The organism is Rhizobium sp. B230/85 (genome assembly GCF_019355735.1).
In the GTDB taxonomy this organism is placed as follows: domain Bacteria; phylum Pseudomonadota; class Alphaproteobacteria; order Rhizobiales; family Rhizobiaceae; genus Rhizobium; species Rhizobium rhododendri.
In genome coordinates, this window is the sequence record NZ_CP072156.1 from 57,672 (window position 1) to 288,357 (window position 230,686).

General features: G+C 61.3%; 213 protein-coding genes, 1 tRNA gene, 1 pseudogene and 2 riboswitches (2 of these 217 only partly in view). Of the genes and pseudogenes, 97 read left to right on the forward strand and 118 right to left on the reverse strand.

Going from position 1 to position 230,686, the window contains the following annotated elements:
* From J5289_RS00320 to J5289_RS00335, 4 genes are all read left to right on the forward strand, one after another.
* Positions 1-158 carry the 3' portion of an amino acid ABC transporter permease gene (locus J5289_RS00320; protein WP_209185204.1) on the forward strand. 484 nt of this gene lie to the left of the window's left edge, so the window shows 158 of its 642 coding nt (coding positions 485-642); its start codon lies off the left edge, out of view; the stop codon is at positions 156-158.
* Positions 155-823, forward strand: coding sequence for an amino acid ABC transporter permease (locus J5289_RS00325; protein WP_209185206.1), 669 nt, complete (start codon positions 155-157; stop codon positions 821-823). Before J5289_RS00320 ends, J5289_RS00325 begins: the two co-directional genes overlap by 4 nt.
* On the forward strand, positions 820-1,611 hold the full coding sequence (locus tag J5289_RS00330; RefSeq protein ID WP_142824745.1) for an amino acid ABC transporter ATP-binding protein: 792 nt from the start codon (positions 820-822) through the stop codon (positions 1,609-1,611). The genes J5289_RS00325 and J5289_RS00330 overlap by 4 nt, the downstream gene beginning before the upstream one ends.
* Positions 1,612-1,704: 93 nt before the next feature.
* Positions 1,705-2,592, forward strand: a complete 888-nt coding sequence (locus J5289_RS00335) for an AraC family transcriptional regulator (RefSeq protein WP_209185208.1) — start codon at positions 1,705-1,707, stop codon at positions 2,590-2,592.
* A 15-nt stretch (positions 2,593-2,607) separates the two neighbouring features.
* Here J5289_RS00335 and J5289_RS00340 read toward each other — a convergent pair whose 3' ends face one another.
* Positions 2,608-2,874, reverse strand: coding sequence for a BON domain-containing protein (locus tag J5289_RS00340; RefSeq protein ID WP_209185210.1), 267 nt, complete (start codon positions 2,872-2,874; stop codon positions 2,608-2,610).
* 78 nt (positions 2,875-2,952) lie between these two features.
* Positions 2,953-3,612, reverse strand: coding sequence for a hypothetical protein (locus J5289_RS00345; RefSeq protein WP_209185212.1), 660 nt, complete (start codon positions 3,610-3,612; stop codon positions 2,953-2,955).
* A gap of 328 nt (positions 3,613-3,940) precedes the next feature.
* Here J5289_RS00345 and dxr point away from each other — a divergent pair, with 328 nt between their 5' ends.
* Positions 3,941-5,116 (forward strand): 1-deoxy-D-xylulose-5-phosphate reductoisomerase, encoded by a 1,176-nt coding sequence (dxr, locus tag J5289_RS00350; protein ID WP_142824741.1) that lies wholly within the window; start codon positions 3,941-3,943, stop codon positions 5,114-5,116.
* Positions 5,117-5,137: 21 nt separating this feature from the next.
* Here dxr and hemA read toward each other — a convergent pair whose 3' ends face one another.
* On the reverse strand, positions 5,138-6,352 hold the full coding sequence (gene hemA, locus J5289_RS00355; protein WP_142824740.1) for a 5-aminolevulinate synthase: 1,215 nt from the start codon (positions 6,350-6,352) through the stop codon (positions 5,138-5,140).
* 372 nt (positions 6,353-6,724) lie between these two features.
* On the opposite strand from hemA, the gene J5289_RS00360 reads away from it, so the two are divergent.
* The 3 genes from J5289_RS00360 to J5289_RS00370 all read left to right on the forward strand — a co-directional run bounded on the left by J5289_RS00360 (position 6,725) and on the right by J5289_RS00370 (position 13,352).
* A complete protein-coding gene (locus J5289_RS00360; RefSeq protein ID WP_111219818.1) occupies positions 6,725-7,006 on the forward strand; it encodes a YMGG-like glycine zipper-containing protein in 282 nt (93 codons plus the stop codon).
* A gap of 177 nt (positions 7,007-7,183) precedes the next feature.
* Entirely contained in the window at positions 7,184-9,115 is a 1,932-nt protein-coding gene (locus J5289_RS00365) for an autotransporter assembly complex family protein (protein WP_209207514.1), read from the forward strand.
* 55 nt (positions 9,116-9,170) lie between these two features.
* Positions 9,171-13,352 (forward strand): translocation/assembly module TamB domain-containing protein, encoded by a 4,182-nt coding sequence (locus J5289_RS00370; protein ID WP_209185217.1) that lies wholly within the window; start codon positions 9,171-9,173, stop codon positions 13,350-13,352.
* On the opposite strand, the gene J5289_RS00375 is transcribed toward J5289_RS00370, so the two are convergent.
* Entirely contained in the window at positions 13,349-13,777 is a 429-nt protein-coding gene (locus tag J5289_RS00375) for an Lrp/AsnC family transcriptional regulator (RefSeq protein ID WP_111219812.1), read from the reverse strand. The genes J5289_RS00370 and J5289_RS00375 overlap by 4 nt on opposite strands.
* Positions 13,778-13,903: 126 nt before the next feature.
* On the opposite strand from J5289_RS00375, the gene rocF reads away from it, so the two are divergent.
* The 5 genes from rocF (at position 13,904) to J5289_RS00400 (ending at position 20,812) form a co-directional block, all read left to right on the forward strand.
* Complete coding sequence (gene rocF / locus J5289_RS00380; RefSeq protein WP_209185219.1) at positions 13,904-14,839, forward strand: arginase; 936 nt, start codon at positions 13,904-13,906, stop codon at positions 14,837-14,839.
* A 20-nt stretch (positions 14,840-14,859) separates the two neighbouring features.
* Complete coding sequence (gene rocD / locus J5289_RS00385; RefSeq protein ID WP_209185221.1) at positions 14,860-16,059, forward strand: ornithine--oxo-acid transaminase; 1,200 nt, start codon at positions 14,860-14,862, stop codon at positions 16,057-16,059.
* A gap of 322 nt (positions 16,060-16,381) precedes the next feature.
* Positions 16,382-18,172, forward strand: coding sequence for a PAS domain-containing methyl-accepting chemotaxis protein (locus J5289_RS00390; RefSeq protein WP_209185223.1), 1,791 nt, complete (start codon positions 16,382-16,384; stop codon positions 18,170-18,172).
* Positions 18,172-18,648: a chemotaxis protein CheW gene (locus tag J5289_RS00395; RefSeq protein WP_111219804.1), complete on the forward strand. Its 477-nt coding sequence runs from the start codon at positions 18,172-18,174 to the stop codon at positions 18,646-18,648. Before J5289_RS00390 ends, J5289_RS00395 begins: the two co-directional genes overlap by 1 nt.
* Before the next feature lie 391 nt (positions 18,649-19,039).
* On the forward strand, positions 19,040-20,812 hold the full coding sequence (locus J5289_RS00400) for a methyl-accepting chemotaxis protein (RefSeq protein WP_209185225.1): 1,773 nt from the start codon (positions 19,040-19,042) through the stop codon (positions 20,810-20,812).
* Positions 20,813-20,851: 39 nt separating this feature from the next.
* Here the strand turns inward: J5289_RS00400 and fdhD are convergent, their stop codons facing one another.
* The 11 genes from fdhD to J5289_RS00455 all read right to left on the reverse strand — a co-directional run bounded on the left by fdhD (position 20,852) and on the right by J5289_RS00455 (position 32,505).
* On the reverse strand, positions 20,852-21,613 hold the full coding sequence (gene fdhD / locus J5289_RS00405; RefSeq protein WP_219258334.1) for a formate dehydrogenase accessory sulfurtransferase FdhD: 762 nt from the start codon (positions 21,611-21,613) through the stop codon (positions 20,852-20,854).
* 67 nt (positions 21,614-21,680) lie between these two features.
* Positions 21,681-22,451: an SDR family NAD(P)-dependent oxidoreductase gene (locus J5289_RS00410; RefSeq protein WP_257623385.1), complete on the reverse strand. Its 771-nt coding sequence runs from the start codon at positions 22,449-22,451 to the stop codon at positions 21,681-21,683.
* A 172-nt stretch (positions 22,452-22,623) separates the two neighbouring features.
* Complete coding sequence (locus J5289_RS00415) at positions 22,624-23,028, reverse strand: F0F1 ATP synthase subunit epsilon (protein ID WP_111219796.1); 405 nt, start codon at positions 23,026-23,028, stop codon at positions 22,624-22,626.
* Between the two features lie 69 nt (positions 23,029-23,097).
* A complete protein-coding gene (gene atpD / locus J5289_RS00420; protein WP_142824730.1) occupies positions 23,098-24,552 on the reverse strand; it encodes a F0F1 ATP synthase subunit beta in 1,455 nt (484 codons plus the stop codon).
* A gap of 21 nt (positions 24,553-24,573) precedes the next feature.
* Complete coding sequence (locus J5289_RS00425) at positions 24,574-25,461, reverse strand: F0F1 ATP synthase subunit gamma (RefSeq protein WP_209185231.1); 888 nt, start codon at positions 25,459-25,461, stop codon at positions 24,574-24,576.
* A gap of 29 nt (positions 25,462-25,490) precedes the next feature.
* The gene (gene atpA, locus J5289_RS00430; RefSeq protein WP_142824728.1) at positions 25,491-27,020 is read right to left on the reverse strand and encodes a F0F1 ATP synthase subunit alpha; all 1,530 of its coding nucleotides are present in this window, start codon (positions 27,018-27,020) and stop codon (positions 25,491-25,493) included.
* Positions 27,020-27,586, reverse strand: a complete 567-nt coding sequence (locus J5289_RS00435) for a F0F1 ATP synthase subunit delta (protein WP_209185235.1) — start codon at positions 27,584-27,586, stop codon at positions 27,020-27,022. Before J5289_RS00435 ends, atpA begins: the two co-directional genes overlap by 1 nt.
* Positions 27,587-27,832: 246 nt before the next feature.
* Positions 27,833-28,216, reverse strand: a complete 384-nt coding sequence (locus J5289_RS00440) for a DUF4345 domain-containing protein (RefSeq protein WP_142824726.1) — start codon at positions 28,214-28,216, stop codon at positions 27,833-27,835.
* 117 nt (positions 28,217-28,333) lie between these two features.
* A complete protein-coding gene (locus J5289_RS00445) occupies positions 28,334-30,553 on the reverse strand; it encodes a primosomal protein N' (RefSeq protein WP_209185237.1) in 2,220 nt (739 codons plus the stop codon).
* 525 nt (positions 30,554-31,078) lie between these two features.
* Positions 31,079-31,525 carry a GNAT family N-acetyltransferase gene (locus J5289_RS00450; RefSeq protein ID WP_209185239.1) on the reverse strand — a complete coding sequence of 149 codons (447 nt, stop codon included), beginning with the start codon at positions 31,523-31,525 and terminating at the stop codon, positions 31,079-31,081.
* Between the two features lie 26 nt (positions 31,526-31,551).
* Positions 31,552-32,505, reverse strand: coding sequence for a GNAT family N-acetyltransferase (locus J5289_RS00455; RefSeq protein ID WP_209185241.1), 954 nt, complete (start codon positions 32,503-32,505; stop codon positions 31,552-31,554).
* A gap of 140 nt (positions 32,506-32,645) precedes the next feature.
* Here J5289_RS00455 and J5289_RS00460 point away from each other — a divergent pair, with 140 nt between their 5' ends.
* Together J5289_RS00460 and J5289_RS00465 are read left to right on the forward strand one after the other, a co-directional pair.
* Positions 32,646-33,581 carry a tyrosine recombinase XerC gene (locus J5289_RS00460; protein ID WP_209185243.1) on the forward strand — a complete coding sequence of 312 codons (936 nt, stop codon included), beginning with the start codon at positions 32,646-32,648 and terminating at the stop codon, positions 33,579-33,581.
* Positions 33,582-33,665: 84 nt separating this feature from the next.
* Positions 33,666-34,757 carry a TraB/GumN family protein gene (locus J5289_RS00465; protein ID WP_209185245.1) on the forward strand — a complete coding sequence of 364 codons (1,092 nt, stop codon included), beginning with the start codon at positions 33,666-33,668 and terminating at the stop codon, positions 34,755-34,757.
* A gap of 510 nt (positions 34,758-35,267) precedes the next feature.
* Here the strand turns inward: J5289_RS00465 and lpdA are convergent.
* The 16 genes from lpdA to sdhC form a co-directional block, all read right to left on the reverse strand.
* Positions 35,268-36,674, reverse strand: a complete 1,407-nt coding sequence (lpdA, locus tag J5289_RS00470) for a dihydrolipoyl dehydrogenase (RefSeq protein ID WP_209185246.1) — start codon at positions 36,672-36,674, stop codon at positions 35,268-35,270.
* A gap of 26 nt (positions 36,675-36,700) precedes the next feature.
* Complete coding sequence (locus J5289_RS00475) at positions 36,701-37,339, reverse strand: LysE family translocator (protein ID WP_209185247.1); 639 nt, start codon at positions 37,337-37,339, stop codon at positions 36,701-36,703.
* A 13-nt stretch (positions 37,340-37,352) separates the two neighbouring features.
* Positions 37,353-38,108 carry an SDR family oxidoreductase gene (locus J5289_RS00480; RefSeq protein WP_209185248.1) on the reverse strand — a complete coding sequence of 252 codons (756 nt, stop codon included), beginning with the start codon at positions 38,106-38,108 and terminating at the stop codon, positions 37,353-37,355.
* 6 nt (positions 38,109-38,114) lie between these two features.
* Positions 38,115-38,504: an MAPEG family protein gene (locus J5289_RS00485; RefSeq protein WP_142824718.1), complete on the reverse strand. Its 390-nt coding sequence runs from the start codon at positions 38,502-38,504 to the stop codon at positions 38,115-38,117.
* 53 nt (positions 38,505-38,557) lie between these two features.
* Positions 38,558-39,814: a 2-oxoglutarate dehydrogenase complex dihydrolipoyllysine-residue succinyltransferase gene (gene odhB / locus J5289_RS00490; RefSeq protein WP_209185249.1), complete on the reverse strand. Its 1,257-nt coding sequence runs from the start codon at positions 39,812-39,814 to the stop codon at positions 38,558-38,560.
* Between the two features lie 144 nt (positions 39,815-39,958).
* Positions 39,959-42,943: a 2-oxoglutarate dehydrogenase E1 component gene (locus J5289_RS00495; RefSeq protein WP_209185250.1), complete on the reverse strand. Its 2,985-nt coding sequence runs from the start codon at positions 42,941-42,943 to the stop codon at positions 39,959-39,961.
* A gap of 161 nt (positions 42,944-43,104) precedes the next feature.
* Complete coding sequence (sucD, locus tag J5289_RS00500; protein ID WP_142824715.1) at positions 43,105-44,007, reverse strand: succinate--CoA ligase subunit alpha; 903 nt, start codon at positions 44,005-44,007, stop codon at positions 43,105-43,107.
* Positions 44,007-44,387, reverse strand: coding sequence for a hypothetical protein (locus tag J5289_RS00505; RefSeq protein WP_209185251.1), 381 nt, complete (start codon positions 44,385-44,387; stop codon positions 44,007-44,009). Before J5289_RS00505 ends, sucD begins: the two co-directional genes overlap by 1 nt.
* A 4-nt stretch (positions 44,388-44,391) precedes the next feature.
* Positions 44,392-45,588 carry an ADP-forming succinate--CoA ligase subunit beta gene (gene sucC, locus J5289_RS00510; protein ID WP_142824713.1) on the reverse strand — a complete coding sequence of 399 codons (1,197 nt, stop codon included), beginning with the start codon at positions 45,586-45,588 and terminating at the stop codon, positions 44,392-44,394.
* 44 nt (positions 45,589-45,632) lie between these two features.
* Complete coding sequence (gene mdh / locus J5289_RS00515) at positions 45,633-46,595, reverse strand: malate dehydrogenase (RefSeq protein WP_209207513.1); 963 nt, start codon at positions 46,593-46,595, stop codon at positions 45,633-45,635.
* A gap of 178 nt (positions 46,596-46,773) precedes the next feature.
* Positions 46,774-47,934, reverse strand: coding sequence for a cell division protein ZapE (gene zapE / locus J5289_RS00520; RefSeq protein WP_209207512.1), 1,161 nt, complete (start codon positions 47,932-47,934; stop codon positions 46,774-46,776).
* A gap of 47 nt (positions 47,935-47,981) precedes the next feature.
* Positions 47,982-48,521, reverse strand: a complete 540-nt coding sequence (locus tag J5289_RS00525; RefSeq protein WP_142824710.1) for a protease inhibitor Inh/omp19 family protein — start codon at positions 48,519-48,521, stop codon at positions 47,982-47,984.
* 229 nt (positions 48,522-48,750) lie between these two features.
* On the reverse strand, positions 48,751-49,530 hold the full coding sequence (locus J5289_RS00530; protein ID WP_209185252.1) for a succinate dehydrogenase iron-sulfur subunit: 780 nt from the start codon (positions 49,528-49,530) through the stop codon (positions 48,751-48,753).
* Positions 49,531-49,547: 17 nt separating this feature from the next.
* Positions 49,548-51,404 carry a succinate dehydrogenase flavoprotein subunit gene (gene sdhA, locus J5289_RS00535; RefSeq protein ID WP_209185253.1) on the reverse strand — a complete coding sequence of 619 codons (1,857 nt, stop codon included), beginning with the start codon at positions 51,402-51,404 and terminating at the stop codon, positions 49,548-49,550.
* A gap of 7 nt (positions 51,405-51,411) precedes the next feature.
* The gene (gene sdhD / locus J5289_RS00540) at positions 51,412-51,792 is read right to left on the reverse strand and encodes a succinate dehydrogenase, hydrophobic membrane anchor protein (protein ID WP_209185254.1); all 381 of its coding nucleotides are present in this window, start codon (positions 51,790-51,792) and stop codon (positions 51,412-51,414) included.
* 11 nt (positions 51,793-51,803) lie between these two features.
* Positions 51,804-52,199, reverse strand: coding sequence for a succinate dehydrogenase, cytochrome b556 subunit (gene sdhC, locus J5289_RS00545; protein ID WP_209185256.1), 396 nt, complete (start codon positions 52,197-52,199; stop codon positions 51,804-51,806).
* A gap of 303 nt (positions 52,200-52,502) precedes the next feature.
* Between sdhC and J5289_RS00550 the strand changes: the two genes are divergently transcribed.
* On the forward strand, positions 52,503-53,066 hold the full coding sequence (locus J5289_RS00550) for a hypothetical protein (protein WP_209185257.1): 564 nt from the start codon (positions 52,503-52,505) through the stop codon (positions 53,064-53,066).
* A gap of 3 nt (positions 53,067-53,069) precedes the next feature.
* Here the strand turns inward: J5289_RS00550 and J5289_RS00555 are convergent, their stop codons facing one another.
* From J5289_RS00555 to tsaD, 5 genes are read right to left on the reverse strand one after another with little or no spacing between them, the layout of a single operon-like run.
* Positions 53,070-53,720 (reverse strand): methyltransferase, encoded by a 651-nt coding sequence (locus tag J5289_RS00555; protein WP_209185258.1) that lies wholly within the window; start codon positions 53,718-53,720, stop codon positions 53,070-53,072.
* A 7-nt stretch (positions 53,721-53,727) separates the two neighbouring features.
* Positions 53,728-54,159 (reverse strand): EVE domain-containing protein, encoded by a 432-nt coding sequence (locus J5289_RS00560; RefSeq protein ID WP_209207511.1) that lies wholly within the window; start codon positions 54,157-54,159, stop codon positions 53,728-53,730.
* 2 nt (positions 54,160-54,161) lie between these two features.
* Complete coding sequence (locus tag J5289_RS00565; RefSeq protein ID WP_209185259.1) at positions 54,162-54,455, reverse strand: YciI-like protein; 294 nt, start codon at positions 54,453-54,455, stop codon at positions 54,162-54,164.
* 27 nt (positions 54,456-54,482) lie between these two features.
* Positions 54,483-55,472 carry an NAD(P)H-dependent glycerol-3-phosphate dehydrogenase gene (locus tag J5289_RS00570; protein ID WP_209185260.1) on the reverse strand — a complete coding sequence of 330 codons (990 nt, stop codon included), beginning with the start codon at positions 55,470-55,472 and terminating at the stop codon, positions 54,483-54,485.
* Entirely contained in the window at positions 55,469-56,566 is a 1,098-nt protein-coding gene (tsaD, locus tag J5289_RS00575; RefSeq protein WP_209185261.1) for a tRNA (adenosine(37)-N6)-threonylcarbamoyltransferase complex transferase subunit TsaD, read from the reverse strand. Before tsaD ends, J5289_RS00570 begins: the two co-directional genes overlap by 4 nt.
* Before the next feature lie 74 nt (positions 56,567-56,640).
* Here tsaD and hemC point away from each other — a divergent pair, with 74 nt between their 5' ends.
* Genes hemC through J5289_RS00605 form a run of 6 tightly spaced genes read left to right on the forward strand, consistent with a single transcriptional unit; the run spans position 56,641 to position 62,449 of the window.
* Entirely contained in the window at positions 56,641-57,570 is a 930-nt protein-coding gene (gene hemC / locus J5289_RS00580) for a hydroxymethylbilane synthase (protein ID WP_209185262.1), read from the forward strand.
* A 3-nt stretch (positions 57,571-57,573) separates the two neighbouring features.
* Positions 57,574-58,320: a uroporphyrinogen-III synthase gene (locus J5289_RS00585; RefSeq protein WP_209207510.1), complete on the forward strand. Its 747-nt coding sequence runs from the start codon at positions 57,574-57,576 to the stop codon at positions 58,318-58,320.
* 60 nt (positions 58,321-58,380) lie between these two features.
* Entirely contained in the window at positions 58,381-59,580 is a 1,200-nt protein-coding gene (locus J5289_RS00590; RefSeq protein WP_209187642.1) for a COG4223 family protein, read from the forward strand.
* Between the two features lie 9 nt (positions 59,581-59,589).
* Complete coding sequence (locus J5289_RS00595) at positions 59,590-61,230, forward strand: heme biosynthesis protein HemY (RefSeq protein WP_209185265.1); 1,641 nt, start codon at positions 59,590-59,592, stop codon at positions 61,228-61,230.
* Between the two features lie 12 nt (positions 61,231-61,242).
* Positions 61,243-61,728: a TerB family tellurite resistance protein gene (locus J5289_RS00600; RefSeq protein WP_142824695.1), complete on the forward strand. Its 486-nt coding sequence runs from the start codon at positions 61,243-61,245 to the stop codon at positions 61,726-61,728.
* Positions 61,718-62,449, forward strand: coding sequence for a glutamine amidotransferase (locus J5289_RS00605; protein WP_209185266.1), 732 nt, complete (start codon positions 61,718-61,720; stop codon positions 62,447-62,449). Before J5289_RS00600 ends, J5289_RS00605 begins: the two co-directional genes overlap by 11 nt.
* Positions 62,450-62,454: 5 nt before the next feature.
* Here the strand turns inward: J5289_RS00605 and J5289_RS00610 are convergent, their stop codons facing one another.
* Positions 62,455-63,708, reverse strand: a complete 1,254-nt coding sequence (locus tag J5289_RS00610) for an MFS transporter (protein WP_209185267.1) — start codon at positions 63,706-63,708, stop codon at positions 62,455-62,457.
* 104 nt (positions 63,709-63,812) lie between these two features.
* Between J5289_RS00610 and J5289_RS00615 the strand changes: the two genes are divergently transcribed.
* Together J5289_RS00615 and J5289_RS00620 are read left to right on the forward strand one after the other, a co-directional pair.
* A complete protein-coding gene (locus J5289_RS00615; protein ID WP_142824692.1) occupies positions 63,813-64,157 on the forward strand; it encodes a YggT family protein in 345 nt (114 codons plus the stop codon).
* On the forward strand, positions 64,154-64,468 hold the full coding sequence (locus tag J5289_RS00620; protein ID WP_209185268.1) for a DUF167 domain-containing protein: 315 nt from the start codon (positions 64,154-64,156) through the stop codon (positions 64,466-64,468). Before J5289_RS00615 ends, J5289_RS00620 begins: the two co-directional genes overlap by 4 nt.
* Here J5289_RS00620 and ppa read toward each other — a convergent pair whose 3' ends face one another.
* From ppa to J5289_RS00645, 5 genes are all read right to left on the reverse strand, one after another.
* Entirely contained in the window at positions 64,469-65,011 is a 543-nt protein-coding gene (ppa, locus tag J5289_RS00625) for an inorganic diphosphatase (RefSeq protein ID WP_142824690.1), read from the reverse strand. It lies immediately after the preceding gene.
* A 184-nt stretch (positions 65,012-65,195) separates the two neighbouring features.
* Positions 65,196-65,702, reverse strand: coding sequence for a GNAT family N-acetyltransferase (locus J5289_RS00630; protein WP_209185269.1), 507 nt, complete (start codon positions 65,700-65,702; stop codon positions 65,196-65,198).
* 203 nt (positions 65,703-65,905) lie between these two features.
* Positions 65,906-67,720, reverse strand: a complete 1,815-nt coding sequence (gene typA / locus J5289_RS00635; protein ID WP_142824688.1) for a translational GTPase TypA — start codon at positions 67,718-67,720, stop codon at positions 65,906-65,908.
* Between the two features lie 187 nt (positions 67,721-67,907).
* On the reverse strand, positions 67,908-69,971 hold the full coding sequence (locus J5289_RS00640; protein WP_209185270.1) for a M3 family metallopeptidase: 2,064 nt from the start codon (positions 69,969-69,971) through the stop codon (positions 67,908-67,910).
* Between the two features lie 116 nt (positions 69,972-70,087).
* The gene (locus tag J5289_RS00645; RefSeq protein ID WP_209185271.1) at positions 70,088-70,729 is read right to left on the reverse strand and encodes a LysE family translocator; all 642 of its coding nucleotides are present in this window, start codon (positions 70,727-70,729) and stop codon (positions 70,088-70,090) included.
* Between the two features lie 150 nt (positions 70,730-70,879).
* On the opposite strand from J5289_RS00645, the gene J5289_RS00650 reads away from it, so the two are divergent.
* Positions 70,880-71,359, forward strand: coding sequence for a MarR family winged helix-turn-helix transcriptional regulator (locus J5289_RS00650; RefSeq protein WP_209185272.1), 480 nt, complete (start codon positions 70,880-70,882; stop codon positions 71,357-71,359).
* Between the two features lie 67 nt (positions 71,360-71,426).
* Here J5289_RS00650 and J5289_RS00655 read toward each other — a convergent pair whose 3' ends face one another.
* The 3 genes from J5289_RS00655 to J5289_RS00665 all read right to left on the reverse strand — a co-directional run bounded on the left by J5289_RS00655 (position 71,427) and on the right by J5289_RS00665 (position 73,295).
* Complete coding sequence (locus J5289_RS00655) at positions 71,427-72,650, reverse strand: argininosuccinate synthase (protein WP_209185273.1); 1,224 nt, start codon at positions 72,648-72,650, stop codon at positions 71,427-71,429.
* A 108-nt stretch (positions 72,651-72,758) separates the two neighbouring features.
* The gene (locus J5289_RS29805) at positions 72,759-72,944 is read right to left on the reverse strand and encodes a type II toxin-antitoxin system RelE/ParE family toxin (protein WP_209185465.1); all 186 of its coding nucleotides are present in this window, start codon (positions 72,942-72,944) and stop codon (positions 72,759-72,761) included.
* 108 nt (positions 72,945-73,052) lie between these two features.
* Positions 73,053-73,295 carry a type II toxin-antitoxin system ParD family antitoxin gene (locus J5289_RS00665; protein WP_209185274.1) on the reverse strand — a complete coding sequence of 81 codons (243 nt, stop codon included), beginning with the start codon at positions 73,293-73,295 and terminating at the stop codon, positions 73,053-73,055.
* Positions 73,296-73,378: 83 nt separating this feature from the next.
* Here J5289_RS00665 and J5289_RS00670 point away from each other — a divergent pair, with 83 nt between their 5' ends.
* Positions 73,379-74,239 carry an SDR family oxidoreductase gene (locus J5289_RS00670; RefSeq protein WP_209185275.1) on the forward strand — a complete coding sequence of 287 codons (861 nt, stop codon included), beginning with the start codon at positions 73,379-73,381 and terminating at the stop codon, positions 74,237-74,239.
* Between the two features lie 60 nt (positions 74,240-74,299).
* Positions 74,300-74,941 carry a LysE family translocator gene (locus J5289_RS00675; protein ID WP_209185276.1) on the forward strand — a complete coding sequence of 214 codons (642 nt, stop codon included), beginning with the start codon at positions 74,300-74,302 and terminating at the stop codon, positions 74,939-74,941.
* A 146-nt stretch (positions 74,942-75,087) separates the two neighbouring features.
* Here J5289_RS00675 and rlmN read toward each other — a convergent pair whose 3' ends face one another.
* Both rlmN and J5289_RS00685 read right to left on the reverse strand, forming a co-directional pair.
* Positions 75,088-76,323, reverse strand: coding sequence for a 23S rRNA (adenine(2503)-C(2))-methyltransferase RlmN (gene rlmN, locus J5289_RS00680; protein WP_209207509.1), 1,236 nt, complete (start codon positions 76,321-76,323; stop codon positions 75,088-75,090).
* Positions 76,324-76,569: 246 nt separating this feature from the next.
* Positions 76,570-77,127: an invasion associated locus B family protein gene (locus J5289_RS00685; protein ID WP_142824680.1), complete on the reverse strand. Its 558-nt coding sequence runs from the start codon at positions 77,125-77,127 to the stop codon at positions 76,570-76,572.
* A gap of 338 nt (positions 77,128-77,465) precedes the next feature.
* Here J5289_RS00685 and J5289_RS00690 point away from each other — a divergent pair, with 338 nt between their 5' ends.
* Positions 77,466-78,020, forward strand: a complete 555-nt coding sequence (locus tag J5289_RS00690) for a sigma-70 family RNA polymerase sigma factor (RefSeq protein WP_142824679.1) — start codon at positions 77,466-77,468, stop codon at positions 78,018-78,020.
* Between the two features lie 25 nt (positions 78,021-78,045).
* Here J5289_RS00690 and J5289_RS00695 read toward each other — a convergent pair whose 3' ends face one another.
* Both J5289_RS00695 and J5289_RS00700 read right to left on the reverse strand, forming a co-directional pair.
* Positions 78,046-78,435 carry a YkvA family protein gene (locus J5289_RS00695; RefSeq protein WP_142824678.1) on the reverse strand — a complete coding sequence of 130 codons (390 nt, stop codon included), beginning with the start codon at positions 78,433-78,435 and terminating at the stop codon, positions 78,046-78,048.
* 58 nt (positions 78,436-78,493) lie between these two features.
* The gene (locus tag J5289_RS00700; protein WP_209185278.1) at positions 78,494-78,799 is read right to left on the reverse strand and encodes a 4a-hydroxytetrahydrobiopterin dehydratase; all 306 of its coding nucleotides are present in this window, start codon (positions 78,797-78,799) and stop codon (positions 78,494-78,496) included.
* Between the two features lie 35 nt (positions 78,800-78,834).
* Here J5289_RS00700 and J5289_RS00705 point away from each other — a divergent pair, with 35 nt between their 5' ends.
* A complete protein-coding gene (locus J5289_RS00705) occupies positions 78,835-79,314 on the forward strand; it encodes a low molecular weight protein-tyrosine-phosphatase (protein WP_209185279.1) in 480 nt (159 codons plus the stop codon).
* Here J5289_RS00705 and thpR read toward each other — a convergent pair.
* Together thpR and J5289_RS00715 are read right to left on the reverse strand one after the other, a co-directional pair.
* Entirely contained in the window at positions 79,248-79,841 is a 594-nt protein-coding gene (gene thpR, locus J5289_RS00710; protein WP_209185280.1) for an RNA 2',3'-cyclic phosphodiesterase, read from the reverse strand. The genes J5289_RS00705 and thpR overlap by 67 nt on opposite strands.
* A 66-nt stretch (positions 79,842-79,907) precedes the next feature.
* Complete coding sequence (locus tag J5289_RS00715; RefSeq protein WP_209185281.1) at positions 79,908-80,558, reverse strand: arylesterase; 651 nt, start codon at positions 80,556-80,558, stop codon at positions 79,908-79,910.
* Between the two features lie 72 nt (positions 80,559-80,630).
* On the opposite strand from J5289_RS00715, the gene J5289_RS00720 reads away from it, so the two are divergent.
* From J5289_RS00720 to J5289_RS00730, 3 genes are all read left to right on the forward strand, one after another.
* On the forward strand, positions 80,631-81,341 hold the full coding sequence (locus tag J5289_RS00720; RefSeq protein ID WP_209185282.1) for an ABC transporter ATP-binding protein: 711 nt from the start codon (positions 80,631-80,633) through the stop codon (positions 81,339-81,341).
* The gene (locus tag J5289_RS00725) at positions 81,338-83,884 is read left to right on the forward strand and encodes an ABC transporter permease (RefSeq protein WP_209207508.1); all 2,547 of its coding nucleotides are present in this window, start codon (positions 81,338-81,340) and stop codon (positions 83,882-83,884) included. The genes J5289_RS00720 and J5289_RS00725 overlap by 4 nt, the downstream gene beginning before the upstream one ends.
* Positions 83,885-84,073: 189 nt before the next feature.
* Positions 84,074-84,844 carry a Bax inhibitor-1/YccA family protein gene (locus tag J5289_RS00730; RefSeq protein ID WP_111219676.1) on the forward strand — a complete coding sequence of 257 codons (771 nt, stop codon included), beginning with the start codon at positions 84,074-84,076 and terminating at the stop codon, positions 84,842-84,844.
* Between the two features lie 112 nt (positions 84,845-84,956).
* Here the strand turns inward: J5289_RS00730 and J5289_RS00735 are convergent, their stop codons facing one another.
* From J5289_RS00735 to acnA, 8 genes are all read right to left on the reverse strand, one after another.
* Complete coding sequence (locus tag J5289_RS00735) at positions 84,957-85,604, reverse strand: hypothetical protein (protein WP_209185284.1); 648 nt, start codon at positions 85,602-85,604, stop codon at positions 84,957-84,959.
* An 87-nt stretch (positions 85,605-85,691) separates the two neighbouring features.
* Positions 85,692-86,246, reverse strand: a complete 555-nt coding sequence (locus J5289_RS00740) for a hypothetical protein (protein WP_209185285.1) — start codon at positions 86,244-86,246, stop codon at positions 85,692-85,694.
* Positions 86,247-86,472: 226 nt separating this feature from the next.
* The gene (locus J5289_RS00745) at positions 86,473-87,081 is read right to left on the reverse strand and encodes a hypothetical protein (RefSeq protein WP_111219670.1); all 609 of its coding nucleotides are present in this window, start codon (positions 87,079-87,081) and stop codon (positions 86,473-86,475) included.
* Positions 87,082-87,243: 162 nt separating this feature from the next.
* Positions 87,244-87,891 carry a hypothetical protein gene (locus J5289_RS00750; RefSeq protein WP_209185286.1) on the reverse strand — a complete coding sequence of 216 codons (648 nt, stop codon included), beginning with the start codon at positions 87,889-87,891 and terminating at the stop codon, positions 87,244-87,246.
* Positions 87,892-88,039: 148 nt separating this feature from the next.
* Positions 88,040-89,101 carry a helix-turn-helix domain-containing protein gene (locus J5289_RS00755; RefSeq protein ID WP_209187644.1) on the reverse strand — a complete coding sequence of 354 codons (1,062 nt, stop codon included), beginning with the start codon at positions 89,099-89,101 and terminating at the stop codon, positions 88,040-88,042.
* A gap of 578 nt (positions 89,102-89,679) precedes the next feature.
* Positions 89,680-90,081 carry a DUF2794 domain-containing protein gene (locus tag J5289_RS00760; RefSeq protein WP_209185288.1) on the reverse strand — a complete coding sequence of 134 codons (402 nt, stop codon included), beginning with the start codon at positions 90,079-90,081 and terminating at the stop codon, positions 89,680-89,682.
* Positions 90,082-90,235: 154 nt separating this feature from the next.
* Positions 90,236-90,979 carry a thioredoxin family protein gene (locus J5289_RS00765; protein ID WP_209185289.1) on the reverse strand — a complete coding sequence of 248 codons (744 nt, stop codon included), beginning with the start codon at positions 90,977-90,979 and terminating at the stop codon, positions 90,236-90,238.
* Positions 90,980-91,196: 217 nt separating this feature from the next.
* Positions 91,197-93,887 carry an aconitate hydratase AcnA gene (acnA, locus tag J5289_RS00770; RefSeq protein ID WP_209185290.1) on the reverse strand — a complete coding sequence of 897 codons (2,691 nt, stop codon included), beginning with the start codon at positions 93,885-93,887 and terminating at the stop codon, positions 91,197-91,199.
* A gap of 268 nt (positions 93,888-94,155) precedes the next feature.
* Here acnA and ccmA point away from each other — a divergent pair, with 268 nt between their 5' ends.
* The 5 genes from ccmA to J5289_RS00795 all read left to right on the forward strand — a co-directional run bounded on the left by ccmA (position 94,156) and on the right by J5289_RS00795 (position 98,078).
* Complete coding sequence (gene ccmA / locus J5289_RS00775; protein ID WP_209185291.1) at positions 94,156-94,794, forward strand: heme ABC exporter ATP-binding protein CcmA; 639 nt, start codon at positions 94,156-94,158, stop codon at positions 94,792-94,794.
* Between the two features lie 1,021 nt (positions 94,795-95,815).
* Positions 95,816-96,475, forward strand: a complete 660-nt coding sequence (ccmB, locus tag J5289_RS00780; protein ID WP_111219658.1) for a heme exporter protein CcmB — start codon at positions 95,816-95,818, stop codon at positions 96,473-96,475.
* Between the two features lie 58 nt (positions 96,476-96,533).
* On the forward strand, positions 96,534-97,295 hold the full coding sequence (locus J5289_RS00785) for a heme ABC transporter permease (protein ID WP_209185292.1): 762 nt from the start codon (positions 96,534-96,536) through the stop codon (positions 97,293-97,295).
* Between the two features lie 4 nt (positions 97,296-97,299).
* A complete protein-coding gene (ccmD, locus tag J5289_RS00790) occupies positions 97,300-97,470 on the forward strand; it encodes a heme exporter protein CcmD (protein ID WP_209185293.1) in 171 nt (56 codons plus the stop codon).
* Positions 97,470-98,078, forward strand: a complete 609-nt coding sequence (locus J5289_RS00795; RefSeq protein ID WP_209185294.1) for a DsbE family thiol:disulfide interchange protein — start codon at positions 97,470-97,472, stop codon at positions 98,076-98,078. Before ccmD ends, J5289_RS00795 begins: the two co-directional genes overlap by 1 nt.
* Positions 98,079-98,248: 170 nt before the next feature.
* On the opposite strand, the gene J5289_RS00800 is transcribed toward J5289_RS00795, so the two are convergent.
* The 5 genes from J5289_RS00800 to dapF all read right to left on the reverse strand — a co-directional run bounded on the left by J5289_RS00800 (position 98,249) and on the right by dapF (position 103,275).
* Positions 98,249-98,839, reverse strand: a complete 591-nt coding sequence (locus J5289_RS00800; RefSeq protein WP_209185295.1) for a DUF2585 domain-containing protein — start codon at positions 98,837-98,839, stop codon at positions 98,249-98,251.
* Entirely contained in the window at positions 98,836-99,489 is a 654-nt protein-coding gene (locus J5289_RS00805) for a septation protein A (RefSeq protein ID WP_209185296.1), read from the reverse strand. Before J5289_RS00805 ends, J5289_RS00800 begins: the two co-directional genes overlap by 4 nt.
* A 74-nt stretch (positions 99,490-99,563) precedes the next feature.
* A complete protein-coding gene (gene ftsY / locus J5289_RS00810) occupies positions 99,564-101,084 on the reverse strand; it encodes a signal recognition particle-docking protein FtsY (RefSeq protein WP_209185297.1) in 1,521 nt (506 codons plus the stop codon).
* 14 nt (positions 101,085-101,098) lie between these two features.
* On the reverse strand, positions 101,099-102,373 hold the full coding sequence (mtaB, locus tag J5289_RS00815) for a tRNA (N(6)-L-threonylcarbamoyladenosine(37)-C(2))-methylthiotransferase MtaB (protein WP_209185298.1): 1,275 nt from the start codon (positions 102,371-102,373) through the stop codon (positions 101,099-101,101).
* Complete coding sequence (gene dapF, locus J5289_RS00820; protein WP_209185299.1) at positions 102,370-103,275, reverse strand: diaminopimelate epimerase; 906 nt, start codon at positions 103,273-103,275, stop codon at positions 102,370-102,372. Before dapF ends, mtaB begins: the two co-directional genes overlap by 4 nt.
* A 125-nt stretch (positions 103,276-103,400) precedes the next feature.
* Between dapF and J5289_RS00825 the strand changes: the two genes are divergently transcribed.
* The 12 genes from J5289_RS00825 (at position 103,401) to J5289_RS00880 (ending at position 116,093) form a co-directional block, all read left to right on the forward strand.
* Complete coding sequence (locus J5289_RS00825; protein ID WP_209185300.1) at positions 103,401-103,685, forward strand: GIY-YIG nuclease family protein; 285 nt, start codon at positions 103,401-103,403, stop codon at positions 103,683-103,685.
* A gap of 600 nt (positions 103,686-104,285) precedes the next feature.
* Positions 104,286-105,872, forward strand: a complete 1,587-nt coding sequence (gene ffh, locus J5289_RS00830; protein ID WP_142824653.1) for a signal recognition particle protein — start codon at positions 104,286-104,288, stop codon at positions 105,870-105,872.
* A 12-nt stretch (positions 105,873-105,884) separates the two neighbouring features.
* Positions 105,885-106,187 (forward strand): chorismate mutase, encoded by a 303-nt coding sequence (locus tag J5289_RS00835; RefSeq protein ID WP_142824652.1) that lies wholly within the window; start codon positions 105,885-105,887, stop codon positions 106,185-106,187.
* A 71-nt stretch (positions 106,188-106,258) separates the two neighbouring features.
* On the forward strand, positions 106,259-106,633 hold the full coding sequence (gene rpsP, locus J5289_RS00840; protein WP_111219634.1) for a 30S ribosomal protein S16: 375 nt from the start codon (positions 106,259-106,261) through the stop codon (positions 106,631-106,633).
* Positions 106,634-106,757: 124 nt separating this feature from the next.
* Positions 106,758-107,324 (forward strand): ribosome maturation factor RimM, encoded by a 567-nt coding sequence (gene rimM / locus J5289_RS00845; RefSeq protein WP_111219632.1) that lies wholly within the window; start codon positions 106,758-106,760, stop codon positions 107,322-107,324.
* 5 nt (positions 107,325-107,329) lie between these two features.
* A complete protein-coding gene (trmD, locus tag J5289_RS00850; RefSeq protein ID WP_209185301.1) occupies positions 107,330-108,028 on the forward strand; it encodes a tRNA (guanosine(37)-N1)-methyltransferase TrmD in 699 nt (232 codons plus the stop codon).
* 229 nt (positions 108,029-108,257) lie between these two features.
* A complete protein-coding gene (gene rplS, locus J5289_RS00855) occupies positions 108,258-108,821 on the forward strand; it encodes a 50S ribosomal protein L19 (RefSeq protein ID WP_142824650.1) in 564 nt (187 codons plus the stop codon).
* A 149-nt stretch (positions 108,822-108,970) separates the two neighbouring features.
* A complete protein-coding gene (locus tag J5289_RS00860; protein ID WP_142824649.1) occupies positions 108,971-109,768 on the forward strand; it encodes a transporter substrate-binding domain-containing protein in 798 nt (265 codons plus the stop codon).
* 28 nt (positions 109,769-109,796) lie between these two features.
* A complete protein-coding gene (locus tag J5289_RS00865) occupies positions 109,797-110,615 on the forward strand; it encodes an amino acid ABC transporter permease (RefSeq protein WP_142824860.1) in 819 nt (272 codons plus the stop codon).
* A gap of 246 nt (positions 110,616-110,861) precedes the next feature.
* Positions 110,862-112,271 (forward strand): 3-isopropylmalate dehydratase large subunit, encoded by a 1,410-nt coding sequence (gene leuC, locus J5289_RS00870; RefSeq protein WP_209185302.1) that lies wholly within the window; start codon positions 110,862-110,864, stop codon positions 112,269-112,271.
* Between the two features lie 960 nt (positions 112,272-113,231).
* Entirely contained in the window at positions 113,232-114,515 is a 1,284-nt protein-coding gene (locus tag J5289_RS00875; protein WP_209185466.1) for an FAD-binding oxidoreductase, read from the forward strand.
* A gap of 45 nt (positions 114,516-114,560) precedes the next feature.
* Positions 114,561-116,093, forward strand: a complete 1,533-nt coding sequence (locus J5289_RS00880; protein ID WP_209185303.1) for an aldehyde dehydrogenase family protein — start codon at positions 114,561-114,563, stop codon at positions 116,091-116,093.
* Between the two features lie 54 nt (positions 116,094-116,147).
* Here J5289_RS00880 and J5289_RS00885 read toward each other — a convergent pair whose 3' ends face one another.
* The gene (locus J5289_RS00885) at positions 116,148-117,467 is read right to left on the reverse strand and encodes a glucoamylase family protein (RefSeq protein ID WP_209185467.1); all 1,320 of its coding nucleotides are present in this window, start codon (positions 117,465-117,467) and stop codon (positions 116,148-116,150) included.
* A 360-nt stretch (positions 117,468-117,827) separates the two neighbouring features.
* On the opposite strand from J5289_RS00885, the gene J5289_RS00890 reads away from it, so the two are divergent.
* Entirely contained in the window at positions 117,828-118,328 is a 501-nt protein-coding gene (locus tag J5289_RS00890) for a ferritin-like domain-containing protein (RefSeq protein WP_142824646.1), read from the forward strand.
* A gap of 200 nt (positions 118,329-118,528) precedes the next feature.
* On the forward strand, positions 118,529-120,571 hold the full coding sequence (locus J5289_RS00895) for an NAD(+) synthase (protein ID WP_209185304.1): 2,043 nt from the start codon (positions 118,529-118,531) through the stop codon (positions 120,569-120,571).
* A gap of 49 nt (positions 120,572-120,620) precedes the next feature.
* Here J5289_RS00895 and J5289_RS00900 read toward each other — a convergent pair whose 3' ends face one another.
* Both J5289_RS00900 and J5289_RS00905 read right to left on the reverse strand, forming a co-directional pair.
* Positions 120,621-121,382: an IclR family transcriptional regulator C-terminal domain-containing protein gene (locus J5289_RS00900; protein ID WP_209185305.1), complete on the reverse strand. Its 762-nt coding sequence runs from the start codon at positions 121,380-121,382 to the stop codon at positions 120,621-120,623.
* Between the two features lie 201 nt (positions 121,383-121,583).
* A tRNA-Gly gene (locus tag J5289_RS00905) sits at positions 121,584-121,658 on the reverse strand.
* A gap of 249 nt (positions 121,659-121,907) precedes the next feature.
* Between J5289_RS00905 and J5289_RS00910 the strand changes: the two genes are divergently transcribed.
* The 4 genes from J5289_RS00910 (at position 121,908) to J5289_RS00925 (ending at position 124,475) form a co-directional block, all read left to right on the forward strand.
* On the forward strand, positions 121,908-122,417 hold the full coding sequence (locus J5289_RS00910; RefSeq protein ID WP_209185306.1) for a prolyl-tRNA synthetase associated domain-containing protein: 510 nt from the start codon (positions 121,908-121,910) through the stop codon (positions 122,415-122,417).
* 57 nt (positions 122,418-122,474) lie between these two features.
* Positions 122,475-123,443, forward strand: coding sequence for a thioredoxin (gene trxA, locus J5289_RS00915; protein ID WP_209185307.1), 969 nt, complete (start codon positions 122,475-122,477; stop codon positions 123,441-123,443).
* A 172-nt stretch (positions 123,444-123,615) separates the two neighbouring features.
* Positions 123,616-124,278: an LON peptidase substrate-binding domain-containing protein gene (locus tag J5289_RS00920; protein WP_209185308.1), complete on the forward strand. Its 663-nt coding sequence runs from the start codon at positions 123,616-123,618 to the stop codon at positions 124,276-124,278.
* Between the two features lie 8 nt (positions 124,279-124,286).
* On the forward strand, positions 124,287-124,475 hold the full coding sequence (locus J5289_RS00925) for a Trm112 family protein (protein WP_111219606.1): 189 nt from the start codon (positions 124,287-124,289) through the stop codon (positions 124,473-124,475).
* A gap of 7 nt (positions 124,476-124,482) precedes the next feature.
* Here the strand turns inward: J5289_RS00925 and J5289_RS00930 are convergent, their stop codons facing one another.
* Positions 124,483-125,697, reverse strand: a complete 1,215-nt coding sequence (locus tag J5289_RS00930; protein WP_209207507.1) for a ubiquinone biosynthesis hydroxylase — start codon at positions 125,695-125,697, stop codon at positions 124,483-124,485.
* 83 nt (positions 125,698-125,780) lie between these two features.
* Here J5289_RS00930 and tesB point away from each other — a divergent pair, with 83 nt between their 5' ends.
* The 6 genes from tesB to J5289_RS00960 all read left to right on the forward strand — a co-directional run bounded on the left by tesB (position 125,781) and on the right by J5289_RS00960 (position 133,256).
* On the forward strand, positions 125,781-126,662 hold the full coding sequence (tesB, locus tag J5289_RS00935; RefSeq protein WP_209185310.1) for an acyl-CoA thioesterase II: 882 nt from the start codon (positions 125,781-125,783) through the stop codon (positions 126,660-126,662).
* 222 nt (positions 126,663-126,884) lie between these two features.
* On the forward strand, positions 126,885-127,223 hold the full coding sequence (locus J5289_RS00940) for a P-II family nitrogen regulator (RefSeq protein WP_111220017.1): 339 nt from the start codon (positions 126,885-126,887) through the stop codon (positions 127,221-127,223).
* Between the two features lie 28 nt (positions 127,224-127,251).
* Positions 127,252-128,619, forward strand: coding sequence for an ammonium transporter (locus J5289_RS00945; RefSeq protein ID WP_209185311.1), 1,368 nt, complete (start codon positions 127,252-127,254; stop codon positions 128,617-128,619).
* 243 nt (positions 128,620-128,862) lie between these two features.
* Positions 128,863-131,526 (forward strand): DNA translocase FtsK, encoded by a 2,664-nt coding sequence (locus J5289_RS00950; RefSeq protein WP_209185312.1) that lies wholly within the window; start codon positions 128,863-128,865, stop codon positions 131,524-131,526.
* Positions 131,527-131,659: 133 nt separating this feature from the next.
* On the forward strand, positions 131,660-132,328 hold the full coding sequence (locus tag J5289_RS00955; RefSeq protein ID WP_142824636.1) for an outer membrane lipoprotein carrier protein LolA: 669 nt from the start codon (positions 131,660-131,662) through the stop codon (positions 132,326-132,328).
* A gap of 124 nt (positions 132,329-132,452) precedes the next feature.
* Complete coding sequence (locus J5289_RS00960; RefSeq protein ID WP_142824635.1) at positions 132,453-133,256, forward strand: exodeoxyribonuclease III; 804 nt, start codon at positions 132,453-132,455, stop codon at positions 133,254-133,256.
* A 7-nt stretch (positions 133,257-133,263) separates the two neighbouring features.
* Here the strand turns inward: J5289_RS00960 and J5289_RS00965 are convergent, their stop codons facing one another.
* Together J5289_RS00965 and J5289_RS00970 are read right to left on the reverse strand one after the other, a co-directional pair.
* Positions 133,264-133,719, reverse strand: coding sequence for a cyclic nucleotide-binding domain-containing protein (locus tag J5289_RS00965; RefSeq protein ID WP_111219592.1), 456 nt, complete (start codon positions 133,717-133,719; stop codon positions 133,264-133,266).
* Between the two features lie 10 nt (positions 133,720-133,729).
* Positions 133,730-134,413: a response regulator transcription factor gene (locus tag J5289_RS00970; RefSeq protein WP_209185313.1), complete on the reverse strand. Its 684-nt coding sequence runs from the start codon at positions 134,411-134,413 to the stop codon at positions 133,730-133,732.
* Positions 134,414-134,567: 154 nt separating this feature from the next.
* On the opposite strand from J5289_RS00970, the gene J5289_RS00975 reads away from it, so the two are divergent.
* The 5 genes from J5289_RS00975 (at position 134,568) to J5289_RS00995 (ending at position 138,528) form a co-directional block, all read left to right on the forward strand.
* Positions 134,568-135,116 carry a L,D-transpeptidase gene (locus J5289_RS00975; protein WP_209185468.1) on the forward strand — a complete coding sequence of 183 codons (549 nt, stop codon included), beginning with the start codon at positions 134,568-134,570 and terminating at the stop codon, positions 135,114-135,116.
* A gap of 145 nt (positions 135,117-135,261) precedes the next feature.
* Entirely contained in the window at positions 135,262-136,092 is an 831-nt protein-coding gene (locus J5289_RS00980) for an aldo/keto reductase (protein WP_209185314.1), read from the forward strand.
* A 96-nt stretch (positions 136,093-136,188) separates the two neighbouring features.
* Positions 136,189-136,728, forward strand: a complete 540-nt coding sequence (locus J5289_RS00985) for a DedA family protein (protein WP_209185315.1) — start codon at positions 136,189-136,191, stop codon at positions 136,726-136,728.
* A gap of 174 nt (positions 136,729-136,902) precedes the next feature.
* Entirely contained in the window at positions 136,903-137,139 is a 237-nt protein-coding gene (locus J5289_RS00990) for an Lrp/AsnC ligand binding domain-containing protein (RefSeq protein ID WP_111219583.1), read from the forward strand.
* Between the two features lie 189 nt (positions 137,140-137,328).
* Positions 137,329-138,528, forward strand: a complete 1,200-nt coding sequence (locus J5289_RS00995; protein ID WP_209185469.1) for a glycosyltransferase family 4 protein — start codon at positions 137,329-137,331, stop codon at positions 138,526-138,528.
* Between the two features lie 33 nt (positions 138,529-138,561).
* Here J5289_RS00995 and J5289_RS01000 read toward each other — a convergent pair whose 3' ends face one another.
* From J5289_RS01000 to epmA, 7 genes are all read right to left on the reverse strand, one after another.
* Positions 138,562-141,051: a glycoside hydrolase family 2 protein gene (locus J5289_RS01000; RefSeq protein WP_209185470.1), complete on the reverse strand. Its 2,490-nt coding sequence runs from the start codon at positions 141,049-141,051 to the stop codon at positions 138,562-138,564.
* Positions 141,052-141,065: 14 nt separating this feature from the next.
* Complete coding sequence (locus J5289_RS01005) at positions 141,066-142,025, reverse strand: DUF1839 family protein (RefSeq protein ID WP_247749229.1); 960 nt, start codon at positions 142,023-142,025, stop codon at positions 141,066-141,068.
* An 8-nt stretch (positions 142,026-142,033) separates the two neighbouring features.
* Positions 142,034-142,942 carry an amino acid--[acyl-carrier-protein] ligase gene (locus J5289_RS01010; protein WP_209185317.1) on the reverse strand — a complete coding sequence of 303 codons (909 nt, stop codon included), beginning with the start codon at positions 142,940-142,942 and terminating at the stop codon, positions 142,034-142,036.
* A gap of 5 nt (positions 142,943-142,947) precedes the next feature.
* On the reverse strand, positions 142,948-144,129 hold the full coding sequence (locus tag J5289_RS01015; RefSeq protein WP_209185318.1) for an acyl-CoA dehydrogenase family protein: 1,182 nt from the start codon (positions 144,127-144,129) through the stop codon (positions 142,948-142,950).
* The gene (locus J5289_RS01020) at positions 144,129-144,380 is read right to left on the reverse strand and encodes an acyl carrier protein (RefSeq protein ID WP_111219575.1); all 252 of its coding nucleotides are present in this window, start codon (positions 144,378-144,380) and stop codon (positions 144,129-144,131) included. Before J5289_RS01020 ends, J5289_RS01015 begins: the two co-directional genes overlap by 1 nt.
* 278 nt (positions 144,381-144,658) lie before the next feature.
* On the reverse strand, positions 144,659-145,729 hold the full coding sequence (locus tag J5289_RS01025; protein WP_142824627.1) for a lysine-2,3-aminomutase-like protein: 1,071 nt from the start codon (positions 145,727-145,729) through the stop codon (positions 144,659-144,661).
* The gene (gene epmA, locus J5289_RS01030; RefSeq protein WP_142824626.1) at positions 145,726-146,790 is read right to left on the reverse strand and encodes an EF-P lysine aminoacylase EpmA; all 1,065 of its coding nucleotides are present in this window, start codon (positions 146,788-146,790) and stop codon (positions 145,726-145,728) included. The genes J5289_RS01025 and epmA overlap by 4 nt, the downstream gene beginning before the upstream one ends.
* Positions 146,791-146,940: 150 nt before the next feature.
* Here epmA and efp point away from each other — a divergent pair, with 150 nt between their 5' ends.
* Positions 146,941-147,510, forward strand: a complete 570-nt coding sequence (efp, locus tag J5289_RS01035; RefSeq protein ID WP_142824625.1) for an elongation factor P — start codon at positions 146,941-146,943, stop codon at positions 147,508-147,510.
* Between the two features lie 86 nt (positions 147,511-147,596).
* Here the strand turns inward: efp and J5289_RS01040 are convergent, their stop codons facing one another.
* The gene (locus J5289_RS01040; protein ID WP_209185319.1) at positions 147,597-149,468 is read right to left on the reverse strand and encodes an ABC transporter ATP-binding protein/permease; all 1,872 of its coding nucleotides are present in this window, start codon (positions 149,466-149,468) and stop codon (positions 147,597-147,599) included.
* A gap of 238 nt (positions 149,469-149,706) precedes the next feature.
* Positions 149,707-149,787, forward strand: a riboswitch (SAM riboswitch).
* A gap of 46 nt (positions 149,788-149,833) precedes the next feature.
* On the opposite strand from J5289_RS01040, the gene metA reads away from it, so the two are divergent.
* The 6 genes from metA (at position 149,834) to J5289_RS01070 (ending at position 155,683) form a co-directional block, all read left to right on the forward strand.
* Positions 149,834-150,757, forward strand: a complete 924-nt coding sequence (metA, locus tag J5289_RS01045) for a homoserine O-succinyltransferase (RefSeq protein ID WP_142824623.1) — start codon at positions 149,834-149,836, stop codon at positions 150,755-150,757.
* A gap of 106 nt (positions 150,758-150,863) precedes the next feature.
* Positions 150,864-151,889: an aldose epimerase family protein gene (locus J5289_RS01050; RefSeq protein ID WP_209185320.1), complete on the forward strand. Its 1,026-nt coding sequence runs from the start codon at positions 150,864-150,866 to the stop codon at positions 151,887-151,889.
* Positions 151,890-151,978: 89 nt separating this feature from the next.
* On the forward strand, positions 151,979-152,752 hold the full coding sequence (locus J5289_RS01055; RefSeq protein WP_209185321.1) for a GntR family transcriptional regulator: 774 nt from the start codon (positions 151,979-151,981) through the stop codon (positions 152,750-152,752).
* Positions 152,749-153,774 carry an SIS domain-containing protein gene (locus J5289_RS01060; protein ID WP_209207506.1) on the forward strand — a complete coding sequence of 342 codons (1,026 nt, stop codon included), beginning with the start codon at positions 152,749-152,751 and terminating at the stop codon, positions 153,772-153,774. The genes J5289_RS01055 and J5289_RS01060 overlap by 4 nt, the downstream gene beginning before the upstream one ends.
* Positions 153,774-154,958, forward strand: coding sequence for an N-acetylglucosamine-6-phosphate deacetylase (gene nagA, locus J5289_RS01065; RefSeq protein WP_209185323.1), 1,185 nt, complete (start codon positions 153,774-153,776; stop codon positions 154,956-154,958). Before J5289_RS01060 ends, nagA begins: the two co-directional genes overlap by 1 nt.
* On the forward strand, positions 154,955-155,683 hold the full coding sequence (locus J5289_RS01070) for an SIS domain-containing protein (RefSeq protein ID WP_209185324.1): 729 nt from the start codon (positions 154,955-154,957) through the stop codon (positions 155,681-155,683). The genes nagA and J5289_RS01070 overlap by 4 nt, the downstream gene beginning before the upstream one ends.
* A 28-nt stretch (positions 155,684-155,711) precedes the next feature.
* On the opposite strand, the gene J5289_RS01075 is transcribed toward J5289_RS01070, so the two are convergent.
* From J5289_RS01075 to J5289_RS01090, 4 genes are all read right to left on the reverse strand, one after another.
* Positions 155,712-156,113 (reverse strand): response regulator, encoded by a 402-nt coding sequence (locus tag J5289_RS01075; RefSeq protein ID WP_209185325.1) that lies wholly within the window; start codon positions 156,111-156,113, stop codon positions 155,712-155,714.
* Between the two features lie 177 nt (positions 156,114-156,290).
* Complete coding sequence (locus J5289_RS01080) at positions 156,291-158,117, reverse strand: ABC-F family ATP-binding cassette domain-containing protein (protein WP_209187646.1); 1,827 nt, start codon at positions 158,115-158,117, stop codon at positions 156,291-156,293.
* Positions 158,118-158,120: 3 nt separating this feature from the next.
* A complete protein-coding gene (locus J5289_RS01085) occupies positions 158,121-158,771 on the reverse strand; it encodes a thiamine diphosphokinase (protein WP_209185327.1) in 651 nt (216 codons plus the stop codon).
* A gap of 72 nt (positions 158,772-158,843) precedes the next feature.
* A complete protein-coding gene (locus J5289_RS01090; protein ID WP_374108251.1) occupies positions 158,844-159,368 on the reverse strand; it encodes a MarR family winged helix-turn-helix transcriptional regulator in 525 nt (174 codons plus the stop codon).
* Positions 159,369-159,481: 113 nt separating this feature from the next.
* On the opposite strand from J5289_RS01090, the gene J5289_RS01095 reads away from it, so the two are divergent.
* The 6 genes from J5289_RS01095 (at position 159,482) to J5289_RS01120 (ending at position 166,703) form a co-directional block, all read left to right on the forward strand.
* Positions 159,482-161,023 carry an MDR family MFS transporter gene (locus J5289_RS01095; RefSeq protein ID WP_209185328.1) on the forward strand — a complete coding sequence of 514 codons (1,542 nt, stop codon included), beginning with the start codon at positions 159,482-159,484 and terminating at the stop codon, positions 161,021-161,023.
* Positions 161,024-161,087: 64 nt separating this feature from the next.
* A riboswitch (TPP riboswitch) is annotated at positions 161,088-161,204 on the forward strand.
* Between the two features lie 48 nt (positions 161,205-161,252).
* On the forward strand, positions 161,253-162,281 hold the full coding sequence (gene thiB / locus J5289_RS01100) for a thiamine ABC transporter substrate binding subunit (RefSeq protein WP_209207505.1): 1,029 nt from the start codon (positions 161,253-161,255) through the stop codon (positions 162,279-162,281).
* Positions 162,282-162,290: 9 nt separating this feature from the next.
* Positions 162,291-163,925, forward strand: coding sequence for a thiamine/thiamine pyrophosphate ABC transporter permease ThiP (gene thiP / locus J5289_RS01105; protein ID WP_209185330.1), 1,635 nt, complete (start codon positions 162,291-162,293; stop codon positions 163,923-163,925).
* Positions 163,922-164,635: an ATP-binding cassette domain-containing protein gene (locus J5289_RS01110; protein ID WP_209185331.1), complete on the forward strand. Its 714-nt coding sequence runs from the start codon at positions 163,922-163,924 to the stop codon at positions 164,633-164,635. The genes thiP and J5289_RS01110 overlap by 4 nt, the downstream gene beginning before the upstream one ends.
* A gap of 292 nt (positions 164,636-164,927) precedes the next feature.
* Positions 164,928-166,442, forward strand: coding sequence for a M48 family metalloprotease (locus J5289_RS01115; protein WP_142824610.1), 1,515 nt, complete (start codon positions 164,928-164,930; stop codon positions 166,440-166,442).
* A 150-nt stretch (positions 166,443-166,592) separates the two neighbouring features.
* Positions 166,593-166,703, forward strand: coding sequence for an EAL domain-containing protein (locus J5289_RS01120; RefSeq protein WP_209185332.1), 111 nt, complete (start codon positions 166,593-166,595; stop codon positions 166,701-166,703).
* A gap of 324 nt (positions 166,704-167,027) precedes the next feature.
* On the opposite strand, the gene J5289_RS01125 is transcribed toward J5289_RS01120, so the two are convergent.
* From J5289_RS01125 to J5289_RS01155, 7 genes are all read right to left on the reverse strand, one after another.
* The gene (locus tag J5289_RS01125) at positions 167,028-167,939 is read right to left on the reverse strand and encodes a PhnA-like protein (RefSeq protein WP_209185333.1); all 912 of its coding nucleotides are present in this window, start codon (positions 167,937-167,939) and stop codon (positions 167,028-167,030) included.
* A gap of 280 nt (positions 167,940-168,219) precedes the next feature.
* Entirely contained in the window at positions 168,220-168,435 is a 216-nt protein-coding gene (locus J5289_RS01130; protein WP_142828771.1) for a CsbD family protein, read from the reverse strand.
* 510 nt (positions 168,436-168,945) lie between these two features.
* Entirely contained in the window at positions 168,946-169,809 is an 864-nt protein-coding gene (locus tag J5289_RS01135; protein ID WP_111219530.1) for an RNA polymerase factor sigma-32, read from the reverse strand.
* Between the two features lie 339 nt (positions 169,810-170,148).
* Positions 170,149-170,718 (reverse strand): CarD family transcriptional regulator, encoded by a 570-nt coding sequence (locus J5289_RS01140; protein WP_111219528.1) that lies wholly within the window; start codon positions 170,716-170,718, stop codon positions 170,149-170,151.
* A 360-nt stretch (positions 170,719-171,078) separates the two neighbouring features.
* Entirely contained in the window at positions 171,079-171,417 is a 339-nt protein-coding gene (gene fdxA, locus J5289_RS01145; protein WP_111219526.1) for a ferredoxin FdxA, read from the reverse strand.
* A 199-nt stretch (positions 171,418-171,616) separates the two neighbouring features.
* Positions 171,617-172,021: an RNA-binding S4 domain-containing protein gene (locus J5289_RS01150; RefSeq protein ID WP_142824605.1), complete on the reverse strand. Its 405-nt coding sequence runs from the start codon at positions 172,019-172,021 to the stop codon at positions 171,617-171,619.
* Positions 172,022-172,024: 3 nt separating this feature from the next.
* Positions 172,025-175,237 (reverse strand): helicase-related protein, encoded by a 3,213-nt coding sequence (locus J5289_RS01155; protein ID WP_142828769.1) that lies wholly within the window; start codon positions 175,235-175,237, stop codon positions 172,025-172,027.
* A 497-nt stretch (positions 175,238-175,734) separates the two neighbouring features.
* On the opposite strand from J5289_RS01155, the gene J5289_RS01160 reads away from it, so the two are divergent.
* The 3 genes from J5289_RS01160 (at position 175,735) to J5289_RS01170 (ending at position 176,523) form a co-directional block, all read left to right on the forward strand.
* A complete protein-coding gene (locus J5289_RS01160) occupies positions 175,735-175,890 on the forward strand; it encodes a DUF3309 family protein (RefSeq protein WP_142824603.1) in 156 nt (51 codons plus the stop codon).
* Positions 175,891-175,939: 49 nt separating this feature from the next.
* Positions 175,940-176,191, forward strand: a complete 252-nt coding sequence (locus tag J5289_RS01165) for a YMGG-like glycine zipper-containing protein (RefSeq protein WP_111219518.1) — start codon at positions 175,940-175,942, stop codon at positions 176,189-176,191.
* A gap of 182 nt (positions 176,192-176,373) precedes the next feature.
* Positions 176,374-176,523 carry a hypothetical protein gene (locus J5289_RS01170; protein ID WP_153816473.1) on the forward strand — a complete coding sequence of 50 codons (150 nt, stop codon included), beginning with the start codon at positions 176,374-176,376 and terminating at the stop codon, positions 176,521-176,523.
* Positions 176,524-176,553: 30 nt separating this feature from the next.
* Here the strand turns inward: J5289_RS01170 and phbB are convergent, their stop codons facing one another.
* Both phbB and J5289_RS01180 read right to left on the reverse strand, forming a co-directional pair.
* Complete coding sequence (gene phbB / locus J5289_RS01175; protein WP_142824602.1) at positions 176,554-177,279, reverse strand: acetoacetyl-CoA reductase; 726 nt, start codon at positions 177,277-177,279, stop codon at positions 176,554-176,556.
* A gap of 58 nt (positions 177,280-177,337) precedes the next feature.
* Complete coding sequence (locus tag J5289_RS01180) at positions 177,338-178,519, reverse strand: acetyl-CoA C-acetyltransferase (protein ID WP_209207504.1); 1,182 nt, start codon at positions 178,517-178,519, stop codon at positions 177,338-177,340.
* Between the two features lie 235 nt (positions 178,520-178,754).
* Between J5289_RS01180 and phaR the strand changes: the two genes are divergently transcribed.
* The gene (gene phaR / locus J5289_RS01185) at positions 178,755-179,327 is read left to right on the forward strand and encodes a polyhydroxyalkanoate synthesis repressor PhaR (protein ID WP_111219510.1); all 573 of its coding nucleotides are present in this window, start codon (positions 178,755-178,757) and stop codon (positions 179,325-179,327) included.
* 35 nt (positions 179,328-179,362) lie between these two features.
* Here the strand turns inward: phaR and J5289_RS01190 are convergent, their stop codons facing one another.
* The 5 genes from J5289_RS01190 to mtgA form a co-directional block, all read right to left on the reverse strand.
* Positions 179,363-179,767 carry a hypothetical protein gene (locus tag J5289_RS01190; RefSeq protein ID WP_209185335.1) on the reverse strand — a complete coding sequence of 135 codons (405 nt, stop codon included), beginning with the start codon at positions 179,765-179,767 and terminating at the stop codon, positions 179,363-179,365.
* 133 nt (positions 179,768-179,900) lie between these two features.
* Positions 179,901-180,086: a 50S ribosomal protein L32 gene (rpmF, locus tag J5289_RS01195; RefSeq protein ID WP_111219506.1), complete on the reverse strand. Its 186-nt coding sequence runs from the start codon at positions 180,084-180,086 to the stop codon at positions 179,901-179,903.
* A gap of 158 nt (positions 180,087-180,244) precedes the next feature.
* Positions 180,245-180,895, reverse strand: coding sequence for a glutathione S-transferase family protein (locus tag J5289_RS01200; RefSeq protein ID WP_209185336.1), 651 nt, complete (start codon positions 180,893-180,895; stop codon positions 180,245-180,247).
* Positions 180,896-180,909: 14 nt separating this feature from the next.
* On the reverse strand, positions 180,910-181,632 hold the full coding sequence (locus J5289_RS01205) for a DUF1868 domain-containing protein (protein WP_209185337.1): 723 nt from the start codon (positions 181,630-181,632) through the stop codon (positions 180,910-180,912).
* Between the two features lie 94 nt (positions 181,633-181,726).
* Entirely contained in the window at positions 181,727-182,473 is a 747-nt protein-coding gene (gene mtgA / locus J5289_RS01210) for a monofunctional biosynthetic peptidoglycan transglycosylase (RefSeq protein WP_209185338.1), read from the reverse strand.
* Between the two features lie 137 nt (positions 182,474-182,610).
* On the opposite strand from mtgA, the gene J5289_RS01215 reads away from it, so the two are divergent.
* The 4 genes and pseudogenes from J5289_RS01215 to J5289_RS01230 all read left to right on the forward strand — a co-directional run bounded on the left by J5289_RS01215 (position 182,611) and on the right by J5289_RS01230 (position 185,126).
* Entirely contained in the window at positions 182,611-183,525 is a 915-nt protein-coding gene (locus J5289_RS01215) for a polyprenyl synthetase family protein (RefSeq protein ID WP_209185339.1), read from the forward strand.
* A gap of 41 nt (positions 183,526-183,566) precedes the next feature.
* Positions 183,567-183,848, forward strand: a pseudogene (locus J5289_RS01220) (LysE family transporter); the annotation flags it as partial.
* A 90-nt stretch (positions 183,849-183,938) separates the two neighbouring features.
* Entirely contained in the window at positions 183,939-184,757 is an 819-nt protein-coding gene (locus J5289_RS01225) for an IS5 family transposase (RefSeq protein ID WP_219276561.1), read from the forward strand.
* 24 nt (positions 184,758-184,781) lie between these two features.
* A complete protein-coding gene (locus tag J5289_RS01230; RefSeq protein WP_209207500.1) occupies positions 184,782-185,126 on the forward strand; it encodes a LysE family translocator in 345 nt (114 codons plus the stop codon).
* A 17-nt stretch (positions 185,127-185,143) separates the two neighbouring features.
* Here the strand turns inward: J5289_RS01230 and ispG are convergent, their stop codons facing one another.
* From ispG to J5289_RS01250, 4 genes are all read right to left on the reverse strand, one after another.
* Entirely contained in the window at positions 185,144-186,397 is a 1,254-nt protein-coding gene (gene ispG, locus J5289_RS01235) for a flavodoxin-dependent (E)-4-hydroxy-3-methylbut-2-enyl-diphosphate synthase (protein WP_209185341.1), read from the reverse strand.
* A 98-nt stretch (positions 186,398-186,495) separates the two neighbouring features.
* Complete coding sequence (locus J5289_RS01240; protein WP_209185342.1) at positions 186,496-187,686, reverse strand: MFS transporter; 1,191 nt, start codon at positions 187,684-187,686, stop codon at positions 186,496-186,498.
* Between the two features lie 201 nt (positions 187,687-187,887).
* Positions 187,888-191,349 (reverse strand): pyruvate carboxylase, encoded by a 3,462-nt coding sequence (gene pyc / locus J5289_RS01245; protein ID WP_209185343.1) that lies wholly within the window; start codon positions 191,347-191,349, stop codon positions 187,888-187,890.
* 110 nt (positions 191,350-191,459) lie between these two features.
* Positions 191,460-192,200 carry a LuxR family transcriptional regulator gene (locus tag J5289_RS01250; protein ID WP_142824591.1) on the reverse strand — a complete coding sequence of 247 codons (741 nt, stop codon included), beginning with the start codon at positions 192,198-192,200 and terminating at the stop codon, positions 191,460-191,462.
* Positions 192,201-192,553: 353 nt separating this feature from the next.
* Here J5289_RS01250 and J5289_RS01255 point away from each other — a divergent pair, with 353 nt between their 5' ends.
* On the forward strand, positions 192,554-194,323 hold the full coding sequence (locus tag J5289_RS01255) for a glucan ABC transporter ATP-binding protein/ permease (RefSeq protein WP_142824590.1): 1,770 nt from the start codon (positions 192,554-192,556) through the stop codon (positions 194,321-194,323).
* A 77-nt stretch (positions 194,324-194,400) separates the two neighbouring features.
* Here J5289_RS01255 and J5289_RS01260 read toward each other — a convergent pair whose 3' ends face one another.
* Positions 194,401-195,765, reverse strand: a complete 1,365-nt coding sequence (locus J5289_RS01260) for an LLM class flavin-dependent oxidoreductase (protein ID WP_209187649.1) — start codon at positions 195,763-195,765, stop codon at positions 194,401-194,403.
* A gap of 316 nt (positions 195,766-196,081) precedes the next feature.
* Here J5289_RS01260 and J5289_RS01265 point away from each other — a divergent pair, with 316 nt between their 5' ends.
* The 3 genes from J5289_RS01265 to J5289_RS01275 all read left to right on the forward strand — a co-directional run bounded on the left by J5289_RS01265 (position 196,082) and on the right by J5289_RS01275 (position 198,438).
* Positions 196,082-196,801, forward strand: coding sequence for a GntR family transcriptional regulator (locus J5289_RS01265; RefSeq protein ID WP_209185345.1), 720 nt, complete (start codon positions 196,082-196,084; stop codon positions 196,799-196,801).
* Between the two features lie 307 nt (positions 196,802-197,108).
* A complete protein-coding gene (hutC, locus tag J5289_RS01270) occupies positions 197,109-197,822 on the forward strand; it encodes a histidine utilization repressor (protein ID WP_209185346.1) in 714 nt (237 codons plus the stop codon).
* A 52-nt stretch (positions 197,823-197,874) separates the two neighbouring features.
* Positions 197,875-198,438 (forward strand): HutD family protein, encoded by a 564-nt coding sequence (locus J5289_RS01275; RefSeq protein WP_209185347.1) that lies wholly within the window; start codon positions 197,875-197,877, stop codon positions 198,436-198,438.
* 15 nt (positions 198,439-198,453) lie between these two features.
* Here J5289_RS01275 and J5289_RS01280 read toward each other — a convergent pair whose 3' ends face one another.
* A complete protein-coding gene (locus tag J5289_RS01280; RefSeq protein ID WP_247749230.1) occupies positions 198,454-198,924 on the reverse strand; it encodes an Lrp/AsnC family transcriptional regulator in 471 nt (156 codons plus the stop codon).
* A gap of 131 nt (positions 198,925-199,055) precedes the next feature.
* On the opposite strand from J5289_RS01280, the gene putA reads away from it, so the two are divergent.
* Complete coding sequence (gene putA / locus J5289_RS01285; protein ID WP_247749823.1) at positions 199,056-202,748, forward strand: trifunctional transcriptional regulator/proline dehydrogenase/L-glutamate gamma-semialdehyde dehydrogenase; 3,693 nt, start codon at positions 199,056-199,058, stop codon at positions 202,746-202,748.
* 73 nt (positions 202,749-202,821) lie between these two features.
* Here the strand turns inward: putA and J5289_RS01290 are convergent, their stop codons facing one another.
* The 3 genes from J5289_RS01290 to uxuA all read right to left on the reverse strand — a co-directional run bounded on the left by J5289_RS01290 (position 202,822) and on the right by uxuA (position 206,620).
* The gene (locus tag J5289_RS01290) at positions 202,822-203,280 is read right to left on the reverse strand and encodes a hypothetical protein (RefSeq protein ID WP_209185349.1); all 459 of its coding nucleotides are present in this window, start codon (positions 203,278-203,280) and stop codon (positions 202,822-202,824) included.
* Between the two features lie 110 nt (positions 203,281-203,390).
* Complete coding sequence (locus tag J5289_RS01295; RefSeq protein WP_209185350.1) at positions 203,391-205,217, reverse strand: IlvD/Edd family dehydratase; 1,827 nt, start codon at positions 205,215-205,217, stop codon at positions 203,391-203,393.
* Between the two features lie 206 nt (positions 205,218-205,423).
* Positions 205,424-206,620 (reverse strand): mannonate dehydratase, encoded by a 1,197-nt coding sequence (gene uxuA / locus J5289_RS01300; RefSeq protein ID WP_209207499.1) that lies wholly within the window; start codon positions 206,618-206,620, stop codon positions 205,424-205,426.
* A gap of 124 nt (positions 206,621-206,744) precedes the next feature.
* Here uxuA and J5289_RS01305 point away from each other — a divergent pair, with 124 nt between their 5' ends.
* From J5289_RS01305 to J5289_RS01320, 4 genes are all read left to right on the forward strand, one after another.
* Positions 206,745-207,476, forward strand: a complete 732-nt coding sequence (locus J5289_RS01305) for a FadR/GntR family transcriptional regulator (RefSeq protein WP_209185352.1) — start codon at positions 206,745-206,747, stop codon at positions 207,474-207,476.
* The gene (locus J5289_RS01310) at positions 207,476-208,261 is read left to right on the forward strand and encodes an SDR family NAD(P)-dependent oxidoreductase (protein WP_209185353.1); all 786 of its coding nucleotides are present in this window, start codon (positions 207,476-207,478) and stop codon (positions 208,259-208,261) included. Before J5289_RS01305 ends, J5289_RS01310 begins: the two co-directional genes overlap by 1 nt.
* A 36-nt stretch (positions 208,262-208,297) precedes the next feature.
* Positions 208,298-208,984, forward strand: a complete 687-nt coding sequence (locus J5289_RS01315) for a D-lyxose/D-mannose family sugar isomerase (protein WP_209207503.1) — start codon at positions 208,298-208,300, stop codon at positions 208,982-208,984.
* 72 nt (positions 208,985-209,056) lie between these two features.
* Positions 209,057-209,734 carry a GNAT family N-acetyltransferase gene (locus J5289_RS01320; protein WP_209185354.1) on the forward strand — a complete coding sequence of 226 codons (678 nt, stop codon included), beginning with the start codon at positions 209,057-209,059 and terminating at the stop codon, positions 209,732-209,734.
* 3 nt (positions 209,735-209,737) lie between these two features.
* On the opposite strand, the gene J5289_RS01325 is transcribed toward J5289_RS01320, so the two are convergent.
* From J5289_RS01325 to J5289_RS01375, 11 genes are all read right to left on the reverse strand, one after another.
* Complete coding sequence (locus J5289_RS01325; RefSeq protein WP_209185355.1) at positions 209,738-210,949, reverse strand: OpgC family protein; 1,212 nt, start codon at positions 210,947-210,949, stop codon at positions 209,738-209,740.
* Between the two features lie 97 nt (positions 210,950-211,046).
* Complete coding sequence (locus J5289_RS01330) at positions 211,047-219,548, reverse strand: GH36-type glycosyl hydrolase domain-containing protein (protein WP_209207498.1); 8,502 nt, start codon at positions 219,546-219,548, stop codon at positions 211,047-211,049.
* Between the two features lie 406 nt (positions 219,549-219,954).
* Positions 219,955-220,653 (reverse strand): XRE family transcriptional regulator, encoded by a 699-nt coding sequence (locus J5289_RS01335; RefSeq protein WP_247749232.1) that lies wholly within the window; start codon positions 220,651-220,653, stop codon positions 219,955-219,957.
* Between the two features lie 200 nt (positions 220,654-220,853).
* A complete protein-coding gene (locus tag J5289_RS01340) occupies positions 220,854-221,036 on the reverse strand; it encodes a hypothetical protein (RefSeq protein WP_142824575.1) in 183 nt (60 codons plus the stop codon).
* Positions 221,037-221,173: 137 nt separating this feature from the next.
* The gene (locus tag J5289_RS01345) at positions 221,174-221,359 is read right to left on the reverse strand and encodes a hypothetical protein (RefSeq protein ID WP_142824574.1); all 186 of its coding nucleotides are present in this window, start codon (positions 221,357-221,359) and stop codon (positions 221,174-221,176) included.
* Between the two features lie 151 nt (positions 221,360-221,510).
* Positions 221,511-222,260: an ABC transporter ATP-binding protein gene (locus J5289_RS01350; RefSeq protein WP_209207497.1), complete on the reverse strand. Its 750-nt coding sequence runs from the start codon at positions 222,258-222,260 to the stop codon at positions 221,511-221,513.
* Positions 222,257-223,087, reverse strand: a complete 831-nt coding sequence (locus J5289_RS01355) for an ABC transporter ATP-binding protein (RefSeq protein ID WP_209187650.1) — start codon at positions 223,085-223,087, stop codon at positions 222,257-222,259. Before J5289_RS01355 ends, J5289_RS01350 begins: the two co-directional genes overlap by 4 nt.
* Complete coding sequence (locus tag J5289_RS01360) at positions 223,084-224,019, reverse strand: ABC transporter permease (protein ID WP_209185359.1); 936 nt, start codon at positions 224,017-224,019, stop codon at positions 223,084-223,086. Before J5289_RS01360 ends, J5289_RS01355 begins: the two co-directional genes overlap by 4 nt.
* Positions 224,016-225,083 (reverse strand): ABC transporter permease, encoded by a 1,068-nt coding sequence (locus tag J5289_RS01365; RefSeq protein ID WP_209185360.1) that lies wholly within the window; start codon positions 225,081-225,083, stop codon positions 224,016-224,018. The genes J5289_RS01360 and J5289_RS01365 overlap by 4 nt, the downstream gene beginning before the upstream one ends.
* An 18-nt stretch (positions 225,084-225,101) precedes the next feature.
* On the reverse strand, positions 225,102-226,748 hold the full coding sequence (locus tag J5289_RS01370) for an ABC transporter substrate-binding protein (protein ID WP_209185361.1): 1,647 nt from the start codon (positions 226,746-226,748) through the stop codon (positions 225,102-225,104).
* 42 nt (positions 226,749-226,790) lie between these two features.
* Positions 226,791-227,852 (reverse strand): dipeptidase, encoded by a 1,062-nt coding sequence (locus J5289_RS01375; RefSeq protein WP_209185362.1) that lies wholly within the window; start codon positions 227,850-227,852, stop codon positions 226,791-226,793.
* Between the two features lie 174 nt (positions 227,853-228,026).
* Between J5289_RS01375 and J5289_RS01380 the strand changes: the two genes are divergently transcribed.
* A complete protein-coding gene (locus J5289_RS01380) occupies positions 228,027-228,536 on the forward strand; it encodes a DUF1993 family protein (protein WP_111222057.1) in 510 nt (169 codons plus the stop codon).
* Between the two features lie 23 nt (positions 228,537-228,559).
* Here the strand turns inward: J5289_RS01380 and J5289_RS01385 are convergent, their stop codons facing one another.
* Together J5289_RS01385 and galE are read right to left on the reverse strand one after the other, a co-directional pair.
* Positions 228,560-230,110 carry an alkaline phosphatase family protein gene (locus J5289_RS01385; protein WP_209185363.1) on the reverse strand — a complete coding sequence of 517 codons (1,551 nt, stop codon included), beginning with the start codon at positions 230,108-230,110 and terminating at the stop codon, positions 228,560-228,562.
* Positions 230,088-230,686: the 3' portion of a UDP-glucose 4-epimerase GalE gene (gene galE, locus J5289_RS01390; protein ID WP_209185364.1), read on the reverse strand. The gene runs 385 nt beyond the window's last position; only the last 599 of its 984 coding nucleotides appear in the window; its start codon lies beyond the right edge, outside the window; its stop codon occupies positions 230,088-230,090. Before galE ends, J5289_RS01385 begins: the two co-directional genes overlap by 23 nt.

Consider the following 230,686-nt stretch of genomic DNA (forward strand, 5'->3'; position numbering starts at 1 on the left):
TCATCGAATTGACCCGCATGGCCCAGGACCTGTCTGCCAGCACTTTCCTGCCGCTGCAGATCTTCGCCTCTGCCGGCCTCATCTATCTCATAATCAACTGGATCGTGGCGCTTGCAGGCGGCATGATCGAGCGCGCGTTGCCGGGAGCGCCGCGATGACCTTCGACATCCATGTCATCATCGACCAGTGGCCGGCGATCGTCAGCGGCGGCCTCGTCACCATCCTCATCTGGATACTCGGCACCATCGCGGCCGCCTTCCTCGGCTTCCTCGTCGCGGTCGCCCGCCGCTACGGCGGCCCTGTGGTCGATGCGATCTTTGGCCTGCTGGTTGCTATCCTGCGCGGCACGCCTTTCCTCATCCAGATCTTCCTGGTCTACTATGGCGGTCCCTTCATCGGCCTGTCGCTCGATCCGATCCCGGCCGGCCTCATGGGCCTGTCGATCTACGGGGCGGCCTATTATAGCGAAATCTTCCGCTCCGGCTTTGCGGCCGTGCCTCCCGGCCATATCGAAGCCGGCGAATGCGTCGGCATGAGCCAGGGCCAGATCATCCGACGTATCCTGTTGCCGGAGATGATCATGCTGGTGCTGCCGCCTTCGCTGAACATGACCATCATCCTTATGAAGGAAACGGCGGTGCTGTCGATCATCACGGTGCCCGAACTGACGGCCACGCTGAGCGCCATCGGCTCGCAGCAATATGCCTTCGTCGAAGCGCTCTTCGTGCTCGCCGTCTTCTATTGGGTCCTGGTCGAAGCCACCGGCTGGCTCGGCCATCTCGCCGAAACGAAACTCACCAGATTCAGGTTTTTCAACGCATGAGTATCCCGGCAATCGCAGTCAAGAACCTGGTCAAGAAGTTCGGCGACACGACCGTGCTGCACGGCATCGATCTCGAAATCCCTCAAGGGCAGGTCTCTTGCCTGATCGGCCCCTCCGGCTCCGGCAAGAGCACGCTGCTGCGCTGCATGGCCTTTCTCGAGGAAGCGACAAAGGGCACCATCACCATCGATGGCGAAGTGCTCGGCTTTACGGAGAATGCCCAAGGGGTGCGGGAACGCCTGTCGGCCGCGACCAACCGGGCTATCCGCGGCCGTATCGGCATGGTCTTCCAGCAATTCAATCTCTGGCCGCACATGACGGCACTCGGCAATGTCAGCGAAGCGCTGAAGACGGTGCACAAGATGAGCCGCAAGGATGCCGAAGACAGCGCTATGGCGCAGTTGGTGAAGGTCGGGCTGGAAAACCGGGCCGGACATTATCCGTCGCAGCTGTCAGGCGGCCAGCAGCAGCGCGTGGCAATCGCCCGGGCGCTGGCCCTGAAACCGAAGATCATGCTGTTCGACGAGCCGACCTCGTCGCTCGACCCCGAACTGACAGGCGAAGTGCTGAACGTCATGCGCGACCTCGCGTCTGAGGGAATGACGATGGTCGTCGTCTCGCACGAGATCGGCTTTGCCGCCACCGTCGGCCAGCAGATGACATTCCTCGACCATGGCAAGATATTGTTCAGCGGCACGCCGCAAGAGGTCTTTGCCAAGCCCCGCCACCCCCGCCTGGAGCAATTCCTCGACACCTACCTCGACCGCGGCGCCTCGACGCTGCTTTAGGCGGCATCCGGGCATTCTGACTGTCCTACGCCCCGGACTATGCCTATAAGTTTTCGACCGGACGGAGATCGAAACGCTTTCAGGGGTAATTTCATGCTGCAGAAACTGCTCGATGGTGGACCGATGACGCGAACGGTCTCGCTGCCTCGCGGAAGACACCGGCTGCATGCCATGCCGACCAGCGCCGGCTACGAGATCCGCCAGAACGAGACTTATGACTGGGATGGCCGCAAGCGCGGGCAGACACCTTTTACAGTGCTGCAGCACACCGTCAGCGGCGAAGGACGTTTGCGCTACGAGAACCGCAACTATCGTCTCGGCCCGGGCGATACGCTGCTGGTCATGGTGCCGCACAACCATCGCTACTGGCTGGAGAAGAACAGCCGCTGGGAGTATTTCTGGATCTCGATGAACGGCGAGGAAGCGCTGCGCATCCACCAGCTGATTCTCGCGGCGGCCGGCCCGCTGCTGAAGCTGCCGCAGGGCACTATCGACCAGCTGGCGGATTGCAGCCTGCAGCTGATCCACGGCGCCAAGAGCCCGGCCCAGGCCTCGGCCGTCGCCTACAGCGCCGCCATGGCACTCTACGACGGGGTGTTCGGATCACACGCCTTCATGCAGACCCAGAGCGCCATGCAGGCGGTTGTCGATCACATCAACGCCAATCTTGACAAGCCGCTGCCCGTCGAGGAACTGGCGGAGGTCAGCGGCCTTAGCCGGGCGCATTTTTCCCGTGTGTTTGCCGAAAGCGAGGGACTGCCGCCTGCGGAGTTCGTCCTGCAGCAACGAATGCAAAGGGCTGCCGTTCTGTTGACCAAGGCAGCGTTCCTGCCGGTCAAGGAAGTGGCGATCATGTCGGGTTTCGACGACGCCAACTATTTTTCAAAGGCGTTCAGGCGGGTCTATGGCCTCAACCCGACAGAGTTTCGCACCACCGGCATGTACGCATCGCTGCGCAATGTGCCGGCGAGCAACCGCTGAAACTGGGCTCGGACGTCACGTAATGGCAATGTGATTGGTAACGGCGGCAACGCCGGGCACAGCCCGCGCGACTTCGGCAGCACGCTCGACTTCGTCGGCAGTTGCGACAGCGCCCCGAAGAACGATGGCATCGCCCTCGGCAGTCACAATCACATCGGAGGCGCTGATGCCGCCGGAGACCGCGAGTGCCTCGGCCACGCGCACCTCAAGTGTCGCATGGTTTGGGTTTTCGACTTCGATTTCCGGCTCTTCACCGTTAAATGTCGCGGGTTTCAGCACCATGGCAGTATCTCCTTGCGTTTCAGCAGATGAAACGCCGAGATCGGCCATTGGTTCAGGCACGCCTATGCGCCGGTGCCATTACCACTTGATCCGGTAGTTCATACGCAGATCGCCCGCCCGTGTCGCGGAAAGCGGATCGGCAACGGACGCGGTGAAGCGAAGATGCGGTGCGAGCGGCTGGTTGAGAGCCAGCGTGCCCGTGATGTCTCCGGTAGCCGAAGTCACCGTACCGCTCGCCGAAACCGCAGTGCCGGCCCAGGGATACGTCATTGTCAGCGCTTGCGTCGCGTCGATCGATGGCGACACGCCTGCGGCGGCTGCGTAGTTGAGATTGAGCGAGTTCGATGCCTTCAGGTCGAGATTGCTGGAATAGATCCAGCTCCTGGATCGGCTCAGCGAAACACCACCGCTGCCACCGAGGGTGTCGATCCGGACGACGACGGCGCGATCTTCCGTCGTCCCCAGTCTTTGCCGGCTGTCAGCAACCTTGCCCCAGACGGTCGCCAGTTCGGAGCCGCTTAACAGCTGGCCGCCAGTCCCGGTGCTCAGCCCGAGGTCGGCGCCGGCGCTTGCATCGACAGCCAATGGCAGCTTCACCCCGACTGTGGTCTGATACACCCTCGGGGCCACCTTCACGGGAGCCCAGATCAACGCGCCGTCGGCCTTTGCCGGCAGAGCAATCGTCATTGTGCCGAGCACGACGCAAACGGGCGCCATGCGGAACAGCATTTTTGCCATGGATCATCTCCAGGGTTGGTATCGAGACAGACGGACATTGTCCGCAACGGGGGCAACCGAACACCGCACGATAGAAACGGTTCGGGTACCTCTTGCTAACAGGGCCAGGGCCCGGACGATGGGATCGTCACCAGCGCAGCGCATCTTATCGATGAAAAGAGTAAATGCCGCGTTGTTATGGTTCAATGATCCCATCCGTACCTATGCTTGTAAACCCCCGTCCTTCAGAATTATGCTGCAACGCACACTTGCCGCCCCGAACCTTCCGCGCTAGAGCCTGCGAGAGCAGGGATGACACCGAGTTGCCAAAGATGCAGATACGCGAACCATGACATTGGATAAGCAGGCGCCGCGTCGGCTGACGATCATGGGCTCGACCGGCTCCATCGGCCGGAACACGCTGGACGTGATCGGCCATCTCGGCGGACGCGATGCGTTCGAGGTCAAGGCCCTGACGGGAAACGGCAATATCGCACTGCTGGCAGAGCAGGCGAAGGCCGTTGGCGCCACTCTTGCGGTCACGGCCGACGACAGGAACTACAGCCTCCTGAAAGACGCCCTTGTCGGATCGGGGATATCGGTGGCCGCCGGTCGCAGCGGCCTCGAGGAGGCTGCCGACATGGAATCCGATTGGGTCATGGCGGCCATCGTCGGCACAGCTGGTCTGGCACCCACCCTTGCGGCTGCCCGCCGCGGTGCCGATATCGCCCTTGCCAACAAGGAATGCCTGGTCTCCGCCGGCGATCTTTTCGTCACCGCAGTCAGGCAGGGCGGCGGACGGCTGCTGCCGGTCGACAGCGAACACAATGCCATCTTCCAGGTGCTGGAGGAAAGCCAGCGCCACGCCGTCGAACGCGTCATCATCACCGCTTCGGGCGGCCCCTTCCGGACCTTTACGCTCGAGCAGATGGCCGATGTTACCGTCGAGACGGCGCGCGCCCATCCGAACTGGTCGATGGGTCTGAAAATCTCGATCGACAGCGCCTCGATGTTCAACAAGGCGTTGGAAATGATCGAAGCGCGGCATCTGTTCGGCCTCACCCCGGATCAGATCGAGGTCGTCGTCCACCCGCAGTCGGTGGTCCATTCCATGGTTGGCTATTCCGACGGTTCGGTGCTGGCCCAGCTTGGCGCGCCCGATATGCGGACCGCTATCGGCTACGCCCTGTCCTATCCGCGCCGGGCACATCTGCCGGTGGAGCGGCTGGATTTCACAAAGCTGGCACGCCTCGACTTCGAGACGCCGGATGACGTCCGGTTTCCGGCCATCCGCCTTGCCCGACTGGCGATGACCCGCGGTGGCGTCCAGGGAGCGGTCCTGAACGGCGCGAAGGAAATTGCGCTTGACGCCTTCATCGCCGGCCGCACCGGCTTTCTGACAATGGCAAAGGTCGCGGAAGACGTGATGGACCGCCTCGCCCATCTGCCGGCCGCGTCGAGCATGGACGACGTATTCGCCGCAGACGAAGAAGCCCGGCGACTGGCGACCGGGCTTCTGAACTAAATCGGCGAATGGAGCGAACCGTCAGGCGACGGCGCGTGCGAGCGCGCAGCGTGCCCAGAGCGATTGCACAGCCTCGACCAGATGGGCGATATCCGCATCGCTGTGCAGCGGCGTCGGTGTGATGCGCAGGCGCTCGGTCTTCTTCGGCACCGTCGGATAGTTGATCGGCTGGACATAGACGTCGAAGCTGTCGAGCAGGATATCCGAGATCCATTTGCACTTGGCAGCATCGCCGACCATGATCGGGACGATGTGGCTGGGGTTCGGCAAATGCGGAATACCGGCGGCATCCAGCATGCCACGCAGCTTGCGGACCCGGTCCTGGTGGCGGGCGCGTTCGAAGCTGCTGGACTTCAGGTGCTGGATCGACGCAACAGCGCCAGCAGCAAGCGCCGGCGGGATCGACGTCGTGAAGATGAAGCCTGAGGCAAACGAGCGGATGAAGTCGCAGAGCGCTGTCGATGCGGCGATATACCCGCCCATCACGCCGAATGCCTTGCCGAGCGTTCCCTCGATGACCGTGATGCGATCCATCAGCCCTTCGCGCTCGGCGATGCCGCCGCCACGCGTACCGTACATGCCAACCGCGTGCACCTCGTCGAGATAGGTCATGGCGCCGTACTTGTCGGCGAGATCGCAGATTTCCTTGATCGGCGCGATATCGCCGTCCATCGAATAGACGGACTCGAAGGCGATCATCTTCGGCGCCTTGGGATCGGCAGCGGCGAGCTTGGCTTCCAGATCTTTCAGGTCGTTATGACGCCAGATCACCCTGTCGCACTTGGCATAGCGGATTCCCTCGATCATCGAGGCGTGGTTCAGCGAATCCGAAAAGATGATCATCCCCGGAATGCGCGAGCCGAGCGTGCCAAGCGCTGCCCAGTTCGAGACATAGCCCGAAGTAAAAACCAGAGCCGCTTCCTTGCCGTGCAGGTCAGCCAGTTCGCGCTCGAGAAGAACGTGGTAATGGGTCGTTCCAGAGATATTCCGGGTGCCTCCCGCACCCGCGCCACAGTGATCGATCGCCTCTTTCATCGCCGCGATTACCTTGGGATGCTGCCCCATTCCAAGATAGTCGTTGGAACACCAGACAGTCACATCCTTCGGTCCGTCGGCTGTGTGGCGCGTCGCGCGCGGAAAATCACCGCGATGGCGCTCCAGGTCGGCAAAAACGCGATAGCGCCCTTCCTGATGCAGCCCGTCCAACTCGCCCTTAAAAAACGCTTCGAAATCCATCATTTTCTCCAGTACCGTGACCGTGTTGTATGACTGCTGCACGGCACGTCAACCCTATCCCGTCCGACTGCGGCAAATGGCCGTAGTTTGGAATAGCTCAAAAGAGAAAATAGCCCATCGGCGCGCTTTTGCAATTGATCCATGCCAATGCGCGATGGACTTTCACGATGAAACAATTGCCTGACCTTGCGTTTAGAGCAGAGATCCATGTCGGCAAGCAACATTCAGCAAAAAACCGCATAGGTCGGTAGACAATCATATTTAGCGCTATATTTTGGTGTTTACACCAGCATTAAGACGGTGCTGACACCGCGCGGACACAATGGGGACGGCCAGCCGCTTTGACGGCAAAGCCAACGTGGAGAGAGATTTATGAAGAAAGTCCTAGCTTTCGTGCTGATCGGATTGTCGATCGCAAGCTGCACACCGACCGAGCAGGGTGCGGGTATCGGCGCAGCGTCCGGCGCCCTGATCGGCGGTGCGGTCACCGGCAATTTTCGAGGCGCAGCCGTCGGCGGCGCTATCGGCGGGTTAACGGGTGCAGCGATCGGCAGCGTCGCCGAACAGCCCGGCCAGTGCTACTACCGAGACCGCTACGGCCGTCGCTATATCGACGACTGCCCACGCGGCGGATACCGCAACGACGGCTACTAAGCCACATCGCCTCCAGCGCGCCCCGGACGAGGGTCCGGGACGTCTGCATCCCAGGGGCGCAGTCTCACGTATATTATTAAAATGCTACACATGGCGACTTTGAACCGCTATGGTGAGACGGCGTTAACGGTTTGGGACGCAAAGCTGGCTAAATTACAAGTAATCGTAAAGCGCCGTATGTACATCAGACGAACCGGCCCGGGGATTGGTTTTGCGTATCGACGAGCAGGCACCGTTATTGCGGTCGCGGCGTGCGTATTTGTGAGTCCCGCTCTCATCACTGATGCCTTCGCTTTCAAGCTCTTCGGCATCAATTTTTTCGGCAAGGATGAGGACAAAACCGATGCGGTCGCCGATCCCGTCCGCTATTCGGTAACGTTGAATACCGGCAACGCCGACAAGGACCTCAAATCTACGCTCGAGTTGAGTTCCATGCTTGAGGCCGACAAGGACAAGGCTGTGTCAGGCGATCTGGGCGTCGTCATCAAGGCCCGCGACGACCGCGACCGACTGCTGGCATCCCTCTACGAAAACGCGCGCTACGGCGCGGTAGTAACGATCACCATCAACGGCACCGATATAGACCAACTCCCGCCGCAGCCGACATTCGGCCGGGCGAAACCCGTGCCTGTGGTCATCACGGTCGATCCAGGCCCGCTGTTCAAGCTCGGCAAGATCCGACTGGAAGGCGACGCCGCCGGTCGCGACCCGACGAATTATGGCCTGGTATCGGGTGGTGACGCCGGTTCGCTGATCATCATCAAGTCGGCCGACAAGGTCGTTGCCGAGATGAAAAGCGAAGGCCGGCCGCTCGCCCGGGTGATCAGGCGCGATGTCGTCGCCGACCACGCGACAAATACGGTCGACGTCACGCTCGACGTCAAGAGCGGCCCGATTGCCAATATCGGCGACGTCACGGTGACCGGCGAGAAACGTCTCGATCCGACTTTCGTCCAGCGTTATTCGCGCCTTAACAAGGGGGATCGCTATTCCCCAGAGCAATTGAAGAAAGCCTCCGAACGGCTACGCAAGCTCGGTGCGATCGGCAGCGCAACGATCCATCAGCCCGACAAGCTCGCACCTGATGGCACGTTGCCGCTGAACCTGGAGATTTCGGAAGCCAAGCGCCACTACTTCGGCGCAGGCGCGCAATACTCAACCACCGATGGCTTCGGGCTGCAGGGTTACTGGGGCGATCGAAACGTTTTCGGCAAGGCGGAATCTCTACGCATCGAAGGTACGGTGTCCCGCCTTGGCGAAACCACCAACTACCAGGATCTCGATTACGAGGCCGGGATCATCTACACGAAGCCGGCCGCCGTGCTGGCTGCCGGCACCTTCATTGCCAGCATCAAGGCAGTGAGCACGAATCCGGACAACTACAGCGCCAGGACGATTACCGGCGATGTCGGCTACTCCTATGAGCTCAGTGACTACGACACTGCTCTGGCAGGCGGTCGCGTGAGCTACGAGGACAGCACCACCGATGCTTTCGGCGACCAGCAGTTCCTGACCTTCTCCGTACCGCTCGAGTATATCCGCGACACACGCGACAACAAACTCGACGCCACCGAGGGTTACCGGGCGACGCTCGACGCGCAGCCGGGCTACGAGGCGCTGGGCGGGACGATCTTTACGTCGCTCGAAGGCTCCATCTCCGGCTACAACGGCATCGGGTCCGACGACAACGTCGTCTTTGCCGGCAAGCTTGCAGCCGGCTCGCTGCTCGGCGCGGACAATATCTCCGACATCCCGACGACACGGCGCTTCTTCGCCGGCGGCGGCGGCTCTGTGCGCGGCTATGCCTACCAGGAAATTACCGCCTACAATGCCTTGAACCAGGCACTCGGTGGCACGTCCTATGCGACGGTGTCGCTGGAGGCGCGCGTCAAGGTGACCAAGACCATCGGCCTCGTGCCATTCATCGACGCCGGCAGTGTTACGGACAAGAACATCCCGGATTTCTCCGACGTTCGCGTCGGCGCCGGCGTGGGCTTGCGCTATGCCACGCCGTTCGGTCCGATCCGGGTGGACTTTGCCGTGCCTCTCAACAAGTACCAGGGCGGCACGTCCTATGGCATCTATGCCGGCATCGGACAGTCCTTCTGATAGTGCAGCAATGTCGACCTAAGATTCCGGCACGAAATGGGGTAACATCGCTCTGATGGGCACTTTGATAAGAGTTTTGAGCGGACTGACCAGGCTCGTCGGCATCGTCCTCGCAGCCGTCGTGGTGATTGCGATCGGCTTGGTCCTGGCGATCGGCTTTGCCCCGGGCGTGACCCGTTTTGCCGTCGATGAAGTCGCCAAACTCGCCTCGACGCCTGACCGCCGTATCACCGTCACGGACCCCTCCGGTCTTTTGACGGGCAAGCTGCGCGCCGGCAACGTTACGCTCTCCGACACAAAGGGAATTTTTGGCCAGATCTCCGGCCTGTCCGTCGACTGGTCGCCGCTTGCCCTCATCAAGGGCACCTTCCATGCCGAGACGATCGCCGCTGACAAGGTAGATTTCGTGCGCTTGCCGATCAGCACTGCGGAAGTCGTGCCGGAGCCGACGCAGGCAACGCGCACAGCGTTCACCTTGCCCGTCGCCGTCACAGTCGATGCGTTCAACCTGCCCGAGATCCAGCTCGGCAAGCAGATTGCCGGCAACGACTTCGCGCTGGCAGCCTCGGGCAGCCTCGATGCTGAAGGCAACAGCATGGCGATGAAGCTCAACGCCAACCGCCTGGATGTGCCGGACGCAAGGCTGGTGGCCGATGTCGTCTTTGCACCCGATGACAACCAGCTGAAACTCCAGGCCAATCTCGCAGAGCCGAAAGGCGGCATGCTGGCCGGTCTGCTGCGCTTGCCCGGAAGCCCGGCAATGAACATCGATCTTTCCGGCCAGGGTCCGCTCTCAGACTGGACCGGCAAGCTGCAGGCGGCCCTCGATGGCCAGCAGATGGCGACGATAGACGGGCGCCACGTGTTGTCGGCAGACGGCGTGCGCCACATCACTGTCAAGGGCGGCGGCAAGGTGGACTCTCTGCTGCCACCGAATTTCCGGCCTCTCTTTGCCGGCCAGACGACCATCGACGTCGCAGCCGCCTTTGACGGCAAAGGCAAGATCGATATCCAGACCGGCAATCTCGCGACAGGCAGCGTCGTGCTTGCGGCATCCGGGACACTCGATCCTGCCGGTAATAACAGTCTCAATGCCAATCTTATCGGCACCTCTGGACCGGTAGACTTCCGCTGGCCGCTGGCCGAAGGCGAGGCTCGCGCCCTTATTTCACGCGTCGATCTCGCCCTGACCGGCGCAGCAGGGTCGGCAAAAATCGATGCCAGGGCGCAGATCGACAGCGCCAGCGTTCCGCAGGGGCGGCTTTCAAAGGTAGACCTCACCGCAAAGAGCGATGATTTCAATGTCTCGGCAAGCTCCGGTCCGCTGCTGCTCAACCTGTCGGTCGGCGATGCTTCCTTCGTCAATCCGGACCTGCAGCGGGCAGTTCACGGCCCGCTCTCGCTATCCGCCCCCTTGCAACTCTCTTCCAACAATATCGGCTTCAATGGCACGACGCTGCAAAGCGGCGGTATCAACGGCACGCTCAACGGTCGCTACACGCTGACCTCGCAATCTCTGAACGGCAATTTCAAGCTGGCAGTAGCCCCCGCAGCACTGCCCGAAGCGATTGCCCAGAAATTCGATACGCCGATTTCGCTGGAGGCGCAGGTCGCCGGCACTATCCCGTCCAGGATCAATCTTTCCAATCTCCATCTGAAATCCGGTACCGCCGAGATCAACGGCAATATCGCCCTTGCGGACGAGGCACTGACAGCGGATCTTTCCGGCCGATTGCTCAAACTTTCAAAGCTGCTGGAAACTGCCGACGGACAGGCCGACTTCACCGTCAAGGCAGCGGGGCCGCTGGCAAAACTCGGCGTCGATGCCAGCCTGAAGGCGATCAACGTTAAACTGGCCGGTCGCCTGCTGGATACGCTCGACGTCGCTGTCAAAGGCGTCGCCGATCCGAAGGCGCCCGAGGGCAGCGTCACGGCGTCGGGTGCAATCGACGGCAAGCCGATCAACATCAGCGCCAATGCTACTTCCAAGGATGGCGCAACCGACATACCCGGCCTCAGCGTGGAGATCGGCGATAACAGCCTGAATGGGTGGCTGACCCTATCGCCAGGCTTCGAGCCGGCCGGCTCCTTGACCTTCGACTTTCCTGATATAGGGCTGTTGGCGGCACTGGCCGGTCAGCGGGCAGACGGCAACCTCCGGGGCGAGGTCAAGATCGACAACGACAACGGCAAGACCTCTGCCGTGATCAATGCATCCGGTTCCGGAGTGCGGCGAGACGATCTTTCCATCGTCAAGCCGGAGATCGCGCTGACCATCAGCGACCTCAAGGCATTCGCTGCCAATGGCAGCATTCGTGCGGGCGAAATCGCTTCCGGCACGAACAGGCTGGTTGCCCCGGCCCTGACATTCACGCAGCAAGGCAGCCGTACGGACTTCGATCTGAAGGCCAATTACGACGACAAGCCGGTGACGGCGTCAGGAAATGTCGTGACAGGCAACGGCCAGACGGTTGTCAGCCTCGATAACTTCGCGGCAACTCCGATGGCTATTCCTGTAAAGCTCGGCGCGCCGACGAAAGCAACGATTGCCAACGGCATCGTGACCCTTTCCGGACTGACCATCCAGACCGGCAGCGGATCGATCAACGTGACCGGCAGCGCCGGTGAGGCGCTCGATATCGAGGTAAAGATCACAAGCCTGCCCGCAAGTCTGGCGAACACCTTCATGCCAAGCCTCGCCGCCGAGGGTACAATCTCCGGAACGGCCAAGGTAACCGGCAAGCCGGCGGCCCCCAGCGTCGTGTTCCAGGCAGATTGGGCGAATGCCGCCACGAGCCAGACGAAATCGGCCGGCATTTCCGCGCTGGGCATCAAGACAAACGGCAAGTTTGCAGACAACAAGGTCACGATCGATCTCAATCTCAGCGGCCCCTCCGGTCTGTCGCTGAACGGTGGCGGCAGCGTCGAGGTTGCAGGCAGCAAGGCCCTGGCCCTGAAATTCGACGGCATCGTACCGTTCGACGTGCTTGCGGGGCAGTTGTCGGCACAGGGTTACGTCGCCAGCGGCGCGGCAAAGGTCAATGTCCAGATCGGTGGCACGACCGCAGCGCCGGCGATCACCGGTAGCGTCAACATCAGCGGCGCCAAGCTCCTCGATATCCGTCGCAACCTTGCGGTCAACGCAATCTCCGCCAACCTGACGCTGGAGGGCCAGCAGGCGCGCCTCGTCAGCCTGAATGCGACGCTGGGCAGCGGCGGCACAGTTTCCGCCAGCGGCACCGTCGGTATCTCCGGTGACTTCCCGGCAGACATCGCCATCAAGCTTAACAGGGCCACCTATGTCGACGGCACTCTCGTTACCGCCACCGTGGACGGCACGCTCGGCATCAAGGGACCGATCCTGACCGCGCCCGTCCTCAGCGGCAAGCTGAGGCTGGAGAAAGCGTCGATCACGGTGCCGGAAAAACTGCCCGCCTCGCTGTCGGAGATCAACATCCGCCACAAGAACGCCCCCGCCGCCGTAACCGCCCAGTTCAAGAAGGATCGGGCGCAAGGCGCCACGCAGAAATCGATGAGCCTCGGGCTCGACCTGCAACTCGATGCGCCGTCCCAGATCTTCGTGCGCGGTCGTGGCATCGATGCGGAACTCGGCGGCAGCGTCATCATCAAGGGCACGGCAGCAGCGCCGGTCGTCACCGGCGGCTTCACCATGCGCCGTGGCCGATTGACCATTCTCAGCCGCCGGCTGGATTTCACCGACAAGAGCCGCATCAGCTTTGCCGGCGACCTGACCCCCACCCTCGACATGGAAGCGACCTCGACGGCGAGTTCGACGACCGTGACCGTCAATGTGTCAGGCGTCGCCACGGACCCGACGATCGGCTTCTCCTCCTCCCCCGCTCTGCCGCAGGACGAGGTCATGGCACAGCTCATCTTCGGCCAGTCCATGGCCAAGCTTTCGCCGGTGCAGATTGCCCAGCTTGCCGACGCCGCCAGCCAACTGGCCGGTGGCCGCTCGACCTCGCTGTTCGAGGGTTTGCGCAACCAGCTCGGCGTCGACGACCTGGATGTCACTACCGATTCCAAGGGCCAGACCCAGGTCGGCGTGGGCCGCTACATCAACAAGCGCACCTATCTGGAACTGCAGCAGGGCACCGGCAATTCGACCAAGGCCGTGATCAACCTCGATGTCGGGCGCGGCATCAAGCTGCAGGGCTCGGCTGGCTCCAATGGTGCCGGTGGCGCCGGCGTCGTCTATGAACACGAATACGACTAGAAACCTGTCTTGCTGGTTTTCAGGAGAATGTTCGATTCCGTCGTGTTGATGCCGTCGATGAGCCGGATGCGCCTGAGTGTCTCGTCGAAGCCGGCAAGGTCATGGCTCTCCAGCTCGGCGATGAAATCCCATTTGCCATTGGTACTGTGCAGGGCGCGCACCTGCGGCAACCCGCGCAGCTGATCGGCGACCCGGTCCGCCAGCCTGCCCAGCACCTCGATCATCACGATCGCCCGCACACCGGCAGACCTTGTCTCGTGGCCGGTGCGTATCGTGAAGCCGGTGATGGTGCCGTTTTCCACCAGCCTGTCGATGCGCGCCGAGACTGTAGCGCGCGATGCGCCGGTTGCCGCAGCCAGCGATGAAACCGGTATCCGCGAATTATGCCTGAGTGCGCTCAGAAGCTCCCGGTCCAGATCATCCATAGACATCTCACTTTGTAAAATCGGCCTTAGCAATCTGCATAATCATACGCAAAAACCGACACTTTTCCATCTTTTTGCTGTCATCGCCGTAGGTCATATTGCCCTGACAATTCAGGGAACCGCCTCATGAACACCCACTCGACCTCTGTCACGCTGATCGGCGTTCCTCTCGAAGAAGGCTCTGGCCGACGAGGCGCGGCCATGGGGCCGACGGCGCTCCGCATCGCCGGCATCGACACGATGTTGATCGAGCTCGGCCATAGCGTTATCGATGCCGGTGACCTTCACCCTGAACCGGCCGGCGACTTGCCGGATCATCCAAAGGCTCATCACCTGAAGGTGGTCGGTGCCTTTACCCGGGCGCTGGAATCAAGCGTCTACGACGTGGCAAAGGCCGGCGGGTTTCCCATCATTCTTGGCGGCGACCATGCCTTGTCGATGGGCAGCGTCTCGGGGATGGCCCGCTATGCGGCCGGCATCGGCCGTCCGCTTTTCGTATTGTGGCTCGACGCCCATGCCGACTTCAATTCGCCGGTGACGTCTCCGTCCGGCAATATCCACGGAATGCCCGTGGCGTTTTTCTGCGGCGAGGCGGAATTCGCCGACATCCTGCCGAAGGAACGACCCTTCGTCGACCCGCGCAAGGTCTATCAGGTCGGCATCCGCTCCGTCGACCCGCATGAGCGCGATGCCATCCGCGAGCACGGTGTCAACGTCTTCGACATGCGCGCCATCGACGAGCAGGGCGTCGCTTCCATCATCAGCAACATCCTGACGACAGTGAGCAATGCCAATGGTCTGCTGCATGTCAGCTTCGACGTCGATTTCCTCGATCCGGACGTTGCACCCGGCGTCGGCACGACCGTTCCCGGCGGCGCCACCTTCCGAGAAGCCCATCTGGTCATGGAAATGCTTTCGGACAGCGGCCTCGTGTCGTCACTGGATCTCGTCGAACTCAATCCGTTTCTCGACGATCGCGGCAAGAGCGCCCGCGTTCTTGTCGAACTGACGGCCAGCCTGTTCGGCCGCCGCATCTTCGACCGCCCGACCCGCGCCGCCTGATCCTGGAGAGGAGACCGATCGTGACCTTGTCCGCCAATCTCATAGCCACCGAACAGCGCCTCGGCGCCCACAACTACAAGCCGCTCGACGTCGTCCTGTCACGTGGCGAAGGCGTGTATGTCTGGGACACCGACGGCAATCGCTATCTCGATTGCCTGTCCGCATATTCGGCGGTCAACCAGGGTCACTGCCATCCGAAAATCCTTGCGGCCATGACCGAGCAGGCCGGCAAGCTGACGCTTACCTCGCGGGCTTTCCGCAACGACCAGCTTGCCTACCTCTACGAAGAGCTCGCCGCCCTCACCGGCTCGCACAAGATCCTGCCGATGAACTCCGGGGCCGAGGCAGTCGAGACTGTCGTCAAGGCGGTCCGCAAATGGGGATATGAGGTCAAGGGCGTCGCCGGGAACCAGGCGGAGATCATCGTCTGCTCGGAGAACTTCCACGGCCGGACGCTCGGCATCATCAGTTTTTCGACGGACCCCGATGCCCGCAACGGCTTCGGCCCCTACGCCCCCGGCTTCGTCACCGTGCCCTTCGGCGATGCCGATGCACTGGCGGCAGCGATCACTGAAAATACCGTTGCGGTTCTGGTGGAGCCCATCCAGGGCGAGGCCGGCGTCATCATCCCGCCGGCAGGCTATTTCACGCGTGTCCGCGAGCTCTGCACCGACAACAACGTCACGCTTATCCTTGACGAGATCCAGACAGGGCTCGGCCGTACGGGCAAGCTGCTGGCTGAGGAGCATGAAGGCATCGAGGCGGACGTGACGCTGATCGGCAAGGCGCTGTCAGGCGGCTTCTATCCGGTGTCGGCGGTGCTTTCGAACTCGGAGGTGCTGGGGGTCCTGAAGCCCGGTCAGCATGGCTCGACCTTCGGCGGCAACCCGCTAGCCTGCGCCGTCGCCCGGGCCTCACTGAAGGTGCTGACGGAAGAAGGCATGATCGAGAACGCCGCCGTTATGGGCAACCGCTTCCTCGATGGCCTCAGGGCAATCCGGTCCAACATCGTCAAGGACGTTCGCGGTCGCGGCTTGATGATGGCGATAGAACTGGACCCGGAAGCCGGCGGCGCAAGGCCTTACTGCGATGCCTTGAAAACACTCGGCATTCTGGCCAAGGACACCCACGGCCATACCATCCGCCTTGCACCCCCGCTTGTCATCACGGCAGATCAGGTCGACTGGGCCGTCGAGCGACTTGCCAAGGTGCTCGCATAGCACGACCCTTTCGTTGTTTCTATAGTTAGATGCATGCGTGCTTACCCCTAGGATTTCAGGGGTAAACAATAGAATCTAAGTAAATTTTTAATGACTTCATTCTAATACAGATAGCAACGCGCATCAGACTTCCGAATAAAAATGACATTTGACAAATTTAAAATTTTCGTCTGAACTACAAATAACTCAACGCACAGCAAATAATCAGCCATACTTACAAATTAGATAGAATATAAAATGAAAATGGGCGGCGCTCACATTTTACATTCTGCTGATTGGCGAAGTGTGCCTTGACGACATTGCTTCCTTGGAGGAAAATTCTATGTCGATCATACCGTTCAGTTCCGGGGCCAAAGCCAAGGCGATCAACGCAGCCCTCATGAAATCCCAGGCAGTCATAGAGTTCGACCTGACAGGGAAAATCATCACCGCCAATGAAAATTTCTGCAACACGCTTGGCTACAAGCTGCAGGATATCGTCGGCAGGCACCACAGCATTTTCTGCGACCCCGCCTATGTCGCATCCAGCGAGTACCGCGCCTTCTGGGCCAATCTCGGCGACGGCAAGTTCGATTCCGGCGAATATAAAAGACTTGCTAAGGACGGACGCGAAGTCTGGCTTCAGGCGACCTACAATCCGGTTCTGTCGCACGGCAAACCCTGCAAGGTGGTCAAATTCGCCAGCGTCATCACCGACGCAAAATTGCGCGCGGCCGATGCCGAGGGCAAGCTCAATGCGATTTCCCGCGTCCAGGCCGTGATCGAATTTACGCCTGGTGGAGAGATCCTTACGGCAAACGAAAACTTCCTGTCGCTCCTTGGATATAGGCTCGAGGAAATCAGCGGCCGTCACCACCAGATATTCTGCGACCCGGCCTATGTTTCAACGCCGGCATACAGGAAGTTCTGGGAAACGCTCGCCTCCGGTCAGTTTATCGCGGAAGAGTTCATGCGGATCGGCAAGGGCGGCAAGGTCGTCTGGATTCAGGCTTCCTACAACCCTATTCTGGACATGAACGGTCGCATCTTCAAGGTCGTCAAATTCGCAACCGACGTCACCGAACGCGTCCGTGCAGTCGCAGAACTGGCCGCTGGCCTGACGGCGCTTGCCAACGGCGATCTGGTATCGCGCATTGAAAAGCCGTTCATTCCGACGCTTGAAAAAGTCCGCGTAGACTTCAACCACTCCGTCGAGAAGCTGGAATCCGCCATGCGCGTGGTGGCCGAAAATGCCAACGCGATCGCCGCCGGCGCAAGCCAGACCCGCACAGCCTCCGACGAGCTCGCGCGGCGTACCGAGCAACAGGCCGCCGCCGTGGAGCAGACAGCCGCTGCCCTGGAGGAGATTACCCAAACGGTTGCCGATAGCGCCCGTCGGGCCGAGGAATCCGCCAATCTGGTGGCCCAGACTAGAAGCGGAGCCGAACTCTCCGGAGCGGTCGTGCGCAACGCCGTCAATGCGATGGGGGAAATCGACAAGTCTTCGCGCGAAATCAGCAACATCATCAGCGTCATCGACGACATTGCCTTCCAGACAAACCTGCTGGCCTTGAACGCCGGCGTCGAGGCAGCGCGGGCCGGAGAAGCCGGCAAGGGCTTCGCAGTCGTCGCCCAGGAAGTCCGCGAACTCGCACAGCGCTCGGCCAAGGCGGCCAAGGAGATCAAGACACTGATCACCACCTCCTCGATGCAGGTCAAGAACGGCGTGTCGCTCGTGGATGAAACAGGCCGCGCGCTGGACACCATCGTCCGCCAGGTCGGCGAGATCGACACGAACGTTGCCGCTATCGTCGTTGCCGCGCGGGAACAGGCGACCGGGCTGAAAGAAATCAACAACGCCGTCAACTCCATGGACCAGAACACCCAGCAGAACGCGGCCATGGTCGAGGAGACGACAGCGGCAAGCAGCAGTCTCGCCAACGAGGCCGAGAGCCTGCGCGAGTTGTTGGCGCAGTTTAGATTTGGGCAACACTCTTCCACTATGATTCGCTCAGGGCGTCCCGATGCCAGAGCGACGACGGGTTCGGCGCCCGTATCGAGGGTGAAGGCCGTTCGCGCCAGCGGTCGCGGGGCCACAGCCGCGCTTGCTCAGGAAAATTGGGAAGAATTCTAATGGCAACCATCACGACAACGAGTTTCAGCGGCGAGACCCTCGAGATCATCGCTTTCCGGCTTCACGAGCAGGAATTCTGCGTGAAGACGACCACCATCCGCGAGATCCGCGGCTGGGCTCCTTCAACCCCGATCCCGCATGCACCGTCTGACGTCATCGGCGTCATGAACCTGCGCGGTTCGGTGATCCCGATCATCGATCTTGCCTACAAGCTCGGCATGAAGAGCACGGTCGCCAACGAACGCAGCGCCATCGTTGTCGCCGAGGTCCACAACATGGTGATCGGCATGCTCGTCGACCGCGTCTCCGACATCCTGACGATCGGCTCGGACCAGGTGCAGCCGGTCCCGGAAGTCACCGCTTCCTTCGATCGCTCCTATTGCGAAGGCATCATCGCCACCGAAAACGGCATGATCTGCTTTCTCAACCTGGCGAAGATGTTCAAGGAAACCGACGCAGAGGACATGGCTGCTTAAAGACGTGGCCGCATAAAACTGCCGTCGCCTTCCACAAATGAAACCGCTCCGTTCCGGGGCGGTTTTTTATTGCCGTCATGCCTGAACCCGTGCGCCCGCAGACATTATACTGACCGCACAATCTTTGGTTTTATTGTCTATTTAGAATATACCGTAATTTAACTATTTTTATCCATCTTTGTATTGCGACATCATGTTGCGGACAGCTTAACGCAGACAGCCAGTGCAACTCTGGCGCACCTAGCAAATCGATTATTCAAATACGGCCGTTCCGGATGGATCGGCCAACGTCTCTTCGTGCGATGTGCCTGAGGGCTGTTGTCGCGCCTGGAGGTTTCAATGGAGCATTGGCGCTGGCGTGGGGCTGCGCCAGGAAATGAGGCACCTCGCTATGAGCTTCGGACTGACTTCAGACGCCCAGCATATTCTCAATGCCATCTCGCGATCACAGGCAGTGATCGAATTCGACCTGACAGGCAAGATCCTGAAAGCAAACGAAAACTTCTGCAACGCGCTCGGCTACCAGCAGAGCGAGATCGTCGGCAAGCACCACAGCATGTTTTGCGACCCGGATTACAGCGCCTCGCAGGAATATCGCAATTTCTGGGCCAGCCTTGGCCGCGGCGACTATGCTTCAGCCGTTTTCAGACGCATCGGCAAGAACGGTCGGAATGTCTGGATTCGGGCAAGCTACAATCCCGTTCAAAAGAGCGGTAAGCCCTACAAGGTCGTCAAATTCGCCTCCGACATCACGGCCGCATACACCAAATCTGTCGAGGACGCAGGCAAGCTGGATGCGCTTTCCCAATCTCAGGCCATCATCGAATTCACACCGACGGGCGAAATCCTCGTTGCCAATGAAAATTTCTGCAATGCGCTCGGCTATTCGCTCAGCGAGATCGTTGGCAAACACCACAGCATGTTCTGCGATCCGGCCTACAGCCGCTCCGAGGAGTATGCAAACTTCTGGCGCCGTTTGGCGGGTGGCGAGTTTGTTGCCAACGAGTTCGTCCGCCTCGGCAAGGGTGGTCGCGAAATCTGGATTCAGGCCGCCTACAATCCGATCCTCGATGCCAACGGGAAGGTCTTCAAGGTCGTCAAATTTGCGACGGATGTCACCAGCCGCATGAGTGCCATTGCGAAACTCGGCGAAAGCATGAAGGCACTGGCGCAAGGCGATCTCACGCAGACCATCGACACGCCGTTCGTACCCTCGATGGAGCAGTTGCGTCGCGATTTCAACGACGCGCTGGGCAAGCTTTCGGCGGCGATGGAGACTATCGGCGGCAACGCCAGCGCTATCGCAGCCGGCTCGCGCGAGATTGGCACGGCGGCAGACGACCTGTCCAAGCGGACGGAGCAACAGGCCGCCTCCATCGAAGAGACGGCGGCAGCGCTCGAAGAGATCACGACCGCTGTCAACGACAGCAGCAAGCGTGCGGACGAGGCCGGACGGCTTGTCGCCCAGACACGGCAGGGGGCCGAGCAATCTGGCAATGTGGTGCGCAACGCAGTTGCCGCAATGGGCCAGATCGAACAATCGTCCCGCGAGATTAGCAGCATCATCGGCGTCATCGACGACATCGCCTTCCAGACCAACCTGCTGGCGCTGAATGCCGGCGTCGAGGCTGCCCGTGCCGGCGAGGCCGGAAAGGGCTTTGCAGTCGTTGCCCAGGAGGTCCGTGAACTCGCACAGCGCTCCGCCGGGGCTGCAAAGGAGATCAAGGGGCTGATCAACAAGTCCGGCCAGTTGGTGAAAAACGGTGTTGCACTGGTCGACGAGACCGGCAAGGCACTAGAAGAGATCGTTCAGCAGGTCGGCGATATCGACAAGAATGTCATCGCTATCGTCGTGGCCTCGAAGGAACAGTCTCTCGGCCTCAAGGAAATCAACCAGGCGGTCAATGCCATGGATCATGCGACCCAGAAGAACGCCGCCATGGTCGAGGAAAACACTGCGGCGAGCCACAAACTTACGCACGAGACCGAGGAGTTGCGCGCACTACTCGCCCAGTTCGGCGTCGCCGGCGACAGGCCCTCACGCACGGCAGCCGCCTCACCACGTTCCCGGACCGCGCCATCGCCGGCTCGCCAACCGGTGATGCGGGCTGCCAGAAGTAGCGGTTCGTCAGCAGCCGTCGCCGAGAGCTGGGAGGAGTTCTAGCCGCGAGCCCAGAGGGTTTGGGACCGCATGCGGACTCGCTCAATCGAGTGCCGCGTCGATGATCCGGCCGGGGTGGGTGAATATCTCGAAATCCTCCCCCCGGACCAACGCGATGAGCGTCATTCCCGCCTCCTCAGCCGTCCGGATGGCGAGAGCTGTCGGGGCTGATATCGCAATCAACACGGCGCTGCCGAGAATGGCGGCCTTCTGCACCATCTCGACCGACAATCGGCTGGTGACGACGACCGCGCCTAAGCCGGCGTCCTGCCCGGCACGAACGACCGCACCACACAGCTTGTCCAGCGCATTGTGACGGCCGACATCCTCGCGCACGGCCGAAAGCCCCTTCCCCGGCAGGTAAAAGCCCGCACCATGCACAGCCCGGGTCTCGCGATGCAGCGGCTGCGCGGCATTAAGCAAAGCGACGGCCCCGGTGACTTCGGCCATGGTCAGTGTCGGGCCGACACCCGAAACATCCGGTATCGGGCGCACAGCCTGCTCGATCGACTCGATGCCGCACAGGCCGCAGCCGACCGGCCCGGCCATGTGACGCTTGCGGGTGCGCAACGCGTCCGCCACCGCATCGACAAGAGTGATCTGCACGTCGATGCCCTCGTCATCCTCTACAGCCTCGATGGCGGCGATCTCTCCGACGGAGGTGACGATACCTTCCGTCAGGCTGAAGCCGACAGCGAAATCCTCGAGATCGGCGGGTGTCGCCATCATCACCGCATGCGAGGAGCCGCCATAGGAAAAGGCAATTGGCACTTCCTCGGGCACGCTCCGAAGGCTTCGAGCCATCTTGCCATCGCGGCGCGCAATTCTCTCGACATGCGCAGTCGTCTCGAACTTGCTCAACGCTTTCCCATCAGCAAATCAGCTGCCCACCGTTGATCTCGATCACCTGGCCAGTGATGTAGCCGGATAAGGATGGTGCCGACAGGAACAGGTATGCCGGCGCGCAGTCCTCTGCCGTCCCTAGACGCTGCAAAGGGATTGTGCGTCGGGTCGCCTCGAGTTTTTCTTCGGACGAATAGCGCTCGTGGAATTCTGTCGTGATCGTCCCCGGCGATACGCAGTTGACGCGGATACCGTCCGGCGCCAGTTCCCGCGCCAACGCCTTGGAATAGGTGGCAACGAAAGCCTTCGAAGCAGAATAGATTGCCGAACCCGGACTGCCTCCCGTCAGCGCGGAAATCGATACCGTGTTGACGATGGCCGCCTGCCCCGAGGCTCTCAGCAACGGCAGCAGTCCACGTGTGACCTCGACGACAGCCGTCTGGTTGAGCTGCACCACGGCCTGATATTGCGCATCGGTGAGATCGGCGGCCGGATAGCGTCCCAGCATCGTCCCGGCGTTGTTGACCAGCACATCCACCGTCCCAGCATGTTCGCCAACGGCCTTGACGAAGGCAGACGTCCCATCGGCAGCACCGAAGTCGGCGGCAAAGATCACGGCACGCCCTGTATTTTTAGCGTCGCTGAGAAAAGCCGGCAATGGGCGACTTTCATCCCGGCCGATATGCACCAGCACGCGCGCGCCGCAGTCGAGAAACTGCCGCGCCACCTCAAGCCCGATCCCACGGCCCGCACCCGTCACGACGACGGTGCGGTTGGCAAACAAATTGGATTGAAACACTAGAACTCTCCCAGGCCCGATGGCTCCCATCCCGCTATCATAGGGTTTAGATCCACGAAGGAAAGCCGATTGGCGGGAGGTTTAGCGGAGAAATCGGTATCGGACGAACAAGCCGGTTCAAAAAATAAAAGCGGCCGAAGCCGCTTTGAAGATCTTGTCCTGACGCTCTGTATCAGTCGCGGATGACGCTACCCTGCAGATGCGAAAGTTCCATGATGAACTGCTCGAGCTTCGACTTGTGCTCGTGATGAACGGCATCGTTGAGTTCGGCCTGCGCCGCGTCGATACGACGGGTCAATTCATCGCGCTGCAGTTCGTCGACCGGAACGGCGGATTCGGCGAGCAACGTGCAGCCCGTCGGCAGGACGTCTGCAAAACCGCCGAAAACCACATAGTCCTTCTTGGCACCGGTGCTGGAGCGGACGCTGACCACACCTGGCTTGATAGTGGTCATGGTCGGTGCATGGTTTGCCATGACCGTCATCTCGCCTTCGCTCGCCGGAATGACGACAGCCGTCACCATTTCGGACAGCAGCAGCCGCTCGGGAGACACCAGTTCGAATTTGAAATCAGCCATGGACCGTCACTTCTCGATTGTCTTTGGTAAGGCAGTGGCGCTGGCAAAGCCTGGCGCCACCGACAAGCATCAAACGGCAGCAGCCAGCTTCTTTGCCTTTTCGACCGCTTCCTCGATGGTGCCGACCATGTAGAAGGCAGCTTCCGGGAGGTGGTCGTAATCGCCGTTCACGAGGCCCTTGAAGCCCTTGATCGTATCTTCGAGCGCAACGAGTTTGCCCGGAGCGCCGGTGAAGACTTCGGCAACGAAGAACGGCTGCGAAAGGAAGCGCTCGATCTTGCGGGCGCGGGCAACCGACAGCTTGTCGTCTTCCGACAGTTCGTCCATGCCGAGGATGGCGATGATGTCCTGCAGGGCCTTGTAGCGCTGCAGCGTCGACTGAACCTTACGAGCAACTTCATAGTGCTCTTCGCCGACGACCAGCGGGTCGAGCATGCGCGAGGTGGAGTCCAGCGGATCGACGGCAGGATAGATGCCCTTTTCGGCGATCGAGCGCGACAGGTTCGTCGTTGCGTCCAGATGGGCGAACGAGGTTGCCGGAGCCGGGTCGGTCAAGTCGTCGGCGGGGACGTAAATCGCCTGAACCGATGTGATCGAGCCCTTGGTCGTCGTGGTGATGCGCTCCTGCATCTGGCCCATGTCGGTGGCCAGCGTCGGCTGATAACCCACGGCCGAAGGAATACGGCCGAGCAGAGCCGACAGCTCCGAACCCGCCTGCGTAAAGCGGAAAATGTTGTCGACGAAGAACAGAACGTCCTGTCCCTTGTCGCGGAAGTCTTCGGCGATCGTCAGGCCGGTGAGCGCAACGCGGGCGCGCGCACCTGGTGGCTCGTTCATCTGACCGTAGACGAGAGCTGCTTTCGAGCCTTCGCCGCCGCCCAGCTTGTTCACGCCGGATTCGATCATTTCGTGGTAAAGGTCGTTGCCTTCGCGGGTGCGTTCGCCGACGCCGGCAAACACCGAGTAACCGCCGTGCGCCTTGGCGACGTTGTTGATCAATTCCATGATCAGAACGGTCTTGCCAACGCCGGCGCCGCCGAACAGGCCGATCTTGCCGCCCTTGGCATAAGGTGCGAGCAGGTCGACGACCTTGATGCCGGTAACAAGGATCTGCGCGTCAGTGGACTGCTCGATATAGGCAGGCGCTTCCTGGTGGATCGAGCGCTTTGTCGCGGTGACCAGCGGACCTGCTTCGTCGACCGGCTCGCCGATGACGTTCATGATGCGGCCGAGCGTCTCGGGGCCGACCGGAACGGTGATCGGGGTGCCTGTATCGGTGACGGTCTGTCCGCGAACCAGGCCTTCGGTGGCGTCCATTGCGATCGTGCGGACGGCGTTTTCGCCGAGGTGCTGCGCGACTTCCAGAACAAGGCGGTTGCCGTTGTTCATGGTTTCCAGCGCATTCAGGATCTTCGGCAGTTCGCCGTCGAACACAACGTCAACGACGGGTCCGATGATCTGCGTGATCTTGCCGGTCGAACCGACTGCAGGCGTTGCTGCTGCGGGGGTAGCTGCCATAGCCATATTCTTACCCTCTTCCTAACCTCAGAGCGCTTCCGCGCCCGAAATGATTTCAATGAGTTCCTTGGTGATCTGCGCCTGACGCTGGCGGTTGTAGCTGAGCGTCAGTTTGTTGATCATCTCACCAGCGTTCCGGGTCGCGTTATCCATTGCACTCATCTTCGCGCCCATCTCACCAGCAACGTTCTCGAGGAGCGCGCGGAAAACCTGGACCGAGATGTTGCGCGGGATCAGATCCGTCAGGATCGACGCGGCATCGGGTTCGTATTCGTAGATCGCATTCGCCTGGGTCGCTTCCGTCGCGACCGGTGCAGTCGGCACGATCGCCGGGATAAGCTGCAGCGCCGTCGGCACCTGCGATATCACAGACTTGAATTCGGAATAGAACAGAGTGCAGACATCGAATTCGCCGGCATTGAACATCTCCACGATGCGCTTGCCGATTTCATCGGCATTGCCGAAGCCGATCTTCTTGACGTCGCGAAGTTCCTTGCGCTCGACGATCAGCGAAGCAAACTCGCGACGCAGGATGTCATAGCCCTTCTTGCCGACGGTGAAGATCTTGACCGTCTTGCCTTCGGCCAGCAGCCTGCGGGTATGATCGCGGGCAAATCGGGCGATCTGCGAATTGAAACCGCCGCAGAGACCACGTTCCGCCGAGCAGACGACCAGCAGATGAACCCTGTCCTGACCGGTTCCACGCATCAGCGCGGGCGCCTCGTCACTGGTGCCGACGGCCTGCGTGATGTTTGCAAGCACGGCGCCCATGCGCTGCGAGTAAGGGCGGGCAGCCTCGGCCGCCTCCTGAGCACGCCGAAGCTTCGCCGCTGCGACCATCTTCATCGCTTTGGTGATCTTCTGCGTCGCCTTGACGGAGGCGATCCGGTTTTTCAGATCCTTAAGTGAAGGCATCCGTTATCCGTCCTAAAGTGATGCCTTGATCAGGCGAAAGACTTGCCGAAGGTATCGATGGCAGCCTGGAGCTTGCCCTTGATATCGTCGCTGATGGCCTTCTGGTCGCGAATGGCGTCAAGGATGTCCTTGCCGTCAGACCGCAGATAAGACAGCAGGCCCTGCTCGAACTTGCCGATATCGCTGACAGCGACCTTGTCGAGATAGCCGTTCACGCCGGCGAAGATAACCGCAACCTGCTCTTCCGTCTTCAGCGGCGAGAACTGCGGCTGCTTCAGGAGTTCGGTCAGGCGTGCGCCGCGGTTCAGCAGGCGCTGCGTCGAGGCGTCGAGATCCGAGCCGAACTGCGCGAAGGCAGCCATTTCGCGATACTGCGCAAGTTCGCCCTTGATCGAGCCGGCAACCTGCTTCATCGCCTTGACCTGAGCGGCCGAACCAACGCGGGAAACCGACAGGCCGACGTTCACAGCCGGGCGGATACCCTGGTAGAACAGGTCGGTTTCAAGGAAGATCTGGCCGTCGGTGATCGAGATCACGTTGGTCGGAATGAAGGCCGAAACGTCGTTGCCCTGTGTTTCGATGACCGGCAAAGCCGTCAGCGAACCGGAGCCCTTTTCGTCGGAAAGCTTGGCAGCACGCTCGAGAAGACGCGAGTGCAGGTAGAAAACGTCGCCTGGGTAGGCTTCGCGGCCTGGCGGGCGGCGCAGCAGCAGAGACATCTGGCGGTAGGCGACGGCCTGCTTGGAAAGATCGTCATAGCCAATCAGAGCGTGCTGGCCGTTGTCGCGGAAGTATTCGCCCATGGCGCAACCGGCAAACGGTGCGAGGTACTGCATAGGCGCCGGGTCGGACGCGGTGGCAGCAACGATGATCGAGTACTTCAGCGCGCCGCGCTCTTCGAGCACCTTCACGAACTGGGCAACCGTCGAGCGCTTCTGGCCGATGGCGACGTAGACGCAATAGAGCTTTTCAGCATCAGGGCCATTGTCGTGGATGGCCTTCTGATTGAGGATCGTGTCGAGAATGATGGCAGTCTTGCCGGTCTGGCGGTCGCCGATGACGAGCTCGCGCTGGCCACGGCCGACCGGGATCAGAGCATCGATGGCCTTGAGGCCGGTGGACATCGGCTCATGCACCGACTTGCGCGGGATGATGCCGGGAGCCTTGACGTCGACGCGCGAACGGCGGGTCGCGTTGATCGGGCCCTTGCCATCGATCGGATTGCCGAGTGCGTCAACGACGCGGCCGAGCAGTTCGGGACCGACTGGCACATCGACGATGGCGCCGGTGCGCTTGACGATGTCGCCTTCCTTGATGTCGCGGTCGGACCCGAAGATCACGACGCCGACATTGTCGGATTCGAGGTTGAGGGCCATGCCGCGAATTCCGCCGGGGAACTCGACCATTTCGCCGGCCTGGACGTTATCCAGACCGTAGACGCGGGCAATGCCGTCACCGACGGAGAGAACCTGGCCGACCTCGGAAACCTCAGCCTCCTGGCCAAAATTCTTGATCTGGTCTTTCAGAATTGCGGAAATTTCCGCGGCGCGGATATCCATCAGCCAACCTCTTTCAATGCAAGCTTAAGGGTAGAAAGTTTGGTGCGTAGCGACGTATCAATCTGTCGCGACCCCACTTTCACAATCAAACCACCAAGAATAGACGGGTCCACCGTTACGGCGACCGTGACTTCTTTACCGGTAACGCTCTTCAGCGCCACCTTCAATTCGTTTTCCTGCTCCGGCGTCAGCGCATGCGCGGAACTGACCTCGGCAGTGACTTCGCCACGCTGCTCGGCAGCGATCAGGCGGAAAGAGCGGATCATGCCCGGCAGCGCAAAAAGACGACGGTGACGCGCAACGACCTTCAGGAAGTTTGCGAAGAAACCGGTGATCCCAGCCTTGGCCGACAAAGCCTCGATGGCCTTGACCTGGTCTCCGGACGAGAAGACCGGACTGGCAACGAAACGCCGCAAGTCTTCGCTTTCGTCGAGCATGGCCTGGAAACGGTCGAGATCGGCAGTCACCTGGGCGACGGCGCCCTCGGCGAGCGCAAGCTCGAACAAAGACGATGCATATCGCTCTGCCACACCGGATATAGGATGGGATGTGTCTGCCACGGGCACAATTTTCCCTGATTTCAACCCTAAAGTTAGGATCCGGGCGTGCGGATGCCTAGGACTTTGAATTGGTTTTGATTTCCCCCAAGAAATCCGCGGGAGATGCCCCCGCTTCTTCCCATTTCCGAGCCCGTCTAACATAGGAAGTTGAGACTCGCAACACACCTCGGTCCCTATTGCGCCTTTCGCGGGGATTTCTGCCGCAAAAAGCCGAATTCTCCCCGCGACGAGTTGGCGCAGGTCAAATTCTGCTCAAATCCAGCCAAGAAAATAGATAATCGGCAAAGCTGCAAGAGCAACCTGGATGACAAGCATCACGAGGTTGACGACGACGTTTCCACGGTCCGACATCAGCGACAGCACCCTCCCGAATGCTGCAAGCGCGAAAGACGTGCCGAGGGCGAGATAAACCATGGGCTGTGCCAGAAGGATCGCCATCAGGCCGAAGCCGATATACGATCCGCCCATCGACCGGGCCTCCGCATAGGCGCCGAGGCGACCCTCGCGCGGCTGCAGACCGAGAATGCGATAGGCATATCCAGGCGCAAACATCATGAAGAGCCCGAGCAAGGCCGTAAAGGCAGCCGCGCAATAGGCGAGCTGTTCGCCCCGTTCAGTCGGAAAATAAAATTCCATCACCGTTCCCAAATCATCTGAAGCATTGCCGGCCTTATGGCACGAAGTCCGTGTCGAGGAAATATGGATGCCCCGCCCCATGGTTTTGGTAACCAATGCTGTCGGCAGCGGCTCGGTTTACAAAAAGCTCTGCGGGTCGATATCGAGTTGCACATGGACGGAGCCGCGCTCCTTCGGCCCTTGCGCCAGCAGGGTTCGCAAAAACCCCTGCATGTCCGAGTTGCGCCGGCCGTGCACCAGCAGCCGGAAGCGATGCCGGCCGCGCACCAGCGCCAGCGGCGCCTCGGCCGGTCCGAGGACGGCAATGCCCGGCACGTTAGGCGCGGCGTTGCGCATACCGCGCGCATGGGTCTCGGCATCCTGGCGCGTTTCGGCCGAGACGATGATCGAGGCAAGCCGTCCGAACGGCGGCAGCAGGGCTCTTTCCCGCTCCGAAATCTCGCGCTCGTAAAAAGCAGCTGCATCGCCCGAGACGATCGCCTGCATGACGGGATGCTGCGGCTGGTAGGTCTGCAGCAGGCCATGGCTTTTCAGCCCGGTCCGACCGGCGCGGCCGGTGACCTGGCTCAGCAACTGGAATGTCCGCTCGGCGGCCCGTGGGTCGCCATTGGCAAGCCCGATATCGGCATCGACGATACCGACCAGCGTCATCAGCGGGAAATTGTGACCCTTGGCCACCAGCTGCGTGCCGATGACGATGTCCGCCTCGCCATTGGCGATGGCCTCCAGTTCCAGCCGTAAGCGCTTGACGCCGCCGAGAATATCGGAGGACAGGACGATGGTCCTTGCATCCGGAAAATGCTTCTCCACCTCCTCGGCGATACGTTCCACGCCGGGCCCGCAGGCGACGAGATGATCGAAGGTGCCGCATTCCGGGCAGGCTTCCGGCGTCCGCTCCGCATGACCGCATTGGTGGCACTGCAACTGCTGGCGAAACCGGTGCTCCACCAGCCAGCTGGAGCATTGCGGGCACTGGAAGCGGTGGCCGCAGACCCGGCAGAGGGTCAGCGGTGCATAACCGCGCCTGTTGAGGAACAGCAGCGCCTGGTGCCCGTCCGCGACCGTCTTTCCAACCGCGCGCAAAAGCACCGGCGACAGGAAACCGCCGCGATCGGGAGCATGCCGCCGCATATCGACGAGGTGAAGATCTGGCAACGCCGCATCGCCGAAGCGCGTCGGCAGGTGGATGGTGCTGTAGCGGCCGCTCTGGCCGTTGACCTGGCTTTCGACCGATGGCGTCGCCGACACCAGCACGACCGGGAAATCGCCGATCCGGGCACGCACCACAGCCATGTCGCGGGCATTGTAGAAGACCCGATCCTCCTGCTTGTAGGCAGGGTCGTGCTCTTCGTCGACAATGATTAGCCCGAGATCCTCGAACGGCAGGAACAGCGCCGAGCGCGCACCGGCGACAACGCGCACATCCCCCGTGACCGCCTGCCGCCAGACTTTTTCCCGTGTACGAGGGGCAAGGTCGGAATGCCATTCGGCCGGCTTCGACCCGAAGCGCTGCTGGAAACGCTCGAGAAAGCTTGCTGTCAGGGCAATTTCCGGCAGCAGGATCAGCACCTGCCGTCCCTGCCGCAGGGTCTCGGCTATCGCCTCGAAATAGACCTCGGTCTTGCCGGATCCGGTAATCCCGTCGATCAGAGATACCGAGAACGTCGCCTTCCTGACCTCGTCGATCACCTCGACTGCCGCCTGCTTTTGCGGCCCCTCCAGCCGGGCCGCCACGAAATCCGGATCGGGCTTGGCAACGACAGGCGGCGGAGTGAGAAAGATGGTCTCGAAAACCCCCTGCTTTACCAGACCGTCGATCACGCTTGTCGACACGCCGGCAGCGTGGGCCAGGCCGCTGCGCGTCCACGAAGGCGCGCCGACGGCCATTTCCAGCACGCGGCTTCTGGCCGGCGTCAGCCGGTCGGGCGCGCCGCCGACGAACTTGAGCCCCTCGACCATCGGCTCCGGATCGAAGGCAGCCGGCACGCGCAAGGCCATCCGCGCCACATGGCCGGGCGGCGACAGCGTGTAGGTGGCGACCCAGTCTATAAAGTCGCGCATTTCCTTTGCGAGCGGCGGGCAGTCGAAAACACGGGTGATCGGCCGCAGCTTCTTGGGGTCGACGCCGTTGTCATCGCCCCCGTCCCAGACGACGCCGATCACCTGGCGCGGACCCAGCGGCACCTGCACGACCGAACCGGGCTCGACCGCCATACCCTCGGGCACGGCATAGGAATAGGGCCGCGGCGCAGGCATGGGCACCAGAATGGGCACAGTACGCGTCACCGGCGGCACCTTCGCAAGCGCGCCGAACAGATCAGAGGAATCGTTGTTCATTGCGGCAGACCATGCCCGGAGTTGGAAAGAAATGAAACCGGCGAATGGTGCCGGTCCCCATCAACTAGGGACGAGGGGCGAGATGCGCAACTGCGGTTTCAGGCAAAGAGCAGCCGTCACGGATTAGATGTCGACAACGGCCTCCGCATGCAGGATTGCGATCGTGTGCCGACAATTGGCACGTCAGACGAACGACACAGCTGACTATCGAAACGCGCGCCGTTGAAGAGTGTTTTGAAGACATGTCACTGCAATGCGAAGACATCTCCATAATGTCCCGCACCAGAGATCACGTTGACAATCTCAAGTTGAATCTATAGCTTTAGCGACAGCAATGGACAGTGGGGCTTCCGCAAGGACGCCATTGCAAGCCCGCCCTAGAGGCCAGAATACCACGGTAAGGGGCACTCACTCGGCTATAGCCATAATAGAGACCCGCGAGGGTCTTTTTTATTCGACCAAGTTTCGATGCTCGTTATGGCCGCAATGGCTGCAAATTAGTCGCGGTTCACGTCAGGCATCGTGTTAGTCACGTGATGGGGCAAAGAGCCGCGCGTGCGTATACCCGTCGGCGACTTCAGGGGTAAATCCCATGCGCAACCAGAATGCAGCAGCATCGGCCGTGCCGGCGTTGACGGTCACCCCTGCAGTCCCTCCTGGAACGGCGTCGAGCAAGGTCTCCGCGAGCAGGCGGCCCACTCCACGCCCGCGCATCGCGGCGTCGACGTAGAACCTGCGCATCCGCATCATCGAGGCATCGGCGGGCTCTATCGTCATCCCGCCTATCCCGACCAGCCGCCGATCCGAACGGATGGCAAGCAGGCACTCCCCCGTTCGGGCGAAGCGATTGCTGCCTTCCTGCCATTCAGAGATCAGACGATCGATCGAGCCGTAGCCGTGGCGGCGTGCATCGCGCTGGAGCCCTTCGATATTAGTCGGTAATGTTCGACAGCGGAATGCAACCAGTGCCATGCTACCTTACCCCGCCCAGCAGCCCCTCAGCGTGCCGCCGCCACCAATGGCCTCGTAACAGCCTCTGCCGCCGGCATCGACAGCGGCACGAAGACCGCATCCGGATCGGTCTCCATGTCATGCACCGTCAGCTTTTCCAGCGCCCTGGTCACTTCGTTGACATCGCCTTCCAGTTGGTCCGGGGATATCAGCTTGCCGACCCGGAAGTCGAAGCGGTCGCCGCGCTTGTTGAGCAGTTCGTAAAACACCGTCATGTCGCGGAGTTCGGTGGACCATTTGGCAAACCAGTAGAACAGCCCGGAATTGCGCGCCGACAGGTGCACCGGCAGGATCGGCAGATTGTATTTTCGTGCCAGCGCGACTGCCGACGTCTTCCACGGGCGCTCGTTCAGCTTGCCATTCGCCCAGTAGGCAATGCGACCGGAGGGAAACAGCACCATCGCCTTGCCGTCCTCGACCGTCTTATTGGTCAGCAGCAGCGTCTCGCGCGTCTTGAGCTTGCTCTTGTATTCATCGCGCCATTCGACGGGAATAATCATCTCGGCAAAGCGCGGATTGACACGCACCGCGTCCCGGTTGGCAAACACCATCATGTCCGGCCGCCGTTCCTTCATCAGGTCGAAGATCGCCACCCCGTCGGCAATGCCGGTCGGATGGTTGCTCACCAGGATAAACCCGCCGCTGGCCGGAATACGCTCGGCATTCTGGGAGCGGATGTCGAGCCGCAGCAGGTCGCTCATATATTCGAACGACTGGAATCCGGGCAGCTTGGCGACATCGTCGGCAAAACGGATTGCCTTGTGATAGCGCAGCAGCACATGCAGGAAGGGACGGATGAGCGGCCAGAACGGGCTCTTGACGATCTTCTCCCCGCGCTCGGCGATCAGCGTGTCGACGATATGGCCGGGCCTTCCCTGCGACACCAGGGCGATGGCGCCGGCAAGCTGTCCGAGGGTCGAGGTAGAATCGCGGCGCGTCATGGAAGGTCCTGCAATGCTTATGTCGTGGTTATCGCGGCGTAAGATGATCGAAGCATGACACGCCAGCCGGAACGTTAGCGATTCCATAACTCTCCTTGAAGCAAAGTGGCAGCCTTAAATTGGAATTCAAGAGGTTTACCGTGGGCGAGATCCTGATCATGGCCCATCCCCAGCTTCTGGACGAGCGCCAGAAATGGCTGGAAGCGCTCCGCAGCGAGCGCAGGCTATCCGCCCACACGCTGGACGCATATGAGCGCGATACACGCCAGTTCCTGTTTTTCCTCACTGGCCACCTTGCCGGCCCGACCACATTGAAGGACATCCAGGCCCTGCGCCCGGCCGATTTCCGCGCCTTTCTGGCGAACCGCCGACGCGATGGCGCCGGTGCACGCTCGCTGGGCCGCAATCTCGCCGGATTGCGCTCTCTCCTGCGTTACCTGGAGAAAAAAGGGCTGGTGAACGCTGCCGGCGCCGCTGCCGTCCGCTCGCCGAAGCAACCGAAATCTCTGCCGAAGCCACTGTCCGACAGCCAGGCCATCAATGTCGTCAGCGACGAAGCCCAGATGCACGAGGAACCCTGGATCGCCGCGCGGGACGCCGCCGTGCTGACGCTGCTTTACGGCTGCGGGCTGCGCATCTCGGAAGCGCTCGATCTCATGCCGGACGATCTGCGCCCCGGCGCGACATCGCTGCGCATCACCGGCAAGGGCAACAAAATGCGCATCGTGCCGCTGCTGGCCGTCGTCGTCGATGCCGTGGAGCGGTACAAGCAGCTCTGCCCCTACCATCTCGACCCGGCCCTGCCGCTGTTTCGCGGCGCTCGCGGCGGAAAGTTGCATCCCGGCCTTATCCAGCGCGGCATGCAGAAATTACGCAGCGCTTTCAACTTGCCGGAAACGGCAACACCACATGCGCTGCGACACTCGTTTGCAACCCATCTGCTGGCCGGCGGTGGCGATCTTCGCACCATCCAGGAGCTGCTCGGCCACGCCAGCCTGTCGACGACGCAGGTCTACACCGGCGTCGATTCCGCCCGCCTGCTCGAAGTCTATGATCGCGCCCATCCCCGGGCTTAAACTTCGGTTAACCGAATGCGTTAAGAGAATATCCGCTCCGCGCGGGGTAGAGCAGATGCAGATCCCGTCCGCTGAAAGATCGTCATGACATCAGTCTACCGCCAGAAGACCCGGCCCGCCATCCTTTCGACGCTCGGCAACGCCGGCTTCTGGGCGGCGGCGTCCCTGCCTCTTGCATTCGCCGTCACGCTGGTTGTCACGCTGGCTTCTTTTGCGCCCGCCCATGCCGACGACGATGCGGCCTGCGGCGGCAGGAACCTGCTTGCCGAACTGCAGAAAAACGATCCGGCGAAATACGCGTCTTTCCTCGCTGACGGTGACAAGGTCGCGAACGGGCACAGCATTTTCTGGAAGATCGAAAAGCCCGGAGTGAAGACCTCCTGGCTGCTCGGCACCATGCACGTCACCGATCCGCGCGTGCTGGTCATGCCGAAAGGCGCGGCAGAAGCGGACGCCAAGGCCGACACGATCATCGTCGAATCCGACGAAATACTCGATGAAAAGAAGGCGACGATGGCGATCCTTGCCCGCCCGGACCTCACCATGCTCGCCAACGGAGCAACGATCAACTCGCTGCTGCCGCCAGCCGACGCCGCCAAACTCGAGGCCGGCCTAGCAAAGCGCGGCATCACGCTGGGCGCGGTGTCGCATATGCAGCCATGGATGATCTCCAGCGTCGTCGCATTGCCGTCCTGCGAACTCTCACGCAAAGCCAAGGGTGCGCAATTCCTCGACCAGAAGATCGCCAACGACGCGGCCGCAGCCGGCAAGCAGGTTAAGGGGCTGGAAACGCTCGTCGAGCAGTTGCAGGCCATGGCCGACCTGCCAGCCGCCTTCCATCTGAAATCGCTGATCGAAACCCTGCAGCTCGGCGACAAAATGAACGACGTCGTCGAGACGATGACCGATCTCTACCTGTCCGGCAATGCCGGAGCGACGATGGCGATGCTGAAGGTCGTCACGCCCGATGGCGAGGATACCGATAGCGACGGCGATTACGCCACCTTTGAGCAGCGCATCATCCTCGACCGCAACAAGGTCATGGCCGAGCGCGCCGCACCGATCCTTGCGAACGGCAACGTCTTCATGGCCGTCGGCGCCCTGCACCTGTCGGGCGAGCAGGGACTGGTCGAACTCTTCCGCAAGCAGGGCTTTACGCTGACGGTGGTTGATTGATCTGGCGGCTCGAGGAGCGTCTCACCTGAACAAATTTACGGCCCCATAACACAGTTTTCGGCATGGGGGATAAATCCAGCGTGATTTATTTTTTCACGCAGTCAAATCAAGTTCTTACAGATTTTCGAGGCTTGTTTCATCCCCATGACCGCCGGTGGGCCTATACTGCAACGGTCAAAGGATGGGGAAGCCGGGTCGCGAACCGGTCGCTCCAACGGAACGATATCCGGTGTCCGATGATGGTTGGAAGCGATGATCACAATGCGTTGGGCTGAGTGATCGGGATATCGGGTAACGGAAGTCGGCACCTCCGTATCGATATCGTCAAATCGCAACGATCGGCAGGCAGCCAAACCCCGACACAAACAACACCAGCCACCCGGCTGCTTGCCATTTCCCCATCACGTTCGGCCACATCAGGCGCGACGCGCTTTCCCATGCCTGCAGTTGGCTGGCGTCGAAACACGAGCAGGAGCGCCAGGGCGAGAGGCCTTGGCGCTCCCTTCGATTTTACATATGGATCGGCTTGAAGGCGGCAGCCATGGCCGCTTCCTTGACGGCTTCCGACATTGTCGGATGGGCGTGGCAAACCCGGCCGAGGTCTTCTGCCGAGCCGCTGAAGTCCATCAGCACGGCGATTTCATGGATCATGTCGCCGGCGCCGAAACCGATGATGTGGCCGCCGAGGACCTTGTCGGTTTCCTTGTCGGCCAAAATCTTGACGAAGCCATCCGTTGCCAGCATCGCGCGGGCGCGGCCGTTGGCGCTGAACGGGAACTTGCCGACCTTGTAGGCGATGCCAGCAGCCTTGAGTTCTTCCTCGGTCTTGCCGACGGAAGCGACTTCCGGCTGGGTGTAGACGACGCTCGGGATGACGTCGTAGTTGACGTGGCCGGCCTGGCCAGCGAGAATTTCTGCCAGCGCGACGCCTTCGTCTTCCGCCTTGTGGGCGAGCATCGGACCCTTGACGACGTCACCGATGGCATAGATGCCGGCAACATTGGTCGCGAAGTGGTGGTCGATCTCGACACGGCCCCGGTTGTCGAGCGCGACGCCGGCTTCTTCGAGGCCGAGGTTGGCCGTATACGGCTTGCGGCCGGTCGCAATCAGCACGACGTCTGCATCGAGCGAGGTCGCTTCGCCGCCCTTGGCCGGCTCGAAGGTGACCTTGGCGCCCGTCGCCGACTTCTCGACGCCGGTAACCTTAGCGCCCAGGTGGAAGTCCATCCCTTGCTTGGCGAGCAGGCGGTGGAACTGCTTCGACACCTCGCCATCCATGCCGCCGAGGATGGTGTCGAGATATTCGATGACAGTGACCTTGGCGCCGAGACGCGACCAGACGGAGCCGAGCTCGAGCCCAATGACGCCGCCGCCGACGACAATCATCGTCGCCGGGACCTTCTCCAGTGCGATGCCGCCGGTAGATGAAATGATGATCTTCTCATCGAGATCGACGTGGACGCCCGGAATGCCCGCAACGTCCGAGCCGGTGGCGATAACGATGTTCTTGCCTTCGATTTCCTGGACCTGGCCATCATCGCCGGTGACCGAAACCTTGCCGGCCGAAACGATCTTGCCTGAGCCGATGAAGCTGTCGATCTTGTTCTTCTTGAACAGGAACGCGACACCCTCGACGTTCGACTTCACGGTGGCATCCTTGTGAGCCATCATGTTGGGCAGGTTCAGGGTTGGGGCAGCGACCTCGATGCCGAGCGCTTCCATGCCGTGACCGGCCTGGTGGAACATCTCGGAGGCATGCAGCAGCGCCTTGGAGGGAATGCAGCCGATGTTGAGGCAGGTGCCACCAAACGTGGCGCGCTTCTCGATGACAGCGACCTTCATGCCCAGCTGTGCTGCCTTGATGGCGCAGACATAGCCGCCAGGGCCGGTTCCGATAACGATCACATCATAAGACATCGAGAATTCCTCTTGGATTTTTCCGGTTAGTCGGCGGCGCGCGCCAGGGCGAGACGAAGGCCGAAGCCGACCAAGGCCGCTCCGGTGATACGGTTGAACCATTTTCCGCCCGCAATGAAGCGATCGCGGATCGGCTTGACGGTAAAGAATACCGAGACTGCGGCGAACCAGGCAACGAGCGCCGTCGCCATGCCGATGCCATAGCTGAACTGGATGAGCGCAGGCGTGTCGTGGTGCACCAGGGTCGAAAACAGCGACAGAAAGAACAGCACGGGCTTCGGGTTCAGCGCATTGGTGATGAAGCCTGTTGCCAGGCATCGCCAGGCAGACACCGGCTTGCGGTCGCCTTCCGTCACCTCGATATCGGCAACCTTGAAACCCGGTTCCCGGAACGACTTGATGCCGAGATAGACGAGGTAGGCAACACCGGCCCATTTGATCACGCTGAACAGCAACAGCGATTTGGAGACGATCAGGCCGAGGCCGAGGATGGTGTAGCTGATGTGAAACAGCAGCGAAAAGCCCATGCCGACGCCGGTCATCATGGCAGCCCGACGGCCATGGACGACACTCTGGCGCAGGACGACGGCGAAATCGGCGCCGGGCACGACGATGAAGATGGAGAACACCGCCATCAGGCCCAGGAATTCGAACAGATATTGCATATTTGCCCCCCTCTCAGCGCCCGCCGCTGACGTCTAGGATGGCACCCGTAATATAGGAAGCCGACGGTGACAACAGGAACAACACCGCATCGGCAATCTCCTGCGCCTCGCCCGGCCGCTGCATAGGCACCAGATGGGCCAGATCCCGCGCCCGATCCGGAAGTCCGCCGGAAGCATGGATCTCTGTGTCGATGATACCCGGCCGCACAGCGTTCACGCGGATATTCTCTGCCGCCACTTCCTTGGCGAGACCCGTCGTGAATGTGTCGATTGCGCCCTTGGAGGCGGCATAGTCGACATACTGGCCCGGCGAGCCGAGCGTCGCTGCCACAGAGGAAATATTGACGATTGCACCGCCCTTGCCGCCATGCCTTGTCGACATCCGCCTGACGGCTTCGCCCGCACAAAAGATGGAGCCGGTGATATTAATGCGAAACATCCGCTCGAGCCGGTCCCAGGACATCTCATCCACCCGCGCGGTCATATCGACGACACCGGCATTGTTGACCAGGCCGTCGATGCGGCCGAAATGAGTATCGACGACTGCATACATCGAGGCTATCCCGGCAGCACTTCCGACGTCGCCCTTGGCAATGACAGCCTGCCCGCCGTTGCTTGCAATCTCATCGACCACGGCTTCGGCCGCGCTTCGGTTCGTCGCGTAGTTGACGACCACGGCGAAACCCTGCTTCGCTGCGGAGAGCGCGATAGCTGCGCCTATTCCGCGGCTGCCGCCGGTGACGAGAAGCACGGGACGGTCGCTGCCCATATCACGTCACCAGAAAAGGCCGACGAACATCAGCACGAGACCGATGAACGACACCGTCCAGATCCACGAACGGTAAGGGCTGAGGCCCAGCATGTAGGCCGGCAGATATGCAAAACGTGCCCAGAACCACAGAGCGGTGCCCCAGGACACCAGCGCATCGTCGTGATTGCCAAAGATCGCCACCACGCTGAGCGCGATGAAGATGGGATAGGTTTCCTGGAAATTGCGCAGCGCGCGCGTCGCCCGGCCCGTCAGGAGGTTGGGTTCCGGCTCGTCGTCGCGGGTCGAATTGGCCGCCTTGACGCCGATCTGCAGGCGAAACGCGGTTGCTTGCGCCGTCAGATAGGCGAAAGCCAGCGCCGCGCTCCAGAGCAGATAGGTGATTTGAAAGGACATTTAGACTTTCCGGAGGGCAAGCGGGCCGCCAGATGCGGCCCTGCTGTTCAGTTTTAGAGATCGAGAACGAGGCGTTCCGGATCTTCGAGGCTTTCCTTGACGCGGACCAGGAAGGTAACAGCTTCCTTGCCGTCGACCATGCGGTGATCGTAGGACAGGGCGAGATACATCATCGGGCGGATGACGATCTGGCCGCCGACAACGACCGGGCGCTCCTGGATCTTGTGCATGCCGAGAATACCGGACTGCGGTGCGTTGAGGATCGGCGAGGACATCAGCGAGCCGTAGACACCGCCGTTGGTGATGGTGAACGTGCCGCCCTGCATGTCGGCCATCGACAGCGTGCCATCGCGCGCAGCTTTGGCAAGACGTCCGAGGTCCTTCTCGATTTCCGCAACGGTCATCTGGTCGGCATCACGGATGACCGGAACAACGAGGCCCTTGTCGGTGCCGACAGCCATGCCGACGTGACAATAGTTCTTGTAGATGATGTCGGTGCCGTCGATCTCGGCGTTGACGGCGGGCAGTTCCTTCAGGGCGTGCGTGACGGCCTTGGTGAAGAAGCCCATGAAGCCGAGCTTGACGCCGTGCTTCTTCTCGAAAATGTCCTTGTACTTCGTACGGAGCGCCATGACGGCCGTCATGTCCACCTCGTTGTAGGTGGTCAGCATGGCAGCGGTGTTCTGCGCATCCTTGAGGCGACGGGCGATCGTCTGGCGCAGACGGGTCATCTTGACGCGCTCTTCGCGCGGCGCATCCTCGACGGCAGTCGGTGCGCGCGGCGCGGCCTTGGCAGGCTCGGCAGCAGCAGGCGTCGAAAGGCCCTTGGCGACAGCAGCGATCACATCACCCTTCAGGACCTGGCCACGCTTGCCGGAACCGTCAACCTGATCGGCAGCAACGTTGTTTTCGGCCATCAGCTTTGCAGCAGCCGGAGCCGGTGGCATCGATGTCGGTGCGGCGGGAGCAGCCGGGGCAGAGACGGAAGCGGCAGGCGCAGTGGCCGCAACAGGCTCGGCCTTGGCAGGGGCAGCAGCAGCCGGAGCAGCAGGGGCCGCCGCAGCGCCAGCGCCGCCGGCAGAGATCTGACCGAGCAACGCGTTGAGACCAACCGTCTCGCCGGCCTGGGCAACGATTTCCGAAAGTGTGCCTGAAATCGGCGATGGTACTTCGATCGTCACCTTGTCGGTCTCGAGTTCGACAAGCGGCTCGTCGACCTTGATGACGTCGCCAACCTTCTTGAACCAGGTACCGACGGTCGCCTCGCTGACGGACTCGCCGAGGGTGGGTACGCGAATTTCAGTGGCCATGTTCAAATCCTGAATTTTGATCGTTATCGGTGGGACGGCGCTCCGGCAGCGGCCGAAGGGTGGTCTGACGGAGCCCGGCAGGCGACGTCTTCAATCGTATGCTGTGCGGAGGGGATATATCGAGACATCCCCTCCGCTTCGTTCTTAACCGCCGAGCGCATCCTCGAGGAAGGCTGCCAGTTGCGCCAGATGCTTCGACATCAGGCCCGTTGCCGGCGATGCGGCGGCCGGACGGCCGGTGTAGCGGACGCGCTGGTACTTGGCGTCGATATGGGCAAGCACCCATTCCAGATAAGGATCGATGAACGACCAGGCGCCCATGTTCTTTGGCTCTTCCTGGCACCAGACCATTTCCGCGTTGCGGAAGCGGCTGAGTTCGTTGATCAGCGCCTTTGCCGGGAACGGATAAAGCTGTTCGATGCGCAGCAGGTAGACATCGTCAACGCCGCGCTTTTCGCGCTCTTCGAGAAGGTCATAGTAGACCTTGCCGGAGCAGATGACGACGCGACGGATCTTGGCGTCCTTCTGCAGCTTGATCGGTCCGTCCTTGATGACTTCGGCATCGTCCCACAGCAGCCGGTGGAAAGAGGATTCTCCGGCCATTTCGGCGAGCCCCGACACAGCCTTCTTGTGACGCAGCAACGACTTCGGCGTCATCATGATCAGCGGCTTGCGGAAGTCGCGCTTCATCTGGCGACGCAGGATGTGGAAATAGTTAGCCGGCGTCGTAACGTTGGCGACCTGCATGTTGTCTTCTGCGCAAAGCTGTAGGAAGCGCTCCAGACGTGCCGACGAATGCTCGGGGCCCTGACCTTCGTAGCCGTGCGGCAGCAGGCAGACCAGGCCCGACATGCGCAACCACTTGCGCTCGCCCGACGATACGAACTGGTCGAAGACCACCTGCGCACCGTTGGCGAAATCGCCGAACTGGGCTTCCCAAAGCGTCAGAGCATTCGGACGGGCCAGCGAGTAACCGTATTCGAAGCCGAGAACGGCCTCTTCCGAGAGCATCGAATTGATGACTTCGTAGCGTCCCTGGGTCGACGACAGGTTGGCAAGCGGCACGTAACGCTGCTCGGTTTCCTGATCGTAGAGCACGGAATGGCGCTGCGAGAACGTGCCGCGCTCGCAGTCCTGGCCAGAGAGGCGGATCTTGGTGCCCTCGACGCAAAGAGCGCCGAAAGCCAGCGCTTCTGCCATTGCCCAGTCGATGCCTTCGCCCGACGAGATCATGTTGGCGCGGTTTTCCATGAAGCGCTGGATCGTCCGGTGCGCGTTGAAGCCTTCCGGAATTTCGGACAGCTTGCGGCCGATGTCCTTCAGCGTCTTCATCGGCACGGCTGTCTTGCCGCGGCGCTGTTCGTCTGCATTGTCTGCGGTCCGAAGGCCCGACCACTGGCCGTCCAGCCAGTCGGCCTTGTTCGGCTTGTAGTGCTGGCCGGCCTCGAACTCTTCCTCGAGATGCGCGCGCCAGTCGGCCTTCATCTTGTCGACGTCTTCCTGCGAGACGACGCCTTCTTCGATCAAGCGGGCCGAATAGAGCTGCAGGACAGACTGGTGACCACGGATGACCTTATACATCTTCGGCTGCGTGAAGGACGGTTCGTCGCCTTCATTATGGCCGTAGCGACGGTAGCAGAACATGTCGAGGACGACAGGCTTGTGGAACTTCATGCGGAATTCGGTCGCGACCTTGGCCGCGTAAACGACGGCTTCCGGATCGTCACCGTTGGCGTGGAAGATCGGTGCCTCGATCATCTTGGCGACGTCGGACGGATAGGGCGACGAGCGCGAGTAGGCCGGATTGGTGGTGAAGCCGATCTGGTTGTTGATGATGACGTGCATGGTGCCGGCGACGCGGTGGCCGCGAAGGCCGGAGAGGCCAAGGATTTCAGCAATCACACCCTGGCCGGCAAAGGCCGCATCGCCATGGATGAGCAACGGCATGACCTTAGCGCGCTCGGAAAGCGGGATCGTGTCGCCTTCCCAGACGGTGGCGCCCATGTCCTGCTTGGCGCGGACCTTGCCCATGACGACAGGGTCGACGATTTCGAGATGCGAAGGGTTGGCCGTCAGCGAGACGTGGATCTTGTTGCCGTCGAAATCGCGGTCGGAGGAGGCACCGAGATGGTACTTCACGTCGCCGGAGCCTTCGACTTCGTCGGGCGCATAGGAGCCGCCCTTGAACTCGTGGAAGATGGCGCGGTGCGGCTTGCCCATGACCTGGGACAGCACGTTCAGACGGCCGCGGTGGGCCATGCCGAACACGGCTTCGCGCACACCGAGCGCGCCGCCGCTTTTCAGCATTTGCTCCAGCGCCGGGATCAGCGATTCGCCGCCGTCGAGGCCGAAGCGCTTTGTGCCCTTGAACTTGACATCGAGGAACTGCTCGTAGCCTTCGGCTTCGATGACCTTCTGCAGGATCGCCTTCTTGGCTTCAGGCGAAAACGCGACGCCCTTTTCCTTGCCTTCGATGCGTTCCTGGACCCAGGCCTTCTCTTCCGGGTTCGACATGTGCATGAATTCGACGCCGATCGTCGAGCAATAGGTGCGCTCGAGGATCTCGATCATTTCGCGGACCGAGGCGTATTCAAGGCCAAGCACGTTATCGATGAAGATCTTGCGGTCGTAGTCGGCCTCGGTGAAGCCATAAGCCTCGGGCGACAGCTCGTGATAATCCTCGACCGGAGCGGCAATGCCGAGCGGATCGAGCTTGGCGTGCAGATGGCCGCGCATGCGGTAGGCGCGGATCATCATGATGGCGCGCACCGAGTCGCGGGTCGCCTGGATGATGTCGGCACCGTCGGTCGGCTTGCCGGCTGCTTCGGCCTTGGCCTTGACCTTGGTCTCGACGACCTTCTCGATCACGCCCCAGTTGCCGTCAAGCGCCGAGACCAGATCGCCGCCGGCCGCGATCGGCCAGTTCTTCTTCTGCCAGGAGGCGCCCTTGGCTGCCCGCTTCACGTCGCTCGGATTGTCGTCCAGCGCCTTGAAGAAAGACTGCCACTCGTCGGAGACAGACTTGGGGTCCGCCTCGTAGCGGGCATAGAGCTGCTCGATATAGGCCGCGTTGGCGCCGTCCAGAAACGACGTGATCTGAAATTGCTCGTTGGCTTCTTGTCTTGCCATGGTGATCTGCGGACGCTGGTCCGCCTCCCGACTTGAATGGATTGCCGGTCATTTCCGGCGGCCGCATTTCAATTTTCATCCGCCAGTGGCGGCAGTCATTCGGGCAGATGCCCTGAAATCGAAATGGGCAGGGGCTGATGTCCCTGCCCTTCTATATCGGATCAGCCCTTGAGGACTTCAACCAGCGTCTTGCCGAGGCGGGCCGGAGACGGCGAGACACGGATGCCTGCGGCTTCCATGGCTGCGATCTTGTCTTCAGCGCCACCCTTGCCGCCAGAGATCACGGCGCCGGCATGGCCCATGGTGCGTCCGGGAGGGGCCGTGCGGCCAGCGATGAAGCCGACCATTGGCTTGGAGCGGCCACGCTTGGCTTCGTCCTTGATGAACTGCGCCGCGTCTTCTTCTGCAGAACCGCCGATTTCGCCGATCATGATGATCGACTTGGTTTCTTCGTCAGCCAGGAACATTTCTAGGATGTCGATGAACTCGGTGCCCTTGACCGGGTCGCCGCCGATGCCGACAGCCGTCGTCTGGCCGAGGCCTTCGTTGGTCGTCTGGAAAACGGCTTCGTAGGTCAGCGTGCCCGAACGCGACAGGACGCCGACGGAGCCCTTCTTGAAGATCGAGCCCGGCATGATGCCGATCTTGCATTCGTCAGGCGTCATCACGCCTGGGCAGTTCGGGCCGATGAGGCGCGACTTGGAGGCGTCCAGGCGAGCCTTGACCTTGATCATGTCGGCAACCGGGATGCCTTCCGTGATGCAGACGATCAGCGGGATCTCGGCTTCGATGGCTTCGAGAATGGCGGCAGCAGCGCCGGCTGGCGGCACGTAGATGACCGATGCGTCGGCGCCGGTTGCTTCCTTGCCTTCGGCAACGGTTGCAAAGATTGGCAGGGATTCGCCGGCCGAACCGCTCCAGGTCTCGCCACCCTTCTTCGGGTTGATACCGCCAACCATCTTGGTGCCGTGGTAGGCCAGCGCCTGCTCGGTGTGGAACGTGCCGGTCTTGCCGGTCAGACCCTGAACCAGGATCTTCGTGTCTTTGTTAATCAGAATGGACATTAGTTGTCTTCCTCTTCCTCGAACTCGAGGGGATCGAATGCCTCAAAGGCGTCATTGGAAAAGCGGTAGCCTTTGCCGGCGGTCGACTTTTGCGTCAGGTGCGCCTCGAGGTTCTTGGACCACTGTGTACGGAACCAGTCGTAATGCTGGTCGACCTGGGAGATGCCCAGCTCGCCCTTCCAGACGAAAAGATCGGCATCCTTGATCTTCTCGGCAAAGTAGGCCTGCGCGTCATCATTGTGCGTGAAATGCGCCCAACGCTCGGCAGTACCGTCTTCGCTGTCGTACTCGCTGTCCCAGCAGACGAAGTAGCACAGATTGGCATCTGTCTCGTTCGGGCCGAAAGGCTGGCGATTGGGGTTCTTCGGGGATTTGGCCATGGTTTTAAGCTGCTTTCACGGCTGCGACGATCTTCTGGGCGGCATCGTCCAGGTCGTCGGCGGAAATGACATTGAGACCGCTCTCGTTGATGATCTTCTTGCCAAGCGCAACGTTCGTGCCTTCGAGGCGGACAACGAGCGGGACCTGCAAGCCGACTTCCTTGACGGCAGCCAGAACGCCTTCGGCAATGACATCGCACTTCATGATGCCGCCGAAGATGTTGACCAGGATGCCCTTCACGGCAGGATCGGCCGTGATGATCTTGAAGGCTGCCGTAACCTTTTCCTTCGTCGCGCCACCGCCGACGTCGAGGAAGTTGGCAGGCTCTGCGCCATACAATTTGATGATGTCCATGGTGGCCATGGCAAGACCGGCGCCATTGACCATGCAGCCGATGTTACCATCGAGGGCAACGTAGGCCAGATCGTACTTGGAAGCGGCGATTTCCTTCTCGTCTTCCTCGCTGGTGTCGCGAAGCGCAACGATGTCTTCATGACGGAACAGCGCGTTGCCGTCGAACGATACCTTGGCGTCGAGAACGCGCAGGCGGCCGTTGGTCATGACGATCAGCGGGTTGACTTCGAGCAGAGCCATGTCGGTTTCGACGAAGGCCTTGTAGAGGATCGGGAACAGCTTTTCAGCGTCCTGGCGAGCTTCGCCTTCGAGCTTCAGCGCATCGCTGAGCTTGGCGACGTCTGCCGCGGTGACGCCCGTCGTCGGGTTGATTGCGACGTTGATGATCTTTTCCGGGGTGTCATGGGCAACGGTCTCGATGTCCATGCCGCCTTCGGTCGAAACGACGAAGGAGACCTGGCCAACGGCACGGTCGACCAGGATGGAGAGGTAAAGCTCGCGGTCGATGTCGGCGCCGTCTTCGATGTAGAGGCGGTTGACCTGCTTGCCGGCTTCGCCGGTCTGGGCCGTTACCAGCGTGTTGCCGAGCATGTCCTTGACGAAAGCCTGGACTTCCTCGAGCGACTTTGCGAGACGAACGCCGCCCTTGGCTTCCGGCGGCAGTTCCTTGAACTTGCCCTTGCCGCGACCGCCGGCATGGATCTGGCTTTTGACGACGTAAAGCGGGCCCGGAAGCTGCTTGACGGCTGCCTCGGCTTCCGATGCGTTGAAGATGGCAACACCTTCTGCCACCGGTGCACCAAAGCTCTTCAGCAGAGCCTTGGCCTGATATTCATGAATATTCATGGATCTATCCCTATTGGAACGCGACGCTTATTTCAGCGCCAAACTTATTTTAGCGAAGGCGCGATGTTGATGCATGCTTCGCAGAGACCGGCGACGGCAGCGACAGACTTGTCGAAGGCTTCTTTTTCAGCCTTGTTCATGTCGATCTCGATGATCCGCTCGATGCCGCCGGCACCGATGACAGTCGGCACGCCGACATACATGTCGTTGACGCCGTACTGGCCGGAAAGATACGCGGCGCAAGGCAGCACGCGCTTCTTGTCCTTGAGGTAGGACTCAGCCATTTCGATGGCAGAGGCAGCAGGAGCGTAATAAGCCGAACCGGTCTTCAGCAGGCCGACGATTTCGGCGCCGCCATCACGGGTGCGCTGGATGATTTCCTCGAGGCGCTCCTTGGTGACCCAGCCCATGGTGACGAGGTCCGTCAGCGGAATGCCGCCGACCGTCGAATAGCGCGCTAGCGGCACCATCGTGTCACCGTGGCCACCAAGCACGAAGGCGGTAACGTCCTGGACGGACACGTTGAATTCCTTGGCAAGGAACAGGCGGAAGCGCGAGCTATCCAGCACGCCGGCCATGCCGACGACCTTGTTGGCCGGCAGGCCGGAAAACTTCTGGAGGGCCCAGACCATCGCGTCGAGCGGGTTGGTGATGCAGATGACGAAAGCGTTCGGGGCGTACTTCTTGATGCCGGCGCCGACCTGCTCCATCACCTTGAGGTTGATGCCGAGCAGATCGTCGCGGCTCATGCCGGGCTTGCGAGCGACACCGGCGGTGACGATGCAGACATCAGCACCCTCGATCGCCGAGTAGTCGCTGGCGCCGGTGAGGTTGACGTCAAAGCCTTCGACCGGCGAAGACTGGGAAATATCAAGGCCTTTGCCCTGTGGAATGCCGTCCGCGATGTCGAAGAGGACGATGTCGCCCAGCTCCTTCAAGCCGGCAAGATGCGCCAGCGTGCCACCAATCATGCCAGAACCAACGAGTGCGATTTTGTTACGCGCCATTTCGGGATATCCTTTGCGATCGAAAACGATGGCGCGACACTTTGAAGCATCGACCACGGCCGCCAATCGCATAGACCCAACGGCCAAAAATGGCAATTGATTATTTTGTGACGTTAAAATTCAATCGGTTAGATAGAAAAACTCTTACGTAAACGTAAGAATTATTGTCACCATATCGTTATTCGGCCGCTGACTTGGATCGAATCTGGGCGAGATACTCGGCGCTTCGCATCTCGAAAAGGCGTGAGGCCGTGCGGTCGAATTCAAAACCCTCGGTTCCACGCCGCTGCACGAGAAGTGCCTCCGGCATCGCTGCTGCGGAGATCGTCACATGGATGGCGTGATCGTAAAGCGTATCGATCAGAATGATGAAACGCTTGGTCTGATTGCGCTTTTCCGGTCCAAGCTCCGGAATGCGATCGATAAAGATCGTGTCGAAACGGGCCGCGATGGCGAGAAAATCTCCGGCTCCTAGCGGAGCCTCGCAGAGATCGGCGAATGAAAACCGCGCCAGCCTGTCGACGGCAGCCGGCACATGGACGGTCCGGCCCTTTCTCTGGATCTCGACTGGCTGTGCCGTGCGGCCGTGAATCGCCCGCGCCCAGGCCGCATCCATCGCCTTGTCGGTTTCGGCGTTCAGTGGCGTCAGGTAGACAGGCTGGCTGTCGTCCTTTTCCATGCGGTAATCGGTCGGCGAATCCAGCGTCACCACGTCGACATAAGTCTTCAAAAGCGTGATGAACGGCGTGAACAACGAACGATTGAGCCCCTCGCGGTAAAGGTTATCCGGCTCGACGTTGGACGTGGTGACAAGAACGCAGCCGAGCGAGAACAGTTCTGAAAACAGCCGCGACAGGATCATCGCATCGGCGATGTCGGTGACGCTGAATTCGTCGAAGCACAACAGTTCCGCCTCGGCAAACAGATCGGCGGCGACAGGCGGTACCGGATCGGAAAGCTTCGTGTCGCCATTCTTGATCTTCAGCCGATGAGCAGCGATGCGGTTATGGACATCAGCCATGAACTCGTGGAAATGCGCCCGCCGCTTCTTCTTGGACGGCGCCATTGCGAAGAACATGTCCATCAGCATCGTCTTGCCGCGCCCGACGCTGCCGTGAATGTAGAGGCCGCGGATAGGCTCGGGCTTCTTGCGCGCCGCAAACAGCCATCCGAGCGCGCTGGACTTCGCAGCCGGCCGCCGCTGCTTGAGAGCGGCCAGCACCCGGTCAAGATGTTTTGCAACATCCATCTGCGCTGCATCCACCTGCAGCGAACCGGAAGCCGTCAGCGATTTCAACTTTTCGCTGACGCTGATCGAGTAGTCAGGCATAGGCTGCATGGAAAAATCCGCCTCGCGCGTCGAAAGATGGCCGGTGGGCCGCAGACTTAGCGGCTAAGCGTGATCGGCTGGCCAGAGGCCGTGGTGCCGGTGAAGCGCGAGTCGGCCGTCTTGTAAACCGAACCCAGCTGGTTGCCGCTGCGGTCCTTTAGAACGACCTGCTTGCCGGCCACTTCCCAGGATCCCATCGTCGTCAGTTCACCGACGCAGCCACGAGTACCGCCGCGCGATCCGCTGCCGAGATTGGTGAGTGTCAGGAACATGTCGCAGCTGGTGCCGCCATTGCCGACCTTCCAGCTGCCGACCATCGATTCCTTGGTGACATCGAGGCCGGAGGCGGCAAGCGCTGCATTCTGCTGCGGCGCGCCTGCACCCGGATTTGCCGACGGAGGGGCTGGAAACTGCGAGCCGGTACCGGTCGGGGATGGAAGCTGGCTGGACTGGACCTGCCCAACGGGCGCGGCCTGGATCGGCGGCGGGGAATAGGCTGGCGAAGCGGAGCCATAATCGTTGTTGTAACCCGTCCGCTGGCAACCCGCCAGCGCCACACCGATAACTGCAGCCGTCGCAGCATATTTGAATCGCATTAGGAAACTCCTGAAATAGCCCAGCCTGCCCCGACGTTGGCGCGCAATCACGGCGGAATTATCGTGAAAGGCATTGATGAATCAAGTGAGCACAAGGAGAAATTGTCGCGGGCTGCTGCCCTTGCCGCAGTCATGGGACAAATTTGGCGCATTTTTCCAGACGTCTGAACGAAAGACGCCCTCATATCAACATGAGGGCGGCTTGTAGCGCGATCGTGAGAGTAAGCGACTAGACGCGCCGCTCGACCATCATCTTCTTGATCTCGGCAATCGCCTTGGCCGGGTTCAGGCCCTTCGGGCAGGTCTGGGCGCAATTCATGATCGTGTGGCAACGATAAAGCCGGAACGGATCTTCCAGATTGTCGAGGCGTTCACCGGTGGCCTCATCGCGTGAATCGATCAGCCAGCGATAAGCCTGCAGCAGGACGGCCGGACCGAGATACCGGTCGCCGTTCCACCAGTAGCTCGGACAGGAGGCCGAGCAGCAGGCACACAGGATGCACTCGTAAAGACCGTCCAGCTTCTGGCGGTCGTCATGGCTCTGCTTCCATTCCTTCGCGGGCTCCGGCGATACGGTCTTCAGCCAGGGCTCGATCGAGCGGTGCTGGGCATAGAAGTTCGTCAGGTCAGGAACCAGGTCTTTCACCACAGGAAGGTGCGGCAGCGGGTAGACCTTGACGGTACCCTTCACTTCGTCCAGCCCCTTGGTGCACGCGAGTGTATTGGTGCCGTCGATGTTCATGGCGCAGGAGCCACAGATCCCCTCGCGACAGGAGCGGCGCAGCGTCAGCGTCGGGTCGATGTTGTTCTTGATGTAAAGCAGGGCATCCAGCACCATCGGCCCGCAGTTATCGACATCGATGTAGAAGGTATCGATGCTCGGGTTCTGACCGTCGTCCGGGCTCCAGCGATAGATCCGCAGTTCGCGCGTGTTCGTTGCACCCTGCGGCTTCGGCCAGACCTTGCCTTCGCGCATCTGAGAGTTCTTGGGGAGAGCGAGTTCAACCATGTCCAGTTCCTCTCAAATCAATACACACGCGCCTTCGGCTTGATCTTCTGCGGATCCATGCCCTCGGCGATCAGTTCGGTGTGAACCGGGCGATAGTCGAGTTTTACCTCGCCAGCATCGTTGACCCACGAGAGCGTGTGCTTGCGCCAGTTGACGTCGTCGCGACCGCCGAATGGGCCGTCGGTGAAGTCTTCCCGCGCATGCGAGCCGCGGCTTTCTTTGCGGGCTTCCGCGCCGTAGATCGTGGTGATCGCGTTGGCCATCAGGTTGTGCAGTTCAAGCGTTTCGACCAGATCGGAGTTCCAGATCAGCGAACGGTCGGTGACCTTTACGTCAGAAAGCTCCTTCCAGATCGCCGACATCCGCTCGCAGCCCGAGGCCAGCGATTCCTGCGTACGGAATACGGCAGCGTCGTCCTGCATGGCATGCTGCATCTTTTCGCGCAGCACCGATGTCGGTGTATGACCATTGGAGAACCGCAGCTTGTCGAAGCGATCCATGATCTTTTCGCAGGCAGCCAGGTTGAGCTGAGGGATCGGCGCAGCGCGATCGATGACTTCGGCAGCCCGGATGGCAGCAGCACGTCCGAAGACGACGAGGTCGATCAGCGAATTGGATCCAAGGCGATTGGCGCCATGCACCGATGCGCAGCCGGCTTCTCCGACAGCCATGAGGCCCGGAAGGATGCGTTCCGGATTTTCACTGTCCGCATTCAGCACTTCGCCCCAGTAGTTCGTCGGGATACCGCCCATGTTGTAGTGCACCGTCGGCAGGACCGGGATCGGCTCGCGCGTCACGTCGACGCCGGCAAAGATCTTTGCCGATTCCGAAATGCCCGGCAGACGCTCGTTAAGAACAGCCGGATCGAGGTGGTCGAGGTGCAGGTAGATGTGGTCCTTGTTCTTGCCGACGCCACGCCCCTCGCGGATTTCCAGCGTCATGCAGCGCGATACGACGTCGCGCGAGGCAAGGTCCTTGGCTGATGGAGCATAGCGCTCCATGAAGCGCTCGCCTTCCGAATTGACGAGATAGCCGCCTTCGCCGCGCGCCCCTTCAGTGATCAGACAGCCGGCGCCGTAGATGCCGGTCGGATGAAACTGCACGAATTCCATGTCCTGCAGGGGCAGGCCGGCACGCGCCACCATGCCGCCGCCGTCGCCGGTGCAGGTATGGGCGGACGTTGCCGAGAAATAGGCACGACCGTACCCGCCGGTCGCAAGCACCACCATCTTGGCGGAGAAGCGATGGATGGTTCCATCGTCGAGGCACCAGGCCATGACGCCGATGCACTTCGAGCCGTCTTCCGACATGATCAGGTCGAGGGCGAAGTATTCGATGAAGAATTCGGCGTTGTGCTTCAGCGACTGTCCGTAAAGCGTGTGCAGGATGGCGTGGCCGGTACGGTCGGCAGCAGCGCAGGTACGCTGCACGGGCGGGCCCTCGCCGTAATTCTGCATATGGCCGCCAAACGGCCGCTGGTAGATCTTGCCCTCTTCATTGCGCGAGAAGGGCACGCCGTAGTGCTCGAGTTCGTAGACGGCCTTAGGCGCTTCCATCGTCAGATACTGCATGGCATCAACGTCGCCGAGCCAGTCGGAGCCCTTGACGGTGTCGTAGAGATGCCACTGCCAGCTATCCGGCGTCATGTTGCGGAGCGATGCAGCGATACCGCCTTGAGCGGCCACGGTGTGCGAGCGGGTCGGGAATACCTTGGTGATGCAGGCGGTCTTGAAGCCCTGTTCGGCCATGCCGAGCGTGGCGCGGAGACCCGCGCCGCCAGCACCGACGACGATCACGTCATAGGAGTGGTCGACGTACTTGTAGTCCTTGCCGGTCCGTTCGGGCCCATTCTGATTGGGTGAGGTTGGTGCCATGATGCAATTATCCTACGAACGCGATTTTCAGAATGGCGAAGAGACAGAGCCCAGCGACGACGATCGAAAAGAACGTGTTGAGCATCAGGAAGACGAGTTTGCCGACTTCGCCATGGACGTAGTCCTCGATGATCACCTGCATGCCGAGCCGCATGTGGATCACGCCCGAAATCACCATCAGCGCGAAGATCACGGCGACGAACGGGTTCGACAGCGCGTGCACGACAACAGCATAAGGTGCGCCGGCGTAAATCATCAGGAAGACGACGAAGAAGATAAACAACGGCACGTTGGCGACGGCCGTCAGCCGCTGGCGCCAGAAATGCTCCGTGCCGTCCTTGGCCGAACCGAGACCGCGAACGCGGCTGAGAGGGGTGCGCATATCCATGATCAGAACCCTCAGAAACGCATCGCCAGGCCGACGGCCCAGACGATGGCGGTAAGACAGAGCGAACCGACCAGGTTTGCAATAGCGAGCTTCGTGGAGAAATGTTTCTCGAAGCCGTAGCCGAGATCCCACATGAAATGGCGGAAGCCGCCGAGCATGTGGTGCAGCAGCGCCCAGGTATAGCCAAGCAGGATCAGCCGGCCGATGATCGTGCCGAGAAACCAGTTGGCCCAGTCGAAATAAAACTGGCCCGACGCGGCGGCGACAAGCCACCAGACGACCAAAAGCGTGCCGACGTAGAGCGCGCCACCGGTAATGCGATGGATGATCGACATGGCCATGGTCGGGATGAGTTTGTAGATTTGAAGATGCGGCGATATAGGCCGATTATGTGTGACGTTCGCCATCAAGACCTCGCGGCGTTACGATGCGCTTCCAATGCGGGCAATCCCGGGCAACACACGAATGACAAAGTCCTATGTGCGTTGCATCAATCGCGTGGTTTAATCACCGAAATGCCTGCCGACAAGCACTATTGCAGTCCATAGAAAATTTAATCGATTGACGTCATCCACACGCCGATTTCGCCGTATTACTCTGTTGCGAGTTAACCATCCGGGTGGATTTGTCGCCCGCTGCGTGGACTTGGTCTTCCACTTCCGGCACTCTTCCTTAACTTTTTGTTAACGGTTATTTGTCCGGAGGCCGGCATGCCTGGTGTTTTCTCGCGAATCGGTACGATCCTTGGCGCAGCAGCACTGAGCGGAACCCTGGCGTTGCCTGTTCTGGCGAACGACTACCACGGCCACGGCCGGACCGTTTTCCATCAGGGAGCGCACGCCTCCGGCTTTCGGAACCGCGAGGCCGGTGGACATCGCTTCTACGCCTACGATCGCAGCCCGCGCCAGGGCCATGAACACAGCCGTTTCGATCCCAGCGGTTATCGCAGCCATGCGCCGGAGCGGCAATTTACCGACGGGCACATGCGTAGAAACCATTTCCGGATGCTGGCGTCCCGGGACTTTTCGGCGCGGCGTGGCGGTGGCATCGCCGTCATCGAGCGCCGTCAGCCGGACTATGGTTTCATCAGCAATTACGCAGGCTCGGTGGATGTCTACCAAGCCAATGGCGGCACCTACATCACTGGCTATGGCGACGGCGGCTACACCGGGTCGAGCGCCCCTGTCATGGCGCCGCGCGCAAAAATCATCGATGTCGCCCGCACGCGCAACGGCTGCGCCTACGAAAACGGCGTCTGCGTCATCAGGCCCTGATCGTCAGTCTGCGGAGAACTGCCACACGGTCGTCTTCTTGATGTCGCTGTCCTCGAGGGCGCGCGTGACCGGCACTTCATAGGTCGCCTGGAATGTGAGACCCGCTTTCGGCAGGTAGGCTCGCCCGGGATCGCCGACGAGAACGACGATGCCCCGGGAGGTGAGTGCCGATAGCCAGGGGACGAGCCGGTCTGCAAATTCGCGATCGTAGAACACGTCGCCAGCGAGCAGCACGTCCGCGTCGACGGGAAGGCCGACGATATCATCGCCGGAAAACCCGATATCGGCCCGATTTTCCGCAGCATTCAGCCGCACTGCCGTTTCCGCCCACGGATCGATATCCACCGCCAGCACCTTTGCAGCACCCGCATGTGCGGCGGCAATGGCCACCAGCCCCGATCCACTGGCAAAATCCACCACACGCTTGCCGGCGACGACATCGGGGTTATCGAGCACGAAACGCGCCAGGCCCTGGCCTCCCGCCCAGGCAAAGGCCCAGAACGGTGGTGGCAGGCCGATCTCCTGCAGCTCCTCCTCGGTCTTCAGCCAGAGGTCATGGGCTTCGCTCGCCAGATGGAGCCGGATCTCAGGCACATGCGGCGGCGCCATCACATCGGTGTTGGCGCGGATAAAGGCTTCCGGCTCGGTCTTCACTCGCGGCTCAGCGGGGCGGATTGTCGAGGCCGCCCATCCGGCAGACCTCCAGATATTCCTCGTCGGTGACCGGCTGCACGGACAGCCGCATCGAGGTCACCAGCGACATTTTCGCCAGCTTCTCGCTCGCCTTGACATCCTTCAGCGTCACCGGCTTCGGCATATCGCAGACGGCGCGGATGTCGACGCAATCCCACTTCGGATCGCCATTGGCGCTGGAATCCGGATGCGACAAGGCACAGACCTCGACGATACCGACGATCTCGAGCCCTTCGTTCGAGTGGTAGAAAAAGCCCTTGTCGCCGATCTTCATCGCCCGCATGTGGTTGCGCGCTAGATAGTTGCGCACGCCGGTCCATTCGGTGCCGGCCTCGCCCGCATCCTTCTGCGCCTGCCAGCCCCAGGTCTTCGGTTCGGATTTGAATAGCCAGTGAGCCACGATCACGCCTCCGGCTTGTTAAATACCCAGTTGAAGGGCTTGACCTCGACGCTTTCGAACAGGCCGGCCTTGGCATAGGGATCGGCATCGGCCAGGGCCTGCGCATCGGCGAGCGATGCCGCTTCGACGATCACCAGGCTGCCGCAGGGCTTTTCATCCGGTCCGAGGAACGGGCCAGCCATCTTCAGCGTGCCCTCGTCATTCAGCTTGTTCAGATGCTCAACATGGGCAGGGCGGGTGTCCATGCGGACATGCAGATGGTCGGGTTTGTCCTTGCAGAGAAAAGCGAAAAGCATGGGTTTGCTCCTGTTTTGTGGTCAGATCTATTCGGTGGTGATCGGCCGCGTCATCAACTGCTCGATGGCGTCGGAAATATCGAGCGTGCCGTCGATAATGGCCGCAACCGCTTCGGTGATCGGCATGGCGATGCCGAGTTCGGCGGCAAGCCGAACGGCGACGGAAGCGGCAAGCGCGCCTTCGACCAGCCCCCCCCGCGCCGGATCCTGAAGCTCGCCGCGACCAAGCGCGATGCCGAACCGCAGATTGCGCGACTGGTGGCTGGTCGCAGTCAAGACGAGATCGCCGAGGCCGGAGAGGCCACGCACCGTCTCCGCCTGACCGCCCTGCGCGCCGACGAAGCGCGACATCTCGGCCAGCCCCCGGCTGATCAGAGCCGCTCGGGCCGAATCGCCGATGCCACGGCCTTCGACGATGCCGCAGGCAATCGCCAGCACATTCTTCAGCGCGCCGCCAAGCTGCACGCCGATCCGGTCATCGGAAGCATAGAGCCGAAATGTCCGCCCCGATATCGCCTGCGCCAACCGTTCGGCATCGGCCATGTCCCCGGCGGCGACAGCCATTGCCGTCGGCAGGCCCTTGGCAATATCGGCGGCAAAACCGGGGCCTGAAAGTACAGCGATGGCATGATGTGGCAATTCGCGTTCCAGCATTTCCGTCAACAGCGAGCCGGAAACACGATCGATACCCTTGGCACACGTAACGACGACGGCATCCTTCGAGAGGTATCTTCCATACTGTCGCGCTGCATCTGCCTGTGCCTGGGAGGGCATCGCAAACAACACGATATCGGCATGGGAAACCGCATCCGGTTCGGCGGAAAAGGTGAGACCTTCCGGAAGCGCAATGCCGGGCAAAGCCGCTTCGTGCCGGCGCTCGGCGGCAAGTTTGGCCATCAGCGCCGCATCCCGGCCGACGAGCACCACCTCGTGGCGCCCGGCCTGGGCGATGACGGAGGCCAGCGCCGTTCCGAAGGCGCCAGCACCAATAACCGCGATGCGCTCCATCCCACTCATGATTTCGCGCCCCGCCGGCCATGGCCGATCAGCGCTGCAGCATTGGCATCCAGCGGCCAGCGCGAGCGCGGCGCGACCGAGAGATCGTCGGCAGGTTCACCCGTTGCCATCCGCTCGAGGCCGGCCCAGGCGATCATCACGGCATTGTCGGTGCAAAGATGCAGCGGCGGAGCGATGAAACGGAAGCCCTGCTGGTTGCATAGCTCCTGCAGGGTCCGGCGCAATTCGAGATTGGCAGCAACACCGCCGGCAACGACCAGCGCCGGAAGATCAACGGACTGCGGAAACTCGGCCTTGAAGCGTTGCAGCCCGCGCCCGATGCGATCCTTCAGTGTCCGCGAAATGGCCTTCTGGAAGGAGGCGCAGATATCGGCGATATCCTGATCCGAAAGCGGCGCGATCTCCATTGCGGCCTGCCGCACGGCAGTCTTCAGGCCGGAAAAGGAAAAATCGAGCCGCGCTTCACCGACCAGCGGCCGGGGAAAGACGAACCGGTCGGCATTACCGGTTTTTGCCGCCTTTTCCACCGCCGGACCGCCGGGATAGGGCAGGCCCAGCAGCTTGGCCGTCTTGTCGAAGGCTTCGCCGAGCGCGTCGTCGATCGTCGTGCCCCAGCGCTCATAGACGCCCACGCCGCGCACCAGGATCAGTTGCGTATGGCCGCCGGAGACCAGCAGCATGAGATAGGGAAAGGCCAGCCCATCGGTCAGGCGCGCCGTCAGCGCATGTCCTTCGAGATGATTGATGGCATAGAGCGGCTTGCCCGAGGCACGCGCCATCGCCTTCGCCGTCATCAGCCCGACCAGCAGACCGCCGATGAGGCCGGGGCCGGACGTGGCGGCAATAGCATCGACGTCGGCAAGCGACACATTGGCGCGTTTCAATGCTTCTTCGATGAGCGTATCAAGCGCCTCGACATGGGCGCGGGCCGCGATTTCGGGGACCACGCCGCCATAGGCGCTGTGCTCCTCCATCTGGCTGAGAACGACGTCGGACAATACAGAGCACTGCCCGTCCGAACGGCGTTCGACAAGGGCAGCGGCGGTTTCGTCGCAGCTTGTTTCGATGCCGAGAATGCGGAGAAAGGGCGTCATGGAACCTGAACGTCGGATTGCGGTGCAGTCTAAACCTGTTTACGAGAACTGTCGGTAACAACGGATCAATACGGATGCAAACGAAACCTTTCCGGATCGGCACACGCGGTAGTCCGCTTGCGCTGGCCCAGGCCCACGAGGCGCGAGACCGGCTGATTGCCGCCCATGGCCTGCCCCCGGAAATGTTCGAGATCGTCGTCATGACGACGATGGGCGACCGCATTACCGACCGTTCGCTGGCTGAAATCGGCGGCAAGGGGCTGTTCACCCAGGAACTCGAACTGCGGCTTTTGACCGAGGACCTGGACTTTGCCGTGCATTCGGCCAAGGACATAGCCACCAATCTGCCCGAAGGCCTCTATCTCTCCGCCTTCCTGCCACGCGAAGATATCAGGGATGCCGTGATCGGCCGAACGGCGCCGAGCCTGATGGAATTGCCGCAGGGCGCAACGGTCGGCTCTGCCTCGCTACGTCGGCAGGCGCTGATCCGCCGCATCCGGCCGGATATCAATGTCATCGTCTTTCGCGGCGCAGTCGACACGCGGCTGCGCAAGTTGCACGAAGGCCAGGCCGATGCCACGCTTCTGGCCGTGGCCGGGCTGAAGCGACTGGGCAAGTTCGACGTGCTTACCGAGATACTCGACCCCGACGCCTTTCCGCCGGCGCCGGCGCAGGGCGCAATCGCCATCGAAAGCCGGGTCGGAGACATCAGGACCGACGCGTTGCTTGCGCCGATCAACGACATCCCCACCTTCGACACCGTCTCCTGCGAGCGCGGCTTCCTCGCGACGCTCGACGGCTCCTGCCGAACGCCGATTGCCGGCTACGCCACCTGCGACGGCGACAACCTGCGCTTTTTCGGCATGATTCTCACCCCGGACGGTCGCATCGAGCACAACATCACCGTCGAAGGCCGGCGCTCGGATGCCGAAGCCCTTGGCGCTGCCGCCGGCGAGGCGGTGCGCGACAAGGCCGGTCCGACCTTTTTCAACAGCTGGAGCTGACAGATGCGCGTGCTCGTCACCCGTCCCGCAGCATCGGGCGAGCGCACCGCGAAAAAGCTCGAAGCACGCGGCCATGAGGCGCTCCTTCTTCCGCTGACGGCAGCAGTCCACGATCCCAAGGCCGCATCGGCGGCACTGGACAACGCAAATGGCGCCATTGCCGTCACCAGCGCAGAGGCGCTCCGTGCATTGCAAGCCATCGGCCCGGCACTCTCCGCACATTTCGGACGACCGCTCTTTGCCGTCGGCAAGGCAACCGCCGAAAAGGCAGTCGCAGCCGGTTTCACCACTGTCCACCATTCCCGTGGCGATGGCGCCGAACTTGCCGATCTCGTGGCCAGCAAGAAATCCTTACTGGGTGATCGTCCGCTGACCTATCTCGCAGGCTCCCCCCGCGCGTCAGGCTTCGAAAAGCAGCTCTCCCTGCACGGCGTCCCGTTCGACTGCATCGAATGCTACCGCATGGAGCCGGTTGAGCCGCCTGAAACACTGCTGCAGCGCCTTTTCAGCGACGTTCCCGTCGATGCAGTGCTCTTCTACTCCAGCCACACCGCCAGACGTTTTTTCGGCCTCGATGCATTATCCAGGCATCTGCAGCAGCTGAAAAAGACGCGGCTTCTTTGCCTGAGCGCGACGATTGCCACAATCGTCCCCTACCCGTTGCGATCAGCGGTCGAAATAGCGGAGATCCCGGAGGAAGACAGCATGCTCGGCCTTCTCGATCCCGATCCGAGCGCTAATTTGATCTAAGCTCTTTCCATAAACCGCTTCACTGTCTACCTTCTTCGCAGTGCATCACATGAGGACGCCATGATCCCCGGTAATCCGCCGCATCATACGAAGCCCGACGAAGAGCCCGTAACGATCGATCTGGAAGCCAACGAGGCTGACCGCCGCGAAGCCGAGATCGAAAGTCACAAGGACGAAATCGGCACCTCCGCCACGGACACAGTGGATATCAAGCCGCAGCCCGAGCCGGAACCGGAACAGGCATACGAGCCCGCCGGACCAACGCCGACAGAGCCACCGGCCCCGACAGCCACGGCACCCGCCAACAGCACCACGGGCCTGATTGCAGCCGGTATCGTCGGCGGTCTGATCGCGCTGATCGGTGCCGGAGCGCTGCAATATGCAGGCGTCCTGCCCGCCGCTTCCGGAAACGATAAGCAGCAATTCACGTCGCTGGACGCTGAGATCGACGGGCTGAAGCAGAGCGTCGCCAATCTGGCCACCTCTCCCGCAGCAACGCCGGATGCCGCGCTGGAAGCACGCATTGGCGCGCTCGAGACAGCCATGAAGAACAACCCGCAGGCGGCGACCGCCAACGGCGCCGTCGACACCGCCTCCGCCCAGAAAATTTCCGATCTGACGGCCGAAGTCGACCAGCTGAAAGCCAGCATGACGCAGACCACGCAGACTCAGGCAACGACCGGCGCCGACATCAGCAAGCGGCTGGACGATGCTGAGAAAAAGCTGAACGACCCGGGCAAGGATGTCGCCGTTGCCCAGGCGATCGCTGCTGCCGGCCTCAAGGCGGCGATCGATCGCGGCGGGCCTTTCCGCGCCGAACTCGACACCTTTGCCGGCGTCTCTCCTAACGACCCGACAGTGGAAACCCTGGGCAAGTTTGCCGAAACCGGCGTGCCATCGCGCGCGGAACTGATCCGCCAGGTCCCGGATGTTGCCACCACCATCATCGGTGCGACAGAAAAGCCGGCTGAAACCCAGGGCTGGAGCGACCGCCTGATGGAAAGCGCCAAGTCGCTGGTGACCGTTCGCCCCGTCGGCAATATCAAGGGTGACGGAGTCGACGCCATTGCCGCCCGCTTCGAGGACAAGATCCGCAACGGCGACCTGCCGGGCGCTGTCAGTGAGTGGAATAGTCTCCCGGAAACCGGCAAGATGGCATCGGCGGCGTTCAAACAGTCGATCGAAGCCAGGATCAAGGTCGAGGATCTCGTCGGTGAAACCCTGTCGAAGGCGATTGCCGGCGCCGGCAAGCAGAGCTGAGGTAAGAACATGATCGTCAGACTGCTTGTCTTTATCGTCCTGATCCTTGCACTCGGCTACGGCTTCTCCTGGCTGGCCGACCGTCCGGGCGACCTGTCGCTGATGTGGGGTGGCGAGCTATATCAGACCAAGCTGATAGTCGCGGCCAGCCTTCTGATCGCTATCGTCGCCGCTGTCATGATCGTCTGGTCGCTGCTGCGGATGATCTGGACCTCGCCCCATGCCGTCAGCCGCTATTTTCGTGCCCGCAAACGTGACCGCGGCTATCAGGCATTGTCGACCGGGCTGATTGCCGCTGGCGCCGGCAATGCGCTGCTGGCCCGCAAGATGGCTGCTCGTTCGCGTGGCCTGATCCGCGCCGACCAGGAACCGCTGATCAGTCTTCTGGAGGCGCAGGCAGCGCTGATCGAAGGCAACCACGACGAGGCGCGCGCCAAGTTCGAGCTGATGGCCAAAGATCCGGAGACCCGGGAACTCGGCCTCCGTGGCCTCTATCTCGAAGCCAAGCGCCTCGGTGCCGATGAGGCTGCCCGGCAATATGCCGAACAGGCTGCAGACAAGGCACCCTATCTGCCTTGGGCGGCGCAGGCGACGCTCGAATATCGCAGCCGCGCCGGCCGCTGGGACGACGCTATCCGTCTTCTCGACCAGCAGAAGGTCGCAAGGGTCATTGGCAAGGATGAGGCGAACCGCCTGCGCGCCGTGCTTCTGACGGCACGCGCCACCGACCGGCTCGACGCGAACCCGACCGGTGCGCGCGACGACGCGCTGGCCGCCCTGAAGCTGTCCGACAATCTCGTGCCTGCCGCCCTGATTGCCGCCAAGGCGCTGTTTCGCGAAGACAAGATCCGCAAGGCAGCAGCGGTGCTGGAGGATGCCTGGAAGGTTTCTCCCCATCCCGAAATCGGCCGTGCCTACGTTCGCGCCCGCAGCGGAGACAGCGTGCTGGACCGCCTGAAACGCGCCGAGAAGCTGGAAGCGCTGCGACCCAACAATGTGGAAGCATTGCTGATCACGGCGCAGGCAGCGCTCGATGCAGGCAATTTTGCCGTCGCCCGCAGCAAGGCGGAAGCAGCCGCCCGCATGCAGCCCCGCGAGGGCGCCTTCATGCTGCTCGCCGACATAGAGGACGCCGAGACACGCGACCAGGGACGCACCCGCCACTGGCTCGCCCAGGCCTTGCGCGCACCGCGCGACCCGGCCTGGATGGCCGATGGTTTCGTGTCCGACAAGTGGCTCCCGGTTTCTCCGATCTCGGGCAAGCTCGATGCCTTCGAATGGCGGTCGCCTTTCAGCCAGCTTGAAGGCCCGGTCGAGGAAGGCACCGTCGCGTCTTTCGAGACAGCGCTCCGCAACCTGCCGCCACTGGCAGATCTACGTCAGACGCCTGCTCCAGTTTCCGCGCAATCTGCTCAGGACGCACCTGCAGCAGCCAAGCCCATGCCACCAGGACCATTGCCAGCCAGTTCACCGCCAGCCAAGCCCATGCCGGCCAGAACGCAGCCGTCGACGGCGCTGGTCACCGTGACAAAACCCGAAAGCCCGAAAAAGCCCGAGCCCCGCCCCTTCTTTGGCGGCGCCCCGGACGATCCGGGTGTCCGCACCACAAAGGCAGATCCGGAGCCCAAGACCCGGCTGAAGCTTTTTTAAGAATGAAACCGCATGTTTGAACGCTTCCAGGAATTCTTTCAAAGTCTGACGACAGATCATTCGAAACCCGGCCTTGCGCCCGACGATCCCCGGATCTCGGTGGCAGCGCTCTGCATCCAGGTGATGGAGGCCGACGGCAAGGTCGAGGCCAGCGAGAAGAAGGCGCTGCGCCGGTTGCTCAAGGACCAGTACGGCCTCGACGGCCGCGAGCTGGATGCGCTGATCGCGGCAGGCACCGAGGCCGAGAACGAGGCCGTCGACTATTTCCGCTTCACCTCGGATCTCAAGCGCCATCTTGACAGCGACCAGCGTATCGAACTGATCGGCATCCTCTGGGATATCGTCTATGCCGATGGCGAGCGCAGCGAGATGGAAGACGATGCCATCTGGCGCATCGCCGAGTTGCTGGGCGTGTCCGGCCGCGAGCGCATCATGAAGCGGCAGGAGGCAGCGGCACGGGTGCCGGGCCTCGCCGTGGAGGCTGACGATGCGGATTGAGGCGGCCAACAGCCGTCACCGGCGGCCGATCCTGATCGTGCTGCACCAGGAGCGCTCCAGCGCCGGCCGCGTCGGGCAGATGCTGCTGCAGAAGGGCTACGACCTCGATATTCGACGTCCCGTCCTCGGCGACCCCCTGCCGGAAACCCTTGAGGCGCACGGCGGCGCGGTCGTCTTCGGCGGGCCGATGAGTGCCAACGACCCCGATCCCTTCGTACGCTCCGAGATCAACTGGCTGGATGTTCCGCTGCGGGAGAACCGCCCGTTCCTCGGCATCTGTCTCGGTGCCCAGATGCTGGTGCGCCAGCTCGGCGGCAAGGTACAGGCCCGGCCGGATGAAAAAGCCGAAATCGGCTGGTATCCGCTGCATCCGACCGAGCGCGGACGTCAGCTGATGCGCTGGCCGCCTATGGTCTACCACTTTCACCGCGAAGGCTTCGATCTGCCCGCTGGAGCGGAGCTCCTGGCCAAGGGCGATACCTACCCCAACCAGGCATTCCGCTATGGCGACAACGCCTGGGGCCTGCAATTTCACGCCGAACTGACCCGTGCCATGATGCAGCGATGGGTCGTCCATGGTGCCCATCGCTTCGCACTGCCCAACGCCCAGCAGGGTCGAGATCATCTGGAGGGCCGTATGCTTTTCGACGGTGCGCTCAGGCAGTGGCTGTCGGAATTTCTCGATATCGTCTTCGAGACGCAGGTCGCGGTCGCGGCCTGAACCGATCAGGCTGACCCTGCGGCGTTTTCATCCGGGGCATCCAGCGCGTCGATCTTGCGCAGCTGCGGAAAGCCTATCGCCCAGATGATAGCCACTGCCAAGGTGCCGACACCGCCGATCACGACCGCCGGCACCGCCCCGAATACGGAGGCCATCGTCCCCGCACGGAATTCGCCGAGCTCGTTCGAGGCACCGACAAAGACCATGTTGACGGCATTGACCCGGCCTCGAACATGATCCGGCGTCCACAGGGCAATCAGGGTTTCCCGCACATAGACCGAGATCATGTCTGAAGCGCCCATGATCATCAGGGCGACGATCGACAGCCAGGGCGTGCTGGACAGGCCGAAAATCAGCGTACCCACACCGAACATCGCCACGCCGGCAAACATGTAGACGCCTGCCCGATGGCGTAGCGGATAGGTAGCCAGCAGCACCGCCGTGGCGATAGCGCCGACACCCGGTGCTGCCCGCAACAGCCCAAGGCCCCAAGGTCCGAGTGTCAAGATATCGCGGGCAAAGATCGGCATCAGCGCCACGGCGCCGCCGAGCAGCACTGCGAACAAGTCGAGCGAAATTGCACCGAGGACGACCTTCTCAGACCATATGAAGCGATATCCGGCGAGGATGGTGCTCCAGTTGGTTGCCATTCCCGTGCTCCGCTGGACGGGCTTGGCAATCATCTGGATCAGGATGGCCCCGAGAATGGAGAATACCGCGGCCACCGCATAGGCAAAGCTTGGCCCAAGACCGTAGAGCAGACCACCGGCAACAGGACCAACGATTGCAGCAGTCTGCCACGAGGACGAATTCCAGGCGACGGCATTCGACAGGTCTTCTGGCGGGACGAGATTGGGCGCCAGCGACTGTGTGGCCGGGCCAAGGAAGGCGCGTTCGATGCCCATGATGGTGAGAATGCCGAAGACCGGCAACGGCGCGAATGATCCCGTCGACGTCATCACCCACAGCGCCACGGCACAGAGCGCACCGACCAGCGTGCAGATTGCCACGATGTGGCGGCGGCTGTAGCGATCCGCGACCGAACCGGTGACCAGCGTCAGAAGCAGCGACGGCAGGAACTGCACGAGGCCGATAAGGCCCAGGTAGATGGCGCTGCCCGTCTGGTCGTACATCTGCCAGCCGACGGAGACACTGATGATCTGCGCGGCGAAGGAAACGAGAAAACGGGCAAAGAAGAAACGTGTGTAGGAAACATGGCGGAATGCGGCGAAGCGATCCGCAGACGAGATAAGCGACATGAACGGCTTTCCGTTAGCGACCGCCGTAGATCCCCCACGGCCGTTAAACATGATTCATCGTGCCGGCGGGCATACCACTTGCTCGCGCCTTCGCCAATGTCTACATGTCTGTCAATCGCGAAATGGAGACGTACATGTCCGGAATACTTCTGGCGCTCTTTCAAGTCATTGATATCGTCTTGCAGCTTTACGTCTACATCCTGATAGCCAGCGCCATCTTCTCATGGCTCTACGCCTTCAACGTGATCAATTCGAGCAACCAGTTCGTGAACTCGGTTGGCCGTTTCCTCTACAATGTCACCGAGCCGGTTCTCAATCCCCTCCGGCGCATCTTGCCGAACCTCGGCGGCATCGACATTTCGCCGATTGTCGTGTTGCTGATCATCTTCTTCATTCAGGCGGTCCTGCATAACACCGTCTACCCGGCCCTCCTTCAACTGACGATGTGAGCAGCGCCTGGCGCAAGCTTGCAGACCATGTCCGATTGTCCGTCCGGCTGACGCCGAATGGCGGCCGCGATGAGATAGACGGTATCGAGACCGGCGCCGATGGCGATGTCCATATCAAGGTGCGCGTCAGCGATGTGCCCGAAAAGGGCAAGGCCAACAAGGCGCTGATCGCCTTGCTGGCGAAAAGGCTCGGCCTGCCGAAATCCTCGATCAGCGTCACTTCCGGCGACACAGCGCGCAAAAAAATCCTCCGGATCGATGGCGACCCGGAGGAAATATGCAAGGCTCTCGATACTGTCGTAGAAGCCTGATCAGGCCTTCTTCTCGGCCGCATTGTGGCGAGCGATGGCTTCGAGGATCAATTCGCCAGCTTCCTTGGCACCCTTCCAGCCATAGATCTTCACCCACTTGCCTGGCTCCAGATCCTTGTAATGCTGGAAGAAATGCTCGATCTGCTTGATGGTGATATCAGGCAGGTCGGTGTATTCCTTGACCTTCTCGTAGCGCAGCGTCAGCTTCGGCGACGGGACGGCAATGATCTTCTCGTCCTTGCCGGAGTTGTCTTCCATCATCAGCACGCCGATAGGGCGAACGTTGATGACGCAGCCGGGAACGAGCGGCCGGGTGCTGGCGATCAGCACGTCGATCGGGTCGCCGTCTTCCGACAGCGTGTGCGGCACGAAGCCGTAATTGCCTGGATAAGTCATCGGCGTGTAGAGGAAACGGTCGACGACGAGCGTGCCGGCTTCCTTGTCCATTTCGTACTTGATCGGGTCGCCGCCGACCGGCACTTCGACGATGACGTTGACGTCTTCAGGTGGATTTTTACCAATGGAAATTGCGTCGATGCGCATGGGAGTCCCCTAAACTATGATAGCTGCCAGCCACTTAATCGGAAATAACCGGTAAGGCAACAGCGCTTCGAAAGCATGGCCTGCTTTGCGCCAAGGCCAAAAACCGCGACACCTACAAATGAATTGGCGGCGAAATTACGACGGCCGCCGCATTATGCCCGACCGCCGTGATCGCCAGCCGGTCTTACGGCCAGACAAAGCCGATCTTCTTCACCTGCTCGCCGCCAAAGGTCTCCAGCCCCTCGCAGAAATCGAGCCCGCCGTGGCTGCGATAGAAACGCTCGGCATTCTCGTTGTCTTCCAGGCACCAGACAACCATGCCCTTGCAGCCGAGCGACTTCAGCAGCCGCCGTGCCTCGCCGAACAGCAGACGGCCGAGGCCGATCCCTTGATATTCCGGACGGAGATAAAGCTCGTAGATCTCGCCTTCCTGCGGCAGCGCGCGCGCCCGGTTGAGGCCAAGTGTCGCATAGCCTGCAACGGTGCCGGCAACGTCGAGAACGAGCAGGGTCGCCGGTCCGCGCGTCGCCCGGCGCCACCAGGCTTCGCCGCGCCGCTCGATCATCTGCGACAGTGCACGGTGTGGAATGATGCCGGTGTAGGCATACTGCCAGGACAGCCGATGCGTCTCCGAAATGGCTCGGGCATCGTGCGGTTCAGCCCGCCGGACATCAATCGATAACGTTTTCATAACGCCTACTTTGGCCCGGCAACCGCAAATTAACCATCCAGCAATATTGCCGGAAACCATTTGCCCACAGGCTTTATGTGTGGACTAGCGCGAAACGTTAACTCTTTTTTAACGGATGTCACAAGAGGCCAAAAATCGAACATGTAAATAAAAAACCCCGATGCAAGCACCGGGGTTTGAGGTCTTCTGGGTGTCGAAAAGCCTTACGCGCTCTTCTTGCCGAAACGCTTGCGATCGTTCGGGTCCAGATAGGTCTTGCGCAGACGAATGGACTTCGGCGTGACTTCCATGAGTTCGTCGTCCTGGATCCAGGAGAGCGCCCGGTCGAGCGTCATACGGATCGGCGGCGTCAGGCGGACAGCTTCGTCCTTGCCGGCAGACCGGATGTTGGTCAGCTGCTTGCCCTTCAGCACGTTGACTTCGAGGTCGTTGTCACGCGTGTGGATGCCGATGATCATGCCGGCATAGACCTTTTCACCTGGCTCGATGATCATCGGGCCGCGATCTTCAAGGTTGAACATGGCGTAGGCCACGGCTTCCCCGGACTGGTTGGACAACAGGACGCCGTTGCTGCGGCCGCCGATTTCGCCCTTGAAAGGCTGGTAGCTATGAAACAGGCGGTTCATGATCGCCGTGCCGCGCGTGTCGGTCAAAAGCTCCGACTGGTAGCCGATCAGGCCGCGTGTTGGCGCGTAGAATACCAGACGCAGACGATTGCCGCCCGACGGACGAAGCTCGACCATCTCGGCCTTGCGCTCGGACATCTTCTGGACAACGATACCGGAATGCTCTTCGTCGACGTCGATGACGACTTCTTCGATCGGCTCCAGCTTGTTGCCGTTCTCGTCGTCATGCATGACGACGCGAGGACGCGACACAGCCAGTTCGAAGCCTTCGCGGCGCATGGTTTCGATCAGAACGGCAAGCTGCAATTCGCCGCGGCCGGATACGTAGAACGAATCCTTGGCTTCCGACTCTTCGACCTTCAGCGCAACGTTGCCTTCGGCTTCCTTCATCAGGCGGTCGCGAATGACGCGCGAGGTAACCTTGTCGCCTTCGGTGCCAGCCAGCGGGCTGTCGTTGACGATGAAGGACATGGTGACGGTCGGCGGATCGATCGGCTGGGCGTGCAGCGGCTCGGTAACAGCAGGATCGCAAAAGGTATCGGCAACCGTGCCCTTGGAAAGGCCGGCAATGGCGATGATGTCACCTGCGAAGGCTTCCTCGATCGGCTGGCGCTCGATGCCGCGGAACGCGAGGATCTTCGAGATACGGCCGGTTTCGATGGTCTTGCCATCAACGCCCATGACCTTGACAGGCTGGTTCGACTTGATCGAACCGGAATGAATGCGACCGGTGATGATACGGCCGAGGAACGGGTTGGCTTCGAGCAGCGTGCCGATCATGCGGAACGGGCCTTCGCCGACAGTCGGCTCTGGAACATGCTTGAGCACGAGGTCGAGCAACGGGCCAAGGCCCTGGTCCATCGGGCCTTCAGGAGCCGTGTTCATCCAGCCAGCACGGCCGGAACCGTAGAGGATCGGGAAGTCGAGCTGTTCGTCGGTGGCGTCGAGGGCAGCAAAGAGGTCGAAGACTTCGTTGACGACTTCTTCGTGACGCGCGTCCGGACGGTCGATCTTGTTGATCGCGACGATCGGGCGAAGGCCGACCTTCAGCGCCTTGCCGACCACGAACTTGGTCTGCGGCATCGGGCCTTCGGCAGCATCGACCAGCACGATAGCGCCATCCACCATCGAAAGGATACGCTCGACTTCGCCGCCGAAGTCGGCGTGGCCGGGGGTGTCGACGATGTTGATGCGAACATCTCTCCAGACGACCGACGTCGCCTTGGCCAGGATCGTGATGCCACGTTCCTTTTCGAGTTCGTTCGAATCCATCATGCGCTCAACGGTGCGCTGGTTGTCGCGGAACGAACCGGACTGCTTCAGGAGTTCGTCGACAAGCGTCGTCTTGCCGTGGTCAACGTGCGCGATGATCGCGATATTTCGCATAGACATATGGGCTACTCGGAGGGTTTGCGGGCAGCCAATAGCGCGGCCCTTATCTTCGGTTGAGGCGCTCATAGCCTGTTTTTCGCATTTGCGAAAGGGGGGGCGCGACAAAGCAGCGTCTTCCCTGCCCCGGCGCAATCGCATGGCTGGGACAGGGTATGCTGTTCAATTGATCAGCCGCCGGCACAAAGCCTTATGCGGCCAAGCCTTTTTGCGCCAGCATGGCATCCGGGCTCGGCAATTTGCCGCGGAACGCCCGGTAAGCATCTTCCGGGTCGATGGAGCCGCCGACCGAATAGATGTGAGCCTTCAGCTTCTCGGCCATCTCGGGATTGAAGGCGTCGCCCGTTTCCGTGAAGGCTGCGAAGGCGTCGGCATCGAGCACCTCGGACCACATGTAGGAATAGTAGCCGGCCGAATATCCGTCCCCGGCAAAGACATGCTGGAAATGCGGGCTGGCGTGCCGCATCACCATCGATTTCGGCATGCCGAGCGTGGCCAGAATCTCCGCCTGTTCCGCCATCGGATCCTCGACCGGCCCACGCGTATGGAATGCCATGTCGACGAGCGCCGACGATGTGAACTCGACGGTATTGAATCCGGAGTTGAAAGTCCGGGCGGCCAGAACCTTGTCGAGCAGCGCCTGCGGCATCGGCTCGCCGGTCTGGTAGTGCACGGCATAGGTCTTCAGGATATCGGGCACCGTCAGCCAGTGCTCGTAGAGTTGTGACGGCAATTCGACGAAATCGCGCGATACGCCTGTGCCGGCAACCGACGGGTAGGTGACATCGGAGAGCATTCCGTGCAGCGCATGGCCGAACTCGTGGAACAGCGTGTAGGCATCCCCCATCGACAACAGCGCCGGCTTGCCCTCGGCCGGCTTGGCGAAATTGCAGACATTGTAGATGATCGGCCGCTCGCCCAAAGCGCCGTTCTTCAACGGCAGCTTGTGCTGAGACTGGAAGGCACTCATCCAGGCGCCGGAACGCTTCGACGGCCGGGCAAAATAGTCGCCGAGGAACATCGCGATGAGCTTGTTGGAACGGTCGCGGATTTCAAAGACGCGGACATCCGGATGATAGGCGGGCGCATCGTGGATCTCGACGGCATGAAGGCCGAAGAGGCGGCCGGCAACGTCGAAGCAGGCTGCGATGATCTTGTCGAGCTGCAGGTAGGGCTTCAGTTCGGCCTCGGAAAAATCAAACCGCTCCGTGCGGATCTTTTCCGAATAGAAGCGCCAGTCCCAGGGCATGACATCGTGGTTGCCGCCGCCTGCCTTGATCAAGGCGGCAATATCCGTCTCTTCTTCCCGCGCCCTGGCGACAGCCTTGGCCCAGACCGTGGTCAGCAGATGGTTCACCGCCTCGGGCGTCTTGGCCATGGTGTTGTCGAGCTTCAGTTCGGCATAATTGCCATAGCCGAGCAACTTTGCCTTTTCGAAACGCAGCGCCAGCGTCTGGCGGATGATGTCGCGATTGTCCGTCTCCCCGCCGTTGCGGCCGCGCGCCACCCAGGCCTCAAACGCCTGCTCGCGCAGGTCGCGACGCTCGGAAAAAGTCAGGAACGGCTCTATGATCGAACGCGACAGCGTCACCGCATACTTGCCTGTATCGCCACGCTCAGTTGCAGCTGCCGCCATGGCCTCGGTGACAAACCCCGGCAGGCCGGCAAGATCGGCCGCGTCGGACAGCACCAGCGCCCAGCCCTTCTCGTCGGCCAGCACGTTCTGGCCGAAACTTGCGCCCAGGCCTGCCAGCGTCTCGTTGATTGCAGCAAGCCGCTCCTGCTCCGGTTTTGCAAGCTTTGCGCCAGAGCGCACGAAACCTTTCCAATGGCGCTCAAGCACGCGGCTTTCCTCGAGCGTCAGGCCGAGCGTATCTCGCATTTCCCAGAGCGCGTCGATCCGGGCAAACAGCGCGGCGTTCATGCCGATCTTCGAATAGTGGCGCGACATCTTGGGCGCGATCTCGCGCTCCAGGCCCTGGATCACGTCGTTGGTATGGGCACCGGCCTTGCTCCAGAACAGCGACGAGACGCGCGACAACTCGTCGCCGACGATCTCCAGGGCGACGATCGTGTTGGCGAAAGTCGGTGGCTCCGGATTGTTGGCAATCTGGTCGATCTCGCCGTCGTGCAGTTCCATGGCAGCATCAAAGGCTGGCCCAAAGTCGGCGTCATGGACGCGGTCGAAGTGCGGCAGTCCCTCATGCCCTGTCCATTCGACGAGGGCGGGATTGACGGAGAGTTGCGATGACATGGGACATCCTTTCGGCATCAGATTGGTCACGGGCATATAAGAACGCCGGACCGGCAATGGTATGGTGATCGCAGCCTGTCAGCAAAACGGTGCGGTGGCGACATGTTGGAGAGGTATCAGGCCCTGCGCCACCCGAGCAGCCCCGGCGCGGAATGCCAGAGCGCCTGCGCAGCAAAACCCATGAACAAAACCCCGGAGAAGCGCACGATGACGCGTTCGTGGGACCGATAGAGCCGCCGCACGGCGCCGGCACCGATGATACCGATCAGAATGATATCGGCGGCCACGAACCCGGCAAAGGCAACGCCTAGCAGCAACGGAAGCTCGCTGAACTGCAAGGCACTGGCCGAACCGGCGACAAGCGCCGTGAAGGTCGCGAGCGCCACCGGATATCCCTTTGGATTGGTGGCGCCGAAGATAAGGCCGCGTCGAAAAGGGCGCTCGACTGCGATCATCGCCGCACCGTCGACCCGGGGCTTGGCAGTTACCGCGTGCCAGCCGATCCAGGCGAGATAGAGGCCACAGAACAAGCCAAGCAGATCGAATACGAGGCTGCCGATGGTCCGCGCACCGATGATTGCGGTCAGGGCCAGGGCAGACCACATGAGATCGCCGAACAGATGGCCGCACATGAAAAGCGCCCCCGCCCTTCGCCCCTGGCCAGCACCTATTCCCAGCAGCGCCAGAAAAGCCGGACCGGGAATGAGCACGTAAAACAGTGCGGCGAGGAAAGTGCCGGCAATCAGGGAGGAGGTCATGGCACGGTTTCCGCTTGATTTGCAGCCAGCTTAACGCCGGCACTGCGGGCGTCAAGGCGCCCTTGTCGCCGGCAAAGATTCAATTGTGTTCGCGCAATAGAGTGATTAAGGAAAACCAGAGAGAACCGCGATAAAGAGCCGAGAAACGCAATGAGCATCACAATAGATACGGATACGCTCGCATTTCTCGTCGCCGATTGCGCCCGGCTGATGCGAATGGCTTTCGAGAAACGCATCTCGTCGGCCGGGCTCGGCATCACCGCCGGCGAGGCAAGAACCCTTGTTCAGATTGCTGCGGTCAACGGCAGCCGGCAGCTCGACATCGCCATACGCATGGGGCTGGAGCCGATGACGGTGAGCGCTTTCCTCGACCGTCTGCAGGCCCGCGGGCTGATCGAACGCCAGCCCGACCCCCTGGACCGCCGTGCAAAGCGGATACTCCTGTCGGACGCTGCGGAAGACATGATCCGCGCCATCAGCATCGAAATCGCTGCCGTCCAGCAGGAAGCAACGATGGGGCTGGACGAGCAGGCTTTGTGCGACGTGAGCAAGGCTCTCAAAAGCTTCCGGCTCAACCTCCAGAAAGTCGAACAACCCGCAATCGAAAACGCCCCGATCACAGACGGCTGACTTTTCCCGAAAAAGAGACCCGCCACCATCTGCGGTGACAGGCCCTGCTCAGGCTGGGCTCAATGGCTCAGTTCGACAGGTTGCGCTTGCCGAGCGTGCGCAGGCGAAGGGCATTGAGCTTGATGAAGCCTGCTGCATCCTTCTGGTCGTAGGCGCCCTGGTCGTCCTCGAAGGTGACCAGCTTGTCGGAATACAGCGACTTCGGGCTCTCGCGGCCGATAACCATGACATTGCCCTTGTAGAGCTTCAGCGTCACTTCGCCCTCGACATGCTCCTGGCTCTTGTCGATCGCCGCCTGCAGCATCTCGCGCTCCGGCGAATACCAGAACCCGAAATAGATGAGCTCCGCATAGCGCGGCATCAGTTCGTCCTTCAGATGCGCAGCACCGCGATCGAGCGTGATCGATTCCATCGTCCGGTGGGCAGTGAGAAGGATCGTGCCACCGGGTGTCTCATAGACGCCGCGCGACTTCATGCCGACGAAACGGTTCTCGACGAGGTCGAGACGGCCGATGCCGTTGTCCCGGCCGTAGTCGTTGAGGGTCGCCAGCAGCGTCGCCGGGCTCATCCGGACGCCGTTGACCGACACCGCATCGCCACGCTCGAAGCCGACCTTGATGATGGTCGCCTTGTCAGGAGCGGATTCCGGAGAAATGGTGCGCATATGCACATATTCCGGCGCTTCCTGCGACGGGTCTTCCAGAACCTTGCCCTCGGAGGACGAGTGCAGCAGGTTGGCATCGACAGAGAACGGCGCTTCGCCCTTCTTGTCCTTGGCAACCGGGATCTGGTGCGCTTCGGCAAAGGCCAGGAGATCGGTGCGGGACTTGAAGTTCCAGTCGCGCCAGGGAGCGATGATCTTGATATCGGGGTTCAGCGCATAGGCCGCGAGTTCGAAACGAACCTGGTCGTTGCCCTTGCCGGTCGCGCCATGGGCAATGGCATCGGCGCCGGTCTTGCGGGCGATCTCGATCAGGTGCTTGGAGATCAGCGGCCGGGCAATCGACGTGCCGAGCAGGTAGACGCCTTCATAGACGGCATTGGCGCGGAACATCGGGAAAACGAAATCGCGGACGAACTCTTCGCGGACATCCTCGATGTAGATTTCCTTGATGCCCATCATCTCGGCCTTCTTGCGGGCCGGCTCGAGCTCTTCGCCCTGGCCGAGATCGGCAGTGAAGGTGACGACTTCGGCGCCGAGTTCCGTCTGCAGCCATTTCAGGATGATCGAGGTGTCGAGACCGCCGGAATAAGCGAGAACGACTTTTTTCACGTCTTTGTGCGATACCATGATGATGAGGTCCGTTTTTATGCGCGCGGCGCCGGACGCCGCAAATCTTGATGTCGCGGCACTTTTATCGAGATTCGCGCCATGCGCAAGAAAAACTGAAGCCTGCATTCAGCGCAGATGCGCAGTAATATTCATACGTTGATGCAGGATACGAATGATTGTGACCGCGCGCGCATCGGCTTTGTAAACGATGAAATGCGATTCGAACGGAAGAATGAAATAGCCGGTGATTATGTGGTCGATATTGCGGCCCTGCCTGGCGCCACGCGCCAGTTCCGGAAAGCATGACGTCAGCCGCCTTTAGTAGTCATTGGCTTGCTGAAGCGACCATTTTCGAGCGTGTATCTGAAAATTCCGTCCAGATCCCGGCGTGCCTTCGGCAGAAGCCGAAATTGGCGTCGCCTATCGGACATGTTTACGATGCATTTCGCTCAGAAATTCCCCGGTGTCGAATGGCTCGGCCTGGCCCGATTGCTCCCCTTCGATGATGGCAGCACGGATGGCATTGATTTCTGCTTGCTTGCGTAGAAGTCTCAACCCGGCGTCGATGACAGCGCTTGGGGAAGCAAAGTGGCCATGGTTCACCTGTTCGTCGACGAAATCCTCCATCTGTTCATCCAGCGTGACAGACTTGAGTTTAGACATGGCGTCCTCCGTCGTTTGACTTGGCTGGGCAAATTACCATATCTCGCAACATCATAACAAGGGCTGGAGAGGGTAGGCAGACCATGGCAAATATCGAGGACGTCTTCAAAAGTTCCAACGTCGCCGTCATCACCGGCGGCGCTTCCGGCATCGGCTTTTCCGCTGCCAAAAACTTTGCTGCGCGCGGCATGAGCGTCGTCTTGGCAGACCTCGGTGGCGACCGGTTGGCAAAGGCAAAGGAAGAGATCATCGCCCTTTCCAATGGTAGCGACGAACATGTCATGGCCATCGAGACCGATGTCAGTGACAAGGAATCGCTGGACGCCCTGGAGCGCACCGTCATCCAGCGCTTCGGCCGCGTCCATGTACTGATGAACAATGCCGGCATCGGCCCGGAGACATCGATCTTCAGCCCGCAGGCCGGCTGGGACAACATCCTCGGCGTCAACCTGATGGGCGTCATCAACGGCACGCGCACGTTCGGACAGCACATGATCGGCCATGGCGAACCTGGCATGATCATCAACACCGGCTCCAAGCAGGGCATCACCACGCCGCCGGGAAACCCTGCCTACAATGTCTCCAAAGCCGGTGTGAAGGCTTTCACCGAGGCGCTGCAGCATGAACTCCGCAACACGGAAGGTTGCCGGATCACCGCCCACCTGCTGATACCGGGCTTTGTCTACACACCTCTCACAAAGGGCGACCGCACGGAGAAGCCCGCCGCCGCCTGGACGCCGGAGCAGACCGTCGATTTCATGATGAAAAGTCTTGAGCGCGACGATTTCTACATCCTCTGCCCCGACAACGATGTGCCCCGTTCACTGGATGAAAAGCGAATTCTCTGGGCCGCTGGCGATATCGTCGAAAACAGGCCTCCGCTGTCGCGCTGGCACGGGGGGTACGATGACGCATTCAAGGCCTTTGTCGCCGGCAAGGGCTGATTGGCAATCGCCGCTAAACAAGGTAGGCATCCTGGAAACCTATGATCCGAGGAGCCTGCCATGGACTTCCTGCCAAGCTTTGCGACGGCGCTCGCCTTTGTCGCCGCAAGCCTTCTTCTGGCCGCGACGCCAGGCCCGGACATGACGCTTTCGATCAGCCGCGCCCTGTCGCAGGGCAAGACGCCTGCGCTGTTTGTCGTGCTTGGGACCAGCCTCGGAATCGTCGTCCACACGATGCTGGTGGCATTTGGGATATCGGCCCTGATCACGGCCTCTCCGGTTGCCTTCACCATCCTGAAGACCGGCGGCGCGGCCTATCTCCTGTGGCTCGCTGTTCAGGCCATCCGCTTCGGCTCGAAACTCAGCGTCAATGCTGTAGAAGAGCCGAAAGTGTCGCCGCTGTCGAACATGGCGAGCGGGTTTTGGGTCAACCTCCTGAACCCGAAGGTCATCATCTTCTTCATGACCTTCCTGCCGCAGTTCGTCACTGCCGGCGATCCGGCCGTCACCCAGAAGCTGCTGTTCTTCGGTTTTCTGTTCATTTCCGTCGGCATGCCGGTCAACGCCCTGGTCGTGCTCGCCTCCGACAGGCTGGCATCATGGCTGCAGAACAACAGGAAGGTCTTGCGCGGCATGGACTATACCTTCGCCGGCGTCTTCTCGATCTTCGCGGCGAAGATCCTGTTTACCCACGCGCGCTAGGTACGTCGCGTGGTCGGCCATCCCTGCGGGTGATATAGATCAACGCATCCGAGCGCACCGACCACGAAGATCGCAATTGCAATCCCGTCGAAATTGGTGGCCGTCAGTTTCGTCTGCTCGTTGCAAACGACTTCGCCCGTCGACCGTCAGTCTTCGCCGTGGTTGGCGATCATCATGGCTTCGAAGGCGAGGCGGTCGGTCTTGCGCATGCGCTCCGAATCCGATTTCAGCTGGCCGCAGGCGGCGAGAATGTCGCGTCCGCGCGGCGTACGGATTGGCGAGGCATAGCCGGCCGCATTGATGAAATCGGCAAATTTCTCGATCTGCTCCCAGTCCGAGCACTGATAGTTGCTGCCGGGCCAGGGATTGAACGGGATCAGGTTGATCTTTGCCGGCACGCCCTTCAACAGCTGGATAAGCCCCTTGGCATCTTCGAGACTGTCGTTGACGTCCTTCAGCATCACATATTCGAATGTGATGCGGCGGGCATTCGACAGGCCGGGATATTTGCGGCAGGCGTCGATCAGGTCCTTCAGCGGATACTTCTTGTTGATCGGCACCAGGATGTCGCGCAGATCGTCGCGCACAGCGTGCAGCGATATCGCCAGCATGACGCCGATTTCGTCGCCGGTACGGAAGATTTCCGGCACCACGCCCGAGGTCGAAAGTGTGATGCGACGACGCGACAGCGACAGGCCGTCACCGTCGGAGGCGATCAGCAGAGCGGTCTTCACGGCCTCGAAATTATAGAGCGGCTCGCCCATGCCCATCATCACCATGTTCGAGACCTTGCGGCCCTCGGCAGGCATGGCGGTACCCACAGGCGTATCGCGATCCGGGAAGTCGCCGAGCCGGTCACGCGCCAGCAGCAACTGCGAGAGGATTTCCTCGGCCGTCAGGTTGCGCACCAGCCGCTGGGTGCCGGTGTGGCAGAAGGAACAGGTCAGGGTACAGCCGACCTGGCTGGAGACGCACAGCGTCCCCCGGCCCTCCTCAGGGATATAGACGGTTTCGATCTCGACAGGTCGTCCTGCACCGCGTGCCGGAAAACGCATCAGCCATTTGCGTGTACCGTCGTTGGACACCTGCTCCTCGACGATCTCCGGGCGGGCGATGGTAAAATGCTGCTTCAGCATTTCACGCATGTCCTTGGCGACGTTGACCATGGCATCGAAATCAGACACGCCGCGCACATACAGCCAGTTCCACAACTGGCTGACGCGCATCTTGATCTGCTTTTCGGGAACGCCCTTTTCGCGCAGTGCCTGCCCCATCTCCTCGCGCGTCAGGCCGATCAAAGACGGCTTCGGTAGAGCTTCGCCACCGCGCACGACGGGCGCCGAAGCGGGCTTGGCAATGGTCATGGCATCTATCACGGACATGGGATCATCCAAAAGGTTGATGCCTGCCGTGCTTCGAGGAAGCTGCAGGCGCGATCTAGGGTATTGAAATTGAATTCGGTGACGGAAGGGGCGACAGTATCGCAGGCACATCCGCAGTTCGCGGCGGCAATAGCACTAATTTCGTCGCCCGTCATCCCCCTCAAAACGCCAGAGGCCGGCCAAAGGCCAGCCTCCATGATCTTGCGCCCGCGCTTTTCACACACGAAAAGCGGAAACCGGCCCAGCCTACTTGCAGCTCTCGATCTGCTTCAGCGAGGCGGAAATGCCAGCCAGCGAGTAGGTGTAGGACGTGCCCGTACCCTTCTTCGACGTTGCAGTGACGGTCAGGGAGTGGCCGGTCTTCATGGCCGAGACCAAAGCCGGCTCCTGTGCGGCGTTCTCGACCCATGCAGCCTTGTCCTTGGTGAACATGACGAAGGTCTTGTTGTCGATGGTCACGTTGACCTTGGAGTTTTCCTTCAGCACATAGCCCATCATCGCCTGGGGCTCGTAGGAGATGTTCTGGCCGGGGCGCTGGGTGACGATGAAGAAGTTGTCGCCGTGGTCGATGCCCGTTGCCGGCAGCTTTGCCGTCGGCACCGACAGGACGTAGCACACCTTGCCGGTTCCCGACTGGTAGGAATAGGCACCCCAGGCATCGAACTGCTTGATGCGGGTCGGCGCTGCAGATTGCGTCTGGGCGGCAGCCGCAGGCGCGGCCTTTGGCTTGGTTTTCTGAGCGGATGCGATGCCGGCGGTGGCCAGAACGAGCGTGAGGGCGATTGCGGAGCTTTTTACAAACATGATTTCCTGCCGGTTTCTTGCGATCCAGAGCCCGACGTGAATTTCGTCGGGAGATGCGTATTCACGAGGCGCCTTATTTTGGCGTAATTTCGGTTACCAAACCGTCAATGGGATGGGCGATTGCCTCTTAACTGTGCCAATTCAGTCAAGCTATGATCGAAAGATTGTCGAAACTTCTGAAGATAGATGGACCTGATTGGCGAGATCGCCAGCCTTTATAGCGATTTAAGACAGAAAGATTCAGGCAAGAGTTTGACGTTTATAAAATCCGCTGTACCTCATAAACCATTCGGACGACGGTTGCGAGTTGCAAGAGCTGGGGGGCAGGTGGAGGGGAAATGGATGCGAAGGAAAAACAGCGCTTTGCTGTCCTCGCCAGGGCCGTTGCCGAGCGCCGTGACCAGACGGCGTTTTCCCATCTGTACGACTACTTCGCGCCAAGGCTGAAGTCCTGGCTTTTGCGGCAGCGCATGGCCGATGGAGAGGCAGAGGAGCTTGTCCAGGAGGTGATGATCGTCCTCTGGCACAAGGCTGGGCTATACGACCCGGCACGCTCTTCGCTGTCGACCTGGATTTTCCGTATCGCCCGCAATCGCCGCATCGATATGCAGCGTCGATCAAAAATTCGTGTGCTCGACGATAATGATCCGGGATTGCAGCCAATCGGCGAATTGGCGGCCGACGTCGTCATGGAATACGAAGACCGCGATGCACAGGTGCGCGCTGCAATGGCCGAGTTGCCGCACGAACAGCAGGAGCTTCTGCGCGCCGCATTCTTCCTCGGACAATCGCACTCGGAGATCGCTGCCATCACCGGCCTGCCGCTCGGGACTGTCAAGTCGCGCATCAGGCTGGCTTTCGGCAAGCTTAAGAAACGGCTTGAGGCAGTCTAGGTCGCCGTCTGCCTGCGCTCACCTGCTAGGCCGGCTTGCCGGCATCCAGTTCATCCGCCAGCGCCCGGTCGGCGGCATCGTAGTGACTTTCGTTGATATGCCCGCTGACCATGCGAAACGCTGCCGTCAGCACCGCTATGTCATCCGTGTAGCCCACGACCGCCATGAAATCCGGAATGATATCGAAGGGCATCACGAAATAGGCAAGCGCTGCCAGCAAGATGCCTCGCACGCGCGCAGGCGTTTGCGGATCGAGAGCGCAGTAAAAGGCAGCAACCATGTCGCGCGCAAACGGGACGTAGCGGATTGCCTTGCGAAGTGCCGGCCAGAACTTGCGGCGCACGGTCTTCTCCCGGCTTTGACGGGTATCGTCATCGCCTGGAAGAAGAATCTCGCCGAACTTGATATCTTGCATTGCTGGAAAATCCTGTGGGACCCTTGAGGCACACATATGGAAGCGGCGGCTCGAGCAATCAACCGATACGGCCGGCCGCAGCCTTGTCCATCGCTTTCGCCATGCGAAAATCCTGCTCCGTCAATCCGCCGGCATCATGGGTGGTCAGCGTCACCTCGACCTTCGAGTAGACGTTGAACCATTCGGGATGATGATCGAACTTTTCCGCCGCAAGCGCGCTTTCCGTCATGAAACCGAAGGCTTCGCGAAAGTTGGCGAATTTGAAGCTTCTGGTGATCGATTTCGCGTCCCCCGCAAGCGTCCAGCCGTCAAGGCCGGTCATCTTTTCTTCTATGGCCGTCGCTTCAAGTTTGTCGTATTTCATGTCGGTGGCCCTCGTTTGAACAGTCGAAAGTTCGTATGCATCGTTTCAAGATCCTCTTCGTCTGCATGGGCAACATCTGTCGCTCGCCGCTCGCCGAAGGAATTTTCAGACATATGGCAATAAACGCCGGACGCGCCGCAGAGTTCGATATCGACTCGGCCGGCACCGGCGGATGGCATCAGGGCAACCCGCCAGACCCGCGCTCGATCGCTGTTGCGGCTGTCCACGGCATCGATATTGCTGCCCAGCGCGCACGCCGCATCGTAGCTGCCGACTTCGATCGTTTCGACCTGATCCTGGCGCTTGATCGTGACAATTTAAGGGTTCTCGAAAAGATGGCGAGTGGCGCAAACGCGGCCAAGCTGCATCTCTTCAATCGCTATGCTCTGGAAACCGGGGAAGATATCCCCGATCCCTACTACGGCGGCCGGGATGATTTTGACCGCGTCTACAGCATGCTCTTGACCGGCTGCAAGGCCTTGCTGGAAACCGCCGGGAAAGTTCGCACCTCGTGAAGCGGAAAAATCTCTTCCGTCAGATACGGACCGCCGCCAACCGATTCCCGAGACGATAGCAGCACAAAGCGTGACGCCGTGAACAGCGATGTCTGGAAATCGCCGCGGCCAGAGAGATAGTGCGCGACATCGTCCAGACGTGACGATTTCAACCGGGCCAGCGTAACGTGCGGCATGAATTTCCGGGGATCCGCCGACAGGCCGACCCGCTGGCAGATCCGCTCGATCTCGCCCTGCAGCGCATACATTTCGGGATTTGGCGTAACGCCGGCCCAGACCGAGTGCGGCTTCTTGGAGCCGAAGGCACCGATGCCATCCAGCTTGATCTGAAATTCGGGCCTTTCGATCCGGTCCAGGCGCTCGACGATTTCATCGGCGGTCCGGCCATCGACGTCCCCGATGAAGCGCAAGGTGATGTGGTAGTTCTCTACGTCAATCCACCGGGCGCCCGGTAGACCACCGCGCAACAACGACAGGCTCATCGCCGCGTTACGGGGAATTTCGAGGGCGGTAAACAGTCTCGGCATGGCGAGATCCCCGAATCTTTTGCAGATACATGCAGCGAATCACGCAATCAAATGCGGCGCAAGTGTCTATTTCTGCACCGCAGCGATCGTCCCAATGAAACTTGTCACCTGTGGCATAATCCGCTGCACCATGACATCGACCCCTTCCGGATTGGGATGCATGCCATCCTGCAGTTGCAACTTTGCCTGGCCAGCAACGCCGTCAAGGAAGAATGGGTACAACGGCAACTGGTACTTGTCGGCCAGCCGCTTGTAGATCGGGTTGAAACGGGCGGCATAATCCCCGCCCATATTCGGCGGCGCCAGCATGCCGGCCAGAAGAACGGGAATTTTGCGTTCCTTTAGCTTGGCGATGATCGCATCGAGGTTCTTCTCGCTCTCCTCCGGTGCAATGCCACGCAGCGCATCGTTGGCGCCGAGTTCGAGAATGACGCCATCGGTACCGTCTGGCACTGACCAGTCTGTCCGCGCCAACCCGCCGGAGGTCGTGTCGCCGGACACACCGGCATCGGAAACCGCGACATCGAGCCCCTTGGCTTTCAACGCGGCCTGGAGCTTTGCCGGAAAACCGTCCCCCGGTGGCAGCATGTAACCGGCCATCAGGCTGTCGCCGAGACCGACCAGCTGGATGGTTCTGGCGGCAGCCGGACCGCAGAGGCCGAACACAAGGGCAGCGGCAATGACGACGAATTGAAACCCGGCAACTTTAAAACGCATGATCGATTCCCTAGATTGCCTGCATTGGGCGCGCAGCAGCGACCCGTCTTCGCTTATATAGGGCAGTTCTCATTGGCTAAAACAATCATCGAGCTGAAGAAGGCGGATTTGACGCTGGGCAACGCCGCCGCGTCGGTGCATGTGCTGAAAGGCATCGACCTGACCATTTTCGAAGGCGAATCCGTCGGCATCGTCGGTCCTTCCGGATCAGGCAAATCGACGCTGCTGATGGTTCTGGCCGGGCTGGAGAGCCTCGACAGCGGCGAAATCATCATTCGCGACACTCCGCTGCATGCCCTCAGCGAAGACAAGGTCGCCGATTTCCGCGGCCGCAACATCGGCATCGTCTTCCAGTCCTTCCACCTGATCGCCAACATGACGGCGCTGGAAAATGTCGCGGTGCCGCTGGAACTGGCGAATGTGCGGGACGCCTTCGACATCGCCCGCCGCGAACTGGAGTCCGTTGGGCTTGGCGAACGTCTAACCCACTATCCCGGCCAGCTCTCGGGCGGCGAACAGCAGCGCGTGGCGATTGCACGCGCTCTCGCCCCCTCGCCGGCCCTGATCATCGCCGACGAACCGACCGGCAACCTTGACACAGACACCGGCCGGCAGATCGCCGACCTGCTTTTCGCAAAGCAGGCCGAGCGCGGCACCACGCTGTTGCTGGTCACCCACGACAACGCGCTGGCGGCCCGCTGCTCGCGCCAGATCCGGGTGCGCTCCGGCGCAATCGACAGCGACAACACGAAGGCGTCCGACCAGCAGGCAGTTTTCGCATGACGCTCGGCGGCGCCCGCCTATCCCTCGCCTTCCGTCTGGCACTGCGCGAACTGCGCGGCGGCCTGCGCGGATTTTATATCTTCCTCGCCTGTATCGCGCTCGGCACCGGCGCCATCGCCGCCGTCAATTCCGTTTCGCGCTCGATTACCGACGCCATCGCAACGCAGGGGCAGACGCTGCTGGCCGGCGACGTACGCTTTGAAATCAACAATCGCGAGGCGACGCCTGAAGAGATGTCCTATCTCAAAGGCCTCGGCACGCTTTCTGCGTCGACAGGTGTGCGATCGATGGCGCGCCTGCCGGATGGTACCGACCAGTCGCTGGTCGAGGTCAAGGCCGTCGATCAGGCCTATCCGCTCTACGGGAAATTCGAAGCCGAACCGGATCAGCCGCTTTCGACGCTTCTGGCGGAAAAGGACGGCACCTATGGCGCCCTGGTAGCGCCCCTGCTGCTCGATCGCCTTAACCTGAAAATCGGCAGCGAACTGCTGCTGGGCAGCGCCAAGCTGCGGATTTCAGGCACGATCAAGAACGAACCGGATGCGATTTCCGAGGGCTTTGCCTTTGCGCCGAGATTACTCACCAGCGCCGATGCCCTGACAGCCTCCGGCCTGGTGCAGAACGGCAGCCTCGTCGAGCATGGCTACAAGATCCGCATGGCAGACCCTGCCAATGGACTGAAAGGCATTGCAGACCGCGCCAACAAGGCATTTCCGCAAGCCGGATGGTCGATCCGCACCAGCGACAAGGCGGCACCGTCGCTGGCCGATAACATCACCCGCTTCTCACAATTCCTCACCCTCGTCGGCCTGACGGCACTGATCGTCGGCGGCGTCGGTGTGGCCAATGCCGTGCGCGCCTTTCTCGACAGCAAACGCACGACCATCGCTACCTTCAAATGCCTCGGCGCGCCCGCCTCCGTGGTAGTGATGATCTATCTGATCCAGATCGCCCTGATCGCGCTGGCCGGCATTCTTGTCGGCCTTGTGATCGGCGCGATAGCCCCGATTTTCGCGTCTCAGTTCATGGCGCAGTTCCTGCCGGTCTCGACAGCGCCGACCCTCTACCCGGGAGCGCTGACGCTGGCCGCGCTGTTCGGCCTCCTGACCACGCTCGCCTTCGCCATCCTGCCGCTCGGCCACGCCCGCGAAGTGCCGGCGACCGCGCTGTTCCGCGAGCAGGGCTTCGAGACCCGCAAGCTGCCGTCCTGGCCCTATCTCCTCGGCGCAGCGTTGCTGCTCGCAGCCCTCTCCACGCTGGCCATCTTCACCGCCTATGACCGCTTTATCGCCATCGTCTTCATCGTTGCCATCGCCGTGGCCTTTGCAGTCCTGCGGCTGGTTGCCTGGGGCCTCGCATGGCTCGCAAGGCGCAGTCCGCGCGTCAACTCGCCGGCATTGCGGCTTGCTATCGGCAACATCCATCGGCCCGGCGCGCTGACCGCATCGGTCGTGCTGTCTCTCGGCCTCGGCCTGGCACTGCTGGTGACGCTGACGCTGATCGACAGCAACATGCGGCGCGAACTGACCGGCCACATGGCAGACCAGGCGCCGAACTTCTTCTTCGTCGATATCCAGGGCAGCGAACTCGAGGGCTTCAAGACGCTGGTCACAGCGCAGGCGCCGAAGGGCAAGCTGACCGAGGTGCCGATGCTGCGCGGCCGCATCACCGCCTTCAACGGCGAGGATGTCACCAAGCGCCAGGTCCCGCCGGCCGGCCAATGGGTGCTGCGCGGCGACCGAGGCATCACCTATGCCGAAACGCCGCCGGAAAATGCCGCCATCACCGAAGGCAAGTGGTGGGACAAGGGATATACCGGCGAACCGCTGGTGTCGTTCTCGCAGGAGGAAGGCAAGGCGCTGGGCCTGAAGCTCGGAGACACCTTCACCGTCAATGTGCTCGGGCGCAACATGACGGCCAAGATCGCCAACTTCCGCAAGGTGGAATGGCAATCGCTGTCGATCAATTTCGTCATGATCTTCACCCCGAACACCTTCAAGGGCGCGCCACACGCCTGGCTGGCGACGCTGACAGACCCGTCCGCGACGGCCGAGCAGGAGGCGACGATCCTGCGAACCGTGACCAATGCCTATCCGACTATCACCAGCGTCCGCGTCAAGGATGCGCTCGATATGATCAACTCCCTCGTGGCCCAGCTTGCGACGGCCATCCGTGCCGCCGCCTCGATCGCGCTGATCGCCTCGGTGCTGGTGCTCGCCGGTGCCCTTGCCGCCGGCAACAGGGCCCGCACCCACGATGCCGTGGTGCTGAAGACGCTGGGGGCGACCCGCGCCATGCTGATCCGCGCCTTCACCTACGAATACCTCATTCTCGGCGTGGCAACGGCGATCTTTGCGCTCACTGCCGGCTCAGTCGCGGCATGGTACATCGTCAGCCGGATCATGCATTTGCCGTCAAGCTTCCTGCCGGACGTCGCCTTTTCGACCATCGTCATCGCCCTGGTGCTGACGGTCGGTATCGGCCTCATCGGCACGTGGCGCATTCTAGGCCAGAAAGCAGCACCCGTGCTGCGCGAACTCTAGGGTCCGCCATTAACCCAAGCGGCCAAAAGCCCCGAGGTTACATCGATTTAACCCGATTGCAGATCGTTGGCTCTTGTACGCGCGCCTCGAAAGCCTCATATTCTCGTCAGGCATGCTGGAGCTCCGCAGCGGCGCCCGGGACTGAAGTGCCCGACACCGTCATCCACTCGGAGCTTGAAAGAGGAAAACATGGCTGACTTTCGTAATTTCCCCAACCGGGCAACCGGCGCGCAATCGGGCGCAATGATCGACGAGGGCCTTCGCAGCTACATGCTGAAGGTCTACAACCTGATGGCACTGGGTCTGGTGCTGACGGGCGTCGCCGCCTACGCCCTGATCGCGCTCACCACGACCACTGACCCGACACAGGCAGCGGCCAATTTCCACGGCGTCATGCTGACCAGCGCCGGCGTTGCCGTCTACGGCTCGCCGCTGAAGTGGGTCATCATGCTGGCGCCCCTGGCTGCCGTGTTCTTCCTGAGCTTCCGCATCAACAACATGAGCGTGTCCGCTGCTCGGACGACATTCATGGTCTATGCGGGCCTGGTCGGATTGTCGCTGTCGTCGATCTTCCTGGTCTACACAACCGGTAGTGTCGTCCAGACGTTCTTCATCACGGCTGCCGCCTTCGGTGCGCTTTCGCTCTACGGCTACACGACTAAGCGCAGCCTGTCGGCGATGGGTTCGTTCCTGATGATGGGCCTGTTCGGCATCATCATCGCCTCGGTCGTCAACATCTTCATGCAGTCCTCGGCCCTGCAGTTTGCCATCTCGGCAATCGGCGTGCTCGTGTTTGCCGGCCTCACCGCCTACGACACGCAGCGGATCAAGGAACTGTATTTCGAAGCAGACGATGACGTCGTTGCCGGCCGCAAGGCCATCATGGGCGCCCTGACCCTGTACCTCGACTTCATCAACCTGTTCATGTTCTTGCTGCAGTTCATGGGCAACCGGAAGTGACAGAGACGCAATCGGCTCTTGCCGATAGGTCGGATTAGTTTGACGAAACGGGGGCACGCTTGCCCCCGTTTTTTGTATTTTTTCAGCTCTATTACCGATGAGATCGCGGTCGTCACGCTGTGATGGTCATCACCAGCCAGTCTTGATCGGTGATCTCTGCCAGCATTGCCTGTGCGTCGGCAAGGGCATGGCTCTCTTTTAAAAGTGACCACGCAGCCAGGGCCTGGTCGTCGGCGTGTGGCGAGATGCCGACAGCCAATTGATCGAGACGTTTCTTCAACGCCTGCACGGTGCGTCCCGGCGTCCAGCCACCGGTGTCGCGATAGCCGCCTTGATCGAGAGTCTCAGCCGACGCCGCGTAGCTTTCCAGCATCACCTCAACCTGATTTCCCCTGAGAAGGAAGTTGATGTCCTCCGACGACCAACCCAGCAGGGGCAGCTGCGTCTCCAGCAGGTGATGGTTGGCATCGTTGCTGGCGCTAAGGCCAGGAATCCGAAGGAAGGCGCCGGCCAGTGTAGTCAGGGCAGCGAGCCCCGGGCTTATGAACTGTGGCTGCATCCGCGACGAAACAACTCCCTCTTGATGAAGCCGGAACGCCGATCGCAGATCTTCGCGCTCTGCCAGCGAGCCGTACCCGGCCAGCGCCAAGGTTGAAAGCTCTCGGTAGTCGCGCCGGCTCCATGCGGCCAGAAGTGTCGAAACCGTCTGGTCGAATTCGGCCGTAGCTGGACAACGAAAGGCGTGATGAAGAATTGCCATGCGGGACTCCCATTGGGAAGCCGCCAGGCAAGGTTGCCCAGCGGCGAAACACTTTTACCAGAAGAACTCAGATCTACCGGGAAACCTTCAGCGCATGCAATTTTGCTGCGAGCCATTGATGACCGTTACGCCGAAATTATTGGCATTGAAGGCGAGATTATGAAAGCCCAATGCCGCGACCCTGGAGGCTGTATTGTTGGAGGGAGGAGGCTGGGGCACGATGTTTACCATTTCGCCCTTGCCGATGTTCCAGTGGCCTGGCGGCACATTGTCGAAAACGATTCTCCATGGAAAAGGCAGAGGATTGTTCGGACCGCCGATGGCAACGCTCACATCGCCGGCGATATCCTGGGCATTTTGCAGCGGATGAGCAACGGTATTGGCAAGATGGACTTTAACAAAGCATTCATATCGGGGCAAAAGTTGCTGCGCCTCGACGTCGCTAGCGGCGTAAAAAAACGACAGGTTCGGGTTGACGCCGCTGACACCGAAGCTCGCCAGGCTCCAGTCCACGGCGCCATTCGCGGCGGCATGTACCGTATGATAGACGTCATAGGCCTGGGCATGGTTCGCGAGACCGATGGTGGTGAAAGAGGCAAGCATCGCTGCCAACAGGCTGTGACGCAGTTTGTCGATTTTCATTGGACTTTCCTTTTCACAATAAGGGAGTGGTCGCTCGTCGCACCATGCGCAGAGCGTTGCCGGAAATGCAGAAGCGGTGACGGGTCACCGCAATGTTTGGGGGGCTAGGCAGAGCGTGCTTGGGACGCTCCGAAGTCTGTCAAAGATGGGCGTTGCCATCTCAGGATCTGCGGCAGGTTGCCCGCAGAGGTCCGGGACGGCGGCAACAGGGCCGCCGTCCCGAAGATCAGGCTGTGGTGATCAGATTGTTCAGGCCGAGCGTGGCCGTCCGCGATGTCAGCGCGCCGCCGTACGTCACCTCGACCGCCGAGCTGATGTCCTCGATGTCCATGACGTCGCCCGTCGTGTAGTTGCCGAAGATCACCCAGTAGTTTGGATGCGGCGTGAAGACGGCCGTCATGTTCGGAGCCGCCTGGACGGCGTGGGTCCCGGATCCCGCCATGCCGATGCCAACAGACGTGTAGTTGGGCTGGACGTTGGACAGCTGCTGGATCGTCAGGGAGCCGATTGCACCCGTACCGGCGGGATTGGCGAAGGTGGTGGCACCGAAACTGTCTTGCGTCAGCTGCACGACGTTCTGCCCGTTCGGATCGGCTGCGACATTCTGTGTTGCGGCAAAGTTGATGCCGGGCTGCAGCAGGCCAGTCTCCGACCAGACGAAGCTGTAGTCGAGACCCCAGGTAAAGGTGACTTTGCTGGACACGGCCGTCGGCCGGGCGAACCAGGCCAGCGAAAAGATGTTGCCGGGAATGGTCATCGGTGGTGGCTTCTGGAAGATCGCGAAGCTGCCGGACATCTGCGAGTTATTGATACATGTCAGAGAGTAAGTCGTCATTGTCGTCGCCTTTCGTTGCAGAAAATCCCCTGTGATCAAGAGGCCGGCGCCGCCCAAGGGAGGATGCGGTGCCGGCCCGCCTCGCCGCTCCAGTCGTGCGGAGCATGGAGACGGCGAGGATGCCCGGCTCGGTGGCGGAAGCCGGGCAATCGGAAATTGCAGCTAGCCGAGCTGGACGATCTCGTCGGTCACTCCGACCGAGATCTCTGCGGTTGCGAGCGGGCCGCTGCTCGAGGTCCCCGGCTGGAACGTCACCAGCATCGGTTGGCTGACATCGGAGACAGGCGGTGGCGGCAGCTGAAAGGCAGTACCGAACGACACCGTTGCAACCAGAGACATGTCGGGCGTCAGGGTGAGTACTGCTTGGCCCATCGCTGGCCGAACCAGGATCGATCCTGGACCCACCACCAGGCCGAGCTTTGTGCCAGGAGGGACTTCGGCGCTGAACGACACCTGGATGCTGCCGGTTAATCCGCCGGCTGCGGGGGTGATCGTGAAAGCGCCGGCCGCCCAGTCGACGACCACGGTGTCGCCCAGCGCAACTGCGGTGCTAGGCGAGGTGACGGGGCTAGCTCCGGCCGTGACGGCAAACAACGACAGCGCACCGTTACCGCCTTGCCATGTCATCGTTGTGGATTGCCCTTTGCTCGTCGCATCGGAGACCAGAGCGACAAGGGTCTGGGCTTTGGCGTCCAGATTTGTCAGTATCGGTGGATAGACGTTGAAATAATTCTGCCCCGGAAGGCTGGAGTCGTTGGTGGCCTTCAGCTCGAAGGTGGTGCCGGCGCCCGCTTGTGCATCGATCGACATTGTATCGTTTCCTGTCGCTATTCGTTTGAGAACAATTGAATTGCTTCGGCTTTCTCGGTTGTTGCTGTGGATATTAGCGATCCCCTCCTGGTTGTCCTTGGATGCCCGTCCCGCAAACTTGGACAGGCGTCCCAAATCACGAACCTCGTCAGCCGGTGCCGAGCATGAGAAGCCAATCGGAAAAGGAGGGGACGGGACCCGGCGGCAACTTCAGGCCCTTCAAACTGCTGTCGCCGGCGCGCGCCGCCGCTCTGATGTCGCGCGGCGATTGCCCGAAGGTCTGCCGAAACAGCCGGCTGAAATGCGCCTCGTCGGAAAAACCCATTTCGTAGGAGATGTCGGCGATCCTGGCATCTGCGCGTCGTGGGTCGGCAAGCGCCTGCAATGAGCGCCGTAATCGCCGGCCACGGATGTAGGTGTCGACACCGCCGCTCGCCTCGAACTGCCGATAGAGCTGACTGCGGGATACGCCGATCTCGCGCGCCAGCCGCGAGGCAGTCAGGTCTGCCCGGTCGATATTCTCCTCGATATGACGGCGCAGCCGCCGGCCGAGATCGCCCCTCGTCGTTGCCGCCGAAACCGCGGGAACGGTCCCCAGGCACCAGCCGAGCAGGTCGGGAAAGCAGGCACCTAGGGCATTGACCTCGAGCGCGCTGAAATAGCGGGAAGCGTTGGAGAGGCTTTCGAGGATACCCCGCAGGAAAATACCCATTGCGGTGTCGCCATGGAAAACACGGCATGGCATTGGCGAAAGGGACGCCACGGCACTGGGCAAACCGGCGCGCGGAACGATCAGATGCAGCGCGTCGGCCGCCACCATGGCAAAACGCATCGGCGAGGAAAGATCGACGACCGTAACGTCTCCCGGCCGCAACCGCCTCGCCTTGCCGCCGACAGCGATCCCTCCGCTCAACACCGAGGAGACAACGACATGGTCCAGATCGTCTGAACAGACCCGCCGATGGTCACGAAGAAAGCGCCCGCTGCCCGCAAAGCTGCGGCAAAGCAGGAACGTCCCGAAATGCTGGACAACAAGATCGGCCTTGAACCCGCTAGGGGGAATTTTCTGGGTCTGCGTGGCTTCGAACAGCGTGGCGAGGACTGCACGCCAGGCGGCAAAGGGTGCATCGTTATCAGCCGTGGAAAAGCGAAAGCCGGCGACCTCGCCTCGCCCTTGGGCATCGGACAGCGGTTCTGATGTTGGCGCCACGGCCTGATTCCATGGGATCATAGATCGTAGGATTACAATCCTACTTCATGGATATCAAGGGTAGCATTTTAAATAAATACAATTCAAGGTAATTGGCATCATACCGTCAGCTGCTGGGGTGCCAGTCCGGGCTTTATCCCGGGGGAGCGCAACTTCTTCTAAAAAAATAGAGATTCAGCATTGGTTTCAGCGGATTGCGCCGAGCTCCAGACAACACTTCGACAAAAAATAGTTCAATCAGCGCGAACGAGCTCAAAAATAGGATTTAGGTCCTGCCCTACGAATGACAGGCCCTTCACGGGGAAGCATGAAAAAAGACTGTCGCCGCCGAAACTCTTTGTCCCGCCCCGACGTACCCACACCTGCGGTAGAAACATCCACGGAGATACGTATTGAAAATAGGCATTTTCCTTTTGAGCATTTCCACGGTGATGTGTTGGGGACTGGCGTTTTACATGGTCTATCGCACGCATTAGCTACGAAAAATTGGAGGGTATCCGGCAGAGTGCAGCAGCACCGCCGCACTGGCCCTCCGCTCCAGACCGCTACTACAGATAGCAGAACCCCCCTCGGAGCGATTACTTCTCGACCAGTTTCAACGTCTTGTCGAAAATCTTCAGCACCTGGCGCAGATCGTGCCCGCGCTTCAATATCATACCGTTTGTGTTGATGACGGCGTAGGCACCCTGCTTGGCGGCAAGCTTCGGATCCTTCTCGATGCGAAACAACGGCAACTCGCCGGAGCGTTTGAAAACCGAGAAAATCGCCTTTTCCTTGGTATGGTCGATGGCATAGTCGCGCCACTCGTTCTCGCCCACCATACGACCGTAGATCCACAGTATCGCATCCAGCTCCCGCCTGTGAAACGTCACTGGCAGGATATCCTTGCTCTGTTTATATTGAGTAATATCGACGACAACGGAAGAGTTGCTATCGACGCCGTTGCTTTGGCCGCGTCGCAAATCCGGCTGATCAGTCATCAATTCCTCGAAGCCTCCGCCCATGACAGCAGGGTGACAGTGTCGCCCCGCCGCAATAAAATTGCAAGATGCCGCGCATCCGGATTTGCGCCGGTGCAGATTTCACCGGGCATCCAGCGTGGAAGACACTTGCGATAGCGAAGATCTGGCGCCGCTAGTCGTCTGCACCCATAGTCATGACGGTGGCCCCGATGATGGCTGCCGGATCTCCCGTGGCCGTCGAAGACTGCAGCATGATGGCAAGCCCCTTGCGGCCGGCCTTGTCCATTACGTTCGCAGGCAATGTCAGGTGCATCGGCTTGCCCTCCCACATGCCGACAGTCTCGACGTCCGAAACGCTGTGCATGTAGGCGATCTGCTGGCCGGTATTTTCGCCCTTGGTGACGTCGACGCGCTGTTCCCGGTCAAAATAGGCAACTACCACGTTGGCCTTGCCCATGCCTGCCGCGATGTCGATTTCCAGTTCGTCGCCCTTCATCGCGGCGCTGACCGGAACGGTCAGTCCCTGTCCGGCACGCGAAAGATCATCCAGCTTGACGTTGATAGCCCCGAGATCGGCGCCGTTCAGATGATCCCGGCCATTCAGCACGGCCTGCGGCGTGTAGACGCTGCTGCGGCCGAGTGTCCGCGCATAGGCATATTGCCGGGCGGTATTGTCCTTCGACGACATGGTGTCGTTCCAGCCGAGATAGTTCCAGTAGTCGACGTGATAGGCCAGCGCCACGACATTGCCCTGCTCGATCAGTTGCTTGAGCGCGGCGTCCGCCGGCGGACAGGAGGCGCAGCCCTGCGAGGTGAAGAGCTCGACGACGCCCTTCAGCTTGCCCAAGTCCTGGGCATGCGCCGCGCCCGTCAACGCGACACCGGCCAGCAGGGATATCAGGAACCGAAGGGACATGGGGCAACACCTCTTTCAGACCTTGTTAGCCAAAATCCTCGGCCTGCATCAAGCCTGACAAATCTGAAGCAAGAGATAATGGCTCGCAGCAGCCGCGCAAAGTCACGAACGGGTGAGGCAACGCGGCAACAGCGGACAACGATACACTTCACCGTGAAAGAACAACGCCGCCGGAGATTTCTCTCCGGCGGCGCCTGTCTGTGGCCTGCATTGTCTATCAGGCAGCGAGATCGCGCAGAACCGTCTGCAGGATGCCGCCGTTGTTGAGGTAGACAACCTCATCGAGCGTATCGACGCGGCAGATGAGCGGCACGTTCTTCACAGTGCCGTCGCCGTAAGTGATGACGGCAGTCTTCTTCTCGCGCGGCTTGATGTTCTCGAGGCCTTCGATGGTGACGGTCTCGTCGCCCTTCAGTGCCAGCGAGGCCCAGGTCGTGCCTTCTTCGAAGACGAACGGGATGACGCCCATGCCGACCAGGTTGGAGCGGTGGATACGCTCGAACGACTGGGCGATGACGGCCTTGACGCCGAGCAGGTTGGTGCCCTTGGCAGCCCAGTCACGCGACGAGCCGTTGCCATATTCGACACCGGCGAAGATCACCAGCGGCACGCCTTCGGCCTTGTACTGCATGGCCGCATCGTAGATCGATTCCTCTTCCTTGGACGGGTAGTGGATGGTGTAGCCACCTTCCTTGCCGTTCGGGCCGAGCATGTGGTTGCGGATGCGGATGTTGGCGAAGGTGCCGCGCATCATCACTTCGTGGTTGCCGCGACGCGTGCCGTACTGGTTGAAGTCGGCAACGCCGACATGGTGCTCAAGCAGGTAGGCGCCGGCTGGCGACGCTGCCTTGATTGAGCCGGCAGGCGAGATGTGGTCGGTGGTGATCTTGTCGCCGAACAGGCCCAGGACGCGGGCACCCTTGATATCGGAGATGCCGGAGCCGCTCTTGCCCATGCCGACGAAGTAGGGCGGGTTCTGGACATAGGTCGAATTGTCGTCCCAGGCGTAGGTCTGGCCCGGAGGAACCTGCACGGCCTGCCAGTTGACGTCGCCCTTGAAGACGTCAGCATACTTGCTCTCGTACAGTTCGCGGGTGACGTATTTCAGGATGAATTCCTGGATTTCGTGCGAGGTCGGCCAGATGTCCTTGAGGAACACCGGATTGCCATCCTTGTCTTCGCCGAGCGGTTCACTGGTCAGGTCGATCTGCACCGAGCCCGCCAGCGCGTAGGCGACGACCAGCGGCGGCGATGCGAGGTAGTTCGCCTGCACATCAGGCGACACGCGACCTTCGAAATTGCGGTTGCCGGAAAGAACGCCGGCTGCAATCAGGCCCTTGTCGTTGATTGTCTTGGAGACCGGCGCCGGCAGCGGGCCGGAATTGCCAATGCAGGTGGTGCAGCCGAAGCCGACGAGATTGAAGCCGAGCGTGTCGAGATCGGTCTGCAGGCCGGACTTCGACAGGTATTCGGCAACGACCTGGCTACCGGGTGCCAGCGATGTCTTTACCCAGGGCTTTGACTTCAGGCCCTTGGCAACGGCGTTGCGGGCGAGCAGGCCGGCGGCGATCAGCACCGACGGATTGGACGTGTTGGTGCAGGAGGTGATCGCGGCAATTGCCACGTCGCCGTGGCCGAGGTCGTAGTCCGTACCCTCGACAGCATAGCGCATGTCGATCTGGCCCGGCTTCTTGTAGTCGGCTTCGAGAGCAGCAGCGAAACCGGCGGCGATGCTTTCCAGCGGCACGCGGCCTTCGGGACGCTTCGGCCCGGCCATGGCAGGCACGACGTCGCCGAGATCGAGTTCCAGCGTGTCGGTGAAGACAATCTCGGACCCGTCATTGTCGCGCCACATGCCTTGCGCCTTCGAATAGGCTTCGACGAGCGCGATCCGGTCGGTGGTGCGGCCGGACATGGTGAGATAGTTGATGGTTTCGCTGTCGACCGGGAAGAAGCCGCAGGTCGCACCGTATTCCGGGCCCATGTTGCCGATTGTGGCACGGTCGGCAAGCGACATGTTGTCGAGACCGGCACCGAAGAATTCGACGAACTTCGAAACAACGCCCTTCTTGCGCAGCATCTGCACGACCATCAGCACGAGGTCGGTCGCGGTGCAGCCTTCCTTGAGCTTGCCGGTCAGCTTGAAGCCGATGACTTCGGGCAGGAGCATGGAAACAGGTTGGCCGAGCATGGCAGCTTCGGCTTCGATGCCACCGACGCCCCAGCCGAGAACGCCAAGACCGTTGATCATCGTCGTGTGGCTATCGGTACCGACGCAGGTGTCGGGGTAAGCCACCGTTTCCCCATCCTCTTCCTTCGTCCAGACAGTCTGGCCGAGATATTCGAGGTTCACCTGATGACAGATACCCGTGCCCGGAGGAACGACGCGGAAATTCTTGAAGGCCTGCTGGCCCCATTTGAGGAAGCGATAGCGTTCGCCGTTGCGCTCGTATTCGAGTTCGACGTTGCGCGCGAGTGCCGTCGGCGTGCCGAATTCGTCGACGATGACGGAGTGGTCGATGACCAGGTCGACGGGAACCAGCGGGTTGATCTTTTCCGGATCGCCACCCAGCGCCACCATGGCATCGCGCATGGCGGCGAGATCGACCACGGCGGGAACGCCGGTGAAGTCTTGCATCAGCACGCGGGCCGGACGGTATGCGATTTCGCTTTCAGCGGTGCCCTTGTCGATGAGCCAGGCGGCAACGCTTTCGATGTCCTTTTTGACAACCGAGCGGCCGTCTTCGTTGCGCAGCAGGTTTTCCAGGACGACCTTCATGGAATAAGGCAGCTTGGAAATACCGGAAAGGCCGTTTGCCTCAGCCTTGGGCAGGCTGTAGTAAACATAATCCTTTCCGTTCACGCTGAGCGTGGAGCGGCAATTGAAACTGTCGAGAGATTTAGACACGAGAGACCCCGTTTCTGATAGCCAACACAGTCGTGTGGACGCCTATGCACGTAATGCACATCAGGATGCGGGTACGGCCATTTCCGCTGTCCGCACGTGAGGTTGCCTTGAGACAACCGCAAGTTCGGCGCTAGGATGAAGTTCACGCCGACCGCTGGCGTGGTTGCAGGTCTTATAGATAATTTCCAAAAAACTTGCCATAGCAGGCAAGCCCAAAATCGGACAATTTTTTGCACATGCGTCATGCCAACCGGGAAAGCCTCCGCCAATGCATCTGAGTGCCGAAAACCTGGCTGCCAGGCGGGGCGAAGATCTGATTTTCGTTAACATTTCCTTTCACTTGCGAGCCGGCGAGGCCCTGATATTAACCGGCCCGAACGGCTCCGGAAAATCGACCCTCCTGCGTGTTGTCGCCGGTCTTCTGGCGGCCGAAAAGGGCAGGATCGTCTGCGTCGACGGGGCAGGAGAATCGGAGCGTCCGGTGGGCGAGGTCAGCCACTATTTCGGCCACCGCAACGCGATGAAAAACGAGCTTACCGTCGCCGAGAACCTGTCCTTCTGGCGCACGTTCCTCGGGTCTGACGGCGGGGTGTCCGTGGAGGAAGCAGCCCAGGCCGTCGGCCTTGCCGCCATCCTGCACCTGCCCTTCGGCTACCTCTCCGCCGGCCAGCAGCGCCGGATGGCCTTCGCCAAGCTGCTCGTCGCCCACCGCCCGGTCTGGATCCTCGACGAACCCACGGCAGCCCTCGACGCCAACGCCGACCTCCTGTTTGCCGACCTGATCACCAAGCACCAGCAGCGCGGCGGCATTGTCCTCGCAGCCACCCACCAGCCCCTCGGACTGGATAACACCCGCGAACTGGCGATGACCGGATTTGTCGGTGTGGATGAGGGAGTATGGGGTTGATGGTTCCAAGTTTGCCGCTGCCAAGCCATCCCGATGTTCACGCGCCACCTCCACAACAAGAGCGGGGTCACCGGACACGTACAAGTACCCCTGCCTTACCCTCTCCCCTCTTCCCTCATTCCTGTGCCCGTCACAGGAATCCAGCCACGGCGCGTCTGCGCCGTGAGACGACTCACTGTTGCTCGGCAAAGAGGCTTTCGCCCAAGGACTTGGGCGACTGGATTCCTGTGACAAGCACAGGAATGAGGGAGGTGGATGCAGCGCCCTCCCGAAACACTGGTCGCAATACACAAGCCAATCGGACTGGGCATCGCATGCGGGCCGGCGATGACAGGTTTTGCTGCTTCCGGAGAGGAGTCATGCGATTGATCGCTTGGCCCCTACCACTCCCAACCCCACACTCTGACCGTGCGGCCTCTCTCCCACACGTGCAGGCCCACTATATGTCCCTCATTCCCAACCCCCTCTTCCCTCATTCCTGTGCTTGTCACAGGAATCCAGCCACGGCGCGTCTGCGCCGTGAGACGACTCACTGTTGCTCGGCAAAGAGGCTTTCGCCCAAGGACTTGGGCGACTGGATTCCTGTGACAAGCACAGGAATGAGGGAGGTGGATGTAGCGCCCTCCCGAAACACTGGTCGCAATGCACAAGCCAATCGGGCTGGGCATCGCATGCGGTCCGGTGATGACAGGTTTTGCTGCTTCCGGAGAGGAGTCATGCGATTGATCGCTTGGCCCCTACCACTCCCAACCCCACACTCTGACCGTGCGGCCTCTCTCCCACACGTGCAGGCCCACTATATGTCCCTCATTCCCAACCCCCTCTTCCCTCATTCCTGTGCTTGTCACAGGAATCCAGCCACGGCGCGTCTGCGCCGTGAGACGACTCACTGTTGCTCGGCAAAGAGGCTTTCGCCCAAGGACTTGGGCGACTGGATTCCTGTGACTAGCACAGGAATGAGGGAGGTGGATGCCTTGCCCTCCGAAGCTTGCAACTGCCCTCGCCATGTCGGAGGCGGACAATGATCGCTCTCTTTCTTCGCGACCTCAAGCTTTCCGTTCGCTCTGGCGGCGGTGCGCTGATCGGGGTGCTGTTCTTTCTGACCGTCGTTGCCGTGATCCCCTTCGGTGTCGGGCCGGACCTGAAACTGCTTGCCCGCATCGGGCCGGCTATCGTCTGGATCGGTGCGCTGCTGTCGGCGTTGCTCGGCCTCGACCGGCTGTTCCAGGCGGAGCGCGATGACGGCTCGCTCGATCTGCTGTTGATGCAGGAAACGCCGCTGGTGCTGACCGTGCTCGTCAAATGCGCGGCCCACTGGACAGCCACGGGGCTGCCGCTGGTGATCGCCTCGCCGCTTCTCGGGCTGTTCATGAACATGAGCGAGACGGCGATCGGCGCCACCATGCTGACGTTGCTGGTCGGCTCGCCGGCCATCACGCTGATCGGCGCGGTCGGTGCTGCCGTTGCCGTTGCCCTGCCGCGCGGCGGCTTGCTGGTGTCGATCCTGATCCTGCCGCTGGCTATCCCGGTGCTGATCTTCGGTGTTTCCGCCACCTATGCCGCCGTCGAAGGCCCGGCCCCGTTCCTGCCGCCCTTCCTGATCCTCATCGCCCTGACGCTGTTCTTCGCGGTCCTCGGACCGGCCGCCGCTGCGCTGGCTCTCAGGAGCACGCCGGATTGATCGCCTTGCCAGCAGCCTTTGAATTGCAGGCTTCACAATATCGCGCTAAGGAAAATCGATGAGCGAAGTCAGCCCGACACTGAGCCGGTTTTCCGATCTGGCCAACCCGACCCGGTTTCTGGCGCTGGCAAGCCGCGTCATTCCCTGGCTGGCTGCGCTGACGGCGATGCTCTCGGTCATCGGAATATACCTCTGTTTCTCGACGGATGCGGACTACCAGCAGGGCGACACCGTGCGGATCATGTACATCCACGTGCCGGCCGCCTGGCTGTCGATGATGTGCTATACGGTGATGAGCGTGGCTGCCATCGGCACGCTGGTCTGGCGCCATCCGCTGGCCGATGTTGCCGCCAAGGCCGCGGCCCCGCTCGGCGCCGCCTTCACCCTGCTGGCGCTGGTAACCGGCTCGCTCTGGGGCAAGCCGATGTGGGGCACCTACTGGGTCTGGGATGCCCGCCTGACCTCCGTCTTCATCCTGTTCCTGATGTATCTCGGCCTGATCGCGCTCAATCGCGCCATCGACGATCCCTCGCGCGGTGCGCGGGTGAGCGCGGTGCTGATCCTCGTCGGCTTCGTCAACATCCCGATCATCAAGTTTTCGGTCGAGTGGTGGAACACGCTGCACCAGTCGGAAAGCATCATGCGACTAGACGGCCCGACCATCGCGCCGGAATTTCTCTGGCCGCTGTTCGTCATGGCGCTGGCCTTTACGCTGCTATTCTTCACGCTGCACCTGATGGCGATCCGCAATGAGATCTGGCGCCGCCGCATAGCCGCCCAGCGCCGCCTTGCCGCCCGCATGGCAAGCCGGGAGGGCTAAGACGATGGACCACGCCTTCTACGTCTATGGCTCCTACGGCTTTGCCGCACTGACCGTGATCGCACTCATCAGCTGGACCTGGATCGACGGTCGCCTGCGTCGCCGCGAACTGGCGGCGCTGGAAGCCTCCGGTATCCGCCGGCGCTCGCAGCGCAAGAAGGAAGCCACGTCCTGATGGCCGAAAGCACCGATCAGCACCCGGCGCCAAAGCCGCGCGGTCTAGGCCGCTATGCCGCAGCCCTGCTGCCATTGTTGGTGTTCGGGGTGATTGCCGGCACGGCTGGCAAGATGCTCTACGACCAGGATTTTCACGGCAAGGACATCGCCACCATTCCCTCGGCCCTGATTGGCCGGAAAGCGCCGTCGCTGGCGCTGCCGCCACTCGATGGCGCCAATCTGCCGGCGCTGACGGATGCGGCGATCAAGGGCAAGCTGACGCTGGTCAACGTCTTTGCGTCCTGGTGCATTCCCTGCCGCGAGGAACATCCGCTGCTGAAGGAACTGGCGAAAGACGGGCGGCTGAATGTGGTTGCCATCAACTACAAGGACCAGCCGGAGAATGCCTTGCGCTTCCTTGGCGAACTCGGCAATCCGTTCAAGGCGATCGGCATCGATCCGAGGGGCGCAGCCGCAATCGACTGGGGCGTCTACGGAATCCCCGAATCCTACCTCGTCGCACCTGACGGCACCATCGTCTACAAACGCGTCGGCCCGTTCGATGCTCTCAGCCTGAAGGAAGGCCTGTACCCGGCAATCGACAAGGCCCTGGGACACGGTTCGTAGCATCATACGCTTGCTATTGCCCGCACCGCGCAGCGGGCGACCGCTCGCACCTGGCTACCCCAAACGCGTCAGTCGCCGCCCTTTCCTCCCTCACCCCTGTGCTTGTCACAGGAATGAGGGGCGTGGGGTAACCCTTTGAAAACGAGATTTTACAGCGCAGCCTGCCAGACCTAAAGCGCCGCCTGCCAGGTCTTGACTGCGTCGACCGGCCAGACCAGCATCAGCACGTTCAGGGTGAGGTTGTCGCGGATCAGCCAGCCGGTGAGGAGTTCGAAGAAGATGGCGATGGCTATCGTCAGCCAGACGGGCGCCCGCCAGGCAAAGAAGAAGCCGACGGCCATGAACACGGTATCCATCGCCGAATTCAGGATGCTGTCGCCGACATAGGCGAGCGAGATCGTCGTCGCCCGGTAGCGGTCGATGATGATGGGCGAGTTTTCGAGGATCTCCCAACCCGATTCGATCAGCATGGCAACGAACAGCCGCATGGACAGGGGTTTTGCCCGCAGGATCAGATGCGTCAGGCCAAAAAACAGGAAGCCGTGGATGATGTGCGACGGCGTGTACCAGTCGGCAAGATGCTGCGAGTTGCCGCTGGAATTGACCGCAGGCTCGAACAATTTGACGTATCCGCAGGTGCAGATGGCAACCCGCCCCATCAGGTGCTCGGCAACGATCTGTACCAGCAGCACCGCCAGGCAAGCGACGAACCAAGCCGTATGACGGCTCGCCTGGCGCTGCGTGTCGCCGACGACCGTCATTTCTCCGCGTCCGTGGCAGCAGGCGGCTGCACCGTGTGCTTCATGATCAGCGGCATCTGCGAAAGCGTGAACAGGATGGTGATCGGCATCGTCCCCCAGACCTTGAAGGCGACCCAGAAATCATCGGAGAAATTCCGCCAGATGACTTCGTTGAGCACGGCCAGGAACAGGAAGAACACGCCCCAGCGCACGCTCAGCTTGCGCCAGCCCTCGGCATCGAGCTGGAAGGCGGCGTTGAAGACATAGCCGAGCAGCGACTTGCCGAACAGCAGGCCGCCGAGCAACGCGCAGCCGAACAGCGCATTGATGATCGTCGGCTTCATCTTGATGAAGGTCTCGTCCTGCAGGTAGATCGACAGCGAGCCGAATACCAGCACGACGATGCCGGAGACGAACGGCATGATCGGCAGGTGGCCGAGCACGAATTTCGAGACGATCAGCGACAGGATTGTTGCGGCCATGAACAACCCGGTGGCGACAAACAGCGGACCGCCCAGCGCTGAAAGCGCCGGGAACTGCGCCACCAGCCAGGGGCCGCGCAGGTTGGCAAAGAAGAACACCATCAGCGGCCCGATCTCGAGCGCCATCTTCAACATCGGATTCTGACGATCCGCCGTGCTGGGTGTTACGTCGCTTTCGCTGCTCGTCATTATCCGTCCTGACCCTGGTCCAAAATCCCGTTGCGCCATGATCGGCGTCGATGGCTTATCTATGGCGCCGGTTGCTATCCGTCGATCCCCGCAATCGCCTGGGCGAACTCCTCGGCCTCGAACGGCTCGAGATCGTCCACCCCCTCGCCGACGCCGATGAAATAGACCGGCAGCTTATGCTTGGCCGAGATGGCGACAAGAATGCCGCCGCGGGCGGTGCCGTCAAGCTTGGTCATGATAAGACCGTTAACGCCGGCGACATTACGGAAGATCTCGACCTGGTTGAGCGCATTCTGGCCGGTCGTCGCATCCAGCGTCTGCAGCACGGTGTGCGGCGCCTCGGGATCGAGCTTGCCGAGCACGCGGACGATCTTTTCGAGCTCGTCCATCAGCTCCTTCTTGTTCTGCAGCCGGCCGGCAGTGTCGATGATCAACACGTCGGTGCCATCGGCTTTCGCCTGCTGGAAGGCGTCGAAGGCGAGACCGGAGGCATCGGCACCGATCTTGGTGCCGACAAAGGTCGACTTCGTGCGGTCGGCCCAGATCTTCAGTTGCTCGATGGCCGCAGCGCGGAACGTATCGCCGGCAGCAACCATCACCTTCAGGCCGGAGCCCGACAGTTTGGACGCCAGCTTGCCGATTGTCGTGGTCTTGCCGGTTCCGTTGACGCCGACCACGAGGATAACGTGCGGCTTGTGGCTGAGGTCGAGCTGCAGGGGCTTGGCCACCGGCTTCAGCACCTTGACGATTTCGGCCGCCATGATGCGGCTGACATCCTCGCCGGACACATCCTTGCCGTAGCGCTCCGAGGCCAGCGCATCGGTGATGCGCAGCGCCGTCTCGACGCCGAGGTCGGCCTGGATCAGAAGGTCCTCGAGGTCCTGCAGCGTCTGGTCGTCGAGCTTGCGCTTGGTAAACAGCGCCGTGATCTGGCCGGTCAGCTGCGACGAGGTCCGCGACAGGCCTGCACGCAGGCGCTGGAACCAGGTGGTCTTCGGGGCTTCGGGGACGGGCGCGACAATGGCGGGACCGGTGGAAAAGCCCTTGGGGAGAATGGGAGGGGACGGGATGGTTGGCTGCGGCGCCAGAGCGCCCCCCTCTGTCAGCTTCGCCGACATCTCCCCCACGAGGGGGGAGATTGGCGCCGGAACGGCCTCGGATGTGAAATCAGCCAGGCTGTCGAGGATTGTCGTCGGAGCCGCGCCACTCTCCTTCTGATCTCCCCCCTTGTGGGGGAGATGTCCCACAGGGACAGAGGGGGGTGTCGCCCCACCCTCGGGAATCTCAGCCTCGGCTTCGAGCAACGCCAGTGGCGTCACGCCGAGATCGTCCAGCGCAGTGACGACCGGCAGGATCGGCGGCGTATCGTCCTCGGCATCGCCAACGATCCCATCGGCCGCAGGCCCACCGGCTGTCTCCATTTCCGCCGGCAAGACCGGATCGGCAGCCTCGGGCAGATGCTCCTCGCGGCTCTTCGGCTCCAGCTCTGCGGCAAGACCCTTGTCTTCGTCCGGCAGCAACTCGGCCGGAACCTCGTTGAAGCCCGGCTGGTCGTGGCGGAAGGTGAAGACTTTTTTGATGAAACCGATCGCCATGAAAATTCCGTCAGTCAGGCCGCGTTTGCGGCGTCAAGTTGTATATCGAGGCGCTTGCCGTCGTGGCCGGTGATGACGGCCGGGACTAGCGCACGAGGCGCAAGGCCAGGAGCCGCGACAAGCGTGAAGTTTTCCGTATGCGCCATACCGTTGTTTTCGACAAGCAGCCATTGCATCGTGCCGACCATGCCATCCAGATGGGATTGCTGCAGCCGAAGACCAGTGGCACGCAGCCGGGCTGCCCGCTCCTTGACGACGGCCCGGTCGAGCTGTGGCATGCGCGCTGCCGGCGTCTCCGGCCGCGGACTATAAGGAAACACATGCAGATGGGCGATCCCGGCTTCTTCCGCCATACTCACCGCATTCTCGAACATCGCTTCTGTCTCGGTCGGGAAGCCGGCGATCATGTCGGCGCCGAGGCTGATACCCGGCCGCAGCCGCCGGACCTCGGCGCAGAAGGCGAGCGCCTCGGCACGCGAATGGCGGCGCTTCATCCGCTTCAGGATCATGTCGTCGCCATGCTGCAGAGACAGGTGCAGATGCGGCATGAAGCGCGGCTCGTCGGCGATCAGGTCGATCAGGTGCCGGTCGGCCTCGATGCTGTCGATCGACGACAGCCGCAGCCGGCGGATTTCGGGCACTTGGCGCAAAAGGGTCTTGGCCAGCATCCCCAGCGTCGGCCGGCCCGGCAGGTCGCCGCCATAGCTGGTGGCATCGACGCCCGTCAGCACGATCTCGACATAGCCTGACGCCACAAGCTGGCGTGCCTGCTCGACAACTGATCCCATCGGCACCGAGCGGGAATTGCCCCGTCCGTAGGGGATGATGCAGAAAGTGCAGCGGTGGTCGCAGCCGTTCTGCACCTGGATGAAGGCGCGGACATGCCCGTCGATGTGTTTGACCATCTGCGGCGCCGTGTGGCGGACGCTCATGATGTCGTTGACGCGCAGCTTTTCTTCCGCCGAAACGCCGAAATCAGGCAATGCCCGGTAAGAGGTTTGGGCCAGCTTTTCTTCGTTGCCGAGCACCATGTCGACCTCGGGCATCTCGGCAAAGGTCTGCTTCTCGGTCTGGGCAGCACAACCTGAAACGATGATGCGGGCATGCGGATTGTCGCGTCGCGCCCGCCGGATCGCCTGGCGCGCCTGGCGAACTGCCTCGCCCGTCACCGCGCAGGTGTTGACGAGGATGGCATTGTTCAGCCCGGCCTTCTCAGCCTCGCCTCGCATCACTTCGGATTCGTAGGTATTGAGCCTGCAGCCGAAGGTAATGACCTGCACGCCGCTCACCGCACCGACGCCACTTCGGAGTGTTCGTCGCGCGAAAACACGCCCGTCGCCGGATCAACCCTGCCCGACCACTCCCATTCGGCCGGACCCGTCATGACGACGTGATCGTCGTCGCGCCATTCGATCTGAAGCTTGCCGCGCGGCACGCTGCTGGCAACGTCGATCTCGACGGTGCGACCGGTGCGGCCGGTGCGCGCAGCACTGACGCCGGCGGCACAGGCGGCAGATCCGCAGGCAAGCGTCAGCCCGGCGCCGCGCTCCCAGGTGCGGGTGATCATAGACGACGGCGAGGTCACCTGCGCCAGTGTGATATTGGCCTTTTCGGGAAACATCGGATGGTTTTCGAGCATCGGTCCGAAACGGGCGAGATCGTAAGACATCACGTCGCGCTCGACCCAGAAGATCGCGTGCGGATTACCCATCGACATCACGGCAGGCGAATGCAGGATCGGCGCGTCGATCGGGCCTATCTGCAGTTCGATACGGCTGGTGTCGAAGAACTCTTCCGACAGCGGGATCCTGCCCCATTCGAACACCGGCTTGCCCATGTCGACCGAAATCGTCCCGTCGTCGTGCTCGACTGCATTGAGGACGCCGGCGACGGTCTGGAAGGTGAAAACCTTGCGGCCGGTCTCCGACGACAGCGCCTGCACGACGCAGCGCGTACCGTTGCCGCAGGCCTGCGCCTTGGTGCCATCGCAGTTGAGGATATCGATCCAGGCGTCGGTGCCCTGGGCCTTCGGGTCGTGGATGGCCATGATCTGGTCGAACTGCGTGGCCGGATCGGCATTCAGCGCAATCGCTGCCGCCGGCGTCACCTTGTCCTTGCGACCGCGCATGTCGACGACCAGGATCTTGTTGCCAAGCCCGTTCATCCGCGCAAATTCGACCGTGTCACCCATCAGACGTTCCATTGTTGGAGCCTGTATATGGCGGAAATGGCCGCGAATTACCAGTCTCGGCTCAAGACAGGCCGCCTACCTCGCCAAGCTTGACCAATAGCAACCTAAGCGAGCACATTGAGCCTATGACCGGCTACACCTACATCGTCACGAACCACAAGCACGGCACCCTCTACATCGGAGTGACCTCGGACCTCGCACGCCGCATCCACGAACACCGCGAAGCCCTCACCCCCGGCTTCACCGCCACATACGGCTGCCGGCAACTGGCCTGGTACGAAGAGCACTTCAACATCCAGGACGCCATCCAGCGCGAAAAGTCCCTCAAGCGCTGGTATCGCCAATGGAAGATCGATCTGATCGAAAAAACCAACCCGGATTGGAGGGACCTGTATTACGAGCTGTGGTGAACATGGTGGTCCTCGGGTCGAGCCCGAGGATGACGAATTGTGGGGGCTTGGCTTTGTCGATGCAAGGGCTGCGTTTGAGGCGCCAACTTCAGAATGACGGTCATCCGCTAAAGCCTGTCGACAAGCCCGCACCAACCACCCAGCACCACCGCCCCATACCGTCCACACGCACCACCTTCAAACGGCAACCCCACCCACGGGGTTCCTCATCCTCGGGCTTGACCCGAGGATCCAAACGCAAGCCACCGCCGGAGGACGACGAACCCCAAGGGCTGGGCTTTCCCAAAACAAGCACAGCCCCCCGGAATTACCCATCCCGCACTCGCGACGGGGCAATTTCCTCGCCGATCTTGACTTTCCCGCCCAATTGCTGTTTACCGCGCCCATCTGCGACGAGCTCAAGCCTCCTAGCCGCCGACCGGGACCCCGCAAGGGAATTGGATCCCGGAGGTCAACACCCGACAGCGCGATGCGCCCTCGGGTGCTTTTTGGCTTTGCGTCTTGTTTTCGTCAAGGAAAAGAACAAAGTTTCCGGCCGACGCCGCGCGATGCCCTGAGGCGATATGCGGTCAAAAAACCGGAAGCGAGAAGGAAGAGCTGATGTTTGAAAACCTCCAGGACCGACTTGGCTCCATTCTGAATGGACTGACCGGCCGTGGCGCTTTGTCGGAAGCCGATGTTTCCGCAGCGCTGCGCGAGGTTCGCCGTGCTCTTCTCGAAGCCGACGTGGCGCTCGACGTCGTGCGTGGCTTTACCGATCGCGTCCGTGAAAAGGCCATCGGCGCCGAAGTCCTGAAGTCGATCAAGCCCGGCCAGATGGTCGTCAAGATCGTTCATGACGAGCTGATCGAGATGCTCGGTGCCGACAGCGTCGGCGTCGATTTGAATGCGCCGGCCCCCGTCGTCATCATGATGGTCGGCCTGCAGGGCTCGGGCAAGACCACGACATCGGCCAAGATTGCCCACCGTCTGACGACACGGGACCGCAAGAAGGTGCTGATGGCATCGCTCGATACGCGGCGCCCGGCCGCCCAGGAGCAGTTGCGCCAGCTCGGCGTGCAGGCCTCCATCGACGTGCTGCCGATCATTGCCGGCCAGTCACCGACAGACATTGCCGCCCGCGCGGTGCAGGCTGCCCGCCTTGGCGGCCACGATGTCGTCATCCTCGACACCGCCGGTCGCACCCATATCGACGAGCCGCTGATGGTCGAGATGGCCGAGATCAAGCGCAAGTCCAACCCGCACGAAATCCTGCTGGTCGCCGATAGCCTGACCGGCCAGGACGCGGTCAATCTTGCCCGGAATTTCGACGAGCGCGTCGGCATCACCGGTCTTGTGCTGACCCGCATGGACGGCGACGGCCGTGGCGGTGCGGCCCTTTCGATGCGCGCCGTCACCGGCAAGCCGATCAAGCTGATCGGTACCGGCGAAAAAATGGGCGAGCTGGAAGAGTTCCATCCGCGCCGCATCGCCGACCGCATTCTCGGCATGGGCGACATCGTCTCGCTCGTCGAGCGTGCCGCCGAGAATATCGACGCCGAGAAGGCGTCTGCCATGGCCGCCAAGATGGCCAAGGGCAAGTTTGACCTCAACGACCTCGCCGACCAGCTGCGCCAGATGCAGAAGATGGGCGGCATGGGCGGCATCATGGGAATGATGCCCGGCATGTCGGGCATGAAGGACAAGATGGCCGCCGCCGGCCTCGACGACAAGCTGTTTGGCCGCCAGATCGCCATCATCCAGTCGATGACCAAGGCCGAGCGCGCCAATCCGGATATCCTCAAGCATTCCCGCAAGAAGCGCATCGCCGCCGGCTCCGGTACCGATTCCGCCGCTATCAACAAGCTCCTGAAGATGCACCGCCAGATGGCCGACATGATGAAAGCCATGGGGGCTAAGGGCAAGGGCGGCATGATGAAGCAGATGATGGGTGGCCTTGCCGGCAAGATGGGCCTCGGCGGCATGGGCGGAATGGGCGGCATGCCCGATCTTTCCAGCCTCGATCCGAAGCAGCTGGAAGCCCTGCAGAAGCAGGCGGAGGCGGCTGGCCTCGGCCGTCCCGGCAGCATGCCCGGGCTTGGTGGCATGGGCGGTGGAATGGGTGGCCTGCCGGGTCTCGGCGGCCCCAAGCTTCCCGGCCTTGGCGGTGGTTTTCCTGGCCTGCCCGGCCTGCCGAAGAAGAAGTAAGGGAGCGCCCTAATGACCGATAACGACGTCAAGACCCAGCTTTCCGGCTACCGTCAGTCGATCGACAACATCGACGCCGCGCTGGTCCACATGTTGGCCGAACGCTTCAGCTGCACCAAGGCAGTCGGCGTTCTCAAGGCCAAGTACAATTTGCCGCCGGCTGATCCGGCGCGCGAGGAATACCAGATCGAACGTCTGCGGCGGCTTGCCAAAGATGCCGATCTGGACCCGGATTTCGCCGAGAAGTTTCTGAACTTCGTCATTACCGAAGTCATCCGGCACCACGAACAGATCGCCGCCGAATTCAAGGCATGATCGACAAGAACTGAAAGACAAAAGGCCGCCCGCCAAGGCGTCCTGACAACACTCTGAAGGAGTATGATACAATGGCACTGAAAATTCGTCTCGCCCGCGGTGGCTCCAAGAAGCGTCCTTACTACCACGTCGTCGTTGCCGACGCCCGTTCGCCACGCGACGGTCGCTTCCTCGAAAAGGTCGGCTCGTGGAACCCGATGCTCGCCAAGGAAGATGCCAAGCGCGTCGAACTCGACACCGCCCGCATCCAGCATTGGATCGACCAGGGCGCCCAGCCGACCGACCGCGTCCTGCGCTTCCTGTCTGAAGCTGGCGTTGCCAAGCGCGATCCGCGCAGCAACCCGGAAAAGGCAAAGCCAGGCAAGAAGGCCGAAGAGCGTATCGCTGAACGCGCCCAGAAGGCTGCCGACATCGCCGCCGCTGCCGAGACTGCTGCTGCCGAATAAGCCGTCACAGGCAATCACCGGGGCGGGTGGCATGGAGACATGCCGCCCGCTTTTTATTTGCCATCGTTCTCCGTTCCTCTATGAGAAGAACGATGTTCACCCTCATTCGATCTGCGGCATAGTCATGGCGAAACTCCAAAACCCCATTCTGATGGCCACACTTGGCGGCGCGCAGGGCCTGCGCGGCGAAGTCAGGGCGCGCTCCTATACGTCCGATCCGATGGCGCTTGCCGAATACGGCAATCTGCACGCCGCCGATGGCCGCACGTTCGAGGTGCTGGACATCCGCGCCAGCAAGACTGTCGTCATCATCCGGTTTCGCGGCATCAACGACCGTGAGGCTGCCGAGGCGCTGAACGGCCTCGAGCTGTTCGTCGAACGCGAGGACCTGCCGGACGACGAACTCGACGACGACGAATTCTTCTACGCCGACCTCGAGGGTCTGGAAGTCGTCGATGCCAAGGGCGTCGGCTACGGCGTCGTCAGCGGCGTCTACGATTTTGGCGCCGGCGACCTGCTGGAACTGAAGGGGCCGGGCAAGCGCCCCGTGCTGATCCCCTTTTCCGAAGCAGCCGTGCTGGAGATCGACCTCGAGAACCGCAAGGTGCTGATCGACCCGATGGCTGCCGGTCTGATTGACGATCCGACCGACATCGGCCAGCCGCCGAAAACCGACCGCCCGAAGAAGTAGGTCAGATGAGTTTCCGGGCGACCATCCTGACGCTCTATCCCGAGATGTTTCCCGGCCACCTCGCGACATCTCTTGCAGGCAAGGCGTCGGCGCGCGGCCAGTGGTCGCTCGACACGCTGCAGATCCGCGATTTTGCCACCGATCGCCACCGCACCGTCGACGACACGCCGGCCGGCGGAGGCGCCGGCATGGTGTTGAAGCCAGACGTGCTCGCCCGCGCCATCGACCACGCCGGATCGGGAGATGGTCGCCCCCGCCTGCTGATGAGCCCGCGCGGAAAGCCCTTGACGCAGCAACGCGTCCGCCAGCTGGCGGCGGGGCCGGGCGTCGTCATCGTCTGCGGCCGCTTCGAGGGCGTCGACCAGCGTGTGATCGATGCCCGCGACCTCGAGGAAATCTCGATTGGCGACTACATCCTCTCCGGCGGCGAACCGGCAGCGCTGGTGCTGCTGGATGCCATCATCCGCATCCTGCCCGGCGTCATGGGCAACGACCTCTCCGGGACGCACGAGAGCTTCGAAAACGGCATGCTGGAGCACCCGCATTATACGCGCCCGCAGCAATGGGAAGGCCGCGAAATCCCGGCTGTCCTGACATCGGGCAACCACGGCGCCATCGCCAGGTGGCAGGCCGAGGAGGCCTTGAAGCTGACACGAGCGCGCCGGCCCGACCTGCTCGACGATGCCGACGTGTCCGGCCGCTGATATCGGCCCCATTGCCGACAGCCCGGATCGAGAAAAATACGGCGCGAGGGATGACAAACCTTGCATTTTGGTGTAACTGCCCACGCGGACATGGGGTCAACCCCGTCGACCAGCAAAGAAATAATAGTGAATTCGCCCCCGTCCGAAAGGACAAGATCCCGCGGCATCGACCTACGGATACTGGCAGGGCGCTCTGGCTGTTTCAGAAGAACTCGAAAAGGTTAGACCAATGAACATCATTCAGGAACTGGAAGCCGAACAGGCTGCCAAGATCTTAGCCGTACGCAAGCTGCCGGAATTCTCCCCGGGCGATACGCTCCGCGTCAACGTCAAGGTAACCGAAGGTACGCGCACCCGCGTGCAGGCCTATGAGGGCGTCTGCATCGGCCGTTCGGGCGGTGGCATCCACGAGAACTTCACGGTTCGCAAGATTTCCTACGGCGAAGGCGTCGAGCGCGTATTCCCGATGTATTCGCCGATGATCGAAAGCGTCGACGTTGTCCGTCGCGGTAAGGTCCGTCGCGCCAAGCTGTACTACCTGCGCGATCGTCGCGGCAAGTCGGCTCGTATCGTTGAAGACACCGGTATCCGCGCCCGCAAGCTGAACGACGCCGAGCGCGCTGCAATGGCCGAAGAGAAGGCCCGCATCGAAGCTGAGAAGGTCGCAGCAGCACAGGCACTGGCCGCCGAGAAGGCAGCAGCCGAAGCCGCTGAAGCAAAAGCCGCCGACGAAGCAGCAAAGGCGAAGGCCGCTGAAGAAGCCGCCGCTGCCGCCGAACCTGCTGCAGAATAAGCCTTCAGGCTTTGACGCAAAAATAGTATCTGGAAAGGGCGGTCTTTGGGCCGCCTTTTCTGTTTTTATCGTCCCGGCCATGCCATTGCCCTTGCCAGCGACTTTGCACCTGTGACAATTTCGCGATTGGCCATTTGGGGAGATTTTCCATGACGTTCCGCCGCTCGTTCCTGCTGGGTCTGACCGCCCTCGTCCTGTCACCGCTCGCAGCCCTTGCCGCCGATCTTCCGGATCTGAAAGGCAAGACGGTCGTCGTCGTCACCGAGAATGCCTATCCTCCGCTGCAGTTCGTCGAGCCGAAGACCGGCAAGGCAATCGGCTGGGAATACGATGCGATGAACGAGATCGCCAAGCGGCTGAATTTCAAGGTCGAATACCAGAACACCAGCTGGGACGCGATGATCCAGGCGGTGTCAGACGGCCAGTACGCCATCGGAATGACCGGCATCACCATCAAGGAAGACCGTAAGCAGAAGGTCGATTTCTCCAACCCGTACATGCGCTCACAGCAATTCATGCTGGTGCGCGGCGACGAGAAGCGCTTTACCGACGCCAAGACGTTCGCCGCCTTCAAGGACGGCCTGGTCGGTGCCCAGCCGGGCACCACGCCCTTCTACACATCCGTATACGAAGTGCTCGACGGCAACGAGCAGAACCCACGCATCAAGCTGTTCGAAACCTTCGGCGCCACCGTCCAGGCCTTGAAGACCGGCGACGTCGATACCGTGCTGACGGACGGTACGGCTGGCAAGGGCTATGTCGAGAGTTCCGGCGGCGCCCTGAAGCTGATCGGCGGCCCGCTTGGCGTCGAGGACTTCGGTTTCATCTTCCCGAAGGGATCCGACCTCGTGGCTCCCGTCAACGCCGCCATTGCTGCACTCAAGGCAGACGGCACCTTCGCGGCGCTCGATAAGAAATGGTTCGTAGACTACAAGATGGGCGGCTGATGCTCGATACAGTGAAGTGCCGCCGGTGATTGCAGCCCAGCCCTCGCCGAGCGGCAAGGACAAGGGCGACTACCCCTGGTGGCTGGTCGCCCTGATCGTCATCTGCGTGGCGGTCGCCATCGTCATCGCCACCAGCGGCCTCTATACCCAGGTCTTCCTCACCGTCGTTACCGGCGCAACGATCACCGTCTTCGTGACTCTGGTCTCCTTCGTGCTGGCGACGCTGCTCGGGCTCGGCGTCATGCTTCTCGGGCGCGCCGACAACGTCGTCCTCAGGCAGGTCTCGCGCTTCTATATCGAGGTGATCCGCGGCATCCCGATGCTGGTGCTGCTGTTCTACGTCGCCTTCGTCGGCGCACCCGCCATCGTCGCTGCCTATAACATGCTGACCGCGCCGCTGGTGGCTGCCGGATGGACCGAGCCGCTGATGGTGCGCGAGCTGTCGCTGATGTGGCGGGCGATCATTGCCCTGACGATCGGATATGCCTCGTTCATCGCCGAGATCTTTCGCGCCGGCATCGAAGCGGTCGACCACGGCCAGATCGAGGCATCGAAGGCGCTCGGCCTCTCCCGCGTCCAGCGCTTCCGGCTCGTGGTCTTCCCGCAGGCGATCCGCGTCATCCTGCCACCGTTGTCGAACGACTTCGTCTCGATGGTCAAGGACTCGTCGCTGGTCTCGGTGCTCGGCGTTGCCGACATCACCCAGATGGGCAAGGTCTACGCCTCGGGCTCCTTCAGGTTCTTTGAAACCTATTCGATTGTCACCTATATCTACCTGATACTGACGGTTGGCCTGTCGCTGTTGCTAAGGCAGTTCGAGAAGCGGATGCGCCAGGTCAGGCGCTAGAACCCCAATGATTCGAATTGCCGTGCGCCAGAAAAATTGGTAAAGCCAGCCCCATGGAATCGAAGTTTAGATGCATCGGCGGAGAGACTTTCGTGCTGCAGGACCACAAGCGTCTGCCGGCCCGTTTCTTCGCGATAATTTCTGGCGCGCTCAACAGCCGGGTTTGCTGATCGAGCCCTGCGGCCGGCGAGCCCCTCGCCGCCCCATCATTTTCCGCGATACCCACTCCAATATGGATCCGCCGCCATGACAGCACCCCGCACGCTCTATGACAAAATCTGGGACGACCACGTCGTCGATACGCAAGACGATGGCACCTGTCTTCTCTACATCGACCGTCACCTCGTTCATGAAGTGACGTCGCCGCAGGCCTTCGAAGGCCTGCGCATGACGGGCCGGACCGTTCGCGCGCCGCAGAAGACGCTCGCTGTCGTCGACCACAACGTGCCGACCTCGCCGGATCGCCACCTCGGCATCAAGAACGAGGAAAGCCGCATCCAGGTCGAGGCGCTGGCCACCAATGCCGCCGAATTCGGCGTCGAGTACTATTCCGCCAGCGATATCCGCCAGGGCATCGTCCACATCGTCGGCCCCGAGCAAGGCTTCACCCTGCCGGGCATGACCATCGTCTGCGGCGACAGCCACACCTCGACGCACGGTGCCTTCGGCGCTCTGGCGCATGGCATCGGCACATCCGAGGTCGAGCACGTGCTGGCCACGCAGACGCTGATCCAGCAGAAGGCGAAGAACATGCTGGTGCGCGTCGACGGGAAGTTGCCCGACCACGTCACCGCCAAGGATATCATCCTTGCCATCATCGGCGAGATCGGCACCGCCGGCGGCACCGGCCACGTCATCGAATTTGCCGGCGAAGCCATCCGCGCCCTGTCGATGGAAGGCCGCATGACGGTCTGCAACATGACCATCGAGGGCGGCGCCCGCGCCGGCCTGATCGCCCCCGACGAGAAGACTTTCGAATACATCAAGGGCAAGCCACGCGCACCATCCGGCGAGAACCTGGAAAAGGCCATCGCCTACTGGAAGACCCTGCAGACTGACGAAGGCGCGCACTACGACAAGGTCGTCGTGCTCGATGCCGCCAACCTGCCGCCGATCGTCTCCTGGGGCTCTTCGCCGGAAGACGTCGTCTCCGTGCAGGGTGTCGTGCCAGATCCGGCCGAGATCGAGGACGAGAACAAGCGCACCTCCAAGCAGCGCGCCCTCGACTACATGGGCCTGACCGCCGGCACGAAGATGACCGACATCAGCATCGACCGCGTCTTCATCGGCTCTTGCACCAACGGCCGCATCGAGGATTTGCGCGCCGTTGCCAAAGTTGTCGAAGGCCGCACGGTTGCGCCGACGGTCGACGCGATGATCGTGCCCGGCTCCGGCCTCGTCAAGGAACAGGCGGAAGCCGAAGGCCTCGACAAGATCTTCAAGGCTGCCGGCTTCGACTGGCGCGAGCCCGGCTGTTCGATGTGCCTGGCGATGAACGACGACCGGTTGAAGCCGGGCGAGCGCTGCGCCTCGACCTCGAACCGCAATTTCGAAGGCCGCCAGGGCCACAAGGGCCGCACCCATCTGGTCTCCCCCGCCATGGCCGCCGCCGCCGCCATCGCCGGCCACTTCGTCGACATCCGTGAGTGGAAATAGGCATAAGCGGATAAACGAGTTAACCGGAGGCCAAAAAACCCGGCCTCCGGTTCCAAGTCCAAGAGCTAGCTTCGTAAGTTCGTCGTCGACGGGATTGGCCATTCCCCTGAAAACGAAACGCGGTCGCAGAAGCCAAACTTTTCGCCACGACATTACCCACGATTTCCCCAATTTCCCTCACTCCTGTGCTCGTCACCGGAATGAGGGAAGGAAGTGGGGGCCTCTCTGAGCAAGGCCTTGTAAACTCAAGTCTATCGAGGCGCCCAACTCCGTGAAAAGGGATCAATTTCTACCACGTATTCTAAGATCCAACTTCGCCTGGGATGCGCGCCCCCACTTCCCTCATTCCTGTGCTCGTCACAGGAATCCAGTAACGGCGCGTCTGCGCCGTGGGAGGACTCTCTGTTGGCGAGGAAAGTGTTTATCGCCCAAAGACTTGGGCGGCTGGATTCCTGTGACAGGCACAGGAATGAGGGAGGTCGCGGGTGGCTTTTTTGCTTTTGTGATCTTTCTGACCTCACACACACTCTCTATCTCTAGCACACTCTCCTCTCTCGCTTCCCTCCATCGCCCTGGTTGCTGTCTACGCAGGCACGTCTTCAAGGGTCCGCAGAAAGTGGATCCCTTCGAGCCCCTTAGGCTCGGCATGCCTGTGTGGCGTAACTCCGGCAGCTTTTCCCGTTACGGGACGTGGGTCGGAAACAGAGGATCCGGAGTTGCGGATAAAAACTGTCGAACGGGGCACATCTGGTGTCACTTAACTAAAAAATCATCAGGCACTCGGTGTGCCCGGCACACGATGTGCCCCGGCCATCGGAATTGTCATGACACGGACCGAACAGGCCGCGTGAATGAGTTGGTGGGGGCCGGCCGCTCGGGCCGGTGCAAAGCCCTCGGAATCGTCTTTCACAACCGTAAGTCGGGCGCTAAGGTGGGCCCACGCAACGAATGGACCGAATGATGCTCAACGACCCGCGCTCCCATGGCCTATGGGAAAAGACTGCCCCGCCGCCGCCTGTGACGCAGCCGCTTGCCGGCGCGGTATCGGCCGATGTGGTGATCGTCGGCGGCGGCTATACGGGCCTGTCGTCGGCCCTGCATCTTGCCGAGGCCGGCACGCGCGTAGTGCTGCTTGAGGGTAACGAGATCGGCTTCGGTGGCGCCGGGCGCAATGTCGGGCTGATCAATGCCGGCATGTGGGTGATGCCCGACGACGTGCCGGGCGTGCTTGGCCCGCTCTACGGCGAGCGCCTGCTCGATACGCTCGGCAACGGCCCCGAACTGGTGAAAGCGCTGATCGACAAGCATGGCATTGCCTGCGAATTGGAGCGCAACGGGACGCTGCACTGCGCCGTCGGCGCCGACGGGCTGAAGGAGATCGAGGCCCGCGCCCGCCAGTGGGCAAGCCGCGGCGCCCCCGTGACTGTGCTCGATGCCGACGAGACGCGCCGCCGTATCGGCAGCGACGGCTATGCCGGTGCGCTGCTCGATATGAGGGCTGGGACGCTGCAGCCGCTTGCCTATGCGCGCGGGCTTGCCGAGGCAGCCATCCGTGCCGGCGCAACACTCCACACCGGCAGCCGCGTTACGGAGACCAGCCGCGAGGGCAGTCGCTGGGTGGTAAGGACAGCCGCCGGCAGCGTCACCGCCGACTGGATCGTCGTCTCCACCGATGCCTACAGCACCGGGCCGTTCGAACAGGTGCGCGGCGAGCAGGTGCTGCTGCCCTATTTCAATTTTGCCACCGTGCCGCTGGGAGACAATCTGCGCAAATCCATCCTGCCCGGCCGCGAAGGTGCCTGGGACACCAAGGAAGTGCTGTCGTCCTTCCGCATGGACCAGGCGGGGCGCCTGGTGTTCGGCAGCGTAGGGGCACTGCGCAACACCGGTGCCGCAATCCACAAGGGCTGGGCCCGGCGGTCCCTGAAGCGGCTGTTCCCGCAGCTTGGCGATATCGAATTCGAGTGCGAGTGGTACGGCAAGATCGGCATGACAGACAATGCCCTGCCGAGGTTTCACAGGTTCGCCGAAAACGTCGTCGGCTTCAGCGGCTATAACGGGCGCGGCATCGCGCCAGGCACGACATTCGGAAAGACCCTTGCAGCCCATATCCTCGGACAGATCGGCGAAAACGAGTTGCCGCTGCCACCGACCGAGGTTGGCGCCCCCCGCTTCCGTGCCGTCAAGGAAATGTGGTACGAGGCCGGCGCCCAGATTGCCCATCTTGCCGAGTCCCGCTTCTAGCCAGCGGCCAGGCCACCATCAGACCAACTCAAGGGACAGCCTCACATGACCGCTCTCGATCTTGCCCAGGAAACCAAAAAGATCCTCACCGACCTCGGCGTCGCCACGGATCGCTTTACCGGCGGCACCCTGTCGGTAACATCGCCGATCACAGGCGGCGAAATCGGCCGCCTGCCGGAGCACTCCGTTGCCGAGGCCCGGGCGGCAATCGACGGGGCGCACGAAGCCTTCCTCACTTGGCGCAAGGTTCCGGCGCCGAAGCGCGGCGAACTGATCCGCCTGCTCGGCGAAGAACTGCGCGCCGGCAAGGCAGCGCTCGGCAGGCTTGTGTCCATCGAGGTCGGCAAGATCACCTCGGAAGGTCTCGGCGAAGTGCAGGAAATGATCGACATCTGCGATTTCGCGGTCGGCCTGTCCCGCCAGCTCTACGGCCTGACGATCGCCACCGAGCGCTCCGAGCACCGGATGATGGAAAGCTGGCACCCGCTCGGCGTCACCGGCATCATCTCGGCCTTCAATTTCCCCGTTGCCGTCTGGTCGTGGAATGCGGCGCTGGCGATGGTCTGCGGCAATTCGACGGTGTGGAAGCCATCGGAAAAGACGCCGCTGACGGCGCTCGCCACCCAGGCACTGTTCGAAAAGGCGCTGAAGCGCTACGTCGCCGAGGGCGGTTCTGCGCCGGCTAATCTTTCGACGCTGCTGATCGGCGGCCGCGATATCGGCGAAGCGCTGGTCGATCACGTCAAGGTGCCGCTGGTCTCTGCCACCGGCTCGACCGCCATGGGTCGCACTGTCGGCCCGAAGCTTGCCGCCCGCTTTGCCCGCGGCATTCTCGAACTCGGCGGCAACAACGCCGCCATCGTCTGCCCGACGGCCGATCTCGACCTGACGCTGCGCGGCGTCGCCTTTTCGGCGATGGGCACGGCAGGCCAGCGCTGCACCTCGCTGCGTCGCCTGTTCGTCCACGAGAGCGTCTACGACCAGCTGGTACCGCGACTGCAGAAAGCCTACGGATCGGTCAGTGTCGGTAATCCGATGGAAGACGGCGTGCTGGTCGGACCGCTGATCGACAGGCAGGCGTTCGACAAGATGCAGTCGGCGCTGACAGCAGCCAAGGCAGAGGGCGCAACCGTCACCGGCGGCGAGCGCGTTGAGGTCAATGGCGCAGATGCCTTCTATGTGCGGCCGGCGCTGGTGGAGATCCCGACGCAGACCGGTCCGGTCGTCGAGGAAACCTTCGCGCCGATCCTCTATGTCATCAGGTACAGCGATTTCGATGCGGTTCTCGACCTGCACAATGCCGTGCCGCAGGGCCTGTCGTCGTCGATCTTCACCAACGACATCAGGGAAGCAGAAACCTTCCTCTCGTCGCGCGGTTCGGATTGCGGCATTGCCAACGTCAATATCGGCCCTTCCGGCGCCGAGATCGGCGGGGCTTTCGGCGGCGAGAAGGAAACTGGCGGCGGCCGCGAATCCGGCTCGGATGCCTGGCGCGCCTATATGCGTCGCGCCACCAACACCATCAATTACGGCCGCACGCTGCCGCTCGCCCAGGGCGTCAAGTTCGACGTCGAATAAGGGATGCTACATAGAATCCGCGGCGGCCGGGGCCGCCGCGCATTCCTTTAAAAATCAGGAGATGGCGTCCGGCGCGCCATCGAGCCAGCCGCCCTTGAAACCGGCCTTCTCGAGGCCCTTGCGCATGATCGGCGAGCCGCGCAGGAGCTTCCAGATCAATCCGGTGCGGTCGTTCTCGATCATGATCACCAGGAGACCCTGGTCGATGGCGACCGAGCGGTCATCGACCCAGCCGTCTGGTCCCTTGCCTTCGACGGTCGGGTTAAAGCCGCCGACGAAGCATCCGTCGAGCATGATGTTGGGATAGGCCGACATCAGCGCCCGGGTACCGCTGAGGGCTGCCTTGCGGTCGAAGGGCAGGCAGGAGAGCGGCGCCCAGGGGGCGATGGTGCCGTCATCCGGGCCGAACGGTGCGCCACGGGCGGCATAGCCCAGCACTTTCGGTCTCCCGCGCCGGCTATGGCGGCCGCCTGTCGGGTTGGGTCCGTCGCAGGCGGTCAGGCCCCAGACCTCGCGGCTATAGCCGGCAAAATGGCCGGGGTTGCGGTCGGCATAGTCGCGCTGCGTATCGATGGCGATCTGGGTGTTGAGAAAATAGTCGCTGTCCTTCTCCGCCATGTACTTGTCGCGGATACCGCGAAAGTCGATCCAGGCGTGGGAGAACAGGTGGATGAAAAGCGGGCCGGCATAGAGGAACGGCTTGTTCTTGACCATCATCCAGTTGTAGGTCGAGGCAAAGGCATCGTAGCATTTTGCCGGAATGGGATGGGTCGGCGACGCCATCGCCATGGCATAGAGCAGGATCGCCTCGTCGTAGCCCTGCCAGCGCCAGCGCAGGAAACCGCCGCCCGGCTTCCAGCCCATCGTCAGCGTGTCGCCCTTGTTCAGCGCCCAGCGCCAGTCGGCCCGCTCGTAGAGCATGGTCGCAAGCTCGCGGATCTCGGCATCGTCGGGCTCGTCGCGGTCGAAATAGGCGGCGACGGTGAGGACGCCCATGAACAGCAGGGCGGTGTCGATAAGCGACAGCTCGCTGTTCCAGGCGCGGTTGCCGGTCTTCATGTCGATGAAATGGTAATAGAAGCCGCGATGGCCGGTGGCCGCGCGTTCCTCGCCCTGGTCGCTGTCGGCAAAGAAATTCAGCGTCGTCAGGATGATTTCGGCTGCTTCCGTCCGGTCGATCCAGCCGCGCTCGATGGCGACGGGATAGCTCGAAAGCGCAAAGCCGACAGCCGCGATGCTGCAGTGGCTGCCCTTGATCGAGGTGTCCGCCACAAGCCCGTTTTCGCGGTTGGTGTGGCGCAGGAAATAGGTGAAGGCAGATTTCTGAAGGCGATCGACGAGGGCATCGTCGGTTTCCTCGCTGCGTTGAAGCATTGCAAATCCATCCATTGTCCGCCCCCTCCATGTGCTTTGCGGCATGCCAAACGTCAACTGCAAATCAATGTGATCGATGCTGCCACGCGTTCATCAACGATTGCTTAAGAAAGTGGCGTCTGCCCTATCCGCAGCCAAAAATAGTTGCGAAAGACCGCCAGAATTCAACTCACGGGGGCGTCAAGAATTAAAGGTCGGTGTGAAAAGCGACAATCGAGGCGGCCGACAGCCCGGGAAATTATCAGTGCTCCAGCGTCTCCTCGGTATGGGGGAAGTCGATTTCAATGGTCCGGAACCGAGCGGAACAATTGCTCGGAATGCAGGTTGAGTCACCTGAAAGCCAACCCACAGGAGAACCTCATGGCCGACAAAACACTCAACGACCTCTTCATCGACACGCTGAAAGATATCTATTTCGCCGAGCGCCAGATCGTGAAAGCGCTGCCGAAAATGGCTCGTGCTGCGCAGTCGCCGGAACTGAAAGCTGCCTTCAAGAAGCACCAGGAAGAAACCCAGGGCCAGATCGAACGCCTGCAGCAGGTTTTCGAACTGGTCGGCAAGCCCGCCCGCGGCAAGACCTGCGAAGCCATCCAGGGGATCATCGCCGAAGGTGAAGAGATCATCGAGGAATTCGCCGGCTCGCCAGCCCTTGATGCAGGTCTGATCTCGTCCGCTCAGGCGGTCGAACACTACGAGATCGCCCGCTACGGCACGCTGAAGAACTGGGCGACACAGCTCGGCATGAAGGAAGCCGCCGACCTGCTCGATGCAACGCTGCAGGAAGAAGGCGCAACTGACGAAGCGCTGACTCAGCTGGCCAACGCTTCGGTCAACGACAAGGGCAAGAAGAAGGTCGCCTGAGGCACCTCTTCTCCATATAGAAAGGCGGTCGTCCCCGGGGCGGCCGCTTTTTTTGGCTTTCCACCCGCCTGAAGCTTGATATCGGCGACATCAAACTCTGGCGCATCGCCCTTGTCGGACCGCTGCCTGAGGGCGTAATAGAAGGACATAGTTGACGTGATTTTCGCCCTGCCCCCCGGCGGCGGCGAAGGGAGACTGCGATGACCTTCTTCTCCGCCTACGACCAGGGTTTCGTGCGTGTTGCCGCCTGCACTCCCGTCTGCGAGATAGCCGATCCCGCCGCCAATGCTGCCGAGATCATGCGGCAGGCGACAATCGGCCATGCCGAGCATGTCGCCCTCATGCTGTTTCCCGAGCTGTCCGTCTCCGCCTACGCTATCGACGATCTGCTTGGCCAGAGCGTGCTGCTCGAGGGCGTCGAGAAGGCCCTGCTCGATATCGCGGCCTTCACCCGCACGATCGCGCCGGTGCTGATCGTCGGTGCGCCGCTGCACAAGGATGGCCGGCTTTATAATTGCGGCGTTGCCATCCATGACGGCAAAATCCTCGGCGTGGTGCCGAAATCCTATCCGCCGAACTACCGGGAATTCTACGAGCGCCGCTGGTTCGCCGCCGGCCGCACGATTCGCGGTTCGTCCATCACTGTCGGCGGCCAGACTGTGCCGTTCGGCGTCGACCTGCTGTTTGAAGCTGAGAACCGTCCCGATTTCGTCTTCCACATCGAAATCTGCGAGGATTTCTGGGTGCCGACGCCGCCGAGCGATTTCGGCGCACTGGCAGGGGCGACCATTCTTACGAACCTGTCGGCCAGCAATATAACGGTCGGAAAGTCCGATACGCGCAAGCGCCTTTGCGCCACGCAGTCTTCGCGGGCTCTGGCGGCCTACGTCTATTCGGCAGCCGGTCCCGGCGAATCGACCACCGATCTCGCCTGGGACGGACAGGCCTGCGTCTACGAGCTCGGCGAGCTTCTGGCGGAGACGGAGCGCTTTCCGGGCGGCTCGCAGATGTGCATCGCCGATATCGACGTCGAGCGTCTGAAGCAGGAACGCCTGCGTCAGGGAACGTTCGGGGAAGCTGCCCTCAATGTCGACCCGAACCGCGCGTTTCGCCGCGTCGGCTTCAGCACTGCGCGGCCGGAGGGTGACAGCGACCTGCGCCGCACCGTTGCCCGTTTTCCCTTCGTGCCCGCAGATCCGAGCCAGCTGGCGCAGGATTGCTACGAGACATTCAATATACAGGTGCAGGGCCTGCAGAAGCGCCTCAAGGCGACCGGCATCAAGCGGCTGTGCATCGGCATTTCCGGCGGCCTCGATTCGACCCATGCGCTGCTGGTGGCTGCCCGCGCCTTCGACCAGCTGGGCTGGCCGCGTTCGGATATACTGGGCTTTACCATGCCGGGTTTTGCGACCGGCGACGAGACGCTGGCAAATGCCTGGGCGCTGATGCGCAGCCTCCATATCACCGCCGACGAGATCGATATCAAGCCGCTGGCGCTGCAATTGCTGAAGGATCTCGGGCACCCCTTCGCAGGCGGCGAGCCGGTCTATGACGTGACGTTCGAGAATGTGCAGGCAGGCTTGCGCACCGACTTCCTGTTTCGCGCCGCCAACCAGCGCAACGCCTTCGTGCTCGGCACCGGTGACCTGTCGGAAATCGCGCTGGGATGGTCGACCTACGGCGTAGGCGACCATATGAGCCACTACAACGTCAACGCCTCGGTTTCGAAGACGCTGATCCAGCATCTGGTGCGCTGGGTCATCCACTCGAACGACTTTGACGCCGACACAAACGCCACGCTCGACCGGGTGCTGAACACCATCATCTCGCCGGAGCTTGTCCCGGCTGGTGCCGATGGCGCGATCCAGAGCACGGAGGACCGGATCGGCCCTTACGCGCTGCACGATTTCGCGCTCTATTACATCAGCCGCTACGGGCTGAAACCGTCGAAGGTTGCGTTCCTTGCCTATCACGCCTGGAAGGATGCCGAAGCCGGCGCCTGGCCGCCGAATTTTCCGGCAGAGAAAAGGCAGGCCTATACGCTGCCGGAGATCAAGCACTGGCTGGAAAATTTCCTGTTCCGCTTTTTCACCATCAGCCAGTTCAAGCGCTCGGCCTCTCCGAACGGCCCGAAGGTTACCTCCGGCGGCTCGCTGTCGCCGCGCGGCGACTGGAGGGCACCGTCCGATGGCAATGCCCGGCTCTGGCTGAAGGAACTGGCGGACAACGTGCCGGATGTGTGAGACGTTGGCGTCCCGCCGCGATGGCTCCTGATGCCCCGATGCGTCGGGATCAGCTGAGGATCCCGGCTAGTTCCCGGCTCGTCTGCTGGAGAGCGTCGAGATACTGTGCCACGACCGAGGGCATGGGCTCGTCCGACATGGGAAGGCCGGTGTTGAGCGCTGCGACGACCTGGCCACGGGCATTCTTCAGCGGCACGGCGATCGAGCGCAGCCCGATCTCGACCTCCTGGTCGACGGCGGCGTAACCCTGCGCCCTGACGCGTCCGAGCTCATCAAGGATGACGTCCGGATCTGTCATCGTAAAAGGGGTCCTCGCGGTCAGCGGCGCGCTGGATAGCAGCGCGCGCGCCTGATCTTGCGGCAGCGTGGCGAGGAGAATGCGGCCCATCGAGGTGCAGTAGGCCGGCAGGCGCGATCCCGGCATCAGCGTGATCGACATCACCTTGCGCTCGGCGGCGCGCGCCACGTAAACGATTTCGTGTTCGTCGAGGATCGCCACGGACGTACTTTGCCGGATCGTCTCGGACAGCCTGTCGAGGAAGGGCTGGACGATACGCGGCAGCGGCATCGATGCCAGACAGCCAGTGCCGAGACGCAGCACCCTCGGGGTGACGGTGAAGTATTTTCCATCATAGGCACAATAGCCGATATCGGCCAGCGTCAGCAGGCACCGCCGTGTGGTGGCGCGATCGAGGCCAGCGATTGCGGCCGCCTCCGAAATGCTGAGGCGCGGTGTCTCGGCCGTAAACGCTTCGATGACGCGCAGGCCCTTGGCAAGGCCGCCCATCATGTCACTCGGCTTCATGTCCATCAGAGCCCTCTCCGTGCGATATGGCAACAATTTGCTTATATCGCTCAGGTCGGTGATGGTCGAGGTGCGGGATTTACGCTTGAACCTAACGCGTCAAAACGCACATACAGACGCGAAGTCATGTGTCTGAATTTTATTTTTAGTGTTGGAGGGTTTTTACTCAGTTGAGTTCCCGTCATCGACAGATGTCGAGAGGGAAATTGGAGCGGGTGAAGCGATTCGAACGCTCGACCCCAACCTTGGCAAGGTTGTGCTCTACCCCTGAGCTACACCCGCTCATCCCACTGGTCCGGGGGTAGTCTGTGGACCGTGGCGCCACCTTGCGGCGACGGGCGCTATATGGCCCAACCGTTTTTCAAATGCAACAGGAAATTTTTCGGCTTCGAGAAAAATTTGTCACACAGTTCGGAGCGTATGCGAAAAACCGTTCAGCAGCAGGACTTTCGCCTCGAAAGATTGCCAAAAGGCGGGCAGGGACGTATCACCGCAGCGACCCATTCTGCAGACGTTGCCAAGTGAGATCCGATGACCGAGCCGACCCCGAAAACCCGCGCCGATCTGTTCGCCTTTCTGGACGCGATGGGCATCGCCCACAAGACGCTCGAGCATCCCGCCGTGTTTACCGTCGCCGAATCCGTATCGCTGCGCGACCAAATTCCCGGCGGCCATACCAAGAACCTTTTCGTAAAGGACAAGAAGGACAACTTCTTCCTTCTGACTGTCGAGGAAAACGCTGCTGTGGACCTGAAAACGGTCCACACCCTCATCGGTGCGGCCAGCAAGGTGTCGTTCGGCAAGCCGGAGAAGCTGATGGAATATCTCGGCGTCATCCCTGGTGCCGTGACAGCATTCGGCGCGATCAACGATATCGGCCACCACGTCACCTTCGTGATCGACGAGGCGCTGATGGCGGACGACATCATCAATTGCCACCCGCTGTCGAACGAGGCAACGACCTCGATCGCCACGCAGGATCTCGTGCGCTTCATGGAGGCGACCGGCCACACGCCGCTCGTCTTGAAAGTTGCGTCCTGAGATACGATTATAAACGCTGTAATTTCGGTCCGGACACACGGACAGACGGGAGACATCATGAGCGGCACAGACAATCCCTATAACACGGCCTCGCTGGGCGGCCAGATGTCAGGCTCCGTCGCCATGGGCGCCCCTGCTGCAGGCGGCTCCCACATCAAGGATACGACGACAGCGACGTTCACGCGTGACGTGATCGAGGAATCCCGCAAGCAGCCGGTGCTGGTCGACTTCTGGGCGCCCTGGTGCGGTCCGTGCAAGCAGCTGACGCCGGTGATCGAAAAGGTCGTCAACGAGGCTGGCGGACGCGTCAAGCTGGTGAAGATGAACATCGACGATCATCCGTCGGTCGCAGGCCAGCTCGGCATCCAGTCGATCCCGGCCGTCATCGCTTTCGTCGACGGCAGGCCTGCCGATGGCTTCATGGGCGCCGTGCCAGAAAGCCAGGTGCGCGAATTCATCGACAAGATTGCCGGGCCTGTCGGTCCCGATGCCGAGGCTGCCGAAATCGCCGCTATTCTCGAGGAGGCAGCAGCCTTGCTCGCCTCGTCGGACATCCATGGTGCTGCTGAGCTCTTCGGCGCCGTCCTGCAGGCCGACCCGGAGAACCCCAAGGCGCTCGCCGGCATGGCTGAATGCATGATCGCCGCTGGCCAGAGCGAGCGGGCCCGCCAGGCGCTCACCGATCTGCCGGAGACGTTGTCGAAGGATGCGGGCATCCAGGCGGTGGTGAAAAGGCTCGACCAGATCGAGGAGGCTGCCAAACTCGGTGACCCCGCAGCGCTCGAACAGCAGCTGGCACTGCAGCCGGACGATCACGCGGCGCGCCTCAAGCTTGCCAAGATCCGCAATGTCGAGGGCGACCGGAATGCGGCTGCCGAACACCTGCTGACCATCATGCGTCGCGACCGGACCTTCGAGGATGACGGCGCTCGCCGCGAGCTGCTGGCATTCTTCGATGTCTGGGGTCCGAAAGATCCTGCCACCATCGCAGCAAGGCGCCGGCTGTCGTCAATCCTGTTCTCCTAGGGTTTGGTTTGGCCTGTTCTCGTAGGGCTCGCCCTGTTGTCGTAGGGTTGGCAGACCCTCATAAAATCTGGTCCGTCACTTGCGTTTTCAGTGGCGGTTCCCACATCTTGACGAGACATCTGCTGCGCATAGGATGCACAGTGGACGCTGTAACCAGAACGGGAAACCTTTGATGCAGGTGGGCAACGCCAGATATCTGAAGCCGAGCGATCTGCCCGAATCGGTCGCGATCTTTCCGCTGACCGGGGCGCTGCTTCTTCCGGGCGGCCAGCTGCCGCTGAATGTCTTCGAACCGCGCTATCTCGCGATGTTCGACGCTGCCATATCGGGCAACAGGCTGATCGGCATGATCCAGCCGGCGCTGGGCGATGCTGCGGATAGCGGCCAGCTTGCGCATGTCGGCTGTCTCGGACGCATCACGTCCTTTGCCGAGACCGGCGATGGGCGCTACATGGTATCGCTGACGGGGATTTGCCGTTTCCGGGTCATGGACGAGATTTCCGGTCATCACCCCTATCGGATATTCCGGATCGCTCCATTCTTCGCGGATCTGAAGGCGGAAGACGAGGAAAGCAGCGTCGATCGTGCCGGTCTTCTGTCCGCCTTCAAGGCCTTTCTGGAAGCCAACAAGCTCGAGGCGGACTGGGATAGCGTGGAGCGGGCCGGCAACATGACGCTGGTCAATTCGCTGTCGATGATGGCGCCGTTCGAACCTGCCGAAAAACAGGCGTTGCTCGAAGCCCCCGACCTGAAGACAAGGGCCGAGACGTTCGTCGCCATTACCGAGATCGTGCTGGCGCGCGGTTTCGGCGATTCCGACACCATCCTGCAATAGGCGCTGACATGGTCGATACCGTCAGCAAGGTCGATACCAAGCTTCTGGACCTACTCGTCTGCCCGCTGACGAAATCGCGGCTGAGCTATGATCGCGAGCGTAATGAACTCGTCTCCGAAAAGGCGAGGCTCGCCTATCCCATCCGCGACGGCATCCCGATCATGCTGACCTCGGAAGCCCGCCGCATCGAGGACTGATCGGTCCTCATATCGTCTCACCTGCAAGCAGCCGGGGATTGTTAGCCGCGCTCGTGCCGGCAGCCTGGCCGATGAAATAGGATTTCAGCGCCGGCAACCTGTCGACCAGGCCGAGGCCAAAATCGCGAGCGATACGCAGCGGCGCAACGTCGTTTGAAAACAGCCTGTTCAGCACATCGGTGGTGACGCCCATCCGGAAGGTGTCGAAGCGACGCCAGGTCTGGTAGCGCTCCAGCGTGTGGATCGAGCCGATATCGATACCGAGGCGGTCTGCCTCGACGATGGTTTCCGCCAGCGCCGCCACATCCTTGAAGCCCAGATTGAGACCCTGGCCCGAGATCGGGTGGATACCGTGCGCGGCATCGCCGGCGAGAGCGAGACGTGGTGCCACGAAAGCGCGGGCGAGCGTCAGGCCAAGCGGAAAGGCGCGTTTGCCGCCGACCACCTTCAGCGCGCCGAGCTTGCGGCCGAAACGACGTTCCAGTTCCTCCTCGAAGATCAGGTCGTCGGCAGCGACCAGCCGGTCGGCATCGGCAGTGCGCTCCGTCCAGACCAGCGAAGAGCGATTGTTTTTGAGTGGCAGGATGGCAAACGGGCCGGAGGGCAGGAAGTGCTCCTCGGCGCAGCCATTGTGCGGACGCTCATGCTCGATGGTAGTGACGATGCCGGACTGGCCGTAATTCCAGCTGACGGTCTTGATGCCGGCCATCTCGCGCAGCTTCGATTTTACCCCATCGCAGGCAACCAGCAGCTTGGCCTCCAACATGCTGCCGTCGGAGAGTGTCAGCGACACGCTGCTGTCGGCGGTCTTGAAGTCGGTCGGGGAGAGGCCTTCGCGGATGGTGATGCCGAGCCTTTCGCAGGCTCCCCTGAGCGCGCCGACCATGGCGACGTTCGGCACCATGTGGGCAAAGGGTTCGCCTTCGACAACTGCACCCTCGAAGGTCAGGAAGACGGGGCGAACGGGATCGGCGGTGCGCGAATCGGTGACGATCATCTTGGTGATCGGTTCGGCCTCGGGAAGGATGTCGTCCCAGACGCCGAAGACGGAGAGCATGCGCGAGGCTGCGGTGATGATCGCCGAGGCGCGCTGGTCCTTCTTCCAGCTGTCCTCGGGCGCAGCCTCAATCACCATCACATCGAGATGCGGGGCCGCCTGCTTGACAGCCACCGCTGCGGAAAGGCCCACGTAGCCGCCACCTACCACCAGCATGTCCAACATTGCGCTCTCCTGCTTCCCGTGATCCACTGCCCGTCTATATAGATCAGCCTGACGTCCGTTCCTACTGCCGGAGAGCATCCATTATGTCGCGCCACCCCCATTCCGCCGCCATGGAACAATTGCTCTCGACGCTGGATCTGGAAGCCATCGAGGTCAATCTTTTCCGTGGCGTCTCTCCTGATGTGGGCTGGCAGCGGGTGTTCGGCGGCCAGGTGGTCGGCCAGGCCGTCATGGCGGCGCAGCGCACGGTGGATGCCCACCGTCACATCCACTCCCTGCACGGCTACTTCATGCGACCCGGCGACCCCTCCGTGCCGATCCTTTACCAGGTCGAACGGCTGCGTGACGGCGGCAGCTTTGCCACCCGGCGCGTGCTTGCCATCCAGCACGGCCAAGCGATCTTCTCGATGTCGGCCTCGTTCCAGATCGATGAGCCCGGCTACGACCACCAGATTGCCATGCCCGCGCGACCGGCGCCCGAAGAACTCCTCGGGGAACAGGAGATCAAGGAGAAATATCTCGCCCAGGCGCCGGCCTCGATCCGCAGGTACTGGGAACAACCGAGGCCGATCGAGATCCGGCCGGTGTCGCTGACGCATTATTTTTCCAGCACCAAGCTCGATCCGCAGCAGGACGTCTGGGTGCGCGCGACCGGCCCGGTGCCGGACGATCGCCATTACCAGGCGGCCGTGCTGGCCTACCTGTCGGACATGACGCTTCTCGACGGCGCGCTGTTTGCACACGGCACATCGATCTTCGATCCCAGCCTCCAGGTAGCGAGCCTCGATCACGCCATGTGGTTCCACCGTCCGTGCGCGCTGGACGATTGGCTTCTTTATACGCAGGACAGTCCGAGCGCCTCCGGAGCCCGGGGATTGGCCCGGGGAAGCCTTTTTAACCGGTCAGGCGTGCTGATTGCCTCCGTCGCCCAGGAAGGCTTGATTCGGAAAAAGGCAAATGCCTAATTAACGTGCAAAATCGTAAATTTGCCTTATATTTGCTCGCTTTCAGGCGTCGAAATTGCCTCATTTTTGGGGATGTGTTTTTATCCCATTGATTTTCAACGGCTTAATGGCTGATTTGAATCTGGCACGGCCTTTGAATGTAGAAGACCAGTCGCTGCCCATTCGATGGTCGGCGTCGAGAAGGGTCGGCCTGTGCCGAGGGTAACAAAGGATGGGAACCAGATGAAAATTGTGATGGCCATTATCAAGCCGTTCAAGCTCGATGAGGTCCGTGAGGCTCTCACGGCGGTCGGCATTCAGGGCCTGACCGTGACGGAAGTGAAGGGCTACGGGCGTCAGAAGGGGCACACCGAAATCTATCGCGGCACGGAATATGCGGTCAGCTTCCTTCCGAAACTGAAGATCGAAGTCGCGGTCTCCACCGAGATCGTCGACAAGGCAGTCGAAGCCATTGCCGCATCTGCCAAGACCGGCCAGATCGGCGACGGCAAGATCTTTGTTTATTCGATTGACCATGCCGTGCGTATCCGTACCGGCGAAACCGATTCAGAAGCGCTGTAAGTCACGGCCGATCAGGGAGTTTTCCGCAATGTCTCTTTCCAAGTTGTCTTCCACGCTGACAGGGCTGGGCGTCGCTTCTGCCGCTCTGCTCACGCCGGTGATTGCGTTCGCGCAGACGGCGACCGATGCTGCTGCAACCGCCGTTGCCGCTGCCCCGGTGCCTGACAAGGGCGATACCGCCTTCATGTTCATCTCGACGATCCTCGTCCTGTTCATGCTCGTTCCCGGCCTCGCACTTTTCTACGGCGGGCTTGTCCGCTCGAAGAACATGCTTTCCGTGCTGATGCAGTGCACCGTCATCGGCGCCACTGTAATGCTGATCTGGGTTATCTACGGTTACTCCTTCGCCTTCGGCGGCGGCACCAGCCCTTACTGGGGCGGCACGGCCAAGATGTTCCTGTCGGGCGTCAACACCACGACCACGGCGGCAACCTTCTCCAAGGGCGTCGTCATTCCTGAATTCATCTTCATGCTCTTCCAGATGACCTTCGCCGCCATCACGCCAGCGCTGATCATCGGTGCCTATGCCGAGCGCATCAAGTTCTCGGCCTCGGTGCTGTTCTGCGCATTGTGGGTTACCTTCGTCTACTTCCCGATCGCCCACATGGTCTGGGATTCGAACGGCTTCCTGTTCAAGATGGGCGCCCTCGATTTCGCCGGCGGTACCGTCGTGCACATCAATGCCGGTGTTGCCGGTATCTGCGGCGCCCTCCTCATCGGCAAGCGCACAGGCTACGGCAAAGACATGATGGCTCCACACTCCATGACATTGACCATGGTCGGCGCTTCCATGCTCTGGGTCGGCTGGTTCGGTTTCAACGCCGGCTCCAACCTTGAAGCTTCCGGCGGCGCAATGCTTGCCACCGTCAACACCTTCATCGCCACTGCCGCCGCCATCGTTTCCTGGTCGCTGGTCGAAACACTGACACGCGGCAAGGCTTCGATGCTCGGCGGCGCGTCCGGCATGGTTGCCGGTCTGGTTGCCGTTACACCGGCTGCCGGCATCGTCGGCCCGATGGGAGCCATCGTACTCGGCCTCATCGTCTCGCCACTGTGCTACTTCTTCGTCTCCGTGGTGAAGAACAAGTTCGGTTACGATGACACGGCTGACGTGTTCGGCGTCCACTGCATCGGTGGTATCTTCGGCGCGCTGGCAACAGGCATCTTCGCCAGTGCATCGCTCGGCGGCGTCGGCTATGCCGAAGGCGTCACCATGAGCAGCCAGCTTATGGTCCAGGCGACCGCTGTCCTGACCACCATCGTCTGGTGCGGCGTTGGCTCGCTCATCCTCTACAAGGTTGTCGATGTCATCGTTGGCCTGCGCGTCACGGTCGAAGCCGAGCGCGAAGGCCTCGACCTCGCCTCGCACGGCGAAGCCGCCTACCACGCTTCGTAATCCGAGAGCCCGTCCTGCCGAAGCTACGTCTCCGGCAGGGCTGATCCTCCCGTCGCGTCCGGTCGAAAGATCGGCCGTCTTTGGCCCGAGCCTCAGGTTCGGGCCTTTTTCGTGGAATAAGCCAGCGCGTCAAGCATGGTTAACGCCGCTTTAACCCTCGTCTGGTTAGGTGGGGCTGACGTATTGAATGATCGGCATTGCGTCGATTCGTCCGATCATCGCCAACAGACGGGCTTAAGCATTATGGGCAGAAGCAATTCGCCAGCATTGGACGGTCGTCCCGTCCGCTTCACGCTCTCGACATTCGTGATCCGGCAGATTACCGGGCTCGCCGGTTTCATCCTGTTCTTCGTTCTGGCGCTGGCGGTTGCCGCGCTGGCGACCTGGAACGTGATGGACCCGAGCTATTCCTACGCCACCAGCAATGCGCCCACCAATATCCTCGGTGCCTACGGCGCCATCTTCGCCGATGTCGTCATGCAGGCGCTGGGGCTTTCCAGCGTCATCGTCATGCTCCCGGTCGTCGCCTGGGCCCTTGCCCTCGTCTCCGGTCGCAAGCTTCACCGCCTGCCTGCCCGCCTGGCAGCCTGGGTCGGCGGTGCGGCGCTTGCCGCCGCTGCCGTCGGCTGCCTGCCGGAGCCGCTCACCTGGCCGATCCCGAACGGCATCGGCGGTGTTATCGGAGACATGATCCTGCGCTTTCCGGCCTTGTTCGTCGGCGCCTATCCAAGCGGCGTGTTTGGCGCCATCGTCGGCACCGTCTTTGCCGTACCCGCCATCTGGTGCATGCTGTTTGCCGCAGGCCTTATCGGTAACAGCATCGACGATTTCGACTTCGAAGAGGACGAGGAAGACGATATCCCCAGCCGCATGCGCGCCGTCGGCGACGATGTAGAGGACGACGAGCCGCGGTTTCTGGCCTTCGGCGTCGTTATCCACATGTGGTACAACGCCAAGGCGCGCCTGCGCCGGCTGTTCGGCATGGGTCCCCGCCAGCGGCGCGACCACGCCTTCGACGCGCCTTACGATTTCAACGACGACGAATTCGGTCGCCTGAACGAGCCTGCCCGCGCCAAGACAGCCGCAAGCCGCAGCGAGCGGCTCGAGCCGTCCATGGATGGCAGTCCGTCGCGCCGCGTCATCTCGGCACCCCCGATTTCCGTCGGCGACGCAGACTATGACGACGACGACAATGATGTACCGTTCGACGTCGATCCGCGTCGTCCTGCCGGCATTCTGCCCGATGATGACGACGTCATCCGCCCTATCGGCTCCCGAGCTTCGCCTTCCAACGCCGGCCACCGCGTCATTCCGCCGGCACCGCGCCCGAAACCCGGCATTCGCGCCGAGCGCGAGGCGCAGACCTCGTTCATCCGTCCCCAGGGCTTCCAGCTGCCAGCCGTGCACCTGTTAGCCGAACCGAAAGCCGTGGTGCGCGATTCGACGCTGTCGGCCGATGCGCTGGAACAGAACGCCCGCATGCTCGAAGGCGTGCTGGAAGATTTCGGCGTCAAGGGCGAAATCATCCATGTCCGCCCGGGTCCCGTCGTCACGCTCTACGAGCTGGAGCCGGCGCCCGGCATCAAGTCCTCGCGCGTCATCGGCCTTGCCGACGATATCGCCCGCTCGATGAGCGCCATTGCCGCCCGTGTTGCCGTCGTCCCTGGCCGCAATGCCATCGGCATCGAATTGCCGAACAATATCCGCGAAACCGTCTATCTGCGCGAGATGATCGCCTCCCGGGATTTCGAGACCTCCAAGGCGAAGCTTGCCATGGCGCTCGGCAAGACCATCGGTGGCGAACCCGTCATTGCAGACCTCGCCAAGATGCCGCATCTGCTGGTCGCCGGTACCACCGGCTCGGGCAAGTCGGTGGCGATCAACACGATGATCCTGTCGCTGCTCTACCGGATGACGCCGGAGCAGTGCCGCCTGATCATGATCGATCCGAAAATGCTCGAACTCTCCGTCTATGACGGCATCCCGCATCTGTTGTCGCCCGTCGTCACCGATCCAAAAAAGGCCGTCGTGGCGCTCAAGTGGACCGTCCGCGAGATGGAAGAGCGCTACAAGAAGATGTCGAAGATCGGCGTGCGCAATATCGACGGCTTCAATACCCGCGTCGAGCAGGCTGCTGCCAAGGGCGAGGCGATTTCGCGCACCGTGCAGACGGGCTTCGACCGGGCGACCGGCGAGGCTATGTACGAAACGGAAGAGTTCGACCTGAAGCCGCTTCCCTACATCGTCGTCATCATCGACGAGATGGCCGACCTGATGATGGTCGCCGGCAAAGATATCGAAGGCGCCGTGCAGCGCCTGGCGCAGATGGCGCGTGCCGCAGGTATCCACGTCATCATGGCAACGCAGCGTCCCTCCGTCGATGTCATCACCGGCACGATCAAGGCAAACTTCCCGACGCGCATTTCCTTCCAGGTGACTTCGAAGATCGACAGCCGCACCATCCTCGGCGAACAGGGTGCCGAACAGCTGCTCGGCATGGGCGACATGCTCTACATGGCCGGCGGCGGTCGCATACAGCGCGTTCACGGCCCCTTCGTTGCCGATGGCGAGGTCGAGGACATCGTCGCCTATCTGAAGACGCAGGGCTCGCCGCAATATCTCGACGCCATCACCGCAGACAGCGATGAGGACGACGAGGATGGCGACGGTCCAGTCGGCACCGGTAACCTGTCGGATTCGGACGATCCCTACGACCAGGCCGTGGCTGTGGTACTGCGCGACGGCAAGGCCTCGACATCCTATGTCCAGCGCCGTCTCGGCATCGGCTATAACCGCGCCGCCTCGCTGATCGAGCGGATGGAGCAGGAAGGCATCATCGGCCCGGCCAACCATGCCGGAAAGCGCGAGATCCTGGTGCCGACGGAAGCCGATATCCTCGACCGCTAGCAAGTATCGTCGGGTTGTCCGGCTGGGGCTACTAAGGCTCTCGGCAAATTGACCGTGCGCCCTATGTATGTCGCCGAAAAGGTCATGAAGCCGCCGGTTTTCAGCGCCATAGAGATCGGCAAAGGAGATTTTAATGAAAAAGACTGAAGTCGGCGCCGTCGCACGCAGCCCGTTGCAGCTGACGCGCCGCCATTTCATCGGCGCCTGCGCTGTCGGACTCGTGGCTGCCGCCTTGCCGTTCAACGCCTTCGCCCAGGCAACCTCCAATGCGCCGCCGCCGGCGCTGGCCCAGGCCATTGCCGACCACTTCTCCGCAACCAAGACCATGCAGGGCTCGTTCGTGCAGTTCGGTCCGCGTGGCGACCAGACCGGCGGCCGGTTCTTTATCGAGCGGCCGGGCAAGATGCGCTTCAACTACGACGATCCATCGCCGATGCGGGTAATCTCCGACGGTTACAATGTCGTGGTCGGCAATTCGCAGCTGAAGACCTGGAACACCTATCCGCTGTCAAAGACGCCGTTGACGCTGCTGCTCGCCAGCAAGATCGACCTTTCGGCCGACATGGTGCGCAGCGTCAAGGTTGAACCGACGCTTACCACCATCGTGCTCGGCAGCCGGACGATCTTCGGCGATTCGACCATCACCATGATGTTCGATTCCAAGACCTACGATCTGCGCCAGTGGACGGTGACAGACAACCAGGGCAAGGACACGTCGGTCGTTATCAGCAACGTCAAGACCAACGTTGCCTTCGACGAAAGCGTGTTCAAGATTCCGAGCGACACCAGCGCCCGCCACTGAACCTTTTTATCTTCTCTGTCGGGGCGGTCGCGGCGAGCGGCCGCCCTTTGTTTTTCGCCGTTCTGGCAGTTTCCTTTCATTGCTGCTCGGTCTAAGCCATGGCCATCCATTCAAGAGGCATGGCATGAGCTTTTCGATCACCACGTGGAATATCAATTCGGTGCGGCTGCGCATGCCGATCATCGAAAAGCTGGTGATGCAGCAGCAGCCGGACATTCTTTGCCTTCAGGAAACCAAGGTCATCAACGATCTCTTCCCGTTGGCGCCGCTGCGCGCCATGGGCTACGAGCACATCATCATCCACGGCCAGAAGGGCTATCACGGCGTTGCCATCGCCTCGCGCATCCCGCTCGTCGAGGATCATCGCCAAGATTTCTGCGGCGTCGGCGATGCCCGGCATATCTCGGCGATTTTCGAGCGTGGCGGCCGTCGGGTGCGGCTGCATAATTTCTACGTGCCGGCCGGCGGCGACGAGCCGGACCGGACGATCAACCCGAAATTCGGTCACAAGCTCGATTTCATCGAGGAGATGAAGCAGCTGCATGCCAATGCCGAGCCCGACACCTCTGCCATCCTCGTCGGCGATCTCAACATCGCGCCGCTCGAGAACGATGTCTGGTCGCACAAGCAGCTGCTGAAGATCGTCAGCCATACGCCCGTCGAGACGGAAGGCCTGCTGGAGGTGATCAGGGGTGGAGCCTGGGTTGATCTCATGCGCCAGACGGTGCCGGCCAGCGAAAAGCTCTACACCTGGTGGAGCTACCGCGCCAAGGACTGGGAGGAGGCCAATCGCGGTCGCCGCCTCGACCATATCTGGGGATCGGCCGATCTCGGGCCCCTGCTACAGCGCATCGACATCCTCAAAGAGGCGCGCGGCTGGGACAGGCCATCCGATCACGTGCCGGTGACGGCGCATTTCGATCTCTGAGCCGGCCTTATGAAAAGCGGTCGAGCATCGCGACCGCCTGATTGACCATGATATTGAAATTGTCGCGCACCCGGCGTTCGATAAGCTGCGCTGCCTCGGGATATTCCTCGATCAGCCGGTGAAACAGCGCCCGGGTGATGCGAACGACGGTCGAATCCTCAAGCGCGATGGCCGTGTATTTGCGCTCGACCAGCGTTACCAGCGCCAGCTCGGACAACAGCGTGCCCGCCTCTACGAGAGCTTCGACCCGCGATGCGCCTTTTCCATCCTGCGTCGTCAGTTCGAAACGGCCGCTGGCCACCACATAGGCGCATTCGGCCGGCGACCGCTCGCGAAACAGGGTCTGGCCGGCAGCGATGTGCCGCCGATCGGCCCCGAAGGCGATCAGCCGCAGTTGATCCTCGCCCATACCCTGGAACAGCGGCAGTTGCGAAAACAGCTGGATATCGTCACTGAGGGCCATCGGAAACGCCTTACGGGATGATCTTGTAGCCGCCGTTTTCCGTTACCAGAATTTCGGCATTCGATGGATCACGCTCGATCTTCTGGCGCAGGCGGTAGACGTGGGTTTCCAGCGTGTGGGTGGTGACGCCGGAATTGTAGCCCCAGACTTCTTCGAGCAGGATATCGCGGGTGACGACCTTCTGTTCGGCGCGGTAGAGATAGCGGATGATTGCCGCTTCCTTCTCGGTCAGGCGGATCTTCTGCCCGTCTTCCGTGGTCAGCAGCTTCTGGCTCGGCTTGAACAGATAGCGGCCAACGGTGAAAGTCGCATCTTCGCTCTGCTCGTGCTGGCGCAGCTGCGCACGGACACGGGCGAGAAGCACGGCGAAGCGGAACGGCTTGGTAACGTAATCGTTGGCGCCGGCTTCTAGACCCAGGATCGTGTCCGAGTCCGTGTCGTGGCCGGTCAGCATGATGATCGGTGGCTTGAAGCCGCCCTTGCGCAGCAGCTTGACGGCCTCGCGGCCATCCATATCCGGCAGGCCGACATCCATGATCAGCAGGTCGACGGCTGTGGCGCGGGCTGTAGCTATGCCCTTGCCGGCATTGGCTTCCTGCAGGACAGTGAATTCCTCGTAAAGCGACAATTGTTCGACCAGCATCTCGCGCAGATCGGTGTCATCGTCCACCAGTAGAATGGTGCGTGCGGTCATACGGCTCTCGTCCTTGTGTGGTTCGATCCGATTAAAGGCTTACGCCAAATTGCGTTTTTGGCAAGCGAAGGCACGCTTGCCGCTTGGTCGTCCCCTTGAAACTGCTAGAGTTTCATCAAGAGAGCGACCGGGCGAGAGAGAACACTTGAGAAAGATGGGCAAAGCAAGGCAGCAGCCAGCCACACGCAGCACGATCATCACCGTTCGCCCTGCGCCGGGAAACCGCAGCCGCGCGCTTGTCGCCTTCGACGGGGTCGTCGTGCCGGCCGCAATCGGACGAAACGGCAGGACCGTGCGCAAGCGCGAGGGTGATGGCGCCACGCCGATCGCGTCGATGCGACTTCTCTCTGGCTTCGCGCGCGGCGACCGCGTCATGATGCCGGCGACGATGCTTGCCATGCGCCGTATCCGGCCCGGCATGCTGTGGTGCGACGATCCAGGCCACGCCAGCTACAACACGCTGGTGAAAGCACCCTTTCGCGCCGGTCACGAGGAGATGATGCGCGATGACGGGGTGTATGACATCTGCCTCGTGCTCGACTGGAATATTTCAGTGCGGCAGCGCAATCGCGGCTCGGCGATCTTCTTTCACCTGATCCGCCCGGGTTTCGAGCCGACAGCCGGCTGTATTGCCGTCAGCCTGCCCCACATGCGCCGCTTGCTCTCCCATGTCGGCAAGGGCAGCGTCGTCCGCGTGCTTTAGCCACCGCTCTTCGGGAGGGGTGATAAACGCCGGACGCGACCTATATGAAAGGCGTCGGCCTTTGAGCCGGCGGGGCTAGGCGCCGGACCGCAGTCGGTTCGCGCCGCCCCGCATTCCGATTGAACATCATTTCCGGAGAGACAGTGTGACCGATAAAACCATCATCACGTTTAACGACGGCCGTTCCATTCCCCAGGTCGGGCTCGGCGTCTGGCAGACGCCGAACGAGACAGCCGCACCGGCCGTGCGCGCCGCGATCGAGGCCGGCTACCGTCATATCGACACCGCCGCCATCTATGGCAACGAAGAGGGCGTCGGCGAGGGCATCCGCTCCTCCGGTGTTGACCGCAAGGATATCTTCCTCACCACCAAGCTCTGGAATGACGCACAGGGCTTCGACAGCACGCTGAAGGCATTCGACGAAAGCCTGAAGCGTCTCGGCACAGACTATGTCGACCTCTACCTCATCCATTGGCCCGCACCATCCAAGGACCGGTATCTCGACACCTGGAAGGCATTCGTCCAGCTGCACAGTGAAGGCCGGGCAAAATCGATCGGCGTCTCCAACTTCGCTGCCGAACACCTGAACCGCATCATTGGCGAGACCGGCGTCACGCCTGTTCTCAACCAGATCGAACTGCATCCGGATTTCCAGCAGCGGGCGCTGCGCGAGACCCATGAGGCACTCGGCATCAAGACCCAGTCCTGGAGCCCGCTCGGCCAGGGCAAGCTGCTCGATAACGCCGTGATCGGAAAGATCGCCGGCAAGTACGGTCGCACGCCGGCGCAAGTGATCATCCGCTGGCACATCGACGCTGGCCTGATCGTCATTCCGAAGTCGGTCACCCCGAGCCGCATCGCCGAAAACTTCAAGGTATTCGACTTCAAGCTAGATGCCGATGACCTGAAGCAGATCGACACGCTCGACACCCCCGGCGGCCGCATCGGTCCAGATCCAGTCACCGCGACGTTCTGATCTCGCCTTCGCGCAAAATTTCCCGCTCCCGTCTGGCCTGCCGGCCGGGAGTGGGATAGGCATCTGGCATCGAACCCGTGACCCCGAGGGCCGCCCTTGAGCTTCCTGCATGATGCCTGGTCGTCGATCCAGCCTTTCCTTCACGAATACGGCCTGCTGACACTCTTCCTGATCATCTACTTCGAATCGCTCGGTGCACCGCTTCCCGGCGAGAGCGCCCTCGTCAGCGCTTCGCTGCTCGCATCCCGAGGCGAGTTGAACATCGTCAGCGTCTTTTTTGTCGTCTGGGTCGCGGCCGTCGCCGGCGATTTCACCGGCTACCTGATCGGCCATTACGGCGGCAGGCCGCTACTGGAAAAGCATGGCTGGATGGTGCGCCTGACACCGGAAAGGCTGCACAAGTTCGAGGAGATATTCCGGGTTCGCGGTCCGATCATCGTCGTCACCGCGCGTTTCTTCATTCTCCTGCGGCAGCTCAACGGCCTGATCGCCGGTTCCATGGGCATGCCATGGGCCCGCTTCCTCATTGCCAACATCATCGGCGCCGCACTCTGGACCGCCGTATGGGGCCTCGGCCCATACTTCTTCGGCGACTTCGTAGGACGAGGATTTACAGCACTGCGCTCGCTGTTCTGATGGGGGGTACTCCTCTCACTGTGGCAATCAGGATGGGCCGGTCTCAGTCGGATCCAGCGTCCCTCATCCTTGCGCCCGCGAAAGGCTGAAGGATGCGGGCTTGCTTGATTGCGGCGGGTTACGCGGATATGCAGGCAGGCACATCGTTTGTCTCAAATGTACCAGGATAGAGCCATGAAGCCCATTTTCGTTCAGCTGCAATGCGCCCCCGGCAAGACCTACGAGGTCGCCGATGCCATCTACCAGACGGAGCTCGTTTCCGAGCTCTATTCGACCAGCGGCGATTACGACCTCCTGATGAAGGTCTATGTCGGCGAGGACCAGGACATCGGCAAATTCATCAACGACACCATCGCCAATATCCCGGGCATCGTCCGCTCGCTGACGACGCTGACCTTCCGGGCCTTCTGACGACGCGCCGCCCACAATCCGGCCATACCAAGCATGCCTTGCCTCAGGGTCGCATTAACCCTTTCCCGCCGTATCCGCCGGTGACGGAGGCAATTTAGCGTTTCCTTAACTGGCGCGGTGATTTGCTGACCCCAGACAGACACAACGCGTGTCATGCCGAAGATCGAACTTCGGCGCGAGGGTGGACCGATGACATTGGCGCAGGCTCATGGCCGCGATTTCAACATTCCGGACGAACGACGACCCCTGATCGCCCATGTGGTGCGCGAGTTCCTGCCTGCCAGCGAGGGCACGGACGCCGTCGCCACGCTCTGCCGCCAGCTATCGCGCCGCTACCGCATCCGCGTCGTCACCTGCGAGAACCCGGCTTCCGAAATCGCCGGCAATCGGCCGGCGCGGGACACGATAGACGGTCTCGAGATCGTGCGGATTGCCGGTGCCGGCAACAGCGTCTATCCGGCGGCGCTCGAGGTCTTCAGGCATATCGCCGATGCCGACCTGGTCCATGTCCACGGGGTCGACTTCTGCTTCGATGCTCTTGCCTGGGGCAGGTTTCTACATCGGCGACCGCTTGTCGCGACCATCAGCGGCAACGTCCGGCACGCAAGCCGGCACGAAGAGATGAAGAAGCTGTGGTTCAGCCTCGTGACGCGCCGCTCCTGCAAGGCCTATAGTCGCATCGCCTGCAGCAGCGAGCCGGACCACCGGCTTTTCGACACCATCGTTGGCAACCGCGCGGCGTCGATCGGCAGCGGCGCCGACGTCGCGAAGTTCGCCAACTGCGCCGCTCTCGATGCCCGTCGCCGGATCGTCACCATCGGCGGGCTGTCGTCGGAAGCCCGGCTCGACCGGCTGCTCGATGTGATGCAGGTACTCGCCCCGCGCCATCCAGACTGGCATCTCGACATCATCGGCACGCCCTCCGGTGTTGATGGCCAGACGCTCGAGGCTGACATCCGGTCGCGGGGCCTGTCGCGGCATGTCTCGCTGCAAGCCTCGGACGACCATTGTACCATCCGAAACACGATGGCCCGAGCCTCGCTTTTTGCATCGGCCTCGGATAGCGCCGGCTCGAGGCTTGCCGTCATCGAGGCCATGAGCGCCGGCCTGCTGCCCGTGCTGAACAGCAACGACACCTTCCGGGCGCTCGCCACAGCCCATCCGGTCCTGATGCTAACCGATTTTTCCGGGGCGCAACGGTCGGCAAAGGCCCTCGAAGCCGCCTTTGCGCGCCTTGTGGCGCAGGGAACAGGCATTCGCGAAGAACTGCTCGGCATCTCCCGCAGCTACGCCTGGGACAAGGTCGCCGAGCGCTATGGTGCGTTGTATGACAAAGTGCTGCCAGACCCTGAACGTGTTCCGATATGCGTTTACGGCGAACTCGCCTGACGCACGATAGCCACGCCGGCGCCGCTCTTTCCGTCAGATCGAGACGATATGCCGGCTGCTGATCGTGCCGATCTGCACGGCCGGCGGTCTATCCACCACGCCGGCATCCCTCGGGATGAGCTTGACGCGACGTGGCGCCCCCGGCGCGAGGTGAAACCAGTCGTCCTCGGCCCTGAAACCCTCCGCCTCGATATGGACGGACTGGGCGAACCGCTCGCAGTCGAGATCGACGAACCACGCGCCATCCTCGAAGACAACCGCCGCAACGATACCGGGCGCGTGAAAGGCCCTCGTCCTGCCGAGCGGGAAATGAAAGGCCTCGGCCCGGATCGCCCCTGGTATCTTCGGGTCCGATACCAGAGACCGCAGGCGGGCGACGGTGACATCGTGCGACGGCGGTCCGAAACGGAAGGCATAGGTGGTGTCGAAGAAGGCACCGAACAGATCGGTGCAGGCGATCTCCTGGCTGGAACGGGCATCGAGCGTCAACTCGCGCCGGCCACTGACGACAACCTGGCGGCCGTCGCGCAGGGCGGAAACCTCGAGTTCCAGCGCGAGCGGCGCAGCAGTCTCGTTGATGACATGCACGGCAAGCCCGTTGGTGCCCTCGTCGGTCATCAGCACCTGCACCGGCCGGAACGCACGGCGCATCGCATACCAGACCGGCTTTGGCTCGCCTGTCGAATCGATCACCCCCCAGCCGGGGCCGGGCAGGAGGTCCTGCAGCGTCCAGACCAGCGCGCCATTGCAGCTCGAGCCCGTGCGCCGCCACTCGCCATAGGTCGCCTCCACCACCTCGCCGGTGGTGGCGCGCGAAAGGTCGAGATAGACATTGGGGTCCTCGCGGCGCAATTGGGCCGGATCGAAACCGTAGAGTTCCCGCAGATAGTGATCGCGGACATCCTCGAAATCCCAGGACGCACTGCGGTCACGCGGCACGCGGGCCTTCCATTGCGGGCTGTGGACGGCGGGAGCCGGCAGATGCGCATCGAGCGTGCGTTGCTGCGGCACATGGGCGAAGGCGAGGCTTTCGGCTGCAAAACGGACATTGGCGCGACGGGCATCGTCGAGCGGCCTGAGATAGGCGCCGACGCCATAGTAATGGGTAACGCCTGTATCGGGCGAGAACGGCATGGCGCCACCGACGGGGGAGTTGGCGACATAGGGCACGTCCGGGCGCCTTGCCTCGGCGACTGCAGGCAGGATCTCTTCCGTCACCGGGTTTAGCCAGAACCGCTCGGGCAGTCCCATCATCGCCGCCTGCTGGTACATTTCACTACCGCCGCAGATGACGGCCAGCGACGGCGACAAGCTGATGGCATCGAGAAATCCGGCGGCCTCCCTCTCGACATGCGCGTGAAATGTCTTGTCGGTTTTCGGATAGTCGAAATTGGCGAACATCATGTCCTGCCAGACAAGAATCCCGAGCTCGTCGCAAAGTCCGAAGAACTCCGGCGTCTCATAGGCCATCGTGCCGCCGATCCGCACCATATTCATGCCGGCCTCTGCCGACAGCCGCAGCCACGGCTCATAGGCGGCACGGTCGCCGGGCAGCCGAACGATATCGGCGCTGGTCCAGACCGCACCCCGGCAGAAAATGCGCTCGCCATTGACGACGAGCGCGAAATCCCGGCCATCGGCACCGCGATCGACTTCGATGCGGCGAAATCCGGTGCGACCGAGGGGGTGGACGGTCCCGTCGATGACGAGCGCGACGTCGTGGAGTTCCTGCGTCCCATGGCTATTCGGCCACCACGGACGCACGGCGGGGATCGTCAGCGTCGCCGCCCAATGGCCAGCGCCATCGCTTTCAAGGCTCTGCTCGGCGCCGGCGCAGGAAAGCACGATGGCGCTGGCCTTGCCCTCAAGCAGAAGGGAAACATGCAGCCGCCCCTCGCCGCTCTCGCTGAGTTCCGGCCGAAGGACGAGATCGCGGACAACGACCGCTCTCGGCCGCAGCAGCGATATCGGCCGCCACGGGCCAACGGCATGGATCTCGGGGCACCAGCCCGGCATATGGCCGAGCAGCGTCGTGCGGACCATGCGCAGCCCCTGCGGCGCGATCATCTGCGGCCGCCAGCGGGCGCGCGGACCGGGCTCTTCAAGCCTTGGGGCCAGCGCCCGGAAACATAGGCCCAGCTCGTCGCCGCCGAGCAAGGTGACCGGCAGGTCATGGCTTTCGAACATGCTCTCGCTGGAAAGAAGCATGACGCCGTTGAGGAAGACCTCGCAGAGTGTCGCAAGACCGGCAAGGCGCAGCACGGCATCGCCAGGCACTGCATCGACCAGCCGGCAGAAATACCAGGCGTCGCGATCGTTCAGCGGTTCCGGATGCTCTCGGTCGAACAGGCCCGCCTTCTCCAGCGCTTCTGCGACGGTGCCGGGCACCGTGGCCGGGATGAAGGCTGCGCCCAGCGACACGTCGGCAGGCGTCTCCCATTCGCCGGGAGTGGTCAGCACCAGGGTCCATCCCTCGCCCAGCAGCGTCTCCTCAGCGCCGATGCCTGCCAAACGCCCCTCGATTGCCATTGCCCGTTTCAGACCTGTCGTTCCAGAAGCCCGACCATGGCATCCCATGCATCCGCCACCGGATCAAGCGCCGTGTGCAGCGGCTCGAATTTACGCCGCGTCACAGCCCGAGCGATCTGGAACTGCACCGATTTTGAAGCCTCTGAGATCCGCCGGGCTTGTGCACTTGCGGCCGCGAATTCCGGCGACAGCCAGTCTAGATGGCTGCCGGCCAGTTCGAAATTGGCGCCGACCTGGCGGAGCGTATTGAAAGCATATTTGTGGAACACGCCGAACGGCCTCTCGGCAATCGCCTCGACCTGGGCGGCAAACACCGTGGCAAAGGCGCGGATCGGGTTGTCGCGCGGGCGCCGGGCAAAATGAGCCTCCAGCAGGCGACGGGCCGTCCGGCGGATTTCAGCTTCCGCGGGCGGCTGCAGCGGCAATTTGGCGAATTCCGTATAGGGCAGGAACGGCGGCGCACCTTCCGGCAGGTGTCGCTGGAAAACGCCATCGAAGTCCTCGCCGGAGAGCCGGAAGAAGCCGCCATTGTGGAAATAATCGAGTTCGCGCGCAACCGGGTCCAGCCTGTTGATCGCCACCGTCGTCTTGCCGTGCTCGGTACGGTAGGCGACGCCTTGCGTATCCGGCATGTAGAACGAATCCATCTCGACGAGGCAAAGCCGCCGACGCGCGATCTGTACGGCAAGATGCCGTTCGACGTCGTCGTAGATGGCAAGTTCGGTGCAGCGGATGCCATAAAGCGCCTCTAGGTCTTCCAGCGGCACCTTGAAGAAGGTGAACTGGTCGCCCTCGAAATCCTGCCCCATGGTGAAGCCGAGCATCGCCTCGGGTGGCCGGCCGATCGTGTTCAGCACCTCGATCCAGAGATCGATATAGCAGTTGGTTTCCGGCCACATCCGTTCGCTGTCGTGCAGCCCATGGCGGGAATAGGCGGCAGGATCAAGCCCGGGAAATACTGACGGCATCCCGACGATCAGCCCCACAGGACGTCGCGCACCGGCGCCGGCCAGGCCTTTACATCGAGCCCGTGATGGTGGAACAGCGCCAGCGCTATCCGCTCCAGTCCGAAGCCGACGCACGCCGTATGCGCGACCTTGCCGTCGGCAAGGTTGAGGCCCCATTTGGTGCCGAACGAATCCTGGTGGTAGTTGAAGCTCATGCAGGCCGTCGGATTGGCCGTCGAGGTGATCGGGATCAGCAATTCGAACTTCAGGTTCTGGTCGCGCTGGTTGTTGACCATCATCTTGCCTGCGCGGCCGAAGAACGGGTCATTGGCGACATCGATGACGACCTCGAGACCGACCGACTTCATCATCTCGACGCCACGATCCATCCAGCTCTGGCGGAAATCCGTGACATGCTGCTCGGTGCCCATGCAGACATATTCGCGCATGCGAAAAAGCTGCTGGCGGGCGGGATCCTGTGACGGTTCATGGCGGAAGCAATAGGACTGCAGGTCGAACAGCGCGCCCTCCGCCGGCAGGTTGCCGCGCCGGGCCACCGTCGGATAGAGCGGATAGCAGGCGGCGGGCGTCAGCACGATCTCGGTTGCTTCCTGGCCCTTGGTCCAGTCGTCGCCAACCTCCATGCATTTCAGCAGGTTCATATGGTCCATCTCGCCGCCGCAGAAGCTGTGGACCGTGCCGGCCAGCTGCGGAAAGCTCTTCATGTAGCCGCTCTTTTCGAAGATCGCGCGGTTCATGCCGGGCGGGAAGCGCATCGCCTCGGCACCGTCGCCACCGCCGAACCTGTCGATCAACCGCTCGAAGGCAGCGATGACGTCTTCAAACTGGCCGCTTCGGCCATAGAGGCCATCGACACCGGTGTCGATCAGGAGGCCTGATTCGAAGAGCCGATCGAGAAAAGAAACCTGCATGTCCATGGCGATTACCCCAGCAAATTGGTGTCTTGTTTGTGGACCAGCAGCATCGTCGATGTGTTGGCAAGGATGCGGTCGTTCGAGATCATCAGCTGCGCCGAATGCGCGTCGCGCAGGTGGCGGCCGAGGCTGTAGGGCGTACCGTTCTTGTAGCCCATGATGCCGCAGATCAGCATGGCGTGGTTGATGATCGGCAGGATCGCCTCTGAGGAGACGATCTTGACGTTGTTCATCGCCACCGCGAAAGCCATGGAAGACAGGCGGTCGGCATCGAGCTTGGCATCTTCGTAGACTTTCAGCGCAGCGACGACGTTCGACTTGACCATCTGTAGCTGGCCGGAGACCTCTGCCAAACGCAGCGCGCCGGGCGGAGGCGTGCCGGGTGACTTACGGGCCGCAGCGCGCACGAAAGCCTGGGCACGGGCCACCGCATCGGCGGCGATGCCGTACCAGAGCGCGCTCCACAAGAGGTGCGAGGTGGCAAGCATGGACTGCGCGGCAATCTCGGCAAACGGTTTCGGCAGGATCTGGACGGCCGGCGCCTCTCCCTTGAACACGAAGCCATCGGAGCAGGTGCCGCGCATTCCGAGCGTATCCCAGACGGAGGTTCTGTCGAGCGTGTACTGGTCCTTCAGGAAGGCCGTCAGGACCTGGTCAGAAGGCGCCGCATCGGCGTGGGCGCGCGATGTGATGAGGATGGCGTCGGCATGCGCGCCGTAGGAAATGACGGTGGCGTCCTTCTCGAGGAAGCAGCTGTTGCCCTCGACGCGGATGGCGCAAATGCTGTTGCGCATGTTGCCGCCGATGCCGCCTTCGGTCGTGGCAGACGCCAGCAGCAGCTGGTCACGGGCGATACGGCGCATGAAATCGCGATGCCAGTCGCTGCCTTCGCCGTGCTCGACCAGGCTCGACAGCTTGATCTGGTGCATGGCGAAAATCATCGCGGTGGCCGCGCAGGCTTGTCCGAGCACGGTGCACAGCGCGGCGATTTCAGTGATTGTCGCGCTTTCCCCGCCGAGTTCGGTCGGGATCTGGATCGACAGCAGGCGTTCGGCCTTCAGGGCTGTGACGGCCTCGCGCGGAAACCGCGATTCGCAGTCGACGGCATCGGCGTGTGCTGCAGCAATTGCCGCGACGCGGGCGATGCGGGCATTGAGATTGTCCTTCGCTATCGCCACCGCCACGCTCATCAGGCCACCTTTCTGGAGCCGAGGATCGCATCCACCGTGCTGGTGATGGCGCTGATGCTGGCAAAGGATTTACGGTTCAGCAGGTTGTCCGGAAACTCCATGTCGAACGCCTCTTCGAGCCCGAGCATAAGCTGCACGGATGCGAAGGAGGAAAGGCCTGCCGCATAGAGATCGGCGTCGTCGGCAATGCTGTCGACGGGCACTGGAAGGCCCCCGAGCTTGGTGAGCAAACCACGGATTGTCTCGTTCATCCAATCGTCTCCAGGTGTTTTTAGCGGTCGTACCGCCTTATCTGAGGTTGTTTTAGGCGCAAAATTCCAACATACCGCTAAGCCTTCTGGTTAAGGAAAGATGAGCGTTCGCCGGCCATTGTTCATGATCCGGACAGAATGTAATCCGCCGACACGCTAATAATATCGGGGGTTGCTTCTCTTAGCGCGGATTGGACCGGGTAGGTAGAGCAACGCTCCTGGATGCGTCCGGAAAATGTGAAGAAGATAAATTTTCGTGAGTCGTCGCGGGATCGCGCCTAGTCAGGCTTACCGCTGCCGGATGGCGGCGGGTAATCGTGCCATTCGCCTCGGAAATCGGAAACCGAATAGCAACCCTCGCCGACATCGCGGATGGCACGCTCGCCGATGACCGCTTTGCCGTAGCCGCCGGGAATATCGAGGATATAGGCCGGCTGGCAGAGACCGGACAAGCGACCGCGCAACTCGGCCACAAGGCGCTGGCCCTCGGCGATGGTCAACCGGAAATGGCTGGTGCCGGGCGCGAGATCGGGATGGTGCAGATAGTAGGGTTTGATCCGCGTTTCCACGAAGGCGCGCATCAGCGCCGCCAGTACCAGGGGATCGTCGTTGACCCCTTTTAAAAGTACGGACTGGCTGACCATGACGATGCCGGCATCGACAAGACGGGCACAGGCGGCGCGTGCGTCCGCCGTCAGTTCGCGCGGGTGGTTGGCATGCAACGCCACATAGACCGTCTTGCCGCTCGCCTTCAGCGCGGCCACAAGCGCTGCGTCGATCTTCTGCGGATCGACGACTGGAACGCGGGTGTGGAAGCGGACGATCTTGACGTGATCGATGGCAGCAAGCCCGGCCAGCAGTTCTTCGAGACGCCGGGGCGACAGAACCAGCGGATCGCCGCCGGTGAGGATCACCTCCCAGATCTCCGGATGGGCGCGGATATAGTCGAAAGCGGCATCGAGTTCGCCGGCATCCAGCGTACCCATACCCTGCGGACCGACCATCTCGCGGCGAAAGCAGAATCGGCAATAGACGGGGCAGACATGCACCGCCTTTAGCAGCACACGGTCGGGATAGCGATGGACGATGCCTGTGACCGGGCTATGGGCCGCATCGCCGATGGGATCGGCACGCTCTTCCGGCGTCACCACCAGCTCTGCCATATCGGGCACGAATTGCCGGGCGATCGGATCATCGGGATCGGTGCGGTCAATCAGTGCGGCAATGGCAGGCGTCAGCGCGATGGCATAACGTTCCGCGACCGCTTCCAGCGACGCCGCGTTTTGCCCATCGACAAGCGATGCCCGCTGGAGATCGTCGACTGTCCTGATCGATCGAATGACGTTCATCTTCCGAACTCCGCAACGGGCGCCCAAAGCACCTGCTCGATGCGGGATGCTCCGGTAGCCAGCATCACCAGCCGGTCGAAACCGAGGGCGATGCCGCTTGCCTCGGGCATGATGGCAAGCGCGTCGAGAAAATCCTCGTCGAGCGGATAGGTTTCGCCGTAGACCCGCGCCTTTTCCGCCATCTCGATCTCGAACCGCCGCCGCTGTTCGACGGCATTGGTGAGTTCGCCGAAGCCATTGGCAAGCTCGACGCCGCAGGCATAGAGTTCGAAGCGCTCGGCGACACGCGGATCCCGCGCCGAGGGCCTGGCAAGAGCGGCCTCGGAGACCGGATATTCGTCAAGGATCGTCGGTCGGCCAAAACCGAGATGCGGTTCGATCTTTTCCACCAGCACCCGGCTGAACATATCCGCCCAGCCATCGTCGCCGGCAACACGCATGCCGAGGCGGTTCATTTCCGCAGCAAGGCAGTCGCGGTCCGTCTGTCCGTCGGCGGCAACCGAGGACAAGAGGTCGATGCCGGCATGCTGCAGGAAGGCCGCCGCAACGCTGATCCGCTCCGGCTCGGCAAAGGGATCGCACTCGGCACCCCGGAACGCCAGCCGCGCAGCCCCCGCGGTTTTCGCCGCCAGTCGCATTATATCGACGCAGTCAGCCATCAGCTGCTCGTAGCCTTCGCCGACCCTGTACCATTCGAGCATGGTGAACTCCGGATGGTGCAAGGGCCCGCGCTCACGGTTGCGATAGACATGGGCAAAGCATGCAATACGTTGTTCGCCCGCGGCCAGCAGCTTCTTGCAGGCAAATTCCGGCGACGTGTGCAGGTAGAAGGGTGCCGCCTGACCGTCGGTCGTCAGGGCTTCTGTAGCGAAAGCATGCAGATGTGCCTCGTTGCCGGGCGATATCTGAAGGGTTGCCGTATCAACCTCGAGGAAGTCGCCGGCTGAAAAAAAACTGCGCAGCGCCGCCTGGATCGCATTGCGGCCGATAAGAAAAGGCCGTCGATCCGCATGGACGCCGGGCGTCCACCAGGGAGATGCTTTTGTCAGGCTGGCGTTCATTCCGCGCTTTCTTTTATAGGATGAGCCGCGACGGGGTGGCTATTTCCACCATTTTAGGTTAGTTGCGCCCCCAAGAAAACATTGCTGCATCAGGGAAACGGGCTCGGTCCGTCCTCTACGATGCAAAAAGCTGCGTTACAAGGAAGTCTTATGGTCAAGGTTATCGCCTCTTCGATCCGCAAGGGCAATGTGCTCGACGTCGACGGCAAGCTCTACGTCGTGCTGACGGCCGCCAATTTCCACCCCGGCAAAGGCACGCCGGTCACCCAGATCGATATGCGCCGGATTTCGGATGGCACGAAGGTTTCCGAGCGCTGGCGCACGACCGAACAAGTCGAGCGCGCCTTCGTCGAGGACGTCAACCATCAGTACCTTTACGAAGACAGCGACGGGTTCCACTTCATGAACCCGCAAAACTACGACCAGGTTACCGTCGATGCCGAAACCATGGGCGACGACAAGGCCTACCTGCAGGAAGGCATGACCTGCATCCTGTCGATGCATGAAGGTATCGCGCTTGCCATCCAGATGCCACGCACTGTGACGCTTGAAATCATGGAGACTGAGCCGGTCGTCAAGGGCCAGACGGCGTCGTCCTCCTACAAGCCAGCCATGCTGTCGAATGGCGTTCGCACCATGGTGCCGCCGCATGTCAATGCCGGCACCCGCGTCGTCATCATGACCGAAGACAATTCCTACGTCGAACGCGCCAAGGACTGATCCCGGACCTGGCACTCCATCTCGATAAAAGGCCCCGAACGCGTGGATTGCGCGTCGGGGCCTTTTTCGTATCCGGGCGAAGTTGTTCAGGCGGGCCGCACCGTCTCCTTGCGGACAATGGGGCGCCGTGCCGGGTTTTGTCCGCGAGCAGCACCCGAGACAGGCTTTGCAGGCGGCGCTGTCGGGTCCGGCGGAACCAGGGCCTGCAGATGCAATACCCGCGGCGACATGAGTTCAAGATAAGCCTCTGAACGGCCGATATAGATCATCGTCGTATCCTTGAGTTCGCCCAGAAGCGCAACCAGGCGCTTCTGGATATCCGGCTCCAGGCCTTCGAGCGTTTCGTCGAGGATCAGCCAGCGCGGCTTGGCGAGCAGGGCATGGGCAAAACCGACGGCCTTCTGTTCGTCGGTATCGAGCATACGATCCCAGCGGGCGTTCGTATCGAGCTTGCCTTTCAGCCTGCCGAGACCGGCTTTTTCAATCGCCATTTCGAGGTCGGAATCCGGGTAGGCATCGCGTGCCTCGGGGAAGGTCATGGCCTCGCGCAGCGTTCCGCTCGGCACATAGGCGGTGTGCGGCATGAACAGCATGTCTTCCGGCGGCGGCAGGTCGATCTCGCCCTTGCCGCAATGCCATTCGCCGGCAAGCGCCTGGAACAACAGCTTGCGGTTCACGCCGTGATCGCCGTTGATCATGATGTGCTCGCCGGCGGTGATCGTCACCGTGCCCTCGCGGATCCGGAAACCGTTCTCGACGATCTCGTCGGACATCTTGGTGGAGACTTCGAGATCCTTCAGCACCATCATGCCAGGCGCGGCGCGGGCGACGTCGATCATGTTGGGCAGGTGGTCCTCGATATCCATCTCGACCACCGCCTCGCGAAAATCGGTAACGCGCATCAGCGTCGCGCGCCACTCGGCGATCGGCCCGAAATTGGCGACATACCAGCGCAGCGCCGTGTTCACCTGGTTGAAAGCGCCAACCACCATCATCAACTGGCCGATGCTGAGGCCGCCCGAGAAGTAGGCTGGCGCCGCCACCAGGATTGGAATGACCAGCACCATCCAGCCGTAGCTCGCAGATACCCAGGTAAGGTTGGTGTTGGCGATGGCCAGCTTGCGGATAACGCCGAGCACCGAGGAAATATCGCCGTTGATGCGGCGACGCTCGTTTTCCTGTCCGCCGGCAATGGTGATCGACGGCATGTACTCGTTGGCGTGCATCAGCGCGAAACGCAGTTCGGCCTCCTTGGAGTAGCGGTCGGCATTGAGCCGCACCAGCTTGCCGCCGACGAACTGGCTGAGGAAAGAAGCCGAGGCCGCATAGATAATCGCCGCCCACACCATGTATCCCGGAATGGAAAAGCTGCTGCCGCGAAAATGGAATATGAAGCCGCTCGACAGCTCCCAGAGCACGCCGATGAAGCTGATCAGCAGGATCGTCGATTGGACGAGGCCGATCGCAAGGCCCGTGGTGCTTTCTGCAAGGTTGCGGGCATCCTCGTGGAGCCGCTGGTCCGGATTGACGCCGATCAGACCAGACGATGCCAGCCGTAAGGCCCGCTTGCCCTTCAGCCACTGGTCGACCAGGTCGCGCGCCAGGCCCTCGCGCATGTAGAGCGCCGCCATCTGGTTCAGCCAGGCCTGGATGACGTTGAGGACTAGCAGGGTGCCGGCGATCATGCCGAAGACACCAAGCTGCTTCACGAATTCGTTGAGGTCGCGTCGCGCCAGCGAATCGTAGAACGGCGCATTCCATTCGTTCAGGAGAACCTGCACATAAGCTGTCACGAGAATGATGACGAACAGCGACACCACGAGCGATATGAGCCTGACGCGCACTGGCGAATGCCAGAACGCCGAAAGCATCATCCTCAACCTGTACAGCACACTCAAGTCGTATCCGACGCGCGCATCGCCCTGGACGCTGGGCTTCTCTGTAGTATCAACGGCCATTAAAAAATCCTGATCCTCATCCCTCAGATAGTCATGGCCATCGCACATGTCCATCCATGCGAGCCCGAAGCGCGTAGCGCCAGCGATCCCTGGCCTGGAACCGCCCTCCTCGCCATCAGCTTGCGCTTCAAACCTTATGAAAGCCTTATACGCCCGAATGCCGCTGCAGGTTCACCACGCCGCGCCGCGCATTTACCAACCGGCGATTGATGTTGATTCGAAACCTGTCCAGCGCTATTTAACATCGCGTGGTGATTTGGCCGGCCGGCTTGCAGCCACGTTAAACAAGTCGCTAAATCAGGGCCGCATGCGGACCGGTAGCGATTCGTTTTTTCGCCGCCGGTTTAGTTGATCGAGTAACGCGCATGCCCATTAAGATCCCCGATACACTGCCCGCCTTCGATACCCTCGTCAAAGAGGGCGTGCGGGTGATGACAGAGACGATGGCCGTCCGTCAGGATATCCGTCCGCTGCAGATCGGGCTGCTCAACCTGATGCCCAACAAGATCAAGACCGAAATCCAGATGGCGCGCCTCGTAGGCGCCTCGCCGCTGCAGGTCGAGTTCTCGCTGATCCGCATCGGCGGGCACAAGGCGAAGAACACTTCCGAGGAGCATCTGCTGTCGTTCTACGAGACCTGGGAGGAGATCAGACATCGCAAGTTCGACGGCTTCATCATCACCGGTGCGCCGATCGAGTTGCTCGACTTCGAGGAAGTCACCTACTGGGACGAAATGCGCCAGATCCTCGACTGGACGACCACCAACGTTCATTCGACGCTGAACGTCTGCTGGGGTGCGATGGCGGCGATCTACCATTTTCACGGCGTGCCGAAGCATCTGCTGAAGGAAAAGGCGTTCGGTGTCTACCGGCACCAGAACCTGAACCCGTCCTCGGTCTATCTCAACGGCTTTTCCGACGACTTCGGCGTGCCCGTGTCGCGCTGGACCGAAGTCCGCCGCAAGGATGTCGAAACCGTCCCTGGCTTGGAAATCCTGATGGAATCGCCGGAAATGGGCATTTGCCTGGTGCATGAGAAGACGGCAAGGCGGCTCTACATGTTCAACCACGTCGAATACGATTCAACGTCGCTGGCAGACGAATATTTCCGGGACGTCGATGCCGGCATCCCGATCAAGATGCCGCACGACTATTTCCCGCACAACGATCCGTCCCTGACGCCGCCCAACCGCTGGCGCAGCCACGCTCATCTGTTCGTCGGCAACTGGATCAACGAGATCTACCAGACGACACCCTACGACATGGCCGACATCGGCTTGCAGAAATAGCCGCGTCGCCGGGACGCAGGACTGATTCCGCCGGCAGGCGGGTTGCGGATAGTGGCGAATGGAGGCAGGGTCGGCGCCTCGCACTAGAGACGAATGGGATGAGGACATGACGGACAGCACTTTGCAGCGCGAAGTTTTCGGCAAGACTGCGGCCGGCGAGACGGTACACCGCGTCAAGATCACGGGCGGCGGGCTGACTGCCCATGTCATCAGCTGGGGAGCAGTGATCCAGGATCTCCGACTTGAAAACCACACGCCGGCCCTGACGCTCGGCTTCGACAACTTCGAAAGCTACGAAAAGCACTCCGCCTATTTCGGCGCAACGCCCGGCCGCTGCGCCAACCGCATCGCCGACGGCAGGTTCACGCTCGACGGCAAGACGTACCAGCTGGACCTGAACGAGAACGGCGTAACCCATCTGCACGGCGGCTTCGACAATATCGCCCTGCGCAACTGGACGATCGTCGAGCATGCCGCCGACCGCGTCGTCCTCAAGATCGTCGATCCCGATGGCCGCAGCGGCTATCCCGGCAACTGCACGATCCAGGCGACCTACTGGGTCCACGGCAATGGCGAGCTGTCGGTAATCTACGAGACCACGACAGACCAGCCGACCATCGCCAATGTCTGCCAGCACGCCTACTTCAACCTCGATGGCCGCGACGATGCGCTCGACCACGACATCATGATCGCAGCCGACCACTACCTGCCGACCGATGCGCGGCAGATCCCGACCGGCGAGATCGCCCCCGTCGCCGGCACGCCCTTCGACCTGAGAGAAATGGGCCCGATGAAGCGCTTCGTCGACGGTGAACAGGTACTATACGACCACAATTTCTGTCTATCGCAGGAGCGCACGGCCAAGCGCGCCGTTGTTCTCGCCCGCAGCATCAATTCCGGCGTAACGCTCGAAGTGCGCACGACGGAACCGGGCGTCCAACTCTACGCCGGCTTCAAGCTCGACGTCCCAGTCCCCGGCATTGACGGCAAGATGATGGGTCCGTTCGCCGGTTTCTGCCTGGAGACGCAGATCTGGCCCGACGCCATCAACCAGCCGGGCTTTTCCTCCGCAGCGCTCCATCCCGGCGAAGTCCTGCGCCAGGAAACGGACTACATTTTCACGAAGAACTAAGCGCACGGCCTCCGCCGGTCGCAGGCTAAGCGACCGGCGCCCAAGAGATACCTTGCAAAGTGGTTCTACATAGGTTCTAATCCGAACCCATGGATAGAACCAGTTTGATTTCCGAACTGAACGGGCGCGGCTTGCGGGATGCGGCAGCGAGCGGGCCGCTTTACAGGCGTCTGGCAATGGCGCTGACCGGGCTTATTCAAGAAGGACTGTTGAAACCGGGCACTGCATTGCCGGCCGAGCGCGATCTCGCCGAAGGACTGCAGCTCGGCCGTGTCACCGTGCGCACCGCCTATCGCGACCTGCTGACGGCAGGCACTCTGGAGTCGCGGCACGGCAGCGGTACTTTCGTCTCCCAGAAGGTCGAGCGGATGGAACAGTCGCTCTGGCGCCTCTCCTCCTTCTCCGCCGATATGCGCTCGCGCGGTCGCTCGCCGGCGGCAAAAATCCTGTCCCGGAGCGTTTCCATGCCGACGCCCGAGGAGACCTTCCTGCTCGGCCTCGGCGTCGACGAACCGGTGCTGCGGCTCGACCGGTTGCGGCTGGCCGACGGACTGCCGCTCGCCATCGAGCGCGCCGTCGTCCCGACCCAGTTCCTGGCCGAGGACGCAGCCGGCGAGAGCTCGCTTTACGATGCCCTGACCGCCAACGGGTTCCGCCCGGTTCATGCCCTGCAGCGGCTGACCGCAGTCACCCTCGACCCATCCTCGGCTGCCACGCTTGACGTCAAGCCCGGAGCCCCGGCGCTGCTGATAGAGCGCATCTCGCGCCTGGCTGACCAGCGGGTCGTCGAATACACCAGATCGCATTATCGCGGCGACGCCTATGATTTCGTCGCAGAACTGAAAATTGGAGATGACCTATGACGCAATCCTTGATGCTGACCGAGGCCGGCCAGTCGCCCGATGCCGTGGCGACCTTGCTGGAGAAGGAAAAGCCGGTCTTCGCCGAAATCGCCAAGCTGTTTGCTGTGGCCAGACCCACCGTCGTCACCACGGCGGCGCGCGGCTCGTCGGACCATGCTGCAACCTTCTTCAAGTATCTGTTCGAGATCTCCTGCGGCGTCCCCGTCGCCTCGATCGGCCCGTCGATCGCCTCGGTCTACAATGCGCCGCTGCATCTGAAGGGTGGCATCCATTTCACCGTGTCGCAGTCCGGCGGCAGCCCCGATATCATCGCCCTGCAGGCCGCCGCCAAGAAGGGCGGAGCAACGACGATCGCCGTCGTCAACGTCACCGACAGCTCACTGGCGCGGCAAGCCGATATCGTCCTCGACCTGCATGCGGGCCCTGAGAAAAGCGTCGCCGCAACGAAATCCTTCATCACCGCCGTCGCTGCCCTGTCGGGCGTTACCGCTGCCGTCTCCGGCAATAGCGCACTGCAGGATGGCCTTTCACGACTGCCCCAGGCATTGGCAGCCACCGATGGCATCGATAGCGCTGCCGCCGAGGAGGTGCTGTTCGGAGCCAGCTCGCTCTACACCGGCGGTCGTGGCCCGGCCTTCGCCATCGCGCTGGAATCGGCCCTGAAGGCCAAGGAGACGTCGGGCCTGCACGCCGAGGCCTTCTCGCTCGCCGAATTGATGCACGGCCCGATGCGGCTGGTTCAGCCCGGCTTCCCGGTCGTTGCCTTCGCCCCGGACGACGCCGCGTTTGCCAACAACGCCCAGGCTCTGGAGCGCCTTCAGAAACTCGGCGCCACCGCCGTGTTTTTCTCGACCACCCCGCTGCCGGGTATCAACCTGACAATGCCCTCGACCGGAAACGGCCTCATCGACCCGACGGTCTCCCTGCTCTGCTACTATCGGATGATCGAGCGAGTGACGCGCCGCAAGGGTTTCGATCCCGATAAGCCGGCTAATCTTCTCAAGGTGACGGAGACGATGTGATGGACTACACGGTCTTTACCGGCGCCCGCATCTTCGACGGCGACCGCTTTCACGACGACAGCGCGCTTGTTGTCGGCGATGGCCGGGTGCAGGCGATCGCCGCCCGCAACAGCCTGCCGGAGGGCGGCGTACGTGTGGAACTCGAGGGCGGCGTGCTGGCACCCGGCTTCATCGACGCACAGGTGAACGGCGGCGGCGGCCGGTTGCTGAATGAAGATCCGTCGCCGACCTCCATGTACACCATTGCCGAGGGCCATCGTCGCTACGGCACGACCTCCCTGCTGCCGACCCTGATCACCGATATCGCCGCTGCCACGACCCGGGCAATCGAAGCTGCCATCGAGGCTGTCAAAGCCGACCGTGGTGTCGTCGGCCTGCACCTCGAGGGCCCTCACCTGTCGCCGGCGCGCAAGGGCGCCCACCTGCCGGAACTGATGCGACCGGTGGAAGACGGCGACGTTGCGACCTTCATCCGTGCCCGTGAGGCAATCGGCACGCTGCTGGTCACCATCGCCGCCGAGCAGGTGACGCCCCGCCAGGTGCAGGCGCTGAACGAGGGCGGCGTCATCGTCAGCCTCGGTCATTCCGATTGCACGGCCGACGCTGCGGACGCCCTTTTCGATGCCGGCGCCCGTGGCGTCACCCATCTCTACAATGCCATGAGCCAGCTCGGCCATCGCAGCCCGGGTCTGGTCGGCGCGGCGCTCGATCATCCCCGTACGTGGTGCGGCATGATTGCCGATGGTCACCATGTCGATCCCCGTGCCTTGCGCGTTGCCCTGCGCGCCAAGCGCGGCGAGGGCAAGCTGTTCTTCGTCACCGATGCCATGTCGCTGGTGGGTTCCGATGCCGACAGCTTCGAGCTGAACGGCCGCACCGTCTACCGCGAGAAGGGCGGCTTCTGCTCGAAGGTGGTACTGGCCGACGGCACGCTGGCCGGCTCCGATGTCGACATGGCCTCGACCGTGCGCTACGGCGTCGGCATGCTGGAACTGCCGCTGGCCGAAGCGCTGCGCATGGCGACATCCTACCCGGCCCGTTTCCTGCGCCTGACTGACCGGGGTCACCTGTCGCCGGGTGCGCGTGCCGACCTCGTGCACATCAACGACGACATCGAGGCGACCGCCACCTGGACAGCCGGTGCTGCGAAGTCTGTCGGGACAGGCCCGGAGACATCGGTATGACCGCGATCACGGATGCGTATTTTCTGGAGGTGATCGAAAGGCTCGGCGCCCTGCGCCAGTCTTTGGCCGAGCCGATGGCAAGGGCTGCTGCCGTTATCTGCGAGGCGGCGCGCAGCGACCACCGGGTTTATCTGTTCGGGACAGGCCACTCTCACATGCTGGCAGAAGAGGTGCATTATCGCGCCGGCGGACTGGCGATTACCGTTCCGGTCCTGGTCGGCTCGGCGATGCTGTATGAAGGTGCTGTCATAAGCTCGATCTACGAGCGCACCCCGGGGCTGGTTCGACCGGTGCTGGAACGCTACCGGATGGAGCGTGGCGACGTGCTGGTCATCGCTTCCAATTCGGGCGTCAATGCCGCGCCGACGGAAGCCGCCGACTACGGCCGGGAAATCGGCACCACCGTCATCGCCATTACATCGCTCGCCTATTCGGCAGCCATCGCCAACGGTCGCAGGCGCCTTGCCGATATCGCAGACATCGTCTTTGATAACGGTCTTCCCCCCGGCGATGCGCTGGTCGATTTGCCCGGCACCGACCTCAAGGTGGGGCCGGCATCGACTGCCATCGGCGCGACACTTCTAAATGCAATTTTTGCTGAAGTTGCTTCACAGCTGTCAGTAGATGGCGATCCGCCGGTCTACCGCAGCGCGAACATGCCGGGAGCGAAGGATATCAACCAGCGCCTAGTAGACATCTACAGGCCGCGGAACCCGCATCTTTGATGATGCAGGCAGGCAGTTGACCGGTCGCTCAGGCGGCAAAGACTTCCATGTCACGGGGAACGGCGGCCAGTTGGCCGGTCAGCCGTCCCAATGCGTATTTCAGAGCTTGGGCCACCATTCCAGGCTGCACGGGCTTGCGCAGGACACCGAGTGTTCCCTGGATCCCGCCCGACACGACCTCGGGGTTTGCCGTCATGAAAACGACGGCTATACCAAATTGCTCCGCCAGCATGCGGCCAATCGCCGGACCCGTTGGCCCGTCGGAAAGATTGACGTCGACGAGGGCGATATCAGCATGGGGTGCCGCCGCCAGCGCCCGCGCCATCGTGTTGGCAATGGCTGCGACTTGCAGTCCATTGCTTTCCACCATGTCTTCGAGATCGAGTGCGATCAGCAGCTCGTCTTCGACAATCAGCACTTTCCTGTCCATCGTCATATCCTTGAAGCCAGGTGGGGCGCATCAGGCCAGCACCTGAGGCTTGCAAAAGCAATACACACTACCTCCACGTACCCACTTGAATGGTCGGATCAGACGAATGTTCCACGCGGAGACAAGAAATTTTCCTGCTACGGTTTCTTGACCATGAAATTGACGCCTTTGCTGGTCTCAGGAGCCCATCTGTTCGCGAATCGTCTCGAGCTCCAGCCATTCCTCCTCCATTTTCGTCACCTTGCCGCGCAGCTTCTCGACTTCCTTTGCGAGAGCATTGAACGTTGCCGGATCCTTGGAAAACAGCTTGGGGTCAGACATTTTCAGTTCGCGGGCAGCAATTTCAGCCTCCGCCTTGGCGATTTCCTTCGGAATATTCTCAAGCGCATAGGTCTGCTTGAACGACATCTTGGCCTTGCCCTTGACGCCGCCCTGGTTACCGGCGTTCGATCCGCCGCCCCGGGCTTTCTCGGCCTTTGCAGCCTTACGAAGCTCGTCGGCAACGCCCTTGCGCTGTATCAACATGTCGGAATAACCGCCGGCATATTCGATCCACCGGCCATCGGGCGCGTCAGGATTCATCGGCGCGATGGTCGAGGTAACGGTACGGTCGAGGAAGTCGCGGTCATGGCTGACGAGAATGACGGTGCCGGCAAAGCTGGCAACGGTTTCCTGCAGCAGATCAAGCGTCTCGATGTCGAGGTCGTTGGTCGGTTCGTCGAGGATGAGGAGATTGGTCGGACGCGACAGGATACGGGCGAGCATCAGGCGGGCGCGTTCACCGCCCGACAATTTGCGGATCGGCGTGCGGGCCTGTTCCGGCGCAAACAGGAAGTCCTTCATGTAGCCCGTGACGTGGCGCTGCTCGCCATTGACGATCAGGCTTTCGCCACGCCCGTCGGTCAGGTAATGGGCCAGCGTCTCCTCGGGATCGAGGTCCTCGCGCTTCTGGTCGAGCGTGGCAATCTCGAGATTGGTGCCGAGCTTCAGCTTGCCGCTGTCCGGCTTCAACTGGCCGGTCAACATCTTCAGCAGCGTTGTCTTGCCGGCGCCGTTCGGACCCACGAGACCGATGCAATCGCCGCGATGAACGCGGATCGAGAACGGTGCAACGATGGTCCGCTCACCATAGGCCTTGGTGATCAGTTCCGCCTCGATAACAAGCTTGCCGGATTCCTGGACGTCGGAGATGTTGGCGTTGACCGAGCCCTGCGGGCCCTTGTGGCCGCGATAATCGGCGCGCATCGTCTGCAGATCGCCGAGGCGGCGCATGTTGCGCTTGCGGCGCGCGGTGACGCCGTAGCGCAGCCAGTGCTCTTCGCGCTCGATCTGCTTGCCGAGCTTGTGCTGCTCCAGCTCTTCCTGCTCAAGCACCGTGTCACGCCAGGCCTCGAAGAAACCAAAGCCCTTGTCGAGGCGACGCGAGGTACCGCGGTCGAGCCAGACGGTGGCTGTCGAGACTTTCTCGAGAAAGCGCCGGTCATGCGAAATAACAACGATGGCGCTGCGGGTCTTCTGTAGCTCGCCTTCCAGCCACTCGATGGTCGGCAGGTCGAGATGGTTGGTCGGTTCGTCCAGCAACAGGATGTCCGGCTCCGGCGCGAGCACCCGGGCGAGTGCGGCGCGGCGCGCTTCTCCGCCCGACAGGCTTTGCGGGTCTTCGTCGCCGGTGAGCCCCAGATGCGACAACAGGTAGGTCAGGCGATAGGGATCGTCCCCCGGCGTCAGCCCGGCCTCGGCATAGGCGAGAACGGTCTTGTGATCGCCAAAATCGGGCGCCTGCTCGAGATAGCGGATCGTCGACGAGGGATGCCGGAAGATCTCGCCGGATTGCGCTTCGACCATACCGGCGGCAATCTTCAGCAGCGTCGACTTGCCGGAACCGTTGCGACCGACCAGCGAGATCTTGTCGCCGGGCTCGACCTGGAAATTGGCACCGGCCAGAAGCGGTGCACCGCCGAAGGAGAGAAAGATGTCATCGAGTTTCAGAATAGGGGGGGCCAAGGGTCAGACTCCGGAAAGGTCATAGGGGCGGGCAAGGACGATGGCCCTGCCGCTCGAAAGGGAAAAGCGCACGATACCCTGCGCAACGTTGGAAATGGTGCGGGAGGCACCGAACGGCAAATGGAAACCGGCAAGCGGATAGCGGGCGTTGTCAATAGACAGGCCATCGAGCGCGCTGAAGCCGGACACAGAAAACAGGCTGCCGGCGGGAAGATCTATCTCCATGGCACCGGCGATCAGCGGCACGGCCTCCTCCTCGCCGGAGGTCAACAGCATCGAGAACCCCTGCTCCGCCAGGCTGACGCCGTAGAGAAGCAACGCCAGTGCATGGTCGGACCGCTCGCCTCCGAGCGCGCCGGCAAGCACCAGGCGACGGGCACCGCGACGGATTGCCTCCTCGATGGCAATCTCGCCATCCGTCTGGGCCTTGGCGGCAGGATAAGGCTGCCGGGGCACATTCGGAAAGGCCTCGCCGAGGTCGGCCGGGCTCGAATCGAAATCGCCGACCCACAGTTCCGGTACCACACCAAGCGCCTGCGCATGCCGCATGCCGCCATCGGCGGCGATGAAGCGACTGCCGGCGACTGCCGCCTGAAGCCGCTCCGTCAGATGCAGCGCTCCGCCGAGCAGGATCGTGAAGGTGGATGAACTCATGGGCCAAGCCCATAGCGCAAAGACCGGTCGATAGGGAAGAGCGACAGTCTGTCATCCGTCAAATGGGCGCCTTTAGGTATCCGAATCCCGGTAGCGCACCCGAAACGCATCCTCGAAGCCACCGATAAACTGATCGAAAAGGCGCGAAAAGGTCTGCATGTCGTCCTCGGACCAATCGGCAACGATATCCCCGATGAGCGCCCGCTTCTGTGCCTGCACCTCTGCAAGCAGCCGCTGGCCGAGCGCGCTCATCACCACGACGATGCGCCTTGCGTCCGCCTGCGATGCCTTGCGGCGCAGGACGCCACGCGTCACCATCTCGGCAACGATACGACTGGCCCGTGACGGATCGATGCGCAGGATCTCGGCAACCGCGCCGACCGTCACCTCGCCCCCCGCCTCCGCCCGTCTGATCGCGTCGAGCACGTCGAGATGCGAGAGCTCCAGGTCCGGCGCCACGTTCTGGATTGCCAGCCGGCTGATCATCCGGCGTCCGGTCATCAGCCGCATCCGCGTCATCACCTGTCCGATATGCTGGATATACGCCTCCTGCGCATCCATCGAAACCGGTTCGTCTGTCTTCAAGGTTACTGTCATTCCGCCACGGTAACAGATCATCGCGAAAAGTTGAATATGCAGAATGCATTCAAATGCGCTTGACAGATATATGCTATCAGCACATATAACGGCCACTCTGGATAGGAAGCCCCATGGATATGCACCTGCCGTCTGCGCCCCTTGTGGCGGATCCCCGTCGCCGGCTGATACTCTATCTGTTCCTGATGGTTGCCATGTTCATGGCGATGCTCGACAACCAGATCGTCTCGACCGCGCTCCCGACCATCGTCGGCGAATTCGGCCATCTCGAGCGTTTCGGCTGGATCGGCTCTGCCTATCTCCTCTCGCTGAGCGCCGTCATGCCGGTCTACGGCAAGCTGGGCGACCTTTTCGGCCGCAAATACGTGATGATCACCGCGATCGCCATCTTCACCGTCGGCTCCGCCATTTGCGGTCTTGCCGTGTCGATGAACACGCTGATTGCTGCCCGCGTCCTTCAAGGCCTTGGCGGCGGCGGTATCCTCGTATCGATCTTCTCGATCAACGCCGACCTGTTCGAGCCTCGAGAGAGAGCCCGCTACCAGAGCTATTCCAGCCTGGTCCTGATGGCATCAGGCGCCATCGGCCCGGTGCTCGGCGGCACGATGAGCGACCTGTTCGGCTGGCGCTCGATCTTTCTCGTCAACATACCGATCGGCTTCATCGTCCTTGCCGGCCTCATCACCATGCTCCCCTACCGGAAACCCGCCCGCAAGCCGCAGATCGACTATGCCGGCGCAATCGTGCTGGCGATGACGACCACCTGCATCGTGCTTGCCGCTGACGGTACCCAGCTGTTCGGATCGCTGCTGTCCCCGGCAGTTCTCGCTATTATCGCATTCGGCATCGTCTGCGCCATTTCCTGGGTCTTCATCGAGCGCCGCGCCCCGGAGCCGATCGTGCCGATGCAGTTGTTCCGCAATCCGACCTTCGGGCTGTTGCTGATCACCTCGCTCACCAGCGGCGCCATCGCCATCGGAATGGTCAACTATTTCGCGCTATTCCTGCAGACGACCACTGGCCTTTCGCCCTCGGTTGCCGGCCTGTTGTTCATTCTCCTGACCGGCGGCATCGTCTGTGGCTCGCTGTCGGCGGGACGGCTTATCTCGGCCACCGGGCGCTACAAGCCCTTCGCCATCGGCAGTGCGGCCTGCAGCATGATTGCCTTTGCGGCCCTGTCGCAAGTCCATGCCGGCACGCCGGTTTATCTGATCGGCGGCCTGATGCTGCTGCATGGCATTGGCATCGGGCTTGCCCAGCAGGTGCCGGTCATCGGCATCCAGAACGCAGCCTCTAGCCGCGATATCGGAGCAGCCACCGGCGCCGTCACGCTGTCGCGCATGGGCGGCGCCTCGATCGCCATCTCCATCTACGGCGCCATCATCGGCTCCCGCCTGCTGCATGTCGGCCTGTCGATCCCCGGCGTCAGCAATATCGAGGAAGTCACGCCGAAGATGATGGCGGCCTTGCCGGCTGCCACGCGCGAAGCCGTGGCCGAAGCCTACGCTGCCGCCTTCAACCCGCTGTTCCTGACGGCGTCGGGCATCTGCCTTGTCGGCCTGGTCACCGCACTTTGCCTTAAGAACGTCCAGCTACCGGGCGCAACCATTGCCAAGACGATCGACCCTGCGGCTGCAGCCCACGTCGCGGATTGATAAAGCTGGGCTTCGCGCGTGTCGGGGCCCCTTGCCATCCACCCCTCCCGCCGCTACATCTTTCCTCGCTCTAACGGGGTGCCTCATGTCCATCCGGACATCTGGCTGAGAGGCTTTCACCAGCCAACCCGCGGAACCTGATCCGGTTAACACCGGCGGAGGGATTAGACGCGCGAAATCGACAGCGCCTATTCTCCGTTTTAACGCGAACCAAGGAGGAGGCGCTTCGATGCCCACCCGATCTCTGACGACATTTATGGCTGGCCTTGTTCTGGCGGCCGGCACGACACTTCTGACCGCTCATGCCAGCCAGGCAGCAGACAAGACACTGACCGTCTATACCTACGAGAGTTTCACCGCCGACTGGGGCCCCGGCCCCAAGGTCAAGGCGGCGTTCGAAAAGACCTGCGGCTGCACCGTCAACTATGTCGCCGTCACCGATGGCGTCGCGCTCCTGTCGCGCCTGAAACTCGAGGGCAAGGACACCAAGGCGGACGTGGTTCTAGGTCTCGACACCAATCTCGTTGATGAAGCCAGGGATACCGGTCTGTTCGAGCCCGCCGGCATCGACACGACGGCCGTGAAGCTGCCGGGCGACTTCAAGGACGACGTCTTCGTTCCCTACGATTACGGGCATTTCGCAGTGGTCTACGACACGCAGGTCATCAAGAACCCGCCGAAGAGCATGAAGGAACTGGTTGAGGGAGACCCGTCGCAGAAGATCGTCATCGAGGATCCGCGTACCTCGACGCCGGGCCTGGGCCTGCTGCTTTGGGTGAAGTCGGTTTATGGCGACAAGTCTGCGGAAGCATGGAAAAAGCTCAAGGGCCGCATCCTGACCGTCACGCCTGGCTGGTCGGAAGCCTATGACCTGTTCACCAAGGGCGAAGCGCCGATGGTGCTCTCCTACACGACGTCGACAGCCTATCACATGATCGCCGACAAGACCGACCGCTACCAGGCGGCATCCTTCTCGGAAGGCCACTACATCCAGATCGAGGTAGCAGGCCTGACGAAAACCTCTGCCAACAAGGATCTGGCGCGCGACTTCCTGAAATTCATGATCACACCCGTTTTTCAAGACATCATCCCGACCAACAACTGGATGATGCCGGTCGCCGCCACCTCGGAGCCGCTGCCGGATGCTTTCGGCAAGCTCGTCGTACCCACCAAGACGTTCCTGATGAGCCCCGCCGAAGTCGACAAGAACCGCAAGGCCTGGATCGACGAATGGCTGGCCGCCACCAGCGGCAACTGATCGAGCCCTATGCTGACGAAATCCGAGCGAGCGAAAGCACTGACCGGCGGGGCTATCAGCCTCGCCGGCATTCTGCTGTTCGTCGGCCTTGCTGTCGGCGCACTGCTCGCCGCCGGCATCGAGACGCAAGGCAACGCTCCTCTGCTCGATCCCTATATCCTGCGGGTCCTGCGGTTCACCTTGTTGCAGGCGACGCTCTCGACGGTGTTGTCGGTAACGCTTGCCATCCCCGTGGCGCGTGCCTTGGCCCGACAACGGAACTTTCCCGGCCGCCTCTGGCTGATCCGCCTCATGGCCGTGCCGATGGGGCTTCCGGTGCTGATCGGCGCCATGGGGCTTCTGGGCATCTGGGGCCGACAGGGCATCGTCAACGACGCCCTGCAGACGCTTGGCCTCGCACAACCGGTCAGCATTTATGGGCTTTCCGGCATTCTCGTAGCCCATGTGTTTTTCAACCTGCCGCTCGCCGTCAGGCTGATGCTGCCGGGCCTCGAGCGCGTGCCGCCGGAATACTGGTTGATGGCATCCGGCCTTGGCATGCGTCCGGGCGCCGTATTCCGCTTCATCGAATGGCCTGTGCTGCGGGCACTCATCCCCGGTATCGCCGGCCTCATCTTCATGCTCTGTGCCACCAGTTTTACCCTGGTCCTGATGCTCGGCGGCGGACCGGCGGCCACGACAATCGAAGTTGCCATCTATCAGGCGCTGCGGTTCGACTTCGACCCCGGCCGTGCCGTTGCACTGGCCTTGCTGCAGGTTGCGATGACCGGCGCCGTGCTTGCCGTGATGGCGCTGCTGCCGGCGCCGGACGATCCGGGCCCCGCAACCGGCAGGGCGCCACGCCGCCTCGACGGGCGGCAGCGTCTGGCGCAACTGTCCGACGGCGCGGTGATCGCGACTGTTGCGCTGTTCATCGTGCTGCCGCTGGTGTCCGTCGCGGTGGCAGGCATGGAGGCCAACCTCGGCGGGCTCGCCAGCCAGCCGGTCTTCCTGCAGGCGCTGCTGACCAGCCTTGCCATCGCGCTTTCCGCCGGCCTGCTCGCTGTCATCCTCTCGCTGGCAATCGTGCGAGCCCGCTATGCCATCTCGTCGGTGCGAAAAGGCACGACAGGCCTCCGCGCCTTTTCGGCGACGCTCGGTGCCGCCTCATCGCTTGTCCTCTTGGCGCCGCCGATCGTGCTGGCGACCGGATGGTTCATGGCGCTGCGTCCCTTCGGAGATCCGACGCGGTTTGCGGCCACCCTCATCGTCTGCATCAACATGCTGATGGCGCTACCCTTCGTCATCCGCGTCGTCGAACCGGCCTTTGCCATTCACACCGCCCGCACCGGTCGGCTGGCAGCAAGTCTCGGTCTCACGGGCTTTTCCCGCTTGCGCCACGTAGACTGGCCCGGGCTGCGCAAGCCGCTGTTTACGGCACTGTCCTTCGCCATGGCGCTGTCGCTTGGCGACCTCGGTGCGGTGGCGCTTTTCGGCTCCGGCAATATCGTCACCCTGCCATGGCTGGTCTATAGCCGGCTCGGCAGCTATCGTACCAACGACGCAGATGGCTATGCGCTGCTGCTGGGCCTGCTTTGCCTCGCATTGACGGTGGCCGGAACCGCAGGCCAGGCATCCAGGGCCGAGAAAGGCGGCAGGCTGTGAACTCTCTCCCCGATCTTATCCTGTCGGACGTGCGGTTGCGGCTGGGCGGCCACGATTTCCGCTTCCAGTGCACCCTTCCCGCCGGCAAGATCATTGCCGTCACCGGCCCGTCGGGCGCCGGCAAATCGACCTTTCTCAATCTGCTGGCCGGCTTCGAGACGCCGGATAGCGGCAGTATCATGCTGAACGACACCGATGTCACCGCGATGAGCCCAGCCGAGCGGCCCGTGTCGCTGGTGTTCCAAGATAACAACCTATTTGCCCATCTCGACCTCTTCACCAATATCGGTCTTGGGCTGAGCCCATCGCTGCGGCTCAGCACCGACGATCGCCGGCTGATCTCGGATGCCCTCGCACGCGTCGGTCTCAAGGGCTTCGAAAAGCGGATGCCGGGCACTCTGTCCGGCGGCGAACGGCAGCGCGCAGCCTTTGCTCGGGCGCTGATCCGCGACCGGCCGATCCTGCTGCTGGACGAACCTTTTGCATCCCTAGACCCCAGCCTTCGCGCCGGCATGGCCGACCTGCTGAAGGAGTTGCACCGCGAGACCGGCAACACGGTGTTGATCGTCTCCCACGATCCGCGCGAAGTGCGTCAGCTTGCCGACCATGCGGTGTTCATCGATGCCGGCGAAATCCGCCTGACAGCCCCGATAGATGGCTTTCTCGAGGCACTCGGCCTGCCCGCTTTGCAGCGCTTTTTGCAGATTTGAGGCCATGATCGCGCCGCGGCACGACTTTTGCCGCAATTTCGGTGTTGCACGACAATGTAATCTCGAACCGATGCTTGCCAAAATGCAACGACGCCACAATTAAGCAGAGTCTCGCTATGCAACTAAGGCCTAAATCAGTTAGAGCAGTGGGAGCAGACCATCGACAAATGCGGCGCGAAAGCGCGGATGGATCTAAACCTCGAGCATGTGGGACGACGATCAGCGCGATCTTGCGACCTGCCGACATTAAGACACGACAAGCGGAACTGAAGTCCTGAAGCAGCCCGAGCGCATGGAACGAACGAGGACACGCTTGCGCCCTTCCAGGCTGCGCGGCGCTGCTACGTCGTGCCGGCGCTACGTCCTGCTGCTGGCAGCAGCGACAGTGCTGAATAGCTGCCAGTCGCTGATGGACCAGACGTACCAGCCAAACGTCTCGCCATCGGCCAATCCGCAGATCGTCTCGGAAGTCCAGAAGAACGATCCCCGCGCCCAGATGGGCGCACGCGAGCATCCCCGCATCGTTGCCAGCTATGGCGGCGAATACAAGGATGCAAAGACCGAGCGGCTTGTGGCCCGCATTGCCGGCGCCCTCACCAGCGTCTCGGAAAATCCGCTACAATCCTACCGCATCACCATTCTGAACTCGCCGGCTATTAACGCCTTCGCCCTACCGGGCGGCTACCTATACGTCACCCGTGGCCTGCTGGCGCTCGCCAACGATGCTTCTGAAGTGGCGGCCGTGCTTGCCCACGAGATGGCCCACGTGACCGCCAATCACGGCATCGAGCGGCAGAAGCGCGAAGAGGCTGAGGTCATCGCCAGCCGCGTCGTCGGCGAGGTTCTTTCCAGCGACATCGCCGGCAAGCAGGCATTGGCGCGCGGCAAGCTGCGTCTGGCTGCATTCTCGCGCCAGCAGGAATTGCAAGCCGACGAGATCGGCATTCGCACGCTCGGCCAGGCCGGATACGACCCCTACGCCGCCGCCCGCTTCCTGGATTCGATGGAAGCCTACAGTCGCTACCAGTCGGCAAACTCCGACGCCGACCAGAGCCTCGACTTCCTATCGAGCCATCCGAGCACGCCGCAGCGCATCGATCTTGCGCGCGAGCATGCCCGCGAGTTCGGCGAGCAGGGCAAGGTCGGAGACACCGGCCGCGACTATTATCTCAACGGTATCGATGGGCTGCTCTATGGCGACAGCCCGGAAGAAGGTTACGTTCGTGGCCAGGTGTTCCTGCACGGTGGCCTCGGTATCCGTTTCGAGGTGCCGCCGGAATTCCGCATCGACAACAAGGTCGAGGCAGTGCTGGCGACCGGCCCCGGCGACATAGCCGTCCGCTTCGATGGCGTCGCCGACACGCAGAACCAGTCGCTGACCAATTATATCTCGAGCGGATGGGTCACCGGCTTGGATCCGGCAACCATCAAGCCGATGGTCGTAAACGGCATGGAGGCGGCAACGGCACGGGCATCGGCCGACCGTTGGGATTTCGACGTGACCGTCATTCGCGACAAGTCGCAGATATTTCGTTTCCTGACCGCAGTTCCCAAGGGCAGCGCAGCACTGGAGCAGACGGCTGATGTCCTTCGCGCCAGCTTCCGCCACATCACACCGGCCGAAGCCGCATCGCTGAAACCGCTGCGTGTCCGCGTCCTCACCGTCCAGCCGGGCGACAACATCACGACGCTCGCCTCCCGCATGATGGGGACCGACCGCAAGCTTGACCTCTTCAAGCTGATCAATGCGCTCCAGACAGGCTCATCCGTCTCTCCCGGCGACCGCGTCAAGATCATCGCCGAATAGCGTCACCGTCGCGCCCGACCGCATCTTGCACGTGCGTGATCCTCGCTTGTTCGATGAAATTTCCTCCACCATCGCGCGGTCCGGTTTCGCCTTTCATCGTGCGCATATCGAATTACCGAAAGCGTCCTGATCGAAGATCAGGAACTCGCTTTGGATAGTAGCCGGCAGTTCAAGAGTGCAGGCTTCGGGATTGCCCTCGATGACTTCGGAACCGGCTTCTCCAGCCTCACCCGTCTCGACGCTTTGCCGTCGACAAGCTGAAGATCAATGCCGGTTTCGTAAAGACGATGGACGTCCATGCCGGGAGCCACAAGATCGTGGCGGCCGTTATCGGATTGGGGCAAAGCCTCGGCATGGCAGCCGTTGCCGAAGATGGGGGGTGAGATAAGCGTGATGCCCAATGCCATATTGCAGCTGTTCAAGTCGTAGACCGTCAGCGGCCTGGGCATCCACCGCCAAAAAAATGTTGCGATGCCCGATGAAGGTTGAGTTGCCTTTCAAGCAGTGCCCGAAGCGCAGCGCTCCCCATTGCCGGCGGGACAATGGGGAGCGCTTTGGTATTCATATCGCCGAAGAGCCTAAATATCAGACGCCTCTGTTGACTGCGACTGTAGCGACCGGAATTGCCCGAGTGCCGACCGAACCGCCGAACCACGAGGCGACTGCACCGAGCAGCAGGGCGATGAAGGCAAGGATGGCGCCGCTGGACACAACCTTGGTAGCTGTCTGCGCGGCGTCGATAGCCTTCTGCTTGGCTGCTTCCATGTTCGTGCGATACGTTGCTTCGTACTGGGCAACCTGCGCCTTAGCCTGATCGACAGGGATGTTTTGAGCCTTTGCAATCGCATCTGCAGCACGGTTGCGGGCATCGTCAGCCTTTGCCTGGTCGCCGGTGATCACTGCCTGTACGGCGCTGACAGCAGCTGCGCGAAGGGCTTCAGGATCGTTGCCGCCGCTGGCGTTGCGGATCTGCTTCTCGATGTCTGCCATCGGGTTGTTGGCGTTTGCAGCCATTGGAGCGGCAGCCGAGACGGCTGTGCTTGCTGTTTGTCCAACGCCGCCCAGCATGCTGCCGAGACCGCTGAATGCGCCGCCCACCACGGCACCGATCGATGTGGTCAGCAGGTACAGGATGACCAGCGTGGTTACAGCCCATGTTGTCAGGCCATGGAAGGAGCCCGTCGACTTGCTTGGCCGACCGGACAGGCGCCCGGCGACATAAGCACCCACGAATGCGGCGATGAGCCCCGCAACGACGAACCAGATGCCGCCGCCGATGGAAAAGGAGCTGGCGGACGGATTGTCGTATTTGGCAGGGTCAACGACGGCAGCACCGATGCCGACACCGAGGAGGTTGAGAAGGAACTGGACGGCAAGCGCCACGGCGACGCCTGCGAAAATCGCTCCCCAGGAAATCTTGTTGAAAAGAGCAGAGTCGCTCGGGTCTGCAGCGTAGGCGAGTTCGGCGCGGCGGTTGATGCCAACGGGGTCTGTCATGGGTCGAGTCCTGATGTTCGAAAGTTGATTGAGAAAGACCCGCATCCGAGGGCGGTCGTACTCTTTTTGACCTCGGAGGCAATTCTTGTGACTGTGGGGATAGTTGACGCGCTCCTGCCTGCTTCCACCGTGATCCGGGGTCGGGTGGCAGGGCGCGTCAAAGTTCGGACTATCGTCTTGCGGGGCTCCTCGACCTCGTCTTTGTTGACGGGCGAATGGCCATTTATAAAAGGCGCAGTAACCGCGTTTAGGCTGAGTTCAGAGCCCGCAGACTGGATAATCAGAGCTTCTTGTCGAGATAGTCTGATGCCTTCTGAGCACCGTCCTTAACAGCGGCCTTTGCTTCGCCGGCGGCCTGCTGGCCTTCACCCTTGATCTCCTGCAGCTTGCCTTCAGCCTGGAGCTTTTCGCTGCCAACCAGCTTGCCGACGCCCTGCTTGATGTTGCCGATCGCTTCGTTTGCGAGACCGGATGCCTTGTCTGTGGTGCTGCTCATGAGACGCCTCATTTCGTTGACTTTACAGGGCGCAAAACGCAAGCGTCGACATCTTGTTCCGCTAATGTAGAAAATTATATCGAGGATAAGTGAGGGCCGGAATTTGGTGATGTAGACGTCGTCAACCAGCGAGGGAGTTTAGCCTGCGGTTAAGCGCGCCCCTCAGTATCTGCGCAGCAACGCAACAGCCGGTACATCGCCGAGAGTCTGAATTTTACTGCAGCAGGATTGCGGATTTTGGCGAGGGCGTTGGGGTCGGCATGTCAACGGTGCTCATGGGAGCCATTATGCAGTCCTGCGCCTATGTGGTTGCAAATCAAAAGATGGATTTGGTGCAGAGCGACTGACTTAATCAGTTAAAGAAATTGGGGCATCCACTCACCTGAAACGCGTCCGCGTAAGTGGCGATGCAATACGCTGAAAGCACGCAGCGTATCGGATTGCATTTCCGTTAAGTGCAGAAGCTATCGCGAGAGACGCAAGTATCTTCCAAATCTGAGCCGTTTTGCCTTACGCAAATGCCGCCATGTGCGGATCGGCAACAACCAGCGCGCTGCGAAGCTTTTCGATGGCGCGGCTTTCGATCTGGCGAACACGCTCTTTGGAAATGCCGAGATCGGCACCGAGTTCTTCGAGAGTTGCGCCATCCTCAGCCAGGCGACGGGCGCTGATGATCTTCATCTCGCGTTCGTTCAGATGGGTGAGGGCTGCGGCAAGCCATTTGCGCCGGCGCTCGCCGTCGATCATCGATGTCACCTGCTCGTCCGGCAGCGGCTCGTTACTGACCAGAAAATCCATCCGCTCGGCACTATCGGCATCGCCGGAGATCGACGGGGCCTGCAGAGAGGCATCGTTGCCGGAGAGACGGGCATCCATCACCTGCACATCGTTCAGACTGACGCCGAGAGCAGCTGCAATTTCCTGATGGATGGACTGGACAGTCAGCTGCGTATCGCCCTTGGCGAGCTTGGCGCGCAGCCGGCGGAGGTTGAAAAACAGCGCTTTCTGGGCCGAACTCGTGCCGCCACGAACGATCGACCAGTTGCGCAGGATATAGTCTTGGATGGAAGCGCGGATCCACCAGCTTGCATAGGTCGAGAAGCGCACTTCCCGCTCGGGCTCGAAGCGGGCAGCGGCTTCCAGCAGGCCCACGTACCCTTCCTGAACGAGGTCGCTCATCGGCAGGCCGAAGTTGCGGAACTTGCCGGCCATGGAGATGACAAGGCGCATATGGGCGGTCGCAATCTTGTTGCGGGCGCCGCGGTCATCGTTTTCCTTCCAGCGAAGTGCAAGATCGTGCTCTTCGCTTCGCTCGAGATAGGGAGCCGCCATTGCGATTTTGATCATGCGTCGATCTGCAGACATGGTCGTCATATCATTCTCCCTAATGTCGGCATCGCGCCGGAAGCAGAAAAAGCAGTGCCTGATCCGCGCAGACGCTGCGCAGATGACCTTTGGTGTCGGCGATCGGGGTTTTAAATAGGCCCCTGATCTTTAATGTGTTTTCGTCAGGGCTTGTCGGATCGGTGCGGTGGACTATGTATTGTCTGAGAGACATAAAGCCTTGGAATTGAACGCATGATCCGGCCCCAAGTTGGTGGACGCGGCAGGTCCTCTGCCGGAATTACATGCGATTAACGCAACGAAAAAATAAAAGTTCCAAAGAAAAACCCGGCACAAGGGCCGGGTTTTTGAAGAATGCTGCCTATATGATTATGCCGCTTCGTCTTGCGACTCTTCCTCTTCCAGAACCTTGCCTCGCTTCGGTCCCTTGTTGAGGTTGGTCTCGACGACACGAACGGCTTCCGTTTCCGACAGGCGGTTGACGGCAGCAATTTCGCGAGCCATCCGGTCCAGCGCTGCTTCATAAAGCTGGCGCTCGGAGTAGGACTGCTCCGGCTGGTTCTCGGCGCGATAAAGATCGCGGACGACTTCAGCAATCGAGATCAGGTCGCCGGAATTGATCTTCGCATCATATTCCTGCGCCCGACGCGACCACATGGTACGCTTGACGCGGGCTTTACCCTGCACGACCTTCAATGCACGTTCGACGAAATCGCTTTCCGACAGCTTGCGCATGCCGATACTCATGGCTTTCGCCACCGGAACCTTCAAACGCATCTTGTCCTTTTCGAAATCAATCACGAAAAGTTCAAGCGTCATGCCAGCCACTTCTTGATCTTCAATCGCGGTGATCGTACCCACACCGTGGGCGGGATAAACGATCGATTCGCCGGTTTTGAAGCCGTGGCGCACTGAAGGTTTCTTCTGTTGGGTCGTCATTCTTATCAAAAACTCCCTGTTATGCACCCGGCGAGCGCCGAGGCCGGGTCAGTCAGGCCCGGATGAGACGGATAACCGTCGGGGTGACTACATGCTGGTCCACCAAAGGCGCAGAAAACAATCCATTCATCGCGATCCTTGACCCGACAACTCATAATGTTGATATGTCAAGGAAACCGCGTGCGGGATTGTTTGTTTGCTTTCGTGGTGAAAAGAAGCATCAAGATGCCTCAATGGATCAGTAGTGCGACCCTAGCACAAAAATCTGAGGAAATCAATAATTTGCTTTGCAGTGCCGTATTTGCACGCCAATTCGGACGCGCGCCATGATTCGGCGCAACGTTCGTTTGGAGGCAAGGATCAGTCGCCAGAACCGGGGTTGGCAGAGAAGTATTTCTCGAACTTGCCGGTCTCGCCATCCATCTGCTTTGCTTCGGCCATCGGCTCCCGCTTGACCGTGATGTTTGGCCACTGGGTCGCGTAATCGGCATTGATTTTCAACCACTTGTCGAGGCCCGGTTCGGTATCGGGCTTAATGGCTTCAGCCGGACATTCCGGTTCGCAGACGCCGCAATCGATGCACTCGTCGGGATGGATGACGAGAAAATTCTCGCCTTCGTAAAAGCAGTCTACCGGGCAGACTTCAACGCAATCGGTGTATTTGCAACGTACGCAATTGTCGGTCACGACGTAGGTCATGATGAACTCCAGGATTTTTCAAGTTTTCCGGGGACGCACGACCTGGAACGTCGCGCCTTTCCATCGGGTACCGGCAACCTGCCTCGTCCCGGAGGCAAGTAAACCGGCTGTCTCAGCGGGTTGCTCGTCAGGTATCGGCTTTGTCGGCAGATTTCAAGATTAAACAGTCTCTAAATCTCAAGCCTGCCGGCATCGTATTCTACTCGTCGTCCGCCATCAGCCGGTCGATCTCGCGGCGCTGGCGCTTCGTCGGGCGTCCGGCGCCGGGGTCGCGCAGCGCTTGTTCGAACAGGGTCAGCTTCTTCGTTTCATCCGGTGGCGGCGTGATGTCCTCATACAGCAGCTTGGCTTCCTCGAAAGGACCTCGCCTCTCCCCGGGCAGTCTGACAACGAGAACTATGTCCCGTCGTTCCAGCGACAGTTCGATCTTGTCGCCGGGCCTGACGCCATGGCTCGGCTGGATGATGCGCTCGCCATTGATCCGTACGTTGCCCTTAAGCACGTAGGTCTGCGCCAGCGAGCGGGATTTTATCATGCGGGCGAAAAACAGCCACTTGTCGATGCGCTGTCGCGAACCGCTTGAGACCTGTCTTTCGTCCACCATGGCTTACTTCTTCATCTGCTCCTTGAGCGCGGCCAGCTTTGCGAAGGGCGAATCCGGATCCATCGGCTTTTCCTTGCGAGGTGGCTTCGCCTCGAAGCGTGTCGGCTGAGCCGCCGGGCGATTGTTTCGATCGTTGCGCTCTCCACCACGGTCATTGCGCTCATTGCGCTCGCCGCCGCGATGATCGGGACGCTTGCCCTGCTGCTGCGGCGGACGACCGCCGCCGCCGTCCTTGCCACCGCGCGGCCCGCCGCGATTGTCGCGTGCTTCGCGATTGCCTTCGCCCTGCGGCTGGTCGCCGGATGGGCGACGATTGGTGTTTGGCTGCGCATTGGCCTGATCCTGGCCAGCGCGTGGACCCTGTTGACCACGGCGCTCGCCCTGGCGCGGAGCCGGACGCTGGTTGTCGTTGCGGCCACCCAGCCGCCACAGCAATACCGGCTTCGGCGGCTCGGCAGCGACCGCGTCGACTGGAGCGCCTTCGGCCGCAGCTTTTGACGGAGCCACATCGGTAACGGCAGCCTCTGCTGCGCTTTCAGGCGCAACGTCTTTGGCGGCTTCCGGCTCGGCAACAGGAGCATCTTCCGAAACCGCTGCGGACACTTCCGCGACTGTTTCCGCGACGGCCTCTGACTGGGTCGCCACGGCAGCTTCGGCTTCAGCTGTCTCTGGGTGCGGCGTAGAGGATCCGTCGACTGGTGCCAATACGTTTGTCGCAGCGACTGGCGTAGCGTCCTGCTTGCTGAGGTGAATTGCAGCTTCTTCGGCCGGCACGGCATCGGCGCGATAGCCGAGGCCCTTCAGGATCTCTTCCATATCGTCGAGCGTAGCACCAAGAATGGACAGCATCGCCGTCGTCGTTGTGAAGCGCCGGCCATCATAGGCACCGTCCGGACGGGAAGGCTGGCCGGGCTTCCACTGCAGCAGCGGCCGGATAAGATCGGCAAGGCGCTCGAGAATGTCGATGCGCACGGCACGCTTGCCAAGGAAACGGAAGCCGGCGAGCTTGTAGAAGGTGCGCTCATAGGTCGAATCCGTGACCACGGATGTGCGGCCGGCAGCCAGGACCGGGATGAGATCGCCATAGCCCGGCTTGTCGATGCCGTCGTTTTTCAGCGCCCAGAGCAGGGTGATGAGCTCAGCCGGAGCCGGCTTCAGCAATGCTGGAACGAAAATATGATAGGCGCCGAAGCGGATGCCATAGCGGCGCATCGAGGCGCGCGCATCCTGGTCCAGCGACTTCACTTCTTCCGTGACATCGCGGCGGAACAGCACGCCGAGGTTCTCGACGACCTGGAAAGCCAGACCCTTGGCAAGGCCTTGCAGGTCTTCAGCGCGAGAGAGGTCGTCGAGCGGCTTCAGCACCGTCGAAATGTGATGATTGACGAAGCGCTCGATGCGGGCGGCAACATGTTCGCGCGCATGGCCGGTCAGCTGCTCGTCGGCAAGCAGGATGACGCGTGGGCGCATGATATGGTCGCTGCCGGTAAGCCGCGCCACGGGGTCGCCGAGCCAGCGCACCGAACCATCGGAGCCGATCGCCAGATCGCCGTTGCCTGCCGCATGAATGCGGGCAGCGCGCGCCTCGAATTCCAGACCCAGCGCTTTGAGCGACGCGTTCTGCACGGCTTTGGCGTCGGGACCGTCAGTCCCGCCGATAGGAGAGAACCGGAACCCGGTCAACTGCCCGACATGATGCCCTTCGACGAAGACATCTCCATTTACACTGATTTCAGCTTCCAGCATTGCATTCTCTCTCAGGCGCTTCATGAGCACAGATGTCCTGCGATCAACAAAGCGGTTCGTCAACCTTTCATGTAACGCGTCGGACAATCGATCTTCGATTTCCCGCGTCTTTTCTTGCCAGTGTGTCGGATCGGCAAGCCAACCGGGCCGATTCGAAACATAGGTCCAAGTTCTTATCTGCGCGATTCGCGCCGAAAGCGTGTCTATCTCGCCATCGGTCCGGTCGGCGCGCCGGACTTGCTCGGCCATGAAATCCTCGTTCACCGTGCCATGTTGCACGAGATCGGAAAACAGGGACGAAATCAAATCGGCATGTTGGGCCGGTGTGATACGCCGATAATCCGGCAATGCACAGGCTTCCCATAATTTTTCTACATTCGCCCGGCCGACGGCGAGGCGCGCAACCTCCGGATAACCGGTCAGTTGCTCCAAAGCCTGCTGGTCGACGGAAGGCAACGAACGTGTCAGCCCATGGATGCGCGGCGGCGCATCGAGGCTGAGCTTCAGCGCGGCGACGGAGGAAAAGTCGAGATCCTTCGTGCGCCATTGCAACACTTTGACGTTGTCGAACTGGTGGCTCTCGATGCGGCGAACGAGATCGGCATCGAAGGGATCGACCTGGCCGGTAACACCGAACGTCCCGTCGCGCAGATGGCGACCGGCACGGCCGGCAATCTGCCCGAGTTCACCAGGATTGAGATGACGGAACTGGTAGCCATCGAATTTCCTGTCCTGGGCAAACGCGACGTGATCGACATCAAGATTGAGGCCCATGCCGATGGCATCGGTAGCGACGAGGTATTCGACATCGCCGTTCTGGTAAAGCTCGACCTGGGCATTGCGCGTGCGTGGGCTTAGGGCACCGAGGACCACGGCCGCCCCGCCGCGCTGGCGACGGATCAGTTCGGCAATGGCGTAGACCTCATCCGCTGAAAACGCGACGATGGCGCTACGCTGCGGCAGCCGGGTAATCTTCTTCTGGCCGGCATAGGCAAGATGGGAAAGCCTTGGCCGCTCGACAACGGTAATTCCCGGCAACAGATGCTCCAGGATCGGCCGCATGGTGCCCGCGCCGAGAAGCAATGTCTCGTCGCGGCCGCGCAGATGCAGGATACGATCAGTGAAGATATGACCGCGCTCGAGATCGCCGGCGAGTTGCACCTCGTCGATGGCAACGAAAGAGGCCCGCGTCTCGCGCGGCATCGCCTCGACAGTGCAGACGGAGTAACAGGCGTTAGGCGGGGCGATCTTTTCTTCGCCGGTAAACAGCGCAACGTTCTTGATACCGACTTTCTCGACAAGCCGCGTGTAGACCTCGCGCGCCAGAAGCCGCAGCGGAAGGCCGATCATGCCATTGCCGTGCGCGACCATGCGCTCGATGGCGTAATGGGTCTTGCCGGTATTTGTCGGTCCGAGCACCGCGGTTACACCGCGACCGCTCAAAATCATGGGCTGCGAAGTCAGGGTCATTGGTCCATGCGAAGATGAGGCGCAGCAGCCTTCAGGGTCAGGAACGCTTGTTGTAAGCTTCCCCACAGATGACCAGCCTAGGTGGCAAAGGCAAGGCCCGGAAGGCAAAACAATTTTTTAGACACCCGGATAATACTGGTCATTTGCCACAGACGGGAAGCAAAGTGGCCTCGGACGACCTGCGGGAGCGGTTTGGAACGCCCCCGGAACAAAGAGGCTACGAATCGCTGACTCGCCCGGATTCATGATCCGTTCACGCCTAGATATCGTCACTACGCCGGCCAAAAGCACCAGATGATGAATCGTCGTCGGCGCCGACGTGACAGCATCTTCAGGGCGAGAGCAGCATCCAGCCATGAAAAACCGCTGAGCCGGCTATAAAATCTCCCCAATAAGCCATTGTCCCAAATAATCGAGATAGTTGGCGGGAACAACTTTATGTGAGCCGCGTTTATGGCATCAGCAAACAAATGCTTTCGAAGTGAAGGGAACTGACCATGCTCGGCACGATACTGCTCGTCGTACTCGTATTGCTCCTGGTGGGCGCACTGCCAAACTGGGGCTACAGCAGCAGCTGGGGTTATGGTCCTTCTGGTGGCCTTGGTCTCATCGTCGTCATCATTCTGGTGCTCGTCCTGATGGGGCGGATTTAATTCGTAATTTGTGCTAGACCAATATGGTCTATTATCTAGGGAGCAAGACATGAAAAAACTGATTATCGCAGTTGCACTCATCGGCACACTCGCATCGTGCACGCCGGAAGAGCGCGGCACAGCCATTGGTGCAGGCACCGGTGCCGTCATCGGTGGTGCCGTCACCAATAGCTGGGGCGGTGCTGCTGTCGGCGCCGTTGCAGGCGGCCTCGTCGGTAACCTGATCGGCCACTCGGAACGTCGTGGCTACTGCATCTATCGCGACCGTTATGGCCAGCGCTACGAAGCACGTTGCCGCTAAGCTTCGGCATGAAGTTGGAATTGGGCGCTTCGGCGCCCTTTTTCATGCCGTCAACACACTGTTGACGATGACGTGAACTTCAACCCCTTTCAATTCGGTGTTGCTGTACCGATATTGATGGAACGCGAGCAATATTGTTTGAGCCGGGCTACCGGGTGCTCGCCGAAAGGATCGACTTTTCCATGGTTGAACTCGTCACATATATCGCTGCTTTGGGTGTCATCGCTGCCGCTGCCGTTACCTCGACCGTTGCCGTGCGGGCGGCCCAGCGCAAGGAGCAAAGCCGGGTGCTCGTGCCTGTTCGCTCGCGCCCGCGGAATGCACGCCGCTAGCTCGCCACTTCATAGACGAAGATAAATCCGTCAGACGAAAAGCTGGCCGCCATTTGCCGTGATCGTGGAGCCGGTGATGAACCCGGCGTCATCGGCAACGAGGAATACGACGCAACGGGCAACTTCTTCCGGCTCCCCCAGCCTGCCAACCGGAATTTGCGGCAGGATATAACCGTTCATTACCTTTTCCGGCACCGACAGCACCATCTCCGTGCCGATATAGCCAGGGCAGATCGCATTGACGGTAATGTTCTTGGCAGCGCCTTCTTGCGCCAGCGCCTTGGTAAAGCCGATATCCCCCGCCTTTGCGGCCGAATAGTTGGCTTGGCCCATCTGGCCTTTCTGGCCATTGATCGACGAGATATTGACGACCCGCCCAAAATTTCTCTCCCGCATGCCCGCCCACACATGGTGCGTCATGTTGAAAAGACCGTTCAGGTTCGTATTCACCACCTCATGCCACTGCTGCGGCGTCATCTTGTGGAACATCGCATCGCGGGTGATGCCGGCGTTGTTGACCAGGATCTCCACCGGGCCGACGTCAGCCTCGACCTGGGCAATGCCCTTGCCGCAAGCCTCGTAGTCCGTGACGTCCCAGCGATAGACGGCAATGCCCGTCACGCTGTTAAAGGCTTCGGCTCTTTCATCGTTGCCGGCATAGGTCGCGACGACCCGATAGCCGGCATTGTGCAACGCCATGGAAATGGCGGCGCCGATGCCGCGGGTGCCCCCGGTGATGAGTGCTACTCTGCTCATAGTCCGTTCCCCAGTGCCGCTGCCTACCACGCAGCCCGCAGACCCCATGGCAGACTGTTTAAAACGCCTCGATACACATGGCTACCCCCATGCCGCCGCCAATACACAGGGTCGCAAGACCCTTACGTGCACCGCGCCGCTTCATCTCGAACAACAAAGTGGTCAGAGTACGGGCGCCCGATGCGCCAATCGGGTGACCGATGGCAATCGCCCCGCCGTTGACATTGACGATGGCGGGATCGAAGCCCAGTTCGCGGCTGATCGCGCAGGCCTGTGCCGCGAAGGCCTCGTTGGCCTCCACGAGGTCGAGGTCGCCAACCGTCCAGCCAGCTTTTTCCAGCGCCTTCCGCGAGGCCGGAATGGGGCCGGTGCCCATGATTTGCGGATCCACGCCCGCGGTTGCCCAGGAAACGATCCGGCCCAGTGGACGGATTCCACGACGTTCGGCTTCCCCCTCGCTCATCAGCACCGTTGCGGCAGCACCGTCGTTTAGCCCGGATGCGTTGCCGGCGGTAACCGTCCCCTCTTTGTCGAACACAGGACGGAGCCGCGCCATGCCCTCCAGCGTCGATCCGTGGCGGATGTACTCGTCGCTATCGACGGTCACGTCGCCCTTACGGCCGGCGATTGTGAAGGCCACGATCTCATCCCTGAAACGTCCGGCCTGCTGGGCTGCCTCGGCCTTGTTCTGGGAAGCGACGGCAAAGGTATCCTGGTCATCGCGGGACAGCTCAAACTGCTTGGCGACGTTTTCGGCGGTGATACCCATGTGATAGCCGTAGAATGCGTCGGTCAGGCCATCCTTGATCATCGTATCGACCATGGTCATGTCGCCCATCTTGGTGCCCGCGCGCAGGTGGGCCGCGTGCGGCGCCATCGACATGGACTCCTGGCCGCCGGCCACGATAATTTTCGCATCGCCAAGCGCAATCTGCTGCATGCCAAGCGCCACGGCCCGCAGGCCCGAGCCGCAAAGCTGGTTCACGCTCCAGGCCGTCGCCTCCTGCGGCACGCCCGCCTTCATCGCAGCCTGGCGCGCCGGGTTCTGGCCCTGCGCTGCCTGCAGCACCTGGCCGAGGATAACCTCGTCCACCTCGGCAGCCTCGATGCCGGCGCGCTGCAGCGCACCCCGGATTGCCGTTGCTCCCAGTTCGTGGGCCGGGACCGCTGCAAAAGCACCGTTAAAGGCGCCGACTGCGGTGCGCGCGGCACTGGCGATGACGATGGATGGTTGGCTCATGAAATCCTCCTCGAGAGCTGGCTCGGCCGGCGAAAACTGTCAAAGCCGGGCTCCCGAGTCAAACACGAAGATTTCAACCCTGCATGTTTTGTTTCAACATGCTGATGGACCGAAAAACCAACCTGCGGAAAGGGATTGCCGCAGCGCACAAACTGATTGTCACCGGCCTTCCTTTCCGTCTACACTCTTTGGTGGAGGAGTATCCATACAATCAGACGGGGTTAGGAGACTGATAATGGCAAAAAACGAGGGCCAGGTCGTAATAAAGAAATACGCCAATCGCCGCCTCTACAACACAGGCACCAGCACTTACGTTACACTGGAAGACCTGGCGGAGATGGTAAAACGGGGGGAGGAGTTTACAGTTCAGGATGCCAAAAGCGGCGATGACATCACGCATGCGGTATTGACGCAAATCATCTTCGAGCAGGAATCGAAGACAAACAATACCCTGATGCCAATTTCCTTCCTGCGACAGCTGATCGGCTTTTACGGCGATCAGATGCAGATGGTCGTACCAAGCTTTCTCGAGCATTCGATGAAGTCCTTCACCGAGCAGCAAGTCCAGATGCGAGAGCAGATGAGCAGCGCTTTTGGCGAAACGCCGCTCGCCAAGAACTTCTCGCTGCCGATCAAGATGGTCGAGGAACAGGTGCGCCGCAACACGGACATGTTTCAGCAGGCCATGGAGATGTTTGCGCCCTTCATGAAGTCACCGCCGAAGGAAACCCGCAAGGCCGAAGCCCGCGACATCGACGAGTTGAAGGAGCAGATGAAGGCGCTGCAGGCCAAGCTCGACAGCCTGTAACCGCGATCAGGCCGCAGCCACGGCTGCGGTCGCCCTCAGAGACCGATCGATACGTCGCGTCCCGCCGTGCGGATCGAGACCGCGAAACCGCCGATCACATCGATGAAGGCGGTGGTCATCAGGATGAAAAATATCTGCGTCGCTGCGTCGCGCACCAGCAGGAATTCCACCAGGAAAGCGATGAAAACCAGCATCGACAGCATGTGATTGGCGAGCGAGCCGACATTGCGGGTGGATTTAAGGATCTCGAAGAACAGCAGCGCCAGCGCGATGACGATGAAAAGATCGCCGAGCGCCATCTTCCAGGTTGCTCCCGACAGCATCGACAACATGATTACGTCGTTGCCGAGCGCCGCAATGCCGCCACCGCCCATCAGCCCGACCATGGCGAGATTGTAGAGCACGAACGGGATAACCATCAGCGGGAAAGCGGCAATCATGATCGACTAACTCCATCGTGGACGAACGGCCGCACAACCATAGCGCAAGTCGCATCGCTTTTAAACCTAGGCGAGAAAAGCAAAAAGGCCGGCCAAAGGCCAGCCTCAATACCGATATTGCAATCGCAAGAAATTATGCAGATTCTTTTGGCGTCAGAACCTGGCGACCGCGGTACATACCGGTCTTCAGGTCGATATGATGCGGACGGCGCAGTTCGCCGGAGTTCTTGTCTTCGACGTAGGTCGAAGTCTTGAGCGCATCAGCCGAGCGGCGCATGCCGCGCTTGGACGGGCTTGTTTTTCTCTTCGGTACAGCCATTTTCGTTACTCCACTGTGCGGGATAGACATGACAACGGCCAGCCAGGCGGCCGAAACGACATGCAATCGATTTCGGAATTTTGGCGCGCTTATACATCGGGGTTGGGCCTTTGACCAGTCCCTAGCCGCATTTTTTGCGGCAACGGCTAATTCAGGCATCAAGCCTCGTCTTCAGCGACGATCCAGGTTTCTTCCAGCGCCGCCGTCTGCCACTTCTGCCAGGCCGGATGGGCTTTCATGACCGCCATATAGCTCAATGTATCCTCAGCGACAACCAGGTCATAGGCTTCGAAGCGATTGACGACCGGCGCGAACATCGCATCGGCGGCCGAAAAGGCGCCAAACAGGAACGGTCCGCCCGACAGCGCCCGCATCTCGCGCCAGATCGTTTCGATCCGCGCCACGTCGACTGCCACGTCATGGGGCTGGTCGAGCAACCGGCGCCTGGGCCGGCGGAAGTTCATCGGGCAGGCGTTGCGGAGGCCCCGAAAGCCGGAAATCATCTCCATGGAAATCGAACGCGCCTGCGCCCTGAGAGCGGGGTCCGTCGGCCAGAGACCCGCTTGCGGAAACAATTCGGCGACGTATTCGATGATCGCCAGCGATTCCCAGACCCTGAGGCTCCCGTGATGCAGCACCGGAACCCGCGCCGTCGGCGAGATCTCGCGGAAGCGCGGATTGCCAGCCGGAAAATCGAAGGGAACGAGCACCTCCTCGAAAGGCACGCCGCACCCCTGCATCGCCAACCATGGCCGGAAGGACCAGGACGAATAGTTCTTGTTGGCGATGTAGAGGGTGAGCTTGTCCATGGTGTCATCCTGTTTCAGGGCTTGAAGTTGAAGACCATCAATTCTTCGAAATGGTTCATGTCGTCGAACGCGCAGAATGCCGGCGGCCTCAACTCGAGGATCGGGCAGCGTTCGCGAACGTCGCTGCCGATCTCGTCGAGCAACTGCTGCCAGCGCGGCAGGGCTTCGTCGGACAGGCGTTCGATGACGTAGGCGAAGGTGATGTGAAATGCGTAGGTGTCGTGGTCCGGATGGCGATAGCCAAGGAGGTCGGCAAAAGCATCGCGCCACGCCCGCATGATGCGCCGATCCTCCGCCGTCGCGCCGTCGACCAGCAGCCCGGACGGCCGGGCTCGAGTGACGCTGACCTTGAAGGGATCGCGCATCGAAAATGCCTTCAGCCGCTCACCCATGACCTCGGTCATCTCGTCGATCGGCATGTCGGTCGGCAGGTCCGCCGGCCAGAATTGCCGGTCACGGCGATACTCGATAATGCCCTGGAAGAGCGTCATGTGCAGGCTGGACATCGCCGTGAAAGTGAATTGCCCGGCTTCCGGCATGGCGAGATATTTGGCGCGCGCGTCGATCAGCGCCTGCTGGGTCTCGGATCCGTCGACCACATGGCAGACGATCGTGTTGCCCGGCTCATACTGGAATGTCCCGGAGAGATCGAAACGCCGCCCCAGATGCACGGAAGGCTCGGGATGGCGGCTCTTGGAATAAAACAGCAGGTCGGGCGACAGGTTTGCGGCGTTCATCGGGGCATCCGTATGTTGATGGAGACAATCCGCCCCTTAAGTCACTCGCAAGAATGGCAGATGACAACAGTGTGTCGAGCCACAAGTTCTGATGTCAGTCATAAAGGCATTTGATGTAATCGCCGGCGCCCTGGGCCCGCCGCTGGATCAGTGCTGCCAGCTGCCGGAGGCCACGGCCCGGCTTGCTGGCAACCCTCTCGATCGGATTCGGCAACGACACAGCCAGCAGCGCCGCCTGCCTGGCAGTCAGTCTTGAGGCCGGCACCTTGAAATGGTGCTGGGCAGCGGCCTCGATACCATAGATGCCGGGACCCCATTCGGCGACGTTCAGGTAATTCTCCATCATCCGCCGCTTCGACCAGACGATGGAAGCCGTGACAGCCAGCGGCAGCTCCAGGGTCTTGCGCACGAACGATCGACCGTTCCAGAGAAACAGGTTCTTCACCGTCTGCATCGGAATGGTGCTGCCGCCACGGGTTGATTGGCCGTGCAGCGTATCTGCCACCAGCATCCCCATTTCGCTCCAGTCGACGCCCCCATGGGAGCAGAACTGCCCATCTTCCGAGACCATCACCGATTTAACCAGCACCGGCGAGATCTGCTCGAAAGACACCCAACGGCGATCGTAGCCGCGCAACAGCACGACATCGCGCAGCATCAGGTTCGAGACAGGATGGATGAAAGGCAGGACGTAAAAGAAGATCAGCACATAGGGCAGCAGCAGAAGACCGAGGAGGCCGATGACGACGCGCTGCCAGATGGGACGGCCGAAAAACCAGGCCAGCCTGTCCCGTTCCTCAGGCACCTCGTCCTGCTCGTCGTTCTGCGTCGATATGTCCAATTCCGAACGCCCGTCCTCGCCTCTACCTCAACGTCATACCGCCTGCTTCCGGCAATGGCCAGAGTGGGGCTGGCAGGCAAAAGATCTCTCCCGACAATTTCGTTGCGAGTATCCGGCACTCATGGCAAACAGCGGCAATGGATAGCACGACCACCCTCTTCGAACAGCGTCTCAAGGCCAGCGCCCTCAAGGTGGAGGCGATGCTGGCAGCGCTCATCGACGATACGCCTCTTGCAGACGAGATCGACCGGCCATCAGGGCTGATGGCCGCAATGCGCCACGGCGTGCTCAACGGCGGCAAGCGCCTTCGTCCATTCCTGGTGCTCGAGACGACGGCGCTGCTTGGCGGCGATCCGGACGCGGCACTGCGCATCGGCGCCGCCCTTGAAGCCGTCCATTGCTACTCGCTGGTACACGACGACTTGCCGGCGATGGATAATGACGACGTCAGGCGCGGCAAACCGACCGTGCATATCGCCTTCGACGAAGCGACAGCCATTCTCGCCGGTGACAGTCTGCTGACCTACGCCTTCGATATCGTCGCCGCACCCGAGACGACGTTACCTGCGACCCGGAAGATCGACCTCGTCCTTTCCCTGTCGCGGGCTGCCGGCATCGGCGGCATGGCCGGTGGACAGGCGCTGGACCTTGCCGCAGAAAAACAGGCGCCCGGCGAACAGGGCGTCAAGACACTGCAGGCCATGAAGACCGGCGCCCTCATCCGCTTTGCCTGCGAAGCCGGCGCCATCATTTCCGGTGCCTCGACAGACGACAGGCAGCGGTTGCGGACTTTCGGTGAAAAGATCGGCCTCGCCTTCCAGCTGGCCGACGATCTGCTCGACCTCACCGCCGATGCAGAAACCATGGGCAAGGCCACCGGCAAGGACGCCGGCCGTGGCAAGGGAACGCTGGTGGCGTTGCATGGCATCGCCTGGGGCGAGGAATATCTGGCACGTCAGGTCCAGGAAGCTGCAGGCTTGCTGGAACCCTACGGAGACAAGGCCGCCGTCCTCGCCGAAGCCGCCCGTTTTATTGCCAGCCGCAAGAGCTGAACATCAAGACGCCTGACTTTCGAAACCGGGAGCATGACCGCATGCATGAAGCATTTGCCTACCTTCCCCAGATCCTGCCTGCCTACGCGGCCTATCTGGTGGCCGCCGCGAGCCCGGGGCCGGCAATCATGGCCATCATTTCCATCTCGATGACTCAAGGCCGCAAGGCCGGCATGATGATCGCCCTCGGTATCTTCGGTGGTTCGATGACCTGGGCGTGCGCCGCCGCCCTTGGTCTTGCCACCCTGCTCCAGACCTACGCCACGGCGCTGGAGATGCTGAAGATCCTGGGCGGTCTGTATTTGCTGTATCTTGCCTATAAGTGTCTGTTCAAGAATGGCGGGCGTGCGCGGGGTTGAGTGAAGGGCGGCAATCAGATTCTTTGTATTTTGCGACAAATACGGAGAGATCGAATGGCCTGGACACCCTTCACCCGGCGTCACCATGACAGAAGCCGCATGCGCTACGCAAGTGATCTGAATGACCGTGAGTGGAGCTTGATCGAGCCCCTCATGCCGAGGCAGCCTCGACTGGGCCGCAGACGCAAGACGTCGCTTCGGGCGGTGATGGACGCGATTTTTTATCTGCTGCAGTCAGGCTGCCAATGGGCATTGCTGCCGCATGATTTTCCACCGAAGAGCACGGTCTACCATTATTTCAAACGGTTTTGCCGGGACGGGACGTGGCGTCGTATCCATGACGCGCTCTACTGCCGAACGCGGCAGCTTGAGGGGCGAGAAGAGCAACCGTCATTTGCCATCATCGATAGCCAATCAGTGAAGACCGGCCCGGATGCTCGTCTCGATATCGGCTATGATGCGGGTAAGAAGATCAAGGGCCGCAAGCGGCACATTCTGGTCGATACTCTTGGCATGCTTCTGAAAGCCGAGGTCCACTCGGCAGGAATTCAGGATCGTGATGGAGCAGCACTTGTTTTCGACAGGCTCGCCAACCGTTTTCCCTTTATCGAGAAAATCTGCGGCGACGGCGGCTATCAGGGCACAACAGTAGAAGAGGCCAGCCCGCGACCGATGGAGATTATCAAACGAAACCAGGCCGGTTTCCAGGTGCTACCAAAGCGATGGATTGTCGAACGAACGCTGGCGTGGCTCGGCATAAACCGCCGAATGGCAAAGGATTTCGAGCGTTTCTCGGCCACAAGCCTAGCCTTCATCCAAACAGCAATGATCAAGCTCATGACAAGAAGGCTCGCTCGATACCCGCTTTCTTGAACAGACTCTAAGGCATTTCGCGCCATGCGCTCCTCAATCGAAATGCCGCCCGCCGGCACGGTCAGGCGAGACAGCGCCCGATCACTGCTGCTCCGCGGTTACGGCATCCACGTCACCAATCCTAAGGCGATCTTCGCTTGGCTGGCCATTATCACCCTGGGCATGCCGCAGGGAGCGCCGACCTCGGTGGCGGCGCTGATTATCGGCGGCTGCATGATCATGGGGTTCACGACCTTCATGAGCTATGCAGCGATATTCTCAACGCCGCATGCTCTGAAAGTCTACAAAAGTCTTCGACGCTGGATCGAAGGCGCGATGGCGACCTTCTATTGCCTTGCCGGGCTGAAGCTGCTGGCCAGCCGTATTTGAGGCTGGCGCCGCTGGCGCTATTCGGCGGCCAGGGTTTTCTGGCCAAAACGCTTTTCGATGTATTCCGCAACCAGCGCCTCGAAATCGGATGCGATGTTCGGGCCACGCAGCGTCATCGCCTTCTGTCCATCGATGAAGACGGGAGCGGCAGGACTTTCGCCGGTGCCGGGAAGCGAGATACCGATATCGGCATGCTTGCTTTCGCCGGGACCGTTGACGATGCAGCCCATGACCGCGACGTTGAGTGCTTCGACGCCCGGATATTTCTCGCGCCAGACCGGCATGTTCTTGCGCAGGTCGTTTTGAATGTTCTGCGCCAGCTCCTGGAAAACCGTCGACGTCGTGCGACCGCAGCCCGGACAGGCGGCAACAACGGGCACGAACTGGCGGAAACCCATGACCTGCAGCAGTTCCTGCGCCACCTGGACTTCGCGCGTCCGGTCGCCATTCGGCTCCGGCGTCAGTGACACGCGGATGGTGTCGCCGATGCCGTGCTGCAGGACGTAGCCCATGGCAGCCGACGAGGCGACGATGCCCTTGCTGCCCATGCCGGCTTCTGTGAGACCGAGATGCAGTGCGTGGTCGGAGCGCTCGGAGAGCATGGAATAGACAGCAATCAGATCCTGAACCTGGCTGACCTTGGCCGAAAGAATAATCCGATTGCGCGGCAGGCCGATCTCCTCGGCAAGCTGCGCCGAAATCAGCGCCGACTGCACGATCGCTTCGCGCGTCACCTGCCGTGCCGATAGCGGGAAGCCCTCGGCCTGGTTCTTGTCCATCAGCGCGGTGAGAAGATCCTGATCCAGCGATCCCCAGTTGACGCCGATACGGACAGGCTTGGAATAGCGAATCGCCATCTCGACGATCTCGGCGAACTGCTTGTCCTTCTTGTCCTTGAAGCCGACATTGCCCGGATTGATCCGGTACTTGGCCAGCGCCTCGGCGCAGTAAGGATGATCGGCCAGCAATTTGTGGCCGATATAGTGAAAATCGCCGATCAGCGGCACATCGAGCCCGAGGCGCACCAGACGGTCGCGAATGCGCGGCACTGCGGCCGCACTTTCGTCGCGGTCGACGGTGATCCGCACCATCTCCGAACCCGCCTTGAAAAGCGCCGCCACCTGCGCCACCGTGCCGTCGATATCAGCGGTATCGGTGTTGGTCATCGACTGCACGACGACGGGCGCGCCGCCGCCGACAATGACGCCGCCGACATCGACGGCAACGCTGGCGCGGCGGGGTTTCGGATCGAATTCGCTCGGTGAAGACATGAAAAGCTCGTGTTGGCTCAAGGATAATAGGGCTTTCAGGTGGCGTACCGCGTCCGCCTTGTCAACCATATCAGGTATCACATTTCCCGGCTTGGGCCTCAATGGCCGGACTGCTCTCCGTTGTCGGCATAGCGGGCAAGGCCGGAAAACGCGAGCACGATGAGCAGCAGCAGCGGCAACATCATGAAGACCGCCGAAAAGCCGATATGCTCGGCGGCAAAGCCGATTGCCGACGGCGCCACCAGCATGCCGGAATAGCCGAGTGTCGTGACCACCGAAATGCCGATGCCGGGCTGCAATCCCGGAATGTTGCCGCCAGCCGAAAAAGCGATCGGCACCATGTTGGAAATGCCGACGCCGCAAAGCGCGAAGCCGAGGATAGCCAGTCCGGCATTCGGCGACAGGGCGGCCATCAGCATGCCGACGATGGCAATCACCGTGCTTACCCTTAACGTATTGACGGCACCAAACTTGTCGCGCACCGCGTCGCCGGCAAAGCGCATGATGGACATAGTCAGCGAGAATGCGGCGAAGGCAAAGCCGGACAGGGTGGGCGTGGCAGCGAATTCCTGGCGAAGATAAAGCGCCCCCCAATCCAGAACGGCGCCCTCGGGAACCATGCAGAAGAGCGCGATCACCCCCAGCAGCCACGGCAGCGGCGTCATCGGCAGCTTTGCCTTTTGCTTGACTTCGCCTGGATGCGGCTGATCGCTGAAGATGATCGGCCAGGCTGCCACCAGGAAGAGGATGGCGAGACCAGTCGCCACCTCCGCATGCGCAATCACACCCCAATGGCCGATGAGATAGCCACCGATGCCTGAACCGATGAGGCCGCCAAGGCTCCAGAAGGCATGGCAGGACGACATGATGGCACGGCGCATGGATTTTTCCACCACGACAGCATTCGCATTCATCGCCACGTCCATGGCGCCAACGAACCCGCCGAACAGAAAGAGAGCGATGGCGCCCGTCCAGACATCGGGAACCAGCGACAGGATGATTAGCATCGGCAGGAGCAGGACCGCCGTGACCTTGGCGACGAACTTCGAACCGCGTCCGGCTATCTGCGCACCGGCCACCGGCATCATCACCAGAGACCCGATGCCGAAGAACAGGATCATCAGTCCGAGTTCGAACTTGCTCAGTTGCAGGCGTTCGGCAAATTCCGGAATTTTCGGCGCCCAGCATCCGACGACAAAGCCGTTCAGCAGGAACAACAACGATACAGCCACGCGCGTCCGTGTCAGCCAAGGCGTCTTTGCGCCGCTCAAAATTTCAGTCGTCTCCACCGATTCTCTCCCCAGCAAATCAGCCCCCACCCTATTTAAATCGATTGAATTCGCAAGCGCTGATCGCCTGCGGCAAATTCACGTTTGATCTCGCGGCGTAACCGGAAGCAACTTGCTCGTTTTGATCCAGACTTAGTCGCCTATGAAAAAAGGCGACCCCTGCAGGCCGCCTTTGTATCGATTGCAATGCATCTATCCGGATCAGGCCTTGTAGACGACCAGCAGGTCCTTGGCGTCGATCTGGTCGCCGGCATTGACCAGCACTTCGGCAATGGTGCCATCGGCTTCGGCGTGCAGCGCCGTCTCCATCTTCATCGCCTCGATCGAAACGAGGACGTCACCAGCCTTGATCGCCTGTCCCGCCGTCACGAAGACGCGCGAGATGACGCCCGGCATCGGCGCGCCGACCTGAGTGGCATTGCCTGTTTCGGCCTTGCGGCGCACCGCTCCACCGGCGACGCCATGCACGCGGTCAGGCACCTTGATATGGCGTGGCTGACCGTTGAGCTCGAAGAATACCGTGACCATGCCCTTCTCGTCGGTACCGGTCATCGCCTGGTTGAGAATAACAAGGGTCTTGCCCTTCTCGATCTCGGCAAACAGCTCTTCGCCTTCGGGAAGGCCATAGAAATAAGCGGGCGTCGGCAGGGCCGAAACCGGACCGTAAGTGTCATGCGCCAGCGCAAAATCGGTGAAGACCTTCGGATACATCAGGTACGAGGCAAACTCGAAATCATTGACCTTGCGCTCGATCTTGGTCTCGATCGCCGCACGCTCGGCATCGAGGTCGGCCGCTTCCAGCAGCGAACCGGGGCGAACTGTGTAGGGCTTTTCGCCCTTCAGCGCCTTCCTCTGCAACGCCTCCGGCCAGCCGCCGGGCGGCTGTCCGAGATCGCCCTTCAGCATCGAGACGACCGATTCCGGAAACGAAACATCCTTGGCCGGGTTGATCACGTCGGCAACGGTCAGGTCTTGGCTGACCATCAGCAGCGCCATGTCACCAACCACCTTGGAGGATGGTGTCACCTTGACGATATCGCCGAACATCTGGTTGACGTCGGCATAGGTCTGGGCGACCTCGTGCCAGCGGCTTTCCAGACCTAGCGAGCGCGCCTGTTCCTTGAGATTGGTGAACTGGCCGCCCGGCATCTCGTGCAGGTAGACCTCCGAGGCCGGCCCCTTCAGGTCGCTCTCGAATGCCGAGTACTGATGGCGCACCGCCTCCCAATAGAAAGATATACGGCGGATCCATTCGGGATCGAGACCCGGATCGCGCTCGGAACCGCGCAGCGCTTCGACGATGGAGCCAAGGCACGGCTGCGAGGTATTGCCCGACAACGCATCCATGGCCGCATCGACAGCATCGACCCCCGCATCGACGGCCGCCAGCACCGTTGCAGCGGCGATACCCGACGTGTCGTGCGTATGGAAATGGATCGGCAGGCTGGTGGCCTCGCGCAACGCCCTGAACAGCACCGTGGCCGCCGCAGGCTTCAAGAGGCCTGCCATGTCCTTCAGTGCGATGATATGAGCGCCGGCCTTTTCCAGCTCGACGGCTAGATCCGCGTAATATCTCAGATCGTATTTCGGCCGTGCGGAATTCAGGATATCACCGGTGTAGCAGATCGCCGCTTCGCAGAGCTTGTTCTCTTCAATGACCGCGTCCATGGAGACGCGCATGTTCTCCACCCAGTTCAGGCAGTCGAAAACGCGGAACAGGTCGATGCCGCCCTTGGCCGCTTGGCGGACGAAGTATTTGACGACATTGTCCGGATAGTTCTTGTAGCCGACCCCGTTGGCGCCGCGCAGAAGCATCTGCAGCAGCAGGTTCGGCGCGCGCTCGCGGATCGAAGCCAACCGTTCCCAGGGATCCTCGGTCAGGAAGCGCATCGACACGTCGAATGTGGCGCCGCCCCAGCATTCGAGCGACAGCAGTTCCGGCAGCGCCCGGGCGTAGGTCCCGGCCACCTGCGCGATGTCGAAGGTCCGCATGCGGGTCGCGAGCAGCGACTGGTGACCGTCGCGCATCGTGGTGTCGGTGACCAGCACGCGCTTTTCGTTGCGCATCCATTCGCCGAACTTCTTCGGACCGAGCTGGTCCAGCCTCTGCTTGGTGCCGTCAGGGATCTTGGCGTCGATATAGGGGAGGACAGGCTTGGCGATATTGTCGGACGGCGCGGGACGGCCACGCGCTTCGGGGTGTCCGTTGACGGTGACATCAGCCAGATAAGTAAGAAGCTTGGTGGCGCGGTCCTGACGCTTGACCTGCTGGAACAACTCCGGCGTCGTGTCGATGAAACGCGTCGTGTACGTATTGTCGCGGAATTTAGGGTGGGTGATGATGGCTTCGAGGAAGGTCAGGTTGGTGGCAACGCCGCGAATACGGAATTCGCGAAGAGCGCGATCCATGCGCGCGATGGCCTCATCCGGCGAGGGCGCCCAGGCGGTGACCTTTTCCAGCAGCGGATCATAGAAGCGGGTCACGACGCCGCCGGCATAGGCCGTGCCGCCGTCGAGACGAATACCGAAGCCGGATGCCTGCCGGTAGGCAGTGATCCGGCCATAATCCGGAATGAAGTTATGCTCCGGATCTTCCGTCGTGATGCGGCACTGCAGGGCATGGCCGTTCAGCCGGATGTCCTTTTGCGCCGGAACGCCCGAGCCCGGCGTGCCGATGGCAAAGCCGTCGAGGATGTGGATCTGCGCCTTGACGATATCGATGCCGGTGACGACTTCGGTGACGGTATGCTCGACCTGAATGCGCGGATTGACTTCGATGAAGTAGAATTTGCCGGTGTCCATATCCATCAGATATTCGACCGTGCCGGCGCCGACATAGCCGGTGGCGTTGGCAATCTTCAGCGAATAGGTAGCCAGCTCCTGGCGCTGCTCCTCGGTAAGATAAGGCGCCGGAGCACGTTCGACGACTTTCTGGTTGCGCCGCTGCACCGAGCAGTCGCGCTCGAACAGATGCACCGCATTGCCATGGGTATCGCCAAGGATCTGGCTTTCGACATGGCGGGCGCGCTCGACCAGCTTTTCGAGATAGACCTCGTCCTTGCCGAATGCGGCCATCGCCTCGCGCTTGGCCTCGGTGACTTCCTTGGCGAGATCCTTCGGGTCGCGAATGGTGCGCATGCCACGCCCGCCGCCGCCCCAGGAGGCCTTAAGCATGATCGGATAACCGATGCTATCGGCCATCCGGGCGACTTCGGCCATGTCTTCGGGCAGCGGCGCGGTCGCCGGCACGACGGGCACGCCGATCTCGATGGCGAGGTTGCGGGCGGCGACCTTGTTGCCGAGGCGCCGCATGGTATCGCCTGTCGGGCCGATGAAGATGATCCCGGCCTCTTTACAGGCATCGACGAATTCCGGGCTTTCCGACAGCAGGCCGTAGCCTGGATGGATGGCATCAGCACCGGACATCTTGGCGACGCGAATGATTTCCTCGATCGACAGATAGCTTTCGATGGGGCCTAGATCACGGGCAAGATGCGGGCCGCGGCCGACCTGGTAGCTCTCGTCGGCCTTGAAGCGGTGCAGCGCGAGCTTGTCCTCCTCGGCCCAGATGGCCACCGTCTTAATGCCTAGTTCGTTGGCGGCGCGGAATACGCGGATCGCGATCTCGGAACGGTTGGCAACCAGGATTTTGGAAATGGGCAAGGCGATCTCCTCAGGGTCGAAACGAGCATGTTGCACCCGCGAAGAAAATTCTTAGCGCCTTGTCACAAGAAGTTCAATTTCCCCGCGAGCCTGCAAATCAAATTTCTTGATTAGACGATTAAGCCATATCGGAAAGCTAAAGCGACGATGTTCTGGCGGTTTTTGGCCTTCATCTTGTCCTGGATGCCGTTCATGTACCAGTCGACAGTATGATTGGAGATCTTGAGCAGCTTGCTGATCTCCATCGAGGTCAGACCTTCTGCGAGATAGTTGAGAATTTCCATTTCTCGCCGCGTCATCTGGATATCGACCTCCAGGCCTCGCTCGAGCGCTTCGGCTTCGTTCCGCAACTCGAGGATTTTCCAGAAGGCATTGGAGGCGACGGCATTGAAAAGGCTGATCTCGATCGGCGAAAGATCAATAACGTCGCCACCGAGGGTCATCGTGCCGAGCAAGCCGTTGCGCCCGTGGATGGGAAAGATGTAGCCGTCCAGCATTCCGTGGTTCCGGGCATCCATCATCATCTGCTCCATCCGCCGGCGATGCGGATCGGCACGAAATACGGCAATGGTATCTCGCCAGCGAAATGGGCGCTGGGCGCGCGCCAGATAGCGGACGGTTGGGTCGATCAGCACGTATTTCTTGGCGATGTAGAGCGGCGCCCATTTATCGGGCCACTTGCCGGCCAGCACGAGACTCATGGGATCGGCGCTTGGTTTCGGCTGCTTAAGCAAACCATAATAGGCAAATTTGTAAGAATGAACCACGCGTTCCAGTTCGGTAACGACGGCTTCGACAGTGCGGCACTCCTCGAAAATAACCAGCAGTTGAAGTAGGCAATTAATATTCACAAATACCCCCTGGCGCCCGGGTGCGGCAGCCGCGCCGCCATCGTCAGGCGCGGTAACAACACTTAGCCCATGCAATTAACCCCCTCATTTTTGCAGGAAATGCGGGAGGCGTCACCCGCGAATTTTCGCGTATCGATCAAAGGTAAGTCATGCCGGGCGAGAGGGCCTGCAAAACAGCAAGACTGACCGAATGGAGGGACCTCGGAGAACCGGTTTATCGCTGGTCGCGGAGTGGTCCAAAGCGACGAAAATGGTGCCGATAACGCCTTGTCAGGATTCGTTAATCGCCGGTTCAGGTAGCAAATCGTAAAGCTCACAACATCGGAATTCGCAGATGCACAAGAGGTATCGACGTGTCGCTTTTAAGAGTTTACGCAAGAGCTTTGCAATATCTTGCCGCCTACCGGCTCCGCGTTTCTTTTGTCGTGCTCGCAAACATCGTGCTTGCCGCAATCACCATCGTTGAGCCAATCCTGTTCGGCAAGATCATCGATGCAATGTCTTCCAAGGCACCGGTTCAGCCGATCCTCATCATGTGGGGCGCCTTCGCCGTATTCAACACGATCGCCTTCGTGGTGGTCGCGCGTGAAGCCGACCGCCTGGCGCACGGCCGCCGCGCCACGCTGCTGACCGAAGCTTTTGGTCGCATCATTTCCATGCCGCTGTCGTGGCACAGCAAGCACGGCACGTCCGCTGCCCTGCACACCCTGCTGCGTGCCTGCGAAACGCTGTTCGGCCTGTGGCTGGAATTCATGCGCAACCACCTGTCGACGGTCGTCGCACTGGCTCTGCTCATCCCGACCGCGATCTCGATGGACATCCGTCTTTCTGCAGTGCTCGGCGTGCTCGGCGTTGCATATTGGCTGATCGGCCGTGTCGTCATGAGCCGCACCAAGGATGGTCAGGCTTCTGTCGAAGATCACTATCACACGGTATTTTCGCATGTCAGCGACTCGATCAGCAACGTCTCCGTGCTGCACAGCTACAACCGCATCGAAGCTGAAACCCGTTCGCTGAAGGCATTTGCCGACCGTCTGCTGGCTGCCCAGTATCCTGTTCTCGACTGGTGGGCACTTGCCAGCGCCCTGAACCGCATGGCCTCGACCATTGCCATGATGATCATCCTGATCATCGGCACCACCCTGGTCCAGGCCGGTAGCCTGCGCGTCGGCGACGTCATTGCCTTCATCGGCTTTGCCAACCTCTTGATCGGCCGTCTCGACCAGATGCGCATGTTCGCCACGCAGATCTTCGAAGCCCGTGCCAAGCTGGTCGACTTCTACGCCCTGGAAGACTCCGTCCGTGAGCGTGAAGAAGCAGCAGGCCTGGCCGAGATCAAGGACGTCAAGGGTGATGTCGAGTTCCGCAACGTCTCGTTCGGCTTCGGTGGCGAAAGCTCGCAGGGCCTGCACGACGTCAACTTCACGGTAAAGGCTGGCCAGACGGTTGCAATCGTCGGCCCAACCGGCGCCGGCAAGACGACGCTCGTCAACCTGCTCCAGCGCGTCTTCGACCCACAGGTCGGCCAGATCCTCGTCGACGGCACGGATATCTCCAAGGTCACCCGCAAGTCGCTGCGCCGCAGCATTGCGACGGTCTTCCAGGATGCCGGTCTGCTGAACCGCTCGATCAGCGACAACATTCGCCTGGGCCGTGAAGATGCGACGATCGAGCAAGTCATGGAAGCCGCCAATGCTGCTGCTGCCGCCGACTTCATCGAGACACGCGACGACGGCTACGACACCCGGGTGGGCGAACGCGGCAACAAGCTCTCCGGCGGCGAACGCCAGCGGATTGCCATCGCCCGCGCCATCCTCAAGGACGCACCTATCCTGGTCCTCGACGAAGCCACCAGCGCGCTGGATGTTGAAACAGAAAACCGCGTCAAGGCGGCCATCGACAACCTGCGCCAGAACCGCACGACGTTCATCATCGCCCACCGCCTTTCGACGGTCCGCGAAGCCGATATCGTCCTCTTCCTGGAAAATGGCCGGGTCGTGGAAAATGGCAGCTTCGACGATCTGAGCAAGAGCAACGGCCGCTTCGCAGCCCTGCTGCGGGCCAGCGGCATCCTCACGGACGAAGAAGTCCGCAAGGCACACACTACCCACGAAGCCGCCTAAGGGCTTAACATCATACAAAATCGAAAAGGCCGGAAGGATGATCTCCTTCCGGCCTTTTTTGTATATCGGTTTGCTGATTACAGGCTTCGAAAAGACGCCCCCGCGTGCCGCGATGGAAGGCGGTTGCCCTCGCCGAACAGCCTGTTTCGCAACGATCCTTCTGCGTATTCCGTCTTGTAGATGCCGCGATCCTGCAGCGCCGGCACCACGTATTCGATGAAATCTTCGTAGCTCTCCGGCATCACCGTCCGCGTCAGGTTGAAGCCGTCGATCTCACCCTCGACGATCCAGTCCTGGAGTTCGTCGGCAACCTCCGAGCCATCACCGACGATGGTCGGATAGCGTCCGCCAATTGTCATTTCAGCGAGCAACTGCCGTCTCGTCCAGCCGCGTTGCTGGGCAACCTGCGCCGCAGATTGGCTGGCATTGGACGGGCCGCCATAGGCAATGGTTTCATCCAGCCCATAGCGGGAAAAATCGATGCCGGTGCTTGCCGAAAAATGCGCCAGACCGGCCTCCGGGTTGGCATAGCGCAGATAGTCCGCATATTTTTCCTGAGCCGCCTTCGATGTGCGGTCGGCAACCACCGTGATGCCGACAAGGATCTTGATGTCGTTGGCGCGTCGCCCGGCTGCCACCAGTTCCTCTCGCAGCAGGCGCGACGTCTTGCGTGCTGCCGCCTTGTCGGTCGCGGTGATGAAAACGCATTCGGCATGACGGATCGCAAATTGCCGCCCTCGCCCCGAAGTCCCTGCCTGATAAATGACAGGCGTCCGCTGGATCGACGGCTCGCTGAGATGATAGCCGCTCATCTGGTAAAAAGGCCCGGCGTGGCTGACGGCATGCACTTTTGACGGGTCGGCGTAGATGCGGGCTTCGCGGTCTGCCCGGACGGCGTCGTCGGCCCAGCTGCCTTCCCAGAGCTTGTAGAGCACCTCGAGGTAGTCGTCCGCGCTGTCGTAGCGCGAGTCGTGAGCGGCTTGAGCGTCCTGGCCGAGCGCCCGGGCGGCGCTGTCGAGATAGCCGGTGACGATATTCCAGCCGATCCGCCCGCCGGTGAGATGGTCGAGCGTCGACATACGGCGCGCGAAGAGATAGGGCGCCTCGGCATTGACGTTGACCGTCACCCCGAATCCCAGATGCCTGGTGACCGCCGCCATACCGGATATCAGCAGCGAAGGATCGTTGAGCGGCAACTGGATCGCTTCGCGCAGCGTCAGGTCCACGGAGCTATCGTAGACGTCATAGACGCCAAGGATATCGGCCAGGAAGACCCCATCGAACAGGCCGCGCTCCAGGGTCTTGGCGAGCGATGTCCAATGGTCCAGCGTCTTATACTCGACGGACCGGTCGCGCGGATGGGTCCACAGGCCGTGGTTGATATGGCCCACCGAGTTCATAGTGAAGGCATTGAGGACGATATGCTTCTTTCCAGTCGTCATCGATAAGCCACCAGTCCCTTTTTCTGAACAATCTCAGACCCCATGACATCCCTCCGCGCAACCAACACGGCTGCCGTATGGCGCCGCTGCGCGATCATAGGGTCGATGACAGCCCCGACAAAGGGGGGCGTTCTCTCCAACATGCTTCCTATGAAAAATTCGACCCAGTTTGCGCGCAACCGAGAAATTCTCGAAGTGCCGATTGCCACGCCGCAGCAAGTAACGAAATCACGCATGATCAGTGGACGGAATTGGCATTGCAATCAGTTGCCCGCTATATGTCCCTCCAGACCCTGAACATAAAATCGAGGCCTTGATGGCAAAGACCGAGACAGACGACAGCGAGGAAACGACGCGCGTGCGCGGTTCCGGCACGCAGAGCGTCTATGCTGCGCTGCGCGGTGAAATTCTAGCCATGGTGCTGGCTCCCGGCAGTCCGCTTGATGAGGTACGATTGTCCGAGCGTTTCAAGATGTCGCGCACACCCATCCGCGAAGCGCTTCTGCGCCTGGCAGCCGATGGCTTTGTCACGACGCTGCCGAACCGTAACACCATCGTCGCCACCATAGATTTTGCAACGCTGCCGACCTATTTCGAAGCGCTGGCGCTGATGTACCGCGTCACCACCCGTGGGGCTGCGCTGCGTGGCAAACCTGCAGGCATGGCGAAAATCCGGGCCCACCAGCAGCAGTTCGCCGCTGCCGTCGAGGCGCGCGATGCCTTTGCGATGATCGAGGCCAATCGGGAATTTCACGTGGCGATCGCCGAACTCGGCGGGAATGCCTACTATACCAATTTCTTTGCCCGGCTGCTCGACGAGGGCCGGCGCATCCTCAGGCTCTATTATTCCACCTTCGACGATCGTCTGCCCCGCCAGTATGTCGATGAACACGAGGAAATGATTGCCGCTATCGAGACGGGCGATGTCGAGCGCGCCGACAGGCTGGCCATCGACCACGCCGCCCAGATCGTCCGCCAGATCCAGGATTATGTCGCGCGACACCTCCAGGAGCCGATCGATCTCAAGATCGGCTGATGCGGCAAACTTTTGAATTGGGGGAGCTTTTAGGGACGGCCACGTCGTTTCGCAGCAGCAGGAGAGACGTCAATCTACCCGCCCGATCCTATCCTAAAGCTGATAGCGATCGCGCCCTGCCCTTTCGGACGGGTGGCTTTTGGCAGATTTTTCGCGGTAGCGATATGGCAAATCGCAGCTCTGCTAAAATGTGGAGTTTTTTTCAAAAGCATATACAAACCGAACAGAGGTGACGCCGCTTGCGTTCGATAGCGGCACGAGCATCGGTCGCGCACGGCGATCGCTGCACTGCGGACCGGGGATTGTATTGAAGTCCATCCATCAGAGCATTTACGACGACATCGAAACCAAGATCATGGACGGCACCTGGCAGCCGGGCCAGCGCATCCCGTTCGAACACGAGCTGGAACGGGAGTACGGTTGCTCGCGGATGACCGTCAACAAGGCGCTTACGGCGCTTGCCGACCGCGGCATGATCCTGCGCAAGCGCCGCGCCGGCTCGTTCGTCGCACCGCCGCAGATCGACCGGACCGTCATGGAAATCCAGGATATCGGCGCGGACGCCCGGACTGCCGGGCACGACTACACATTTCGGATCCTGTCGAGCAAGATCGAGCGCCTTGGCCCGTCCGAGGCCCTGAAACTCGGCGAGGAGGCCGGCAAGGAACTGTTGCGCCTCACCTGCCTTCACATCGTTGATCACAAGCCGCATGCTATCGAGCATCGGGTCATCATGCTGGACACTGTGCCGCGCGCGCGCTTCGAAACCTTCGAGACCAAACCGCCCGGCAGCTGGCTGCTTGAACAGGTTCCATGGTCGGAGGCCCGGCACGTCATCCGGGCAGTTGCCGCCGACAGCAGCACGGCAAAAACCCTCGATATGCAGAAGGGAGAGCCCTGCCTAGTGCTATCCCGCCAGACATGGCAGAGCGGCCGCACCGTGACGTTTGCTGAAATCATTCATCCCGGCGACCGCTATCAGTTCGCAGGTGTCTTCCGCCCCTTGAGTGCGACGGCATGAGCACCCTAAAATCTTATAGACATTAGCCGATATACCGAACCATGAGACCAGCATGATCGTCCTTCGTCTCAGCGACTACAAGCGGATGCCCTGGAAAAACGGCGGCGGGGAAACGCTGGAAATCGCTGTCATGGCATCTGCTGTGCCGAACGCCGATTTCGACTGGCGGATCAGCATGGCAACCGTCGCCTCCGACGGTCCTTTCTCACGCTTTCCGGGGATAGACCGCATCCTCACGGTTATCGGCGGCGATGCCATTGAGCTATCGGTCGAGGGCCGCGCGCCGGCGATGCTCGACCAAAACACCGCACCCTATGGTTTTCCGGGCGACACTGTGACCTCCGGGCGCCTGCGGGATGGCCCGATCGCCGATCTGAATGTGATGGCGAGACGCGGTATTGCGCATTCTGTCAAAAGGATCGAGGCCTCCGACCTGCCGCAATCGGAAGCTATGTCGCAGACCTCGTTTCTGTTTGCGCTGGCGCCGATGGCATTCCGCATCGGTCCGCGAGAGATCGCGCTGCAGCGACACGACACAGTGGATCTCTCGGGCGCAAGGATTACGGATATTGTCGTCGAGACATCCGGTAAAGGCCTGCTCATCGCCATAGGCTAGGGGAATTCGAGCGCATCAGATGCCGCTCTCCTTGATCGCCTGCATCACCACGAAGGTCGATGTACTCGCGACATGCGGCAGACTTGAAATCTTCTCGCCGAGCACCTGCCGGTATTTCCTGACGTCCGATGTACGGACCTTCAGCAGATAGTCGAACTGGCCGGCAATCATATGGCACTCCTCGACTTCCTTGATCTTCGCGACCCGGCTGTTGAATTCCTCCAGCGCCTTCTCGCGCGTATCGGACAGCTTCACCTCGGCGAAGGCGATGTGATCGAGGCCGAGTTTTTGCGGATCGAGCCTGGCATGGAAGCCAAGAATATAGCCGTCTTCCATCAGCCGTTTCAGTCGCACCTGGCAGGGTGTTTTCGAAAGACCCACCCTTTTCGACAGGTCGGTGATCGTCATCCGCCCGTCTTCGACAAGCGCATCCATGATTTTTCGATCGAAATGATCGATTTCACCGCTATTAGTGTCGCCAGGCATCAATTTCACCATAAAAGCATAAATAATCGGAGAAACTGCAACATCGATGCCAACTATAAGGGCAGATCGACTTCAGCCACAATGCTATAAACGATTCACGTGAAATTACGCATTTGGCAGGGATGACCGCGATGCAGACAGCCGTTCCCGAGAAGACCGTCGAAACCGCTGGCACCATGCCGATCTTTGCGGCTTTCGCCCCACCCATTTCTCCACCCACACCCCTACGCCGGGCGATCACAGCGGCCTATCGCATTCCGGAAATGGAATGTGTACCGCGGCTGGTGGAAGCGGCAACTCTGCCCGAAGATATCCGCACTGCCGCTAGACAGACCGCTACTAAGCTGATCGTCGCCCTGCGCGCCAAGCATAAAGGCTCCGGCGTCGAGGGCCTGGTGCATGAATATTCGCTCTCCAGCCAGGAGGGCGTGGCGCTGATGTGCCTCGCCGAGGCGCTGCTGCGTATTCCGGATACTGCCACGCGTGACGCGCTGATCCGTGACAAGATCGCCAATGGCGACTGGCGCTCGCATATCGGCGGTGGTCGCTCGCTCTTCGTCAATGCCGCCACCTGGGGCCTCGTCGTCACCGGGAAGCTGACGTCCACCGTCAACGATCCCGGCCTGTCAGCGGCGCTGACGCGGCTGATCGCCCGGGCCGGCGAACCGGTGATCCGCCGTGGCGTCGACATGGCAATGCGGATGATGGGCGAGCAGTTCGTCACCGGCGAAACCATCGACGAGGCGCTGCGCCGCTCGCGTGCGCTGGAAGCCAGAGGTTTCGGCTATTCCTACGACATGCTGGGAGAAGCCGCGACCACGGCAGCGGATGCGAAACGCTATTTTGCCGACTACGAGAATGCCATCCATGCCATCGGCAAGGCATCCGCCGGCCGCGGCATTTATAGCGGCCCGGGCATCTCCATAAAGCTGTCAGCCCTGCACCCGCGCTATTCGCGCGCCCAGAGCACCCGCGTCATGACTGAACTGCTGCCGGCCGTCAAAAAGCTGGCTCTCATTGCGAAAGGCTACGATATCGGCCTCAACATCGACGCGGAGGAGGCTGATCGCCTCGAACTGTCGCTCGACCTGCTCGAAGCCCTGCGCCTCGATCCCGATCTATCCGGTTGGAACGGCATGGGCTTCGTCGTCCAGGCCTATGGCAAACGCTGCCCCGCTGTGCTCGATTTCATCATCGATCTCGCAGAGCGGGCCAAGCACCGCATCATGGTTCGTCTCGTCAAGGGTGCCTACTGGGATGCCGAAATCAAGCGCGCGCAGGTCGACGGTCTTGCTGATTTCCCGGTCTATACCCGCAAGATCTACACGGACGTCTCCTATATCGCCTGCGCGAAAAAGCTGCTGGCATCGAAGGACCGCGTGTTTCCACAGTTCGCGACCCATAACGCCCAGACGCTGGCAACGATCCACGCCATGGCCGGATCCGCCTTCAAGGTCGGCGACTATGAGTTCCAGTGCCTGCATGGCATGGGAGAGCCGCTCTATGACGAGGTCGTCGGCAGCAGCAATCTCGACCGGCCGTGCCGCATCTACGCTCCTGTCGGCACTCATGAAACGCTGCTCGCTTACCTCGTCCGGCGGCTGCTCGAAAACGGCGCCAATTCCTCCTTCGTCAACCGAATCGCCGATCCGGCCATTTCCATCGACGAACTGACGGCCGATCCCGTCGAAATCGTCCGCGCAATGCCAACAGTCGGCGCCCGTCATGAGCAGATCAAGCGCCCTGCCGATCTCTACGGCGAACGTCGCAACTCCGCCGGGCTCGATCTCTCAGACGAAACCACGTTGTCAGAATTGTCGAGCGTGCTGCGCGAAGGCACGAAAGTCGAATGGACCGCAGTTCCGCCGCGCGACAACGGCAATCCCGCTTTGCCGGTCCGCAACCCTGCCGACATCAACGACATCGTCGGCACCGTCACAGAGGCGACCGACGCGGACGTAAAGCAGGCCGTCGCTCTCGCCACTGCCGCCACCGCATCCTGGAGCGCCACGCCAACGGCCGAACGTGCAGCGTGCCTGTTACGCGCCGCCGACCTGCTGCAGCAGCGGATGCCGGACCTTTTGGGACTGATCATGCGCGAGGCCGGCAAATCCCTGCCGAACGCCATCGGTGAAGTGCGGGAAGCGATCGATTTCCTGCGGTATTACGCCGAGCAGGCCAACCGCACCCTTGGCCTTGCGCACCACGCGCTGGGCCCCATTGTCTGCATCAGCCCGTGGAATTTTCCATTGGCGATTTTTGCCGGTCAGATTGCAGCGGCCCTGGTCGCAGGCAATCCGGTGCTGGCAAAACCTGCCGAAGAGACGCCGCTCATTGCTGCTGAAGCGGTGCGTATCCTACATCAGGCAGGCATTCCGGCAGACGCCCTGCAATTGCTGCCCGGCGATGGCCGGATCGGTGCCGCATTAGTTGAAAACGACGCCATTGCCGGCGTCATGTTCACCGGCTCGACAGATGTCGCCCGGCTGATCCAGGCGCAGCTTGCAAGCCGCCTCTCGGAGAACGGCAAGCCAATTCCTTTTATCGCCGAAACAGGCGGTCAGAACGCCATGATCGTCGACAGTTCGGCCCTTGCCGAACAGGTGGTCGCCGACGTCATCGCTTCAGCCTTCGACAGCGCCGGCCAGCGCTGCTCGGCGTTGCGCGTCCTTTGCCTGCAGGATGAGGTGGCTGACCGTGTGCTCGACATGCTGAAGGGCGCCCTCAACGAACTTGTCATCGGCCGCACCGACAGCCTAGCTGTCGACATCGGCCCGGTCATCACGGCTGAAGCAAAAAACAATATCGAAAAGCATATCGACGCCATGCGCGGCATCGGCGCCAAAGTCGAGCAGCTCGCCCTGACAGCAGAAACCGCAAACGGCACGTTCGTTCCGCCAACGATCATCGAACTCCGCCAGCTGTCGGACCTGAAGCAGGAAGTCTTCGGCCCCGTATTGCACGTGCTGCGCTATCGGCGCGACGATCTCGACCGGCTGATCGACGATATCAACGCCACAGGCTACGGCCTGACTTTTGGCCTGCACACGCGACTGGACGAAACCATCGCCCATGTGACAAGCCGCGTCAAAGCTGGCAATCTCTATGTCAACCGCAACATCATCGGCGCTGTCGTCGGCGTGCAGCCGTTTGGCGGCAGAGGGCTATCCGGCACCGGCCCCAAGGCCGGCGGTCCGCTCTATCTCGGCCGCCTTGTGTCGACACCTCCAGTGCCCCCGCAGCACAGCTCTGTCCACACCGATCCGGCGCTGCTCGATTTTGCCAAATGGCTGGATGGAAAAGACGCCAAGGCGATCGGCAGCGCTGCCCGCGAGAGCGGCCTTTGGTCCGCGCTCGGCCTGATATCGGAACTTGCCGGCCCGGTTGGCGAGCGTAACCTCTACGCCCTGCACCCGCGCGGAACGATCCTGCTGATGCCGGAGACGGTGGATGGGCTCTATGGGCAGCTATCCGCTGTGCTCGCCACCGGTAACAGCGCCATCATCGACGCATCGACCGGGTTGGAAGCAGCACTGGAGAGCTTGCCAGCCAGCGTTTCGTCCAGATTTTCCTTCAGTCCGGACTGGACAGCATCGGGGCCGTTTGCAGGTGCGCTGATCGAAGGCGAGGCGGAGCGTATCCGGGCTACCAATACCGCGATCGCCCAGCTGCCGGGGCCTCTGATCATTGTCCAGGCCGCATCGAGCCTGGAGCTGTCAGACAAACCCGAGAGCTATTGCTTGCACTGGCTGCTGGAAGAGGTCTCGACCAGCATCAACACGACAGCCGCCGGCGGCAATGCCAGCCTGATGTCGATCGGCTAACCGGCCGGACACCGATTTGAAAAGTGGCCGCTTGAGGCGGCCACCGATATCTGTCCTGCAGGATAGGTGGGAATTACTCAGGCGCCTTCTGGGTCTGCATGCACTCGGTCAGGCCCATGAACGCCTTCTCGACACCCTCGAGCGGAAACTCGACGCTATTGGTGTTGGCCTTGACCGCGAGCGTCTTGCCCGTCGTCAACGCCGTGACCGCCTCGGTCGTGTTCGGCACGTCAATGGTGGCGGTGGCGTCGGTATCGGCGGTCGAGGAGAAGTCCGTCGGAGCCCCGCCATCCACAGACCACGTACCTTTCACCGCATCGCCTTTGGCAATGGTGAACTTGGGCGAATTGGCAAACAGCACGACCTTGTCGCCGACGGCAAGCAGCCCAACTCCGGCATCTATGTTCTGCGCCAGGCAGCCGGTGAAACTATCGCCGTCCTTCAACGGCATGACCGCAAAATCAGCGGCATCGGCAGCACCGGAAAGCAACAGGGCGACGAGCGCCATGCTGGAGAATTTGAACCTGTTCACGGATGTTTCCTTTGTGGGAGAGGTTTGGGAATTCGGCACGACAAGTCATCCACGAGGCAAGACAGCCTGTGCGGATGAAAGTTAGACAGCGATGGCTACCCGCTGCAGGCTTAGTGATTATCCCGCGGAATTCCCTTCGTCTGGGCGATACGCTGGTAGTTGACCGCCGGCTCGAGCACCGCGCCGGTTTCCAGCTGGCCGACATAGGCGCGCTGTATTTCCTGCCACGGTGTCTGGCTGTCGGGATAGGCATAGCCACCGGCAGCCTCGAGCGCCCGGCGCCTTGATGCCAGTTCCTCGTCGTCGACAAGGATATTGGCCGATCCCTTGTTGAGATCGATACGCACGATGTCGCCGGTGCGCAGCAGGGCCAGCGTACCGCCGGCTGCGGCTTCCGGTGACGCATTGAGGATCGACGGCGAGCCTGACGTGCCGGACTGGCGTCCATCACCGATACAGGGTAATGAGTTTATACCCTGCTTCAGCAGATAATCGGGCGCCCGCATGTTTACGACCTCGGCGGCGCCGGGATAGCCGATGGGACCGGCACCGCGCATGAAAAGGATGCTCTTGAGGTCGATCGCGAGCGCCGGATCGTCGATCCGCGCATGATAATCCTCAGGCCCGTCGAAGACGATCGCCCGGCCGGTAAACGCATCCGGATCTTCGGGATTGGAGAGATAGTGCGCCCGGAATTCCGGCGAGATGACGCTGGTTTTCATGATCGCCGACGAGAACAGATTGCCTCGCAGCACTCGGAAACCAGCCCGCTCCTTCAAGGGACGCTCGAACGGGCGGATGACCTTTTCGTCTTCTGTCCTGGAGTTCGAATAGTTCTCGCCGACAGTGCGGCCATTCACGGTCATCGCATGGGTGTCGAGCAGGCCATGCTTGATAAGCTCGCCCATGACGGCCGGCACGCCGCCGGCATGGTAATAGTCCTCGCCCAGATATTCGCCGGCTGGCTGCAGGTTGACCAGCAGGGGAACATCCTCGCCGTGGGTCTGCCAGTCGTCGATATCGAGCGCGACGCCGATATGCCGGGCGAGCGCGTTCAGATGGATCGGCGCATTGGTCGAGCCGCCGATGGCAGAATTCACCTTGATCGCATTGACGAAGGCTTCACGGGTGAGGATATCCGACGGTTTCAAGTCTTCGCGAACCATCTCAACGATCCTGAGGCCCGTCTCGTAGGAGATCTCCTGGCGATCGCGGTAGGGGGCCGGGATCGCGGCTGCACCGGGCAACTGCATGCCTAGCGCTTCGGCCAGCGAATTCATCGTCGTCGCCGTGCCCATGGTGTTGCAATAGCCGGTCGACGGCGCCGAGGAAGCAACGAGCTTCAGGAACCCCTTCTGGTCGATTTCACCCTTGGCCAGAAGCTCGCGTGCCTTCCAGATGATGGTGCCGGAGCCCGTGCGCTCGCCGCGAAACCAGCCGTTCAGCATCGGGCCGACGGAGAGCGCGATGGCCGGAATATTGACCGTGGCCGCCGCCATCAGACAGGCCGGCGTCGTCTTGTCGCAACCGATTGTCAGCACCACGCCGTCCAGCGGGTAGCCATAGAGCACTTCGACGAGCCCGAGGTAGGACAGGTTGCGATCAAGTCCGGCCGTCGGCCGCTTGCCGGTCTCCTGGATCGGATGGACCGGAAATTCGATGGCGATGCCGCCGGCGTCGCGGATGCCCTCGCGGACGCGCTTGGCGAGCTCCAGATGGTGGCGGTTGCAGGGCGACAGGTCCGAGCCAGTCTGCGCGATACCGATAATCGGCCGCCCCGACTGCAGCTCGTCGAGGCTGAGGCCGAAGTTCATGTAGCGCTCGAGATAGAGGGCCGTCATGTCCGGATTTTGCGGATTGTCGAACCAGGCGCGCGAGCGCAGCGGCACGTCGTCCGGCAACGGGGTCGGAACGGAACGGGGTGTTTTCTTGTCCATTGACGGTATCCACGATTGGCGATGAATCAACCACCAGATTACTGGATCGTGGTGGATTGTATAAGCCAATTCGTATGGCTATGCGGAGTGCAGATCGCCGATTGCACCAATCTTGAGCCACCCGCTTTCGTGAACGACATCGGGGCGTTGACCGGCCTTAAACGGCACCGCCCGTCGGGCAAGCGGTGCCGTCGCCGGTCTCTCTATCAGGCCACGGGGGACGGTGCGCCCTGCAATTGGTCGACCGCTGCAATCACGCCTCGAAGCTCCGCCAGCCCCTTCAGCCGTCCGATGCAGGAATAGCCCGGATTGACGATTTTCTCCTGGTCGTCGATCAGTAGATGCCCATGGTCGGGACGCATCGGAATGACGCAGTCGCTGCGCCCGGTGGCCAGACGCCGACGCTCCTCGCCGCGCAGCACGGAAATCAGCGACACCATGTTGACGTCGCCACCGAGATGTTCGGATTCGACGAAGGACCCGTCGGCTTCCTTGCTAACGTTTCGCAAGTGGGCGAAATGAATATGCTGGGCGAAACGGGATGCGAGGCCGACCACATCGTTGCCGGCGCGCGAGCCGTAGGAGCCGGCGCATAGCGTGATGCCGTTGGCGGGTTCATCGACGGCATCGAGAAGGGTCTGGATATCCTCGGCCTGTGAGACAACGCGCGGCAGGCCGAACAGTGAAAACGGCGGGTCGTCGGGATGGATCGCGAGCCTGACGCCATTTTCTGCCGCGACCGGCACGACCTCGCGCAGGAATTCGACCAGATTGGCGCGCATATCATCCGAGGAAAGGTCGTCATAGGACGCGATCTGGCCGCGAATGGTTTCGCGGGTATGGCTGTCCTCCCCACCCGGCAGGCCGGCAATGATGTTCTTCTCGAGCGTCAGGATGTCAGTATCCGTCATCGCCTCATGACGGAGGCGGGCAGCCTCGACGATATCGACTGCATAGCTGTCTTCTGCCCCGCGCCGCTTCAGCACGAACAGGTCATAAGCGGCAAAATCCACCATGTCGAAGCGTAGCGCAAAGCCTCCCGCCTCGGTCGGAAAGAGCAAGTTCGTGCGCGTCCAGTCGACGACCGGCATGAAATTGTAGCAGACGACGGGAACGCCACCTTTGCCGAGATTGGCCAGGCTCTCTTTCCAGGCGTCGACATAACGCCGCCAGTTCTGATTGCGCAGCTTGATGGCGGAGTTGACCGGAATGGATTCGCAGACAGACCAGACCATTCCGGCCTTTTTCACCAGCGCCATCCGCTCCGCGATATCGTCCGGCGTCCAGACGCGACCGTCATAGATGTGATGTAAAGCCGTCACGACGCCATGGGCGCCCGCCTGCCGTGCGTGAGATAGGGTCACGGGATCTTCCGGCCCGAACCAGCGCCAACTTTGCAGCATGTCTTCCTCCACGTAATGTTGGGCAATTAAAGCAAGAATATTTCAAATGACAAGTCGAGATCGCATATTGCGACTTTAAGCCCAACATAATAATCTTGGTAACGGTGAGGAGTGAGGGACAAGCATGGAGGACGGTAGCAGGGCTTCGGCCGTCGACGACGTGGTCCGCCAGATCCGCGAGATGATCCGCGAACGCGGCATGGGCGTCGGCGACATCTTGCCGGGAGAAGCGGAACTGGCCGTGCAGTTCGCCTCCAGCCGCAATACCGTACGCGAAGCATTCCGGACGCTGAAAGCCTATGGCGTCGCCGAATCGCGACAGAAGATCGGCGCCGTTCTGACCGACCAGCACCAGCACGCCATGCAGCGGCTGTTCGCATTCGCGATGGATGTGTCAGTCGATGCCTTTCGCGATATTCAGGGCTATCGCCGGCTGACCGAAATGAACCTGTTCGACCCGCTCATGCAACGCCTGACGCCCGGAATGCTGGATGAAATGGACGCGCTCAACCAGACCATCCTTACATCCGAAAACGCCGAGCAGGCCTCCGAGTGCGATTTCCAGTTTCACACCCTGTTGGTCGATGCCGCCGGCAACCGCACTCTGTCGGAAACCTACGGCATGTTGCGGCCGGTCATCCAGCGCCTGATGATGGCCGGCAAATCGCAGCGGCTGACGCTGGAAGCCGTGGTCAGCGAGCATGCGGACATTGTTGCCGCCCTGCGCCATCGCAACCGTATCGCCTTTTCCTACCATATGGACCGACATCTCGACGCCGGTCTCCAATTCATTCCCGAGGCGCCGCGAGCGACGCCGACCGCCAATCGCAGCATGCCGCGTAAAGGACGCCGATAATGCCAGAGTTTACTAACAAGGTAGCGCTCGTCACAGGAACCACCGGCATTGGCCGCGCCGTGGCCCTGCATCTCGCCCGCGAGGGGGCAGCGGTCGCAGCCGTCGGGATCGACGCGGCGGCAAATATCGAGCTGCAAGGCTTGGCAGACGCCGAACAGCTGTCGCTTATCGTCCTCACCGCAGATGCCTCTATCCCAGAGATGGTAGGCACCGCCGTGACGGAAACCGTATCCCGCTTCGGTGGCCTCGATATCATCGTCAACGCGGCAGCCGTTCACCCCTATGGCGATGCGACGGAGACATCCTTCCAGATCTTCATGCGCTGCATGGCGGTGAATGTCGGCTCGATCCACCTCACCGCGCAGTTTGGCGTGCCGGAAATGCGCAAACGCGGTGGCGGGGCGATTGTAAACCTGTCCAGCGTCCAGGGTCACGCCTGCCAGCAGGGCGTCTCCGCCTATGTCGCGTCCAAGGGTGCAATCCACGCCATGACGCGCGCCATGGCACTGGACTTTGCCGCTGACCGGATCCGCGTTGTCTCCATCAGTCCCGGTTCGGTGCGTACGCCCATTCTCGAACTCGCAGCCCGGACTTTCGGCGGACCGGATGCCGATATCGACGATGCGTTCCGTCGCTTCGGCGAAGCCCATCCGCTCGGTCGTATCGGCGAACCGGAAGAGGTGGCGGCCCTGGCGGCCTTCCTCGCCTCCGACAAGGCGGCGTTCATCACCGGCTCCGACCACCGCATCGACGGCGGCCTGACGGCCGGCATCGGCGTCAAGTAATCATCAGGCAGGCGGAGACACACTATGACAGCATCGATGAAACGCAGCGAAATCAACAGGATCATCCGCGATGCCGAGGCGTTCATGCGCTCGTTCGGCTACATCCTGCCGCCTTTTGCCAGGTGGTCGCCAAGCGAGATGCAGGCGCGCAAGGCCGAAATCGGCAATATCGTCGATGCCAACCTCGGCTGGGATATCACCGACTTCGGGCTTGGGGATTTCTCCAGATCCGGTCTCTTCCTGTTCACTGCCCGCAATGGCAGGTTTGCGGATCTGCAAAAGGGACGCGGGATGCTCTACGCCGAGAAGGCTATGATTTCCCGCAACGGCCAGGTGACGCCGAGCCACACCCATGTGCTAAAGGCCGAGGACATCATCAATCGCGGTGGCGGCACCCTGGTGATCGAACTGTTCGGCGATACCGACGGGCACTGCGACCGCACCAAGGGCACGCAGGTTTTCTGCGATGGCCTGTTACGGACGCTTGCCGCCGGCGAAAAGCTGAGGCTTGCGCCCGGCGAGAGCGTGACGCTGATGCCGGGCGACTGGCATGCCTTCTGGGCCGAAGACGGCGATGTCTTCGTCGCCGAAGTCTCGACTGTCAACGACGATGCCACGGACAACATCTTCGACGATCCCGCCGTGTCGCGCTTTTACGGGATAGAAGAGGACGAGGCGCCGCTCCATCTGCTTGTTTCGGACTATGCGACCTGGCTGCGCTGAACGACAAAATTGATTTCTACGATGGCTGACGCTATCGATCGTTGAAGTCTAAGCTTAGGATGGAGGCGCTACATGTCCGAGAATTTACAAAACTGGCAGCCGCGCCCGCGTCCGGAGCGAAAGATCCTCCAGGGCCGCTACGTCCGCCTGGAGCCCCTCAATGCCGCGCAGCATGGCGATGGCCTGTACGAGGCCTCAGCGGTATCGGACATCGACAGTCGATTTGCATGGTTGCCGGATTATCCTCCGGAAAACCGGGCAGCATTCCAGCCGTGGCTCGACAATGCCGAAACAAACAACGATCCGCTCTTTTTCACATTGATCGACGAGGCAAGCGGCAAGGTCGCCGGGCGCCAGGCCTTGATGCGGATCGAACCGGCACCCGGTGTGATCGAGATCGGCAATATCTACTGGGGGCCGCTCGTTTCGCGCAAGCCGGCAGCCACCGAGGCGTTCTTCCTGTTTGCCAGCTATATCTTCGACGAGCTCGGCTACCGCCGCTACGAGTGGAAATGCAACAACCGCAACGATCCTTCAAAGCGGGCCGCCGAGCGATTTGGCTTTCAGTTCGAGGGCATTTTTCGCCAGCATCTGGTGGTGAAGGGCGAGAACCGCGACACGGCTTGGTATTCAATCATCGATAAGGAATGGCCGGCATTGCGCAAGGCCTACATAGCCTGGCTCGACCCGGATAATTTCGACGCTGCTGGAAAACAAAAACGCCGGCTCGAGGAGTTTCGAGCCGGCTGATTATCAGCGCGGATCGCGCCTCGCCGGAAGAGCCATCGCTACAGCGGGAGTAATGCCCCTCGACCGATCCCGCTCTGCGAGACGCTTGGTCTCCAGATGGTCGGCATAATAAAACTGTACCACGATGCCGAACACGACGAACAGCGGGCCGACGACATGGTCGTTGTTGGTAACATAAAGCAGCACCTGACCCGTCATCGCCAGGATGGTGCCGGCCGCGAAGATGTTCAGCGAGTGGCGGCCAAGCACTGTCAAAGGATTGTCTGAAGACAAACGCAGCCAGCGCGAGATGGCGGGGATGTTGATCACCAGATAAGCCAAGGCCAGCACATGCAGCAGTCGCGGCAGCGACAGGAATGTCTTGTCGAAGCCGATGATGACCGGCGGTAGTCTTGTCGAGGCCAGGAACTCGCCCAAAACCCAGAGCTTGAAGGTCACCCAGACGAAGGACAGCGCGACATAGCCGGCGGCGAGGCCAAACAGCGCCGGATGCTGCGGCAGCTTTCCGCCGCGACGAACGTGCATCATGCAGACAATGCCGATGACGAACAGGAACTGCCAGGACAGGGGATTAAGGAACCAGAAGCCTGGAAGCAGGAAGTTGTGAGGCGCGATCTGGTAGACGCCGGCTGCCATCCAGACGGTTGCCGAAATCAGCAACAACAGCTTCGGGCTGAGCGCCTCGAGCCAGAGGATCGCAGGCACCATCAACAGCAATGCGCCGTACATGGGCAGGATGTTGTTATATCCGATCTGGTGACCCAGCAGCAGCAGCGATGGAATACCTGCCGTGAGGTTGGTCAGCACAGGCAGGATGTTGATCTCGCACAGAAGGCCCGGGCGGCTGAACAGCCAGGCTCCGGTGATGAACAGGCCGATGGTCATGAACGTTGTGATCATGTGGGCCATGTATAGCGTTCCAGCGCGCCTAATAGCCTTATAGGAAGCCGCCAGCCTGTTGCCCACGACGAAGCGCCCGCCGTAGGCAAGCGCTATGGAGATACCCGAAATCAGAACAAAAGCCTCAGCCGAATCAGAGAAACCAAAATTCTTGGTCGTCAGATTTTCGAAGATCTGTCCTGGTACGTGATTGATGAAGATTGCGATCAACGCCAGCGCTCGCAGCACGTCGAGTCTGGTATCGCGCCCTCCGGCAACCGCTTGTGGGCCTGTTTTTCCCGTCGACAACGGATTTGTCCTGAGATTGGGAGCCATCAGGTTCTCTCCTGTTCGGGCTTGAAACGCGAAGGCGGCCAAAGGGTTCCCCCTTTTGGCCGCCTTCGTCAATTCGAGTCGGTTCAAAAAAGAGTGACTATTGGCCGATCGCGAATCCTGCGTCGGGATTGGCGATCTCCGTGCCGTTGATAGTGACAAGGTAGCCTTCCGCATTGGACGGTTTTGAGACCGAAATGCGATATTTTGTGTCTGAAAGATCAAGTTCAGCCGTAAAGCCGTCCCATGCCGAGGGCAAGGCGGGCTTCACGTGAAGGTGACCATTGGCGACACGGATCCCCAACAAACCTTCGATGGCGACACGGTACATCCAGCCCGCAGAGCCGGTGTACCAGCTCCAGCCGCCACGTCCGGCCAACTGTCCTTCGCCGTAGATATCGGCAGCAACCACGTAGGGTTCGACCCGGTATTGGTCGCTCGCAGCCTTGTCCAGAGCGTGGTTGACGGGATTGAGCAGGTTGAAGCAACGCCACGCATCGTCACCACGACCCATCTCAGCCAGCGCCAGGACAACCCACGTCGCGGCATGGGTATACTGCCCGCCGTTTTCGCGAACGCCCGGCGGATAGGACCGGATGTAGCCGGGATCGCGTGGCGACTTGGCGAATGCCGGTGTAAACAGCCGGATAATGCCCTTGTCGTCATCCACCAGCCGCTCGAGAACGGCATCCATGGCTTTTTCACCACGAGCCCGGTCGCCTTCGCCGGACAGGATGTTCCAGGATTGGGCAATCGAATCGATCTGGCATTCGAAGTTCTCGTTCGAACCGAGCGGTGTGCCGTCATCGAAATAGCCACGACGATAGTAACCGCCATCCCAGCCTGCCGTTTCCAACGCCTTCTTCAGTTCCGGCAGATGGGCCGACCAGCGTGCAACCCGCTCGCTGTCGCCACGGGCTTCGGCGTAAGGGATGAAGGATGTCAGCGTACCCGCCAGGAACCAACCGAGCCACGTGCTTTCACCACGGCCGAGCATGCCGACGCGGTTCATGCCGTCGTTCCAGTCGCCACCGAGGATCAGCGGCAAGCCGTTTCCGCCCTTGCGACGGATAGCAAGGTCGAGGGCCAGCGCCGCATGTTCGTAGAGGCTGACCTTGTCCGAAGAAACCTCCGGCTTGTAGAAGGCATCGTGCATCCCCGATGTCAGGGAAGCGCCCTCTACGAAGGCAAGTTCTTCGTCGAGCAGTGCCCGGTCGCCGGTCACGGTGCAGTACTGGTTGATCGCGTAGGCGAGCCAGACCACGTCGTCCGAGATATGGGTCCGGACGCCGGCGCCTGTTCCCGGCAGCCACCAATGCTGGACATCGCCTTCGTGAAACTGGCGCGAGGCAGCATTGAGGATCTGCTTACGGGCAAGCTCCGGCGAATGCGTCAGGAACGCCAGCGTATCCTGCAACTGGTCGCGGAAGCCGAAGGCGCCGCTCGCCTGATAGAAAGCGGTGCGTGCCATGATGCGGCAACCGAGGCTCTGATAGGGGAGCCAGGCATTGACCATGTTGTTCATCGCCTTGTCAGGCGTCGAGATCTGCAGCCGACCTGTGAATCCGTTCCAGAAGGTCTTGCTGGCCTCGAGCAGGTCGTCGAAGCTCTCCGACCGGATTGCCGCCACGAGAGCGCGAGCCTCCTCAGTGGATGCAGTATCGCCCATGTAGAAGCAGATATCCCGCTGTTCGCCAGCCTCCAGCGTCACATCGATGGCCATCGCGGCGCACGGGTCGCCCTCGAGATCGAGTGAGCCGGATAGGACGGCACCAGAGACGACAGCCTGCGGCAGCTGGATCGAACCGGCCCGACCGATGAACTCACGGCGGCTGGAGGAGATGCTACCGGCCGTTTCGCTGGAAGCCATGAAGGCGACATGACGCGAATAGTCGATGCTGTAGGGGTTGCTCGCAAACAGCGCTCCGGTCTCGGCATCCTGCGAAGACAGGATGAACGGCCCCGTCTTGCGCGGATTGTTGCCGAGAACCCATTCTGCATAATTGTAGAGACGCAGGCGGCGAACCGTCGTGCCCTCGTTGCGCAGCCGCAGGCGTGTCATCTTGACAGGACGCGTCCGGTCGACCGTCTGGGTGACTTCAAGCGAGATTTCGTCCTGCACGCTGGTGAAGACCGAATAGCCAAGGCCGTGACGGGCTTCGAATGCAGCGGATGGACGGCGCGACAGGGCCGCATAGGGCGTCATGACAGCACCGCTGACGAGATCGGCGACATAGAGCGCCTCGCCCGGACGGTTGATGACCATGTCGTTGGACCAGGAGGTCAGCTGGTAGTCGCGAGAGTTCGCGCTCCATGTGAAGGCAGCACCTTCGGCTGCGACGTGGAAGCCGAAATTCTCGTTGGATATGACGTTGATCCACGGCTGCGGCGTCGACTGGCCACCGAACAGGCGCACGACATATTCGCGGCCGTCGCTGGAGAAGCCACCATAGCCGTTCCAGAAGTCCAGATCGCCCTTGTCTACCATCGAAGCCGGCGCCGAAACTGGCTGCGTCGTCGTGGCAACCACGGTAGTACGCCGCATTTCAGGTTCACTTGTATGCGTCGAGGTCGCAAGCGAAGGCGCACGGGTGATCTGGTCGACGATCGTCCCGTTGCGGGCATGGAAGACGACGCGCGATGCCGCCAGCACTGCCTGGTAGGTTTCAGGCTCCATCAGGTCCTTGCGCGCTGCAAAGATATGCGGGCGCAAGCCTTCGCCCTGGCTCGAATGGCGGACGGATTCGCAAAGCGCATCCAGATCGTGCTGCATGTCCTGCGCATAGGACGCAGCCCGCTCGTTCATGATCACCAGATCGGCGATGATGCCGCGCGAACGTAGATATTCCTGGGCACTCAGCGCTTCCTTGGCGATTTCGAGATCGATATCGTCGTTGATGCGCAGCGTGAAGATCGGGTGATCGCCGGAGATCGCCAGCGGCCACAGCGCCGACTGCGGCTGCAGCCCTGCGTGGACCACGGCTGCCTCGGCCCTCAGGTGCATATCCGGATAAACCAGATAACGGGCCAGATGCTGGAATATCTTCGCATGTTGCGAAGTCACGCCGATCTGGCGCATCTGAACCTGTGTCCGGGTCCAGGCATGAACCATTTCCTGACCGAATGCATCGGGATTGCGGAAGCGCTCGACAGCCCTGTCGATATCTTCGCGGTTCGGGGCAGCGATCGTCCAGAAGATGACGCTGACCTTCTTGCCGGCCGGAACGCGGATGACACGGCGCAGCGAAAGGCAGGCGTCGAGCGTAAATCCATCGGTGCCGGAGAGGCTTGTGCCAGGGTCGAAGGCGGCGGCTTCCCCGAGGCTGCGGCCGCGTCCGATGAAGCGACGACGATCGGTTTCGAATTCGGTCGGTCGTTCGGAGCCAGCATTGTCGACGACCATGTGGGCCATCGTCATATCCGGTTCGTTTGGATCGCGCTTGTTGCGCTCGACGCGGATGACATCGCCAAGTTCGCCGATTTCGGTCTTGACGAACATCCGGGCAAAGACCGGATGGGCTGCGTCGACATCCTCGTTGGCGATGACGGGCTCGAGATAGGACGTCACTTCGATGAAGCGATCTTCGGAACCAGCATTGTGCAGAGTGACGCGCCGACCTTCGGCATCGTGGTCGGTGGCGATGATGCACTCGACGTCGGAGGTCAGCTCCCCAACCGTCTTGCTGTACTCGGCCTTGTCGTCGCTGAAGATGACGCTGGCCTTCTCGCCCTCGATGCTGCGCGGCTCAGATGTCGCCGACCACCACTGGTGGGAGACCGTATCGCGCAGGAATATGAAAGTGCCCCAGCGATCCTCCGTCGGATCGGGCTTCCAGCGAGAAACGGCAAGACCGTTCCAGCGCGAGTAGCCTGAACCTGTCGCGGTCAGCATGACGGAATAATGGCCGTTCGACAGAAGGGCGATTTCACGGTCCTGGCGCGCAGGATTGCTGATCTTACGGACTTCCGCCTTCAGCAGGTCTTCCTGGATGTTGGCCGGAGCATCGGTCTCGTGCTTGGCGGCCATGACCGGGATGTCGCGCGGTGCCTTTTCCTGAAGCAGCAGTTCGGCGGCCTCGATGACAGGATCGGCGTGGAACAGCTCGCGAAGCCTGCCGTTGAATGCAACGTTGGCGACGGCTGCGATCGACATGCCATGATGGTGGGCATAATAATTGTAGACGATCGCGAACTTCTTGCCGTCCGGGACGCGGGTCGGCGTGAAATCGACGGCATCGTGGAAGCCGTACATGCCGAGAGCGCCGACCTTGCGCAGTCGGTTGAGGTTTTCGAGCGCTGCCTCCGGATCGTACATGGCGGCCAGCAACGAGGCATAGGGCGCGATGACGGCATTCTGTCCGAGACCACGCTTCAGGCCAAGCGAGGGCACGCCGAAGTTGGTGTACTGATAGTTCATCTGATGGTCGCGGGCGTTGAAAGCCGCTTCCGAGATACCCCACGGCACGCCGAGGCGACGGCCGTAGTTCATCTGCTCGATGACGATCAGGTTGTTCGTCTGGTTGAGAATACCCCCTTGGCGCTCCTGCATGACCAGCGGCGGCATCAGGTATTCGAACATCGAGCCCGACCACGACACCAGCGCACCACGCGAGCCGACCGGCACGACCTGACGGCCGAGACGATACCAGTGCTCCGTCGGCAGGTCGCCCTTGGCGATGGCAAAGAGGCTGGTAAGGCGAGCTTCCGAAGCCAGCAGATCGTAGCAGGCAGCATCGAGCTCGCCGCTTTCGACACGGTAGCCAATCGACAGCAGGCGCCGTTCCGGGCGGAAAAGGAAGGCAAAATCCATCGAGAAGGCGATATCGCGGGTGCGATCGCGCAGGTTGATCAGCCGCTGGCGCAGTGCCTCGACATTGGAGAGGTCGAAGACGCTGTCGGCAATATGGGCTTCGCAGACCTGGATCAGCGATTCCGACCAGCGAATGACTTCAGCACTCTGCGGCGACTTGACCTCATGATCGAGATTGGCCGCGAGCTTCTTGATGTCGCGCGCGAGCACGGCAAGGTTGATGACGCGGATCGAGGCGAACTCATGTTCGCGCTTGACCGCCGCCAGCGCATTCTGGAAGCCGATGATGCGCTCTTCGAGACGGCGGCGGAGCGGCCGCACGGTCTTGCGGTCGTCGGGAAGATCGGCGAGGATTTCCTGGAGGACGCCGGAGACATCACCGACGCCATCGAGATTGCCCTGCATATGCGCCGACGGTGCTTCTGCCCAGATACGGCATGCCGAGGAAACCGCGATCAGGTGTCCGGCAAGGTTACCACTGTCCACGGCCGAGACATAGCGCGGCCCAAGCGTCTTCAGCGTATCCGTATGATACCAGTTGAGCAGGTGACCGCGGTATTTTTCCATCCGATCGACGGTGGCGATCGTCTGCTCGAGACGGGTGATTGTCTCCTCGAACGACAGCCAGCCGAAATGACGGGCTGACACGACCGACAGGAGATAGACGCCGATATTGGTAGGCGAGGTACGCGGGGCAACCACGGCGTGCGGCGTCTGCTGGACGTTGTCCGGCGGCAGGAAGTTCTGCTGCTCGACGACGAAGGCCTCGAAATAGCGCCAGGTGCGGCGCGCAATCTTGCGCAACTCAGTCGACACATGCTCGGAGACATGCAGCTGGTCTTCGGTTTCCGCCGACTGGCTGACATAGTAGGCGACGGCCGGCGACAGGACCCAGAGGACGACAAAGGGGATGCCGACCAGATAGGCGTTGCTGCCGCTGAGTGCGGCAAGCCCGAGGGCGAGCACCGCCAGAACTGGCGCCTGCCACATGACCTTGTAGTGGCCAAGAATGGTCGTCTGGGCCGCAGCTTGGGCGCTTGCAGCCGTACGCCACTGCAGCATGAGCTTGCGGCTGACGAAGGTGCGGTAGATGGACCGGCCAATGGCGTCTGCCATGCCGCAGGCAGAATCCGCCAGGAACACGATGCGCAGCGCCACCTGGGCATTGGCATCGCGGATATCAGTCCAGACGGTATAGAGGTGAGCGCGGGCGACGATATCGCTGGTGCGAGGGATGATGCCGTTGATAAGGCCGAGCGTCGGGGCGACGAAGAGGCAGAAGATCAGCACGATCTGCCAGATCAGCGCCGAGAACGGCGCCATCAGATACCAGCCGAGCACGGACGCGAAGAACCATGCGATCGGCGTCAGCGAGCGGCGCAGGTTGTCGAACATCTTCCAGCGTCCGAGGCCGGTAATGCCGCGCGAGGGATTGAAGATGTACGGCAGCAGCTGCCAGTCGCCACGCGCCCAGCGGTGCTGACGCGAAACCTCGACCTCATAGCGGATCGGGTAGTCTTCGACGAGTTCGCAGTCGGTGACGAGAGCGCAGCGCGCCATCGAGCCTTCAAGCAGATCGTGGCTGAGAACGGAGTTTTCATCGATCTTGCCACGCAGGGCATTTTCGAAGGCGTCGACGTGATAGAGGCCCTTGCCCGTGAACGTGCCCTCGCCAGCCAGATCCTGGTAGACGTCGGAAACGGTGAAGACGTAAGGGTCGAGGCCGCGATTGATCGAAAAGACGCGCTGGAAGACGGACGCGTCCTTGCCCGTCGTCAGTGACGGCGTGACGCGCGGCTGGAGAACACCGTAGCCGCTGATGACGCGCTTGGTTTCCGGATCGACCACAGGCCGGTTGATCGGATGGTAGAGCTTGCCGACGAGCTTTGTCACGGTATCGCGCATCAGGCGCGTGTCGGAATCCAGCGTCATGACATACTGGATGTCCTTCGGAATGACATTGGCGCCGGGAAGGAATGTCGTGTCGCGGTCACCCCGCAGCAGCAGGTTCAACTCGTGCAGCTTGCCACGCTTGCGCTCCCAGCCCATCCAGACGTCTTCGGCAGGATTGTAGAGGCGACGACGGTGCAGCAGGTAGAACCGAGTCTTGCCGTCGAAATTGTAGCGCTGTGACAGGTTGCCGATTTCGCGGCGCGCATAATCCAGCACTTCCAGATCGGCCGGCGTCTCCTCGACCTTGCTGTCCGGCCAGTCGCTGAGCAGCGCGAAGTAGATTTCGCCGCGCGGGTTGGCGAGATAGTGGACCTCGAGATTGCGCACCAGTTCGTCGACGCTGTCGCGATTGGAGATCAGCGTCGGGACGACGACCAGGGTGCGGGCGTCTTCGGGGATGCCCTCCTTGAATTCGTATCCGACAAGCCGCACCGGCGTTACGAAAAGGGTGATGAGGGTGTTGAAGAGCCCCGTGGCGCCTTCGGAGGCAGGCAGCGAGAACATTAGCAGCAGGACGATGGTCTCGGCCGCACCCATGCCGGCGCGTACCATGAAGGTGCCGACAATAGCCATGGCAAGAATGGTCAACAGCACGACCGGGCCGGCGATTGCAAACCAGCGAAGTCTGCGGACTTGGCGGACAAAATGCTGCACCGGCAGTGGCTTGTAGTGGATAGCCTCTTCCAGCTTCATGCGCTGTGTACCGACGAGGAAGCCGCCGACGTTCGGCTCGTGAGACTGGGGCTCGGCCGACGCCTTGGCCGCAGCCGTCATGTCGATGGCAATCTGGGCGATTTCGATTTCGGTCTTGTCAGACCGGCGCGCGAGCTTTTCGATCTGCTTGCGATATTTGTTGCGCGACCCGGCATCGAGGGCGCCATAGTCGGTCTCTGTCCAGAGCAGCTTGTCGACCTGACTGACCTCCTCGACCCAGACAGACCATTCTGTGTCATCGATTTCGCGCAGGCTGCGGATGATATGCCCCATGGTGGCATTGCCGGCGGCAAGCCGCGTGTGCTCGGCCATCATGACTTCTTCGGAATCGGTACCGGCTGCCGCCATCCGCTGCTCGAGCCAGTCGATAGCGAGGCTCGATGTCTGCGATCCGTCGCGCAGGCGGTAGAGGAACTGCGTCGCAAAGGTATTATCCTTCGTCAACGGCTCCAGCGATTTCAGATATTCTGCGCATTTTGCAGGCTCGGCGAGCCGGATCAGTTCGTCAGCTGCCTCGTTCGCCTTGCCGCGCATGCGGCGGCTGTGCTCGACCCGGATCGAGATGCGACGCAGGTTGTCGACCAGCGCGTAACGCACCAGCGACGGCAGCGCCCAGAGCTCGCCGATCTTGAAGATCTCGTGCTCCTGGAAACCATCGACGATGGCCATCAGGCCCTTGTAGGAGATCTGGCTATGGGTATGGGCGACATAGAGCCAGGCCACGGCGAGCGCGCGTGGCATGACCATGCCCTGAATGGTCATAGTCGGCAGCTGGCGATAGAATTTCTTCGGAAAATCCCGTCGAACTTCCTGGATTGCTTCTTCGACGATGTAGTGATTGTCCAGGAGCCATTCGGCCGCCGGCGTGATGGACTGGCCTGCCTCGACATCCGCCGCAGCCGCGCGATAGACGCGCAGGATTTCCGTTTCGTTCTCACGATGGCGGGCGAAGAATTCGAAGGGCTTGAAATTCGGCAGCGTATCGGCGCCGTCACGTGCGAAGGCCTCGCCGCACTCCCTCAGCTGGTCGTTGGACAGGAAGCTTGCGCGTATCGAATCGTTGAGATCGACAAGCTTTGCTTCAGGAGCGCGCGGCGAAGGGGTCGGGGAAATTTCAGCTGACATGGGGCGGTCTGGATCCAAACGGAGTAAAGAGCATTCGCCGACAGAGCCATAAGCGCGATCACCATTCTGAGTTCAAATCCCGAAGCCCACCAGGCGCCAGGTATTTGCAAATGGCAACTTTACCGCTGCATGACCAAATTCGGCGGAGATTTTCACGGACCTCATGAGCCGACGGCATCGCGCCGTGGTTCACCCGCTCCATGAAACCTTGGAAGCACTCAATATAAATCAAGTGAGCGCGGCGGCAAGATTACATCAAGGCGATCAAATTCATCATACATTCCCCAAATTGCACCGCGAATCTCGCCGGCTGGAAGCCAGCGTGAGACGTGCCTACTCCCATAGGCCGGCAAAGATGAACTTAAACTGAACTGACGCCCGAGATTGTTCAGGACAGCCGCCGGGCCTATACACCGTTCCTCTCGGGATAGGAAATAATTGACAGGAAGCGGATCGGCAGGGTGATCAGAACCTCCGGACCGTGCGGCGCGTCGGCATCGAAGAAAAGGCTGTCGCCCGGCAGCATCGTATAGAGCTTGTCGCCATGGCGGTACTTCACCTCACCCTCGAGCATGTAGATAAGTTCCAGGCCGTCGTGCTGGAAGGCCGGAAAGACATCTGAATCAGCGGTCAAGGTGATGAGGTACGGCTCGACCTGCAGGCCGCTGGCACTGTTGCCGATATGGCCGAGCAGGTTGTACTGGTGCCCGGCACGCGTGCCGCGCCGCTCGATCTCCAGCCCCTCCCCCGCCTTGACGAAAACCGCATTGCGCACCTCTTCAAACCGGCGGAAAAAGGCGGTGACGGGAACGCCCAGTGCGGCAGCCAGCGACTGGAGCGTCGTCAGTGACGGCGAGGTGTTGCCGTTTTCGATCTTCGACAGCATGCCGAGCGAGATGCCGGTGGCGGAAGCCAGATCGGCGCCGGTAATGCCGAGGGTTTTGCGGAAAGCACGGACCTCGCGGCCGATGGCCACTTCGAGATTATTTTCCTTGGGGTCGCGCAGGGAATGCGGATCCTGCTTCAGGATCGGCTTGGCTGGGATTGTTTTACTCGACGTTACGGTCGCCTCGACGCTCTTGCGCGTCGCTTTGTTGTTTTCCATCCGAATATCCCATGCTGCTCGACATCCAAGCTTACTTGTTTCGGCAAATGCTTGCTATCGGGCATAGTCAGAATTTCTGAGTCGGCATGGACTTAACAACAAAACGGCGGCCGATGTGGCCGCCGTTTTCAATCGTATTGAATGTCGAAATCAAATCCGTCTTGCATAGACGACAGGACCGCAATCCGCGTGGAAAACGATCAGGTCCCGACGCCGCACACCATGGCAGCAACAAACGCGAACGCGGCAGCAAAAAGCACCACATGCAGGACTGTCTCCCACCGGCGCCGTTTGGAGATACCGGCCGTGACCGCAAGCCGGCGTCGCTCGGAAGACGGACCAAGCTCGTCTACAGACGCATTCGACAGGCCTATATTTGCCATATGCTGCCTCCGTTAGAAAGTTGCGCTCAAGCGCGAGCAGCTGTTATCGGGGATTGATCGTCGCATTGGGAGAGATGGATTTCCGCCCTCTGCCCCGGAGTGAAAAAATTAATCTTCACGAGGGTCAAAACAGAGAATTAGCAAAGAATGCGACGAGCCCAGAGCAGGGTCCGCTCAATGGCTCCGTCGACGACTGTCGGCGCCAACTGCTGGCGCTGTGTGACAGCGGTTTCCTCGTCAGCCACGGAAGCACCGGCTTCGATGCGCTTTGCCCGGACGGGCGGGTGAAGGTAACCAAGGGTCATGCCACCCATGAAAAACATACTGCACCTCCAGACCTTGGCGATCACGAAAGTTAACCGCCGTTAACGAGATCATGACAGAAATGCGGCAGCTGTCAATAGTCTATGGCGTTGGTCGTGTTTAAACCATCCATTAACCATAATCAAAAAATATACACATAAAAACAGAGACTTAAGCCCGGGCGAAACCCTTGCTGGCAACCATGAGATTGCGTGTGTACTCTTCCGAGACGCGGCCTGCAGCAAGATCGACCGAGGCAAGCCGCTCGACCACGAAGCCGTTCTGCATGACGGCAAGCCGGTCGCACATGTGGGTGACGACGCCGAGATCATGGCTCACCATCACGAAGGTCAGATTGCGATCGCGACGGATCTGCTCGAGAAGATTGAGCACCTCCGCCTGCACGGAAGCATCGAGTGCGGAGGTAGGCTCATCCAGCAGCAAAATCGACGGCTCGACGATCAGGGCCCTGGCAATCGCCACCCGCTGGCGTTGACCGCCCGAGAGCTGGTGTGGATAGCGGAAGCGAAATCCGGCACCGAGGCCGACTTCGTCGAGCGCCCGTGTAATGCGCCGTTCGCCATCGTCTATCCCATGGATCAGCAAGGGTTCGAGAAGCAGCCGGTCGATCGTCTGGCGCGGATGCAGCGACCCGTAAGGGTCCTGAAACACCATCTGCACCTCGCGGTAGAAGCTCTTGCTACGCTTTGCGCCCTTTAGGGTTTCGCCGTCGATGCGGATCGTGCCTTCGCTGACCGGTGCCAGGCCCGCGACGGCACGCAGAAGCGTCGATTTTCCGGAGCCCGATTCGCCCACCAGCCCGAAAGACTGGCCTTTGTCGATGGAGATGCTGACGGCGTTCAGTGCGTAGTAACCGTCATAGATGACGCTGAGATCGTTGATAGACAGAGTGGTGGTCATAGCGCCCACTCCGGCTTGCGCTCGAGCACCGGCAGCGGATGGCGATCCTCGCCGATGACGGGCATGCAGTTCAGCAGGCCCCGCGTGTAAGGATGCTGGGCATTGCGCAGTTCGGACGCCGGCAATTCCTCGACGATTTTGCCGGCGTACATGACGATGACGCGATCACAGAACGAAGACACCAGCCGCAGGTCGTGCGATACGAAAATCAGCCCCATGCCGCGCTCGGATACCAGCTTGTCCATGATGCGAAGGACATCGAGTTGCACTGTGACGTCGAGCGCCGAGGTCGGTTCATCGGCGATCAGCAATTCCGGGCCGGCAATCAGCATCATGGCGATCATCACCCGCTGCCCCATGCCGCCGGAGACCTCGTGCGGATGAAGGTCGAAAACCCGTTGCGGCTCCCGGATTTGCACTGCTTCCAGCATGGCGAGCGCCCGGTCGCGGGCCTCCGCCTTGCTGACGCGCTCATGCGTGCGCAAGGTCTCGCAAACCTGCCTGCCGATCGTCATGACGGGATCGAGCGAATACTTCGGGTCCTGCAACACCATGGCGATCCGCTTGCCGCGCAACGCACGTCGCTCCTTGAGCGAGGCTTTCAACAAGTCTATACCGTTGAAATTCAAAGTATCGGCGGTGACGATCCCGTGCGACTGGGTGAGGCCCATGATGGCGCGGCCGGTCTGCGACTTGCCGGAGCCGCTTTCGCCGACAATGCCGAGCCGCTCGCGGCCGAGAGTGAAGGAAACACCGCGCACGGCCTCGATCACGCCGGTGCGGGTCGGATAGCTGACCTTCAGATTGTCGACTGTCAGCATGGTCATCGGCCACTCTCCTGCGGATCGAGGGCATCGCGCAAACCGTCGCCGAGCAGATTGAAGCCGAGACTGACGATCAGGATGGCAAAGCCAGGCATTGCCGCCACCCACCACTGGTCGAGGATGAAGCGGCGGCCGGAAGCGATCATCGCGCCCCATTCAGGCAGCGGCGGTTGAGCGCCGAGACCGAGGAAGCCTAGGCCGGCTGCGGTGAGGATGATGCCAGCCATATCGAGCGTCACCCGCACGATCAGCGACGAGATGCAGAGCGGCATGACATGGCGAAAAATAATCCGCAGCGGCGAGGCGCCCATCAGCCGGACGGCTGAAATATAGTCGGAGCGCCGCACCGTCATCGTCTCGGCCCGGGCAATACGGGCATAGGGTGGCCAGGAGGTGATGGCGATGGCGATGATGGCGTTCTGGATACCGGGGCCGAGGGCCGCGACAAAGGCGAGCGCCAGCACAAGCTTCGGAAAGGCGAGGAAAATATCGGTGATACGCATCAGCACCGCATCCAGCCAGCCGCCGACATAACCGGACACCGTACCGATCAGCAGCCCGATTGGTGCCGAAATGATGGCGACAAGCACAATCACCAGCAACGTCAGACGCGAGCCGTGCATGATCCGCGAAAAGATATCGCGTCCCTGGTCGTCAGTGCCGAGCAGATAGCCCTGGGCACCGGGCGGCAGCAGCCGGGCATTGGCGAGATCGCCGATAACAGGCGACTTGGTGGCGATCACATCGGCAAAGACGGCAATGAACAACAGGCCAAGGATAATTACCAGGCCGAGCACCGCCAGATGGTTGGCGGAAAACTGCCGCCAGGTGATATAGGCGCGGCCAAGCCTCGCCTGCAGCCGCGATTGCGGCCGGTCGGAGAGCAGCCATTGGCGGCGGGTGAGTGGCGCTGTTGGTGAGGTTGGACCCGTCATTGGCGTCGTGTCCTTGGGTCTAGTGTTCGGTAGAGAATGTCGGACAAAAGATTGATACCGATGAACACCGTGCCGATGACGATGGTGCCGCCAAGCACGGCGTTCATGTCGGCGTTCTGCAGCGAGTTTGTGATGTAGAAGCCGATGCCCGGCCAGGAGAACACGGTTTCGGTCAGCACCGACCCCTCGAGCAGGCCGGCATAGGAGAGCGCGATGACTGTCACCAGCGGGACCGCTGCGTTTCGCAGCGCGTGCGCCCAGATGACCCGGGTTTCGGAGAGGCCCTTGGCCCGCACTGCGACGATATATTCCTGGCCGAGCTCGTTCAGCATGAAGCTGCGCGTCATGCGGCTGATATAGGCCAGCGAGAAATAGCCGAGCAGGGATGCCGGCAGGATGATGTGGCGGAAGACATCAGCGAAGACGTCCCATTCGCCCTGCAAGGCGGAATCGAGCAGGAACAGGCCTGTGATCGGCGTGAACGTATATTCGTAGGTGATATCGATGCGGCCGGGAAAGGCTACCCATTTCAGCTTGGCGTAGAAGATCACCAGCGAAATCAGCGCCATCCAGAAGATCGGCACGGAATAACCGACGAGCCCGATGACGCGCACCAGCTGGTCGATCAGGCTGCCACGGCGCACAGCGGCCAGCACGCCGAGCGGCACGCCGATCACCGAACCGATGATCGTGCCGAGCGTCGCCAATTCGAGCGTGGCCGGAAAGGCGCGACGGATATCGGTCATGACGGGATTGGTCGTCAGCACCGAGGTGCCGAAATCGCCGGACAGCACACCCTTCAGATAGATGTAGAACTGCTCGTAGAGCGGCAGGTCGAGGCCGAGCTCACGCCGCACCCGCTCGATGACATGCGCCGGCGCCCGGTCGCCGAGGATAGCGAGAACCGGGTCGATCGGCACCACGCGGCCGATGAAGAAGGTTACGGCCAGAAGACCGAGATAGGTGGTGATGGCGATGCCGACGAAGCGTAGCACGGCCTTTACGATGGACATGGTGCGGCCAGTCGCGGGCCGCACCTCCATCCTGCGTTCAACTGTACTCAAGGGACCAATCCTTCCAGACTACTCCTTCGATATCGGCCAGACGAAGTTGGTGTCGAAGCTCGGACCAAGCGCAAAGCCCTTCAGGTCCTTCTTGTAGGCGGCGACTTCGATCTGCTGGAAGAGGATCGCAAACGGGCTGTTGTGCAGGAATTTCTTCTGCACGTCCTGGTACATCGCAGCGCGCTTGGTGGCATCTGGCTCGAACAGGGCAGCCCGGGTGATCTTGTCGAGCTCGGGAGTAACGAACGTGTTGCGCCAGGCTAGCGTCTTGGTCTTGCCGTCGTCGGAATTGTCCGGATTGGTGGTGAAGGTTTCCGCGTTGGAATTCGGATCCCAGTAATCCATGCCCCAGTTGCCGATGTAGATATCGTGGTTGCGGGCACGATATTTGGTCAGGGTCTGCTTGCCGTCGCCGGGAATGATCTCGAGCTTGATGCCGGCCTGTCCCAGCGTCTGCTGGATCGACTGGGCAACGCCGGTGATCGGCTCGATGTTGCGCACGTCCATGGTGACCGTGAAGCCATCCTTGAGGCCTGCCTTGGCCAGCAGTTCCTTGGCCTTGGCAACATCCAGCGTGAACGGCTTTTCCTCGAGCGCGCCGAGCACGCCCTTCGGCTCGAACGTCTGGCGGATTTCGCCGACACCTTTAATCAGCGTCTTGCCGATGGCATCATAGTCGATCAGGTAGCGGAATGCTTCCTGGACTTCTGGCTTGGCAAGGTTCGGGTTCTTTTGGTTGAGGCTGATGTAATAGACCGTGCCCTTCGGAGCATTGGTCACGGATACCTTGCCTTCCTTGGTCAGTTGATCGAGATCGCCCGGCTCGAGGTTGCGGGCAACATCGATGTCGCCGTTCTCGAGTGCCAGCCGCTGGCCGGAGCTTTCTTTCATGAATCGATAGATGACGCGGGCAAGCTTCGGCTTTTCACCGTAGTAATTATCGTTGCGTTCCAGCACGATCGCTTCGTTGGCGCGCCATTCACGCAGCTTGAAGGGGCCGGAGCCCGCATAGCCGGTCTTCAGCCACTCGTTGCCGAAATCATTGTCGTACTTGTAGTCGGCCGACGGGGTGACGGCCTTGACGTGGTCGAGCACGAGCTTCTTGTCGACGACATTGGCGACGGTAGACGTCAGGCAATTGAGAACGAAGGACGGCGCATAGGCCTTGTCGACCGTGAAGGTAAACGTGGTCGCGTCTACAGCCTTCGCCTTGGTAGCGACGTTATCGCCGGTCAGGCCGAACTGTGTGAGGATGAAGGCGGGGCTCTTATCGAGCTTAACTGCGCGCTCGAACGACCATGCGACGTCGTCGGCAGTGATCGGATTGCCTGAGGCGAATTTCAGACCCGGCTTCAGCTTGAATGTGTAGGTCAGGTGGTCGTCGGACACTGTCCAGCTCTCGGCCAGGTCACCCTTGACCTTGGTGGTGTCGGCTGTGTCGAGCCGGACCAGAAGGCTATAGGTATTCCCGGTGATTTCGGCGGTCGAAAGCTCGTAAGCTTCGCCTGGGTCCATGCTGATAATATCGTCGAAAGCAAAGCCCTCGACCAGCGTATCCTTCGGTGTTGCCGCAAAGGAAGCGACCGGCGCCGATGCGATGACGAGTGAAAACGCAGCGCTTGCCGCAAGGAGGCGGAAGTTGCGGTGGATAGTGCTGATGGTCATTTTCTATTCCCCTGTTTTTTAAAGTCTTATTTCTGCGAAACCTCAGTGACCGCTCGTCTCCCCCCAGGCGGACGCCAGGACCCGAAGCCAGTTTTCCCGGCATAATTTCACCAGATCGTCCTCACCATAACCAACGTTCCGGAGCGCAGCAATCAGCTTCTGGTTGCCGGCAGCATCGCCTATCTCGTCGGGAATGGTTGCCCCATCGAAGTCCGAGCCGAGGCCAACACAGTCGATCCCCATGCGCTGCACGAGATGATCGATATGGCGCACCATATCCTCGAGCGGCGTATCCGCCTCGGAGCGTCCGTCGGCGCGCAGCATGGCAGTTGCGTAGTTCAATCCGACGATGCCGCGGCTTTCCTTGATGGCGTCGAGTTGACGGTCGGTTAGGTTGCGCGCTACCGGCGTCAGTGCGTGTGAATTGGAATGGCTGGCGACCAGCGGCTGGTCGGTGGTCTTTGCCACATCCCAGAAACCCTTTTCGGTTATGTGCGCGAGATCGATCAAAATTCCGAGCTCGTTGCAGCGCCGGACCAGAGCGAAACCTGCCTGCGTCAGGCCGGGCCCGCTATCCGGCGACATGGGGAAGGCGAAAGGAACGCCGTGGGCAAAGACATTGTTGCGGCTCCAGACCGGACCGAGAGAGCGCAGGCCGGCGGCATGGAATGTTTCCAGCGCGACCAGATCCGCATCGATCGCCTCGCAGCCCTCCATGTGAAGCACCGCGGCAAAGATGCCTTTCGCCATGCACTCGCGGATATCGCCGATCGACCTGCAAAGCTTCCACGCGCCATCACGATCTAGGCGCAGCGCGATCGCAGCCATCTCATGGGCGATGTCCAGCGACGGAGAGCGCTCGAGCGGAGCTGCCATCGGCGTCACGTAATGACCGTTGCGGTCGGGTTCGGCGAAGACGAGATCGCCGGAGGGAATGTAGATGGCGCAAAGTCCACCGGCGAGGCCACCAGCTTTTGCACGAGCTGCATCGATATGGCCGCTCGTCGTTCCGTCCCGGAATTCGGCGACCGGATCGCTCCCCTTTTTCTGGTGCGACCATAGTCGCAGGAGAACATCATTATGGCCGTCGAACACGAGTTGCATATGCTATCCTGGGCAGGCTGCCGATCCATCGGAAGTGGCCAGCATAAAAAGGCTGACAGGATTCGCCATCCCCCGGAGAAAATAAAAATAGCGGTGGCATCCTGCGTCGAACGCACCACCTAAGGGCGGCAACGACGGCGACCCATCGCCCGCTGCATTATAAGGGAGATTTCCATGGCGCTTTCGATGTACCGCATGAGCATTCCGGTGTTTCAGCGTGGCTTGGCCACACTCACGACCTATCTCGACAAAGCAGATTCCTACGCGACGGAAACAGGCAAGGATCCCGCGACATTGGTCGAGGCCCGCCTGGCACCCGACATGCTGACGCTGTCAGGCCAGATCCAACGCGCTTCCGACACGGCCAAGCTGACCGTGTCGCGCCTCTCCGGCATCGAGGCGCCACGCTTCGAAGACACCGAAACGACCATCGCCGAACTGCGCGCCCGTGTGGAAAAGACGACAGCATTCCTGTCCTCGGTTGCTGCCGACGCGCTCGAAGGCAGCGAGACCCGCGAGGTGACGATATCGCCTGGTGGTGTCGCTACGACGTTCCGGGGCGACGACTATCTCGCAAGCTTCGCATTGCCAAATTTCTATTTCCACGTCGCCATGGCCCACGCCATCCTGCGAAACCAGGGCCTCACCATCGGCAAGAGGGACTATCTCGGCCCGCAAGGCTGACGTCCCGATTCGCCAATTGCTGATCAGGGCCGGTATGTCACCGGCCCGTCCTCGGTCAGCTCCGTATAGGCCAGCGTCTGGTCGAGATGCCGGGCCCGGACGGACAGCAGCCGCTCGGCATAGCGCAGCCGGGTGGCAAGGTAGGCTGGCTCTTCCGCCAGATTGCGAAGCTCACCCGGATCGGCCTGCAGGTCGAACAGCAGCGGCGGTAGGCCGGCGAAATGGACATATTTGAAGGCCGCATCGCGGATGACCGACAGATTGCATTCGTTGGGCCGCAGACCGAAATGCTGTTCCGGCAGAGAGTGGCGGATATCGCGGAAATCAAACTCCCAGAATGCCGCATCCCTCCAGCCGGCGGGTGCCGCGCCGTTCAGGAAAGGCACCAGCGTCTCGCCATCGAGGTGATTGTCCGCATCGAGGCCCAGCCTGTCGCAGAGCGTCGGAAAGATATCCACCGAGCTGGTGAACTGCTCGATGACGGTGCCGTTGCCGGTGGCCTTGGGATCGCGGACCACCAGCGGGATATGATAGCTGCCGTCGAAGAAGCCACCCTTGCCCAGCGTCCAGTGGTCTCCGGCCATTTCCGCATGGTCGGAGGTGAAAATGATGACGGTCTTGTCCCAGACGCCGGCATCCTTCAGTGCCTGACAAGCCCGTCCGATCTGCGCGTCAACCTCGGCAATCATGCCGTAATAGATGGCCCGGATGGCGCGAAAATCCTCTGACGACCAATCGCTGAGCGGACCGTCGCCACCATGGATATAGTAGCCCTGGTTGTTTTGCGGCATCGCATAGGCGAGATAGGGATGCAGAGCATGCTCGGCTGCAACCGTCTCGGCACGCGCAAACTCGGGGCCGTCCTCGGGCGCAAACATCGTGTTGTAGGGCGCAGGCACGGAAAACGGCGGATGTGGCCGCAGCAGCGACACATGCGCAAACCAAGGTGCGTCCTGTTCGCCCAGCCAGCGCTCGAACTCGCCGATCAGAAAGGCCGTCTGGGTCTCGTCCTTGGAATAGGACGGCGCACCGTTCGTGATTTCGCCGGGGTTGGCGCCGACCGGAATGTGGATGTGGCGACTGGTCGCCTCCTCATGGCCGCGCGCCCTCAGCCAGGACAGCCACTGCTTTTCGTGCTCCGGCAGCAGTTGGCGGGCAGTAAAGCCTGGCAGGACGCCTTCATAGGTCGTCATATGCGGATCGGCACCTTGGAGGCTGCGCGGGTCGGGCGCCGTATCGGTATAGCCGAAAAGGGTCGGCTCGTAGCCGCCGCGCCGGGCGGCCAGCGCCAGGTTGTCGAAGCGTGCATCCAATGGCGACCCATTGCGGCAGACACGGGTGTTCATCTGGTAGAGACCGGTGTAGAGCGTCGCCCTCGCCGGCGAACAGGGTGCGGTGCCTGCAAAATGGCGTTTGAACAGAACGCCTTCCGCCGCAAGCGCATCGATATTCGGCGTCCGCACGGCGGGATGGCCGACAGCCGAAAGACAATCGCCGCGCCATTGATCGGCGGTGATCAGCAGCACATTTGGCCGTTCCGAGATGTCCATGTCAGTGATGATTGGATTTTGCATGCCAGTTCCAAGCCGATTGAATGATCTGCGACAGGTCGTATTGCGGTACCCAGCCGAGAACGGCTTTGGCATGATCGTTGTTGGCGACGAGCGTCGTGGAATCACCCTCGCGGCGGCCTGCATACTCTACCGGAAACGGCTTGCCGGTGACGTCCTCGATGGCCGACAGCAGTTCCTTGACCGTCGTTCCCGTTCCCGTACCAAGGTTGAGCGCCACGGAATCACCGCCATCGAGCAGGTACTGGACCGCTCGCACATGGGCATCGGCGAGATCGAGCACATGGATATAGTCGCGCACGCAGGTGCCGTCGCGCGTCTCGTAATCGCTGCCGAACACCTTGAAGCCGGCCCGGCGACCGAGCGCCGCATCGATTGCCAGCGGAATTGCGTGAGTTTCCGGTTTGTGCCATTCGCCGACGCGGCCCTCGAAATCGGCACCGGCGGCATTGAAATAGCGCAGGATCACCGAGCGGAAGCCGGTATAGCGGTCATAGTCGGCGAGCGCCTGTTCGACGATGTATTTGGTCTGGCCGTAGGGATTGATCGGCACCTGCCGATGGGTCTCGTCGAGCGGCA

Bases quoted from the DNA above. Each gene is read 5' to 3' on its own strand.
- J5289_RS00325 (WP_209185206.1), top strand. From the start codon at position 155: ATGACCTTCGACATCCATGTCATCATCGACCAGTGGCCGGCGATCGTC.
- J5289_RS00330 (WP_142824745.1), top strand. From the start codon at position 820: ATGAGTATCCCGGCAATCGCAGTCAAGAACCTGGTCAAGAAGTTCGGC.
- J5289_RS00335 (WP_209185208.1), top strand. From the start codon at position 1,705: ATGCTGCAGAAACTGCTCGATGGTGGACCGATGACGCGAACGGTCTCG.
- J5289_RS00340 (WP_209185210.1), bottom strand. From the start codon at position 2,874: ATGGTGCTGAAACCCGCGACATTTAACGGTGAAGAGCCGGAAATCGAA.
- J5289_RS00345 (WP_209185212.1), bottom strand. From the start codon at position 3,612: ATGGCAAAAATGCTGTTCCGCATGGCGCCCGTTTGCGTCGTGCTCGGC.
- dxr (WP_142824741.1), top strand. From the start codon at position 3,941: ATGACATTGGATAAGCAGGCGCCGCGTCGGCTGACGATCATGGGCTCG.
- hemA (WP_142824740.1), bottom strand. From the start codon at position 6,352: ATGGATTTCGAAGCGTTTTTTAAGGGCGAGTTGGACGGGCTGCATCAG.
- J5289_RS00360 (WP_111219818.1), top strand. From the start codon at position 6,725: ATGAAGAAAGTCCTAGCTTTCGTGCTGATCGGATTGTCGATCGCAAGC.
- J5289_RS00365 (WP_209207514.1), top strand. From the start codon at position 7,184: ATGTACATCAGACGAACCGGCCCGGGGATTGGTTTTGCGTATCGACGA.
- J5289_RS00370 (WP_209185217.1), top strand. From the start codon at position 9,171: ATGGGCACTTTGATAAGAGTTTTGAGCGGACTGACCAGGCTCGTCGGC.
- J5289_RS00375 (WP_111219812.1), bottom strand. From the start codon at position 13,777: ATGGATGATCTGGACCGGGAGCTTCTGAGCGCACTCAGGCATAATTCG.
- rocF (WP_209185219.1), top strand. From the start codon at position 13,904: ATGAACACCCACTCGACCTCTGTCACGCTGATCGGCGTTCCTCTCGAA.
- J5289_RS00390 (WP_209185223.1), top strand. From the start codon at position 16,382: ATGTCGATCATACCGTTCAGTTCCGGGGCCAAAGCCAAGGCGATCAAC.
- J5289_RS00395 (WP_111219804.1), top strand. From the start codon at position 18,172: ATGGCAACCATCACGACAACGAGTTTCAGCGGCGAGACCCTCGAGATC.
- J5289_RS00400 (WP_209185225.1), top strand. From the start codon at position 19,040: ATGAGCTTCGGACTGACTTCAGACGCCCAGCATATTCTCAATGCCATC.
- fdhD (WP_219258334.1), bottom strand. From the start codon at position 21,613: ATGGCTCGAAGCCTTCGGAGCGTGCCCGAGGAAGTGCCAATTGCCTTT.
- J5289_RS00415 (WP_111219796.1), bottom strand. From the start codon at position 23,028: ATGGCTGATTTCAAATTCGAACTGGTGTCTCCCGAGCGGCTGCTGCTG.
- atpD (WP_142824730.1), bottom strand. From the start codon at position 24,552: ATGGCTATGGCAGCTACCCCCGCAGCAGCAACGCCTGCAGTCGGTTCG.
- J5289_RS00425 (WP_209185231.1), bottom strand. From the start codon at position 25,461: ATGCCTTCACTTAAGGATCTGAAAAACCGGATCGCCTCCGTCAAGGCG.
- atpA (WP_142824728.1), bottom strand. From the start codon at position 27,020: ATGGATATCCGCGCCGCGGAAATTTCCGCAATTCTGAAAGACCAGATC.
- J5289_RS00440 (WP_142824726.1), bottom strand. From the start codon at position 28,216: ATGGAATTTTATTTTCCGACTGAACGGGGCGAACAGCTCGCCTATTGC.
- J5289_RS00445 (WP_209185237.1), bottom strand. From the start codon at position 30,553: ATGAACAACGATTCCTCTGATCTGTTCGGCGCGCTTGCGAAGGTGCCG.
- J5289_RS00450 (WP_209185239.1), bottom strand. From the start codon at position 31,525: ATGGCACTGGTTGCATTCCGCTGTCGAACATTACCGACTAATATCGAA.
- J5289_RS00455 (WP_209185241.1), bottom strand. From the start codon at position 32,505: ATGACGCGCCGCGATTCTACCTCGACCCTCGGACAGCTTGCCGGCGCC.
- J5289_RS00465 (WP_209185245.1), top strand. From the start codon at position 33,666: ATGACATCAGTCTACCGCCAGAAGACCCGGCCCGCCATCCTTTCGACG.
- lpdA (WP_209185246.1), bottom strand. From the start codon at position 36,674: ATGTCTTATGATGTGATCGTTATCGGAACCGGCCCTGGCGGCTATGTC.
- J5289_RS00475 (WP_209185247.1), bottom strand. From the start codon at position 37,339: ATGCAATATCTGTTCGAATTCCTGGGCCTGATGGCGGTGTTCTCCATC.
- J5289_RS00480 (WP_209185248.1), bottom strand. From the start codon at position 38,108: ATGGGCAGCGACCGTCCCGTGCTTCTCGTCACCGGCGGCAGCCGCGGA.
- J5289_RS00485 (WP_142824718.1), bottom strand. From the start codon at position 38,504: ATGTCCTTTCAAATCACCTATCTGCTCTGGAGCGCGGCGCTGGCTTTC.
- odhB (WP_209185249.1), bottom strand. From the start codon at position 39,814: ATGGCCACTGAAATTCGCGTACCCACCCTCGGCGAGTCCGTCAGCGAG.
- J5289_RS00495 (WP_209185250.1), bottom strand. From the start codon at position 42,943: ATGGCAAGACAAGAAGCCAACGAGCAATTTCAGATCACGTCGTTTCTG.
- sucD (WP_142824715.1), bottom strand. From the start codon at position 44,007: ATGTCCATTCTGATTAACAAAGACACGAAGATCCTGGTTCAGGGTCTG.
- J5289_RS00505 (WP_209185251.1), bottom strand. From the start codon at position 44,387: ATGGCCAAATCCCCGAAGAACCCCAATCGCCAGCCTTTCGGCCCGAAC.
- sucC (WP_142824713.1), bottom strand. From the start codon at position 45,588: ATGAATATTCATGAATATCAGGCCAAGGCTCTGCTGAAGAGCTTTGGT.
- mdh (WP_209207513.1), bottom strand. From the start codon at position 46,595: ATGGCGCGTAACAAAATCGCACTCGTTGGTTCTGGCATGATTGGTGGC.
- zapE (WP_209207512.1), bottom strand. From the start codon at position 47,934: ATGCAGCCTATGCCTGACTACTCGATCAGCGTCAGCGAAAAGTTGAAA.
- J5289_RS00525 (WP_142824710.1), bottom strand. From the start codon at position 48,521: ATGCGATTCAAATATGCTGCGACGGCTGCAGTTATCGGTGTGGCGCTG.
- J5289_RS00530 (WP_209185252.1), bottom strand. From the start codon at position 49,530: ATGGTTGAACTCGCTCTCCCCAAGAACTCTCAGATGCGCGAAGGCAAG.
- sdhA (WP_209185253.1), bottom strand. From the start codon at position 51,404: ATGGCACCAACCTCACCCAATCAGAATGGGCCCGAACGGACCGGCAAG.
- sdhD (WP_209185254.1), bottom strand. From the start codon at position 51,792: ATGGATATGCGCACCCCTCTCAGCCGCGTTCGCGGTCTCGGTTCGGCC.
- sdhC (WP_209185256.1), bottom strand. From the start codon at position 52,199: ATGGCGAACGTCACACATAATCGGCCTATATCGCCGCATCTTCAAATC.
- J5289_RS00550 (WP_209185257.1), top strand. From the start codon at position 52,503: ATGCCTGGTGTTTTCTCGCGAATCGGTACGATCCTTGGCGCAGCAGCA.
- J5289_RS00565 (WP_209185259.1), bottom strand. From the start codon at position 54,455: ATGCTTTTCGCTTTTCTCTGCAAGGACAAACCCGACCATCTGCATGTC.
- J5289_RS00570 (WP_209185260.1), bottom strand. From the start codon at position 55,472: ATGAGTGGGATGGAGCGCATCGCGGTTATTGGTGCTGGCGCCTTCGGA.
- tsaD (WP_209185261.1), bottom strand. From the start codon at position 56,566: ATGACGCCCTTTCTCCGCATTCTCGGCATCGAAACAAGCTGCGACGAA.
- hemC (WP_209185262.1), top strand. From the start codon at position 56,641: ATGCAAACGAAACCTTTCCGGATCGGCACACGCGGTAGTCCGCTTGCG.
- J5289_RS00585 (WP_209207510.1), top strand. From the start codon at position 57,574: ATGCGCGTGCTCGTCACCCGTCCCGCAGCATCGGGCGAGCGCACCGCG.
- J5289_RS00590 (WP_209187642.1), top strand. From the start codon at position 58,381: ATGATCCCCGGTAATCCGCCGCATCATACGAAGCCCGACGAAGAGCCC.
- J5289_RS00595 (WP_209185265.1), top strand. From the start codon at position 59,590: ATGATCGTCAGACTGCTTGTCTTTATCGTCCTGATCCTTGCACTCGGC.
- J5289_RS00600 (WP_142824695.1), top strand. From the start codon at position 61,243: ATGTTTGAACGCTTCCAGGAATTCTTTCAAAGTCTGACGACAGATCAT.
- J5289_RS00605 (WP_209185266.1), top strand. From the start codon at position 61,718: ATGCGGATTGAGGCGGCCAACAGCCGTCACCGGCGGCCGATCCTGATC.
- J5289_RS00610 (WP_209185267.1), bottom strand. From the start codon at position 63,708: ATGTCGCTTATCTCGTCTGCGGATCGCTTCGCCGCATTCCGCCATGTT.
- J5289_RS00615 (WP_142824692.1), top strand. From the start codon at position 63,813: ATGTCTGTCAATCGCGAAATGGAGACGTACATGTCCGGAATACTTCTG.
- ppa (WP_142824690.1), bottom strand. From the start codon at position 65,011: ATGCGCATCGACGCAATTTCCATTGGTAAAAATCCACCTGAAGACGTC.
- J5289_RS00630 (WP_209185269.1), bottom strand. From the start codon at position 65,702: ATGAAAACGTTATCGATTGATGTCCGGCGGGCTGAACCGCACGATGCC.
- typA (WP_142824688.1), bottom strand. From the start codon at position 67,720: ATGTCTATGCGAAATATCGCGATCATCGCGCACGTTGACCACGGCAAG.
- J5289_RS00640 (WP_209185270.1), bottom strand. From the start codon at position 69,971: ATGTCATCGCAACTCTCCGTCAATCCCGCCCTCGTCGAATGGACAGGG.
- J5289_RS00645 (WP_209185271.1), bottom strand. From the start codon at position 70,729: ATGACCTCCTCCCTGATTGCCGGCACTTTCCTCGCCGCACTGTTTTAC.
- J5289_RS00650 (WP_209185272.1), top strand. From the start codon at position 70,880: ATGAGCATCACAATAGATACGGATACGCTCGCATTTCTCGTCGCCGAT.
- J5289_RS00655 (WP_209185273.1), bottom strand. From the start codon at position 72,650: ATGGTATCGCACAAAGACGTGAAAAAAGTCGTTCTCGCTTATTCCGGC.
- J5289_RS00665 (WP_209185274.1), bottom strand. From the start codon at position 73,295: ATGTCTAAACTCAAGTCTGTCACGCTGGATGAACAGATGGAGGATTTC.
- J5289_RS00670 (WP_209185275.1), top strand. From the start codon at position 73,379: ATGGCAAATATCGAGGACGTCTTCAAAAGTTCCAACGTCGCCGTCATC.
- J5289_RS00675 (WP_209185276.1), top strand. From the start codon at position 74,300: ATGGACTTCCTGCCAAGCTTTGCGACGGCGCTCGCCTTTGTCGCCGCA.
- rlmN (WP_209207509.1), bottom strand. From the start codon at position 76,323: ATGTCCGTGATAGATGCCATGACCATTGCCAAGCCCGCTTCGGCGCCC.
- J5289_RS00685 (WP_142824680.1), bottom strand. From the start codon at position 77,127: ATGTTTGTAAAAAGCTCCGCAATCGCCCTCACGCTCGTTCTGGCCACC.
- J5289_RS00690 (WP_142824679.1), top strand. From the start codon at position 77,466: ATGGATGCGAAGGAAAAACAGCGCTTTGCTGTCCTCGCCAGGGCCGTT.
- J5289_RS00695 (WP_142824678.1), bottom strand. From the start codon at position 78,435: ATGCAAGATATCAAGTTCGGCGAGATTCTTCTTCCAGGCGATGACGAT.
- J5289_RS00700 (WP_209185278.1), bottom strand. From the start codon at position 78,799: ATGAAATACGACAAACTTGAAGCGACGGCCATAGAAGAAAAGATGACC.
- J5289_RS00705 (WP_209185279.1), top strand. From the start codon at position 78,835: ATGCATCGTTTCAAGATCCTCTTCGTCTGCATGGGCAACATCTGTCGC.
- thpR (WP_209185280.1), bottom strand. From the start codon at position 79,841: ATGCCGAGACTGTTTACCGCCCTCGAAATTCCCCGTAACGCGGCGATG.
- J5289_RS00715 (WP_209185281.1), bottom strand. From the start codon at position 80,558: ATGCGTTTTAAAGTTGCCGGGTTTCAATTCGTCGTCATTGCCGCTGCC.
- J5289_RS00725 (WP_209207508.1), top strand. From the start codon at position 81,338: ATGACGCTCGGCGGCGCCCGCCTATCCCTCGCCTTCCGTCTGGCACTG.
- J5289_RS00730 (WP_111219676.1), top strand. From the start codon at position 84,074: ATGGCTGACTTTCGTAATTTCCCCAACCGGGCAACCGGCGCGCAATCG.
- J5289_RS00735 (WP_209185284.1), bottom strand. From the start codon at position 85,604: ATGGCAATTCTTCATCACGCCTTTCGTTGTCCAGCTACGGCCGAATTC.
- J5289_RS00740 (WP_209185285.1), bottom strand. From the start codon at position 86,246: ATGAAAATCGACAAACTGCGTCACAGCCTGTTGGCAGCGATGCTTGCC.
- J5289_RS00745 (WP_111219670.1), bottom strand. From the start codon at position 87,081: ATGACGACTTACTCTCTGACATGTATCAATAACTCGCAGATGTCCGGC.
- J5289_RS00750 (WP_209185286.1), bottom strand. From the start codon at position 87,891: ATGTCGATCGATGCACAAGCGGGCGCCGGCACCACCTTCGAGCTGAAG.
- J5289_RS00760 (WP_209185288.1), bottom strand. From the start codon at position 90,081: ATGACTGATCAGCCGGATTTGCGACGCGGCCAAAGCAACGGCGTCGAT.
- J5289_RS00765 (WP_209185289.1), bottom strand. From the start codon at position 90,979: ATGTCCCTTCGGTTCCTGATATCCCTGCTGGCCGGTGTCGCGTTGACG.
- ccmA (WP_209185291.1), top strand. From the start codon at position 94,156: ATGCATCTGAGTGCCGAAAACCTGGCTGCCAGGCGGGGCGAAGATCTG.
- ccmB (WP_111219658.1), top strand. From the start codon at position 95,816: ATGATCGCTCTCTTTCTTCGCGACCTCAAGCTTTCCGTTCGCTCTGGC.
- J5289_RS00785 (WP_209185292.1), top strand. From the start codon at position 96,534: ATGAGCGAAGTCAGCCCGACACTGAGCCGGTTTTCCGATCTGGCCAAC.
- ccmD (WP_209185293.1), top strand. From the start codon at position 97,300: ATGGACCACGCCTTCTACGTCTATGGCTCCTACGGCTTTGCCGCACTG.
- J5289_RS00795 (WP_209185294.1), top strand. From the start codon at position 97,470: ATGGCCGAAAGCACCGATCAGCACCCGGCGCCAAAGCCGCGCGGTCTA.
- J5289_RS00800 (WP_209185295.1), bottom strand. From the start codon at position 98,839: ATGACGGTCGTCGGCGACACGCAGCGCCAGGCGAGCCGTCATACGGCT.
- J5289_RS00805 (WP_209185296.1), bottom strand. From the start codon at position 99,489: ATGACGAGCAGCGAAAGCGACGTAACACCCAGCACGGCGGATCGTCAG.
- ftsY (WP_209185297.1), bottom strand. From the start codon at position 101,084: ATGGCGATCGGTTTCATCAAAAAAGTCTTCACCTTCCGCCACGACCAG.
- dapF (WP_209185299.1), bottom strand. From the start codon at position 103,275: ATGGGTGACACGGTCGAATTTGCGCGGATGAACGGGCTTGGCAACAAG.
- J5289_RS00825 (WP_209185300.1), top strand. From the start codon at position 103,401: ATGACCGGCTACACCTACATCGTCACGAACCACAAGCACGGCACCCTC.
- ffh (WP_142824653.1), top strand. From the start codon at position 104,286: ATGTTTGAAAACCTCCAGGACCGACTTGGCTCCATTCTGAATGGACTG.
- J5289_RS00835 (WP_142824652.1), top strand. From the start codon at position 105,885: ATGACCGATAACGACGTCAAGACCCAGCTTTCCGGCTACCGTCAGTCG.
- rpsP (WP_111219634.1), top strand. From the start codon at position 106,259: ATGGCACTGAAAATTCGTCTCGCCCGCGGTGGCTCCAAGAAGCGTCCT.
- rimM (WP_111219632.1), top strand. From the start codon at position 106,758: ATGGCGAAACTCCAAAACCCCATTCTGATGGCCACACTTGGCGGCGCG.
- trmD (WP_209185301.1), top strand. From the start codon at position 107,330: ATGAGTTTCCGGGCGACCATCCTGACGCTCTATCCCGAGATGTTTCCC.
- rplS (WP_142824650.1), top strand. From the start codon at position 108,258: ATGAACATCATTCAGGAACTGGAAGCCGAACAGGCTGCCAAGATCTTA.
- J5289_RS00860 (WP_142824649.1), top strand. From the start codon at position 108,971: ATGACGTTCCGCCGCTCGTTCCTGCTGGGTCTGACCGCCCTCGTCCTG.
- leuC (WP_209185302.1), top strand. From the start codon at position 110,862: ATGACAGCACCCCGCACGCTCTATGACAAAATCTGGGACGACCACGTC.
- J5289_RS00875 (WP_209185466.1), top strand. From the start codon at position 113,232: ATGCTCAACGACCCGCGCTCCCATGGCCTATGGGAAAAGACTGCCCCG.
- J5289_RS00880 (WP_209185303.1), top strand. From the start codon at position 114,561: ATGACCGCTCTCGATCTTGCCCAGGAAACCAAAAAGATCCTCACCGAC.
- J5289_RS00885 (WP_209185467.1), bottom strand. From the start codon at position 117,467: ATGCTTCAACGCAGCGAGGAAACCGACGATGCCCTCGTCGATCGCCTT.
- J5289_RS00890 (WP_142824646.1), top strand. From the start codon at position 117,828: ATGGCCGACAAAACACTCAACGACCTCTTCATCGACACGCTGAAAGAT.
- J5289_RS00895 (WP_209185304.1), top strand. From the start codon at position 118,529: ATGACCTTCTTCTCCGCCTACGACCAGGGTTTCGTGCGTGTTGCCGCC.
- J5289_RS00900 (WP_209185305.1), bottom strand. From the start codon at position 121,382: ATGGACATGAAGCCGAGTGACATGATGGGCGGCCTTGCCAAGGGCCTG.
- J5289_RS00910 (WP_209185306.1), top strand. From the start codon at position 121,908: ATGACCGAGCCGACCCCGAAAACCCGCGCCGATCTGTTCGCCTTTCTG.
- trxA (WP_209185307.1), top strand. From the start codon at position 122,475: ATGAGCGGCACAGACAATCCCTATAACACGGCCTCGCTGGGCGGCCAG.
- J5289_RS00920 (WP_209185308.1), top strand. From the start codon at position 123,616: ATGCAGGTGGGCAACGCCAGATATCTGAAGCCGAGCGATCTGCCCGAA.
- J5289_RS00925 (WP_111219606.1), top strand. From the start codon at position 124,287: ATGGTCGATACCGTCAGCAAGGTCGATACCAAGCTTCTGGACCTACTC.
- J5289_RS00930 (WP_209207507.1), bottom strand. From the start codon at position 125,697: ATGTTGGACATGCTGGTGGTAGGTGGCGGCTACGTGGGCCTTTCCGCA.
- tesB (WP_209185310.1), top strand. From the start codon at position 125,781: ATGTCGCGCCACCCCCATTCCGCCGCCATGGAACAATTGCTCTCGACG.
- J5289_RS00940 (WP_111220017.1), top strand. From the start codon at position 126,885: ATGAAAATTGTGATGGCCATTATCAAGCCGTTCAAGCTCGATGAGGTC.
- J5289_RS00945 (WP_209185311.1), top strand. From the start codon at position 127,252: ATGTCTCTTTCCAAGTTGTCTTCCACGCTGACAGGGCTGGGCGTCGCT.
- J5289_RS00950 (WP_209185312.1), top strand. From the start codon at position 128,863: ATGGGCAGAAGCAATTCGCCAGCATTGGACGGTCGTCCCGTCCGCTTC.
- J5289_RS00955 (WP_142824636.1), top strand. From the start codon at position 131,660: ATGAAAAAGACTGAAGTCGGCGCCGTCGCACGCAGCCCGTTGCAGCTG.
- J5289_RS00960 (WP_142824635.1), top strand. From the start codon at position 132,453: ATGAGCTTTTCGATCACCACGTGGAATATCAATTCGGTGCGGCTGCGC.
- J5289_RS00965 (WP_111219592.1), bottom strand. From the start codon at position 133,719: ATGGCCCTCAGTGACGATATCCAGCTGTTTTCGCAACTGCCGCTGTTC.
- J5289_RS00970 (WP_209185313.1), bottom strand. From the start codon at position 134,413: ATGACCGCACGCACCATTCTACTGGTGGACGATGACACCGATCTGCGC.
- J5289_RS00975 (WP_209185468.1), top strand. From the start codon at position 134,568: ATGGGCAAAGCAAGGCAGCAGCCAGCCACACGCAGCACGATCATCACC.
- J5289_RS00990 (WP_111219583.1), top strand. From the start codon at position 136,903: ATGAAGCCCATTTTCGTTCAGCTGCAATGCGCCCCCGGCAAGACCTAC.
- J5289_RS00995 (WP_209185469.1), top strand. From the start codon at position 137,329: ATGACATTGGCGCAGGCTCATGGCCGCGATTTCAACATTCCGGACGAA.
- J5289_RS01005 (WP_247749229.1), bottom strand. From the start codon at position 142,025: ATGCCGTCAGTATTTCCCGGGCTTGATCCTGCCGCCTATTCCCGCCAT.
- J5289_RS01010 (WP_209185317.1), bottom strand. From the start codon at position 142,942: ATGGACATGCAGGTTTCTTTTCTCGATCGGCTCTTCGAATCAGGCCTC.
- J5289_RS01015 (WP_209185318.1), bottom strand. From the start codon at position 144,129: ATGAGCGTGGCGGTGGCGATAGCGAAGGACAATCTCAATGCCCGCATC.
- J5289_RS01020 (WP_111219575.1), bottom strand. From the start codon at position 144,380: ATGAACGAGACAATCCGTGGTTTGCTCACCAAGCTCGGGGGCCTTCCA.
- J5289_RS01025 (WP_142824627.1), bottom strand. From the start codon at position 145,729: ATGAACGTCATTCGATCGATCAGGACAGTCGACGATCTCCAGCGGGCA.
- epmA (WP_142824626.1), bottom strand. From the start codon at position 146,790: ATGAACGCCAGCCTGACAAAAGCATCTCCCTGGTGGACGCCCGGCGTC.
- efp (WP_142824625.1), top strand. From the start codon at position 146,941: ATGGTCAAGGTTATCGCCTCTTCGATCCGCAAGGGCAATGTGCTCGAC.
- J5289_RS01040 (WP_209185319.1), bottom strand. From the start codon at position 149,468: ATGGCCGTTGATACTACAGAGAAGCCCAGCGTCCAGGGCGATGCGCGC.
- metA (WP_142824623.1), top strand. From the start codon at position 149,834: ATGCCCATTAAGATCCCCGATACACTGCCCGCCTTCGATACCCTCGTC.
- J5289_RS01050 (WP_209185320.1), top strand. From the start codon at position 150,864: ATGACGGACAGCACTTTGCAGCGCGAAGTTTTCGGCAAGACTGCGGCC.
- J5289_RS01055 (WP_209185321.1), top strand. From the start codon at position 151,979: ATGGATAGAACCAGTTTGATTTCCGAACTGAACGGGCGCGGCTTGCGG.
- J5289_RS01060 (WP_209207506.1), top strand. From the start codon at position 152,749: ATGACGCAATCCTTGATGCTGACCGAGGCCGGCCAGTCGCCCGATGCC.
- nagA (WP_209185323.1), top strand. From the start codon at position 153,774: ATGGACTACACGGTCTTTACCGGCGCCCGCATCTTCGACGGCGACCGC.
- J5289_RS01070 (WP_209185324.1), top strand. From the start codon at position 154,955: ATGACCGCGATCACGGATGCGTATTTTCTGGAGGTGATCGAAAGGCTC.
- J5289_RS01075 (WP_209185325.1), bottom strand. From the start codon at position 156,113: ATGGACAGGAAAGTGCTGATTGTCGAAGACGAGCTGCTGATCGCACTC.
- J5289_RS01085 (WP_209185327.1), bottom strand. From the start codon at position 158,771: ATGAGTTCATCCACCTTCACGATCCTGCTCGGCGGAGCGCTGCATCTG.
- J5289_RS01090 (WP_374108251.1), bottom strand. From the start codon at position 159,368: ATGACAGTAACCTTGAAGACAGACGAACCGGTTTCGATGGATGCGCAG.
- J5289_RS01095 (WP_209185328.1), top strand. From the start codon at position 159,482: ATGGATATGCACCTGCCGTCTGCGCCCCTTGTGGCGGATCCCCGTCGC.
- thiB (WP_209207505.1), top strand. From the start codon at position 161,253: ATGCCCACCCGATCTCTGACGACATTTATGGCTGGCCTTGTTCTGGCG.
- thiP (WP_209185330.1), top strand. From the start codon at position 162,291: ATGCTGACGAAATCCGAGCGAGCGAAAGCACTGACCGGCGGGGCTATC.
- J5289_RS01115 (WP_142824610.1), top strand. From the start codon at position 164,928: ATGGAACGAACGAGGACACGCTTGCGCCCTTCCAGGCTGCGCGGCGCT.
- J5289_RS01125 (WP_209185333.1), bottom strand. From the start codon at position 167,939: ATGACAGACCCCGTTGGCATCAACCGCCGCGCCGAACTCGCCTACGCT.
- J5289_RS01130 (WP_142828771.1), bottom strand. From the start codon at position 168,435: ATGAGCAGCACCACAGACAAGGCATCCGGTCTCGCAAACGAAGCGATC.
- J5289_RS01135 (WP_111219530.1), bottom strand. From the start codon at position 169,809: ATGACGACCATGTCTGCAGATCGACGCATGATCAAAATCGCAATGGCG.
- J5289_RS01140 (WP_111219528.1), bottom strand. From the start codon at position 170,718: ATGACGACCCAACAGAAGAAACCTTCAGTGCGCCACGGCTTCAAAACC.
- fdxA (WP_111219526.1), bottom strand. From the start codon at position 171,417: ATGACCTACGTCGTGACCGACAATTGCGTACGTTGCAAATACACCGAT.
- J5289_RS01150 (WP_142824605.1), bottom strand. From the start codon at position 172,021: ATGGTGGACGAAAGACAGGTCTCAAGCGGTTCGCGACAGCGCATCGAC.
- J5289_RS01155 (WP_142828769.1), bottom strand. From the start codon at position 175,237: ATGACCCTGACTTCGCAGCCCATGATTTTGAGCGGTCGCGGTGTAACC.
- J5289_RS01160 (WP_142824603.1), top strand. From the start codon at position 175,735: ATGCTCGGCACGATACTGCTCGTCGTACTCGTATTGCTCCTGGTGGGC.
- J5289_RS01165 (WP_111219518.1), top strand. From the start codon at position 175,940: ATGAAAAAACTGATTATCGCAGTTGCACTCATCGGCACACTCGCATCG.
- J5289_RS01170 (WP_153816473.1), top strand. From the start codon at position 176,374: ATGGTTGAACTCGTCACATATATCGCTGCTTTGGGTGTCATCGCTGCC.
- phbB (WP_142824602.1), bottom strand. From the start codon at position 177,279: ATGAGCAGAGTAGCACTCATCACCGGGGGCACCCGCGGCATCGGCGCC.
- J5289_RS01180 (WP_209207504.1), bottom strand. From the start codon at position 178,519: ATGAGCCAACCATCCATCGTCATCGCCAGTGCCGCGCGCACCGCAGTC.
- phaR (WP_111219510.1), top strand. From the start codon at position 178,755: ATGGCAAAAAACGAGGGCCAGGTCGTAATAAAGAAATACGCCAATCGC.
- J5289_RS01190 (WP_209185335.1), bottom strand. From the start codon at position 179,767: ATGATTGCCGCTTTCCCGCTGATGGTTATCCCGTTCGTGCTCTACAAT.
- rpmF (WP_111219506.1), bottom strand. From the start codon at position 180,086: ATGGCTGTACCGAAGAGAAAAACAAGCCCGTCCAAGCGCGGCATGCGC.
- J5289_RS01200 (WP_209185336.1), bottom strand. From the start codon at position 180,895: ATGGACAAGCTCACCCTCTACATCGCCAACAAGAACTATTCGTCCTGG.
- J5289_RS01205 (WP_209185337.1), bottom strand. From the start codon at position 181,632: ATGAACGCCGCAAACCTGTCGCCCGACCTGCTGTTTTATTCCAAGAGC.
- J5289_RS01215 (WP_209185339.1), top strand. From the start codon at position 182,611: ATGGATAGCACGACCACCCTCTTCGAACAGCGTCTCAAGGCCAGCGCC.
- J5289_RS01225 (WP_219276561.1), top strand. From the start codon at position 183,939: ATGGCCTGGACACCCTTCACCCGGCGTCACCATGACAGAAGCCGCATG.
- J5289_RS01230 (WP_209207500.1), top strand. From the start codon at position 184,782: ATGCGCTCCTCAATCGAAATGCCGCCCGCCGGCACGGTCAGGCGAGAC.
- ispG (WP_209185341.1), bottom strand. From the start codon at position 186,397: ATGTCTTCACCGAGCGAATTCGATCCGAAACCCCGCCGCGCCAGCGTT.
- J5289_RS01260 (WP_209187649.1), bottom strand. From the start codon at position 195,765: ATGACGACTGGAAAGAAGCATATCGTCCTCAATGCCTTCACTATGAAC.
- J5289_RS01265 (WP_209185345.1), top strand. From the start codon at position 196,082: ATGGCAAAGACCGAGACAGACGACAGCGAGGAAACGACGCGCGTGCGC.
- J5289_RS01275 (WP_209185347.1), top strand. From the start codon at position 197,875: ATGATCGTCCTTCGTCTCAGCGACTACAAGCGGATGCCCTGGAAAAAC.
- J5289_RS01280 (WP_247749230.1), bottom strand. From the start codon at position 198,924: ATGCCTGGCGACACTAATAGCGGTGAAATCGATCATTTCGATCGAAAA.
- putA (WP_247749823.1), top strand. From the start codon at position 199,056: ATGCAGACAGCCGTTCCCGAGAAGACCGTCGAAACCGCTGGCACCATG.
- J5289_RS01295 (WP_209185350.1), bottom strand. From the start codon at position 205,217: ATGGACAAGAAAACACCCCGTTCCGTTCCGACCCCGTTGCCGGACGAC.
- uxuA (WP_209207499.1), bottom strand. From the start codon at position 206,620: ATGCTGCAAAGTTGGCGCTGGTTCGGGCCGGAAGATCCCGTGACCCTA.
- J5289_RS01305 (WP_209185352.1), top strand. From the start codon at position 206,745: ATGGAGGACGGTAGCAGGGCTTCGGCCGTCGACGACGTGGTCCGCCAG.
- J5289_RS01310 (WP_209185353.1), top strand. From the start codon at position 207,476: ATGCCAGAGTTTACTAACAAGGTAGCGCTCGTCACAGGAACCACCGGC.
- J5289_RS01315 (WP_209207503.1), top strand. From the start codon at position 208,298: ATGAAACGCAGCGAAATCAACAGGATCATCCGCGATGCCGAGGCGTTC.
- J5289_RS01320 (WP_209185354.1), top strand. From the start codon at position 209,057: ATGTCCGAGAATTTACAAAACTGGCAGCCGCGCCCGCGTCCGGAGCGA.
- J5289_RS01325 (WP_209185355.1), bottom strand. From the start codon at position 210,949: ATGGCTCCCAATCTCAGGACAAATCCGTTGTCGACGGGAAAAACAGGC.
- J5289_RS01330 (WP_209207498.1), bottom strand. From the start codon at position 219,548: ATGTCAGCTGAAATTTCCCCGACCCCTTCGCCGCGCGCTCCTGAAGCA.
- J5289_RS01335 (WP_247749232.1), bottom strand. From the start codon at position 220,653: ATGGAAAACAACAAAGCGACGCGCAAGAGCGTCGAGGCGACCGTAACG.
- J5289_RS01340 (WP_142824575.1), bottom strand. From the start codon at position 221,036: ATGGCAAATATAGGCCTGTCGAATGCGTCTGTAGACGAGCTTGGTCCG.
- J5289_RS01345 (WP_142824574.1), bottom strand. From the start codon at position 221,359: ATGTTTTTCATGGGTGGCATGACCCTTGGTTACCTTCACCCGCCCGTC.
- J5289_RS01350 (WP_209207497.1), bottom strand. From the start codon at position 222,260: ATGACCACCACTCTGTCTATCAACGATCTCAGCGTCATCTATGACGGT.
- J5289_RS01355 (WP_209187650.1), bottom strand. From the start codon at position 223,087: ATGACCATGCTGACAGTCGACAATCTGAAGGTCAGCTATCCGACCCGC.
- J5289_RS01360 (WP_209185359.1), bottom strand. From the start codon at position 224,019: ATGACGGGTCCAACCTCACCAACAGCGCCACTCACCCGCCGCCAATGG.
- J5289_RS01370 (WP_209185361.1), bottom strand. From the start codon at position 226,748: ATGACCATCAGCACTATCCACCGCAACTTCCGCCTCCTTGCGGCAAGC.
- J5289_RS01375 (WP_209185362.1), bottom strand. From the start codon at position 227,852: ATGCAACTCGTGTTCGACGGCCATAATGATGTTCTCCTGCGACTATGG.
- J5289_RS01380 (WP_111222057.1), top strand. From the start codon at position 228,027: ATGGCGCTTTCGATGTACCGCATGAGCATTCCGGTGTTTCAGCGTGGC.
- J5289_RS01385 (WP_209185363.1), bottom strand. From the start codon at position 230,110: ATGCAAAATCCAATCATCACTGACATGGACATCTCGGAACGGCCAAAT.